Annotated in this window: 200 protein-coding genes and 2 pseudogenes (2 of these 202 running past the window's edge); 113 read left to right on the top strand and 89 right to left on the bottom strand. The window is 71.1% G+C overall.

Annotated features, from left to right (window positions below; translation table 11 throughout):
* The 5 genes in view from ACFYP0_RS04480 to ACFYP0_RS04460 are tightly spaced (at most 10 nt apart) and all read right to left on the bottom strand, a layout consistent with a single transcriptional unit that may run on beyond the window.
* On the bottom strand, nucleotides 1-42 hold the 5' portion of the coding sequence (locus tag ACFYP0_RS04480; protein ID WP_355500332.1) for a nucleotidyltransferase family protein. It extends 534 nt beyond the left edge of the window; 42 of the gene's 576 nt are visible here — the first part of the coding sequence; the start codon lies at nucleotides 40-42; the stop codon falls past the left edge of the window.
* A gap of 3 nt (nucleotides 43-45) precedes the next feature.
* Nucleotides 46-912, bottom strand: a complete 867-nt coding sequence (locus ACFYP0_RS04475) for an XdhC family protein (RefSeq protein WP_355500329.1) — start codon at nucleotides 910-912, stop codon at nucleotides 46-48.
* 10 nt (nucleotides 913-922) lie between these two features.
* Nucleotides 923-3,313: an aerobic carbon-monoxide dehydrogenase large subunit gene (locus ACFYP0_RS04470; protein WP_091399281.1), complete on the bottom strand. Its 2,391-nt coding sequence runs from the start codon at nucleotides 3,311-3,313 to the stop codon at nucleotides 923-925.
* Nucleotides 3,310-3,858, bottom strand: a complete 549-nt coding sequence (locus ACFYP0_RS04465; protein WP_355500327.1) for a (2Fe-2S)-binding protein — start codon at nucleotides 3,856-3,858, stop codon at nucleotides 3,310-3,312. The genes ACFYP0_RS04470 and ACFYP0_RS04465 overlap by 4 nt, the downstream gene beginning before the upstream one ends.
* A gap of 2 nt (nucleotides 3,859-3,860) precedes the next feature.
* A complete protein-coding gene (locus ACFYP0_RS04460) occupies nucleotides 3,861-4,733 on the bottom strand; it encodes an FAD binding domain-containing protein (protein WP_386994345.1) in 873 nt (290 codons plus the stop codon).
* A 118-nt stretch (nucleotides 4,734-4,851) separates the two neighbouring features.
* Between ACFYP0_RS04460 and ACFYP0_RS04455 the strand changes: the two genes are divergently transcribed.
* Nucleotides 4,852-5,925 carry an XdhC family protein gene (locus ACFYP0_RS04455; RefSeq protein ID WP_386994343.1) on the top strand — a complete coding sequence of 358 codons (1,074 nt, stop codon included), beginning with the start codon at nucleotides 4,852-4,854 and terminating at the stop codon, nucleotides 5,923-5,925.
* 138 nt (nucleotides 5,926-6,063) lie between these two features.
* Here the strand turns inward: ACFYP0_RS04455 and ACFYP0_RS04450 are convergent, their stop codons facing one another.
* On the bottom strand, nucleotides 6,064-6,462 hold the full coding sequence (locus ACFYP0_RS04450) for an NUDIX hydrolase (protein ID WP_124853919.1): 399 nt from the start codon (nucleotides 6,460-6,462) through the stop codon (nucleotides 6,064-6,066).
* Nucleotides 6,463-6,538: 76 nt separating this feature from the next.
* Here ACFYP0_RS04450 and ACFYP0_RS04445 point away from each other — a divergent pair, with 76 nt between their 5' ends.
* The 3 genes from ACFYP0_RS04445 (at nucleotide 6,539) to ACFYP0_RS04435 (ending at nucleotide 9,629) form a co-directional block, all read left to right on the top strand.
* Nucleotides 6,539-6,958, top strand: a complete 420-nt coding sequence (locus ACFYP0_RS04445) for an ASCH domain-containing protein (protein ID WP_386994340.1) — start codon at nucleotides 6,539-6,541, stop codon at nucleotides 6,956-6,958.
* Between the two features lie 68 nt (nucleotides 6,959-7,026).
* Nucleotides 7,027-7,791 (top strand): ABC transporter ATP-binding protein, encoded by a 765-nt coding sequence (locus ACFYP0_RS04440; protein WP_386994338.1) that lies wholly within the window; start codon nucleotides 7,027-7,029, stop codon nucleotides 7,789-7,791.
* Complete coding sequence (locus tag ACFYP0_RS04435) at nucleotides 7,788-9,629, top strand: hypothetical protein (protein WP_386994335.1); 1,842 nt, start codon at nucleotides 7,788-7,790, stop codon at nucleotides 9,627-9,629. Before ACFYP0_RS04440 ends, ACFYP0_RS04435 begins: the two co-directional genes overlap by 4 nt.
* A gap of 9 nt (nucleotides 9,630-9,638) precedes the next feature.
* Here ACFYP0_RS04435 and ACFYP0_RS04430 read toward each other — a convergent pair whose 3' ends face one another.
* Nucleotides 9,639-10,631: a hypothetical protein gene (locus tag ACFYP0_RS04430; RefSeq protein ID WP_386994333.1), complete on the bottom strand. Its 993-nt coding sequence runs from the start codon at nucleotides 10,629-10,631 to the stop codon at nucleotides 9,639-9,641.
* 270 nt (nucleotides 10,632-10,901) lie between these two features.
* Nucleotides 10,902-11,135, bottom strand: coding sequence for a winged helix-turn-helix domain-containing protein (locus tag ACFYP0_RS04425; protein ID WP_355500305.1), 234 nt, complete (start codon nucleotides 11,133-11,135; stop codon nucleotides 10,902-10,904).
* Nucleotides 11,136-11,376: 241 nt separating this feature from the next.
* Here ACFYP0_RS04425 and ACFYP0_RS04420 point away from each other — a divergent pair, with 241 nt between their 5' ends.
* The 5 genes from ACFYP0_RS04420 (at nucleotide 11,377) to nrfD (ending at nucleotide 18,118) form a co-directional block, all read left to right on the top strand.
* Nucleotides 11,377-11,580 (top strand): hypothetical protein, encoded by a 204-nt coding sequence (locus tag ACFYP0_RS04420; RefSeq protein WP_355500302.1) that lies wholly within the window; start codon nucleotides 11,377-11,379, stop codon nucleotides 11,578-11,580.
* 311 nt (nucleotides 11,581-11,891) lie between these two features.
* Nucleotides 11,892-12,689 (top strand): PrsW family intramembrane metalloprotease, encoded by a 798-nt coding sequence (locus tag ACFYP0_RS04415; protein ID WP_356975207.1) that lies wholly within the window; start codon nucleotides 11,892-11,894, stop codon nucleotides 12,687-12,689.
* Nucleotides 12,690-12,833: 144 nt separating this feature from the next.
* A complete protein-coding gene (gene fdh, locus ACFYP0_RS04410; RefSeq protein WP_355500297.1) occupies nucleotides 12,834-16,109 on the top strand; it encodes a formate dehydrogenase in 3,276 nt (1,091 codons plus the stop codon).
* Between the two features lie 3 nt (nucleotides 16,110-16,112).
* Complete coding sequence (locus ACFYP0_RS04405) at nucleotides 16,113-17,156, top strand: 4Fe-4S dicluster domain-containing protein (protein ID WP_355500294.1); 1,044 nt, start codon at nucleotides 16,113-16,115, stop codon at nucleotides 17,154-17,156.
* Nucleotides 17,153-18,118 carry an NrfD/PsrC family molybdoenzyme membrane anchor subunit gene (nrfD, locus tag ACFYP0_RS04400; RefSeq protein WP_355500291.1) on the top strand — a complete coding sequence of 322 codons (966 nt, stop codon included), beginning with the start codon at nucleotides 17,153-17,155 and terminating at the stop codon, nucleotides 18,116-18,118. The genes ACFYP0_RS04405 and nrfD overlap by 4 nt, the downstream gene beginning before the upstream one ends.
* Nucleotides 18,119-18,210: 92 nt before the next feature.
* Here nrfD and ACFYP0_RS04395 read toward each other — a convergent pair whose 3' ends face one another.
* The 8 genes from ACFYP0_RS04395 to ACFYP0_RS04360 form a co-directional block, all read right to left on the bottom strand.
* Nucleotides 18,211-19,770 (bottom strand): OFA family MFS transporter, encoded by a 1,560-nt coding sequence (locus ACFYP0_RS04395; protein ID WP_355500418.1) that lies wholly within the window; start codon nucleotides 19,768-19,770, stop codon nucleotides 18,211-18,213.
* Nucleotides 19,771-20,000: 230 nt separating this feature from the next.
* Nucleotides 20,001-21,581 (bottom strand): MDR family MFS transporter, encoded by a 1,581-nt coding sequence (locus ACFYP0_RS04390; protein ID WP_355500288.1) that lies wholly within the window; start codon nucleotides 21,579-21,581, stop codon nucleotides 20,001-20,003.
* A 73-nt stretch (nucleotides 21,582-21,654) separates the two neighbouring features.
* Nucleotides 21,655-22,275 (bottom strand): acyl-CoA-like ligand-binding transcription factor, encoded by a 621-nt coding sequence (locus ACFYP0_RS04385; protein ID WP_355500286.1) that lies wholly within the window; start codon nucleotides 22,273-22,275, stop codon nucleotides 21,655-21,657.
* Between the two features lie 41 nt (nucleotides 22,276-22,316).
* Nucleotides 22,317-23,177: an alpha/beta fold hydrolase gene (locus ACFYP0_RS04380; protein WP_386994329.1), complete on the bottom strand. Its 861-nt coding sequence runs from the start codon at nucleotides 23,175-23,177 to the stop codon at nucleotides 22,317-22,319.
* Entirely contained in the window at nucleotides 23,174-24,046 is an 873-nt protein-coding gene (locus ACFYP0_RS04375) for an SDR family oxidoreductase (protein WP_386994327.1), read from the bottom strand. The genes ACFYP0_RS04380 and ACFYP0_RS04375 overlap by 4 nt, the downstream gene beginning before the upstream one ends.
* Nucleotides 24,036-25,529, bottom strand: a complete 1,494-nt coding sequence (locus ACFYP0_RS04370) for a flavin-containing monooxygenase (protein ID WP_386994325.1) — start codon at nucleotides 25,527-25,529, stop codon at nucleotides 24,036-24,038. Before ACFYP0_RS04370 ends, ACFYP0_RS04375 begins: the two co-directional genes overlap by 11 nt.
* Entirely contained in the window at nucleotides 25,530-25,829 is a 300-nt protein-coding gene (locus ACFYP0_RS04365) for a DUF4873 domain-containing protein (protein WP_124860303.1), read from the bottom strand. It abuts the gene before it with no gap.
* The gene (locus ACFYP0_RS04360) at nucleotides 25,826-26,554 is read right to left on the bottom strand and encodes a TetR family transcriptional regulator (protein WP_091399218.1); all 729 of its coding nucleotides are present in this window, start codon (nucleotides 26,552-26,554) and stop codon (nucleotides 25,826-25,828) included. The genes ACFYP0_RS04365 and ACFYP0_RS04360 overlap by 4 nt, the downstream gene beginning before the upstream one ends.
* 48 nt (nucleotides 26,555-26,602) lie before the next feature.
* Between ACFYP0_RS04360 and ACFYP0_RS04355 the strand changes: the two genes are divergently transcribed.
* Nucleotides 26,603-27,493 (top strand): AurF N-oxygenase family protein, encoded by an 891-nt coding sequence (locus ACFYP0_RS04355; protein ID WP_386994323.1) that lies wholly within the window; start codon nucleotides 26,603-26,605, stop codon nucleotides 27,491-27,493.
* Between the two features lie 31 nt (nucleotides 27,494-27,524).
* On the opposite strand, the gene ACFYP0_RS04350 is transcribed toward ACFYP0_RS04355, so the two are convergent.
* Entirely contained in the window at nucleotides 27,525-28,049 is a 525-nt protein-coding gene (locus ACFYP0_RS04350; protein ID WP_356975216.1) for a winged helix-turn-helix domain-containing protein, read from the bottom strand.
* Between the two features lie 240 nt (nucleotides 28,050-28,289).
* On the opposite strand from ACFYP0_RS04350, the gene ACFYP0_RS04345 reads away from it, so the two are divergent.
* On the top strand, nucleotides 28,290-32,705 hold the full coding sequence (locus tag ACFYP0_RS04345) for a S8 family serine peptidase (RefSeq protein WP_386994321.1): 4,416 nt from the start codon (nucleotides 28,290-28,292) through the stop codon (nucleotides 32,703-32,705).
* A gap of 73 nt (nucleotides 32,706-32,778) precedes the next feature.
* On the opposite strand, the gene ACFYP0_RS04340 is transcribed toward ACFYP0_RS04345, so the two are convergent.
* Nucleotides 32,779-33,285, bottom strand: coding sequence for a winged helix-turn-helix domain-containing protein (locus ACFYP0_RS04340; RefSeq protein WP_355500264.1), 507 nt, complete (start codon nucleotides 33,283-33,285; stop codon nucleotides 32,779-32,781).
* 269 nt (nucleotides 33,286-33,554) lie between these two features.
* Here ACFYP0_RS04340 and ACFYP0_RS04335 point away from each other — a divergent pair, with 269 nt between their 5' ends.
* From ACFYP0_RS04335 to ACFYP0_RS04320, 4 genes are read left to right on the top strand one after another with little or no spacing between them, the layout of a single operon-like run.
* Nucleotides 33,555-34,532, top strand: a complete 978-nt coding sequence (locus ACFYP0_RS04335; protein ID WP_386994319.1) for a phosphatase PAP2 family protein — start codon at nucleotides 33,555-33,557, stop codon at nucleotides 34,530-34,532.
* A gap of 16 nt (nucleotides 34,533-34,548) precedes the next feature.
* Complete coding sequence (locus ACFYP0_RS04330) at nucleotides 34,549-35,241, top strand: response regulator transcription factor (RefSeq protein WP_091399198.1); 693 nt, start codon at nucleotides 34,549-34,551, stop codon at nucleotides 35,239-35,241.
* Complete coding sequence (locus ACFYP0_RS04325) at nucleotides 35,238-36,698, top strand: ATP-binding protein (protein WP_386994317.1); 1,461 nt, start codon at nucleotides 35,238-35,240, stop codon at nucleotides 36,696-36,698. Before ACFYP0_RS04330 ends, ACFYP0_RS04325 begins: the two co-directional genes overlap by 4 nt.
* Nucleotides 36,695-37,198: a hypothetical protein gene (locus ACFYP0_RS04320; RefSeq protein WP_386994314.1), complete on the top strand. Its 504-nt coding sequence runs from the start codon at nucleotides 36,695-36,697 to the stop codon at nucleotides 37,196-37,198. The genes ACFYP0_RS04325 and ACFYP0_RS04320 overlap by 4 nt, the downstream gene beginning before the upstream one ends.
* 19 nt (nucleotides 37,199-37,217) lie before the next feature.
* On the opposite strand, the gene ACFYP0_RS04315 is transcribed toward ACFYP0_RS04320, so the two are convergent.
* The 3 genes from ACFYP0_RS04315 to ACFYP0_RS04305 are packed head-to-tail and all read right to left on the bottom strand — an operon-like array spanning nucleotide 37,218 to nucleotide 40,536.
* Nucleotides 37,218-38,243, bottom strand: coding sequence for a D-alanine--D-alanine ligase family protein (locus ACFYP0_RS04315; RefSeq protein ID WP_355500250.1), 1,026 nt, complete (start codon nucleotides 38,241-38,243; stop codon nucleotides 37,218-37,220).
* Nucleotides 38,240-39,382 (bottom strand): alanine racemase, encoded by a 1,143-nt coding sequence (gene alr / locus ACFYP0_RS04310; protein WP_386994312.1) that lies wholly within the window; start codon nucleotides 39,380-39,382, stop codon nucleotides 38,240-38,242. Before alr ends, ACFYP0_RS04315 begins: the two co-directional genes overlap by 4 nt.
* Nucleotides 39,379-40,536: an acyltransferase family protein gene (locus ACFYP0_RS04305; protein WP_386994309.1), complete on the bottom strand. Its 1,158-nt coding sequence runs from the start codon at nucleotides 40,534-40,536 to the stop codon at nucleotides 39,379-39,381. The genes alr and ACFYP0_RS04305 overlap by 4 nt, the downstream gene beginning before the upstream one ends.
* Before the next feature lie 146 nt (nucleotides 40,537-40,682).
* Here ACFYP0_RS04305 and ACFYP0_RS04300 point away from each other — a divergent pair, with 146 nt between their 5' ends.
* Nucleotides 40,683-41,453 carry an LLM class F420-dependent oxidoreductase gene (locus ACFYP0_RS04300; protein ID WP_386994307.1) on the top strand — a complete coding sequence of 257 codons (771 nt, stop codon included), beginning with the start codon at nucleotides 40,683-40,685 and terminating at the stop codon, nucleotides 41,451-41,453.
* Between the two features lie 171 nt (nucleotides 41,454-41,624).
* Here the strand turns inward: ACFYP0_RS04300 and ACFYP0_RS04295 are convergent, their stop codons facing one another.
* Nucleotides 41,625-43,886 carry a catalase gene (locus ACFYP0_RS04295; protein WP_386994305.1) on the bottom strand — a complete coding sequence of 754 codons (2,262 nt, stop codon included), beginning with the start codon at nucleotides 43,884-43,886 and terminating at the stop codon, nucleotides 41,625-41,627.
* A 184-nt stretch (nucleotides 43,887-44,070) separates the two neighbouring features.
* Between ACFYP0_RS04295 and ACFYP0_RS04290 the strand changes: the two genes are divergently transcribed.
* The 11 genes from ACFYP0_RS04290 (at nucleotide 44,071) to ACFYP0_RS04240 (ending at nucleotide 56,191) form a co-directional block, all read left to right on the top strand.
* Entirely contained in the window at nucleotides 44,071-44,970 is a 900-nt protein-coding gene (locus ACFYP0_RS04290; protein ID WP_356975235.1) for an alpha/beta hydrolase family protein, read from the top strand.
* A gap of 137 nt (nucleotides 44,971-45,107) precedes the next feature.
* Complete coding sequence (locus ACFYP0_RS04285) at nucleotides 45,108-45,893, top strand: ABC transporter ATP-binding protein (protein WP_356975237.1); 786 nt, start codon at nucleotides 45,108-45,110, stop codon at nucleotides 45,891-45,893.
* On the top strand, nucleotides 45,890-46,612 hold the full coding sequence (locus ACFYP0_RS04280; RefSeq protein WP_356975239.1) for an ABC transporter ATP-binding protein: 723 nt from the start codon (nucleotides 45,890-45,892) through the stop codon (nucleotides 46,610-46,612). The genes ACFYP0_RS04285 and ACFYP0_RS04280 overlap by 4 nt, the downstream gene beginning before the upstream one ends.
* Nucleotides 46,613-46,642: 30 nt before the next feature.
* A complete protein-coding gene (locus ACFYP0_RS04275; protein ID WP_356975242.1) occupies nucleotides 46,643-47,521 on the top strand; it encodes a branched-chain amino acid ABC transporter permease in 879 nt (292 codons plus the stop codon).
* Nucleotides 47,518-48,630: a branched-chain amino acid ABC transporter permease gene (locus ACFYP0_RS04270; RefSeq protein WP_124860332.1), complete on the top strand. Its 1,113-nt coding sequence runs from the start codon at nucleotides 47,518-47,520 to the stop codon at nucleotides 48,628-48,630. Before ACFYP0_RS04275 ends, ACFYP0_RS04270 begins: the two co-directional genes overlap by 4 nt.
* 85 nt (nucleotides 48,631-48,715) lie before the next feature.
* On the top strand, nucleotides 48,716-50,002 hold the full coding sequence (locus tag ACFYP0_RS04265) for an ABC transporter substrate-binding protein (protein ID WP_355500232.1): 1,287 nt from the start codon (nucleotides 48,716-48,718) through the stop codon (nucleotides 50,000-50,002).
* A gap of 145 nt (nucleotides 50,003-50,147) precedes the next feature.
* On the top strand, nucleotides 50,148-50,915 hold the full coding sequence (locus ACFYP0_RS04260; protein WP_355500229.1) for an SDR family oxidoreductase: 768 nt from the start codon (nucleotides 50,148-50,150) through the stop codon (nucleotides 50,913-50,915).
* 94 nt (nucleotides 50,916-51,009) lie between these two features.
* A complete protein-coding gene (locus ACFYP0_RS04255) occupies nucleotides 51,010-51,621 on the top strand; it encodes a TetR/AcrR family transcriptional regulator (protein ID WP_356975245.1) in 612 nt (203 codons plus the stop codon).
* Nucleotides 51,622-51,685: 64 nt separating this feature from the next.
* Nucleotides 51,686-54,511, top strand: a complete 2,826-nt coding sequence (locus ACFYP0_RS04250; RefSeq protein ID WP_356975247.1) for an AAA family ATPase — start codon at nucleotides 51,686-51,688, stop codon at nucleotides 54,509-54,511.
* Between the two features lie 46 nt (nucleotides 54,512-54,557).
* Complete coding sequence (locus ACFYP0_RS04245) at nucleotides 54,558-55,706, top strand: acyl-CoA dehydrogenase family protein (protein ID WP_356975249.1); 1,149 nt, start codon at nucleotides 54,558-54,560, stop codon at nucleotides 55,704-55,706.
* Nucleotides 55,707-55,726: 20 nt separating this feature from the next.
* Nucleotides 55,727-56,191: a MaoC family dehydratase gene (locus ACFYP0_RS04240; RefSeq protein WP_355500219.1), complete on the top strand. Its 465-nt coding sequence runs from the start codon at nucleotides 55,727-55,729 to the stop codon at nucleotides 56,189-56,191.
* Nucleotides 56,192-56,504: 313 nt separating this feature from the next.
* Here the strand turns inward: ACFYP0_RS04240 and ACFYP0_RS04235 are convergent, their stop codons facing one another.
* The 3 genes from ACFYP0_RS04235 to ACFYP0_RS04225 all read right to left on the bottom strand — a co-directional run bounded on the left by ACFYP0_RS04235 (nucleotide 56,505) and on the right by ACFYP0_RS04225 (nucleotide 59,982).
* Nucleotides 56,505-57,530, bottom strand: a complete 1,026-nt coding sequence (locus ACFYP0_RS04235) for a cellulose binding domain-containing protein (RefSeq protein ID WP_357004860.1) — start codon at nucleotides 57,528-57,530, stop codon at nucleotides 56,505-56,507.
* Nucleotides 57,531-57,924: 394 nt separating this feature from the next.
* On the bottom strand, nucleotides 57,925-58,923 hold the full coding sequence (locus tag ACFYP0_RS04230; protein ID WP_386994298.1) for an acetylxylan esterase: 999 nt from the start codon (nucleotides 58,921-58,923) through the stop codon (nucleotides 57,925-57,927).
* 21 nt (nucleotides 58,924-58,944) lie between these two features.
* On the bottom strand, nucleotides 58,945-59,982 hold the full coding sequence (locus ACFYP0_RS04225) for a LacI family DNA-binding transcriptional regulator (RefSeq protein ID WP_124860196.1): 1,038 nt from the start codon (nucleotides 59,980-59,982) through the stop codon (nucleotides 58,945-58,947).
* Between the two features lie 319 nt (nucleotides 59,983-60,301).
* Here ACFYP0_RS04225 and ACFYP0_RS04220 point away from each other — a divergent pair, with 319 nt between their 5' ends.
* From ACFYP0_RS04220 to ACFYP0_RS04180, 9 genes are all read left to right on the top strand, one after another.
* Entirely contained in the window at nucleotides 60,302-62,665 is a 2,364-nt protein-coding gene (locus ACFYP0_RS04220; protein ID WP_386994294.1) for a beta-xylosidase/alpha-l-arabinosidase, read from the top strand.
* A 10-nt stretch (nucleotides 62,666-62,675) separates the two neighbouring features.
* The gene (locus ACFYP0_RS04215; RefSeq protein ID WP_124860200.1) at nucleotides 62,676-63,665 is read left to right on the top strand and encodes an ABC transporter permease; all 990 of its coding nucleotides are present in this window, start codon (nucleotides 62,676-62,678) and stop codon (nucleotides 63,663-63,665) included.
* Entirely contained in the window at nucleotides 63,662-64,570 is a 909-nt protein-coding gene (locus ACFYP0_RS04210) for a carbohydrate ABC transporter permease (protein WP_244219128.1), read from the top strand. The genes ACFYP0_RS04215 and ACFYP0_RS04210 overlap by 4 nt, the downstream gene beginning before the upstream one ends.
* A 54-nt stretch (nucleotides 64,571-64,624) precedes the next feature.
* Nucleotides 64,625-66,262 (top strand): ABC transporter substrate-binding protein, encoded by a 1,638-nt coding sequence (locus ACFYP0_RS04205; protein WP_356975258.1) that lies wholly within the window; start codon nucleotides 64,625-64,627, stop codon nucleotides 66,260-66,262.
* Nucleotides 66,263-66,350: 88 nt separating this feature from the next.
* Entirely contained in the window at nucleotides 66,351-67,040 is a 690-nt protein-coding gene (locus ACFYP0_RS04200; protein ID WP_386994291.1) for a DUF624 domain-containing protein, read from the top strand.
* Nucleotides 67,037-69,070, top strand: coding sequence for a beta-galactosidase (locus tag ACFYP0_RS04195; RefSeq protein ID WP_386994289.1), 2,034 nt, complete (start codon nucleotides 67,037-67,039; stop codon nucleotides 69,068-69,070). The genes ACFYP0_RS04200 and ACFYP0_RS04195 overlap by 4 nt, the downstream gene beginning before the upstream one ends.
* A complete protein-coding gene (locus tag ACFYP0_RS04190; protein ID WP_386994286.1) occupies nucleotides 69,067-71,205 on the top strand; it encodes an alpha-glucuronidase in 2,139 nt (712 codons plus the stop codon). The genes ACFYP0_RS04195 and ACFYP0_RS04190 overlap by 4 nt, the downstream gene beginning before the upstream one ends.
* Nucleotides 71,206-71,512: 307 nt before the next feature.
* Nucleotides 71,513-72,853, top strand: a complete 1,341-nt coding sequence (locus tag ACFYP0_RS04185; protein ID WP_355500190.1) for an extracellular catalytic domain type 1 short-chain-length polyhydroxyalkanoate depolymerase — start codon at nucleotides 71,513-71,515, stop codon at nucleotides 72,851-72,853.
* Nucleotides 72,854-72,893: 40 nt separating this feature from the next.
* Nucleotides 72,894-74,276: an endo-1,4-beta-xylanase gene (locus ACFYP0_RS04180; RefSeq protein ID WP_386994284.1), complete on the top strand. Its 1,383-nt coding sequence runs from the start codon at nucleotides 72,894-72,896 to the stop codon at nucleotides 74,274-74,276.
* A gap of 278 nt (nucleotides 74,277-74,554) precedes the next feature.
* On the opposite strand, the gene sthA is transcribed toward ACFYP0_RS04180, so the two are convergent.
* From sthA to ACFYP0_RS04160, 4 genes are all read right to left on the bottom strand, one after another.
* Nucleotides 74,555-75,958, bottom strand: coding sequence for a Si-specific NAD(P)(+) transhydrogenase (sthA, locus tag ACFYP0_RS04175; protein ID WP_124861569.1), 1,404 nt, complete (start codon nucleotides 75,956-75,958; stop codon nucleotides 74,555-74,557).
* Between the two features lie 53 nt (nucleotides 75,959-76,011).
* Entirely contained in the window at nucleotides 76,012-77,034 is a 1,023-nt protein-coding gene (locus tag ACFYP0_RS04170) for a fibronectin type III domain-containing protein (protein WP_386994282.1), read from the bottom strand.
* A gap of 309 nt (nucleotides 77,035-77,343) precedes the next feature.
* Entirely contained in the window at nucleotides 77,344-77,982 is a 639-nt protein-coding gene (locus ACFYP0_RS04165; protein WP_386994280.1) for a response regulator, read from the bottom strand.
* Nucleotides 77,979-79,181 (bottom strand): sensor histidine kinase, encoded by a 1,203-nt coding sequence (locus tag ACFYP0_RS04160; RefSeq protein ID WP_355500177.1) that lies wholly within the window; start codon nucleotides 79,179-79,181, stop codon nucleotides 77,979-77,981. The genes ACFYP0_RS04165 and ACFYP0_RS04160 overlap by 4 nt, the downstream gene beginning before the upstream one ends.
* 146 nt (nucleotides 79,182-79,327) lie before the next feature.
* Between ACFYP0_RS04160 and ACFYP0_RS04155 the strand changes: the two genes are divergently transcribed.
* Entirely contained in the window at nucleotides 79,328-80,086 is a 759-nt protein-coding gene (locus ACFYP0_RS04155; protein WP_124861580.1) for an ABC transporter ATP-binding protein, read from the top strand.
* Entirely contained in the window at nucleotides 80,083-82,614 is a 2,532-nt protein-coding gene (locus ACFYP0_RS04150) for an FtsX-like permease family protein (protein WP_386994277.1), read from the top strand. Before ACFYP0_RS04155 ends, ACFYP0_RS04150 begins: the two co-directional genes overlap by 4 nt.
* Nucleotides 82,615-82,666: 52 nt before the next feature.
* Here the strand turns inward: ACFYP0_RS04150 and ACFYP0_RS04145 are convergent, their stop codons facing one another.
* The 3 genes from ACFYP0_RS04145 to ACFYP0_RS04135 all read right to left on the bottom strand — a co-directional run bounded on the left by ACFYP0_RS04145 (nucleotide 82,667) and on the right by ACFYP0_RS04135 (nucleotide 84,681).
* A complete protein-coding gene (locus ACFYP0_RS04145; RefSeq protein WP_386994275.1) occupies nucleotides 82,667-82,792 on the bottom strand; it encodes a hypothetical protein in 126 nt (41 codons plus the stop codon).
* 405 nt (nucleotides 82,793-83,197) lie between these two features.
* Nucleotides 83,198-84,112, bottom strand: a complete 915-nt coding sequence (locus ACFYP0_RS04140) for a ricin-type beta-trefoil lectin domain protein (RefSeq protein ID WP_386994273.1) — start codon at nucleotides 84,110-84,112, stop codon at nucleotides 83,198-83,200.
* Between the two features lie 146 nt (nucleotides 84,113-84,258).
* A complete protein-coding gene (locus ACFYP0_RS04135; protein ID WP_355500171.1) occupies nucleotides 84,259-84,681 on the bottom strand; it encodes a DUF2000 domain-containing protein in 423 nt (140 codons plus the stop codon).
* A 50-nt stretch (nucleotides 84,682-84,731) separates the two neighbouring features.
* Here ACFYP0_RS04135 and ACFYP0_RS04130 point away from each other — a divergent pair, with 50 nt between their 5' ends.
* A complete protein-coding gene (locus tag ACFYP0_RS04130) occupies nucleotides 84,732-85,535 on the top strand; it encodes a helix-turn-helix transcriptional regulator (protein ID WP_355500168.1) in 804 nt (267 codons plus the stop codon).
* 6 nt (nucleotides 85,536-85,541) lie between these two features.
* On the opposite strand, the gene ACFYP0_RS04125 is transcribed toward ACFYP0_RS04130, so the two are convergent.
* The 7 genes from ACFYP0_RS04125 to ACFYP0_RS04095 all read right to left on the bottom strand — a co-directional run bounded on the left by ACFYP0_RS04125 (nucleotide 85,542) and on the right by ACFYP0_RS04095 (nucleotide 92,494).
* On the bottom strand, nucleotides 85,542-86,375 hold the full coding sequence (locus ACFYP0_RS04125; protein WP_355500165.1) for a helix-turn-helix transcriptional regulator: 834 nt from the start codon (nucleotides 86,373-86,375) through the stop codon (nucleotides 85,542-85,544).
* 501 nt (nucleotides 86,376-86,876) lie between these two features.
* Entirely contained in the window at nucleotides 86,877-88,301 is a 1,425-nt protein-coding gene (locus tag ACFYP0_RS04120) for an aldehyde dehydrogenase family protein (protein ID WP_386994270.1), read from the bottom strand.
* An 83-nt stretch (nucleotides 88,302-88,384) separates the two neighbouring features.
* Nucleotides 88,385-89,350 carry a quinone oxidoreductase family protein gene (locus tag ACFYP0_RS04115; protein WP_386994268.1) on the bottom strand — a complete coding sequence of 322 codons (966 nt, stop codon included), beginning with the start codon at nucleotides 89,348-89,350 and terminating at the stop codon, nucleotides 88,385-88,387.
* Complete coding sequence (locus ACFYP0_RS04110; protein ID WP_112672887.1) at nucleotides 89,347-89,709, bottom strand: hypothetical protein; 363 nt, start codon at nucleotides 89,707-89,709, stop codon at nucleotides 89,347-89,349. The genes ACFYP0_RS04115 and ACFYP0_RS04110 overlap by 4 nt, the downstream gene beginning before the upstream one ends.
* Nucleotides 89,706-90,572: a DODA-type extradiol aromatic ring-opening family dioxygenase gene (locus ACFYP0_RS04105; protein WP_124854874.1), complete on the bottom strand. Its 867-nt coding sequence runs from the start codon at nucleotides 90,570-90,572 to the stop codon at nucleotides 89,706-89,708. Before ACFYP0_RS04105 ends, ACFYP0_RS04110 begins: the two co-directional genes overlap by 4 nt.
* Nucleotides 90,573-90,602: 30 nt before the next feature.
* Entirely contained in the window at nucleotides 90,603-91,373 is a 771-nt protein-coding gene (locus tag ACFYP0_RS04100) for a citryl-CoA lyase (protein ID WP_355497670.1), read from the bottom strand.
* A complete protein-coding gene (locus ACFYP0_RS04095) occupies nucleotides 91,358-92,494 on the bottom strand; it encodes a CaiB/BaiF CoA transferase family protein (RefSeq protein ID WP_356975291.1) in 1,137 nt (378 codons plus the stop codon). Before ACFYP0_RS04095 ends, ACFYP0_RS04100 begins: the two co-directional genes overlap by 16 nt.
* A 198-nt stretch (nucleotides 92,495-92,692) precedes the next feature.
* On the opposite strand from ACFYP0_RS04095, the gene ACFYP0_RS04090 reads away from it, so the two are divergent.
* The 4 genes from ACFYP0_RS04090 to ACFYP0_RS04075 all read left to right on the top strand — a co-directional run bounded on the left by ACFYP0_RS04090 (nucleotide 92,693) and on the right by ACFYP0_RS04075 (nucleotide 97,553).
* Nucleotides 92,693-94,129 (top strand): amidohydrolase family protein, encoded by a 1,437-nt coding sequence (locus tag ACFYP0_RS04090; protein WP_356975293.1) that lies wholly within the window; start codon nucleotides 92,693-92,695, stop codon nucleotides 94,127-94,129.
* A gap of 4 nt (nucleotides 94,130-94,133) precedes the next feature.
* Complete coding sequence (locus ACFYP0_RS04085; protein WP_356975295.1) at nucleotides 94,134-94,937, top strand: IclR family transcriptional regulator domain-containing protein; 804 nt, start codon at nucleotides 94,134-94,136, stop codon at nucleotides 94,935-94,937.
* Nucleotides 94,938-95,009: 72 nt separating this feature from the next.
* A complete protein-coding gene (locus tag ACFYP0_RS04080) occupies nucleotides 95,010-95,582 on the top strand; it encodes a DinB family protein (RefSeq protein ID WP_356975297.1) in 573 nt (190 codons plus the stop codon).
* Between the two features lie 390 nt (nucleotides 95,583-95,972).
* Complete coding sequence (locus tag ACFYP0_RS04075; RefSeq protein ID WP_124854860.1) at nucleotides 95,973-97,553, top strand: DHA2 family efflux MFS transporter permease subunit; 1,581 nt, start codon at nucleotides 95,973-95,975, stop codon at nucleotides 97,551-97,553.
* Nucleotides 97,554-97,607: 54 nt separating this feature from the next.
* Here ACFYP0_RS04075 and ACFYP0_RS04070 read toward each other — a convergent pair whose 3' ends face one another.
* From ACFYP0_RS04070 to ACFYP0_RS04055, 4 genes are all read right to left on the bottom strand, one after another.
* The gene (locus ACFYP0_RS04070; RefSeq protein ID WP_124854858.1) at nucleotides 97,608-98,069 is read right to left on the bottom strand and encodes a DUF5709 domain-containing protein; all 462 of its coding nucleotides are present in this window, start codon (nucleotides 98,067-98,069) and stop codon (nucleotides 97,608-97,610) included.
* 121 nt (nucleotides 98,070-98,190) lie between these two features.
* A complete protein-coding gene (locus ACFYP0_RS04065; RefSeq protein ID WP_356975300.1) occupies nucleotides 98,191-99,075 on the bottom strand; it encodes an alpha/beta fold hydrolase in 885 nt (294 codons plus the stop codon).
* A 113-nt stretch (nucleotides 99,076-99,188) separates the two neighbouring features.
* Nucleotides 99,189-100,112 carry an RNA polymerase sigma factor gene (locus ACFYP0_RS04060; protein ID WP_356975302.1) on the bottom strand — a complete coding sequence of 308 codons (924 nt, stop codon included), beginning with the start codon at nucleotides 100,110-100,112 and terminating at the stop codon, nucleotides 99,189-99,191.
* Between the two features lie 94 nt (nucleotides 100,113-100,206).
* Nucleotides 100,207-101,175, bottom strand: a complete 969-nt coding sequence (locus ACFYP0_RS04055; RefSeq protein WP_356975304.1) for a helix-turn-helix transcriptional regulator — start codon at nucleotides 101,173-101,175, stop codon at nucleotides 100,207-100,209.
* Nucleotides 101,176-101,237: 62 nt separating this feature from the next.
* Here ACFYP0_RS04055 and ACFYP0_RS04050 point away from each other — a divergent pair, with 62 nt between their 5' ends.
* Genes ACFYP0_RS04050 through ACFYP0_RS04040 form a run of 3 tightly spaced genes read left to right on the top strand, consistent with a single transcriptional unit; the run spans nucleotide 101,238 to nucleotide 104,327 of the window.
* Entirely contained in the window at nucleotides 101,238-102,371 is a 1,134-nt protein-coding gene (locus ACFYP0_RS04050) for an epoxide hydrolase family protein (RefSeq protein ID WP_356975306.1), read from the top strand.
* Nucleotides 102,368-103,525, top strand: a complete 1,158-nt coding sequence (locus ACFYP0_RS04045; protein WP_356975308.1) for a winged helix DNA-binding domain-containing protein — start codon at nucleotides 102,368-102,370, stop codon at nucleotides 103,523-103,525. Before ACFYP0_RS04050 ends, ACFYP0_RS04045 begins: the two co-directional genes overlap by 4 nt.
* Before the next feature lie 37 nt (nucleotides 103,526-103,562).
* Nucleotides 103,563-104,327: a YqjF family protein gene (locus tag ACFYP0_RS04040; protein WP_356975310.1), complete on the top strand. Its 765-nt coding sequence runs from the start codon at nucleotides 103,563-103,565 to the stop codon at nucleotides 104,325-104,327.
* Here the strand turns inward: ACFYP0_RS04040 and ACFYP0_RS04035 are convergent.
* A complete protein-coding gene (locus ACFYP0_RS04035) occupies nucleotides 104,321-105,298 on the bottom strand; it encodes an aldo/keto reductase (protein ID WP_386994261.1) in 978 nt (325 codons plus the stop codon). The genes ACFYP0_RS04040 and ACFYP0_RS04035 overlap by 7 nt on opposite strands.
* Before the next feature lie 204 nt (nucleotides 105,299-105,502).
* Here ACFYP0_RS04035 and ACFYP0_RS04030 point away from each other — a divergent pair, with 204 nt between their 5' ends.
* From ACFYP0_RS04030 to ACFYP0_RS04000, 7 genes are all read left to right on the top strand, one after another.
* On the top strand, nucleotides 105,503-106,105 hold the full coding sequence (locus ACFYP0_RS04030; protein ID WP_386994259.1) for a dihydrofolate reductase family protein: 603 nt from the start codon (nucleotides 105,503-105,505) through the stop codon (nucleotides 106,103-106,105).
* Nucleotides 106,106-106,273: 168 nt separating this feature from the next.
* Nucleotides 106,274-107,626 carry a cellulase family glycosylhydrolase gene (locus tag ACFYP0_RS04025; protein ID WP_356975316.1) on the top strand — a complete coding sequence of 451 codons (1,353 nt, stop codon included), beginning with the start codon at nucleotides 106,274-106,276 and terminating at the stop codon, nucleotides 107,624-107,626.
* 255 nt (nucleotides 107,627-107,881) lie between these two features.
* Nucleotides 107,882-110,551: a carboxylate--amine ligase/circularly permuted type 2 ATP-grasp protein gene (locus ACFYP0_RS04020; RefSeq protein ID WP_356975318.1), complete on the top strand. Its 2,670-nt coding sequence runs from the start codon at nucleotides 107,882-107,884 to the stop codon at nucleotides 110,549-110,551.
* A 99-nt stretch (nucleotides 110,552-110,650) separates the two neighbouring features.
* Entirely contained in the window at nucleotides 110,651-112,429 is a 1,779-nt protein-coding gene (locus ACFYP0_RS04015; protein ID WP_124854840.1) for an N-acetylglutaminylglutamine amidotransferase, read from the top strand.
* The gene (locus ACFYP0_RS04010) at nucleotides 112,430-114,277 is read left to right on the top strand and encodes a S9 family peptidase (protein ID WP_386994256.1); all 1,848 of its coding nucleotides are present in this window, start codon (nucleotides 112,430-112,432) and stop codon (nucleotides 114,275-114,277) included.
* Between the two features lie 17 nt (nucleotides 114,278-114,294).
* Nucleotides 114,295-114,861, top strand: a complete 567-nt coding sequence (locus ACFYP0_RS04005; protein WP_386994255.1) for a hypothetical protein — start codon at nucleotides 114,295-114,297, stop codon at nucleotides 114,859-114,861.
* Nucleotides 114,862-114,934: 73 nt separating this feature from the next.
* Nucleotides 114,935-115,489 (top strand): dihydrofolate reductase family protein, encoded by a 555-nt coding sequence (locus ACFYP0_RS04000; RefSeq protein WP_124854836.1) that lies wholly within the window; start codon nucleotides 114,935-114,937, stop codon nucleotides 115,487-115,489.
* Between the two features lie 7 nt (nucleotides 115,490-115,496).
* Here ACFYP0_RS04000 and ACFYP0_RS03995 read toward each other — a convergent pair whose 3' ends face one another.
* Nucleotides 115,497-118,538, bottom strand: a complete 3,042-nt coding sequence (locus tag ACFYP0_RS03995; protein WP_386994252.1) for a BTAD domain-containing putative transcriptional regulator — start codon at nucleotides 118,536-118,538, stop codon at nucleotides 115,497-115,499.
* A 234-nt stretch (nucleotides 118,539-118,772) separates the two neighbouring features.
* Between ACFYP0_RS03995 and ACFYP0_RS03990 the strand changes: the two genes are divergently transcribed.
* The 4 genes from ACFYP0_RS03990 (at nucleotide 118,773) to ACFYP0_RS03975 (ending at nucleotide 122,853) form a co-directional block, all read left to right on the top strand.
* Nucleotides 118,773-119,045 carry a GlsB/YeaQ/YmgE family stress response membrane protein gene (locus tag ACFYP0_RS03990; RefSeq protein ID WP_355497703.1) on the top strand — a complete coding sequence of 91 codons (273 nt, stop codon included), beginning with the start codon at nucleotides 118,773-118,775 and terminating at the stop codon, nucleotides 119,043-119,045.
* A gap of 216 nt (nucleotides 119,046-119,261) precedes the next feature.
* A complete protein-coding gene (locus tag ACFYP0_RS03985) occupies nucleotides 119,262-121,115 on the top strand; it encodes an adenylyl cyclase (RefSeq protein WP_356975329.1) in 1,854 nt (617 codons plus the stop codon).
* Between the two features lie 371 nt (nucleotides 121,116-121,486).
* Entirely contained in the window at nucleotides 121,487-121,633 is a 147-nt protein-coding gene (locus ACFYP0_RS03980) for a hypothetical protein (RefSeq protein ID WP_167493693.1), read from the top strand.
* Nucleotides 121,633-122,853 carry a YeiH family protein gene (locus ACFYP0_RS03975; RefSeq protein WP_356975331.1) on the top strand — a complete coding sequence of 407 codons (1,221 nt, stop codon included), beginning with the start codon at nucleotides 121,633-121,635 and terminating at the stop codon, nucleotides 122,851-122,853. Before ACFYP0_RS03980 ends, ACFYP0_RS03975 begins: the two co-directional genes overlap by 1 nt.
* Before the next feature lie 69 nt (nucleotides 122,854-122,922).
* On the opposite strand, the gene ACFYP0_RS03970 is transcribed toward ACFYP0_RS03975, so the two are convergent.
* Together ACFYP0_RS03970 and ACFYP0_RS03965 are read right to left on the bottom strand one after the other, a co-directional pair.
* On the bottom strand, nucleotides 122,923-123,315 hold the full coding sequence (locus ACFYP0_RS03970; protein ID WP_386994249.1) for a hypothetical protein: 393 nt from the start codon (nucleotides 123,313-123,315) through the stop codon (nucleotides 122,923-122,925).
* Complete coding sequence (locus tag ACFYP0_RS03965; protein WP_386994247.1) at nucleotides 123,312-124,619, bottom strand: glycosyltransferase family 2 protein; 1,308 nt, start codon at nucleotides 124,617-124,619, stop codon at nucleotides 123,312-123,314. The genes ACFYP0_RS03970 and ACFYP0_RS03965 overlap by 4 nt, the downstream gene beginning before the upstream one ends.
* Nucleotides 124,620-124,886: 267 nt before the next feature.
* On the opposite strand from ACFYP0_RS03965, the gene ACFYP0_RS03960 reads away from it, so the two are divergent.
* On the top strand, nucleotides 124,887-125,939 hold the full coding sequence (locus ACFYP0_RS03960; RefSeq protein WP_386994245.1) for a GDP-mannose 4,6-dehydratase: 1,053 nt from the start codon (nucleotides 124,887-124,889) through the stop codon (nucleotides 125,937-125,939).
* Between the two features lie 124 nt (nucleotides 125,940-126,063).
* On the top strand, nucleotides 126,064-128,454 hold the full coding sequence (locus tag ACFYP0_RS03955; protein WP_386994243.1) for a galactose-binding domain-containing protein: 2,391 nt from the start codon (nucleotides 126,064-126,066) through the stop codon (nucleotides 128,452-128,454).
* A gap of 372 nt (nucleotides 128,455-128,826) precedes the next feature.
* On the opposite strand, the gene ACFYP0_RS03950 is transcribed toward ACFYP0_RS03955, so the two are convergent.
* On the bottom strand, nucleotides 128,827-129,276 hold the full coding sequence (locus ACFYP0_RS03950) for a hypothetical protein (protein ID WP_355497724.1): 450 nt from the start codon (nucleotides 129,274-129,276) through the stop codon (nucleotides 128,827-128,829).
* Nucleotides 129,277-129,423: 147 nt separating this feature from the next.
* On the opposite strand from ACFYP0_RS03950, the gene ACFYP0_RS03945 reads away from it, so the two are divergent.
* Nucleotides 129,424-130,620 (top strand): epoxide hydrolase family protein, encoded by a 1,197-nt coding sequence (locus ACFYP0_RS03945; RefSeq protein WP_355497727.1) that lies wholly within the window; start codon nucleotides 129,424-129,426, stop codon nucleotides 130,618-130,620.
* Between the two features lie 5 nt (nucleotides 130,621-130,625).
* Here the strand turns inward: ACFYP0_RS03945 and ACFYP0_RS03940 are convergent, their stop codons facing one another.
* Entirely contained in the window at nucleotides 130,626-131,492 is an 867-nt protein-coding gene (locus tag ACFYP0_RS03940) for a metallophosphoesterase family protein (RefSeq protein ID WP_355497730.1), read from the bottom strand.
* 140 nt (nucleotides 131,493-131,632) lie between these two features.
* Between ACFYP0_RS03940 and ACFYP0_RS03935 the strand changes: the two genes are divergently transcribed.
* Nucleotides 131,633-132,484 carry an alpha/beta fold hydrolase gene (locus tag ACFYP0_RS03935; RefSeq protein WP_355497732.1) on the top strand — a complete coding sequence of 284 codons (852 nt, stop codon included), beginning with the start codon at nucleotides 131,633-131,635 and terminating at the stop codon, nucleotides 132,482-132,484.
* Nucleotides 132,485-132,573: 89 nt separating this feature from the next.
* Here ACFYP0_RS03935 and ACFYP0_RS03930 read toward each other — a convergent pair whose 3' ends face one another.
* The 6 genes from ACFYP0_RS03930 to ACFYP0_RS03905 are packed head-to-tail and all read right to left on the bottom strand — an operon-like array spanning nucleotide 132,574 to nucleotide 138,191.
* Nucleotides 132,574-133,590 (bottom strand): methyltransferase, encoded by a 1,017-nt coding sequence (locus tag ACFYP0_RS03930; protein ID WP_355497735.1) that lies wholly within the window; start codon nucleotides 133,588-133,590, stop codon nucleotides 132,574-132,576.
* Between the two features lie 42 nt (nucleotides 133,591-133,632).
* Entirely contained in the window at nucleotides 133,633-134,262 is a 630-nt protein-coding gene (locus ACFYP0_RS03925) for a hypothetical protein (protein ID WP_355497737.1), read from the bottom strand.
* Nucleotides 134,259-135,665, bottom strand: a complete 1,407-nt coding sequence (locus tag ACFYP0_RS03920; protein WP_355497740.1) for a selenium-binding family protein — start codon at nucleotides 135,663-135,665, stop codon at nucleotides 134,259-134,261. Before ACFYP0_RS03920 ends, ACFYP0_RS03925 begins: the two co-directional genes overlap by 4 nt.
* 14 nt (nucleotides 135,666-135,679) lie before the next feature.
* Nucleotides 135,680-136,411: an ABC transporter ATP-binding protein gene (locus ACFYP0_RS03915; RefSeq protein ID WP_355497743.1), complete on the bottom strand. Its 732-nt coding sequence runs from the start codon at nucleotides 136,409-136,411 to the stop codon at nucleotides 135,680-135,682.
* Nucleotides 136,384-137,217 (bottom strand): ABC transporter permease, encoded by an 834-nt coding sequence (locus tag ACFYP0_RS03910; protein WP_355497746.1) that lies wholly within the window; start codon nucleotides 137,215-137,217, stop codon nucleotides 136,384-136,386. Before ACFYP0_RS03910 ends, ACFYP0_RS03915 begins: the two co-directional genes overlap by 28 nt.
* Entirely contained in the window at nucleotides 137,214-138,191 is a 978-nt protein-coding gene (locus ACFYP0_RS03905) for an aliphatic sulfonate ABC transporter substrate-binding protein (protein ID WP_355497749.1), read from the bottom strand. Before ACFYP0_RS03905 ends, ACFYP0_RS03910 begins: the two co-directional genes overlap by 4 nt.
* 189 nt (nucleotides 138,192-138,380) lie before the next feature.
* On the opposite strand from ACFYP0_RS03905, the gene ACFYP0_RS03900 reads away from it, so the two are divergent.
* On the top strand, nucleotides 138,381-139,556 hold the full coding sequence (locus ACFYP0_RS03900) for an LLM class flavin-dependent oxidoreductase (protein ID WP_124858192.1): 1,176 nt from the start codon (nucleotides 138,381-138,383) through the stop codon (nucleotides 139,554-139,556).
* 34 nt (nucleotides 139,557-139,590) lie between these two features.
* Here ACFYP0_RS03900 and ACFYP0_RS03895 read toward each other — a convergent pair whose 3' ends face one another.
* Together ACFYP0_RS03895 and ACFYP0_RS03890 are read right to left on the bottom strand one after the other, a co-directional pair.
* Nucleotides 139,591-140,136, bottom strand: a complete 546-nt coding sequence (locus ACFYP0_RS03895) for a GNAT family N-acetyltransferase (RefSeq protein ID WP_355497753.1) — start codon at nucleotides 140,134-140,136, stop codon at nucleotides 139,591-139,593.
* Nucleotides 140,137-140,174: 38 nt separating this feature from the next.
* Nucleotides 140,175-140,585 (bottom strand): hypothetical protein, encoded by a 411-nt coding sequence (locus ACFYP0_RS03890; protein ID WP_355497756.1) that lies wholly within the window; start codon nucleotides 140,583-140,585, stop codon nucleotides 140,175-140,177.
* Nucleotides 140,586-140,908: 323 nt separating this feature from the next.
* Between ACFYP0_RS03890 and ACFYP0_RS03885 the strand changes: the two genes are divergently transcribed.
* From ACFYP0_RS03885 to ACFYP0_RS03860, 6 genes are read left to right on the top strand one after another with little or no spacing between them, the layout of a single operon-like run.
* Entirely contained in the window at nucleotides 140,909-141,211 is a 303-nt protein-coding gene (locus ACFYP0_RS03885) for an urease subunit gamma (RefSeq protein WP_030335444.1), read from the top strand.
* The gene (locus ACFYP0_RS03880; protein ID WP_124858188.1) at nucleotides 141,208-141,555 is read left to right on the top strand and encodes an urease subunit beta; all 348 of its coding nucleotides are present in this window, start codon (nucleotides 141,208-141,210) and stop codon (nucleotides 141,553-141,555) included. The genes ACFYP0_RS03885 and ACFYP0_RS03880 overlap by 4 nt, the downstream gene beginning before the upstream one ends.
* Nucleotides 141,552-143,255, top strand: a complete 1,704-nt coding sequence (locus tag ACFYP0_RS03875; RefSeq protein ID WP_124858186.1) for an urease subunit alpha — start codon at nucleotides 141,552-141,554, stop codon at nucleotides 143,253-143,255. Before ACFYP0_RS03880 ends, ACFYP0_RS03875 begins: the two co-directional genes overlap by 4 nt.
* Nucleotides 143,255-144,040 carry an urease accessory protein UreF gene (locus ACFYP0_RS03870; RefSeq protein WP_356978572.1) on the top strand — a complete coding sequence of 262 codons (786 nt, stop codon included), beginning with the start codon at nucleotides 143,255-143,257 and terminating at the stop codon, nucleotides 144,038-144,040. Before ACFYP0_RS03875 ends, ACFYP0_RS03870 begins: the two co-directional genes overlap by 1 nt.
* Entirely contained in the window at nucleotides 144,030-144,815 is a 786-nt protein-coding gene (gene ureG / locus ACFYP0_RS03865; protein WP_435817480.1) for an urease accessory protein UreG, read from the top strand. Before ACFYP0_RS03870 ends, ureG begins: the two co-directional genes overlap by 11 nt.
* Complete coding sequence (locus tag ACFYP0_RS03860; RefSeq protein WP_356978570.1) at nucleotides 144,815-145,531, top strand: urease accessory protein UreD; 717 nt, start codon at nucleotides 144,815-144,817, stop codon at nucleotides 145,529-145,531. The genes ureG and ACFYP0_RS03860 overlap by 1 nt, the downstream gene beginning before the upstream one ends.
* A gap of 393 nt (nucleotides 145,532-145,924) precedes the next feature.
* On the opposite strand, the gene ACFYP0_RS03855 is transcribed toward ACFYP0_RS03860, so the two are convergent.
* On the bottom strand, nucleotides 145,925-146,389 hold the full coding sequence (locus ACFYP0_RS03855; RefSeq protein WP_356978568.1) for a MarR family winged helix-turn-helix transcriptional regulator: 465 nt from the start codon (nucleotides 146,387-146,389) through the stop codon (nucleotides 145,925-145,927).
* A 96-nt stretch (nucleotides 146,390-146,485) separates the two neighbouring features.
* Here ACFYP0_RS03855 and ACFYP0_RS03850 point away from each other — a divergent pair, with 96 nt between their 5' ends.
* The 6 genes from ACFYP0_RS03850 to urtE all read left to right on the top strand — a co-directional run bounded on the left by ACFYP0_RS03850 (nucleotide 146,486) and on the right by urtE (nucleotide 152,901).
* Nucleotides 146,486-147,568, top strand: coding sequence for a substrate-binding domain-containing protein (locus tag ACFYP0_RS03850; RefSeq protein ID WP_356978566.1), 1,083 nt, complete (start codon nucleotides 146,486-146,488; stop codon nucleotides 147,566-147,568).
* Nucleotides 147,569-147,987: 419 nt separating this feature from the next.
* Nucleotides 147,988-149,232, top strand: a complete 1,245-nt coding sequence (gene urtA, locus ACFYP0_RS03845) for an urea ABC transporter substrate-binding protein (protein ID WP_124858176.1) — start codon at nucleotides 147,988-147,990, stop codon at nucleotides 149,230-149,232.
* Nucleotides 149,233-149,307: 75 nt separating this feature from the next.
* Complete coding sequence (gene urtB, locus ACFYP0_RS03840; RefSeq protein WP_091398903.1) at nucleotides 149,308-150,195, top strand: urea ABC transporter permease subunit UrtB; 888 nt, start codon at nucleotides 149,308-149,310, stop codon at nucleotides 150,193-150,195.
* On the top strand, nucleotides 150,192-151,379 hold the full coding sequence (urtC, locus tag ACFYP0_RS03835) for an urea ABC transporter permease subunit UrtC (protein WP_112680004.1): 1,188 nt from the start codon (nucleotides 150,192-150,194) through the stop codon (nucleotides 151,377-151,379). The genes urtB and urtC overlap by 4 nt, the downstream gene beginning before the upstream one ends.
* Nucleotides 151,376-152,209 carry an urea ABC transporter ATP-binding protein UrtD gene (gene urtD, locus ACFYP0_RS03830; RefSeq protein ID WP_356978563.1) on the top strand — a complete coding sequence of 278 codons (834 nt, stop codon included), beginning with the start codon at nucleotides 151,376-151,378 and terminating at the stop codon, nucleotides 152,207-152,209. The genes urtC and urtD overlap by 4 nt, the downstream gene beginning before the upstream one ends.
* The gene (urtE, locus tag ACFYP0_RS03825) at nucleotides 152,206-152,901 is read left to right on the top strand and encodes an urea ABC transporter ATP-binding subunit UrtE (RefSeq protein ID WP_356978561.1); all 696 of its coding nucleotides are present in this window, start codon (nucleotides 152,206-152,208) and stop codon (nucleotides 152,899-152,901) included. The genes urtD and urtE overlap by 4 nt, the downstream gene beginning before the upstream one ends.
* 15 nt (nucleotides 152,902-152,916) lie before the next feature.
* Here urtE and ACFYP0_RS03820 read toward each other — a convergent pair whose 3' ends face one another.
* Nucleotides 152,917-153,543, bottom strand: coding sequence for a substrate-binding domain-containing protein (locus ACFYP0_RS03820; protein WP_356978559.1), 627 nt, complete (start codon nucleotides 153,541-153,543; stop codon nucleotides 152,917-152,919).
* 60 nt (nucleotides 153,544-153,603) lie between these two features.
* Here ACFYP0_RS03820 and ACFYP0_RS03815 point away from each other — a divergent pair, with 60 nt between their 5' ends.
* On the top strand, nucleotides 153,604-154,353 hold the full coding sequence (locus ACFYP0_RS03815; RefSeq protein ID WP_356978557.1) for a hypothetical protein: 750 nt from the start codon (nucleotides 153,604-153,606) through the stop codon (nucleotides 154,351-154,353).
* Nucleotides 154,354-154,452: 99 nt separating this feature from the next.
* On the opposite strand, the gene ACFYP0_RS03810 is transcribed toward ACFYP0_RS03815, so the two are convergent.
* From ACFYP0_RS03810 to trpB, 3 genes are read right to left on the bottom strand one after another with little or no spacing between them, the layout of a single operon-like run.
* Entirely contained in the window at nucleotides 154,453-155,184 is a 732-nt protein-coding gene (locus ACFYP0_RS03810; RefSeq protein ID WP_386994232.1) for a GntR family transcriptional regulator, read from the bottom strand.
* 56 nt (nucleotides 155,185-155,240) lie between these two features.
* Nucleotides 155,241-155,963, bottom strand: coding sequence for a tryptophan synthase subunit alpha (gene trpA / locus ACFYP0_RS03805; RefSeq protein WP_124858155.1), 723 nt, complete (start codon nucleotides 155,961-155,963; stop codon nucleotides 155,241-155,243).
* The gene (gene trpB, locus ACFYP0_RS03800; RefSeq protein WP_124858153.1) at nucleotides 155,960-157,141 is read right to left on the bottom strand and encodes a tryptophan synthase subunit beta; all 1,182 of its coding nucleotides are present in this window, start codon (nucleotides 157,139-157,141) and stop codon (nucleotides 155,960-155,962) included. Before trpB ends, trpA begins: the two co-directional genes overlap by 4 nt.
* A gap of 101 nt (nucleotides 157,142-157,242) precedes the next feature.
* On the opposite strand from trpB, the gene ACFYP0_RS03795 reads away from it, so the two are divergent.
* From ACFYP0_RS03795 to ACFYP0_RS03780, 4 genes are all read left to right on the top strand, one after another.
* Nucleotides 157,243-157,713, top strand: a complete 471-nt coding sequence (locus ACFYP0_RS03795) for a molybdenum cofactor biosysynthesis protein (RefSeq protein WP_124858151.1) — start codon at nucleotides 157,243-157,245, stop codon at nucleotides 157,711-157,713.
* A 97-nt stretch (nucleotides 157,714-157,810) separates the two neighbouring features.
* Nucleotides 157,811-158,509 carry a nucleotidyltransferase domain-containing protein gene (locus ACFYP0_RS03790; RefSeq protein ID WP_244219014.1) on the top strand — a complete coding sequence of 233 codons (699 nt, stop codon included), beginning with the start codon at nucleotides 157,811-157,813 and terminating at the stop codon, nucleotides 158,507-158,509.
* Between the two features lie 20 nt (nucleotides 158,510-158,529).
* The gene (locus tag ACFYP0_RS03785; RefSeq protein WP_244219018.1) at nucleotides 158,530-159,288 is read left to right on the top strand and encodes a nucleotidyltransferase domain-containing protein; all 759 of its coding nucleotides are present in this window, start codon (nucleotides 158,530-158,532) and stop codon (nucleotides 159,286-159,288) included.
* A gap of 108 nt (nucleotides 159,289-159,396) precedes the next feature.
* A complete protein-coding gene (locus ACFYP0_RS03780; protein WP_355497784.1) occupies nucleotides 159,397-159,924 on the top strand; it encodes a hypothetical protein in 528 nt (175 codons plus the stop codon).
* A gap of 1 nt (nucleotide 159,925) precedes the next feature.
* On the opposite strand, the gene ACFYP0_RS03775 is transcribed toward ACFYP0_RS03780, so the two are convergent.
* The 3 genes from ACFYP0_RS03775 to ACFYP0_RS03765 form a co-directional block, all read right to left on the bottom strand.
* On the bottom strand, nucleotides 159,926-160,303 hold the full coding sequence (locus tag ACFYP0_RS03775) for a nuclear transport factor 2 family protein (RefSeq protein ID WP_091398883.1): 378 nt from the start codon (nucleotides 160,301-160,303) through the stop codon (nucleotides 159,926-159,928).
* Nucleotides 160,304-160,408: 105 nt separating this feature from the next.
* Nucleotides 160,409-160,960, bottom strand: a complete 552-nt coding sequence (locus tag ACFYP0_RS03770) for an ATP-binding protein (RefSeq protein WP_341869912.1) — start codon at nucleotides 160,958-160,960, stop codon at nucleotides 160,409-160,411.
* Nucleotides 160,961-161,057: 97 nt separating this feature from the next.
* On the bottom strand, nucleotides 161,058-161,390 hold the full coding sequence (locus ACFYP0_RS03765) for a nuclear transport factor 2 family protein (RefSeq protein WP_112725061.1): 333 nt from the start codon (nucleotides 161,388-161,390) through the stop codon (nucleotides 161,058-161,060).
* Nucleotides 161,391-161,571: 181 nt separating this feature from the next.
* Here ACFYP0_RS03765 and ACFYP0_RS03760 point away from each other — a divergent pair, with 181 nt between their 5' ends.
* The gene (locus ACFYP0_RS03760) at nucleotides 161,572-161,958 is read left to right on the top strand and encodes a DUF2267 domain-containing protein (RefSeq protein WP_124858143.1); all 387 of its coding nucleotides are present in this window, start codon (nucleotides 161,572-161,574) and stop codon (nucleotides 161,956-161,958) included.
* A gap of 71 nt (nucleotides 161,959-162,029) precedes the next feature.
* Here the strand turns inward: ACFYP0_RS03760 and ACFYP0_RS03755 are convergent, their stop codons facing one another.
* Together ACFYP0_RS03755 and ACFYP0_RS03750 are read right to left on the bottom strand one after the other, a co-directional pair.
* A complete protein-coding gene (locus tag ACFYP0_RS03755) occupies nucleotides 162,030-164,435 on the bottom strand; it encodes a ricin-type beta-trefoil lectin domain protein (RefSeq protein ID WP_386994227.1) in 2,406 nt (801 codons plus the stop codon).
* A gap of 249 nt (nucleotides 164,436-164,684) precedes the next feature.
* Nucleotides 164,685-165,530 carry a copper resistance CopC family protein gene (locus ACFYP0_RS03750; RefSeq protein ID WP_386994225.1) on the bottom strand — a complete coding sequence of 282 codons (846 nt, stop codon included), beginning with the start codon at nucleotides 165,528-165,530 and terminating at the stop codon, nucleotides 164,685-164,687.
* A gap of 125 nt (nucleotides 165,531-165,655) precedes the next feature.
* Here ACFYP0_RS03750 and ACFYP0_RS03745 point away from each other — a divergent pair, with 125 nt between their 5' ends.
* The 3 genes from ACFYP0_RS03745 to ACFYP0_RS03735 are packed head-to-tail and all read left to right on the top strand — an operon-like array spanning nucleotide 165,656 to nucleotide 168,283.
* Nucleotides 165,656-166,132, top strand: coding sequence for a hypothetical protein (locus tag ACFYP0_RS03745; protein ID WP_386994223.1), 477 nt, complete (start codon nucleotides 165,656-165,658; stop codon nucleotides 166,130-166,132).
* A 5-nt stretch (nucleotides 166,133-166,137) separates the two neighbouring features.
* Nucleotides 166,138-167,478, top strand: coding sequence for a hypothetical protein (locus ACFYP0_RS03740; RefSeq protein ID WP_386994220.1), 1,341 nt, complete (start codon nucleotides 166,138-166,140; stop codon nucleotides 167,476-167,478).
* Nucleotides 167,479-167,515: 37 nt separating this feature from the next.
* Complete coding sequence (locus tag ACFYP0_RS03735; protein WP_356978535.1) at nucleotides 167,516-168,283, top strand: nucleotidyltransferase domain-containing protein; 768 nt, start codon at nucleotides 167,516-167,518, stop codon at nucleotides 168,281-168,283.
* 27 nt (nucleotides 168,284-168,310) lie between these two features.
* On the opposite strand, the gene ACFYP0_RS03730 is transcribed toward ACFYP0_RS03735, so the two are convergent.
* Nucleotides 168,311-168,847, bottom strand: a complete 537-nt coding sequence (locus tag ACFYP0_RS03730) for a GNAT family N-acetyltransferase (protein ID WP_356978533.1) — start codon at nucleotides 168,845-168,847, stop codon at nucleotides 168,311-168,313.
* A gap of 9 nt (nucleotides 168,848-168,856) precedes the next feature.
* Nucleotides 168,857-170,074 (bottom strand): helix-turn-helix domain-containing protein, encoded by a 1,218-nt coding sequence (locus tag ACFYP0_RS03725; RefSeq protein ID WP_356978531.1) that lies wholly within the window; start codon nucleotides 170,072-170,074, stop codon nucleotides 168,857-168,859.
* A 260-nt stretch (nucleotides 170,075-170,334) separates the two neighbouring features.
* Between ACFYP0_RS03725 and ACFYP0_RS03720 the strand changes: the two genes are divergently transcribed.
* Together ACFYP0_RS03720 and ACFYP0_RS03715 are read left to right on the top strand one after the other, a co-directional pair.
* Nucleotides 170,335-170,583 (top strand): hypothetical protein, encoded by a 249-nt coding sequence (locus ACFYP0_RS03720; RefSeq protein WP_356978529.1) that lies wholly within the window; start codon nucleotides 170,335-170,337, stop codon nucleotides 170,581-170,583.
* Between the two features lie 14 nt (nucleotides 170,584-170,597).
* A pseudogene (locus tag ACFYP0_RS03715) lies at nucleotides 170,598-170,879 on the top strand (hypothetical protein); the annotation flags it as partial.
* Nucleotides 170,880-170,897: 18 nt separating this feature from the next.
* Here the strand turns inward: ACFYP0_RS03715 and ACFYP0_RS03710 are convergent.
* The 3 genes from ACFYP0_RS03710 to ACFYP0_RS03700 form a co-directional block, all read right to left on the bottom strand.
* Nucleotides 170,898-172,292: a dihydrolipoyl dehydrogenase family protein gene (locus ACFYP0_RS03710; RefSeq protein ID WP_386994215.1), complete on the bottom strand. Its 1,395-nt coding sequence runs from the start codon at nucleotides 172,290-172,292 to the stop codon at nucleotides 170,898-170,900.
* Between the two features lie 293 nt (nucleotides 172,293-172,585).
* Nucleotides 172,586-174,307, bottom strand: a complete 1,722-nt coding sequence (locus ACFYP0_RS03705; RefSeq protein WP_356978525.1) for a hypothetical protein — start codon at nucleotides 174,305-174,307, stop codon at nucleotides 172,586-172,588.
* 252 nt (nucleotides 174,308-174,559) lie between these two features.
* Entirely contained in the window at nucleotides 174,560-176,134 is a 1,575-nt protein-coding gene (locus ACFYP0_RS03700) for a bifunctional NAD(P)/FAD-dependent oxidoreductase/class I SAM-dependent methyltransferase (RefSeq protein WP_355497808.1), read from the bottom strand.
* A gap of 78 nt (nucleotides 176,135-176,212) precedes the next feature.
* On the opposite strand from ACFYP0_RS03700, the gene ACFYP0_RS03695 reads away from it, so the two are divergent.
* Nucleotides 176,213-176,809 carry a helix-turn-helix domain-containing protein gene (locus ACFYP0_RS03695; protein WP_355497811.1) on the top strand — a complete coding sequence of 199 codons (597 nt, stop codon included), beginning with the start codon at nucleotides 176,213-176,215 and terminating at the stop codon, nucleotides 176,807-176,809.
* Between the two features lie 20 nt (nucleotides 176,810-176,829).
* On the opposite strand, the gene argJ is transcribed toward ACFYP0_RS03695, so the two are convergent.
* Complete coding sequence (gene argJ, locus ACFYP0_RS03690) at nucleotides 176,830-177,978, bottom strand: bifunctional glutamate N-acetyltransferase/amino-acid acetyltransferase ArgJ (protein WP_356978522.1); 1,149 nt, start codon at nucleotides 177,976-177,978, stop codon at nucleotides 176,830-176,832.
* A 171-nt stretch (nucleotides 177,979-178,149) separates the two neighbouring features.
* Here argJ and ACFYP0_RS03685 point away from each other — a divergent pair, with 171 nt between their 5' ends.
* Nucleotides 178,150-179,013, top strand: a complete 864-nt coding sequence (locus ACFYP0_RS03685; protein WP_355497816.1) for an alpha/beta hydrolase — start codon at nucleotides 178,150-178,152, stop codon at nucleotides 179,011-179,013.
* Between the two features lie 9 nt (nucleotides 179,014-179,022).
* Nucleotides 179,023-180,543: a hypothetical protein gene (locus ACFYP0_RS03680; protein WP_355497819.1), complete on the top strand. Its 1,521-nt coding sequence runs from the start codon at nucleotides 179,023-179,025 to the stop codon at nucleotides 180,541-180,543.
* 94 nt (nucleotides 180,544-180,637) lie between these two features.
* Here the strand turns inward: ACFYP0_RS03680 and ACFYP0_RS03675 are convergent, their stop codons facing one another.
* From ACFYP0_RS03675 to ACFYP0_RS03640, 8 genes and pseudogenes are all read right to left on the bottom strand, one after another.
* The gene (locus ACFYP0_RS03675) at nucleotides 180,638-182,629 is read right to left on the bottom strand and encodes a discoidin domain-containing protein (RefSeq protein ID WP_356978519.1); all 1,992 of its coding nucleotides are present in this window, start codon (nucleotides 182,627-182,629) and stop codon (nucleotides 180,638-180,640) included.
* Between the two features lie 121 nt (nucleotides 182,630-182,750).
* Nucleotides 182,751-182,930 carry a DUF6903 family protein gene (locus ACFYP0_RS03670; RefSeq protein WP_355497823.1) on the bottom strand — a complete coding sequence of 60 codons (180 nt, stop codon included), beginning with the start codon at nucleotides 182,928-182,930 and terminating at the stop codon, nucleotides 182,751-182,753.
* A gap of 19 nt (nucleotides 182,931-182,949) precedes the next feature.
* Nucleotides 182,950-183,828, bottom strand: a complete 879-nt coding sequence (locus tag ACFYP0_RS03665) for a carbohydrate ABC transporter permease (protein ID WP_355497826.1) — start codon at nucleotides 183,826-183,828, stop codon at nucleotides 182,950-182,952.
* An 11-nt stretch (nucleotides 183,829-183,839) separates the two neighbouring features.
* On the bottom strand, nucleotides 183,840-184,814 hold the full coding sequence (locus tag ACFYP0_RS03660; RefSeq protein WP_244219034.1) for a carbohydrate ABC transporter permease: 975 nt from the start codon (nucleotides 184,812-184,814) through the stop codon (nucleotides 183,840-183,842).
* 70 nt (nucleotides 184,815-184,884) lie between these two features.
* Nucleotides 184,885-186,159: pseudogene (locus ACFYP0_RS03655) on the bottom strand (carbohydrate ABC transporter substrate-binding protein); the annotation flags it as partial.
* A 93-nt stretch (nucleotides 186,160-186,252) separates the two neighbouring features.
* Nucleotides 186,253-187,836 (bottom strand): carboxylesterase/lipase family protein, encoded by a 1,584-nt coding sequence (locus ACFYP0_RS03650; protein WP_158629612.1) that lies wholly within the window; start codon nucleotides 187,834-187,836, stop codon nucleotides 186,253-186,255.
* A 118-nt stretch (nucleotides 187,837-187,954) separates the two neighbouring features.
* On the bottom strand, nucleotides 187,955-189,553 hold the full coding sequence (locus tag ACFYP0_RS03645; RefSeq protein ID WP_158629613.1) for a carboxylesterase/lipase family protein: 1,599 nt from the start codon (nucleotides 189,551-189,553) through the stop codon (nucleotides 187,955-187,957).
* Between the two features lie 364 nt (nucleotides 189,554-189,917).
* The gene (locus ACFYP0_RS03640; protein ID WP_356978515.1) at nucleotides 189,918-191,009 is read right to left on the bottom strand and encodes an ROK family protein; all 1,092 of its coding nucleotides are present in this window, start codon (nucleotides 191,007-191,009) and stop codon (nucleotides 189,918-189,920) included.
* A 467-nt stretch (nucleotides 191,010-191,476) separates the two neighbouring features.
* Between ACFYP0_RS03640 and ACFYP0_RS03635 the strand changes: the two genes are divergently transcribed.
* The 14 genes from ACFYP0_RS03635 (at nucleotide 191,477) to ACFYP0_RS03570 (ending at nucleotide 204,914) form a co-directional block, all read left to right on the top strand.
* Nucleotides 191,477-192,457 (top strand): DUF2804 domain-containing protein, encoded by a 981-nt coding sequence (locus ACFYP0_RS03635; protein ID WP_355497833.1) that lies wholly within the window; start codon nucleotides 191,477-191,479, stop codon nucleotides 192,455-192,457.
* Nucleotides 192,458-192,608: 151 nt separating this feature from the next.
* Entirely contained in the window at nucleotides 192,609-193,592 is a 984-nt protein-coding gene (locus tag ACFYP0_RS03630) for a zinc-dependent alcohol dehydrogenase (RefSeq protein WP_356978586.1), read from the top strand.
* Nucleotides 193,593-193,594: 2 nt separating this feature from the next.
* Nucleotides 193,595-193,993 carry a 6-pyruvoyl trahydropterin synthase family protein gene (locus tag ACFYP0_RS03625; protein ID WP_112623286.1) on the top strand — a complete coding sequence of 133 codons (399 nt, stop codon included), beginning with the start codon at nucleotides 193,595-193,597 and terminating at the stop codon, nucleotides 193,991-193,993.
* Entirely contained in the window at nucleotides 193,990-195,036 is a 1,047-nt protein-coding gene (locus ACFYP0_RS03620) for a glycosyltransferase family 4 protein (RefSeq protein WP_355497839.1), read from the top strand. The genes ACFYP0_RS03625 and ACFYP0_RS03620 overlap by 4 nt, the downstream gene beginning before the upstream one ends.
* Nucleotides 195,033-195,851 carry a class I SAM-dependent methyltransferase gene (locus ACFYP0_RS03615; protein WP_355497842.1) on the top strand — a complete coding sequence of 273 codons (819 nt, stop codon included), beginning with the start codon at nucleotides 195,033-195,035 and terminating at the stop codon, nucleotides 195,849-195,851. The genes ACFYP0_RS03620 and ACFYP0_RS03615 overlap by 4 nt, the downstream gene beginning before the upstream one ends.
* A gap of 67 nt (nucleotides 195,852-195,918) precedes the next feature.
* Nucleotides 195,919-196,857, top strand: coding sequence for a lysylphosphatidylglycerol synthase transmembrane domain-containing protein (locus tag ACFYP0_RS03610; RefSeq protein WP_355497845.1), 939 nt, complete (start codon nucleotides 195,919-195,921; stop codon nucleotides 196,855-196,857).
* A gap of 58 nt (nucleotides 196,858-196,915) precedes the next feature.
* Nucleotides 196,916-197,608 carry a GTP cyclohydrolase II gene (locus ACFYP0_RS03605; protein ID WP_124858438.1) on the top strand — a complete coding sequence of 231 codons (693 nt, stop codon included), beginning with the start codon at nucleotides 196,916-196,918 and terminating at the stop codon, nucleotides 197,606-197,608.
* Nucleotides 197,605-198,324, top strand: coding sequence for a RibD family protein (locus ACFYP0_RS03600; RefSeq protein ID WP_355497848.1), 720 nt, complete (start codon nucleotides 197,605-197,607; stop codon nucleotides 198,322-198,324). The genes ACFYP0_RS03605 and ACFYP0_RS03600 overlap by 4 nt, the downstream gene beginning before the upstream one ends.
* Nucleotides 198,325-198,478: 154 nt before the next feature.
* Nucleotides 198,479-199,021 (top strand): DinB family protein, encoded by a 543-nt coding sequence (locus ACFYP0_RS03595; protein ID WP_356978511.1) that lies wholly within the window; start codon nucleotides 198,479-198,481, stop codon nucleotides 199,019-199,021.
* Nucleotides 199,022-199,368: 347 nt separating this feature from the next.
* The gene (locus ACFYP0_RS03590; protein ID WP_356978509.1) at nucleotides 199,369-199,914 is read left to right on the top strand and encodes a hypothetical protein; all 546 of its coding nucleotides are present in this window, start codon (nucleotides 199,369-199,371) and stop codon (nucleotides 199,912-199,914) included.
* Between the two features lie 315 nt (nucleotides 199,915-200,229).
* Complete coding sequence (locus ACFYP0_RS03585; protein WP_356978507.1) at nucleotides 200,230-201,042, top strand: TetR/AcrR family transcriptional regulator; 813 nt, start codon at nucleotides 200,230-200,232, stop codon at nucleotides 201,040-201,042.
* Between the two features lie 10 nt (nucleotides 201,043-201,052).
* Nucleotides 201,053-201,511, top strand: a complete 459-nt coding sequence (locus ACFYP0_RS03580; protein WP_355497856.1) for a GNAT family N-acetyltransferase — start codon at nucleotides 201,053-201,055, stop codon at nucleotides 201,509-201,511.
* A gap of 102 nt (nucleotides 201,512-201,613) precedes the next feature.
* Nucleotides 201,614-204,304 carry an Hsp70 family protein gene (locus tag ACFYP0_RS03575; protein ID WP_355497859.1) on the top strand — a complete coding sequence of 897 codons (2,691 nt, stop codon included), beginning with the start codon at nucleotides 201,614-201,616 and terminating at the stop codon, nucleotides 204,302-204,304.
* A gap of 37 nt (nucleotides 204,305-204,341) precedes the next feature.
* The gene (locus ACFYP0_RS03570; RefSeq protein ID WP_124861875.1) at nucleotides 204,342-204,914 is read left to right on the top strand and encodes a nucleosidase; all 573 of its coding nucleotides are present in this window, start codon (nucleotides 204,342-204,344) and stop codon (nucleotides 204,912-204,914) included.
* An 11-nt stretch (nucleotides 204,915-204,925) separates the two neighbouring features.
* Here the strand turns inward: ACFYP0_RS03570 and ACFYP0_RS03565 are convergent, their stop codons facing one another.
* On the bottom strand, nucleotides 204,926-206,110 hold the full coding sequence (locus ACFYP0_RS03565; protein WP_355497862.1) for a low temperature requirement protein A: 1,185 nt from the start codon (nucleotides 206,108-206,110) through the stop codon (nucleotides 204,926-204,928).
* Between the two features lie 121 nt (nucleotides 206,111-206,231).
* Nucleotides 206,232-207,413, bottom strand: coding sequence for a low temperature requirement protein A (locus ACFYP0_RS03560; RefSeq protein ID WP_355497864.1), 1,182 nt, complete (start codon nucleotides 207,411-207,413; stop codon nucleotides 206,232-206,234).
* A 172-nt stretch (nucleotides 207,414-207,585) separates the two neighbouring features.
* Here ACFYP0_RS03560 and ACFYP0_RS03555 point away from each other — a divergent pair, with 172 nt between their 5' ends.
* From ACFYP0_RS03555 to ACFYP0_RS03540, 4 genes are all read left to right on the top strand, one after another.
* A complete protein-coding gene (locus tag ACFYP0_RS03555) occupies nucleotides 207,586-208,449 on the top strand; it encodes a S1 family peptidase (protein ID WP_355497867.1) in 864 nt (287 codons plus the stop codon).
* A 93-nt stretch (nucleotides 208,450-208,542) separates the two neighbouring features.
* A complete protein-coding gene (locus ACFYP0_RS03550) occupies nucleotides 208,543-209,568 on the top strand; it encodes a sugar kinase (RefSeq protein WP_355497870.1) in 1,026 nt (341 codons plus the stop codon).
* 67 nt (nucleotides 209,569-209,635) lie between these two features.
* On the top strand, nucleotides 209,636-210,244 hold the full coding sequence (locus tag ACFYP0_RS03545) for a bifunctional 4-hydroxy-2-oxoglutarate aldolase/2-dehydro-3-deoxy-phosphogluconate aldolase (RefSeq protein WP_112673665.1): 609 nt from the start codon (nucleotides 209,636-209,638) through the stop codon (nucleotides 210,242-210,244).
* A gap of 316 nt (nucleotides 210,245-210,560) precedes the next feature.
* The gene (locus ACFYP0_RS03540) at nucleotides 210,561-214,274 is read left to right on the top strand and encodes a S8 family serine peptidase (protein ID WP_356978502.1); all 3,714 of its coding nucleotides are present in this window, start codon (nucleotides 210,561-210,563) and stop codon (nucleotides 214,272-214,274) included.
* A gap of 61 nt (nucleotides 214,275-214,335) precedes the next feature.
* Here the strand turns inward: ACFYP0_RS03540 and ACFYP0_RS03535 are convergent, their stop codons facing one another.
* The 4 genes from ACFYP0_RS03535 to ACFYP0_RS03520 are packed head-to-tail and all read right to left on the bottom strand — an operon-like array spanning nucleotide 214,336 to nucleotide 219,405.
* Nucleotides 214,336-216,417 carry a penicillin acylase family protein gene (locus ACFYP0_RS03535; RefSeq protein WP_356978500.1) on the bottom strand — a complete coding sequence of 694 codons (2,082 nt, stop codon included), beginning with the start codon at nucleotides 216,415-216,417 and terminating at the stop codon, nucleotides 214,336-214,338.
* On the bottom strand, nucleotides 216,414-217,238 hold the full coding sequence (locus ACFYP0_RS03530) for an ABC transporter ATP-binding protein (protein ID WP_124855981.1): 825 nt from the start codon (nucleotides 217,236-217,238) through the stop codon (nucleotides 216,414-216,416). The genes ACFYP0_RS03535 and ACFYP0_RS03530 overlap by 4 nt, the downstream gene beginning before the upstream one ends.
* A 29-nt stretch (nucleotides 217,239-217,267) precedes the next feature.
* Entirely contained in the window at nucleotides 217,268-218,296 is a 1,029-nt protein-coding gene (locus ACFYP0_RS03525) for a FecCD family ABC transporter permease (RefSeq protein WP_124855983.1), read from the bottom strand.
* Nucleotides 218,293-219,405, bottom strand: coding sequence for a FecCD family ABC transporter permease (locus ACFYP0_RS03520; RefSeq protein WP_386994200.1), 1,113 nt, complete (start codon nucleotides 219,403-219,405; stop codon nucleotides 218,293-218,295). The genes ACFYP0_RS03525 and ACFYP0_RS03520 overlap by 4 nt, the downstream gene beginning before the upstream one ends.
* A gap of 73 nt (nucleotides 219,406-219,478) precedes the next feature.
* Here ACFYP0_RS03520 and ACFYP0_RS03515 point away from each other — a divergent pair, with 73 nt between their 5' ends.
* The 5 genes from ACFYP0_RS03515 to ACFYP0_RS03495 all read left to right on the top strand — a co-directional run bounded on the left by ACFYP0_RS03515 (nucleotide 219,479) and on the right by ACFYP0_RS03495 (nucleotide 225,895).
* Nucleotides 219,479-220,510 carry an ABC transporter substrate-binding protein gene (locus ACFYP0_RS03515; protein ID WP_356978498.1) on the top strand — a complete coding sequence of 344 codons (1,032 nt, stop codon included), beginning with the start codon at nucleotides 219,479-219,481 and terminating at the stop codon, nucleotides 220,508-220,510.
* Between the two features lie 81 nt (nucleotides 220,511-220,591).
* The gene (locus ACFYP0_RS03510; protein WP_386994198.1) at nucleotides 220,592-222,130 is read left to right on the top strand and encodes a pyridoxal phosphate-dependent decarboxylase family protein; all 1,539 of its coding nucleotides are present in this window, start codon (nucleotides 220,592-220,594) and stop codon (nucleotides 222,128-222,130) included.
* Nucleotides 222,131-222,165: 35 nt separating this feature from the next.
* A complete protein-coding gene (locus tag ACFYP0_RS03505; protein ID WP_356978582.1) occupies nucleotides 222,166-223,443 on the top strand; it encodes a lysine N(6)-hydroxylase/L-ornithine N(5)-oxygenase family protein in 1,278 nt (425 codons plus the stop codon).
* On the top strand, nucleotides 223,440-224,051 hold the full coding sequence (locus ACFYP0_RS03500; protein ID WP_386994196.1) for a GNAT family N-acetyltransferase: 612 nt from the start codon (nucleotides 223,440-223,442) through the stop codon (nucleotides 224,049-224,051). Before ACFYP0_RS03505 ends, ACFYP0_RS03500 begins: the two co-directional genes overlap by 4 nt.
* The gene (locus tag ACFYP0_RS03495; protein WP_355497882.1) at nucleotides 224,048-225,895 is read left to right on the top strand and encodes an IucA/IucC family protein; all 1,848 of its coding nucleotides are present in this window, start codon (nucleotides 224,048-224,050) and stop codon (nucleotides 225,893-225,895) included. Before ACFYP0_RS03500 ends, ACFYP0_RS03495 begins: the two co-directional genes overlap by 4 nt.
* An 82-nt stretch (nucleotides 225,896-225,977) precedes the next feature.
* On the opposite strand, the gene ACFYP0_RS03490 is transcribed toward ACFYP0_RS03495, so the two are convergent.
* Nucleotides 225,978-226,451 (bottom strand): MarR family winged helix-turn-helix transcriptional regulator, encoded by a 474-nt coding sequence (locus ACFYP0_RS03490; protein ID WP_355497885.1) that lies wholly within the window; start codon nucleotides 226,449-226,451, stop codon nucleotides 225,978-225,980.
* A gap of 139 nt (nucleotides 226,452-226,590) precedes the next feature.
* Here ACFYP0_RS03490 and ACFYP0_RS03485 point away from each other — a divergent pair, with 139 nt between their 5' ends.
* Nucleotides 226,591-227,151, top strand: a complete 561-nt coding sequence (locus tag ACFYP0_RS03485; protein ID WP_112589991.1) for an NADPH-dependent FMN reductase — start codon at nucleotides 226,591-226,593, stop codon at nucleotides 227,149-227,151.
* Between the two features lie 56 nt (nucleotides 227,152-227,207).
* Here the strand turns inward: ACFYP0_RS03485 and ACFYP0_RS03480 are convergent, their stop codons facing one another.
* Nucleotides 227,208-228,146 carry an SDR family NAD(P)-dependent oxidoreductase gene (locus tag ACFYP0_RS03480; protein WP_355497888.1) on the bottom strand — a complete coding sequence of 313 codons (939 nt, stop codon included), beginning with the start codon at nucleotides 228,144-228,146 and terminating at the stop codon, nucleotides 227,208-227,210.
* A 137-nt stretch (nucleotides 228,147-228,283) separates the two neighbouring features.
* Between ACFYP0_RS03480 and ACFYP0_RS03475 the strand changes: the two genes are divergently transcribed.
* Nucleotides 228,284-228,460, top strand: the 5' portion of a protein-coding gene (locus tag ACFYP0_RS03475) for a LysR family transcriptional regulator (RefSeq protein ID WP_355497891.1). It continues 729 nt past the right edge of the window; the window shows 177 of its 906 coding nt (coding positions 1-177); its start codon is at nucleotides 228,284-228,286; its stop codon lies off the right edge, out of view.

Below are 228,460 nucleotides of genomic sequence, written 5' to 3'. Positions count from 1 at the left end.
CACCGACGCTCCAGCGGCGAGCACCACGCCGGTCAGGAACACGGGTCACGCCGCCGAGTAACTCGCGAGGCAACCGGCGCAGCAGAACCAGAAGTCCTGCCCGTCGACGCGCGCGTGCGGCGTCTCCGTCCCGACCAGCACTGTCATCCCGCACACCGGGTCGACGGCCTGCTGCGGTCGGGCGGCCGGCGCGCCGGAGGCCGGGGCCAACCCGTCCACCCGGATGGCCCGGACCACCTCACCCATGATCGCCAGGGCGATCTCCGCCGGCGTACGCGCGCCGATCTCCAGCCCGGCCGGGGTGTGGACGCGGGCGCGTTCCGCGTCGGTGAGGCCCAGTTCGTCAAGCAGGGTCACGCCGCGTTTGCCGCTGGCGACCAATGCGACGAACCCGACGCCGGCGTCGAGCGCGGCCCGGATCGCCTCCTGCTCGCCCTTGCCGAGCCCGGCCACCACGACCGCAGTGCAGCCGGTGCAGTCGTCGGCGGCGACGACGTCGAAGTCGAGGAACGCTGCGAGGGTCGCCACGGCGGCGCTGATCGGGGTGTCACCGACCACGCGCAGCGCCGGTGCCGGCAGTATCGGTCGGAGGAAGACCTCGATCGCCCCACCGGAGTGGCACGGGTTGACCACCACCCGCGCCCCCGGTGCGTCCGGGAACGGGGCCGCGCCTTCCGGCAGCACCCGCAGCAGCAGGGCGGTGCCGTCGCGCAGGGTGTCGAGGGCGGCGGCGCGCACCGAACTCTCCGCGCACACCCCGCCCACGAAGCCCTCGATCGAGCCGTCGGACCGGATCACCGCGTCGTCGCCCGGCCGGGCCGACGTCGGATCCTGCGCGCGGACCACTGTGGCGTGGACGAACGGCTCCCGGGTGTCGGTCAGCTCCCGGGCGCGTTCGGCGATGGTGGTCATCCTCGGCTCCTCAGATCGGCGGCCGGGCCTGGCCGCGCATCGCGTCCCAGACCCGCGACGGCGTCAGCGGCATGTCGGCGTGGCGGACGCCGAAGGGCTTGAGGGCGTCCACGACCGCGTTGACGATCGCGGGCGGCGACCCCACGGTGGCGGACTCGCCCACGCCCTTCGCGCCGATCGGGTGATGCGGTGACGGCGTGACGGTGAAGCCGGTCTCCCAGTCGGGCACTTCGAGGGACGTCGGGATCAGGTAGTCCATCAGGGACGCGCCGAGGCAGTTGCCGTCCTCGTCGAACGCGATCATCTCCATCAGCGCCATGCCGACCCCGTCGGTCAACCCGCCGTGCACCTGCCCCTCGATGATCATCGGGTTGATCCGGGTGCCGCAGTCGTCGACCGCGATGAACCGTCGTACCGTCACCTGTGCCGTGCCGGGGTCGATGTCCACCACGCAGATGTACGCGCCGTGCGGATAGGTCAGGTTCGACGGGTTGTAGCAGATCTGCGCCTCCAGGCCGCCCTCGATGCCCTCGGGCAGGTCGCCCGCGCCGTGCGCGCGCAGGGCGATGTCCTGGATCGTGACGGACCGGCCCGGGTCACCGGCGACGTGGAACGCGCCCTTCTCCCACTCCAGGTCGGCGACCGACACCTCGAGCATCCCCGAGGCGATGATCCGGGCCTTGTCGCGGACCTTCCGGGCCACCAGGGCCGCCGCCGCGCCCGAGACGGGCGTCGAGCGGCTGCCGTACGTGCCGAGGCCGAACGGGGTGTTGTCGGTGTCGCCGTGCAGCACCTCGATGTCCGCCGGGGGGATCCCGATCTCCTCGGCGACGATCTGCGCGAACGTCGTCTCGTGCCCCTGACCCTGCGACTGCACGCTGAGGCGTACCACTGCCTTTCCGGTCGGGTGGACGCGCAGTTCGCAGCCGTCGGCCATGCCCAGCCCGAGAATATCCATGTCCTTGCGCGGCCCGGCGCCGACGGCCTCGGTGAAGAACGCGATGCCGATGCCCATCAGCTCGCCCCGGGCCCGCTTCTCGGCCTGCTCGCGGCGCAACTCGTCGTAGCCGGCCATCTCCATCGCGAGCCGCATCGTCGGCTCGTAGTTGCCCGAGTCGTACACCCAGCCGGTCTTCGTCGTGTACGGGAACTGCTCCGGCTGGATGAAGTTCTTCAAGCGCAGCTCGGCCGGGTCCATGCCGAGTTCGTCGGCGAGGCAGTCGACGATCCGCTCGACCAGGTAGACCGCCTCGGTGATCCGGAACGAGCAGGCGTACGCGACGCCGCCGGGCGCCTTGTTGGTGTAGACCGCGGTCATCTTGCAGTACGCGGCCTCGATGTCGTAGCTGCCGGTGAAGACCCCGAAGAAGCCGGCCGGGTACTTCACCGGGGCGGCGGTGCCGTTGAACGCGCCGTGGTCGGCCAGCACGTTCGTGCGGATGCCGAGGATCCGGCCGTCGCGGGTCGCGGCGATCTCCCCGCGCATGATGTAGTCGCGGGCGAAACCGGTGCTGATCAGGTTCTCCGAGCGGTCCTCCATCCACTTCACCGGCTTGCCGGTGACGATGGAGGCGACGATCGCGCAGACGTACCCGGGGTAGATCGGCACCTTGTTGCCGAACCCGCCGCCGATGTCCGGCGAGATCACCTGGATCTTGTGCTCGGGCAGGCCCGCCACGATGGCGTAGAGGGTGCGGTGCGCGTGCGGGGCCTGGGTGGTCGACCAGAGCCGCAGCTTGCCGTCGACCGCGTCGTAGTCGGCGACCGCCCCGCACGTCTCCATCGGCGCCGGGTGCACCCGCGGGTAGACGAGATCCTGACTGACCACGACGTCGGCGCGGGCGAAGACCGCCTCGGTGGCCGCCTCGTCGCCGGTCTCCCAGTCGAAGCAGTGGTTGTTCGTCTTGCCGTCCAGATCGTCGCGGATCAGCGGTGCGTCCGACTCCAACGCCCGGCGCGCGTCGATCACCGGGTCGAGAACGTCGTACTCGACGTCGATCAGCTCCAGCGCGTCACGCGCCGCGTACCGGTCCTCGGCGACGACGAACGCCACCTCCTGGCCCTGGAAACGCACCTTGTCGGTGGCGAGCACGGCCTGCACGTCGTTGGAGAGCGTCGGCATCCAGGCCAGGTTCTGCTGCGCCAGCATCGCCCCGGTCACCACCGCCTTCACCCCGGGCGACGCCTCGGCGGCGCTGGTGTCGATGCTGACGATCCTGGCGTGCGCCACCGGCGACCGGAGGATCGCGAGGTGCAGCATGCCGGGCAGTTGGACGTCGTCGACGTACCGGCCACGACCACGCAGGAAGCGCGGGTCCTCCTTGCGCAGCATCCGGCCGTACCCGACGGGCTTCTGGTCGTTGTCGTGGAACGTGTCCACGCGCTCGTGCACAGTGGTCATGCCACGGCCTCCGCGGGTTGGCCGGCGTTATCGATCTCGCCGGCCTCGGACGATTCGGTGGTCTCGGTGACCTGGGCCGCGGCCTGCGCCTCCGACACGGCCGCCCAGCGGACCGAGCGCACGATGGTGGCGTAACCCGTGCACCTGCAGATCTGACCCGAGATCGCCTCCCGGATCTCCGTCTCGCTCGGGTCGGGGTTGCGGTCGAGCAGCGCCCGCGCGGTCATCATCATCCCCGGGGTGCAGAAACCGCACTGCAGACCGTGGCACTGCATGAACCCCTGCTGGATCGGGTCCAGCTCGGCGCCCTTGGCGAGGCCCTCGACGGTACGCACCTGGTGGCCGCCGGCCATCGCCGCGAGCACCGTGCACGACTTCACCGGCTCGCCGTCGAGCCAGACCACGCAGGTGCCGCAGTTGCTGGTGTCGCAGCCCCAGTGCGTGCCGGTCAGACCCAGCACGTCGCGCAGGAAGTGCACCAGCAGCAGCCGGGCCTCGATCTCCCGGGTGACCTCGACGTCGTTGACGGTCATGGTGACCTGCATGCTCAGCTCCTCGCCCGTTCGACGGCCCGGCGCAGGGTCCGCCGGGTCAGCTCGGCGGCCAGATGCCGCTTGTAGTCCGCGCTGCCGCGCTGGTCGGTCACCGGGTCGCAGCTGTTCGCCGCGATCGCCCCGGCCTGCTCGTAGAGGCTCTCCGAGGGTTCCCGCCCGCGCAGCGCCGCCGAGATCGCCGGGATGCCCGTGGTGTTGGGGCCGACCGCCGCGAGCCCGACCCGGGCGTCGACGATCGCGCCGCCGTCGAGCCACACCGCCGCGCCCGCCGACACCACGGCCCAGTCGCCGGCCCGGCGCTCGACCTTGGTGTACGCGCTGCCACAGCCGGGCCGTACCGGTAGCCGGATCTCGACCAGGATCTCGTCGTCCGCGACGGCCGTCTCGTACGGCCCGACGTGGAACTCCTCCATCGACACGACCCGCTCCGCGCCGCCCGGACCACGGATCACGCACCGCGCGTCCAGCGTCGTGCAGACCGCCGACAGATCCTCGGACGGGTCGGCCTGGCACAGCGAGCCGCCCAGCGTGCCCCGGTTGCGCACCACCGGGTCGGCGATCACCCGTTCGGCGTCGGCGAAGATCGGGAACGCCGTCGCCAGCACGGGGGATTCGAGGAGTTCCCGATGCCGGGTCAGCGCACCGATGCGAACCTCGTCCGGGCCCGCCTCGACGTAGCCCAACTCGCCGTGCAGGTCGTTGATGTCGATCAGATAGTCGAAGTTGGCCAGCCGGAGCTTCATCATCGGCAACAGGCTGTGCCCGCCGGCGATCAGGCGGGCTGTCCCGCCCAGCCGCTCCAGCAGGCTGATCGCATGGTCCACACTGGTGGCTCGCTCGTACTCGAACGGTGCCGGCACCTGCATGTCGCACCTCCGCATTCCGGCAAAATCTCTGCCCGGCGGTGGTCAAAGTCAACGGCGACCTAAGCAACTGCTTAGGTCGCCGTTGACGGTGCTGCCGGGGCTCGCGGATCGTGCGGCCATGCGGGACATCGTCGACGGGCTGGCCGGCTGGCGCGCCGCGGGCGTCGCGTTCGCCGTCGCGACCGTCGCGCGGACCTGGCAGTCCGCGCCCCGACAACCTGGCGCGGCGATGGCCGTCTCGGCGCACGGAGACGTGGTGGGCAGCATCTCGGGCGGCTGCGTCGAGGGCGCTGTCTACGAACTCTGCCGGACCGCGATCCAGACCGGCGCGGCGCACACCCAGACCTTCGGCGTCAGCGACGACGACGCGTTGGACGTCGGTCTGACCTGCGGTGGCACCATCCAGGTCCTGGTGCAACCGAGCGTCGCGATGACCGAGTTCGATCAGGTCCTCACCGCGATCCGCGATGGCCGTCCGGTCGCCACCGCATCGGTCGAGAACGCCCAACTGGTGATCTGGCCCGATCGGGTCGCGGGGAGCCTCGGCGCACCCGACCTGGACGACGCGGCGGCCCGGCAGGCGACCGGGATGCTCGCCCTCGGCGTCACCGGCACGATCCACCTGGGCCGGCAGGGGCAGCAGCGCGGCGACGAGGTGGCCGTGTTCGTCCAGTCGTACGTGCCACCACCCCGGATGATCATCTTTGGTGCGATCGACTTCGCCGCCGCGATGGCCCGGATCGGCAAGTTCCTCGGCTACCACGTCACGGTCTGCGACGCCCGCCCGGTGTTCGCCACCCGTGCGCGTTTCCCGGACGTCGACGACCTCGTCGTCCGCTGGCCGCACGCGTACCTGGAGTCGACGACCGTCGACGACCGCACGGTGCTCTGCGTTCTGACCCACGACCCCAAGTTCGACGTGCCGCTGCTCCAGGTCGCCCTCGCCACGCCCGCCCGTTACATCGGCGCGATGGGCAGCCGGCGTGCGCACGACGATCGGATGCGCCGGCTGCGCGAGGCGGGTGTCCCGGAGAGCGCCCTGGCCCGCCTCTGCTCACCGATCGGGCTGGACCTGGGCGCGCGGACGCCGGAAGAGACGGCCGTGGCGATCGCCGCCGAGATCACCGCCCAGACCTGGGGCGGCTCGGGTCGCCCGCTCAGCGACCTGGCGACCCCGATCCACCACACCTGACCGAGGGTCGATTCGTCGGCGCGGTTCGGTCCCATCGATCATGGAGATGTGGTGCCAAACTTCGCACTGTAGAAGCGACTTTGTCGCCCACCACAACTGCATGATCGTCGAGGCAGGGCGGGTTGACGACCGTTGACGCTAGATCATGCGCAGGATCAGCGCGGTGGAGACCGCCAACTCGCGGTCGAGCACCTCGTCTCGGGGGATGAACACCATGGCCTGCCCTTCGCCGACCACCACGTCCTCCTGACGAGCCGTGGTGCTGCCACGGAACACGTGGACGGTCACGGTGTGCGGAAAACCCGCTTCGTACGGCCGGGGTCCGCTCCACAGCGGGTGCAGCTCACCCGCCGTCAGACCAGTTTCCTCCAGCAGTTCGCGGCGGGCCGCCGCCTCCGGTGACTCGCCGGGCTCGACATGGCCACCCGGCAGGCTCCACTGGCCCGGCGAGACGACCGCATCCTCGTCGCGGTGTTGCAGCAACACCGCGCCCGACGGATCGACGAGCAGCACGAGGGCGACATCGTAAGTGGCCATGATCAGACCGTGCCACGTCGCCGCGAGCATGTCGACGACGGTCAGTCCGGCGTGCTGGGTCGCGTACGCTCCGCGGATGGACCTCGACGATCTTCCGCTTGCCGAGTTCGCGTTTCCGGGGCCACTGCGCGACAAGCTCGTGGGCGCGATCCTGTCCGGGGCGAAGACGTCGACGACGGGCCTGCTGATCGGGTACGAGTGCGCGAACGAGCCGCTGCCCGAGGTGGGTCAACTGTCGGCCGTGGTCGACTCCACCGGCCGGCGGATCGCCGCCATCGAGCTGACCGACGTACGGGTGGTCCGGCTCGCCGAGGTCGACCTGCCACACGCCCTGGCCGAGGGGGAGGGCGACGAGTCGGTGGCGCAGTGGCGTGCGGGGCACGAGGCGTTCTGGCACAGTGCCGAGGTGCGCGCCGAGCTGGGCGACCCGCACTTCACCGTGGACGACGACACCCTGGTGGTGACCGAACGCTTCCGGCTGGTGCACGTCGTCTGAGCGTCCGTCCTTTGTGGACCGCCTAGCGGCGGGCCACGCGGTCGTGCAAGGTCACCTATGCTCGGCGCGTGATCCCCCCGGCACTAGAGATCCGTGGCCTGGTCAAGACCTTCGCGGCGCATCGCGCGGTGGACGGCATCGATCTGACCGTCCACCCCGGCACCTTCCACGGCATCGTCGGGCCCAACGGCGCTGGCAAGTCCACCACCATCGGGATGGCCGTCGGCCTGGTCACCCCGGACTCCGGGCAGATCCGGATCCTCGGCCACGAAGCGCTGCGCGAGCGCGGCCTCACCCGCGCGCTGACCGGCGTGCTGCCCGACGGCCTCGACTTCCCGGAGCGCCTCACCGGTGCCGAACTGCTGCGCTACAGCGCCGGCCTGCGCGGGCTACCCCGGGCCACGGCAACCGACCGTGCCGCCGAACTGATCGACGTGCTCGGCCTGGCCAAGGGCGCGGGCACCCCGCTGGCCGACTGTTCCACCGGCACCCGCAAGAAGCTGGGCCTCGCCCAGGCGCTGCTGCACGCGCCCCGGCTGCTCGTGCTCGACGAACCGTTCGAGGCGGTCGACCCGGTCTCCGCGGCCACCATCCGCCAGGTGCTGCGCCGGTTCGTGGTCGGCGGCGGCACCTGCGTGCTGTCCACCCACTCGATGCTGCTCGTCGAGCAGATGTGCGATGAGGTCACCGTGATCCATCAGGGCCGGGTGGTCGCCGCCGGGTCGGTCGCCGAGGTCGCCGCCGGCGGCAGCCTGGAGGACCGGTTCGTCGAGTTGGTCGGCGCCGAAGCCTCCGGCAGCGCCGGTCTGGACTGGCTGACCGGGGCACGATGAGCACGCAACTGACCGCCCCCGGCCAGCTGGGCGGCACCCTCGGCGCGATCATGGTGCCGGCCCGGATGCGCGCGACGATGCTGCGTCGCTCGCTGCGCGAACACCCTGGCCCCACGGTGGCCGGCCTGGTCGGTCTGCTCGCCGCCGCCTGGTTGATCCGGTACGCGCTCCGCGGTGACCAGCACACTCTCGGCCTGCTGGCCGGGGCGTGGGTTCTCGGCTGGATCGTCCTGCCGTTGCTGCTCGGCGGCGGGCGTGGCCGGGTCCGCCCGGCCCACCTGCGGTTGGAGCCGATCGGCGGGGTCCCGGCAGCGATCGGCCTGCTCGCCGCGTCGGCGATCGGTATCGGCCCGGCCGTCTCGCTGGTGGCACTCGCCGCGCTGCCGGTGCACGCCGCCCGGTACGGCACCGTCGCGGTCCTCGTCACCGCCTTCGGCGCGGTGCTGCTCTGGCTGCTCGGGCTGATCGGCTCGGCCATCGCGCTGGAGGTCGTCGGCCACGCCGGCGGTCCGGCCGGTGCGCTGCTCACCGGCGTCTTCACCGGCACGGCGATGGGTGTCGCCGGGTCGCTCTGGGCGGTCTTCCCGTGGGTGTCGGTCCTGCTCGTGGCAGCGCCGGGGGAGGTGGTCCGGGCCATGGCGTACGTGCCGAGCGCCTGGCCGATCGCCGCCGTGACCGGGCCATCCGGGCAAGGGTTGCGCCTGATGGCGACCCTGGTGGGCATCGTGGCGCTCTGCGCCGCCGCGTACATCATGCTCGTCCGAAGGGTGATCGCCGCCGGTGCGCCGTTCCGGCCGCGCCGGACCACGGCGGCGTCACCGGCCGCGGCTGAGCGCGAGTGGCTGGGGTGGGTGCCGGCGGCGACGCGGGCGGTCGTCGGCCGTGAGCTGCGGGCCTGGGTGCGGCACCCGTTGCGGTTGCAGTATCTGGCGTTCGCGGTGGTGTACGGGGCGCTGCTCGCCGGACTGCCGCTGCTGTCCGACGTGGACCTGCTGCTGCCGTGGGCGGGACCGCTGGCCGTGCTCGGCGCGGCGGCGATGTCCGCCGGGCTGGTCGGGCTGGACGGCACCGCGTTGTGGCTGCCGCTCACCACGCCCGACGGCGAACGGGCCGAGGTCAGGGGTCGTGCCTTGGCGTGGTTGGTGCTGGTCACCCCGATCGGCGTGCTGCTCACCGTCGCGGGCATCCTCCTCGCGCCCGACATCGACCCCTTGGCCGCGCTCTCCACCCTGCCGGCCCTGCTCGGCGCGGGCGCGTCGGTGCCGGTGTGGGTGTCGCTGCTGCGCGTACGCCCGGTTGCCGACCCGCGGCACCCCACAGCGGCCGACAACCCGACCGACATCGTCAGCGTGCTGGTCGCCACCGCTGCTGGGCTGCTCGCCGCCGCGCCGGTGCTCGCCCTGGTGATCTGGGGCCCGCCGGAGGTGGCACCGCTGCTACCGGTGGTCGGGCTGCTGTCCGGGGTGGCGACCTGGTGGGGTGGCGTGTGGCTGGCCGACGAGCGGTTCGCCCGGCGCGGCACGGCGGTGCTCGCCGCGGCCGGTCAGCGGAGCCGGCGCCCGGAGACGGTGCTCCCGCTGACCTGGGACATGCAGTGGTATCGGGAGAACAAGTCGACCGCGTGGGCGCTGGGGTTGCTGACGGTCGGGTGGATCCCGGTGATCCCGCAGGGGCTGATGCCGCTGGTGTTCGGGATAGACAGCGGGTGGATCGTGGCCGGTCACCTGAGCGGGAGCGCGCACACGGCGGTGGGGTTGGCGATGGTCGGTCTGGGCGTCGCGATGCTGCTCACCGGCCTGGTGCTGTGGGATCGTCGACCGCAACCGGGCGGCCCCTGATCCACAGCTCTACCACAGCTCGAGCTGGCCCTCGACCTCGTCCGTGTGTGGCTCGCGTAACTGCCAGAGCCGGACCACTCCAGCGTCGGCGTCATGCGTCATCCACCGTCCGTCTCCACCGGCGGACCGGATCGAGTTCTGCGGCATGTCGATGCCGTAATCCATCACGGTCTGCGGGCGCAGCGTGCGGGTGGACAGTAGGAGATGCTGCTCGGCGTCGCTCTCGTCGGTTGCGACGCCGACCATGACCCAGTCGTCGGATACGACGGCTGCGGCCTCGTACATCCGGTAGTCGTCGGAGTCGCCGAACTCGGGGACGTCGTCGTAGCGGCGCTCCACCCGGGCGCTGTCGTCGGCAACATCGCGTATCGCGATCCAGCCGCTGCCGTGCGGCATGGAGAGGTAGAAGCTCCCGCCGGCGTTCATGTCGGCCAGGCAGCCGTTCATGGTCTGCCCGGCGAGCAGCCGCCGATCAGCCGTCGTCCAGCGGTAACTGAGGCAGGTCTCCGGTCCCACCGCGATGTGCAGCCCGACGTGTTGTCGATTGGCGTCCAGGATGAATGTGGCAGAGCCTTCAACGGTCTGAAGGGGGCGCCGGTCCACCTCGGCACCGCCACTGGACGCGTCCAACACGACGAGTTGGTCGCCGGCAGCGTCGGGCACAAACAACCAGAGAAGGTCGTCCCCGGCCAGGTGACACCTCGGCCGGGGCCAACCTGTCGACAAGACCCTGCCGTGCTCGACCGCCCACCCGACGCGGCCATCAGCGCTGCGGACCTGCACCTGTCGTGGTCCCACAAGCGCGAACCGCGACCGGTCCGGAGCCACGCCGACGGCCAGGATCGGGTCCGCGTCGGAGGGCTCCCACGCCAGCGCGACGGTCAGGTCCGAGTGCAAGACGCGCAGCGAACGATGGCTCCACACCAGTAACCCCGTGCCGGTCAGCCACTCGACGAAGGTCGACGGCGTCATCACCGTCTCGGCGATCAGCAACGGGCGCACAGCCGTGAGCCTACGCAGGAGCCTCCCGGGGATGGGCGGCTGGCGGTTGAACGTCAAGCGAGCCGCCGCCCGGTTCGGCGGGGGAACGCCGGTGCTCAAGGCGCCATTTCACGGTCAAATATCGTGCGAGTGGTTCCACACAATCCCCTTGCCGCCAGAATGGCTTGCCGCGCACGCCAGACCCCGCGACGGAAGACTCCCTCCCGAGTGTCCGGGACAGAATACTGATCAGACGGCGACGCCCAAGTGCCGGTCGCGGCTAGGGGAGGGCTAACTCAATTGCTTGGGCTCGGCTACATAGACTCCTTTGCCCGGATACCCCTCGACGAGCTCACGGTCCTTGAGGATCGTCATCACCCGGTTGATCGTGGAAATGTGCACGCCGTGTTGCTCGGCAAGCTCGCGCGTGGACGGTAGCTTCGCTCCCGGCGCGAGCTCTCCGGACTTGATCTTTTCGGCGATCTCGGTTGCGATGCGCCGGTAGTCCACTTTCTCGGTCGGCATGAGTCGATCTCCGTAGGTCCCTGGTTTCGGCACCCCAATTCGATCACGCGCAAACCTGTTCCAACAAGTTCCAGGCGATAGCTTGACCTGCTCCTACAGGTTGGAATAGGTTGGTCGCGTAGTCGGGTTCCCTGGTTTCGGCAAACTCCTAGGTTCCCGGCGGCATACCCACCTGGGGAGTAGGACGCACGGACTCTGCCCCCAGGTGGGGCTAACCATGATCGTGGGGAGAGTGCCGACCATGCCGATCGACGAGCCGATCTCCACGGCAACCGAGCTGTTCACCGCCAAGAGGGTTCTGGACACGCATTGGACGCGCGCACTCGACCGCCCATGGCGGGTGGGTGGGTGCCTGGAGTGCCGAAGCCGCGACGACTGTCCGCAGCTCGATTGGGCAATCAAGCTGACTGCGGAAGTGGCGGCGGTGATGTTCCAGAAGCGCTGACTGTGGGCATCCACTACGCATCGACCGGAGCTGCTGCTCCACGCTGCCCTTCTGCGCCACCGTCACGTCGTTGTCGAGGAAGACGGTCAACGCCACGTCCCCGGGTTCCTCGGGTTTCGAGGTGCAGGCGGGAAGGGCCCGCAGGACGACGAGCGACAGTAACGGGGCTCCGCGGCGCATGGGCCGAGATCGTAGCCATCACTCGCGCGCATTGCCGCCCATGAACAGCGGACTTCGCCGCCGCTGGGAAGTCGTCACGATCTCAGTCCCATGGCTGGTCTTCGTAACCTTGGTCAGCCAGACTGCGCGGTATGGGTGATCGTTGGCGCCGGTGGGCGTGGGTCGGTGTGCTCGTCATCGGGCTGATCCTTTATCTGGCGGTGCTGCGGACCCTGGTCAGCACCAAGAATCCGAACTTCGTACCGGCGTTGATCCTGCTCGGGGCGACGTTGGTGCCATTGACGTTCCTGACGTTCGCACAGGCCCGGACCGGGCGGTGGCAGGTGCCGGCATCTGTGCTGGTGACGTCGGCGTTCTTCGGTGGTGTGATCGGCACGGTGGTCGCCGGCACCCTGGAGTACGACACCCTGCGCGGCCTCGGCACCCTGCCGATGCTGTTCGTCGCGTTGATCGAGGAGTCGGCAAAGCTGATCGTCCCGGTGGTGCTGCTGTTCACGGTGGTGGCCCAGCGTCGGCGCCGGGTGCCCTCCGACGGGCTGATCATCGGCATCGCCGCCGGCATGGGGTTCGCCGCGCTGGAGACGATGGGCTACGCGTTCAGCGCGCTGCTGAGTTCGCAGGGCAACATCGGCGCGGTGGAGCAGACGCTCTTCATCCGGGGCCTGACGGCGCCCGCCGGTCACACCGCCTGGACCGGGCTGACCGCCGGCGCGCTCTGGGCGTTGCTGGCGAGCCCGAGCGTCGCTCGGCTCTTCGGGTTCATCGGTACGTTCCTGGGTGTCGTCGTCCTGCACACCCTCTGGGACACGTTCTCCGGTTCGCTGGTCTTCGTCGTGTTGGCGATCATCAGCATCGGCTGGTTGTTCTGGGAGTTGCGCCGCTACCGGACGTTCAGCGACCAGGACATGGGCCAGTTGCAACCGCACTGACCAGCGCCGTAACCCATGCCTCTCCCGCCCCGCACCAAGGGCTGGGGGAGGCATGACTGTTCGTGATCCCGCTGCGACCGGGCCGGCACCTCATCTAACGTCAGAGTGTTCATATTTGGCGGTATTGGTCGGGAAGGTGCGGCGATGGGGGTGCGCAGCTGGTTTGAGGGCTGGCCGGTCTACCGCCAGCTCACCGGCACGGACCCGCTGGGCCGGGGTGCCGCGGCGAAGTCCGACGGGTCCCGCGCGCTCACCGCCCGCACCGATACCGCCGATTCGATGGCGCGGTCCGTCTGCCCGTACTGCGCTGTTGGTTGTGGTCAGCGGGTGTTCGTGAAGGACGGGCAGGTCAGTCAGATCGAGGGCGATCCGGACAGCCCGATCTCGCGGGGCCGGCTCTGCCCGAAGGGTTCGGCGAGCAAGAGTCTGGTCACCAGCCCGCTGCGGCAGACCACGGTCCGCTACCGCCGGCCGTACGGCACCGAGTGGGAGGACCTCGACCTCGACACGGCGCTGAACATGATCGCCGATCGGGTCCTGGCCGCCCGGGACGAGACCTGGGAGGACGTCGACGCCGAGGGCCGACCGCTCAACCGGACGCTGGGTATCTCCAGCCTGGGCGGGGCGACGCTGGACAACGAGGAGAACTACCTCATCAAGAAGTTGTTCACCGCGATGGGGGCTCTCCAGATCGAGAACCAGGCCCGTATTTGACACTCCTCCACCGTCCCCGGTCTGGGGACCAGCTTCGGTCGTGGCGGCGCCACCCAGTACCAGCAGGACCTGTCGAACTCCGACGTCATCGTCATCCAGGGTTCGAACATGGCCGAGGCGCACCCGGTGGGCTTCCAGTGGGTGATGGAGGCCAAGCGTCGGGGGGCGAAGGTCTTCCACGTCGACCCGCGGTTCACCCGTACCAGCGCGCTGGCTGACTCGTACCTGCCGATCCGGGCGGGCACCGACATCGCGCTGCTCGGCGGGGTGGTGCACTACATCCTCGACAACGAGTTGGACTTCCGGGAGTACGTCGTCGCCTACACCAACGCAGCGACCATCGTGACCGAGGAGTACGCCGACACCGAGGACATGCACGGCCTCTTCTCCGGCTTCAACGACGACAACGCCACCTACGACCAGGCCAGTTGGCGGTACGAGGGCCACCCGCAGGACCAGACGACCCGCGACAGCGAGACACAGCGGGAGACGGCGGCCGGGCTGGAGAACGAGTCGCACGGCGCGCCGGTCGGCGGCGAGACCGAACGTGACGAGACGTTGCAGCACCCGCGCTGCGTCTACCAGATCCTCAAGCGGCACTTCGCCCGCTACACCCCGGAGATGGTGGAACGGGTCTGCGGCATCCCGCAGGAGAAGTTCCTCGAACTGGCCCACGCGTGGACGGAGAACTCCGGCCGGGACCGGACCGGCATGCTCGTCTACTCGGTGGGCTGGACGCAGCACAGCGTCGGCGTGCAGTACATCCGCACCGGCGCGATCATCCAGCTCTTGCTGGGCAACATGGGTCGTCCGGGTGGTGGGGTCATGGCGCTGCGCGGGCACGCCAGCATCCAGGGCTCCACCGACATCCCGACGTTGTTCAACCTGCTGCCCGGTTACCTGCCGATGCCCCACCATGCCGAGCACCCGACCCTGGACAAGTGGGTGGACAGCATCGCGCACCCCGGGCAGAAAGGCTTCTGGGGCAACGCCCGCACCTACGGCGTCAACCTGCTCAAGGCGTACTGGGGCGACGCCGCCACCGCCGACAACGACTACTGCTACGGGTACATGCCGCGGATGACCGGCGACCACGGCACCTACCAGCAGGTGCTCGACATGATCGACGGCAAGATCAAGGGCTACTTCCTGCTCGGGCAGAACCCGGCGGTCGGGTCGGCGCACGGCCGGGCGCAGCGGCTCGGCATGGCCAACCTCGACTGGCTCGTGGTCCGCGACCTGTTCATGATCGAGAGCGCCACGTTCTGGCAGAACGCGCCGGAAATCGAGACCGGCGAGATCGTGCCCGAGCGGTGCCGCACCGAGGTGTTCTTCCTACCGGCCGCCTCCCACGTGGAGAAGGAGGGCACCTTCACCCAGACCCAACGGCTGTTGCAGTGGCGGGAGAAGGCCGTCGAACCACCAGGCGACGCCCGCTCCGAACTCTGGTTCTTCTACCACCTCGGTCGCGTCATCCGGGAACGGCTGGCGACGTCGACGAAGCCGCGCGACCGTGCGCTGCTCGACCTCACCTGGGACTACCCCACGCACGGCCCGCACGCGGAGCCGAGCGCCGAGTCGGTGCTGCGCGAGATCAACGGGTACGACGTGGCCACCGGCCGGCCGCTGGCGTCGTTCACCGAGATGAAGGACGACGGCTCCACCGTCGGCGGTTGCTGGATCTACACGGGGGTGTACGCCGACGGCATCAACCAGGCGGCCCGCCGCAAACCCGGCTCGGAGCAGTCCCTGGTGGCACCCGAGTGGGGTTGGGCGTGGCCGGCGAACCGGCGCATCCTCTACAACCGTGCCTCCGCCGACCCGGACGGCAACCCGTGGAGTGAGCGCAAACGCTACGTCTGGTGGGACGCGGACAAGAGCGAGTGGACCGGCTACGACGTGCCGGATTTCGAAAAGACCAAACCGCCGTCCTACCGGCCGGCGCACGACGCCTCGGGTGTGGCGGGCATCGCCGGCGACGACCCGTTCATCCTTCAGGGCGACGGCAAAGGCTGGCTGTACGCGCCCACCGGCGTCCTCGACGGACCGATGCCCACCCACTACGAGCCGGTCGAGTCGCCGGTGCGCAACCCGCTCTACCGGCAGCAGGCCAACCCGACCCGCAAGGTCTACACCCACCCGATCAACACGCTCAACCCGAGCCCGCCGCAGGAGCACAGCGACGTCTTCCCGTACGTGTTCACGGTCAGCCGGCTCACCGAGCACCACACCGCCGGCGCGATGAGCCGCAACGTGTCGCCGCTGGCCGAGTTGCAGCCCGAGATGTTCGTCGAGGTGTCGCCGGAGTTGGCGGCCCTGCGAGGGTTGAGTCATCTGGGCTGGGCCCACCTGGTCACCAGCCGGGCGGCGGTCGAGGCGAAGGTGCTGGTGACCGACCGGGTGACGCCGCTGCGAGTGGATGGCCGGATCATCCACCAGGTCTGGCTGCCGTACCACTTCGGTTTCGAGGGCCTGGTGACCGGCGACTCGGCCAACGACCTGTTCGGCATCACCCTCGACCCCAACGTCCTGATTCAGGAGAGCAAGGTCGGCACGTGCGACGTCCGACCCGGACGACGCCCCAGAGGACAGGACCTGGTGGACCTCGTCGTCGACTACCGGCGGCGGTCGGGAAACCTTGTCCACCGCTACCCGCCGATGGTCACGACCGACGTCGCCGACAGCAGCAGCGACCAGGAGGCCTGACCGATGCCCCACGCCAACGCCCTGTACGGGCCGCTGGACCCCGCACCGGACGCCGGCTACGAGAACGCGCCGCCGCGGATGGGGTTCTTCACCGACACCAGCGTCTGCATCGGCTGCAAAGCGTGCGAGGTGGCCTGCAAGGAGTGGAACGGTGTCCCCGAGAGCGGGCTCGACCTGCTGGGCATGTCGTACGACAACACGGGCGCGCTGACTGCCAACTCGTGGCGGCACGTCGCGTTCGTGGAGCAGCCCCGCTCGGCCGGCTGGGCGACCCCGGCGTTCGCGGGGGACCCGGACGGGCCGGCGGTCAGCCCGGCGACGGCGGCGGTCGGCGCGCGTACCAGCACGGACACCGGAACGGACCCCGGCCTGCCCACCGGCTCGCCCGCCGCGGCGGCCCGCATGTCGGGCGGGCCGGAGTTTCTGGGGATGCCGGGTGCGCAGCCGCCGGGGAGGGGTTCGGGCGCGGAGGGGCGGACGGATTTTCGCTGGTTGATGATGTCGGACGTGTGCAAGCACTGCACCCACGCGGCCTGCCTGGATGTCTGCCCGACAGGTTCCCTGTTCCGGACGGAGTTCGGCACCGTGGTGGTGCAGGAGGACATCTGCAACGGCTGCGGTTACTGCATCTCCGCCTGCCCGTACGGCGTCATCGATCAACGCAAGGATGATGGTCGGGCGTGGAAGTGCACGCTGTGCTACGACCGGCTCGGGGTCGGCATGACGCCGGCGTGTGCGCAGGCGTGCCCGACGGAGTCGATCCAGTACGGGGAACTGGACGAGTTGCGGGAGCGGGCCGCCGCGCGGGTGGCGAAGCTGCATGAGCGGGGCGTGCCGGAGGCGCGGTTGTACGGGCACGACCCGAACGACGGTGTCGGTGGTGATGGTGCGTTCTTCCTGCTGCTGGACGAACCGGAGGTGTACGGGCTGCCACCGGACCCGATCGTGACCACCCGCGACCTGCCGGCCATGTGGAAGCGTGCCGGCCTGGCGGCGATGACGATGGCGGTCGCCACGGCGGTCGCGTTCCTGGGCGGGCGGCGATGACCCGCGGCGGTGAACGACTCACGGTGCCGCCGGCCGACTTCGCCTCCTACTACGGCCGACCGGTCCTGAAGCCGCCGGTGTGGAAGTACGACATCGCCGGCTACCTGTTCACCGGAGGCCTTGCCGCCGGAAGTGCGCTGATCGGCGCGGGCGCCCAACTGACCGGACGACCCGGGCTGCGCAAGGTGGGCCGTTGGACGGCCCTCGGCGGCGTCGCCGCCAGCACGTACCTGCTGGTCCACGACCTCGGCCGGCCGGCCCGGTTCCATCACATGCTCCGGGTGGCCAAGGTGACCTCGCCGATGTCGGTCGGCACCTGGATCCTCGCCGCGTTCGGCCCGCTGGCCGGCGTGGCCGCGGTCGCCGAGCTCGCGCCGCTGCTCCCGCAGCACGGTGTGCTCGGCCTCGCCCGTCGGATCGCACCGCCCATCGGCAACGTCGCCGGCCTGGCTGCCGCGGCCACCGCGCCCGCGCTGGCGACGTACACCGGGGTGCTGCTCGCCGACACGGCCGTGCCGTCCTGGCACGACGCCTACCCGTCGCTGCCGTTCGTCTTCGCCGGCAGCGCGCTCGCCGCCGCGTCCGGGGTCGGCCTGATCGCGGCACCGGCCGCGGAGACCGCCCCACTGCGACGACTCGCCCTGGCCGCCGCGGCCGTCGAGTTCGGCGGAGGGCACCAGTTGGAGCGGCAGGGCCTCACCAGCGAGCCCTACACGCACGGGCGCAGCGGCCGGCTGGTCAGGGCGGGACGCGCCCTGCTCGCCGTGGGCACCGCCACCGCCCTGCTCAGCGGGCGTAGCCGGGTCCTGTCGGCGATCTCCGGCGCCGCCCTCGTGGCATCGTCGGTCGCCACCCGGTTCGGCGTCTTCGAGGCGGGACGGGTGTCGGCCCGCGATCCGAAGTACACGGTCGTGCCACAACGGGAGCGGCTCAACGAGAACCGGTCGGTGACCCCGCTCTGAGCGGATCGGCGAAACCGACACGGAAGGCGCCCCTTTCGAGGGGCGCCTTCCGTTGCGATGCGAGAGGTCCGGCGGTGACGGGCCGTCGCGCGTCAGCCGGTGAACAGCTTCGCGGCGGTGATGGCGGTCTGGACGATGCCGTACCCAAGGAGCACCGCGACCAGCAGCCACGACAACCAGAGTCGCCCGGTCTGGCTACCGACGTGCGGCGGCGCGGGCGGCTGGCTGTCCCGCCCGAGAGCGACCGGCTCGGTGACGGTGGCCTTCGCCACGGGCGAGGTCGGTCCTCGGTTCGGCTCGTGGAACCGTTCGGGCACGGAACGGACCAGCAGGTTCGCGATGAACCCGATGGCGAGGATGCCGACCATGGTGAACAGCGCGGGCCGGTACGCAGCCGCCGTGAGGGTGCCGGGCTTGCCCTGTGTGTCGAGGATCCCGTTGACGATCAGCGGGCCGGCGACGCCTGCGGCCGACCAGGCGGTGAGGATCCGGCCGTGGATGGCCCCGACCTGGAAGGTGCCGAACAGGTCACGCAGGTAGGCGGGCATGGTGGCGAAGCCACCGCCGTAGAAGGAGATGATCGCGGCGGCGATCAGCACGAAGACCGCGGTCGCGGAGTGGCCGGCCACGGCGAGCAGCAGGTACAGCACCATCCCGACGCCGAGGTAGACCATGTAGATGGGCTTGCGGCCGATGAGGTCGGACGTCGTCGACCAGACGAACCGGCCAGCCATGTTGAACAGCGACAGCACTCCCACGAAACCGGCCGCCGCCGTCACCGAGACAGTGGTGGCGGTCCCGTTGTCCCGGAAGAAGTCCTGGATCATCGGGCTTGCCTGCTCCAGGATGCCGATGCCGGCGGTGACGTTGCAGAACAGCACGATCCACAGCAACCAGAACGACCGGGTACGCACGGCGTTCGACGCCGACACGCTCGCCGTCGTCACCAGGGGCTTGGCGGCGACGCTCGCGGGGTCGAACCCGGCGGGCCGCCAGTCCGGCGCCGGAACCCGGACGTTGAACGGGCCGAACATCATGATCACGAAATAGCCGATGCCGAACGTGACGAAGAGCGCCACGAGGGCACTGCCCGACGCCACGGCGGCCGGGTTGTTGGGGTTGTAGCCGGAGTCGTAGAGGGAGAGCAGTTGGCGCGCGAGCGGCCCGGCGACCAGGGCGCCGCCGCCGAACCCCATGATGGCCAGCCCGGTGGCGAGGCCGGGGCGGTCCGGGAACCACTTGATCAGTGTGGAGACCGGCGAGATGTAGCCGATGCCGAGCCCGATGCCGCCGATGACGCCGTATCCGAGATAGAGCAGCCAGAGCTGCTGGGTCGCGATGCCGAGCGCGCCGACCAGGAACCCGACGGCCCAGAAGCACGCCGAGACGAACATCGCCCGGCGCGGCCCGTTCCGCTCCACCCAACGGCCACCCACCGCCGCCGACGAGCCCAGCATGACGATGGCGATACTGAAGATCGCCCCGATCGCCGTCTGGCTGGTGTCGAAGTGCGCGATGAGGGAGTTCTTGTAGACACTCGTCGCGTAGACCTGGCCGATGCACACGTGCACCGCCAGTGCCGCGGTCGGGATGAGCCAGCGGCTGTATCCCGGGGGAGCGACCGTGTGCCGAGGATTGAAGACCGACAGCATGGGCATCGTCCACACCTCCTGCGGCCGAACAGGCCGCGACGTTGCCGAGCTGTCCGACCCGGCAGTGGCCGAGCGGCGCCGCCGCAGTGGCGGCCCGGCGCACGTCTGGCGTCAGCCGTTGACCGGCTCAAACTCACGTTACGTGGCAACGCGTTCACACCATGTCGTTACCGAGAAACGCGAAACGGGAGCGGGCCAACCGGCCCGCCCCCGTTCTGCTGGCGTACGACTCAGTGAATCGCGACCTTTGCCGCCGCCTCCTCCTGGACGCGTCGTTCGTCCCCGCTGAGGGTGTGCAGCGGCTTCTCCTTGATGAACAGCACGACGACCAGCGCGAGCAGCGCGAACGGCGCGCCGACCAGGAAGAGGTCCGCGGTGGCGATGCCGTACACGTCCTGCACGATGCGCAGCACCGGCTCGGGCAGCGTGGACAGGTCGGGCACCTCGGCGGAGCCGCCGCCGGCGGTCGCCGCCGGGCCGAGCCGCTCGGTCGTCAGCGAGGTCACCCGACTTGCCAGGACCGCGCCGAGGGCGCTGACTCCGATCGCGCCGCCCATGCTGCGGAAGAACGTCAGCACGGAGGTGGTGACGCCGAGTTCGTGGGCCGGTACGTCGTTCTGCGCGGCGAGCACGAGGTTCTGCATGAGCATGCCGACGCCGATGCCCAGCACGGCCATGTAGATCGACAGCACGACGACGCTGGTGTCGGCGTCGATGGTGCCCAGGAGCAGCATCCCGACGCTCATCACCGCGGCGCCTGCCACCAGGTAGGCCTTCCACCGGCCGTACTTCGTGATGAGCTGTCCGGCGATCGTCGATGAGACGAGCAGGCCGAAGATCATCGGAAGGCTCATCAGGCCGGCGACGGTCGGCGACTTGCCCAGCGAGATCTGGAAGTACTGGGACAGGAAGACGGTGCCGCCGAACAGCGCGACACCGACCAGCACGCTGGCGACCGTGGCCAGCGAGACCGTGCGGTTGCGGAAGATGCCCAGCGGGACGATCGGCTCGGCGGCGCGCGATTCGACGAGCACGGCCAGCGCCAGCAGGACCAGACCACCGACGACCATCAGGGCCGTCCAGCCGGAGGCCCACTCGAACTTGTTCCCGGCCAGGGACGACCAGATCAGCAGCGTGGAGACACCAGAGGTGATGAGCAGGGCGCCCAGCCAGTCGATCTTCGCCTTGCGGCGGACGACCGGCAGGTGCAGGGTGCGCTGGAGCAGGGCGATCGAGATGATGCTGAACGGGACGCCGATCAGGAAGCACCAGCGCCAGCCCAGCCACGACGTGTCGACGAGCAGGCCGCCGATCAGCGGACCGGCGATGGTGCCCACACCGAAGACCGCGCCGAAGATGCCGGCGTAGCGGCCCAGCTCACGCGGCGGGATCATCGCCGCCATGACGATCGTGGCCAGCGCCGTCATGCCGCCGGCGCCGATGCCCTGGACGACACGGCTGAGCAGCAGCACCTCGACGTTCGGCGTGAAGCCCGCGATGAGCGAACCCACCACGAACAGTCCCAGCGACAGCTGGATCAGCAGCTTCTTGCTGTACAGGTCGGCCATCTTGCCCCACAGCGGCACCGTCGCCGTCATGGCGAGCAGTTCGCTGGTGACGATCCACGTGTAGACGGTCTGGCTGCCGTTCAGGTCCGCGATGATCCGCGGCAGCGCGTTCGCCACCACCGTGGAGGCGAGGATGGACACGAACATGCCGACCATCAGGCCGGAAAGGGCCTGGAGAACCTCCCGACGCGACATGCGCGTGCCGACCTCGGCGGGGTCGGCGGGCGGGACGGTGGTGGTCATTGACGCTCCCTTGGCGGGTTTGTGGCGGGGTGACTGGCCCCGGAGCTGATGCGGCGGGGCGGTAAGTGGCGGGTCAGGAGGGGCCCGGCGGATCCGGCAGCCCGGCGGCCACCGCGGAGAAGGCCTCGTCCACGAAGTCGCGCAGGGGGCGGGTGTCGTCGTCGGCGGACCAGCGCAGCATCGCGGTGTGGAAGGCGGCACTGGTGACAGCGGTGATGAGCGGCGGGAGGCCGTGGTCGGGACCTACGCCGAGGCGGGTGGCGATGACCGAGACCATGGCTCGCTCGGTCGCGATGTTGCCGGACACCAGCCGGGGCAGCAGCGCGGGGTTCTGGGTGATGACCGCCAGCCGCAGCCGCCACAACTCCCGGTCGGCCTGGATCGCGTCGATCGCCTCGTCGAGGGCCAGCCGGACGGCCTGCAACGTTGGCACCTGCGCAGGTGTGGCCGCCAGACGCGCCACGACCGGGTTGCCGTCGAGCGCCGGATCGTCGGTGAGTGCCTCGTCCTTGCAGGTGAAGTAGTTGAAGAAGGTCCGCGAGGACACGTCCGCGGCCTCGCTGATCTCCTCCACCGTCACGTGTTCCAGGCCGCGTTCGGCGACCAGCCGCAGCGCGGCGGCGGTCAGCGCGGCCCGCGTCTGCGCCTTCTTGCGGTCGCGACGCCCGGGCGCGGCTTGGTCGGTGTCGGTCACGCGAGCGAGATTAGGAGCGAACTTGCACAGCCTGCAAGTTTTTAGAGTGTGAAGTGATCTTCCTGACTCGCGATGCTGGTCGGAGCCGGACGGATCGTTCGCTCGGTGCGGGGCACGGCGCCGGTGGTCTCCAGGATGAGCCCGGCGACCAGGTCCGGGTCGTCGCTCATCGGGACGTGCCCGCAACTGGGCAGCGTCACCACCCGTGCCGCCGGCAGGCCCGCCCGGACGCGCTCGGCCTGGTGGACGCCGAAGATCCGGTCGCGGTCACCCCAGCCGATGGTCACCGGCACCGTCGGGTCGGACAGCCGAAGGCAGTCGAAGCGATAGTCGCGGGCGGCTCGGGCCACGGCGTTGAAGCCGAGCCCTCGTCGCAGGGCGAGCGCGTCACCCATCGCCCGTTCGACGTCCAGCAGGGTCGGGCGGGCCATCAGCGGCGCGAAGCACAACGCCCGCAGGTACGCCGAGCGCAGCGCGACACGCATGATCGGGGTGGGCAGGTACGAGTTGGCCCGCAGCATCCGGAGGATGGCCAGCGCCCGTCGGCGCTCAGCCGGGGTGAAGAAGCCGGCGGGGGAGAAGGCGGTGGCCGAGGCGGCCGCCCCCGTCGCCGCAAGCTCCAGGGCGATCGCCCCACCGAGGCTGTAGCCGGCGACGTGCGGACGCTCCAGCCCCCACTCGGTCAGCGCCGGCAGGACCCCGGCCACGGTGGCGGCCATGTCGGCGGGCATGCCCGTGCCCGGCACCGGAGAGTTCCCGAAGCCGGGCAGGTCGAGCGCGATCACCTCGTGGTGGGCGGTGAGCCGGTCGAACACCGGCTCCCACGCCTGATGGCGGTGACCGATGCCGTGGATGAGCACGAGCGGCTCTCCGCTGCCGGCACGCCGGAAATGAATGCTCATGACTGCCCTCCCACCGACGTCCTGCCGAAGGAACGCCCGAGCTGGCGTACCTCGTCTTCCATCTGGCCGACCATGGTCTGGCCGCCGAACCGGGTGATCAACGCGTCCGAGAGGCCGCTCAGCACCACCGGCCGCAGCGCCTGCACCAGGGCGAGCGACCGTGGCACGTACACCTTGCGTTTGCGGCGCTCGATGCCGCGGAGCAGGGCCTCGACGCACTGCTCGACGGGTACGACGGTGGACAGCGGCCACGGCAACCGGCGCAGCGCGGTGCGGAACGATGCCAGATCGTCACGGATGTCGCGGACCAGATCGGTGTCGATCCAGATCGGATGCGCCGTGCTGACGGTGACGCCGCGTGAGCGGGTCTCCAGGCGCAGCACGTTGGCGAACTGCTCCACGCCCGCCTTGGACGCGCAGTAGGCGGCCATCCCGGGCATCGCCGTGAAAGCGGCGGCCGACGAGATGATCAGGACGTGGCCACGGGCGGCGGTGACGTGGGGCAGCGCCGCGCTGACCGTGCGGATCGCGCCGCAGAGGTTGACCTCGACGGTACGGACCAGCGCGTCGACCGGTCCCACGGCGACGGTGCCGAGGTTCGCGATGCCCGCGTTGGCCACGACAACGTCGATGCCACCGAAGCGGTCGACAGTGGATGCCACCGCCGCGTCCAACGCCGCCTGGTCGGTGACGTCACACTCGTACCAGTGCGCGTCGAGGTCGGCGCTGAGCTGCTTGAGCAGCTCGCCCTCCAGACCGACGACGGCGACCTGGGCGCCCCGGGCGACGGCCTCGCGGGCCATCTGCGCCCCGATGCCGCGCGCCGCACCGGTGATGAGCACCGTCCTGCCCGCCAGGTCATACCGCATCGACGTGCTCCCGTTCCGTGTCGTTGGGGGTGTTCCCTGCCGTGGCGACCTGGTAGTCGGCCGGGCGGAACCGGCGCAGCCGCATCCGAAAGCTGGTGGCGAAGCCTGGCCAGATGGTGGTGTTCCGGCCGGTGCTGTCGAGATACCAGCTCTGACAGCCGGTCTCCCACACGGTGCCGGTCATCTTCTGATCGATCCGTTCGGTCCAGCGTCGTTGCGCCTGCGCGGTGGGCTCGATGGCCTGGATGCCCCTGGCCCGCATGTGACGCAGGGCCGCGAGCACCAGATGCAGCTGTGCCTCGATCATCAGCACCACGGAGGTGTGACCGAGCCCGGTGTTCGGGCCGAGCAGGAAGAACAGGTTGGGGAAGCCGGCGATGGTCGTGCCCTGGTACGCGCGCATGCTGGGGGTCCACGCCTCTGCCAGGCTGCGCCCGCCCCGACCGTGGATGCGCCGGACGACGGGGGAGTCGGTGACGTGGAAGCCGGTGCCGAAGATGATCGTGTCCGCCGGGTGGTGGACGTCGTCGTCGGTGACGAGGCCGTCCGGCACGATCCGGGCGATGCCGGCGGTGACCACGTCGACGTTCGGTCGGGTGAGCGACGGCCAGTAGTCGTTGGAGATCAGCACCCGCTTGCAGCCCATCGCGTACCGGGGGGTGAGCTTGTCCCGCAGGTGCGGGTCGGGGACCTGACGCCGCAGCGTACGCAGGGACAGGCGCGAGGCGAGGCGGTTGACCGCCGGGTGCAGGAAGCCCAGGCCCATGCTCTCGCGTACCAGGTAGAGCCCCGCCCGGGCGGCCCGCTGCGCGCCGGGCACCGTGCGGAACGCGGCCTGCTCGACCCCGCTGATCCGGCGCGTCAACCTCGGCATGATCCACGCGGGGGTGCGCTGGAAGAGCGTCAGCTTCTCGACCGTCGGCTGGATCTGCGGCACGAACTGGACGGCCGAGGCGCCGGTGCCGATCACCGCGACGCGCCGGCCGGTCAGGTCGTGGTCGTGCCGCCAACGGGCGGAGTGGAACACCGAGCCGGCGAACTCGTCGATCCCGGGCAGGTCGGGGATGGCCGGGTCGCTGAGCGGGCCGGCGGCACAGATCAGGACCCGGGCGCTGTGGTCGCCGCCGGAGGTGCGCAACAGCCAGCGTTGGCGCTGCTCGTCCCACCTCGCCTCGTGCACCTCGTGGCGCAACCGCAGCCTCGGGCGTATCCCGAAGCGGTCGACGCAGCCGCGCAGGTAGTCCCAGATCTCCGGTTGGCCGGAGAAGGTGTTCGACCAGCCGGCGTTGGGGGCGAAGGAGAACGAGTAGAGGTGCGACGGGACGTCGCAGGCGCAGCCCGGGTAGGTGTTGTCACGCCAGGTGCCACCGACGTCCTCACCCCGGTCGAAGACGAGGAAGTCGGTGAAGCCGGCCCGCTGCAGGCGGATGGCGGCGCCCAGGCCACCGAAGCCGGCGCCGATGATGGCAACGTCTGTCTCCATTTACCCCTCCGTGTGCTCGGGCGCGGAAGTCGGGTCGGCCACTGGCGGCCAGGGCGGATCGCCCACGCCGGTGATTCGTACGCCTCCCCACGGGTCGACCTCGGCCAGTCGGGCCGCCCGGACGCGGTCGGCGATGCGCAACTCGACGTCGCGCCGACCGGAGCGCAGCAGGTGGGCCACCCGTGGCTCGGGCTCGATCCGCCCACCCCAGTGGAAGCGGCCGTCGACCGGCTCCCACCGCCCGCTGAGGTGCACCCGGACCGAGGTGCCCTCGACACCCGCCGGGCCGTGGTAACTCACGGCACGATCCGCTCGTGGGCGCGGGTGAGCTCGTGCGGCAGGTCGGCGCTGGCCCGCACTCCCTCGATGCCGCTCCACAGCAGAGCGGTCAGGTAGTCGGTGAGGGCGGCCCGGCTGATCGGCTGGCCGTGCGTGGTCCACCAGTCGCCGACCGCCTGCACGAAACCCACCAGGCCGTACGCCCAGGGCTCGGCGGGGCCGGCGTCCAGGCCCAGCGTGCGTAGCCGGTCGCCGATCACCCGGGCCAGCCCGGCGGCCACCTGCCGGCTGGTGCCGGCGATCACCTGGTGGATGCCGGGGTCGCCGGACTGGTGCATCAGGAACCGGTAGAGCCTCGGCTCCGACTCGATCACGCCCAGGTAGGCGTCGATCGTCGCTTCGACCAGGCCGCGTTCCTCGCGGACCTGTTCGACTGCGGGCGCGATGGTGTCGACCATCCGGGCCGCCACCACCTCGCTGACCGCCACCCAGAGCTGCGACTTGTCGGCGAAGTAGCGGTACAGGACCGGTTTGCTGACGCCCGCGGCGGCGGCCACCTGTTCCATGTCGACCTCCGGCCCGTGCCGCAGCAGCGCCTGCACGGCGGCACCGACCAACTCCTGCCGTCGTTGCTCACGATGGTCTGCCCAGCGGTCCCGGCGGCCGTTGCCCTTCGCCTTCGGACTGCCGTCAGGGGGCGTGGCCGACGGGTCGGATGCATTGACATCGGTGAGCGGCGATTGCATGCTACTACTCGTAACAGTTACTGGTCGTCACGTCAATATGGAGGAGCCATGGAGGCGGCGGAAACCGGGCGCGCGGCGGTCGCCGATCGACTGCTCACGTCCTCACTGCGCACCAGCTACGACCCCACCGTCGAGATCGACTGGGACGCCCCGCACACCCCCGGCGCCTACTGGCTCCCGCCACAGCGCAGCAGCCTCTACGGCACGCCGCTGTGGGAGCAGCTCAGCGAGGAGCAGCGCGTCGAGCTGACCAAGCACGAGGTGGCCAGCGCCGCCAGCGCCGGGCTGTGGTTCGAGACGATCCTCATGCAGATGCTGATCCGGGAGTACTACCGCGCCGACCCGACCAGCCGGCAGGCCCAGTACTCGTTGACCGAGGTCGCCGACGAGTGCCGGCACTCCATCATGTTCGGCCGGCTGATCGAGGCGATGGGTTGTCCGGTCTACCGCGCGAGCACCGTCGACCACCACCTCGGGCGCTTCCTCAAGGCCACCGCCAGCGGCCCCCGGATGTACGCCGCGATCCTCATCGCGGAGGAGATCCTCGACGCGTTCCAGCGCGAGATCATGGCGGACGAGTCGCTCCAGCCGCTCATCCGGATGGTCTCCCGCATCCACGTGGTGGAGGAGGCGCGACACGTCCGGTTCGCCCGCGAGGAACTGGCCGCCGCGGTCGCGGCCACCGGCCCGGTGGGCATGGCGTACGCCCGGCTGTTGGTCGGTCGTGCGGCCTACACGATCGCCAACCGCCTGGTCCATCCCGACGTGTACGCGGCGGTGGGCATTCCGCCGGCGGTCGGCCGGGCCGCTGCCCGCGCCAACCCGCACTGGCGTGCCACCCTCCGCTGGTCCGCGGCGCGGGTGCACGCCAACCTGGCGGAGGTCGGCCTGGTGGCTGGGCTGGGGCGTCTGCTGTGGGCCCGGGCCGGGCTGATCTGACCCTTGTCCCTCTGCTCAGGCGACGTCGCCGTCAGGCCCGTTCGACCCGCGCCTGCTGGTGATCGGTCAGCCGCAGCCCCACACCGCGGACGACATCGATGGTGGCGCCGGTGCCCAGGTCGTGCAGCTTGCGGCGCAGCCGCTTGACCAGCGACTGCACGTCCGCCTTGCGTTCGCGCCCCTCGTCACCCCAGACTGACCGGTGCAGCTCGGCGTAGCTCCAGACCCGGGCCGGCTCGGTGATCAGGCAGGTCAGCAGGTCGTGTTCCAGGCGGGTGAGGTCGATCTCGCGTTCCCCGCAGCGGGCGCTGGAGCGGGACGAGTCGATCACCAGGGCGGCGACCGGCGCCGGTTCGGACGGGGCGGCCACCTGCTGCGGAGCGGCGATCAGTCGGCGCAGCTCGTCGAGGTCGGAAACCAGCAGTAGCGGCGCGATGCCGTCGAGAAGCTCCGCGAGCCGGATGCGCTCGGCCGGCGACGGGGTCACCGCGATCAGCAGTGGGAACGGCTCGTCGGCCGGATCACCCCTGTTCACCGTTGCCTCGTCCTCGGCCACCGCACCACCCGGGATCGATGGGCATCCCTGCCCAGCTCTCGTCACGGTCCTGACAATGATTGGCAAGCGTGCCGCCAGCCAGGGCAACTCTTAGCGACAAGTTGCTCACGGCAAGTTCTTGATCGTCCGTTCTTCTCGATCATAGTGTCCAGTCGGGCAACCGGCGTGACCCGCGCGGTGCATGGGGAGGTCCACCATGGCCCATTTACACCCTGGGTCGTTCTGAGGGAGGCAGCACCGATGTTCAGACGTCCACAATGGCGGCGCGCGGCCAGATCACTGGTGAGCGCCGGCGCGGCGACGATCCTCGCCGCGACATGCTTGGCGACGATCAGCTCGGGTGCGCAGGCCGCGCCGGGCGGTGCGATGGGGGCGGGCGCCCAGACCGGGGACAAGATCCGACCGGAGCTCGCCAAGCAGCTCCAGGCCAAGAGTGAAGGGGACTTCTGGATCCGGTTCAAGGACCGGGCGGACCTGAGCAAGGCCAGCGCCATCAAGGACTGGTCGAAGCGTGGCACGGCGGTGGCGGACGCGCTGCGCAAGACCGCCGCCGCGAGCCAGGGCAAGATCCGGGCCGACCTCGACAGCTCGGGCACCAAGTACCAGACCTTCTGGGCCACCAACGCCATCAAGGTGAACAGCGGTTCGCTGGCGATGGCCCAGAAGTTCGCCGGGCACTCGGAGGTCGAGGGCCTCTACGCGCCGGTCGCGTACAAGGTGCCGGAGACGACCAAGGGCACCGACGAGAAGACCGTGAACGCCCTGGAGTGGGGCATCGCCAACATCAACGCCGACGACGTCTGGTCCCAGTACGGCGTCAAGGGCGAGGGCATCACCATTGCGAACATCGACACCGGGGTGCAGTTCGACCACCCGGCACTGGTGAACTCCTACCGCGGCAACAACGGCGACGGGACGTTCGACCACAACTACAACTGGTTCGATGCCGCCGGCACCTGCGCGACCGCCCCCTGTGACGACGACGGCCACGGTACGCACACGATGGGCACCATGGCCGGCTCCGACGGCGCGAACCAGATCGGTGTCGCCCCCGGGGTCAAGTGGATCGCGGCGAACGGTTGCTGCCCCAGTGACGCCGCTCTGATCGAATCCGGTCAGTGGATGCTCGAGCCGCTGGACCTCAACGGTCAGAACGCGGACGCCAGCAAGCGACCGAACATCATCAACAACTCGTGGGGCACCCGGGACCCGTCCAACGAGCCGTTCATGGAGGACGTGACGAACGCCTGGACCGCGTCCGGGATCTTCGGCACCTGGTCCAACGGCAACAGCGGGCCGGCCTGCCAGACCAGTGGCTCGCCGGGCAGCCTCGTCAGCAACTACTCGACCGGCGCGTACGACGTCAACAACAACGTCGCCGGCTTCTCCTCCCGCGGCGCCGGCCAGAACGGCGTGATCAAGCCCAACATCTCGGCGCCGGGCGTGAACGTCCGGTCGAGCATCCCGGGCAACGCCTACGGCAGCATCAGCGGCACCTCGATGGCCGCACCGCACCTCGCGGGCGCGATCGCGCTGCTGTACTCGGCGGCACCGTCGCTGGTCGGCGACGTCAACGCGACCCGCGCGCTGCTCAACGGCGCCGCGATCGACAAGGCCGACGACCAGTGTGGTGGCACCGCCGCCGACAACAACGTCTACGGCGAAGGCCGACTGGACGCCCTCGCGTTGCTCAACGCCGCCCCGACCGGTGACATCGGCATCCTGGCCGGCACCGTCACCGACGCGACCTCCGGCGCACCGATCGCCGGCGCAACACTGACGCTCACCGGCGCGTCCGAGCGTGAGCTGACCACCGGTGCCGACGGCAAGTTCTCCACCCAGCTCCCCGCCGGCGACTACCAGGTCGCCGTCGCGGCGTTCGGGTACGCCAGCACCACCAAGACGGCAACGGTCGCCAAGGGCGCCACCACGACGCTCAACGTCGCCCTCACGGCGGTGCCGAGTGTCAACGTCACCGGAGCGGTCACCGACGGCTCCGGCCACGGCTGGCCGTTGTACGCGAAGGTGACCGTGACGGGTGTGTCCGGCGTCTACGACTACACCACCCCGTCGAACGGTCGCTACAGCATCAAGCTGCCGTCCGGGCAGACGTACACCCTGAAGTACGAGTCGCAGTACCCGGGCTACCAGACCGTCACCAAGGAGGTCGTGGTCGGCTCGGGCAACGTCACCGCCAACGTCGCCGTGCCGGTGGACAGCACCGTCTGCACCACCGCCCCTGGATACACGACCGGCTCCGACGGTGAGTACGAGACCTTCGACGCCACGACCACGCCGGCCGGCTGGACCGTCGTCGACAACGCGGGCAGCGGTCAGGTCTGGAAGTTCACCGACGACGGCGACCGGGGCAACCTGACCGGCGGCACCGGCAACTTCGCGATGATCGACAGCGACGCCTACGGAGCCGGCACCAGCCAGGACACCTCCCTGGTCAGCCCGGTGGTCGACCTGACCAGCGTCACGGCCCCGGTCATCCGGTTCAACCAGGACTTCAACCAGCTCAACGACGACACCGCCGACGTGGACCTGAGCATCGACGGCGGCGCCACCTGGACCAACGTGCTCCGGCAGGAGACCGACGTCCGGGGACCGAAGCTGACCGAGATCCCGATCCCGCAGGCGGCCGGCAAGGCGCAGGTGCAGGTCCGGTTCCACTACTACGACGCCTCGTACGAGTGGTGGTGGGAGGTCGACAACGTCCTGATCGGCAGCCAGGTCACCTGCGTGCCGCTGGACGGCGGTCTGGTCGTCGGCAACGTCCGCGACAAGAACGACAGCAGCTACGTCAACGGCGCGACCGTCACCAGCAAGGACCGGCCCGCCGAGAAGGCCGTCACCGTGGCGACCCCGGACGACCCGGGGCTGGCCGACGGCTTCTACTGGATCTACTCGTCGCTGACCGGCGAGCACCCGTTCACGGCGACCGCCGGCAACTACGTCAGCCAGACCAAGCAGGTCGACGTCGAGGCCGACTGGGCGACCACCGCGAACTTCCAGCTCGCGGCCGGCCGGCTGTCGGTGACCCCGACGCAGCTGAGCGCGACGCTCCAGATGCCCAACGGCAAGACCAGCAAGTCGTTCACGGTGACCAACACCGGTGGCGCGCCGGTCGAGGTCAAGTTCGGTGAGCGGGACAACGGGTTCGAACTCCTGCGGGCGGACGGCTCCACGGTCACCCGGCAGCAGGTGCTCGGGTCCAGCGGCGCCCCGGAGCAGCGGCTCACCGCACCGACGTCGTTCGCCGCCAAGGCGTCCGGCAAGGAGGCCAAGGCGGCTGCCGCGGCGGCGGGCCCGCAGGCGGCGCCGTGGACCGACATCGCCAACTACCCGGCCACGATCATGGACAACCGGGTGGTGAACCTGGACGGCAAGGTGTATTCGCTCGGTGGCGGCGACGGTGAGGCCTCCACCACCAAGAACTACGCCTACGACCCGGCCGCGCAGACCTGGACGGCGATCGCCGACCTTCCCGGCGCGCGCAACGCCCTGACCGCTGGTGTGGTGAACGGCAAGATCATCGTCACCGGTGGCTGGGCCGACGCCGGCCCGGACTCCGCCACCTGGTCGTACGACCCGGGGGCCAACACCTGGACGGAACTGGCCGACAACCCGGCACCTCGGGCCGCGGCCGGTCAGGCCGTCGTCGACGGCAAGCTGTACGCGGTCGGTGGCTGCACCACGGCCGCCTGTCTGCCGATGTCGAACAGCGTCGTCCGGTACGACCCCGCCGGTGACAAGTGGGAGACGATGGCCAACTACCCGAAGTCGGTGGCCTTCGCCTCCTGCGGCGGGATCGACGGCGTCCTCTACTGCACCGGCGGCAACGACGGTTCCGCCGCGCAGAAGTCCAGCTACGCCTTCGACCCGGGGGCCAACACCTGGACCGCCATCGCCGACGCGCCGGCCGACAACTGGGCCAGCTCGTACGCCGTCGCCAGCGGCAAGCTCCTCGTCGTCGGTGGCTCGCAGGGTGGGGCCATCAGCAACGCCGGCTTCGCCTTCGACCCGGCCGCCGGTTCGTGGTCCAACCTGCCCAACGCCAACACCGCGCGGTACCGCGGCGGCGCGGCGTGCGGCTTCTACAAGATCGGCGGCTCGTCCGGCAGCTTCAACGCGGCTCCGGACAGCGAGGTGCTCCCGGGCTTCGAGGGATGCTCCGAGTCGGCGGCCGACGTCAGCTGGATGACCATCGACAAGTCGGCGGTCACCCTCGCACCGGGTGCGAAGGTCACTGTCACCGTCGGCCTGACGGCGAACGTGGACCAGCCGGGCACCTACTCCGGCGCGGTCGCGATCTCCGAGAACACCCCGTACTCGGTGGCACCGGTCGCGGTGACCATGACCGCGAACCCCCCGAAGACCTGGGGCAAGCTCATGGGTACGGTCACCGGCACCAGCTGCCAGGGTGCGACCTCGCCGCTCACCGGCGCGGTCGTGCAGGTCGACTCGTGGGCGGCGTCGTACACCTTCGCCACCGACGCCGAGGGCAAGTACGCCTACTGGGTGGACCGCCGCAACAACCCGCTCACGATGATCGTGGCCAAGGACGGCTGGAAGCCGCAGACCCGTCAGACCCGGATCGACACCGCCACTCCGACGGTGGAGAACTTCGGGTTGGCACCCATCAAGTGCTGATGCCCGAGCACTAGCCGAAGAGATCCGGCCCGCCTGGTCCCCGACCAGGCGGGCCGGACCGCGCCCGGGGTGATCAGGCGGGAGCGAGCCGGAAGCCGACGCCGCGTACCGAGTGGATCGTTGCCGTGGCGTTGAGACTGGCGAGCTTGCCGCGCACCCGGCGGACCACCGAGTGCATGTCGGAGCCCCGGCCGAGGTGCCGGTTGCCCCAGACCTCGAGGTGCAGGCGCTCGTAGGTCCAGACCTGCCCGGGCGCGTGCACCAGGCAGAGCAGCACGTCGTGCTCCAACCGGGTCAGGTCGATCTCCTGGTCGCGCCAGCGCAGCACCCGGCGGTCGGAGTCGACGGCGAGATCCGGTGGCGGTGGCTGTGGGCTCGGCGCCACCTCGGCGAGCGCCGCCCTGGTCGGTGGAGCCGGGGCGGCGGGCGCCTCGACCACCCCGAGGAACTCTCGTGCCTGGTCGACGGTCGAGACGATCAGGAAGGCGTCACTGCCGCCGAGCAGCCGGGCCAGATGTCGCCGCTCGGCCGGCGAGGATGCGATGCCGATGACCAGGCTGGCCACTGGAATTCCCTGCATTTGCCAACACCTTCCGGTTCCCCAACTCACTCCGGATGGATTTTTCGCACCGCCGACCGAAACATCGATCGGCGTCCTGACCCTAGTGGTGGCTGATCTCGGCTGGGTAAAACATGGTCGCATGTAAGCATGTGGATCCCGTCGCGCCGTCCAGGTCCACCCGGCCCACCGCCGACGATCCGCTTTTCCGGAAGCGGCGGCGGTGGTTGTGACAGAACCAAGACAATTCGAGGACGGGGTACGGACCTGCCGGGGCAAGCATGGTCGCCATGTCCATCGGATCGTTGTACTCCGTCGGGCGGCCGACGCCCGGTCCGGCGCGACCGCTGCCCCACGCCCGCGCGGCGGTGCCACTGGGGCTTCGACTGCTCGCGGCGGCGCTGTCCGGTCTGGTTGCCCTGACCCTCACCGCCGCCGTGTTCGTGCGGACGTACCCCGGGCAGTGGCTGGACGGGGTGCTCGTACCGCGCGCCGAGCGGGGCGGAGGGTACGAGCAGCAGACCGTGCTGGTGGGCCCGGCCAAGACCGTGCTGGCCACCTTCGGCAGCCCGAGCCTCATCGCGGCCCTGCTCGGTGTGGTGCTGCTGGTGGGTGTGCTCCGCCGGCGGCTGGTGGCGGGGGTCGTCGGTGTGGGCATGGTCGTCTGCGCGGTGCTGCTGGCCGGCGCGGTGAAATCGGAGCTGCCCCGCCCGGATCTACAGATCCTGAGCTCCACCACCCACAACAGCTTCCCCAGCGGCCATGTCGCCGCGGCGACCGCCCTGCTGCTGGCGTTCATGCTGGTCCTGCCCGGCTGGGCCCGGCGCTGGCTGGCGGCGCCGGGCGCGGTGGGTGTCTCGGTGATCGCCTCCGCCACGATGATCGCGGGCTGGCACCGGTGCAGCGACGTGCTCGGTGGGGTTCTGCTGGGGGTGACCCTGTTCTGCCTGGCCGCGGCTGGGTTGGCGGCCTGGTCCGACGACCGCGACCCGGCCGGCGGTTCGGGCGGCGGCAGCCTCTGGCGCAGGCTGGCCGAGGCGGGGGTCGGGCTGGTCGTGCTGGTCTGGGCGCTGCTGGTGGTCGTGCCCGGTCTGGCCGCGTCCGTGCAGCGCGGCTTGTTGATGGCCATCGTGGCCGCTTCCGCGTCGACGATGTTCCTGGTGGGCGCGGTGGTGTTCCTGGTGCGTGCGACGGATTTCGCGGTGCCGCTCTCCCCACGCAGCCCCGCGCAGTCACCGCCGACGACCGAGACCCGAAAGATCTCATGATGGGATACTTGCCGACATGTCCCAGGTGCTGTTGATCGAGGATCACCAGACGGTGCGCGACGGACTGCAGTTGGCGCTCACCCGACAGGGTCACACCGTGCATGCCGTGGGCACCGGTGAGCAGGGGTTGGAGCGGCTGCGCACGACCCCGTCCGACGTCGTGGTCCTCGATCTCATGCTGCCCGGGATGGACGGGTTCGAGGTCTGCCGCCGGATCCGGCAGCTCGGCGACCTCCCGATCATCATGCTCACCGCCCGCAACGACGACATGGACGTGGTAGCGGGCCTGGAGGCCGGCGCCGACGACTACGTGGTCAAGCCCGTGCAGGCCCGGGTGCTGGAAGCGCGCATCCGCGCGGTGCTGCGACGGACCGGTGGCGACTCGCGGCGCGGCGGCGACCGGGCCGGCCTGGAGCAGCACGGCGCGTTGACCATCGACCGGGCCGCGCTGGTGGTCAGCAAGGACGGAACGCCGGTCAGCCTCGCCCCGACGGAACTGCGGCTGCTGCTCGAACTCTCGCACACGCCGGGCCAGGTGCTCAGCCGTCAGCAGCTGCTGGAGGCCGTGTGGGAGCACGGCTATCTCGGGGACTCGCGACTCGTGGACGCGTGCGTCCAGCGAGTGCGCGCCAAGATCGAGGCCGACTCGTCGGCACCGGTCTACATCCAGACCGTGCGTGGTTTCGGATACCGGTTCGGGCCGCTGTGACACCGTGGCGCCGGGTCGGCGCGTGGGTCTCGGGCCTACGGGTCCGGCTCGTCCTGGCGTTCGCGCTGCTGGGCGTGACCACGACGGTGGCGGTGGCCAGTGGCAGCTACTTCCAGGCTCGGAACGTCATCCTGCAGCAGGCGCAGGACGCCGCGGTGATGTCACTGACCGACCAGCTCACCAAGCTCTACCCGATCGCCCAGCTTCCGCCGACCCAGGACGACCTCGAACTGTTGGCCCAGCGCCTCAGCGACCGGGAGGGCTTCGCGGTGGTCGTCTACCGGGACATGCGGGCACAGGGCGCCTCCGAATTCACCGACCCGCTCACCCCGGAGCTGCGGCAGAAGGTCCGTGACGGTCGCATCGCCTGGCAGCGGGTCTCACTCGCCGGACAGCCCGCGCTGCTCATCGGTACCCAGTTGGCGCTGGACCGCCCGGACGGCACGTCCCGCCCGTCCGGGGTGGAGGTCTACTCGGTGCGCAGTCTCGTGCCCGAGCAACAGAGCATCGACCAGCTCGCCACCAGGGCGTGGCTGACCGGCGGGCTGTCCCTGGTCCTCGCCGTCCTGCTGGCCCTGCTGTCCGCCCGCGGCGTCCTGCGACCCGTCCGCGACCTCAGCCGGGCGGCGCGCCGCCTCGGTGAGGGCGACCTGAGCACCCGGTTGACGGTCCGGGGCGCCGACGAGCTGGCGGATGTGGCACGGACCTTCAACGACACCGCGGGCACGTTGGAGCGGCAGGTCGGCGAGCTGCGGCGGTTGGAATCCGACGCCCGCCGCTTCGTGGCCGACGTCTCGCACGAACTCCGGACACCGCTGGCCGCGATGACTGCGGTCACCGACGTGCTCGACGAGGAGGCGGAACACCTGCCCGGGGACGCGGGCCGGGCCGCCCGGCTGGTCAGCCAGGAGACGCAGAACCTCACCCAGCTGGTCAACGACCTCATCGAGATCAGCAGGTTCGACTCCGGCACGGCACGGCTCGCCCTGGACGACGTGGACGTGGCCGCGGCGGTGACCGCGACCCTGCGGATCCGTGGCTGGCTGGACCGGGTACGAACGGAGTTGCCACCCGGCGTCGTGGCCCGACTCGACCCCCGCCGACTGGACGTCATCGTCGCCAACCTGGTCGGCAACGCCTTCCGGCACGGTGCCGAGCCGGTGTCGGTGCGCCTCAGCGCCGACCCGGACTGGGTCACCATCGAGGTGGCCGACCGGGGGCCCGGACTGGCCCCGGAGGTGTTGCCGCACGTCTTCGACCGCCTCTACAAGGCCGACACCGCGCGAACCCGCTCCGAGGGCAGCGGCCTCGGTCTCGCCATCTCCTGGGAGAACGCGCGCCTGCACCGCCACGGCGAGCGACGGGGGAGCCTCGTCGCCGGCAACGGCACCCACGGCGGCGCCGTTTTCACCCTCCGCCTGCCCCGCGAAACCGCGGACACCGGAGGTACCCGGTGACCGGCCGACGGACGGGCCGCGCGCTGTTCGCCAGCGGGCTACTTCTGACGCTGCTCGCGGCGGGCTGTGGGGTACGACCCAGCGCGGTCATCACCGGTCGCCCGCCGATCAGCGGCCCCGCCCAGGGCACCTGGGTCTATCTTCTCGCGCAGGGCGAACTGGTGCTGGTCCTCCGCCCGGTCAACACGGACCCGTCTCCCGCCGCCGCGCTCTCGCTGCTCGCGGCCGGTCCGCAGGAGAACGAACGCGCCCAGGGTTTCACCAGCGAGGTTCCGGCCGGCCTCGACCCGGTCACGGTGACGACGGGAGCCGATCGGTCCGGTGACCTCACGGTGCGGACGAACATCGCCGCGCAGGCGTTGTCAGCGCACGCGGCCGACCAGATCATCTGCACGACGGTCGCCGCCGCGGCGCAGGTCAGCGCGGCGAACACCGCCACCACCGTCACCATCGTCGGGTCGGACGGCACCCGAGGGCCTCGGGCGTGCCCGATCAGGTGACCGGGCACCGACCGCCGACTCACACCAGGTGGTCGACCGCTCGGGCCGGCCGGGGCAACCCGCTGTGGTGGCCGTGGTCCTGGTCGGCCAGCGCGCCGGCGATCAGGATGTCGATCAGGGCGGCGAAGCCGATGCCGGCCTGCTGCCAGATCTGCGGGAACTGGGACGCGGCGGTGAAGCCGGGGAACGTGTTGACCTCGTTCACGATGGGCTCGGGCGACCCTTCGGTGGGCAGGAAGAAGTCGACCCGCAGCAGCCCACGGCAGTCGAGGGCCTGGAAGGCGCGGATCGCACGGTCCTGAAGCACCTCGGTGGTCGCCGCGTCGAGCGGGGCGGGAATCTGGAAGATCGCCCCGCCGTCGTACTTCGCGTCGTAGTCGAAGAAGCCGGCGCCGGTCACCCGGATCTCCAGCGGCGGGCCGGCCTGCACCCGGCCGTCCGGGTGCTGGAGGACGGCCACGTCGATCTCGCGTCCCCGCGCTCCCTGCTCGACGAGCACCTTCGGGTCGACCTGGCGGGCCTGCTCCAGCGCGGCGGGAACTCCCGCCCAGTCGTCCACCCTGACGACGCCCAGGCTCGACCCGGCACGGGCCGGCTTGACAAAGACCGGCAGTTCCAGCCGGCGCTGGTCCTCGGGCGACAGGGCCTCGCCGGGACGCAGGGTCACCCCCGGGCTGACCCGCAGGCCCTCCGCTGCGAGGAGCCGCTTCGTGACCCCCTTGTCCATGCCGGCGGCGCTGGCGAAGACGCCGTTGCCGACGTACGGCACGCCGAGCCATTCCAGCAGCGACGACACGGTGCCGTCCTCGCCGTACGGGCCGTGCAGGGCCGGGAACACCACGTCCTGGGCGCGCAGGACGCGCAACGCCGCAGGCAGGGGCGTCGGTCGGCCGCCGACGTGCCAGCCGCCGTCGCGGTCGATGAGCACCTCGGTGACCTGGTACCGCTCACGGTCCAGGTGGGCGAGGATGCTCGCCGCCGAGCGGCAGGACACGTCGTGCTCGCCGCTCTGCCCGCCGTACAGCACTGCAAGTCGGGTTGTCATGAGTTCCGTGCCCTTCCGTGGAGGTGCTCGCGGGCCACCCGGGCCCCGATGCCGGTCAAGATCTCGTGGGGGTTGGTGTCGGCCCAGCGGGCCCACTCGATGACCGTCGGAGGGTGCTGGTCACCCTCGGCCGGGCCGAACACCACGACCGGGTCGCCGATCGTCACGGGAAGATCCCCGGCGTCGACCACGCACTGGTCCATGGCGATGCGCCCGACGATCGGGCACCGCCGGCCGGCGAGCCACACCGAGGCGCGGCCCCCCGCGGCCCGGGGCAGCCCGTCGGCGTAGCCGAGGGGCAGCAGCGCCAGCGTGGTCGGTGTGCCGGTCACGTGCTCGGGCCCGTAGGAGACGCCCGTGCCGGCCGGCACCCGCTTGACGTTGACCACACTCGTCCGCAGGGTCATCGCGGGGTGCAGCCCGAACTCGCCCGGACCGCTCACGCCGAACGGGTCCACGCCGTAGAGGGCGATCCCGATCCGGCAGAGGTCGAAGCGGGTCCGGGGTGCGGAGAGCGCGGCCGCCGAGTTGGCCAGGTGGACGAGATCGGGGTCCAGGCCAGCCGACCGTGCGGTCCGCAGCGCCTCCTCGAAGATCGCCACCTGACGGGTGAGCGCGGGGGCGCCCGGCAGGTCGGCGTCTGCGAGATGGGACCACACCCCGCGCACCCGGATCCCGCCCTCTCGTTCGTACTTGCGGGCCCAACCGACCAACTCGGGCCAGTCGGCCCCGGCGGCCCCGTTGCGGGACAACCCGGTGTCCGCCTTGAGCTGCACCATTGCCGGCGCGCCGAGCAGACGGGCCGCGTCGGCGACGGCGTGCAGGTGCGTCGTCGTGGACACGCCGACGTCGACGCCACTCTTGATCAACATACCGAAGTCGTCATTCGGGCCGTGCAGCCAGCTCAAGGTGGGCGCGGTCACACCCGCGTCGCGCAGTGTCAGCGCCTCGGCCGTTGAGGTCACTCCCAGCCAGGAGGCGCCGGCGCGCAACGCCGCTCGGGCCACCTTCACTGCGCCGTGGCCGAACCCGTCGGCCTTCACCACTGCCATCAGTCCGGTGCCGGTGACCGACGCGATCGTCCGCACGTTGCTGGTGATCGCGTCCAGGTCGATCAGGGCTTCGGCGAGGGCGCTCATCCGGCCGCCTCCACCCGGCGCGTGCCGGGCAGCGCGAACAGCCAGCCCGCGCGAACCGCCAGCAGCCCGCGGTGGACGGCCAGGCTCAGACCGATCACCAGCCCGCTCAGCAGAATCGGATAACCGAGCACGATCAGGCCCTGAACGGACCCACCCAGCCCGGAAACCGGTACGCGCAACAACCGGTGCAGCAGGGCCAGGACCGGCATGTGAATGACGTAGATCGGCAGGGTGATGCGGCCGAGCCTAGCCAGCGGTCTGCTGAGCGCCGACCACAGCGACATCCGGGCAGCGGCGGTTATGCCGAAGATCACTGCCACCACGGAGACCGCCGGCCACACCCCGAACCACTGCTGGGCGCCGGCCACGGCCATCGCGGCGAGCGCCAGGACGTACCCACCCGAGGTCAGCAACAGCCGGCGGCGGCTGGCGGTGGCGGCCCACCGCTGGATCTGCGGCCGCAGATACAGGCCGGCGAGGAAGAAGACCAGGTTCTGGTAGAGGCCGGCGCGGTTGCCCGGGGTGTCGAGCAGGCCGGCGGCGGCGACGGCGGACAGCGCGGCGGCGGGGACCAGGACCAGGGCCCGGGGCAGCCGGCGGGCCAACTTGGCGATCGTGAAGTACAGCGCCAGGGCGTACAGGTACCAGAGGTTGGACGGTGTGATGGTGAGCTGCTCCAGCAGGCCAAGTGCCGAAGTGGCGCGGTCGGTCGGCAGTTCCGGCGCAGCCGCGAGGACCGCGGTGTGGATCAGCAGCCAGACGGCGTACAGGTAGAGGAACCCGGCGATCCGGCTGCGGGCGACGACCCGCCACGGCCGCTGGGCGGCGTTCGCCGCGAAGACGCCCGAGATGGTGAAGAACAGCGGCATCCGCAGCGGGAGGAACTGCTCACCCAGCGTTCCCCAGAGGCCCGGCACCGGTACGCCGATGTGCCAGTCGATCTGGAGGTAGTCCTTCACGACGACGTGCCACAGGACGACGAGGATGATGCAGACGCCCTTCGCGGCATCCGCCCACTGCGCCCGGTGCGATCCGGCGGCGGGTGCGGGTGCGGAGGCAGGGGCGGGTCCGGTCCGTTGGCGGTGGCGGAACCGGACGCGCGTCGCGTCGGGCTCCAGCTCGGCGGGCCGGGATTCGGTCAGCTGTCGGATCACTCACCGAAAGCTGCCAGCTGGATATCCGCACGTGATCTACGAATTGTCATGAACCGGTAATGGACGCCGGACCCGATTCGTAGGGGGTTCCGAGCCGCCCTCGGCGGACGCCGGGCGGCACTAGGCTCGTTGCGGAGGTGCCGAACATGAAGCTCGGGCTGCACTACTGGAACTACTCGACCCCGGCCGACCCGGCCGCGATCGCACCGACCCTGGCGCAGACGGCGACAGTCGCCGAGCAGGCCGGCGTCGCGTCGTTCACGGTGATGGACCACTTCTTCCAGATGGACGCGGTGTTCGCGGCCGAGGAGCCGATGCTGGAGGCGTACACCACGTTGGGCTACGTCGCGGCCATGACCCAGCGGATGACGCTGGGCGTGCTGGTCACCGGCGTGATGTACCGCTATCCGGGGTTGCTCGCCAAGACCGTGACGACCCTCGACGTGCTCTCCGGAGGCCGGGCGCGCCTCGGCATCGGCGCCTCCTGGTACGAGCGGGAGCAGCTCGGGCTGGGCGTGCCGGTCGTCCCGGTGGCCGAGCGGTTCGAGCGGTTGGAGGAGACGCTGCGCATCTGCCTCCAGATGTGGAGCGCCGACGACGGCCCGTTCAACGGGCAGCACTACCAGCTCGCCGAGACCATCAACTCGCCGCAGCCGTTGAGCCGCCCGCGCCCGCCCATCATGATCGGTGGCGGCGGCGAGAAGAAGACCCTGCTGCTGGTGGCCCGGTACGCGGACGCCTGCAACCTGTTCGGCCGTGGCGGCATCGACGCAAGCTGGATGTGTTGCGCGGGCACTGCGCTGCCGAGGGCCGCGACTACGACACCATCGAGAAGACGGTGGTCGCCTCCCATGCGCCGCTGGACGACACCGACGCGTTTCTCGCCGAGGTGTCCGAGTACGCAGCGCTCGGTGTGAGCGAGGTGCAGGTGACGCCGGATCGGGACCCGATCGAGTTCGCCCGGCGGCTCGGTGACGAGGTGCTGCCTCGGTTGACTGACATCGGCTGATTCCGCAAAGACGTTCCACGAGAGGGCTGGGCTCCCGCGTGACGGGGGAGACCAGCCCTCTCGGACGGTGCGGTCAGGGTCAGGCGACCGCGGCGGGGAACCGTTCCCACACGCGGTGTGCGGCCATCAACTGCTGCACCGCGGTCAGGGCCTCGGCGCCGGAGCCCGCCGCCACGACGCCGGGGGTGCCGGCGACGCCGGCCTGCTCCAGCACCGTGACACCGGTGCCCCAGGCGCCGATCGCCTTGGCGTGCCGCCAGCACTCCTCGACCAGCAGCAGCACGCGGGGATCGACGGTGGTCGGGTCGGGCCTGCCCGCCTTGGCGTCCCGGGCGGGCAGCGCGTCCGGGGCGGGTGCCGGCGCTCCGGCCAGCAGGATCACGTCGAACTCGACCGACCGGCCGGTGGCGAAGGTGCGCTGCACCGGCAGGTCACCCACCATGCCGCCGTGCGGTGCGATCAGCAGCGGCACCATGCCGGCGTCGAACACGGCCCGGCGGACCTCGTCGACGCCGTCCAGGTCACCGGCGGGGTCGACGACGATCCCGACGGTCCGGCCGTCACTCGGCCACTCCCGACCGATCTGCGACAGCGCCGGGCTGGGCGTGACGTCGGGGAGCGGCACGGTCGGCTGCGGCGCGGGCAGGCCCAGGCCGGTGGCGACCTGCTCGCACAGCACCGGGTCGATGTTGGCGAGGCTCTGCAGCTGACGCTCCTTGATCGCCTGGTGGTAGCACTTGCCCAGCTCGAAGGTGTACGCCCGGATGATGTGTTCCTTCTCGACCGGCGACATGCTCAGCCAGAACAGGCGGACCTGGCTGTAGTGGTCGTCGAACGAGGCCGGGTTCGCGCGTACCTTCGGTGCCTGCGCGACAGTGACCGGCACGTCGACGAAGGCGTGCTCGGCGTCCCCGGCGGGGAACGGGTTGCCGCCGTCGAGCGAGTTCGGTCGGTACGGCGCGACGCCGGCGTGCACGGCGTGCTGGTGGAAGCCGTCACGCAGCATGTCGTTCACGGCGGCGTGCGGACGGTTGATCGGGATCTGCGTGAAGTTCGGCCCGCCCAGCCGGGTGAGCTGCGTGTCGAGGTACGAGAAGAGCCGGCCCTGCAACAACGGGTCGTTGGTGACGTCGATGCCCGGAGGCAGGTGACCCAGGTGGAAGGCGACCTGTTCGGTCTCGGCGAAGAAGTTCGTCGGGGTCCGGTTGAGCACCAGCCGCCCGATGGGCTGCACCTCGGCCAGCTCCTCCGGCACGATCTTCGTCGGGTCGAGCAGGTCGATCCCGGCGAAGGTCTCCTCGGGAGTGTCCGGGAAGACCTGGATGCCCAGCTCCCACTCGGGGTACGCGCCGGCCTCGATGGCGTCGTAGAGGTCGCGGCGGTGGAAGTCCGGGTCCATGCCGCCGAGCAACTGCGCCTCCTCCCAGGTCAGCGAGTGCACGCCCAGCTTCGGCTTCCAGTGGAACTTGGCCAGCACCGTCTCACCGGCCTCGTTGACGAGGCGGAAGGTGTGCACGCCGAAGCCCTCCATCGTCCGGTACGAACGCGGAATGCCCCGGTCGGACATGTTCCAGATGGTGTGGTGCTGTGCCTCGGTGTGCAGCGACACGAAGTCCCAGAAGGTGTCGTGGGCGCTCTGCGCCTGCGGGATCTCCCGGTCGGGGTGCGGCTTGCCGGCGTGGATGATGTCCGGGAACTTGATCGCGTCCTGGATGAAGAAGACCGGCATGTTGTTGCCGACCAGGTCGAAGGTGCCCTCGTCGGTGTAGAACTTCGTGGCGAAGCCACGGGTGTCGCGGACCGTGTCGGCCGAACCCCGCGAACCGAGCACGGTGGAGAATCGGACGAAGACCTCGGTCTCACGCCCCTTCTTGAGGAAGCCGGCCCTGGTGACCGCCTCGGCGGTGCCGTACGCGGTGAACACACCGTGCGCACCGGCGCCCCGGGCGTGCACCACGCGCTCCGGAATGCGTTCGTGGTCGAAGTGCGTGATCTTCTCGCGTAGGTGGTGGTCCTGGAGGAGCACCGGGCCGCGCGGGCCGGCCTTGAGCGAGTGGTCGGTGTCGCGCAGCCGTGCCCCGTTCGCGGTCGTGAGGTAGGCACCCTGCTGACCGTTCGCGATCGTCGGCGCACCGGTCTCCGCGCCGGTCGGCGTGCGCGTCTGCGGTGCCCCCTGTTCCGACTTCGGCGGCAGCGGGTCGTGTGGCGTCGTCGGCTCCTCGAGCGGCGGTGGCGCGCTCCCCGGCGCACCGGGGACGTCCGGGGTGAGGGCGTCTGCGATCTTTCCTGAGGCGGTCTTCACGACGTTCTTGACCGCCTCGGCGGGCTTGCTGGAATCCACTGAATGAACCTCTCCATGGCGCGTGTGCGGGCCGGCGCCTGCCCTGCTACCCCTGGTCAGAGGGTCGAAACACAACTCGCGCCGGCATCCTGCGCCGGGACTGGTGATTTCGCCGATGCCGGGATCGGCCCGGCAGCCAAAACTGACACACGTCGATATCCCTCGACTTTAGGGAGTGCCCGACGTGTCCTCACCTACCACCACCCGTCCCCGTTCCGTCGCAGCCCGTGCCACCCGGCTAGCGCTGGCCGCCGTCCTGGCCGCCGGCGGCGTCCTGGCCGGATCGCCCGGCGCCGCCCAGGCCGCCGGTCCGTACGAGCGGGGCCCCGCCCCGACCACGGCGATCCTGGAGGCCAGCCGTGGCCCGTTCACGACGTCCTCGCAGAGCGTGTCCTCGCTGAGCGTCACCGGCTTCGGCGGCGGCGTCATCTACTACCCGACCAGCACCAGCGAGGGCACCTTCGGTGCCATCGCCATCTCGCCCGGTTACACCGCCGCCTGGTCCAGCATCAGCTGGCTCGGGCCACGCATCGCCTCGCACGGTTTCGTGGTGATCGGCATCGAGACCAACAGCCGGCTCGACCAGCCGGACAGCCGCGGCCGGCAGCTCCTCGCCGCGCTGGACTACCTCACCGAGCGCAGCTCGGTGCGCACCCGGATCGACAGCAGTCGACTCGCGGTGGCCGGTCACTCCATGGGTGGCGGGGGCAGCCTGGAGGCGGCCTCGTCGCGGCCGTCGTTGCAGGCCGCGGTGCCGCTGGCACCGTGGAACCTGGACAAGAGCTGGTCCGAACTGCGGGTGCCCACGCTGATCGTCGGTGGCGAGAGCGACAGCGTCGCGCCGGTCTCGTCGCACTCGGTGCCCTTCTACAACAGCATCCCGGCCTCCGCCGAGAAGGCGTACCTGGAGCTGAACGGGGCGAGTCACTTCTTCCCGCAGACCACGAACACGCCGACCGCTCGGCAGATGGTGGCCTGGCTGAAGCGGTTCGTCGATGACGACACCCGCTACGAGCAGTTCCTCTGCCCCGGCCCGAGCGGCTCGCAGATCCAGGAGTACCGCAACACCTGTCCCAGCGCCTGACGGCGGTCACGGGGCGGTCGCCGCTGGCGGCCGCCCCGTCCACGTGCGTGAAGGGGGCATTGAAGGTCTTGACGCCAAACCCGAGAAACGTACACTGCGAGTGTAAATAAACACCCGCCACGACAGAGGGATGGGTGATGGAGCGCGGCCTCGAACTGCACCACATCGGCGTCCGTTTCGGCGGCCTCACCGCCCTCGACGACGTGTCCCTGCGGGTGCCACCCAACCGGGTGGTGGGCGTCATCGGGCCCAACGGCGCCGGCAAGACCACGCTGTTCAACGTCATCTGCGGCTTCGTCGCACCGGAGACGGGTTCACTCACCCTCGACGGCCGGCCGCTGCGGCCACGGCCGCACCGGCTGACCCGGCTCGGCATCGCCCGGACCTTGCAGGGCACCGGGCTCTTCGCCGGGCTGAGCGTGCTGGAGAACGTGATGACCGGCGCTTCGCACACCGCCCGCGCCGGCTTCGTCCCGGCGCTGCTCGGGCTGCCGGCCAGCGACCGCGACGAGCGCCGGCTCCGCGGGGACGCCCTGGCCATCCTCGACGAGCTGGGCATCGCCGGGCACGCCGAGGCCGCGCCGACCACCCTGCCCTTCGCCGTACGCCAGCGGGTCGCCCTGGCCCGCGCGCTCGCCGCCCGGCCCCGGCTGCTCCTGCTCGACGAGCCGGCCGGTGGCCTCGGGGCGGACGACATCGCCGAGCTGGCGGAGCTGGTCCGGCAACTGCCCCGACGGGAGACCGACCCCTGCGCCGTGCTCCTGGTCGAGCACCACATGGACCTGGTGATGGCCGTCTGCGACGAGCTCGTGGTCCTCGACTTCGGCCGGGTCATCGCCGCCGGCACCCCGGACGAGATCCGCGACGACCCCGCGGTCACCGACGCGTACCTCGGTGCCACCGTCGAGGAGGCCTCCCAATGACCGCTACCGACCTGCTCGTCGTGCGGGGGCTGGTCGCCGGTTACGGTGCCGCGCCCGTGTTGCGGGCCATCGACCTCACCGTCCCGGCCGGCACCATCGCCGCGGTCGTCGGCGCCAACGGCGCCGGCAAGACCACTCTCCTGCGCGCGCTCTCCGGCATGATCCGCCCGGCCGCAGGCCAGGTCCTGCTGGCCGGGGAGGACCTTCGCGGTACGCCGGTGGAGCAGCTCGTCCGACGCGGCATGGCGCACGTCCCGGAGGGCCGGGGCGTGATCAGCGAGCTGACCGTCGACGAGAACCTGCGGCTGGGCGGGCTGTGGCGACGCGACCGGACCGACGCCGGGCGGGCCCTCGACGAGGTCTACCAGCTCTTCGAGCCGCTGGCCCGACGCCGTCGGCACCTCGGTCACCAGCTCTCCGGCGGCGAGCGGCAGATGCTCGCGCTCGGTCGGGCCCTGGTCGGCCGACCGCGTCTGCTGCTGCTGGACGAGCCGTCGCTCGGCCTGGCGCCACGGGTGGTCGCCCGGACCATGGCCCTGCTCCGCCAACTGCGCGACAGCACCGGGCTGACCGTCCTGCTGGTCGAGCAGAACGTGCGCAGCGCGCTCGCCGTCGCCGACCAGGGCGTCGTGATGTCCCTCGGTCGGGTGGTGATCGCCGCCCCGGCGGTGCAGCTACGCGACGACGTCGACCTGCGCCACGCCTACCTCGGTTTCTGACCACCACCTCGTCCCCCGGAGGGAGAACTGTTGGACCGCTTCGTCTTCCTCACCGTCGACGGCCTGTCCCGGGGCGCGGTGTACGCCGCGTTCGCACTGGCCCTGGTGCTCATCTGGCGGGCGGCGCGGGTCGTCAACTTCGCCCAGGGAGCGATGGCCGTCGCCGCCGCGTACGTCGCCTACACCGTCAGCACCGCGACCGGTTCCTACTGGCTGGGCTTCGTTGTCGCGATCGTCGCCGGTCTGCTGCTCGGTGCGCTGGTGGACCGCGTGGTGATGCGCCACGTCGATCACGCGTCACCGCTCAACCCGGTGATCGTCGCGCTCGGGCTGGTGCTGCTGATCCAGGCCGTGCTCGGCATGGTGTACGGCAGCGAGTTCCGCCCCGCCGAGGCCCCGTTCAGCCGCTCCGCCCTCACCGTGGGCGGGGTCGCCGTGCTGTCCCCGTACGACCTGTTCGTCTTCGCCACGATCGGCGTGGTGGTCAGTGGGCTGGCCTGGATGTTCGCGCGTACCCAGGTGGGGTTGCGGATGCGCGCGGCGGCCTTCGCTCCGGAGGTCTCCCGGCTGCTCGGGGTCAACGTCGGTGGGATGCTGACCCTCGGTTGGGCGCTCGCCTCCGGGGTGGGCGCGTTGGCCGCCATGCTGGTCCTGCCGACCGAGCTGGGCCTGCACCCGCACGCGATGGACCTGGTGTTCGTCTCGGCGTTCACCGCGGCGGTGGTCGGCGGGTTGGACAGTCCACCGGGGGCGGTGGTCGGTGGTCTGGTGGTGGGGCTGTTGCTCTCCTACGTGAGCGGCTACGCCGGCAGTGACCTGACCCCGCTCGCGGTGCTGGTCCTGCTGCTGGCGGTGCTGCTGGTCCGGCCCGGTGGGCTGTTCGCCCCGGTCGCGGCGAGGCGGGTGTGAGCGCCACGAGGGCGGCCCTGCCGCCGAAGGAGCAGCTCGACGACCCGGGCGGCCGGCCGGTCGACCGGCGACGCGGCTCCACCCTGCTGCGTCACCTCGCGGTGGTGCTGGCCGCCGGGTTGCTGCTGGTGGCGGTCAGCTACTCCGTCGAGCCGTTCCGCAACTTCCAGCTCGCCACGGTGGCCGCCTACCTCTGCGCGACCGCCGGGCTGACCGTCCTCACCGGGCTCAACGGTCAACTGTCGCTCGGGCACGGCGCGCTGATGGCCACCGGGGCGTACACCGTGGCGCTGTGCCAGACCGCGTTCGCCGACCGGGGGATGACCGGCGGCTGGCTGTTGCCGCTGTCGCTGGGTGCGGCGATCGTCAGCACGGTCGCGGTCGGCGCGGTGGTCGGTGTGGCCGCGGCACGACTGCGCGGCCCTTATCTGGCCGGGGTCACCCTCGCGGTTGCCGTGGTGGTGCCGGCGCTGGCGGTCACCTTCGACGGCGTGTTCAACGGCGAGCAGGGGCTGTCGGTGCCGGTGGAGCCGCCGCCGCTGTCGCTCGGCCCGTACTTCCCCTACGAGCGGTGGCAGCTCTGGGTCACCGGCGCGGCCACCCTGCTCGCGTTGCTGCTGTTGGCGAACCTGATCCGCAGCCGGTACGGGCGTACCTTCCGGGCCGTCCGCGACGACGAGGTGGCGGCCCGCCTCGCCGGCATCCACGTGGCCCGCACCCAGGTCCTCGCGTTCGTGGTCAGCGCTGCCACCGCCGGGCTCGGCGGTGCGCTGCTGGCGGTGCTGGCGCAGAGCGTCTCACCCGGGGCGTTCTCGCTGACCCTGTCGCTGTTCCTGCTGATGGCCGTCGTGATCGGTGGTCTGGGTCGACTGACCGGCGCGCTGTGGGGGGCCGTCCTGCTGGTTGCCCTGCCCGATCTGACCCACTCGGTGACCGAGATGCTCACGCTCTCGCCCGCGGTGGCGCAGCGGCTGGAGGGCAACCTTCCCCTGGCGATCTTCGGACTCACCCTGATCGTCGTCATGATCGCCGCCCCCGGCGGTGTGCAGGGTCTGCTGTCGCGTCTCGGCCGGTCGCTGCTGGCCAGGCGGCCGACCCGGCGTTCCTGAGCTGTCCTCGGTCCGGCCTCGGCCGGGCGCCCCACCACCACACCGTTCCCACAGACAACCGGACCGAGAAAGGTCGGTGTTTCCCATGCACCGTAAAGCGCATCGCGGCCTCGCGATCGCCAGCACCCTTGCCCTGCTCATCACCGCAGCCGGCTGTAGCGGCGACGACGGCCCCGGCTCCGGCGGAGCGTCGGTGCCGGGCGTCACCGACACCGAGATCGTCGTCGGCACCCACATGCCGCTGACCGGTCCGGCCTCGGCCGGCTACTCGAAGATCGCTCCGGCGACGAAGGCGTACTTCGACTACGTCAACGCCAACGGGGGAGTGCACGGCCGCAAGATCACCTACAAGATCATGGACGACGGCTACAACCCGGCGAACACCCAGCAGGTGGTCCGTCAGTTGGTCCTCCAGGACAAGGTCTTCGCCGTTCTCAATGGTCTGGGCACGCCGACGCACACCGGTGTGCTCGACTTCCTCAAGAGCAACCGGGTGCCGGATCTGTTCGTCGCCTCCGGCAGCCGCAGCTGGGACCAGCCGGACAAGTATCCGGGCACGTTCGGGTTCAACCCGGACTACACGGTCGAGGGCAAGATCCTCGCCAACTACGCGAAGACGAACCTGGCCGGCCAGAAGGTCTGCTTCCTCGGTCAGGACGACGACTTCGGCCGGGACAGCCTGGCCGGCGTGGAGAAGGTGCTCGGCGCCACGGCCGTGGCGGTCAAGCAGACGTACGTCACCAGCAACACCAACGTGGCGCCGCAGATCGGCGCGTTCAAGGCGGCCGGTTGCCAGGTCGTCGTGCTCGCCACAGTGCCCGGCTTCACCGCGCTCTCCGTCGGCACGGCGGCCCGGTTGGGCTTCAAGCCGCAGTGGCTGGTCTCCAACGTCGGCGCCGACCACCCGACCCTGGCCAAGCAGCTCGGCGCCGCCGCGCCGCTGCTGGAGGGCATGGTCGGCACCAACTACCTGCCGATGCAGAACGAGACCGCGAACCCGTGGATCCAGCTCTTCACGAAGGTCAACAAGGAGCACAACGGGGACGCGCCCTTCGACGGCAACACCGTGTACGGCATGTCGGTCGGCTACCTCTTCGTGCAGGTGCTGCTCGCCGCAGGCAAGGACCTCACCCGGGAGAAGGTGCTGGACGCCGTGCAGAAGGGCGGCTACCAGGGCCCCGGGCTGGTGCCGCTGCGCTTCTCGGCTAAGGACCACTCCGGGTACGGCGGCCAGCGGTTGAGCCGGGTGAGCGGGGGAGTGCAGAGCTACTTCGGGCCGGCGTACGAGACGGACGAGGCGGACGGGGCGGTCAACGAGTACACCGCCACCCCGGCCGCGCCGCCGGCGAACGGGGTGCCGACCGCCTCCTGAGGCCCCGCAGCTCCGACGTCCGACCGGGCGCGGTCCCGCCTGACCACGCCCGGTCGGACGGCTGCGCGCATGCTGCCGGCGCGGCCTGCCGGCCGATCGTCGGAGGCGTTGACCGATACCGATCGACGCTCCTACTATCTGCACCGTGAATGCATATTCGGGCCGACTCGCGGGCCGGGTCGCCATCGTCACCGGCGCCAGTCGCGGAATCGGTCTGGCCATCGCCCAGCGACTCGTCGCCGAAGGCGCGCGGGTGGGCCTGACCGCCCGCCGCCCCGAGGGGCTGGCCGAGGCGGTCGCCACCCTGGGAGGTCCGGCACACGCCCTTGCGGTGCCGGGCCGGGCCGACGATCCCGAGCATCGGGCCGCCGCGGTGAGCCAGGTCAGCGCGGTGTTCGGGCCGGTGGACCTGCTGGTCAACAACACCGGCATCAACCCGGTGCACGGCCCGCTGGTCGAGCTGGACCTGGCCGCGGCACGCAAGATCCTCGACGTGAACGTGGTCGCCGCGCTCGGCTGGGTGCAGGAGGTCTGCGCCGCCGGCATGAGCGAGCGCGGTGGCTGCGTCGTCAACGTCTCGTCGATCGCCGGGCTCGGCCCGTCGCCCGGCATCGGCTGCTACGGGGTCAGCAAGGCCGCGCTCAACCACCTCACCGCCAGCCTCGCCGTGGAGCTGGGGCCGACGGTCCGGGTCAACGCGGTCGCCCCCGGCGTGGTGAAGACCCGCTTCGCCGCCGCCCTCTACGACGGGCGGGAGGCCGAGGTCGCCGCGCGGTACCCGCTCGGGCGCCTCGGTCTGCCGTCGGACGTGGCGGGCGCGGTCGCCTTCCTGGCCTCCGACGACGCCAGTTGGATCACCGGGCAGACCATTGTCTGCGACGGCGGCGTCTCGCTGACCGGCCGGGCCGGATGACGGCGTCGGCGGAGCGTCCGGAGCCGCTGATCAACGGCTGTCTAGACTCGGCGGTGCGTCGGGGGACGCCGTGGCGGTGAGGGGGCGAGGGCGGATGGACCGGGTCGATGTGGCGGGCCGGGTCGACGGGCGCACCGCGCGCGCCGAGCGGACCCGCGCGGCCATCGTCGAGGCGCACCTCGCGCTCATCTCCGAGGGCGACCTCCGCCCGACCGGGGAACGCATCGCCGAGCGGGCCGGCATCTCGCTGCGCACCCTCTGGACCAACTTCAAGGACATGGAGACGCTCTTCGAGGCCAGCGGCGCGGAGGTGCTCCGCCAGCAGGACGCCGCCTACCGGCCGATCTCGACCGGGCTGCCGTTGGCGAAGCGGGTCGACGCGTACTGCCGGCAGCGGGCTCGACTGCTCCAGCTCATCGCGCCGTCGGCGCGTGCCGCCCAGATGCGTGAGCCGGTCTCCGAACAGCTGCACCGCAACCGTCTCAAGCACATCGAACGGGTCCGCGACGAGGTCGAGGAGCTCTTCGCCGTCGAGCTGGCCGAGGCCGGGCCGGGGCGGGAGCAGTTGCTCAACGCCCTGGTGGCGGCGAGCACCTGGCAGGCCTGGTCGATGCTGCGCTACGGGCTCGGTCTCGGCGTGGACCAGGCCCGCGCGGTGATGGCCCGGACCGTGGGCGCCCTGCTGGCCGAGGTCGCGCCCGACTGATTCCGGCCCGGCCCGATATCGCCCCCTCTTTCCATTCGGTTTCCGATGGGTAACACTGGCAGGCATGGTTACTGCATCAAGAGTGCAACTAACCGTGCTGCGTGGCCGGGACGACGAGTGCCGGGCTGTCCGGAGCCTGCTCGACGGCATGACCAACGCCGGCGGTGCCCTGCTGTTGCGCGGAGAGCCCGGATCGGGCCGGACGGCGCTTCTCGGCTACGCCCATCGGCACGCCGAGAGTGGCTGCACAGTGCTCGCCGGCAGCGGGCTCGCCGAGGAGGCCGCCCTGCCGTACGCCGGCCTGCAACGTCTGGTCGACCCGGTGCTCGACCGGGCCACCGCGCTCCCCGGCGAGCAGCGCCAACTGCTACGGCGCGCACTGGGCGGGGAGAGCTGCCCCGCCGACCGGCAGCTGACCCTGTCGATGGCGGTGCTCGGTCTGCTCGCCGCCGCCGCCCGGGACCGGCCGTTGCTCGCCACGATGGACGACATCGACCGAGGTGATCCGCAGACCGCGCAGGTGCTGGCGTTCGTGGCCCGCCGACTGCGGCACCTGCCGCTCGCCGTCCTGCTCACCGCGGACGTCACCGCCAACCTCGACGGGATACCGGCACACCGACTGCGCGCGCTGACCGAGCACGAGAGCAACGCCGTCCTCACCGATCGACTCGATCGGCTGACCGGGCGCGAGGGCGGCGACCGGCTCCCCGACCGGCCAGCCGCGTCGGCCCTGACCGCGTTGGCCACGATCGGCGGCGGCAACCCGCAGGCCCTGGTGGACCTCGCCGAGGTGCTCACCGCGGGGCAGTGGCGGGGCGAGGAGTCGCTGCCCGCCGCCCCACCGGCGGACGGAGCGCTGGGTCGCGCGTACCGCGCCCGGCTGGACCGGCTGCCCCCGGAGACCCGGCGGGTGCTGTTGCTCGCCGCGCTCGACGAGGACGGCGAGCCGGGCACCCTGATCCGGGCCGCGGCCGCCGCCGGCACCGAGGTCGAGGCGCTCGCCCCGGCGGAGGTCGCCGGCCTGGTCCGCGTCGAGCAACGCGGCGTCACCTTTCCGCAGCCGCTGGTGCGCACGATGATCGCGGCCAGCGCGCCGCTGGCGGAGCGCCGCGCGGCGCACCGGCTGCTCGCCGAGGTGCTGGTCGCGGACGGGCAGCGGCTCCGCCGGGCGATGCACCTCGCCGCCGCGACCGCGGGTGCCGATCCGGCCCTCGCCGCCGAGCTGGAACAGGCGGCGGTCGGCGGACCCGACGGCTGGGCTGCCGCCTCGGCGGCCCTGCGGTGGGCCGCCGAACTGAGCGACCATCCGGGGCTGACCGCCACCCGTCTGCTGACCGCAGCCCGCTATGCCTGGGCCGGGGGGCAACCCGACGAGGCCCGGCTGCTGCTCGACCGCCTCCGCACGGTCTGCGTCGACCCGGTCGTTCGAGGCCGCGCCGACCTGCTCCGCGGTGAGCTGGAGTTGCGCTGCGGCACCGCGTCGAGTGCGTCGGCCACGCTGCTGGCTTCCGCCGCGGCGGTGGACGGCACCGACCGCGCCCTGGCGTTGACCGGGCTGGTGCGGGCCGGCGAGGCGGTCTGCTTCACCGGCGACCAGTACCGGTACGCCGAGGTCGGCCGGCGGGCGCTGGCGTTGCGGCGCCCAGACGACCCGCCGGCCCTGGAGGTCATGGGCTGTCTGATCGCCGGGGTGGCGGCGACCCTGCGGGGCGACCACGAGCGAGCCGGGCCCGCGCTGCGCCGCGCCGTGGTGCTGGGCGACCGGCTGACCGGTTGGGCGTTGACCCCCACCGCACTCAGCTGCGCCGCGGCGGCCGGACTGCTGGTGGCCGTGGACGGCGCGGCCCACCGGCTCGCCGAACGCGCCGTCGAGCTGGCCCGGGAACGGGGTGAGCTGTCCATGCTGTCGCGGGCGTTGGAGCTGAGGGCGGTCGCCGAGTACTGGCTGGGCCGACACGAGGCGGCGGCGGAGACCTCCCGCGACGGGCTGCGCGTCGCCCGGGCAACCGGGCAGGTCAACTGCGCCGCCGTCCATCTGGGCATGCTCGCCGTCCTCGCCGCGATCCGGGCTGATCGGGAGACCAGCCTGCGGCGGATCCGTGAGATCGGCGAGTCGCCGACGCCGGGCAGCCGCCCGCACGCGCTCGCCGCGTGGGCCCTGGCGGTGCTCGACCTGGTCGACGGCCGGCATGCCGAGGCAGCGGAGCGGTTGGCGTCGCTGGCTCGGCTCGGCATGCGTCGAGGTCAGGTCCTCGTGCAGGTGATGGCCACCCCGTACCTGGTGGAGGCGGCGGCGCACCTGGCGCACCGGCCGGCGGCGACGGCCGCGCTCGCCGCGTTCGACAGGTGGGCCAGCAGCACCGCGAGCCCGTTGCGCCGGGCCCTGTCCGCGCGGTGTCACGCACTGCTCGCCCCTCGGGGCGGCGCCGAGGCGGAACGGGACTTCCAGGCGGCGCTGCGCCTGCACCCGACCGAGGCCGGCACGTTCGAGCGGGCCCGCACCGAACTGCTCTTCGGCCAGGAGTTGCGCCGCAGCCGACGCCCTCGCGACGCGCGGACGCACCTGCACCAGGCCCGCGAGATGTTCAGCCTGCTCGGAGTGGAGTGCTGGGCCGAGCAGGCCACCACGGAGCTGCGGGCGGCCGGGGAGTCGATCGGTCCGCCGGACCTGCCCGCGGCGCGGTTGTTGACCGGCCAGCAACTGCGGATCGCCGAGTTGGTCGCCGAGGGCGCCACCAACCGGGAGATCGCCGCCCGGATGTTCCTCTCCACCCGTACGGTCGACCACCACCTGCGCAACGTGTTCCACCGGCTGGGCATCCGTTCGCGGACCGAGCTGGCCCGCGCGTTCACCGCCGAGCGGCACGTCGGTCTGGCGTCCGACCGGTGACCGTCCGGTCTGGACGCGTTTAACTATCACCGCTAGTTTGAGCGTCATGGACCTCACCCTCTCCGCCGAGCAGGCGGCGGTCCGCCAGCTGGCCGCCGAGTTCGCCGACCGCGAGCTGCTGCCGCACGCGGCCGCCTGGGATCGCCGCGAATCGGTCGACCCCGCCATCGTCGGCATGCTCGGTGACCTGGGCTTCCTGGGGCTGACCATCGCCGAGACCGACGGCGGTTCCGGCGGCGACCACCTCGCGTACTGCCTGGTCCTGGAGGAGCTGGGCCGGGGCGACTCAGCCGTGCGTGGCATCGTCTCGGTCTCCCTCGGCCTGGTGGCGAAGTCGATCGCCGCGCACGGGAGTGCGGAACAGCGGGCCGAGTGGCTGCCGAAGCTCTGCGACGGCAGCGCCCTTGGCTGCTTCGCACTGACCGAGCCGGACAGCGGCTCGGACGCGGCCGCCCTGCGCACCCGTGCGGTCCGCGACGGCACCGACTGGTTGCTCACCGGCACGAAGACGTTCATCACCAACGGCACCACCGCCGACGTGGCGCTGGTCTTCGCCCGCACCGGCGGCCCCGGGCACCGAGGAATCACCGCGTTCCTGGTGCCCACCGACAGCCCCGGGCTGACCCGGCGGGAGATCCACGGCAAGCTCGGCCTGCGCGGTCAGGCCACCGGCGAACTGGGCTTCGACGAGGTGCGCGTGCCCGACACGGCCCGCCTCGGCGCCGAGGGCGCCGGATTCCGGCTGGCCCTGGCCACCCTCGCCAAGGGCCGGATGTCGGTGGCCGCCGGGTGCGTCGGCATCGCCCAGGGCTGCCTCGACACGGCGGTCGGCTACGCCGGGCAGCGCACCCAGTTCGGCAAGCCGATCGCCGGGCACCAGCTCGTCCAACAACTGCTCGCCGCCATAGCGGTGGACACCGCCGCCGCCCGGCTGCTGGTGTGGCAGGTGGCCGACCTGATCGACCGCGGCCAGCCGTTTGCCACCGAGGCGTCGATGGCCAAGCTCTTCGCCAGTGAGGCCGCCGTCCGCGCGGCCAACAACGCGGTCCAGGTCTTCGGCGGGTACGGCTACATCGACGAGTATCCGGTCGGCAAGTATCTGCGCGATGCCCGGGTGGCCACGCTCTACGAGGGCACCAGTCAGATTCAGCAACTCCTCATCGGACGCGCGCTCACCGGCGTCAACGCCTTCTAACAGCTGTAGGGAGATCCGGCATGAGAGTCTTCACCTCCTTCGAGGAGTTGGCCGCCGCGACCGGCGAGAGCCTCGGGCCCGGTCCGTGGCAGCGCGTCGAGCAGAGCCGCGTCGACCTCTTCGCCGACGCCACCGACGACCACCAGTGGATCCATCTCGACCCGGTCCGAGCCGCGGCGGGGCCGTTCGGCGGGACGATCGCCCACGGGTACCTCACCCTGTCGCTGTTGCCGGCGTTGGCGAGCGGGCTCTACCGGGTCGAGGGGGTGGGGATGGGCGTCAACTACGGGCTGAACCGGGTGCGCTTCCCCGCGCCGCTGCGGGTCGGCGCCGCCGTACGCGCCACCGCCACCATCGCCGACGTGACGCCGGTGAGCGGCGGTGTGCAGCTGGTCGTGACGGTCACCGTGGAGAGCGACAGCGGCGGCAAGCCCGTCTGCGTGGCCGAAACCGTGAGCCGGCTCTACCGCGCTGTGGAGCAGTGACCGCCAAGCCCGGCGAGGGCTGGCCGAGGTGCGCGGTGCCGCGTTCCTGCACGGCCTCCTGAGCGCCTCCGCAGGCTGACGGGGCGGCGACGGATTCCGTCGCCGCCCCTTTCTGCTCGGTTCGCCGGAGGGTGGGTAGCGGTGCCGCCCGGGTCCAGGAGCCCGCGGGTGCGGCGACGTGCACAACGGCGCCGGCCTCGCGGTGGTGAGCGCCCGCCAGGGATCGGCGATGGCGGGCGCTCACCATCCAATCCGCCCGAGCCACCGATTGTCCGGCGCCGAGCCAGCGGGCCCGGCACCGCGACGGGTGGTGTCAGGCGACCGTGCAGGCGGTGCCGTTCAGGGTGAACGCGGACGGACGGCCGGTGCCACCCGTGTGGGTTGCCTGGAAGCCGATGTCGACCGAGGTGTTCGGCGCGATCGTCGCGTTGTAGGAGACGTTGCGGGCGGTCACCGCTCCGCTGGACGGGGAGTAGGTGGCGTTCCAACCGCTGGTGATGCTCTGCCCACTGGGCAGCGTGAACGCCAGAGCCCAACCGTTGACCGGCGTGCTGCTCGTGTTGGTCACCGAGACCGACGCGGTGAGACCGCTGTTCCAGGCGTTGACCGTGTACGCGACGCGGCAGTCACCGGACGGCGGGGGAGTGGTCGGCGGCGGCGTGGTGGGCGGCGGAGTGGTCGGAGGAGTGTCGCCCCCGATGCTGCCGGGCACCGCACGGAGGGCGTCGTACCAGGCGGCGGCCATCTTGCGGTAACCGGTGGCGTTCGGGTGCACCCCGTCGGCCAGGTCGCTGAGCGTCAAGGCGCTATACATGTCGACCAGGTGTACGCGTTTACCGGCGGCGGCCCTGCTCTGCACGATCCCCGGGATCGCGGCGTTGTAGCCCCGGACCTGGTTGTCCGCGCCGGACTTCGGGATGATCGTCGCGACGAACACGTCCGCGTTCGGGGCGGTGTTGGTGATCCGGTCGACGAGCGTGGCCAGCCGGGACGGGGCACCGGACGTGTCGCCGTACATGTCGTTGGTGCCGATGTGCAGGAGCACGGTCCGCGGGTTCGTGGCCCGCAACCAGTTCACCACGTTGGCGTCGATCTGGGCGATCGTCCAGCCGGAATGGCCCTGGTGGTCGTGGTCGCCGAGGCTGGCTGGCCCGTTGAACTGGGAGCCGACGAAGTCGATCCGGTAGCCACCGGACGTGAACCGCTGCCACAACTCGATCCGGTACCCGCCAGGAACGTTGAATCCGTCGGTGATCGAGTCGCCGAGCGGCATCACGCGTACGCCGCCGTTGGATTCGGCGCTCGCGGGAGTGGTCGCGATCGGTACGGCCGCGACCATGGCGGCGACGGTGGCGAGGGCCGTCCACCATCGACGGGCCCGCCGGGGCCTCGACGTCGGTGCGCTGCCGGTCGGTGTGGGAGGGACGGGTTGGCCAAGCGTTGGACTGCGCATAGGACTTCCTCTGGTGGGGTGCGCGACATTGGCGGCCACTGGGAAGAGGGCCGCCGCCATGACGCGATACGCGGAGGTGGGGTGCGCGGCACGACCAAGAACCCGGACGTTTGCACTGGTGGTCGTCGCGGTGTGGCGGGCGCCGGCCGTCGAGGATCTGGCGCGACGAACCGATGAGCCGTGGCGGAGGTGTGCCCTGCACCTCGCCTGACGCACCATAGCGTGTTATCGCTAACATCGGCAACGCATCAACGTTCGACAATGCTTCGGAGTGAACCGCTCATCTGCGGGCGGGGTGGAGCACCGAGCCTAGCCAGCGCAGCTGACGCCGGACGTGGACGGCCTCGCCGCCCTCATGGCCGTTGAACGGGTAGACGTGCATCTCCCGCTCGGGCGGGACCGGCCTCCCGTTCGCGGCGCCGTAGTGGTTGTAGGCGGCGAAGGCGGTTCGCGGTGGGCAGACGGTGTCGCGTTGGCCGACTCCGAAATGTGCCGGTGCCGTCGCCCGACGCGCGAAGCTCACGCCGTCGACATAGGACAGGGTGCGCCACACCGCCTCCTCGACCTCCCGGTGCACCGCCAGGTACCGGGCGATCTCGCCGTACGGCGCGAGGTCGGTGAGCGCGACGGCCCGGCGCATGTCGCACAGGAACGGGGCGGTGGTCAGCACCGCGCTGAGATCCCCGACGAGACCCGCCACCGCCAGTGCGATGCCGCCGCCCTGGCTGTTGCCGACCACGGTGACCTGGTCACCCTCGACCCCCGGCAGCGCGCGGACCGCCTCGACCGCCCGCACCGCGTCGGTGATCAGGCGGCGGTAGTGGTAGTCGCGTGGGTCGAGGATCCCCCAGGTGACCGGCCAGGGCCCGCCGGGCGCGCCGTGCGGGTCGGGGGTGTCCCCGGCGCCGTGCTGCCCCGCCTGGCCCCGGTTGTCCATCAGCAGGTGCGCGTACCCGGCCACCGCCCAGGTCGGCCGTTCGTGGGGCAGGCCGCGCCCGCGACCGTAGCCGGCGTACTCGACCACGGCCGGCAGCGGCTCTTGAACACCGGCCGGGCGGGTGTACCAGGCCCGGACCGGGTCACCGCCGAAGCCGGCGAACGTGACGTCCCAGGAGTCGAGCAGCCGCAGGTCGGTGGGTTCGGGGCGGACGTCGACGAGCACCGGCACGGCGGCCGCCTCGGCGAGTGTGTCCCGCCAGAACTCGTCGAAGTCGTCGGGTTCGGCGACCTCGGGTGCGTACCGCTGAAGGTCGTCGAAGGTGGAGGCGGAGTGGGGCACGGGTCCTCGCAGGGGCCGGGGTCAGTGCGGGTGGGCGGGGGGCGCGGTGCTCTCCCGTAAGACCAGCTCGGTCACCAGGTCGATCCGGCTGGTCGCCGGTGCGTTCCCCCTGGTCAGGTCGAGCAACATCTGGGTGGCGATGCCGGCCATGTCGCGCAACGGCTGGTTGATCGTGGTGAGGGCCGGGTCGGTCCAGGCCGAGACCGGCAGGTTGTCGTACCCGATCACCGAAAGGTCCTCGGGCACTCGCAGGCCGCACTGGCGGGCGGCCCGGAGCACCCCCATGGCCTGGATGTCCGACCCGGCGAAGATCGCCGTGGGTCGGTCCGGCCGCTGGAGCAGTTGCAGCCCGTGGGCGTGCCCCGCTCCGGCGGAGAAACTGCCGTAGCGGATCAGCTCGCGGTCGACCACTATCCCGGCTTCGTCGTGGGCCGACTGGAAGCCTGCGGCCCGGGCTCTGCTGCACAGCACGTCGGGTGGCCCGGAGATGATGGCTATCCGCCGGTGCCCCAGCTCCAGCAGGTGCCGGGCGGCGAGCAGACCGCCGTTCCAGTTGTTCGACCCGACGGTCGGCACGGAGGCCGAGGTGGCGCTGTCGGTGTCGACGACGACGAACGGAATGCCCTGCCGGCGCAGGTGCTGCTGTTGGGCCTCGGCCAGGTGGGAGAGGACGAACACCACGCCCAGGGGGCGGTCGGCGAGTAACGCCTCCAGCCATCGTGCCGGCGGCCGGTGCGCGCCGTCGAGTTGGGCGATCGACAGCCCGATGCCGGCGGCGGAGGTCACCGCCTCGACGCCCCGCAGGATCTCCATCGCCCAACCCGTGTCGAACTCGTGGAACACGAGGTCCACCCGGCCGCCGCTGGTCGCCTGTCGCCGGGCGCGGCGCTGGTACTGGTGGCGGTCGAGGCTCGCCTCCACCCGGGCTCTGGTGCCGGGGGCGACATCGCCGCGTCCGTTGAGGACCTTGGACACGGTCGCGACCGAGACGCCGACATCGTTGGCGATGGTCGCGATGGTGGTGGAGGCGGGTGGGTCGAGCGGGCGGTGCTCTGTCATCGCGGCCTCATACAACATCCGAAAGTTTCGGGCGACCTTAACACGATGAGACATTCACGCCAGTGGGTGCCGCAGCCGGGCTCTCCACTCGCGGGTCACTGCGCGGCTCATCGGCCACGGAGTGCCGACTGCGGGGTCACCGTGTGCAGGAAACGTCGCCTGGTAGTCCGATTGAGACCCTTGACAGGTATCGATGCGCCACTTAGGTTGCCGAAAAGGTTACGCAGGTTTCCGGAAAGTTTCGGATCGTGAGAAACGTCCGCCACGGAGCTGGTTCGACCAGGGCACGGGGATGTGGCCGGAGCTAAGGGGTCATGGCATGAGAAGTCAGTCGCTCGGGGACGACGGCGCCGCGCCGTGGCGTGATCAGCGGCTGTCGCCGACCGAGCGAGCCGAGGCGCTCCTGCCGAAGATGTCCCTCGAAGAGAAGATCGCCCAGCTCGTCGGGGTCTGGGTCGGCGCCGACGCCAGTGGCGAGGGCGTCGCACCGCACCAGTCGGACATGCTCGGCGAGTTGCCGCCGTGGAGCACTGTCATCCAGTACGGGTTGGGTCAGCTGACCCGCCCGTTCGGCACCGCCCCGGTCGACCCGGTGTTCGGCGCCCGGTCGCTGGCGGCGTCGCAGGCGCAGATCGTGGCCGCCAGTCGGTTCGGCATTCCGGCGCAGGTGCACGAGGAGTGCCTCACCGGGTTCGCGGCGTGGCGGGCCACCGTCTACCCGACTCCGCTCAGCTGGGGCGCGTCCTTCGATCCCGAACTGGTCGAGGCTATGGCCGACCGGATCGGGCGGTCGATGCGCGCCGCCGGTGTGCACCAGGGCCTCGCCCCGGTGCTGGACGTCACCCGGGACTACCGCTGGGGCCGTACCGAGGAGACGATCGGCGAGGACCCCTACCTGGTCGGCACGACAGGTGCAGCCTACGTGCGGGGCCTGGAGCGGGCCGGCGTGGTGGCCACGCTGAAGCACTTCGCCGGCTACTCCGCCTCCCGAGGCGGACGCAACCTCGCGCCGGTGCCGATGGGTCGCCGAGAGCTGGCCGACGTCATCCTGCCGCCGTTCGAGATGGCGCTGCGCCTCGGCGGGGCCCGCTCGGTGATGAACTCCTACGCCGAGATCGACGGCCTGCCCGTCGCGGCCGACCGCGGGCTGCTGACCGGGTTGTTGCGTGACGAGTGGGGCTTCACCGGCACCGTGGTGGCCGACTACTTCGCCGTACGGTTCCTACAGACCCTGCACGGCGTCGCCGGGAATGCCGCCGACGCGGCCCGGCTCGCCCTGCGGGCCGGGATCGACGTCGAACTGCCCACTGTGGACGCCTTCGGTGCACCGTTGGTGGAGGCGGCTCGCCGCGGCGAGGTCGACGAGGCGCTCATCGACTGTGCGCTGCGTCGGGTGCTGATCCAGAAGATCGAGCTCGGTCTGCTGGACGAGGGCTGGCAGGAGCTGCCGGACGACGTGGCGTCCCTGCGCTTCGACGACGAGGCCAGCCAGGACATCGCCCTTCGCCTGGCCCGGGAGTCAGTCGTCCTGCTGCGCAACACCGGCGTCCTCCCGCTGCCCGTGGGCAGCCGGGTCGCCCTGGTCGGCCCGGCCGCCGACGACCCGATGGCCATGCTCGGCTGCTACTCGTTCCCCAATCACGTGGGCATCCACCACAGCGAATTCGGGCTCGGCCTGGACATCCCCACACTGCGCGACGAGTTGGCCCGACGCGTCCCGCTGCTCACCCACGAGCCGGGCTGCGCCATCACCGGCGAGGACACCTCGGGCATCCCGGCCGCGGTGGCCGCGGCCGCCGCCGCCGACGTGTGCGTGCTGGCCGTCGGCGACCGGGCGGGAATGTTCGGCCGGGGCACCTCCGGTGAGGGCTGCGACGCCGTCGACCTGCGACTACCCGGTGTGCAGAGCGACCTCGTCCGCGCCGTCCTCGCCACCGGCACCCCGGTCGTCCTGGTGTTGATGGCCGGCCGCCCGTACGCGCTCGGCCCGGAGTTCGACGGCGCGGCGGCCGTGGTGCAGGCGTTCTTCCTCGGCCAGCTCGGTGGGCAGGCACTCGCCGAGGTGCTCACCGGCGCGGTCGAACCCTCCGGGCGGTTGCCGGTCAGCGTTCCCCGCGACGCCGGCGGGCTGCCGAGCACCTACCTGGCGCCGCCGCTCGGTCGGCGCAACAAGGTCTCCTCGATCGACCCGACCCCGGCGTACCCGTTCGGGCACGGGCTGAGCTACACCACCTTCGAGTGGTCCGACGCGACGGTAATCGAACCGCGCGAAGATCCGACCGCCTGGCCGGTCGACGGCGAGGTACGGGTGCGGATCACCGTCGCCAACACCGGTGAGCGGGCCGGCACCGAGGTCGTGCAGCTCTACCTGCACGACCCGGTCGCGCAGACCACCCGTCCGGTGGTCCGGCTGATCGGCTACACCCGGCTGCCGTTGGCTCCCGGCGAGGTGGCGCACGTGACGTTCGGCGTACCGGCCGATGTGGCGTCGTTCACCGGGCTGACCGGCCAACGGATCGTCGAGCCCGGCGACGTCGAGCTGCGGTTCGGCCGATCGAGCGGCGACGTGGCGGCGGCTCTGCCGCTGCGGCTGGTCGGCACCGAGCGCGAGGTCGGTTTCGAGCGGGAGCTGCTCACCTCGGTGCGGGTCGAGCCCCTCGTGGCCGTTCCACAGTCGGCATAGGAGGCCACGGATGACATCCACTCTGCGGCCACCACCGCCGGCGCCGCCGACCTCTCCGCAGCACGCCCAGAGCCCCGCCCCGCGCTCCCCACGACGCCGTCGCAGTTGGCGCCAGGCACTGCGCCGGGACTGGCAGCTCTACTCCCTCGCCATCCTGCCGCTGCTGTTCTTCCTGGTCTTCCGGTACCTGCCGATGATCGGCAACATCATCGCGTTCCGTCGGTTCAAGCCGGGCGGCAGCATCTTCGGTGAGTACTGGGTCGGGCTGCGCTACTTCCGGATGTTCCTCACCGACCCGACGTTCTGGGAGGTGTTCACCAACACCCTGGTGCTCGGGACGCTGACCCTGCTGTTCTGTTTCCCGCTGCCGATCGTGCTGGCGCTGCTGCTCAACGAGGTCCGGGCCCGCCGCTTCAAGCGGTTCGTCCAGTCCGTGTCCTACCTGCCGCACTTCCTGTCGATCGTGATCGTGGCGGCGATGGTCATGCAGTTGACCTCGATCGAGGGCACCGCCAACCAACTCGTCACCCTGTTCGGTGGCGACCCGGTGCCGTTCCTGCAGAGACCGGAGTGGTTCCGCACCATCTATGTCTCGTCCGAGGTCTGGCAGACCGTCGGGTGGGGCACGATCCTCTACCTCGCCGCCCTCACCACCATCGACGAGGACCTGTACGAGGCCGCCCGGATCGACGGCGCCGGCCGGTTGCGGCAGACCTGGCACGTCACGTTGCCGGGCATCCGTCCGACGATGGTGACCTTGCTGATCCTCAACATCGGCAGCTTCCTGGCGGTTGGGTTCGAGAAGATCCTGCTGCTCTACAACCCGTTGACGTATCCGACCGCCGACGTGATCTCCACCTATCTGTTCCGGATGGGCTTCCAGTCGAGCAACTTCAGCTACGCGGCCGCCATCGGCCTCTTCGAGGCGGTGATCGGGCTGATCCTCGTCCTGTCGGCGAACGTCATCTCCCGTCGCACGGTCGGGACGAGCCTGTGGTGACCCTCGGTACGAAGATCGACGCCCCGACGACGCGCGGGCCGGTGGACAGCCGGGGCTACCGGATCTTCCGGGTGGTCAACACGATCGTCCTGCTCGGCGTCGTGGTCGTGACGTTGTACCCGTTTCTCAACATCGTGGCCCGGTCGCTCAGCGAAGAGGCGTACATCATCGCCGGCAAGGTGACCATCGTCCCGCGTGGGTTCGACCTGACCGCGTACAAGCTGCTGATGTCGGACGCGATGTTCTGGACGAACTACCGCAACACTGTGGTGTACACGGTGGTCGCCACGCTCATCTCGATCGTACTGACCACGTGTTACGCGTACGTGCTGTCGAAGCCGCAGCTCAAGGGTCGCCCGTTCCTCATCGGTGTCGCGCTGTTCACCATGTTCTTCTCCGGTGGCCTGATTCCCAACTACGTGCTGGTCACCAGCCTGGGCATGAAGAACACCATCTGGGCCGTGGTGATCCCCAATGCCATCAGCGTGTTCAACCTGCTCGTCATGAAGGCGTTCTTCGAGAGCCTGCCGAGCGAGTTGGAGGAGGCGGCAGCGGTCGACGGGCTCAACACGTACGGCACCCTGCTGCGGATCGTGCTGCCGTTGTCGAAGGCGATCATCGCGACGATGGTGCTTTTCTACGCGGTCTCCTTCTGGAACTCGTGGTTCACCGCGTTCCTCTACATCGACCGGCAGGATCTGCTGCCGGTCACCGTCTACCTCCGCAACCTCATCGCGGGCGCCACCAGCGCCGAGTCGGCCGCGGCCGACGCCGACAAGGTCCAGGCCGCAGCCACCCTCCAGGCCGTGACGATCGTGCTCACCACCCTGCCGATCCTGGCGATCTATCCCTTCGTTCAGCGGTACTTCGTTCGCGGCGTGATGCTCGGCGCGGTCAAGGGATGACGCCGGGCGCCGCACCGCTTCCCCCTCGAATCCCCACCACCGAAAGGACGAGCCATGCTCCACAAGACGTGGCGCCGCGTGGCATTGACCACCGCGGGTCTGCTTGCGCTCTCCCTTGCCACCGCCTGTTCCGAGGACCCCGGCGAGTCGACTGACCTCTCCGAGAACCGGGTCGGCGCGATGGCCAACTACGGCATCGGTGACCAGTTCAAGGCCACCGAGGCGCTCTCGTTCTCCACCCTCTACAACAACCACACGTTTTATCCGCTCAAGGAAGACTGGCTGTTCTGGTCCGAGCTCACCAAGCGGACCAACGTCAAGATCGACCCGGTCGCCGTACCGCTGAGCGACTACGAGCAGAAGCGCAGCCTGCTCATCGGCGCCGGGGACGCGCCACTGATCATTCCCAAGACGTACCACCCGCAGGAGGACGCGTTCGTGTCCTCTGGGGCGATCCTTCCGGTGAGCGACTACCTGGATCTGATGCCCAACCTCAAGGACAAGATCGCCAAGTGGAACCTCAAGCCGGAGATCGACAACCTGCGGCAGTCCGACGGCAAGTTCTACCTGCTGCCCGGCCTGCACGAGAAGCCCACGCAGGACTACACGGTGCTGGTGCGCACCGACATCATGCAGGAACTCAACCTGGCGGTCCCGAAGACCTGGGACGAGCTGTACACGGTGCTCAAGGCGATGAAGGCGAAGTACCCGAACGTCTACCCGTACTCCGACCTGTTCAGTAAGCCCACACCGACCGGCGCCCTGCTGAACATCCTCAGCGCGTCGTTCGGCACGCGGGCCGGTTGGGACTACCAGCACGCCACCTGGGATCCGGCGGCGAAGAAGTTCATCTACACGGGCGCGTCCGAGCAGTACAAGCAGATGCTCACGTACCTGCACAAGCTCGTCGCCGAGGGTCTGCTCGACCCGGAGAGCTTCACCCAGACCGACGACCAGGCGCGGCAGAAACTCGCCAACGGGAAGTCGTTCGTCGTCACCGGCAACGCGCAGAGCCTTGTCAACAACCACCGGCCCGACCTGGCAAAGACGCTGCCGAACGCGAAGATGGCCAAGATCCCGCTGCCGATCGGCCCGGCCGGCGAGGTCAACCCCTTCTCCCGCCTGGAGAACGGGATCATGATCTCCACGAAGGCCCGGGAGAGCAAGAACTTCGTGGCAATGATGCAGTTCATCGACTGGCTGTGGTACTCGGACGCCGGCCTCGAGTTCGCCCGCTGGGGCATCGAGGGCACCACCTTCACCAAGGACGCGTCCGGGAAGCGCACGCTCAACCCCGGCGTCGACTTCCTCGGCCTCAACCCGAAGGCCCCCAAGCACCTGCAGAAGGACTTCGGCTTCCAGAACGGCGTCTTCGCCTACGGCGGCAGCCCAGACCTGGTCCGCGGGTTCTTCTCCCCGGAGGAGTTGGAGTTCCAGAAGGTGATGGACGCCCGCACCCCGAGGGAGGTGGCACCGCCCGCCCCGCTGACCGACGAGGAGCGCGAGCAGGTGTCGCTCTGGGAGACGCCGCTGAAGGACTTCGTCTCGCAGAACACGCTGAAGTTCGCCCTGGGTCAGCGTCCGCTCAGCGAGTGGGACGCGTACGTGGCCGAGCTGAAGGCCAAGAACTCCGACCAGTACATCGACCTGGTCAATAAGGCGTACGAGCGGTTCCAGAAGAACAACGGCTGATCAGCGGGAGTCCGGTCGGGCGGCCTGTCGCGGCCCGGCCGGACCCCCGGCGACTACGGATCAGCTGAGTCGACCGGAGGGAGCGAGCGTGAGTGGCGCGACTCAGACCCGGCGACAGTTCGGCGACGGACCCCTGTCGCGGATCACCTCGCGCGTCTACATCCTGCTCGTGGTCGAGCTGCTCCTGCTGCTCACCACGTTGCCCGCCCTGCTCCCGCTGCTGGTGCTGGGCCGCGACCCGAGCAACCTGCCGCTGGCCGCGCTCCTCCTGGTACCGATCGGCCCGGCGATCTCCGCCACCCTGTACGCCCTGCGCCACCAGCGAACCGACCTGACCGACCTGCACCCGGCCACCCTGTTCTGGCGCGGCTACCGGGCCAACGTGCTCGGCGTACTGCGGGTCTGGGTGCCGACGCTGCTGTGGCTGACGGTGCTCGCCGTGAACCTCGCCTACCGCGGCGCGGTCGGCCTGTCGAGCTGGTGGGCGGTGCCGCTGGTGCTGATCGGAGTGGGCGTGACGCTCTGCGCGGCCAACGCCCTGGTGATCACCTCGCTGTTCGACTTCCGCACCCGGGACGTGCTCCGGTTGGCCGTGCACTTCATCGTGCGTACCCCCGGTGTCTCCGTCGGCAACGCCCTGCTGATGGCTGCGGCGGCCGGGATCACCGCGGTCTTCTCCGAAGCGGTGTTGATGCTGCTCGCGTCGATCGCGGTGCTGGCGTACCTGCGCATCAGCGACCCGATGATCCACCTGATCCGGAAGGAGTTCACCGCATGAGCCTGCCCCTCAGCGCCAAGGTGCCCTTCGGGGGCGACTACAACCCGGAACAGTGGCCCGAGGACGTGTGGAAGCAGGACTACCGCCTCTTCGACACCGCACGGATCGACCTGGTCACCCTCGGGGTGTTCGACTGGGCGCTCACCCAGCCCGCCGAGGACACCTACGACTTCACGCTGCTGGACAGGATCGTCGAGCGGGCCAGTGCCGAGGGACGCGGGATCTGCCTCGCCACCGGCACCGGCGCCCACCCACCGTGGTTGGCGAAGGCGTACCCGGAGGTGACCCGGACCGACTTCGAGGGCCGCAAGCACCGCTTCGGTCAGCGACACAACTCCTGCCCCAGCTCGCCGGTCTTCCGCCGGCTCTCGACGGAGCTGGCCCGCCGGGTCGCCCGCCGCTACGCCGACACCCCGGCGGTGCTCGCCTGGCACGTCGGCAACGAGTACGGCGGCGCCTGCTACTGCGCGCTGTGCGCGGCGGGTTTCCGGAACTGGCTGCGCCAGCGCTACGGCACCCTCGACGAGCTGAACGAGGCCTGGTACACCACCTTCTGGTCGCACACCTTCACCGACTGGGACGAGATCGAGCCGCCATCGGCGCTGACCGAGCACTGGCGCGGCCCGGACCACACCGCGTTCCCAGGCATCACAGTGGACTACCTGCGGTTCACCTCCGACGCGATGCTGACCAACTTCCGCGACGAGAAGGCGGCCATCCGGGAGTCCAGCCCGACGCTGCCGGTGACCACGAACTTCATGGGCATGTACCGGCCGATCGACTACCACCGCTGGGCCCCTCATCTGGACTTCGTCTCCTGGGACAACTACCCGCCCGACGACGAGTCGGCCGCCCGGATGGCACTGACCCACGACCTGATGCGCGGGCTCAAGGACGGCCAGCCGTTCTGGCTGATGGAACAGACCCCGAGCTGCACCGCGTGCCGTGACGTCAACCCGTTGAAGCGCCCCGGGCTGATGCGGCTGTGGAGTTGGCAGGCAGTGGCGCACGGCGCCGACGCGGTGCTCTTCTTCCAACTGCGTGCCTCCCGGGGGGCCAGCGAGAAGTACCACGGTGCCGTCATCGGGCACGCCGGTCGCTCCGACACCCGGGTGTTCCGGGAGGTCGCCGAGCTGGGCGCCGAACTGGAACGGCTCGGCCCGGCGTCGCTGGGCGCACGGACCCCGGCGCGGGTGGCGCTGCTGTTCGACTGGGACAGCTGGTGGGCGTTGGAGCTGTCCGATGGCCCGTCCCGGCTGGTCCGCTACCAGCAGGTCGTGCTCGCGTACCACCGGGCACTCTGGGACGCCGGTGTGGACCTGGACGTCGTCGCGGTGACCGCCGACCTGTCCCGCTACGACGTGGTCGTGGCCCCGGCCCTGCACCTGCTCAAGGGTGACCTGCCGCAGCGGCTGGAGGCGGTGGCGACGCGCGGCGGGTCGGTGCTGACCACCTACCTGTCCGGCCGGGTGGACGAGAACGACCAGGCGTTCCTGATGGACGTGCCGGGCCCGCTCGGGCAGCTCATGGGCGTCCGGGTCGACGAGTGGGACGCCCGCGGCCCGGAGGTGGTCAACCCGGTCCGCCTCGGCGACGGTGCGGATCACATCGACGTCGACGCGCGGCTGCTGTTCGAGCTGGTGATTCCGCAGGGCGCTCAGGTCATCGGCACCTACCAGGCCGACTTCTACGCGGGCACCCCGGCGGTGACCCGCAACTCCTTCGGCGCTGGCGACGGCTGGTACGTGGCCGCTGGGCTGGACCAGGCCGGGGTGTCCTGGGTGGTGCGGCAGGTGCTCGCCCGCCACGACCTGCTCGGGCCCTACCCGGACGTGCCGGACCTGGAGTCCGCCGTGCGGGTCGCGGCGGACGGGTCGCGGCTGCTGTTTCTGCTCAACCACCGCGCCGAGCCGGTCGAGGTGACCGCCCGGACCGGCGGCGTCGACCTGCTCACCGGCGACCGGACGGCGGCCGGCGGTGCCCTGCGCCTGCCGGCGTACGGGGTTGTCGTGCTGGAGGAGGACCGGTGAACGCCGAAGAGTCGGTGGAGTTGGAGCAGCTGATGTTCGTCGAGGAGCCGATGGACGGCGACGAGCCGCGGGCCCACCCGGCCTGGCTGCCCCCGGAGGCGTTCCGGTCGCTCGGCGCGCGCCGCGTCCTCCTGCACGGCGAGGGTTTGCTCGTCGACACCGTCCTCAACGAGGTTTCGCGTGCCTGCGCGCGTTACGGCGGACGGGTGTGGCACTCTCCGACCTGGGACGTCGACGTCGACCTGGTGCTCGCCCTGCGCGACGCCGGTGAGCTGCCCAACCCGGCGGTGGAGGCGGCGCGCGCCGCCGGCGAGGCTGCGCTGGTCGAGCTGGGCGACGGCGGGACGCTCGGCGACGAGGGTTTCGTGTTGGCGCGGGCCGGCGACGTGACCGCGGTGCTGGCCGACGCCCCCGCCGGCCTGCTGTACGGGCTCTTCCACGTGGTCCGGCTCTGCGCGGCGGCCTTCGACCCGGCCCGACCGCCCGAGCGGCACCGACCGGCGCTGCGCCGACGAATGCTGAACCACTGGGACAACGTGGCCGTGCACCCGGTGATGGGCCAGGTCGAACGGGGGTACGCGGGCGGCTCGATCTTCTGGCAGGACGGCCGTCCGCGCGGCGACCTGGCCCGGGTACGGGAGTACGGGCGGCTGTTGGCCTCCTGCGGGGTCAACGCGATCTCGGTGAACAACGTCAACGTGGCCCGTACCGAGGCACTGCTGCTCACCGAACGGCTCGGCGACGTGGCCGAGATCGCGGACGCGCTGCGCCCCTACGGCATCCGGGTGCACCTGTCGGTCAGCTTCGCCGCGCCGGTGGTCCTCGGTGGCCTGCCGACCGCCGACCCCCTGGACGAGAACGTACGGGTCTGGTGGGCCGCCACCACCCGGCGGGTCTACGACCGCATCCCGGACTTCGGCGGCTACCTGGTGAAGGCGGACTCGGAGGGGCAACCCGGCCCGTTCACGTACGGCCGCGACCACGCCGACGGGGCGAACCTGCTGGCCGAGGCGCTCGCCCCGCACGGGGGAGTGGTGCACTGGCGGGCGTTCGTCTACAACCACCACCAGGACTGGCGGGACCGGTCCACCGACCGGGCTCGGGCCGCGTACGACCACTTTGCCCCGCTCGACGGGCGCTTCCGCACCAACGTGGTCGTGCAGGTGAAGTTCGGCCCGGTGGACTTCCAGACGCGCGAGCCGGTCTCTCCGGTGCTCGCCGCGATGCCGGCGACCCGGTTGGCGGTGGAGTTGCAGGTCACCCAGGAGTACACGGGCCAACAGCGGCACGTCTGCCACCTCGGCCCGTGGTGGAGTGAGGTGCTTGGCTTCGCCCCCTGGGGGCCGGACGGGCGGACGATCGCCGACGTGGTCACGGGGGAGTCGGGGGCGGGCGGCGGGATGGTCGCCGTCGCCAACGTCGGCGACGACCTCTTCTGGACCGGGCATCCGTTGGCACAGGCCAACCTGTACACGTTCGGCCGGCTGGCCTGGGACCCACGGGCGGACCCTACGGCGATCCTCGACGAGTGGATCACGCTGACCTTTCCGCCGTCGGCGACCGCCGACGCGGAGCTGGTGCGGCGGACCCTGCACGAGATCATGGACGACTCGTGGCGCACGTATGAGCGCTACACCGCCCCGCTGGGCGTCGGCTTCATGGTCAACCCCGGCGACCACTACGGTCCCGGCGTCGACGGGTACGAGTACACCCGGTGGGGCACCTACCACTTCGCCGACCGCGACGGCGTCGGCGTGGACCGCAGCCGCGCGTCGGGCACCGGCTTCGCCGGCCAGTACCCGCCGTACTGGGCCCAGGTGTACGAGTCACCCGAGACCTGCCCCGACGAACTGCTGCTCTTCTTCCATCACGTGCCGTACGGGCACGTGCTGCACAGCGGCTCGACCGTCATCCAGCACATCTACGACACCCACTTCACGGGGGTCGAGGAGGTGACGGCGATGCGACGGAGGTGGCAGAGGTTGACCGGCATGATCGACCCGAGCGTGTACGAGCGGGTCGCCGAACGCCTCGACGAGCAGGTGCGCTGCGCCACCGAGTGGCGCGACCAGATCAACACGTACTTCTTCCGCAAGTCCGGGGTGCCGGACGAGCGAGGGCGGGACATCCACTGAGCGGCGGTGAGGCGCGGCTCGGCCATCCGGTCGGGTCGCCCTCGTGCCGTGCGCCAGCGGCCTGGCAGGTTCCGAAAACGTCCCGATAACTTATCGCCACCCATCGGCGCTGACAGTGCCCGTCGATGTCCACTGCCGCGCAGGTGACCGCCGGAACCGTTGCGGCGGAAGGTTTCCGGAAGTCTTGACAATCGAGTGTGCTCGATCGAAGCTGACATGGTCACGCGAGCCGCGGTCAAGGTCGGGCGAAGGGCAGTCCTCGACTTAAGTCCCCTTCCACGCGCCTTTTTCGTAAGGGATCGCGACGATGACACTGAAGACGAGAATGCTTGGCGTCGTCATGGCGGCCGTGACACTGGCCGCCGCCGCGTTGACGTTCGCCACTCCCGCGTCGGCGGCGACGCTCACGCAGGTGACCAACTTCGGCACCAACCCCACCAACCTGCAAATGCACCTGTACGTCCCGGACCGGGTGGCGACCCGACCGGCGATCCTCCTGGCCATGCACTACTGCACCGGGACGGGCCCCGCGTTCCACTCGGGCACCCAGTACGCCTCCCTCGCGGACCGGTACGGGTTCATCGTGATCTACCCGTCGGCCACCCGCAGCAGCAAGTGCTGGGACGTCTACTCGCCGCAGGCGTTACGCCGTGGCGGCGGCAGCGACCCGGTCGGGCTGATGTCCATGGTCGACTACGTGAAGCAGCGTTACTCCGCCGACCCCGCGCGGATCTTCGCCACCGGCACCTCATCCGGCGCGATGATGACCAACGTCATGCTGGGCGTCTACCCGGACGTCTTCGCGGCGGGCGCGTCGTTCGCCGGGGTGCCGTTCGCCTGCTTCGCCACCGGCGGCACCTCGGAGTGGAACAGCCAGTGCGCCAACGGGCAACTCATCCGGACCGCGCAGCAGTGGGGTGACCTCGTCCGGGAGGCGTACCCCGGATACACCGGCCAGCGACCCCGGATGCAGATCTGGCACGGCACCAACGACGAGACGCTGCGCTACCCGAACTTCGGTGAGCAGGTCAAGCAGTGGACCAACGTGCACGGCCTGAGCCAGACCCCGACGTACACCGACTCGCCGCAGTCCGGCTACACCCGCACCCGGTACGGCAGCAGCGGCCCGATGGCGCCGGTCGAGGCGATCAGCATGCAGGGTGTCACGCACAACCTGCCGGTCGACGCCGCGCAGGTGATCCGCTTCTTCGGACTGGACGGCACCGCGCCGCCCACCACCCCGCCCCCGACGACTCCGCCGCCGACGACCCCGCCGCCAACGACTCCGCCGCCGACCACTCCGCCCCCGACCACGCCGCCGCCGACCGAGGGCGCCTGCCGGGTCGGCTACACGGTCAACGCCTGGAACAGCGGTCTCACCGCGAGCGTGGCCATCACCAACACCGGTGCCACCGCCGTGAACGGCTGGGCGCTGACGTTCACGCTGCCCAGCGGACAGCGCATCACCAGCGGCTGGAACGCCCAGTACGCCCCGGCGAGCGGTGCGGTGACCGCCCGCAACGTCTCCTACAACGGCACCATCGCCCCGAACGCGTCGGTCGAGATCGGCTTCCAGGCCACCCACGAGGGCGGCACCGGCAAGCCCACGTCGTTCGCCCTCAACGGTGCCGCCTGTTCGGTGTCCTGATTTCCCTTCCCACCCCACCACCCTCAGAAGGAGCCACACGATGAGAAGTACGAGATGGAAGGCGGCATCGAGAGCCGCGCTTGCGCTGGCCGGCGCGGGCGCCCTCGCCGCCGGCATGGCGCTGTTCGCGACGGCACCCGCCTCCGCCGGGACGACGCTCGGTGCGTCCGCCGCCGAGAAGGGTCGGTACTTCGGCACGGCGGTGGCCGGATTCAAGCTCTCCGACAGTGCGTACACCACGATTTTGAACCGTGAGTTCAACATGGTGACCGCCGAGAACGAAATGAAGATGAACGCCACCGAGCCGCAGCAGAATCAGTTCAGCTACGGGGCGGCGGACCAGATCGTCAACCACGCGCGCAGTCGGGGCATGAGCGTGCGGGGTCACACCCTGGCGTGGCATTCGCAGCAGCCCGGCTGGATGGAGAGCATGAGCGGCAGTGCGCTGCGGCAGGCGATGCTCAACCACGTCACGCAGGTGGCCACCCACTTCCGCGGTCAGGTCGTGGCGTGGGACGTGGTGAACGAGGCGTTCGCCGACGGCAGCTCCGGAGGCCGTCGCGACTCCAACCTCCAACGCACCGGCAACGACTGGATCGAAGCGGCGTTCCGCGCGGCGCGTGCCGCGGATCCGGGCGCGAAGCTCTGCTACAACGACTACAACACCGACAACTGGACGCACGCCAAGACCCAGGGCGTCTACAACATGGTGCGCGACTTCAAGGCCCGTGGCGTGCCGATCGACTGCGTGGGCTTCCAGTCGCACTTCAACAACGACTCGCCGTACGTGAGCAACTACCGCACCACGCTGTCGAGCTTCGCGGCGCTCGGTGTGGACGTGCAGATCACCGAGTTGGACATCCAGGGCGCTTCGGCGAGCACCTACCGCAGCGTCGTCGAGGACTGCCTGGCCGTGGCCCGCTGCAACGGCATCACGGTGTGGGGCATCCGCGACAGTGACTCCTGGCGGGCTTCGCAGACCCCGCTGCTGTTCAACAGCAACGGCTCGAAGAAGCCCGCGTACGACGCGGTTCTCGCCGCGCTGAACAACGGCACCACGCCCACGGACCCGCCCACGGATCCGCCGACCGACCCGCCCACCGACCCGCCCACCACGCCGCCGCCGGGCACGGGTGGCTGCACCGCCACGGTGTCGGTGAACCAGTGGACCGGTGGCTTCGTGGCGAACGTACGGGTGACCGCGGGCTCGTCGGCGCTCAACGGGTGGACGGTGTCGATCGGACTGCCGTCCGGTGCCACTGTCACCAACGCCTGGAGCGCCAACCGCAGTGGTAACACCGGCACGACGAACTGGACCAACGTCGCCTACAACGGTCAGGTCGGCGCCGGGCAGTCCACCGAGTTCGGGTTCCAGGCCAACGGTACCGCCGGCAGCCTGAGCCCCACCTGCTCCGCAGGCTGACGCACCCACCGGCCGGTGCGGGGGGCAGGGCCCCGCACCGGCCCCACCCTCTCCTGCCCTCGTTGATCAAGAGGTTTGCGTCACGACACGCCAGATCGGATGACGGAAACCTCTTGATCACCAGGAGAGGCGGTAGTGGGGTGGGCAGCGGCTTGACGGCGGTCGCGTTTTCGGGTGTCAAGCCTGGGCGGCGACGAGGAACATCGGGACGACGACGAGGATCCGGTCCGTCCGGGCGCGCAGCGGTTGGCGGAGCTGGTGGAGGTCGGGGGTGGTGGCTAGCCGTCGATGCGGATGATGTTGCGGATCTTGTTGGACGCGTCCAGGGCGGCGACCTTGTACGCCTCGGCCAGCGTCGGGTAGTTGAACACCGCGTCGACCAGGTAGTCGATCGTGCCGCCACAGCCCATCACCGCCTGACCGATGTGGACGATCTCGGTGGCGGCGGTGCCGAACACGTGCACCCCGAGCAGTCGGCCGTCGTCGGGGGAGACGAGCAACTTCAGCATCCCGTACGAGTCGCCCACGATCTGACCCCGGGCCAACTCGCGGTACCGGGCGATGCCCACCTCGAACGGTGTCGAGCTTTCGGTGAGCTGCGCCTCGGTCTGCCCGACGAAGCTGATCTCCGGGATCGTGTAGATGCCGATCGGTTGCAGGCCGTGCATCTCCCGGATCGGCTCGCCACAGGCGTGCTGCGCGGCCAGCCGGCCCTGCTCCATCGACGTCGACGCGAGCGCGGGAAAGCCGATCACGTCGCCGACCGCGTAGATGTTGTCGACCGGCGTGCGGTAGTTGGCGTCGACAGCGATCCGGCCGCGTCGGTCCGCCTCCAGCCCTGCGGCCTCCAACGCCAGGTCGTCGGTCTGACCCTGCCGCCCGGCCGAGTACATCACCGTGTCGGCGACGATCTTCTTGCCGCTCTTGAGGATGCACAGCGCCGCCGTCTGGTGCTTCTCCACGGCGGCGACCTCCTCGCCGAAGCGGAACGCCACGGACAGGTCGCGCAGGTGGTACTTGAGTGACTCGACGACCTCGTCGTCGCAGAAATCCAACATCCGCTCGCGGCGTTCGACCACCGTCACCTTCGTGCCCAGGGCGGCGAACATCGAGGCGTACTCCATGCCGATCACGCCGGCGCCGACCACGACCATGCTGCGGGGTACGGCCTGAAGGTTGATGACGCCGTCGGAGTCCACGATCGTCCGGTCGTCGAAGTCGACGCTGTCCGGGCGGGCCGGGCGGGTGCCCGCGGCGATGACGATCTTGTCGAACGTCACCTTGGACTCGCGGCCGGAGCCGCCGTCGACCCAGATCGAGTGCGCGTCGGCGAAACGCCCGGTGCCGGTGATCATCGCGACCCGGTTGCGGGCCAGTTGATTGCGGATGACGTCGGTCTGCCTGGTGATCACGTGCTGGGTCCGGGCCGCCAGGTCGCTGACCGTGATCTCTTCCTTGACCCGGTAGCTGCTGCCGTACAGGTCCCGCTGACTCAGGCCGGTCAGGTAGAGCACGGCCTCGCGCAGCGTCTTGGAGGGGACCGTGCCGGTGTTGATGCACACCCCACCGATCATGTCGCGGCGGTCCACGATGCCGACCCGCCTGCCGAGCTTGGCGGCGGCGATCGCGGCCTTCTGACCGCTGGGTCCGGAGCCCAGCACCAACAGGTCGTAGTCATACACAGGCGTTAGCGTCGCAAGATGTCGCGGCCGGCGCCAGACCCCGGAGTCGAGCGTTATTCGTCTGCCACCGTGCAGAGGCCGCCGTTCAGCGTGATCTCCTCCGGCAGTTGCGTGCCGGTGGCGACGAGGCCAAGCGACACCGTGCCACCGGGCGGGACCACCGCGTTGCGACCGGTGTTGCTCACCCGCAGGTAGCTGTTGTTGAGCCGGTCGACGACCTTCGCGCCCCAGATGCCCTGCACCTGCTGGCTGGCCCAGAACCGCCACGTCATCGTCCAGCCGTCGATGATCGTGGAGCCGGTGTTCTCGACGACGAGGTGGGCCACGAAGCCGTCCGGCCACTGCCGCACGACGGACCGGACCGCGCAGCTCGGCGGCGGCGGCAGGGTGGTCACGGTGACCGGTGCGGACAGTGGGGACAGGTGTCCGACCTCGTCGCGGGCCCGCACCACGAAGGTGTACGTGGTGTTCGGCGCCAACCCGCTGATCTGTGCACTGTTCACGGGCGGGTACTGGTACACCTCGCGGACCCGGGTGAGGGTGCCGCCGGCGTCGACCCGGAACACCTCGTACCGGTCGAGCGCGACGTTCTCCACCGAGTGCGCCCACCGCAGCCCGACCACCGTGGCGGCGACGTCGTACGCCACCGGTTGGCCCGGCGCGCTCGGCGGTTGGTCGTCCCCCGGTGGCATGGTCAGCCGCAGGGTCGGGTTGGACACTGAGCTGTTGCCGGCCGCGTCCAGCGCCCACACCGAGAAGGTGTACGTGCGCGACGGCCGCAGGTTGGTGATCCGGATGCTGTTGGTGTCGGTCGAATACTGGGCGCCGGAATCCTCGAACTGCGCGCCGACCGGGTAGCGGACCACGCCCACGTTGTCGGTCGAGGCCGCCCAGGTCAGCTCGACCGAGGTGGTGTCGATGGCGACGACAGTGATCGGGCCGGGCGCGGTGGGCCGTTCGGTGTCCACCGCGGCGTACGCCGGGGTCGCGCCCGCCGCGACCAGGGTCACCGCCAGCGCGTACGCGGCCAGCGGGGCTGCCTTCGACCGGATTGCTCGACTTCGACGATCACGCACGATGAATCCCCGCCTCCGGTCGCCCACCGCTTTCATCAATCCATCGCCGTCAATACTAGGGCACTGTGGTGCGGCAGGTTGCCCCGCCGGACTCGGACGCCGACTCGGCGCCCGGAATCGCCCCCCGCGGCTGGTGGATGGTGTGCAGGTCGTCGCCTTTGGAGCTGAATCGTCTACGACATCGGTGACCGCCCGTGCGCTGATTCGTTGACGACATCAGCTCCAAAGGCATCGAACAAGACACCAACCCACCCGCGAGCCGCCACCCGCCAGCCGCCACCCGCGAGCCGCCGCCCACCCGAGCCCGACCTAGCCGACGAGGCGGCGTTCCCAGGCCCAGGCGGCGATCTCGACCCGGTTGCGGGCCTTGAGCTTCATCTGCACGCTCGCCAGGTGGGTCTTGACCGTGCCCACGGCGATGAAGAGCTGGGTGGCGATCTCGGCGTTGGTCAGGCCACGGGCGACGAGCTTCACGACGTCGAGTTCCCGTGGCGACAGGCCACCGTCGTCGCGCGCCGGAGCCGGCGAGTTGAGGTGCTCCAACAGCCGTACCGTGATCGAAGGGCTGATCAGCGCGTCGCCGGTCACGGCCGCGCGGACCGCCTCCACCAGCAGGGCCGGGCCGGAGTCCTTGAGCAGGAAGCCGCACGCGCCGTTGGAGAGCGCGGTGTGCACGTACTCGTCGAGGTCGAAGGTCGTCACGACGACCACCCGGGTCGGGTCGGCGACGCCCGGCCCCGCGAGCAGCCGCAGTGCCTCAAGCCCGTCGAGGCGGGGCATCCGGATGTCCAGCAGCACCACGTCCGGGCGTAGCCGTCGGGCCAGTTCGACGGCCTGGACGCCGTCGGCGGCCTCGCCGACCACCTCCATGTCCGACTGGGCGCCAATGATCATGCCGAAGCCGGTCCGGACCATGGCCTGGTCATCGGCGATCAGCACCCGGATCACCGGGCCACCGCCGCGTGCAGCGGGAACGCCGCGTCGAGCACCCAGCCACCGGCAACGCCGGGCCCGGCGGTGATCGTGCCGCCGAGGGCACGTACCCGCTCGGTGAGGCCGATCAGACCGAAGCCGTGCCCCCGGGCCGGCGCGGTGCGCGGCGACGCGCCGTCGTCGGCGACCCGGACCAGCAACCAGTCCGGGGTACGCCGCACCGCAACGTCCACGGACCGCGCGTCCGGCGCGTGCTGGCGGGTGTTGGTCAGCCCCTCCATCACCACCCGGTACGCCGACGTGGACACCTCCACCGGCAGTCCGTTCAGGTCGCCGTCGACGTGCAGTCGTGCGGGCGCGTTCGCCGCGCCGTTGAACCCGATCAGCAGCGGCTCCAGCTCGGTCACCCCGGCCAGCGGGGCCAGCGGCGCGTCCGGCGGGGCGTCCGGGTTGCGCAGGATGCCGACCATCCGCCGCATCGAGGCCATCGTCTCCGCGCCGGCCCGCTCGATCTGCTCCAGGGCGACGATCACCCGTTGCGGGTCCTGCTCGGCGACGAACCGGGCGCCCTGTGCCTGCACCACGATGCCGGTGACGTGGTGGGCGATGAAGTCGTGCAGGTCCCGGGCGAACTCGGCGCGCTGTTCGGCCCGGACCAGCGCGATGGCCCGCTCCCGGCCGGCGGCCACGATGCGCAGGTAGAGACCCACCCCGGCGGCGCCGGCCGCGGCGAGCACCTGGAGCAGGCCGAAGATCACCAGCAGGCTCTCGGTGCCGACGCGCAGCGGCATCGCGGCGACGGCGAGCCCGGCGGCCACCGCGGCCCACGGGGCGAGCCGCGGCGCGCCCCAGCGGGCCACCACGAAGACCACCCCGATCAGCCCGGCCGACTCGGCGAGCCCCCAGGTGCGGGCGAGCAGGATGCCGCCGCCTCCGGAGAGGAGCACCACCCCTGCGGTCACGGCCAGTGAAGCGGTGGCGAGTGCCAGCGCGGCCAGCGGCAGCCGGCGGGAGCCCAGCCGGTGCACCGGCAGCCACAGCGGGACCGTCGCCAACGCCAACCCCATCGGCACCAGCAGGAGCAGGAGGGTACCGATGCCGGAGTCATCCGCCGTGCTGGCCGCAAAGTCGAAGAGCGCGAGCAGGCCGAAGGCCACCAGCCCGGCCGCTTGGGCCAGGCGTACCCACAGACGTCGAAGATCCGGCGTGCTCATGGTGACCCAGCGTAGCCAGCCAGGTGGAGGTGGTGGATCGGCCAAAAGGCAGACCCGGCACCGGCGATACCCGGCCCCGGGCCGATGCGCGCAGCCGCCGGTGGCGGCGACGCTTTCCGGGTCACCACGCAGCCACTGGAGGAACGATGACAACCCACGCCCCGCCGGAGACCAGCCACGCCGCGGTCGCCGCGGTCGACCTGGTGAAGGTGTACGGCAGCGGCGACACCGCCGTCCGTGCCCTGGACGGGGTCTCGGTCGGCTTCGGCCGGGCCGAGTTCACCGCGATCATGGGCTCGTCCGGGTCCGGCAAGTCGACCCTGATGCACTGCCTCGCCGGCCTCGACACGGCCACCTCCGGTCGCGTCCTGCTCGGGGGCACGCAGCTGACCGGCCAGTCGGACCGGACGCTGACCCGGGTACGCCGGGAGCGGATCGGGTTCGTCTTCCAGTCCTTCAACCTGCTGCCGCAGCTCACCGCCGCGCAGAACATCACGCTGCCGCTGGACCTCGCCGGTCGGCAGCCCGACGCCGAGCTCCTCGCGCACCTGGTGCGGGTGCTGGGCCTCGGCGACCGCCTGAACCACCGGCCCAGCGAGCTGTCCGGTGGCCAGCAGCAGCGGGTGGCGCTGGCCCGGGCGCTGGTGGCACGGCCCGAGGTGGTCTTCGCCGACGAGCCGACCGGCAACCTCGACTCCCGCTCCGGCGCGGAGGTGCTCACCATCCTGCGCGACTCGGTACGCGATCTCGGCCAGACCGTCGTCATGGTCACCCATGACCCGATCGCCGCCGCGTACGCCGACCGGGTGGTGCTGCTCGCCGACGGGCGATTGGCCGGCGAGATCGACAAGCCGAACCAGGTGTCGGTCACCGACGCCCTGCGTGACCTGGCGGCCCGCCGATGAGGGCGACAGTGCTGCGTACCCAGACGACCGCCGCGGCCCGGCGGCCCGGCCGGCTGATCCTGACCGGCCTGGCGATCCTGGTCGCGTCGTTCGTCGTCTTCGGCACCGTGCTGGTGCAACAGATCACCGAACGGACCGTGCGGGACAACCTCAGCGGCACCCCGGCCGTCACCGACCTGGTGATCGGCAGCGTTGATGTGCCGCCACCCACAGTGACCGACGTGCGGCAGGTCCGGGCCGTGCCCGGGGTGGCCGAGGCGGTGGCCCGGGTGGCGACCGGGGTCTCCATCGGAGAGGGGTACCTCAACCTCCAGTCCGATCCGGGCACCGGCCCGCTGACCACGGTCCGGGTGATCGAGGGCAGCTACCCGGACCAGCCCGGCGAGATCGCGATCACGCCGCGCACCGTCGAACGGCTCGGGCTCTCGGTGGGCACCACCGCCAGCGGCACCGGCGGTGAACTCACCACACCCGCCCCCCTCACCGTGACCGGCGTGGTGGAGACCAGCGCCGACGCCGGCTACGATGCGTACGCCCCGGACAGCGCCGTGATCGCCTGGGCGCGCCTGACGACGGTGGAGCGCGTCGACGTGCGCGTGGCCCTCGGCGCGTCGACCGACGCGGTCCGCCAAGGGGTGACAGCGGCGGTCGCCGGCCAGCCGATCCGGTCCGGCGCCGAGGTGCGCGAGGCCGAGGCCCAGGCGGCGGCCGAGCAGGTCGGGAGACTCTTCATCCTGGTCGGCATGTTCGTCTCCATCGCGGTCGTCGCGGCGGCGTTGGTGGTCACCTCGACCTTCCGCATCGTCTTCGCCCAGCGGATGCGGCAGCTCGCGCTGCTGCGGGCGGTCGGCGCGAGTCGGGCCACCCTGGTGGGGGCCCTGACCGCCGAGGGAGCCCTGACCGGGCTGGTCGCCGGCGTCGTCGGGGTCGCCGGCGCCCTCACCCTCGGGTACGCGCTGCCGGCGATCCTGCGCGCCACCGGCCACGATGTCTCCTCGCCGGGCCTGCCGCTGGCGGCGGCGGTCGCTGTGGTGATCGGTGCCGTCGTGATCACCGTGCTGGCCGTACTGGCGCCGGCGCTGTCCGCTGCCCGGGTCTCCCCGCTGGAGGCGCTGCGGGCGGCGAGCGTCACCGCCGGCCGGCGCGGCATAGGGGTGTCGCGTCTGGTGTTCGGGCTGCTCCTGGCCGGCGGCGCGGTCCTGGCGGCGGTCGGGACGATCAGCCAGTTGCCGAAGCCGGAGCAGGCGGACTACGACCCGTCGATGCCGCTGCTCCTGCTGGTCGGGTCCGGCGCGTTGGCGTTCTTCGCGCTGGTGGCCCTCGGTCCGCTGCTGGTGCGCCCGGTGCTGGCAGTGGTGGGTTGGCCGCTGCGCCAACTCGGGCCGCTCGGGCGGATGTCGGTCGGCGGGATCGGCGGGACGCCGCGCCGCGCCGCCGCGGTCTCCGTCGTGGTCGCCCTCGGCGTGACCCTGATTTCCGGGGTGGTCATCGGCGGCGCGTCGTTGCAGATCCTCACCGACCGCGAGATGGCGCTCTCGGCCCCGTCCGACTTCGAGGTCACCAGCAACGGTGGGACGCTCCCGCCGGCCGTGGTGAGCCGGGCCGAGGCGGCCGACGGCGCGCTGGCCCGGGTGGTGCCGTACCGGATGGTCGACGACGCCCGGCTGCTGCGTGGGGCCGACAAGCTCGGCGACGGCGAGTCCGGCTACCCGACCAGCGACCTGGACCTGGCCGCGTTGCCGAGCACCGGCGACCTGGACGTGGCCCAGGGCAGCCTGACCGACCGTGGCCCCGGCCGGATCGTGCTCAACAGCTGGGTCGCGCGGGACGCGGGCCTGCGGGCCGGCGACACGGTCACGCTCGCCGTCGCCACCGGCACTGTCGACGTGCGGGTGGCCGCGGTCCTGCCCGGTGACGGGCCGCTGCACGCGGGCATCCTCGCCGATCCGGGCGACCTGGACCGGCTCGGTGTGCCGGCCGCGTACACCGGTCTGCTGGCCGACGCGGCCGGTGCCGGCGAGGACGGTCGCACCGCCGGCGTGCGGGCGCTGCGGCAGGCGATCGGGGGCAGCGACGGGGTGGGTCTGGCGGTGCTCGCCGACGAACGGGACCGCAACGACGCGTTGGTGCGCACGCTGGTCTGGATCGCTGTCGGTCTGGTCAGCCTGACCGTGCTGATCGCGGTGGTCGGCGTGGGCTCCACGACCGCGCTGTCGGTGGTGGAGCGGGTACGCGAGTCCGGGTTGCTCCGGGCGATCGGGCTGTCCCGGACCGGACTGCGCATCATGCTGACCGTCGAGTCCGGCCTGTACGGGGTGATCGGCGCGGCCATCGGCCTGGTGCTCGGCATTCCGTACGCCTGGTTGGCGGTCCAGACCCTCGGAATCGAGGCACCGATGACCGCGCCGCTGCTGCCACTGGCCGGGCTCTTCGTGGTGCTGGTCGGGCTGACCGCGCTGGCCGGGGTGCTGCCGGCCCGTCGGGCGTCGCGGGTCAGCCCGGTGGTGGCACTGGGGGCCGACAACTGAGCACCGTCGTGGGGTGGCGCCGCGCCTTCGGCGCCACCCCACGACGGCCTGGTCAGTTGGGGTTGTTGGCGTGGGTCAGCGTCTCCCAGGCGACGACGAGGTTGTTGGTCCCGGCCGGACGTTGTTGCAGCGTGAGGGCCTGGGTGTTGGTCATGACGTTGCCCAACCGGGTGCTCATCGCGTTGAAGCCGACCTCGGTGATCGGCCCGAGGCCCCGGGTGAGGCTGCCACCGCAGAGCCAGGAGGGTGGCGCCTCGCCGAGCTGGTAGCGCGAGTGGAAGCCCAGCGCCTGGCGCAGCCGCTCACCGACCTGCGGGTACAGGTCCCGTCCCTGGATCCGGGAGGTCTCCGCGACGTGCGAGATGGCGGAGATCCCGTACCCGGTGTGGACGAAGTCGCGGCAGGTTCCTGGGCGAGGCCGGCGACGAAGGTGGACTGGCCCTGCCAGTAGCTGATGATCTCCGCGCTGGTGTCCAGGCCGCTGCCGGGCATCGTGTACGGCAACGCGCCGTCGCTGGGCAGGTAGACGAAGGCCCGGGCGCGGTTGAGGAAGCGGGTGGTCGCGGCGTCGTACACGGCCCGGTCATCGAGGAACACCGCGATGCCGACGCTGGCCTCCATCATGGTCAGTTCCCAGTTGCCGTTGCTGTTCGAGCCGTTGCGCACCATCGGCAGGTAGACGTTGCGCAGCATGGTGGCGAAGCGGTTGGCGTTGGGCCAACTCGTGTACGTGTACTTGATGATCTCGGCCGCTCGGGGCCAGACCGAGGCGGCCCAGCCGGTCTGCAGGGGGGGCGTTGCTGCCGGTGTGCGCGGTGATGGTGGCCGACCACGCGTCCATGATCTGGATCGACTTCTGCGCGTACCGGGCGTCCCCGGTGACGTACCAGGCGAGCGCGTCGGTGTACGCCGCGATCGCGTCCTCCCGCTCGTCGGTGCAGCCGTTGTTCGGGTTGGAGTAGGAACCACACTCGACCACCGAACGAGGCGCCGGGGTACGCGACAGGGAGGCGTACCGGCTGCTCATCATCTGGTTGTAAGCCGCCGCCCACGGCTGCGCGCCGGCCTGCACCCGGCCGCGGACGAAGTCGAGCTGGCCTCGGCTGACCAGCACGCCGGGGTGGGTGAAACCACCCGAGGGCGGTGGTGTGGTGCCGCCGCCGGTGGGCAGCGCCCAGCTCTGGTTGGCGGCTGCGGTGCAGCTCCAGATCTGCAGCGGGGTGCCGTCCGCCGAGTTGGAACCGGTCGCGTCGAGGCACTTGCCCGAGGTCGGGTTGACCAGCTGCCCGGCGTTGGGCGACCACTGCTGCGCCCAGGTGCCGTTGCAGTCGTAGATCTGCACCCGGGCGCCGTTGGCGGTGCTGGCGGCGGCGATGTCCAGGCACTTGCCCAGCGCCCGGATCGTGCCGTCGTCGGCCACCGTCCACTGTTGCGCGGTGGAGCCGTTGCAGGTGAAGAGCTGCACCGGTGTGCTGTTTGCCGGGTTCGCCGCGGACACGTCGACGCACTTGCCGCCGTACCCGGTGATGGTGCCCGTCGCGGCCGCCTCGGCGGGCGATGCGCCGACGACCAGACCGGTCGGTACGGCGAGCAGGGCCGCGGCGAGCGCGGAGATCAGTCTGATGCGGGGGTGGCGGGGCGCCGTTACGGGTGCATGGACGCACCCTTGAGGACCTTGTCCACCACGTTGCGCGGCGCGTGCAACGCCAGGCCCACCAGATCGAGCTTCTCCCGCCCGACCGCCTTGACGGCGGCGCGGTTGTCCCGGTCGTTGCCGGTGGCGAACAGCTCGGAGGTGAAGATCGCCAGCCGCAGGCCACGAGCGAGGCCGCGCGAGTGCGCGCCGACCAACGTCGCCCGGTCCCCGGCGAAGACCAGCACCGGCTGACCGAACATCGGCAGGTAGCCGGTGCCGTCCGCGTCGCGGTACTCCTCGCCCACCAGCTCCGGCAGCGTGCTCGCGATGCCGCTGACCAGGAAAGCCGTGACGTTCAGCCGTTGCCAGCTCGCCAGGTCGTTGCGGAGCAGCACGGCGATCTTGGTGGGAAAGCGGATCGGTTCGGTCATGGCGTCGAGCCTGCCCGCCCCGACGGCTACCGGTCTTGTACGTTCTTAGCGTGGCCACCCGCCCGGCGGGCTCGCACGTCAGCGCGTGGCGACCCGCGGTAGCCGGGGTCGCCGAAGTCTTCCACGCCCATTTCGTCAATCACGCCTACCCCCGGCACATCCACGAGGTGTGGACGCTGTTGATCGTCGACGACGGCGCGGTCCGCTTCGACCTGGACCGGCACCGGCACGGTGCGCTGCGCACGTCGGTGACCCTCCTGCCGCCGTACGTGCCGCACGACGGCAGATCCGCCACACCCGACGGCTTCCGCAAGCGGGTCCTGTACCTCGACACCTCGGCGCTCGACGCCGAGCTGGTCGGGCGGGCCGTCGACGAGCCGGACCTGGCCGATCCGCGGCTGCGCGACCGGGTCCACCACCTGCACCAGGTGCTCGCCACACCCGGCGACGAGTTCGAGGCCGAGAGCCGGCTCGCGTTCATCCTGGACCGGCTGCGCCGCCAGCTCCGCCAGCGCTCCCCGGCAGGTGGCCAGCCTTCAGGACGTGGCCTCGCGGTGCGACTACGGGAGCTGCTGGACGCCCGGACCGTCGAGGGCATCACGCTGGGGGAGGCCGCGCAGCTGCTGCACGCCCACCCGACCCACCTGGTCCGGGCGTTCACTCAGGCGCACGGCGTGCCTCCGCACACGTACCTGACCGGCCGTCGGGTCGAGCTGGCCCGTCGCCTGCTCCTCGCCGGGCAGCGGCCCGTCGAGACCGCCGTCGCGGCCGGGTTCTTCGACCAGGCGCACCTGACCCGCCACTTTCGGCGCTACCTGGGGGTCAGCCCAGCCCGCTACCCCCGCCCGAGCTGATCGCGTTCAGACGAGCTGGCCGCCGATGACCGCGAGCAGGCGCAGCTTCTCGTCGCTCGGCGACCCGGGTACGGCGGTGAAGACCAACAGTGTCTGTGACTGGTCGGGATCCACAAGCGTCTGGCAGTGCAGCTCCAACGCCCCGACCTCCGGGTGCACGAAGTGCTTGGGCGGGCAGTAGCCGGCGGGCACCGGGTGCTCCCGCCAGAGCTGCGCGAACTCCGGGCTCCTGGCCAGCAGGTCGTCGACGAGCGCGGCGGCCCGTGAGCCGCGCCCGTCGCGGGTGTACGCCGCGTGCAGGTGCGCCACGAGCAGGCGACTCTGTGTCTGGTGATCCTGCGCCGGGTGCAACTGCCGCGCCGTCGGGTCGGTGAACCAGCGGTGGTGCGCGCTGCGCGCCAACCCGGTGAACCGGGTCTCGTCACCGAGCAGGGCGACGGCCGGCGCGGTCTGCGCCAGGGTCTCGCCGAGGTGGTTCACCACCTGGGCCGGGGTGTCGTGCATCCGGTCGAGGATGCGCATCATTCCCGGGTTCACGTGGTCGGCCCGCACCGAGCGGCGCGGAACGGCGTGACCGGCGAGCTGGAACAGGTGGTCACGTTCGGCGAGCGAGAGCCGCAGGCCCCGGGCCAGGGCGGCGAGCATCTGCTCCGAGGGGTGCGGCCCGCGCTGCTGCTCCAACCGGCTGTAGTAGTCGGTGGACATCCCGCTCAACGTGGCGACTTCCTCACGCCGCAGCCCTCCGGTGCGCCGACGGGGTCCCCGGGGCAACCCCACGTCCTCGGGCTGCAGGGCCTCCCGCCGGGTACGCAGGAAGGTCGCGAGTTGGGCGCGGTCCACGGGTGTCTCCGATCGGTGGGTGCCGGCGAACGGACCAGCACATCGAGTGCAACAGACCAGCCCCGCCCCGGTGTTCCACCCCCACCCCAAGATCGCACTCCCGCCCTGCGCACTCCCGCCCTGCGCACTCCCGCCCTGCGCACTCCCGCCCTGCGCACTCCCGCCCTGCGCACTCCCGCCCTGCGCACTCCCGCCCTTGCGCCCCTCGCCCCGCGCCCCGCGCCCCGCGCCCCGCGCCCCGCGCCCCGCGCCCCGCGCCCCGCGCCCCGCGCCCCGCGCCCCGCGCCCCGCGCCCCGCGCTCTGCGCCCTGCGCCCTGCGCCCTGCGCCCAAGATCGCACTAGATCCTGGTTGTAGTGGTGTGCGGGGCGATCGAGGCCACTACATCCACGATCCAGCGCGATCTTGGGGCAGGGCAGGGCAGGGCAGGACAGGGCAGGGCGGAGCGAGACGTGCGGGACCGATCTCGACCGACAGGTGTGGTCGGGGCCGTTGGGGGCGGTCAGCGCTGGATGGACTTTGTCTCCAGGAACTCCTCCAGCCCGAAGCGGCCGAACTCGCGGCCGTTGCCGGAGTGTTTGTAGCCGCCGAACGGGGCGAGCGGGTTCCAGTGGCCGGCGTTCACGTCGACCTGGCCCACGCGCAGCCGCCGGGCGATCGCCAGCGCGTGCTCCGGCTCACCGAAGACGCCGCTGGTCAGGCCGTACAGGGTGCCGTTGGCGATGGCCACGGCCTCGTCCTCGTCGGCGTAGGGAATGATCGTCAGCACCGGGCCGAAGATCTCCTCCTGAGCGATCGCGGAGGTCGGGTCGACGTCGGCGAAGATCGTCGGCTGGACGTAGGCCCCGACGGGCAGCCCCTCGGGTCGCTGCGGGCCGCCGAACACGAGCCGGGCGCCGTCGGTGATGCCCCGCTCGATGTAGCCGACGACCTTCTGCCGGTGGGTCTCGGACGCCATCGGGCCGATCCGGGTGGCCTCGTCGCCCGGGTCGCCGACGGTGTACTGCTTCGCGGCCTCGACGGCCAACGCCACGACCTCGTCCTGGCGGGAGGCGGGCACCAGCATCCGCGGCCACGCGCCGCAGACCTGACCACCGTTGCTGAACGCCATCATGAGACCCCGCTCGACCGCGGCGGGCAGGTCGGCGTCGTCGAGGATGATGTTCGCGCCCTTGCCGCCCAGCTCCAGCGCGACCCGCTTGACGGTCGCCGCGGCCACCGCGGAGATCCGCTGCCCCGCCCGGGTGGAGCCGGTAAAGGAGATCATGTCGATGTCCGGGTGTGCGGAGATCGCCTCGCCGACGGTCGCGCCGGTGCCGTAGACGACGTTGAACACACCCGCCGGTACGCCGGCCTCGGCGGCGACCTCGGCGAGGATGCGCGCGGTCAGCGGGGCGTTCTCGGACGGCTTGAAGACCATCGTGTTGCCGGCGAGCAGGGCCGGCGCCAGCTTGGAGACGATCTGCTGGAGCGGGAAGTTCCACGGCGTGATCGCGCCGACCACGCCGATCGGCTCGCGGACGATCAGCGAGTTGCCGACCTCCTCGGTCCAGGCGAAGTCGTCGGCCAGGCCGGCGATGGACTCGACCACCGCGGCCGGGAACGCGACCTGGGCGGTCCTGGACATACCGATCGGAGAGCCCATCTCGGCGGTGATCGCCTGGGCGATCTCCTCCGTGCGGGCAGCCAGGCCGGCGCCGAGGCGGCGCAGCACGTCCGCCCGGTGCTGCGGGGTGGTCGCCGACCAGCCAGGGAAGGCGGCTCGGGCGGCGACGACGGCGCGGTCGACGTCGGCGGCGGTGCCGGCCGGGGTCTCGGCGACGACCTCGCCGGTGGCCGGGTTGACGACGGGAAGGGTGTCGGCGGAGCCGGTGACGGTCGCGCCACCGATCCAGTGGCCGGCGACGGTGTAGGTGGAAGGTGTCATGGACCGACCGTCGCACCGCTGCCGAACCCCAACCAGGTGCGGTTTATCCAGGGTTCCGCGATCCCTGGCTGGGGTTCGGCCCCTCAGAGCGCGAGGACGATCCGGCCGGCGGTGGTGCCCGCGTCCTGCCGGGCCCAGGCGTCCGCGATGGCGTCGAACGGCACGATCTCGTGGTCGACGGTGAGCCGGCCGGCCGCCGCGTGCCCGGCCACCACGGTCAGCGCCGCGGCCCGCTCGGCGGTCGACAACCCGTTGTTGGTGTAGCCGATCATCCGCAGCGTGCCGCTGCGCAGCACCGCGGACTCGATGGGCGCGGTCGCGCCGGCCGCGCTGCCCAGGTTGACCAGTCGCCCACCCGGGCGCAGCACCCGCAGCGCCGCCGCGGCCGGGACACCGAAGACCGGGTCGAGGACGAGGTCGACCGGCCCGTCGGTGGCGTGGCGCAGCCGGTCGGCCATCGACGCGACATCGTCGTCGGGGAGCAGCGGGACCGTCACGGCGGCGCCGAGTTCCTCGGCGCGGGCCCGTGCGGCGGCCGACCGGGCCACGGCGATGACCCGGCGGGCGCCGCCGAGCAGGGCGAGCTGGACGGCGGCCTGACCGACCACACCCCCTGCGCCGAGCACGATGACCTGTTCGCCGGCCGCCAGGCCGCCGGCGTGGGTCAGCGCCGCGTGCGCGGCGACCGCGGAGAGACCGAGAGCCGCGAGCAGGGTCAGCGGTACGCCAGCCGGCAGCGTCACCACGTCGACGGTGGGCACGGTGACCGTGGTCGCCATGCTGCCGTCGACGCCGGAGCGCATCCCGGCCGACGTGCCGAACCAGACCGGGGTGCCGTCGGCGAGCCGACCGACCCCCTGCACACCCGGCACGTACGGGGTGCTCGGCGGTCCGAAGTAGCTGGTGCCGCTGGCGCAGAGAACGTCCAGCGGGGTGATCGGCACGGCCTCGACGGTGACCGCCACCGCACCGTCGGCCGGTACGGGCGCCGGCCGATCGGCGATCGTCGGCGGCGTGCCGCAGGTGGTGAGCAGGGCCGCGCGGATCACGTCGCGATGTCCGGGTAGGGCATCGAGAAGTGGGCCAGTCGCGCGCCGTAGGACTTCTGATATTCCAGCGGCTCGGTGTTGTCCCGCTCGAAGAGGGCGATGAAGAGGGTCAGGGTGAGGAACGGGTGCGCGCCCAGCTCGAAGAGCTTCACGTGGTCGTGGGTGGCCAACGCCTCGCGCTCCACGTCGTCGAAACGCAGCCAGGTGCTCGCCTCGCCGGTGTGGCAGTTCAGCACGGTGTTGGCGCACTCGGCCTCCCACCAGGCGACCAGCTCACGCGGCTCGCTGCGGTAGCGCTCGACCAGCTCCGGGTCCCGGTCGACCATGAAGAGGAACTTGTTCAGCAGGTACTTGCTCATGCCGTCGGCGCTCCGTTCGGGTACCAGGTGAAGTACGCCTCCATGGTGTGGAACAGATCGAGGGTGTCCACGTAGTCGGCCTTCACGCCGGCACCGGCCACGCCCATCATCAGCATGAAGTCCATGAAGCCGTGGGTGGCGTTGCCCGGTGAGTGCAGGCTGTCCAGGGTGACCTCGCGCAGGCACTCGTCCAGGTCGCCGTTGGCGATCCACTCGACGGCCCGCTGGTCGAACTCCGGGTCCGGGCCGTGCGGGCCGAACTGCCGGGGGCCGCCCAGCTCCAGCGAGAGGTGGCCGGTGCCGATGACGGCCACCCGCAGGTGCGACGGCCACGACTCGACGATGTCGCGGATGCTCTGGCCGAGCTGGACGAAGCGCTTCGGCTGCGGCAGCGGCGGCGCGAAGATGTTGGTGTAGATCGGCACGATCGGCAGGTCGGCCTCGGGCCGCAGCGTGATGATCGGGCAGGTGATGCTGTGGTCGATGCGCAGCTCGTTGCTGAAGGCGAGGTCGAAGCCGGCGTCGAGGCCGGCCCGCAGGATGTGCCCGGACAGGTCCTCCTGGCCCTTGAGCAGCATCCGGGGCAGCCCGAACTCGCGCTCCTCGTTGTACCAGTTGGCGTCGTAGTGGGGTGCCTTGCCGACCAGGAACTGCGGCATGTTGTCCAGCCAGAGCTGGTGGAAGTGGTCGGAGCCGACCATCACCAGCACGTCGGGTCGGGCTCGGGTCAACGTCTCCCGGAACGCCAGGATCTTGCGGGTCCACTCGTCGGCGAACGGTGGCCGATCCTCACCCGTGGCGGTGCTGGCCCGGTAGTAGAAGGGGTGGTGGGTGGAGGCGATGACCGCGACGATGGAGGCCATTCCCGCTCCTTTCGGGGGTGGAAGAGGAGATCAGGGCTCGTAGACGGCGTTGCGGTCGACGGTGCGGTAGATGTCCATCCCGAGCGGCCGTCGTCGCTCCTCGGCGAGGTGCCCGAGCAGCCCCGCCGCGCGGGCCAGCAGGGCGAAACCGCGCAACATCTCGACCGGGAGCCCGAGGTCGGCGAGGGCCGCCCCGCAGACTCCGGCGCCGTTGAGCGGCAGGGTGCGGCCGAGCACCTGGGGGTGTACGCGTCCGATCGCCTCGAACAGCCGCAGGTGCGGGCCGTGCAGACCTTCCTCGGTGGCGATCTTGATCAGCACGGGGGTGCGCGGGTCCTGCTCCTTGTGCACGGGGTGCCCGAGCCCGGGGACCAGCCGGCGTTCCTGTTTGGCCCGCGTGACCGCGTCGAGCGCCACCGCGTCGTAGTCGGTCACCTCGCCGGCCTGGGCGAGCGTGTCGGCGAGGAAGCGTCCACAGTCTTCGGTGACACCCAGGAAGCGGGAGCCGCCGCCGAGTAGGCCGGCGGCGAGCGCGCCCTGCAACGACTCGGGCGCGGACAGGTACGTCAGTCGGGCGGCGATCGCCGTCGGGGTGAAGCCGTGGTCGGCGAGGGCCACCAGCACCGCCTCGAAGACCCGTACCTCGCCCGGGGTGGGACGGCGGCCGGCGACCAGCCAGTACGCCAGCTCGCCGAAGCCCACAGCGCCCATCAGGTCGGCGGCCAGGTCCTGACCGAGCAGAGAGATGGTGGTCGGGTCGGAGGTGCCGATCCCGGTGGGGAAGCTCAGTTCTTCAGCCACGCGCGGATCTCCTCGCCGTGTTCGTCGAGCCCCGGCGGCGGCAGCTCGTACCGGGCCGGGGTGTCGGAGAAGATGATGGGGTTGCGGACGCCGGGCACGTCTCCGACGGTGACGACCGGGTCGAGCCCCAACTCCTCGGCGAGCGCCACACCACCGTCGATGGTGTTGATCGGCGCGCACGGGATGCCGGCGGCGAGCAGGTCCCGGAACCACTCGTCCTTGGTCCGCTTGGCGAGGCGTTCGACCAGCAGGGGCCGCAGTTGTTCCCGGTTGGCCGTGCGGTCCTGGTTGCGGCCGAAACGCGGGTCGTCGGGCAGGTCGGGCAGGTCGAGCACCTGGCAGAGCTTGCGGAACTGCCCGTCGTTACCGGCGATGACGATCAGCTCGCCGTCGGCGGTGGGCAGTGGCTCGTACGGGAAGAGGCTGGGGTGCGCGTTGCCCATCCGGAACGGGACGGTGCCGCCGGCGACGTAGCCGCTGGAGTGGTTGACCAACCCGGACAGCGCCGAGCTGAGCAGGTTGACCTCGACGTGCTGGCCTCGTCCGGTCTCGCCACGGTGGTGCAGCGCGGCGAGGATGCCGATGCTGGCGTGCAGCCCGGCCATCACGTCGAAGACGGAGATGCCGGCCCGGTACGGCGAACCGTCCGGGTCGCCGGTGAGGCTCATCAGGCCCGAGATGGCCTGCACCATCAGGTCGTAGCCGGGAAAGTCCTTACCGGCACCGGTGCCGAAGCCGCTGATGCTCGCGTACACGATCTTGTCGTTGGTCGCGGTGACCGTGTCGTAGTCGAGGCCGAACCGGGCGAGGCCACCGGGCCGGAAGTTCTCGATCAGCACGTCGGCGCGGCGGGCCAACTCCTGCGCGGCGGCCAGGTCGTCGGGTTTCTTGAGGTCCAGGGCGACCGACCGCTTGTTGCGGTTGATGCCGAGGTAGTACGTCGAGACCTCGTCGCGGGTGGGTGGCATCCAGGTGCGGGTGTCGTCACCACCGGGGCCCTCCACTTTGATCACCTGGGCGCCCAGGTCGGCCAGGAGCATCGTCGCGTACGGCCCGGCGAGGATCCGGGAGAAGTCCGCGACGAGCAGGCCGGCCAGTGGGCCTGTCGAATGCTGCACCATGTTTCCGCCCGTTCTGCGGACACCTGTCCGCCGGACCAGCTTGCGATACCGCACGGTGCGTGTCAACGGTGCGCTCATCGAGCAGGGCCACCCTCTTGACACCAATCGTGACCGGGACCACACTTGCGCCACTCGGGCTGGCCGCACAGCGGACAAGAGTCCGGATTCCCCTCGTACCGTGAAAGGAATGGGTGGCGAATGAGCGCAACCGACCGGCCGGTGGTCTTCCGTAACGGCCTGGTTCTCACCATGGACGACGCGCACACGGTGCTGCCCGGCGCCGACGTGCTGGTCATCGGCGGCCGGATCGCGCAGGTCGGCGTCGGTCTCACCGCACCCGACGACGCCCTGGAGATCGACGCCACCGACGGCATCCTCATGCCCGGCATGGTCGACACCCACCGGCACCTGTGGCAGACCGCGATGCGCGGGTACGGCGCCGACTGGACCCTGACGCAGTACTTCGTCTGGTACTACCTCGAGTCGGGCAAGCTGTTCCGGCCCGAGGACGTCTACGCCGGCAACCTGCTCGGCGCCATCGAGGCGATCGACGCCGGCGTCACCACCACCGTCGACTGGTCGCACGGCTTGCAGACACCCGAGCACGCCGACGCCGCCGTGGACGCCCTGGAGGCGGTCGACGGTCGGTTCGTGCTCGCCTACGGCAACATCCAGCAGGGGCCGTGGGACTGGGCCACCTCGCCGGAGTTCCGCGACTTCCACCGCCGCCGCCTCGACGGTGGCAAGCTGGCCGGCTTCCAGTTGGCGTTCGACGTCACCGGTGACCCCGCCTTCCCGGAACGGGCCGCGTTCGAGGTGGCCCGGGAGTTGGGCGCCGCGGTGACCACCCACGCGGGCGTGTGGGGTGCCACCAACGACGACGGCATCCGCCTGATGCACGAGAACGGGTTCATGACCCCGTCGAACGTGTACGTGCACGCGGCGACGCTCACCCAGGACTCGTACAACCGGATCGCCGCGACCGGCGGCTCGGTCTCCGTCTCGACCGAGAGTGAGCAGAGCGCCGGCCAGGGTTACCCACCCACCTGGCAGTTGCGCCACCACGACATCCCGGTGTCACTGTCGATGGACACCAGCGTGTGGTGGAGCGGCGACCTCTTCTCCGCGATGCGCAGCACGCTCGGTGCGGACCGCTCTCGGGAGCACCTGGAGGCGCACGCCAAGCAGGAGACCATCACCCACTGCCACCTGCGCGCCGAGCAGGTCGTCGAGTGGGCCACCCGAGGCGGCGCCCGTGCGCTCGGCATGGACGCCACGATCGGTGCGCTCACCCCCGGCCGTCAGGCCGACGTCGTCCTGATCAAGAACGACGCCTCGCCGGTGATGTTCCCGATCCTGAACCCGCACGGTCACGTCGTCTTCCAGGCCCAGCGTGCCGACGTGCACACCGTGCTGGTGAATGGCCGGGTCGTGAAGCGCGACGGCCGCCTCGTCGGCGTCGACCTCGCCGCCGCGCGGGCCAGGGTGGCCGCGACCATCGACCACCTGCGCGAGACGATGGGGGAGGAGGCGTGGCAGCGGGGCATGAACCCGGACGTCCCCGAAACCGCGATCCTGGAGAACCCGTACCAGTACACCGAGTGGGACGCCGGGTCGGCGCAATGGAAGCATTAAGGACATGAGTGACAACGGAAGGGGCGCCGGGCCCGACTTCATCGAGGCTCTCGCCCGTGGCCTCGACGTCCTGCGCTCCTTCCGTCCCGCCTGCCCCTCGATGACGCTCAGCGAGCTCGCCGCCGCCACCGGCCTGGCCCGCCCCACCGTCCGGCGCATCCTCATCACGCTCGAATCGCTGGGCTACGTCCGCGCGGTCGGCCGCGGCCACACCCTCACCCCGCGCGTTTTGGAGCTGGGGATGGCGTACGTCAACGCGCTGAACATGTGGGACGTGGCCCGGCCGCACATGGAGAAGCTCGTCGCGCAGACCAACGAGTCGACCTCGATGGCCCAGCTCGACGGCAGCGACATCGTCTACGTCGCCCGGGTGGCCGTACCCAAGATCGTCACGCTTGGTGTCACCATCGGCACCCGCTTTCCGGCACCCGCGACGTCGATGGGCAAGGTGCTGCTCGCGGCCCTCCCACCGGACATGCTGGCGACCGTCCTCGCCGAGCCCAGCCGCTCCGGCATCACGCCGCGCTGGCAGCCTGCACCGGGCGACCTCGACGCCGTGCTGCGCGAGGTCCGGGCGAAGGGCTGGGCGCTCGCCGACCAGGACCTGGCGCCGGGAATCCGGTCCGTCGCCACCGGCGTACGCGACGGCGACGGGCGGGTCGTCGCCGCCATCAACGTGACAGTGCACGCCGCCGAGACCTCGCTGGAGACCCTGCGCGAGGAGCACCTTCCGAGGTTGTTGCGCGCGGCCGCCGACATCGGGCACGACTGGGCGCTCACCGCCGCCGTGCCGGTGGTCACGGCCTAGGTCCTACCGATCACGAGATTCGCGGATCGTTCGGGGCAGCGCCGACACCCGACCGGATGCCATAGTGCCGCGATGAAGGCGGACCTGCACAGTTACTTGAAGGGCGGCCGCGAGTCGCTGCTGTGGAAGCTCGACGGGCTCGGCGAATACGACATTCGGCGTCCGTTGACCCCGACCGCGACCAACTTGCTCGGTCTGGTGAAGCACGCGGCGGCCATGGAGACTCTCTACTTCGGCGTCGTGTTCGGCCGACCGTTCGAGCAGTTGCCGTACGTCGGCGACGGGTCGGAGACCAATGCCGACATGTGGGCGAGCGCGGATGAGAGCCGCGAGGAGATCGTCGCGCTGTACGGTCGCGCGATCGCTCACGCCGACACCACCATTGAAGCTCTTGCCCTGGATGAGGTAGGCCGCGTGCCGTGGTGGGGCGATGCAGCGGTCACGTTGCACCACGTCCTGGTCCACGTCATCGCGGAAACCCAAAGGCACGCCGGCCACGCCGACATCGTCCGCGAACTCATCGACGGCGCGGCGGGACTGCTGCCCAGCAACGACAACCTGCCCCCCGTGGGCGAGTCATGGTGGCTGGATCACCACCGGCGAGTGGAGCAGGCTGCCCTCGACGCCAGCAGGCGCAGCAGCTAGTTCTCTGCCGGCCATCGCAGCCAGATCGCCGGCCTACGGCGCTCGACACCGCGCACCGCATCGAGCAGCGTCCCGCCGCGTTGAAACTGGCCCTGATCCGTGAGCCCGTCGCACAGCCGATCTCCGGGCCTCACCGCGCTGATCCGGACCGTGACCCTTCCCTGGCTCGCGGCTCTGCCGGCTGATCGCCACACCGACGTCCGGCCACAGTCGCACGGCCGATCGGATACGCGGCCGGGCCGTCACGAAAACCGGCGGCGAATCGTCACAGCTGGCAGTTAGTCTTCCTCGGCGCGTCGTCGTCCTGGCACGTCGCGCCCCGCGCCCGGTAGGCGCGGCATCGCCGCCACCGCCCACCGTCGGCCGGCTCAATCAACTTCAGGAGAGTTAGTGACACAGCAATCCATCGCGACATCGGACAAACTCGACGCTGCGGTGCTCAAGGTGGCGGGCGTCGTCGTCCTTGGCGCGATCATGTCGATCCTCGACGTGACGGTGGTCAGCGTGGCGCTGCCCACATTCCAGAGCGAGTTCGACGCGTCCTACGCCCGCGTCGCCTGGACCATGACCGCCTACACCCTCGCGCTCGCCACCGTGATCCCGCTCAGCGGGTGGGCCGCGGACCGGTTCGGCACCAAACGGCTCTACATGGTGGCGCTGGCCCTGTTCACGATCGGGTCGGGGCTCTGCGCCATGGCCGACACGATCGGCGAGCTGATCGGCTATCGGGTCCTGCAGGGCCTCGGTGGCGGCATGCTCATGCCGCTGGGCATGACCATCATGACCCGGGCGGCCGGTCCGCACCGGATCGGCCGGCTGATGGCCGTCCTCGGCATCCCGATGCTGCTGGGGCCGATCGGCGGCCCGATCCTCGGTGGTTGGCTGATCGACACCGCGAGCTGGCACTGGATCTTCCTGATCAACCTGCCGATCGGCCTGATCGCCCTGATCTACGCGCAGGTCGCGCTGCCGAAGGACGCGCCCGAGCCGTCCGAGTCGTTCGACTTCGTCGGCATGCTCATGCTCTCGCCGGGCCTCGCCCTCTTCCTCTACGGCGTCTCGTCTCTGCCGGAGGCGGGCACCTTCGCCGAGGCCAAGGTCTGGGCCCCGATGCTGGTCGGCGGCGCGCTGGTGGTGGCATTCGTGCTCTACTCGTTCAAGCCCCGGCACCCGCTGCTCGACCTGCGGCTGTTCCGCAACCGCAGTCTGACCATCGCATCGGTGACGATGTTCGTGTTCATCATCGCGTTCATGGGCGCCGGCCTGCTGTTCCCGAGCTACTTCCTGCAGGTGCGCGGTGAGTCGACGCTGGCCGCCGGCCTGCTGATGGCACCGCAGGGCATCGGCGCGATGATCACCATGCCGATCGCCGGCACGCTGGCCGACCGGGTGCCGATCGGGCGTACCGTCCCGTTCGCGCTGGGGCTCATCGTCGTCGGGTTCTTCGGTTTCACCCAGGTCGACCCGCAGACGTCGTACTGGCTGCTCGGTGGGTCGTTGTTCGTGATGGGTCTGGGCATGGGCGGCACGATGATGCCGATCATGACGTCGGCGCTGCGGACGTTGCAGGCTCAGGAGGTGGCGCGCGGCTCGACGCTGGTCAACATCCTCCAGCAGATCGGCGGGTCCGTCGGCGCCGCCGTGATGTCGGTGATCCTCACCAACGAGCTGAACGGCTCCCGGCCGATCCCCGGCCTGGTGGACGAGAGCGGCAAGCCGGTCACCGAGGCGGGGTTGGCCATCGCCTCCCAGCAGCGGCCGGAGCTGCTTGCGCAGATGCCGGTCGACCCGTCGCTCATCGAGCGCGGGCTCGACTTCGCCGCCAAGTCGTTCGCCAGCACGTTCTGGGTGGCGTTCGCGCTGGTCGTGCTCACGATCATCCCGGCGGCGTTCCTGCCGCGCCGACGTCAGCCGGCGCAGCTCGACGACCCGCAGGGCGAGCAGGTCAGGACGCCCGTCGTCATCCACTGACCGACCCCGCCGCGCTCGACACCAGGTGAGGTGTCGAGCGCGGCGGGTACGGCGTCAGCGCAAAGGACCGTCGCCGGGCCCGTCCGGGTCCTCGACCACGTGGATCGCCGCCTCCTCCGCACTGGCGGCACCCGCGTCGATGCCGGCGTCCCACGCCACCGCCTCGGCCTCGTCGTCCTCGCGGACGCCCTCGTCGTAGGCGACGAGACGGCCGGCGCGCGCCTCCGCGTCATAACCCCGGCGGGTCAGCTCGTCCTCGTCGTCGCCACCCTCGGCGTACGGGTCGACATCCGGCACCTCCTGGGCGAGGTGTTGCTCCAGGGACTCGCCCGCCCGCTCCTCGGCCGGCGTCGTGCCGAACCGGTTTGCCGCCGTCCAGTGGTCCGCGGCGATGATGCCGGTGTCGAGGGGGTCGCCGACCCGGTCGTCGTCGAGGGTGTCGGAGGCGTCCAGGACGCCGTCGTCCTCGGCCACGTTCCACTCGTCGACGGAATCCACTCGTTCGGTCTGGCTCACGGCGGTCTCCTCTTCGTTGCGGTGCAGCAAAGCGTTCAGCCTATGACCGTGCAACGCGCCCGCACCCCGAGGCCTGCCCGCTGTGACGAACGGACCTCGGGGCGGGCGCTGCCGCGGTGGCTCAACGCTTCAGCAACTCCGCCACGGCGTCGGTGAACTCCACCGGCTGCTCGATGTGCGCGAAGTGTCCGCTTCCCTCCAGCATCACCAGCCGCGAGTCCGGAAGCCCCGCGTGCAACTGCTCGGCCCAGCGAGGGCCACAGATGAAGTCGTACGCCCCGACGATCACCACGACGGGCACTGTGATCTCACCGAGGTTCTCCCGCACGTCGAAGGGCGTGGGGTCCTGCGCACCGGCCGGCGTCGCCCAGATCCGGACGGCCGCCTGAAACGGGGCGAACTCGTCCTGTCGGCCCCAGAAGTCCGCGAAGTACACCGGCAGGGCGGCGCGCAGAGCGCCCCCCAGCGACTCGTCGTCCGTCGCGCCGCCGATCTGCGCGAAGGCAGCCGGGACCGCCGCCGCCTCTGGCCGGTCCGGGTGTCGCTGCGGGTAGGCGGCGAGGCCGGCCATGGCCTCGCCCCAGAACTCGGCGCCGGTGACGGGCGAGGTGTCGTACAGGGCGAGGCCGGAGATCCGGTCCGGGTGGGCTAGCGCGTACCGCTGGACGACGAAACCGCCGTGCGAGTGCCCGAGGAGGTACACCCGGGGTTCGCCGAGGTGCTCGACGACGGCGTGCAGGAACCGGACATACGTGTCGAGACGGTAATCGTCGGGGTTGTCGAGCTGCCCCGACGCGCCAGTGCCCACCGGCTCGACGTAGACCATGGTGAAGTGCGTCTCAAGGCTGGGCGTCCGCAGGTACGCCCACTCGATGCCTGGGCCGCCGGAGTGCGCCACGCAGACCGGACCGGTGCCGGCGACGTGGTAGACCTGCCGAACGCCATCCACTGTGAACGTGTGGGCACCGGGTGCGAGGGCGCTGACGTCGTGGCTGGTGAAACCCATGAACTATCTCCCGATCCGAGACCCGCGCGGCGTCTGCCGACACGGCAACTGGTGCATGACGCAGACCAGATGCGCGGGTCGGGAGGAAAGTTCGCTCGGTCGGAGAAGTCTTTTCAGACCAGCGCGGGGACGGGGTGGAAGAGGGTGAGCTGGCGCACCCGGCCCTCGCGCAGCACCTGCAACCACAGCGCCGCGGGTGGGCAGTGCTCCGGGTCGTCGGGTGGGCTGATCAGGTCGGTTTCCCAGATCAGCACGTCGCCGCTGGCAACCACGTTGCGCAGCCGCTGACGTACCCCGGCGGCCAGGTCGCAGTTCATGCCGTTGATGGCCAGGTCACGGCCACCGCGCGGGCCGCCCGACACGATCATCTCGGCGTTCGGCCACCAGCTCTCGCGGACCACCCGCTCGAAGTCGCCGCCCATCGCCGTGGTGATCATGTCGCTGCCCTCCCGCCACCGCGAGTCGTTCGAGGCGGCGACGTCCGTGTGTGCCGCGTCCGCCGCCGTCCGCAGGCCGCCGGCGAGCGCCCGGCGGGCGTGGCTGAGGCGGCTGCGGACGGTGCCGACCGGCACGCCACACACGGCCGCGATCTGCTCGTACGAGGACGCGTCGCTGAAGTACCGCAGCAGGGTGACGAGCCGGTCAGGTTCGGACAGTTGCCCGAGGGAGTGCCACACCCAGTCGCGCATCGCGGCCCGGTCCAGTGCCTCCTCCGGGGTGGGCGTGTCGGCGGGGCGGGTGAACCACTCGGGTTCGGCGACCGGGACGGCTCTGGGCCCGCGCAACGCCATCCGGCTGTTGTTGCGGACGATAGCTCGCAACCAGGGGCCGACGGCGCTCGGGTCGCGGACCTCGCCGATGCGACGCAGGGCGACGACCATCGTGTCCTGCACCGCGTCCTCGGCGTCCGGCCCGTAACCGAGGACGCTCAGCGCGACGGCTCGCATCCCGGCCTCGTGCCGGGCCAGCAGCGCCCCCAGCGCAGCCGCGTCTCCCGCCTGCGCAAGCACGACCAGCTCCCCGTCGCTCTGCGTCACGCCCAGTTCCTCCCCGAAACGCCTGTTCTGAACGCTTGTGCTCCATCAAGCGTACGGCGGACCAGCGTGCCGATGGCCCGGGCCGTCGGCCGTCCTACGCTGCGCGCGGGCTGGCGGCGCGGGTCGCCCGGGTGCCGATCTGCCGCAGGTGCGCGATCAACTCCGGAGGCTCGTGCACCTCCATGTCGCAACCGAGGGTCAGCAGGCGCCACGCCAGCCACTCCAGAGTGTCGGCGTTGCTGCGCAACCGGCAGGAGGTTTCGTCGATCGGCTCCAGATCGACGCCGGCACCACCGAGCGGGCCCGCCATCCGCTCGATCGGCGCGTGCAGTGTCACCACCGCCCGGTAGACGGGCGTCAGCTCAAGCAGCTTCTCCGTCATGAACGAGGCGGCGTCGGCCGCCGGCAGTTGCCGGGCGGCGACCCGGATCCGGGTGGGGCGCAGGTCGGTGATCCGGTCGACCCGGAAGATCCGCCAGTCGTCGCGGTCGTTGTCGTAGCCCACCAGATACCAGCGCCGACCCGCCGACACCAGCTTGTACGGCTCGACGAGCCGTTCGGTGTCCACGCCGTCGCGACGGCGGTAGGTGAACCGCAGCTGCTCACGATTGTTGACGGCGCCGGCCAGCGCGCTCAGGTGCTCCGGGTCGACCGTTGGTCGGTCCCAGGTGAGCAGCGGTTCGGTGGCCGCCCCCAGCGCGGAGACGCGGTGCCGCAGCCGGGACGGCAGCACCTGTTCGAGTTTGGCCAACGCCCGTACCGAGGCCTCCTCGATGCCGGCCACCGCGTGACCGGCGGCGGTGCGCAGACCGACCGCGATCGCCACCGCCTCGTCGTCGTCGAGCAGCAGCGGCGGCATCGCCTTGCCGGCGACCAGGCGGTATCCGCCGATCGCGCCCATCGTCGCCTGCACCGGGTAGCCGAGGTCGCGCAATCGCTCCACGTCGCGGCGGATGGTGCGCAGGCTGACGCCGAGCCGGGTGGCCAACTCGCTGCCGGGCCACTCGCGGGGCGTCTGCAACAGCGACAGCAGGCCCAGCAGTCGGGCGGGGGTGTCGGACATGACCCCAGGATGCCAGCGATGTGTGCCAGAAGCTGTCCTACATGGGCCGTAGCGTTCCCGGCATGACGCCATTTCGCATCGACATTCCGCAGGCGGACCTCGACGACCTGCGTGACCGGCTCTCCCGAACCCGGTGGCCCCGCTCGTTGCCCGGCACCGGCTGGAGCCGTGGGGTGCCGGTGACGTACCTGCGCGAGTTGACCGAGTACTGGGCGAATGGTTACGACTGGCGGGCCCAGGAGGCGCGCCTGAACGACTTCCCCCAGCTCGTCACCGAGATCGACGGCTTGGATGTGCATGTGCTGCACGTCCGCTCGCCGGAGCCGGACGCGCTGCCGTTGTTGCTGACACACGGCTGGCCGAACTCCGTGGTCGAGTTCACCGAGCTGATTGGCCCGCTGTCCGACCCACGCGCTCACGGCGGGGATCCCACGCAGGCGTTTCACGTGGTCGTGCCGTCGGTGCCCGGCTACGGTTTCTCGCAGGCGCCGCCGGCCGGGTTCACGATCGACCGGCTCGCCCGGATGTGGGTCGAGCTGATGACCCGCCTCGGCTACCACCGTTACGGCACCCAGGGCGGCGATCTCGGTGCGTACGTCGCGCCACGGGTGGCCGCGGTGGCGCCGGAGCAGGTCGTCGGCGTGCACATCGACGGCGGGTTCGGCTTCCCGACCGCCGCCGACGTGCCGGACATGAGCGCTGCGGAACGCGCCGAGTGGGAGCAGATGCAGCAGTGGATGAGCGGTGGCGTCGACCATCACGCGCTGCTGCGGGCAGCGCCGCAGACCCTCTCGTACGCCTGGAACGACTCGCCGGTCGGGCTGCTGGCCTGGATGATGCAGAAGTTCAAGGAGTTCACCATGACGGTGCCGACGCCGGAGCAGGCCATCGACCGGGACCATCTGCTCACCAATGTGAACCTCTACTGGTTCACCGGCACGTCGGGAACGTCGTCGTGGCCCATGTACGAGCGACTCACCGTCGCCGACGATGGCGGTTTCGCCTGGCCGACGGGCCAGCGGCGGGTGCCGTCCGGTGTGTACGGCGGTGGCTCCGCGCTGATGCGCCGCCTCGCCGAGCGAGACAACACGATCGTCCACTGGCCGCAGGGCAACCCGGGCAGCCACTTCGTGGCGATGGACGAGCCGCTGGCGCACGCGGCGGACATCCGTGCGTTCTTCGAGGGCCTGCGATGATCGAGCTGAGCTGGGCGCAGGTGTCCGCCCGACGGCTTGCGCGGCACCGGCTCTGCACGCCGGCGGCGGAGGCGGCACCGGACGCCGCACGCGTCGCCGACGTGGTGTCGGCGATGTGCGGCGCGCACGCCCAGATCGCGTCGGCCGCCGAGCTGTCCATCGGGCTGCGGGTGCCGGGCACGACCCGCACCCTGGTACGCCAAGCACTGTGGACCGACCGCACCCTGGTCAAGACCCGTGGGCCACGCGGGACCGTGCACCTGCTCGCCGCAGCGGACCTGCCGATGTGGGTCGGCGCGCTGACCGCGTTGCCGGCGCCGTCCTGGGAGCGGAGTGCTGTCCTGCTGACGCCCCGGCAGACCGAGCAGGTCCTCGCGGCCATCGCCGATGCGGTCGCCGAGGCCGACCTGACCACCGCCGAGCTGACCGAGGAGATCGTCGCCCGTGCCGGCCCGTGGGCGGGTGACCTGGTCATGGAGGCGTTCCAGGACAAGTGGCCACGGTGGGTCGCGGCGATGACCGCCGCCACCCGGGGCGGAGTGATCTGCTTCGGCCCGAATCGCGGTCGGGCCAGCACGTACACCAGCCCGACCCGGTGGCTGCCCGACTTCGCGCCGACGCCCGGTCCCGCCGCCCTGGACGCCCTCGTCCGCAGCTATTTGTACGCGTACGGGCCGGCCACCCCGGCACAGTTCGCCCGGTGGATGGCGGTGCCCCCGGCGTGGGCGACGTTGCTGTTCGACTCGCTCGACCTGACCGAGGTGGCCGTCGAGGGCACACGGGCCTGGGTGGCCGCCGACGACACCGAATTCTCCGACGAGAGCCCGTCCGGGTTGCGGCTCCTGCCGTACTTCGACGCGTACGCGGTCGGCTGCCACCCCCGCGAACGGCTCTTCCCCGGTGCCGCCGCCGAGCGGGCGCTCGCCGGTGGCCAGGCCGGCAACTATCCGGTGCTGCTGGTGGAGGGGGTGGTCGCCGGCGTGTGGCATCAGCGCCGTTCCGGCCGCTCGATTCGGGTCACCGTCGAGCCGCTGCGGACGCTCGGTGCCGCCCAGCAGCGGGCGTTGGGGGAGGAGGTCGAGCGGGTCGGCGAGATCCTGGAGGGCAAGGCGTCGCTGACCATCGGCACCGTCAGTGTCGGCCCGCATGCCTGAGGCCACGCCGGCCCACCGCCTGGGCGACGATGGGAGCGTGCAACCCGAACCGGTCGACCACGCACCCCGGCAGGCGTTCCCCTGGGCGCTCCTGCGCCAGCGCTGGGAGGACCTCACCTTCCTGCACTGGGCCGTCGCTCCGGAGGTGGTCGCGCCGTTGCTGCCCGCCGGCACTCGTCCGGACACGCTCCAGGGGGTGAGCTACGTGGGCCTGATCGGTTTCCAGATGGTCGGGCTGGGCTTCGGCCGTGGCCCGGGGGTGCCGTACTTCGGCACCTTCTGGGAGACCAACGTCCGGCTCTACTCCGTCGACGACGCCGGCCGCCGAACGGTCGTGTTCCGGTCGCTCGACGCGTCCCGCCTGCTGCCGGTGCTGGTGGCGCGGGCGACGCTGCGTCTGCCGTACCTCTGGTCGTCGATGCGGTTGGATCGCGACGGCGACCGTCGCACCTACCGCTGCCGGCGACGCTGGCCGGGGCCGGCGGGCGCGACGAGCCGGATGGTGGTGCGGGTGGGGGAGCCGATCGTCGAGCCGACCCCGCTCGAACACTTCGTCACCGCCCGCTGGGGGCTGCACACCCGGGCGTACGGGCGCACGCTGCACCTGCCGAACTGGCATCCGAGCTGGCCGCTGCACCGGGCCGAGGTGCTGCACCTGGATGACGAGTTGATCGCCGCCGCTGGGCTGCCGGCACCGCTCGGGCCACCGGTGAGCGTGCTCTACTCGCCAGGTGTCGGGGTCAGGTTCGGCCCGCCGGTGGCGGCCCGGCCACGCGGTGCCGGGCCGCCGGAGCCTCAGTAGCGGCCACCCTCAGGCGCGGGCAGCGCGTCCAGGTCGGCCAGGTCCTCGGCGCTGAGCCGCACATCAGCGGCCGCGCAGTTGTCCACGAGATACTTCGGGGTCTTGGTGCCGGGGATCGGGATGACCTGGTCCCCCTGGGCGACCACCCACGCGAGGGCGACCTGCGCGGGGCTGAAGCCGGCCCGGTCGGCGATCTCCCGGACCCGGGCGACGATGGCGAGGTTGGCGCGCAGCGCGTCCTGCTGGAAGCGCGGCAGGCCACGCCGGAAGTCATCGGCGGGCAGGTCGTCGAAGGAGGTGAACCGGCCGGCGAGGAAACCGCGACCGAGCGGGGAGAACGGCAGGAAGGCGATTCCCTGCTCGGCGCAGTACGGCAACACCTCGGTCAACGGGTCGCGCGTCCACAGTGACAACTCGGACTGCACCGACGCCACCGGGTGCACCGCCTGGGCCCGCACGACCTGCTCGACCGTCACCTCGGACAACCCGAGCTGCCGGGCCTTGCCCGCCGCCACGACCTCGGCCATCGCGCCCCAGGACTCCTCGATGGGCACCTCCGGGTCGACCCGGTGCAGCTGGTAGAGGTCGACGTGGTCGGTGCCGAGCCGGCGCAGGCTCTCGTCGATCGCCGCGCGGATGTGCTCCGGGCGGCCGTTGTTGCCGATCTTCGGTGAGTTGCCGGGGCCGCCGGTGGGGGAGGTGGCCACCAGGCCGACCTTCGTGGCCAGTACGGCCCGATCCCGGTGCCCGCCGGCCAGCGCCCGCCCGACCAGCTCCTCGTTGGTGTAGGGCCCGTACACGTCCGACGTGTCGATCAGCGTCGCGCCCAGGTCCAGTGCCTGTCGGATGACGGAGATCGACGTGTCGTCGTCGCGAGGGCCGGTGATGTCGTAGCCGTGGCTCATGCCCATGCAGCCGAGGCCGATGACGCCGACCTCGGGTCCGGTGCTGCCCAGCGTGGTGGTTCGCATGCCCCCACGCTACGACCGGAGCGGTCGACCTGCATACGCCGATCTCGTGCTCAACGCGCTGCGATCCGGACGGCCACGGCTGACACTGGGGAGAAGCTCGGCCGACGTGTCGAGGACGGTGCGCTGGCTTCGACCTTGGGTTGGGGGCCGGAGGCAGCCGGCCTCGCCGACGAGCCGACACGGCACGGATCGAGGAGTGGATCGATGACTAAGGTGACGACCTGGGCGACGATGTCGTTGGACGGCTACATCGCGGACGCGTCCCACGGTGGCTTCGAGTATCTCTTCCAGTGGTACGAGAACGGCGACGTCGAGACGCCCACGGCCGACCCCGAGCTGACCTTTCGAACCTCCGCCACGAGCGCCCGACACCTGCGGGCTCTCACCGAGCGGACCGGCGCGCTCGTCGTCGGCCGGCGGCTCTTCGACATCACCAGCGGGTGGGGTGGCCGGCATCCGCTGGACGTGCCCGTCGTGGTGGTCACGCACAGGGTGCCGGAGGGTTGGGCACCCGAGAACGACTCCTTCGTCTTCGTCACCGACGGCATCGAGAGCGCGATCGCCCGGGCGAAGGCGATCGCCGGCGACAAGGAGGTCGGCGTCAACGGCGGCACCATCGCCGCCCAGGTCGTCGAGGCCGGCCTGCTCGACGAGGTGCACGTCGAGCTCGTCCCGGTTCTGCTCGGCGCCGGCGTCCCGCTCTTCGCCGACCTGAAGATCGCCCCACTTCAGCTGGACGGCCCGTTCAGCGTCGTCGAGGGCGACGGCGTCACGCACCTGGCCTACCGGGTACGCCGAGCGGCCTGAGCGCCGCGCGGGGGCCGGCCTGATCGGGGCCGGTCCCCGGTGTCGGGTGCTGATGCTGAGCCCTCCGGCCAGCGCCCCCCACCTTGCCCCCATAGGCATTGATCGATATTGTGCGCGCAGGCGCCGCCCCGCCTCAGACCACCACCGTCGATCCGAAGCGGGTTCCGCATGCGCACACTGAGAGTTGTCACGACCCTGGCCGTCGCCGGCCTGCTGGCCGGTGGGGTGGCGCTGGTCGCCGCCACACCGGCCAGCGCGGCGACCGCCGTGTTCTCCGTGACGAACAACTGGGGCAACGGCTATCAGGGGCAGGTCACCGTCACCAACGACACCTCCGCACCGATCACCAGTTGGCGGGTCGAGTTCGACCTACCGTCCTCTTCGACCATCAGCCAGTCGTGGAACGCGCAGCAGACGACCTCGGGCAGCCACTACACCTTCGCCAACGTGTCCTGGAACGGCACCCTCGCCGCCGGTGCCTCCACCTCGTTCGGCTTCCTCGTCAACGGCACCGGCACCCCGGTCAACTGCACCGTGAACGGCGCGTCCTGCGCCGGCGGTCCGCCCCCGACCACGCCGCCGCCCACCACCCCGCCACCGACGACCCCGCCGCCGACCACCGGCACGCCGGTCGAGCGGCACGGGCAACTGCGGGTCTGCGGCACCACGATGTGCGACAAGTCCGGCGCGCGGGTGCAGCTGCGGGGAATCAGCAGCATGTGGCTCAACTGGGAAACCGCCCCGTACGCCGAGAACCTCTCCGCGCTGCGCTGGATGCGCGACAACTGGAACCTCCAGGTGATCCGCGCGGCCATGGGCGTGGAGCCGGCGGGGGCGTACCTCAGTGACCCGGCCAAGGCGCGCGCGCAGGTGGAGACCATCATCAACAACGCGGTCACCGCCGGGGTCTACGTGATCGTCGACTGGCACGCGCACGAGGCGCAGAACAACCAGTCCCAGGCGGTGGCGTTCTTCGGTGACCTGGCCCGCCGGTACGGCCACCTGCCGAACGTCATCTGGGAGCCCTACAACGAGCCGCTCCAGGTCAGCTGGACCAACGTCATCAAGCCGTACCACCAGGCGGTGGTGTCCGCGATCCGCGCCGCCGACCCGGACAACATCGTCGTGCTCGGCACCCCGACCTGGTCACAGGATGTGGACGTCGCGGCGGCCAGCCCGGTCACCGGCACCAACCTGATGTACACCCTGCACTTCTACTCCTGCACGCACGGGACGTCGCTGCGCGCCAAGGGCGACGCGGCGATCCGCGCGGGTCTGGCGCTGTTCGTCACGGAGTGGGGCGCCAGCAACGCCGATGGCGGCCTCGACGGCCGGACCTGTCTTCCGGAGGCGCAGTCCTGGATCGACTGGATGAAGGCGAACGGCATCTCCTGGACGGCCTGGAAGCTCGACGTCGGCACCGACACCACCAACCTGCTCAGCCCTGGCGCGCCGGTGACCGGCGGGTGGACCAACTACCTGCACGGCCATGCGCCGTTCGTGGTGGCGAACATGAGGTGATCCCGGCCGCTCCTTGACCGAGATTGATCGAATCAGAACTGCTGCTGTCGGGGTGTCCAGGCCGGCAGGACACCCCGACATCACCGACCGCCACCGCCGACCGGGTCGCCACGACCATCGAGTACGGGGCTGCGCAGCGCTGAGCAGCGCGGACAGAACGGGCGCGTCACCTTAACGCGCCGGAAACACCCCCGGTACCAACCCTGGGAACGCTCGTCGGACAGCCAGACCACCGACACGCGAACCGGGGTGACCATGGCCGACAACACCACGAACGCGCCGACGTACGACGGGCCGGTGGGCCGGTCCGGCAACGGCCGGATGCTGCCCACTCCGCGTACGAATCCGGTCCTGTCGCTGGACGACGGCGACCCGGCGGACCTGGCCACGATCGGGGTGGAGGAGGAGTTCCACGTCGTCGACCTGCACACCCGGGAGTTGGTGCCCCGCGCCGGGGAGTTGCTCGACCGGTTGCCGGCGGCGTCGTTCACCGCCGAGTTGCACCGCAGCGTGGTGGAGACCAACACCGCGGTCTGCCGCACCCTGGACGAGATCCGCGCCGAGCTGACCCGGCTGCGTCAGGCGGCCGTCCAGGTCGCCGACCGGGCCGGTCTGGGCATCGTGGCGGCCGGTACGGTGCCGCTGCGCGCCGACGGCGACCCGAGTGTCACCCCCACCTCCCGCTACCGGCGGATGCTCGACGAGTACCAGCTGCTCGCCCGGGAGCAGTTGATCTGCGGCGCGCAGGTGCACGTCGGCGTCTCCGACCGGGACCTGGCGGTGGCGGTCACCCGCCGGGTCCAGCCGTGGCTGCCGGTGTTGCTCGCCCTCTCCACCAGCTCGCCGTACTGGATGGGTCAGGACAGCGGTTACGCCAGCGTCCGGTCCCTGGTCTGGCAACGCTGGCCCACCGCCGGCGACCCGGGCGAGGTGACCAGCGCCGCGGACCACGAGGCGCTGGTCGCCGAGCTGATCTCCTCCGAGACCATCACCGACCCCGCCATGATCTATTTCGACGTCCGGCCATCGGCGCACGTGCCCACAGTGGAGCTGCGGATCACCGACGCCAACGCCGACGTGGAGACCATCGTCCTGCTCACCGGCCTGTTCCGGGCGCTCGTCCGACGGGAGGTCGCCGCCCTGCGCGCCGGGGTGGAGCGCACGGCCGTACGACCACCGGTCCTGCGCGCCGCCGTGTGGCGGGCGGCCCGCTCCGGGTTGGAGGGTGACCTGCTCGACCTGCCCCGGTCGGCCCGACCGGTGCCGGCCGGCCAGGCGGTCCGCCGCCTGGTGACCGACCTGCGCCCGCAGTTGGAGGCGACCGGGGACTGGGAGCAGGTCAGCGAGCTGACCCGGTGCACGCTGGAACGTGGCAGCTCCGCCGCCCGGCAGCGGCGGGCGTACGAGCGACGGGGCCGGTTGGCCGACGTGGTCGACCTGCTGCTCGACGAGACCCGGGGCCGGGTCCGCGGTCCGCTTCCGGGTGCGCCGACACCGCCGGCGCTGCCCACGTACGCCGACGCCGGTGACGAGGTCTTCGGACCGGCCGGACCGCAACCGGCGTACGCCCCGATGCTCGCGGCCCTGCGCCAACTCGGCGCCGGGGCCCTGCGTCAACGTGAACACGACCGGGACGAGGAGCAGCGGGCCCGGGGCGTGACGTTCAGCGTGGCCGGCGAGGCGAGCACCCGGCTCTTCCCGGTCGACCTGGTGCCCCGGGTGGTGCCCGCCGCCGACTGGCGGACCCTGCGTACCGGCCTGGTGCAGCGCGCCCGCGCCCTCGACGCGTTCCTGCGCGACGTCTACGCGGACCGGGCCGTGGTGGCCGACGGCGTGGTGCCGGCGTGGGTGGTGGAGTCCTCACCCGGACTGCGCCCGACCGGGGCGCTGATGGGCCGGCGGGGCACCCGCGCCCAGGTGTCCGGCACGGACCTCGTCCGGGACCCGGACGGCGGCTGGTACGTGCTGGAGGACAACCTGCGGGTGCCCTCCGGGATCGGCTACGCGGTGCAGAACCGGCGGCTGACCCGGGCGGTGCTGCCGGAGCTGCCGGTGCCGGAGGATCTGCTGCCCGCCGACGAGACGCCGGCGATGCTGTACCGGGCGCTGGTCGCCGCCGCGCCCGCCGCGGCCGACGACCCCGCCGTGGTGGTGCTCAGCAGCGGCCCCGGTGATCCGGCGTGGTTCGAGCATCGGCTGCTCGCCGACGAGATGGGTGTGCCGCTGACCGAGACCAGCGACCTGCTGGTGGAGGAGGGCCGGGTCCGGCTGGTCCGCGAGGGCAGCCGCCGCGAGGTCGACGTGATCTACCTGCGGATGGACGAGGAGGCGCTGCTGCACGCGCCCGGCGCGGACGGGGTGCCGCTGGGCTGGCCGCTGCTCGCCGCCGTGCACGCCGGGCGGCTCACGCTGGCCAACGCGCTGGGCAACGGTGTCGGTGACGACAAGGCGCTGTACGCGTACGTGCCCCGGCTGATCGAGTACTACCTGGGCGAGAAGCCGCTGCTCGGGGACGTGCCGACGTACCTGTGTGGGCTGCCCGAGCAGCGGGCCGAGGTGCTGGGCCGGCTCGACGAGCTGGTGCTCAAGCCGGTGGACGGGTACGGCGGTGACCGGGTGGTGATCGGCCCCCGCGCCGAGGCGGAGGAGTTGGACGCCGTCCGGGAGCAGATCCTCGCCGCCCCGCACCGGTGGATCGCCCAGGAGATGATCGCGCTGACCACCCACCCGGTCTTCGACGGCACGGCGTTGGCTCCCCGCCACGTCGACCTGCGGGCGTTCGTGTTCCTCGGTGACACCGCCGAGGTCGCGCCGGTGGCGCTGACCCGGGTGGCGCCCGCCGGCAGCATGATCGTCAACTCGTCGCGCGGCGGCGGGTCGAAGGACACCTGGCTGCTCGGTGGAGCCGACGAACCGTCGGCGTAACCGACGCTTGACCCACCCGTCATCGGGACGCAACCCGGTCCGCCAAGCCTGGACCGGTCAGCGGCCCCCAGCGGATCCAGCCGATGAGAGGTGAGTGCCATGTGCGGTATCGGAGGCGAGTTCCGCCTCGACGGGGCGCCACCGGACCTGGCCGCCGTCGAGCGGATGCTCCCCGCCCTGGCCTCGCGGGGCCCGGACGGCGAGGGCCGGTGGCAGCAGGGGCCGGCGGCCCTGGTGCACCGCCGGCTGCGCATCATCGACCTGTCCGACGCGGGCGCCCAGCCGATGGTCGACCCCGAGCTGGGCCTGGCAATGGTCTTCAACGGCTGCATCTACAACTACCGGGAGCTGCGCGACGAGCTGACCGCCGCCGGTTACTCCTTCCGGTCCACCTCGGACACCGAGGTGATCCTCAAGGCGTACCACCGGTGGGGAACGGCCTGCGTCGAGCGGTTCTACGGGATGTTCGCGTTCGCCCTGGTCGAGCTGGCGACGCACACCCTGGTGCTGGCCCGGGACCGGCTCGGCATCAAGCCGCTCTACCTGGCCGAGGGGCCGGGCCGGGTGCGTTTCGCCTCGACCCTGCCGGCGTTGCTCGCCGCCGGTGACGTGGACACCGACCTCGACCCGGTGGCGCTGCACCACTACATGAGCTTCCACTCGGTGGTGCCGCCGCCGCGCACGATCCTCGCCGGGGTCCGCAAGTTGCCGCCGGCCACCGTGCGGGTGATCACCGCGGACGGCCGGAGCACCGACACCACCTACTGGCGGCCGGAGTTCAACCGCGCCGCCGCCCCCGCCATGTCCGCCGACGAGTGGCAGGAACGACTCATGGCGGCGTTGCGCACCGCCGTACGACGGCGGATGGTCGCCGACGTACCGGTCGGCGTACTGCTCTCCGGCGGTCTCGACTCGAGCCTGATCGTCGCCCTGCTGGCCGAGCAGGGCCAGACCGGCCTGGCCACCTTCAGCATCGGCTTCGAGGCGGCGGCGGGGGAGAGCGGCGACGAGTTCCACTACTCCGACCTGATCGCCCGCCACTTCGACACCGACCACCAGCAGATCCGCATCGGCGCGAAGCGGTTCGTCCCCGCCGTGCACCAGGCCATCGCGGCGATGAGCGAGCCGATGGTCAGCCATGACTGCGTCGCGTTCCACCTGCTCTCCGAGGAGGTCTCGCAGCGGATCACCGTGGTGCAGTCCGGGCAGGGCGCCGACGAGATCCTCGCCGGCTACGACTGGTACCCGCCGATGGCCAACGTGGCCCGCGCGGACGCCGTCGAGGCGTACGCCCGGGTGTTCTTCGATCGTCGCCACGACGCGCTCGGCGGGCACCTGGCGCCCGAGTGGATGCTCGACCACGACGCCAGCCTGGAGTTCGTCGCCGCGCACTTCGGCGCGCCCGGAGCGGACACCGCGCTGGACGCGGCGCTGCGCCTGGACAGCCTGGTGATGCTGGTCGACGACCCGGTCAAGCGGGTCGACAACATGACGATGGCCTGGGGGCTGGAGGCCCGCGTGCCGTTCCTCGACCACGAGGTGGTCGAGCTGGCCGCCGCCTGCCCCCCGGCCCTGAAGCTGGCGCAGGGCGGCAAGGGGGTGCTGAAGGCGGCGAGCCGGGGCATCGTCCCGGACGAGGTGATCGACCGGCCGAAGGGCTACTTCCCGGTGCCCGCCATCCGGCACCTCTCCGGCCCCCTGCTCGACGACGTGCGGGACGCGCTGACCGCCCGACCGGCGCGCGAGCGGGGCCTGTTCCGCAAGGACTACCTGGAGGAGTTGCTGGACGCGCCGAACGCCCGGCGGACCACGCTGGGCTCCAACGCGCTCTGGCAGCTCGGGCTGCTGGAGCTCTGGTTGCAGCGGATCGGGGTTTAGATGAGCGTACGGATTGAGCCGCCGCGCACCACCCGGCGGCCCCGACCCGCGAACCACCGGCCGGTGCCACCGCCGGTGCCGATCAGCGAGGACTTCGCCCCCGCGCCGTCCCCCGACGGCCGCCGGGTGGCGTTCCTCTCCGACCGGGCCGGCACGCCCGGCGTCTGGGTCTGCCAGGTCGACGCGGGTGCGCCCGTCGCGCTGCCCGTCGGCGACGAACCGGTTCTCGCGCTGAGCTGGTCCCCGGACGGCCAGTGGCTGGCCTGTGTCGTCGCCCCCGGTGGCGCGCCCCGCACCGAGCTGTGGGTGCTGCGCCCGGACGGAACGCGACGCCACCAGGTCGCCGGGTTCGGTCGCCGCAGCGCCGCGCTGGCCGGCTGGCTGCCGCACGGCGCGGTGCTGGCGGTCAGCGAGACCGACGAGCACGGGCAGGCCCTGCTGGTCGACGCGGCCACCGGGCACCGGCGGGTGCTCGCCCAGGGCGACCTGCTCACCCTCCTGGACGTGACCCCGGACGCCGGCACCGCGCTGCTGCGCCGCGGCCCCCGTAACGCCCGCTGGCTGGAGGTGCTCGACGTGGCCACCGGCGTTCGACGGCGGCTGTTTCCGGACACCGGGCGGGGCAGCACCGACCAGGGTTGGTTCGGCCCGGACGGCACGAGCGTGCTGGCCCGCACCGACGCGTACTCCGAACTCGCCGCGCTGGTACGGGTCGACCTGACCCGGCCGGAGCAGCCGCCGACCCGGCTGGCCGGACGACCGGACGCCGAGCTGGAACACGTCGCGGCCAGCGCGGACGGGCAGCGCGGCGCGTTGCTGTGGAACACCTACGGCGGGCGCAGCGAGCTGAGCCTGCTCGATTTCGCCAGCGGTGTGCAGCGGGCCGTCACCGCCCCCGGCGAGGTGCTCGGCGACGCCGTCTTCGCCGCCGACGGCGCCCTGCTCTGCCTCACCGCGCAGGGGCCGGTGCAACCACGGGAGGTCTGGCTGGTCGACCCGTCGACCGGGGCGCCGCGCCCGCTGCGGCCGGACACGGGCGTCCCGCGTACGGACGATGCCGGTGTCGCGCCGCAACTGGTCGACCTGCGGGCTCGCGACGGGCTGCCGCTCTCCGGCTGGCTCTACCGCCCGGCCGGCCCGGGTCCCTGGCCGACGGCGATCAGCCTTCACGGTGGCCCGGAGGCGCAGGAACGCCCCGGCTACAACCCGCTGTTCCAGGCACTGGTGGCGCAGGGCATCGCGGTCTTCGCGCCCAACGTCCGTGGGTCGTCCGGGTTCGGCCGTTCGTTCGTCGCCGCCGACAACCTCGCCGGCCGCTACGGTGCGATCGCCGACGTCGCGGCCTGCGCCGACTTCCTCGTCGACGCCGGCGTCACCCGGCCCGGCCAGCTCGGCGTTCTGGGCCGCTCCTACGGCGGTTACCTGGTCCTCGCGGTGCTGGTGAACTTCCCCGGTCTCTTCGCCGCCGGTGTCGCCGAGTGCGGCATCTCCGACTTCCGGACCTTCTTCGCCGGCACCGAGCCGTGGATCGCCGCCGCCGCCGTCAGCAAGTACGGCGACCCGCACCGGGATGCCGAGCTGCTGCGTGACCTCTCCCCGCTGACCCACATCGACCGGCTGGACGTGCCGGTGCTGCTGATCCACGGCGCCAACGACACCAACGTGCCGGCGGGCGAGTCGGCGCAGGTCGCCCAGGCCCTCGCCGACCGCGGTGTGCCGCACGGGCACCTGGTGCTCACCGGGGAGGGGCACGACTTCCTGTCACGGACCAACGCCGAGGCGGCCCGTACGGCCACCACCGGCTGGCTGACCCGGCACCTCGCCGCGACCGCGACCCTCGTCGGCTGAGGCGTTATCCTGCGCCGGTGGAGGTCGCGGCGCAGGGCGAGCGGTTGGCCGCGGACCTGGGTCGCTGGCTGGCCGAGGTGACCTTCGTCGACCTGGACACCGACGAGGTCACCGCGCGGGTGATCGACTCGGTGGTGCGGTGGGCCGAGGCCCAGGGCTGGCGGGTCTACCGGCGCGCGCCCAGCGTGCTGCCGTTGCCACCACCGCTGGAGCAGCGGCACTCGGTGCTCGACGTGGCGTGTGCCCGTCCGGACGGTCCGCCCGTCGTGGTGGAGGTCGACCACACCGACCGGGCCCGTACGGTCCAGAAGCTGCGCGCGGAGGCGGACGCCGGCCGGATCCCGATCTGGGTGCGGTGGGGCGTCGGGCGTTTCACCGCGCCGCCACCGCCGGTGCGGATGGTGACCGTCGAGGTGACCCGGCGAGCCGGTCCGGCCGGGCGCGGGCGGCTGCACAGCCGCGTCGGTGCCCGTCCCGCCCCGGCCCACTCGACGGCCGGCGGCACGGTGACCCCGCAGGCGCTGCCGATCCCGTTGACCGACCCGGCGCAGGGCCCGGTCGACGACGCGGGTAAGAGCACCTGAAGCGAATCGTAAGCGGCAGCCGGCAGAGTTCTGGGTGTCACCGGAGAGCACGACAAACACCCAGGAGATCCCGATGCGCAAGCTCGTCAACTCGACCTACATCACCCTCGACGGCGTCATCGAGAACCCGATGTGGACCATGCCGTACTTCGACGAGGAGGCGGCCAGCCTCGCCGGGGCGCAGACCGAGGAGGCCGACGCGATGCTGATGGGCCGGGCCACCTACGACGGCATGTCCGCCGCCTGGCCAACCAGGGACGAGAGCGACCCGACCACGGGCGCCGCGTACTTCAACAACGTCAAGAAGTACGTCGCCTCGACCACCCTGACCAACCCCACCTGGAACAACACGGAGGTGCTCCAGGGCGATCTGGTCGAGGCGGTCACCGCGCTCAAGGCCCAGCCGGGCAAGAACATCATCCAGTACGGCTTCGGCTCGGTCACCGCCCAGCTGATCCGCGCCGGTCTGGTGGACGAGGTCCGGTTCTGGATCCACCCTGTGCTGGAGGGCGGCCCCAGCCTCACCGCGCCGCTGACCGACGTCAAGGCGTCGTTCGACCTGGTCGACACCCGGGTGCACAAGAGCGGCGTGATCGTCGCCTCGTACGCGCCGAAGGTGACCTCCTGAGCACCGGTCAGAGCTGGGCCCGGGCCTCGCCCGGGCTCAGCTTCGCGCCCTCGGCGAGCAGCGCGTCGAAGCGTTCCGGCCCGAGTTCGGCGCGCAGTCGCGCTGTCGTCCGGTCGGTGTCGTCGCGTTCGGCCGGCGCGGCGGGGGACTGCGTGGCGAGCCGGGCGGCGGCCGCGGCGCCCAGCAACCGGGCGGCGACCTCGGGCGAGCGCACCGCCGCCGCCATCCCCTCCAGTGGGTTGATCGCGTCCCGCATCGTCGCCATCGCCTCGGCGACCTCGAACGCCTCGATGTGCAGGGCCAACGCGGCGTCCGGGTCGCCGCCCTGCTCGACCGCGTAGCCCAGCTCCACCAGCACCATCGGCAGGTAGAGCGCGGACTGGCTCTCTCCCCGACCCAGGTCGACGAGGTGGCTGAGGTGGGTGACGGCCAGATCGAGCTTGCCGTCGCGGCGGGCGGCCAGCCCGAGGCTCATCTCCGCGAAGATCAGCGCGCCGGGCGAGCCCTGCTCCACCGCCAGGTCATAGGCGCGTTCGGCCAGTTCCCGACCCTGGGCGTAGTCGCGGGTCTGCACGGCGAGCCAGGCCAGCCAGGACAGCTCGGCGCAGACCTGTGGCCACAGCGCCAACTCCTCGGCCCAGCGCAGCCCTTCCCGGTGCAGCGCGGCGGCGCGCTCGTGCTCGCCGCGCATGTCGGCCAGCCCACCCACCCACTCGGTCGCCCGGAGCCGACCCCACCGGTCGCCGAGGTCGGCGAAGAGCGCGGCGCTGCGGGTCGCGGTGCGCTCCAGGGTGGCCTGGTCACCGTTGGCGTGGGCGATGTGGGCCAGGGAGGTGAGCACCGCGGCCTCGGTCCACGGGTCGGTGGCGGCGGTGGGCAGCAGCTCCGACACCAGGGCCAGGTCGCCGTGTTCGATCACCGCGTTGGCCGCGAACCACGCGGCGTGGCTGCCCGGGTCGGCGGCCACCGCGGCGCGTACGTCGTCCGGTGCGATCACCTCACCCTGCGACAGGGCGAAACCGACCCGCCAGGGGGCCGCACGGGCCTCCTGCTCCGGGTCGCCGGGCACGGCCAGCGCCCGCCGTGCCTCGGTGAGCCGGCCGCGCAGGAACCAGTACCAGCTCAGCGCGACAGCCAGGCGCAGCCCACCACCGTGCGTCAGCGCCGACCGCAGGTTCGCGAGCTCGGTGTCGAGAAGCGCCAGCCACCGCTGCTGGTCGGCCCCGCGCAGCCCGGGGTCGGCCCGTTCGGCCAGCTCGGTGTAGTAGGTGGCGTGCCGCCCGCGTACCTCGTCGGCGTCGGTGAGGCGTTCCAGGCAGAACGCGGCCACCGATTCGAGCAGCCGGTAGCGGGGGGCCGCGCCGGAGTCGTCGAGCACCACCAGCGACCGGTCCACCAGCCGGGCGAGGGCGTCCAGGTCGGTTCGGCAGACCTGTTCGGCGGCCTCCGGGGTGCAACCGTCCGGGAACACCGCCAGTTGCGCGAGCACCACCCGGTCGGGTTCGTCCAGGAGGTCCCAGCTCCAGCCGATCACCGCGGTGAGCGTCCGCTGCCGCTGTGGCACGTCCCGCTGCGCGGTGGTGAGCAGCCGGAACCGGTCGTCGAGCCGGTCCACCACCCCGCGTACGCCCAGCGCACGGACCCGGGTCGCGGCCAGTTCCAACGCCAGCGGCAGACCGTCGAGGCGGCGGCAGAGCTGGGCCACCGCCGTCGCCGTCCGCCCGTCGAGGCGGAAACCGCGCTGCTGCGCGGCGGCGCGGGCGACGAACAACCGGGCCGCCGCCGAGCGCCGGACCGCGTCCAGGTCACCGTCGTCGGGCACCGGCAGTGGGGGTACCTCCCAGAGCAGCTCACCGGTCAGCCCGAGTGGCTCTCTGCTGGTGGCCAGCACGCTCACCCCGGACACGTCGCGCAGCAGCCGGGCGATCAGTTCGGCGACCGGTTCGATGACGTGTTCGCAGTTGTCCAGCACGAGCAGCAACTGCCGGTGCCGCAGCGCCGTGACCACCCGGTCGGCGGGGGACTGGGTCGTTCCGGCGGCCTCGTGGGCGCCCAGAGCGCCGAGCACCTGTTCGGCGACGCGGGCGTCACCGGCCGGGAGGGGTGCCAGCTCGACCAGTCGGACACCGTCCGGGTAGGACGTCGCGCGGGCCGTCTCGGTGGCCAGCCGGGTCTTGCCGACGCCGCCCGGCCCGACCAGCGTGACCAGCCGCTGCCGGGGCAGCAAAGCCCGCAGCTCGGCCAGCGCCTCGTCCCGCCCGATCAACTCGTCGAGCGGGGCCGGCAGGTTGTTCCGGATGATCGCCGCCTTCGGCGGGGCGTTCAGGCCGGCGTCCTGTTCGAGGATCCTGCGGTGCAGGGCGACCAGCTCCGGGCCGGGGTCGAGGCCCAGCTCCTCGGCGAGCCGGGCCCGCAGCTCGGCGTAGCTCTCCAACGCCTCGGACTGGCGGCCGGCCGCGTACAACGCGCGTAGCTGCACCGCCCGCAGGCCTTCGCGCAGCGGATGTTTGGCGACCAACTCGGCCAGGTCAGCGGCCACCAGGTCATGCTCACCCCGGGCCAGCCGGGCCTGCGCCAACCGCTCCTGAACGACGAGGCGCTGCTCGGCGAGGCGGGCCGCCTCGGCCCGCACGAACTCGGCGTCGGCCACGTCGGCGTACGCCTCGCCGCGCCACAACGCGAGGGCCTCGGTCAGCCGTTCGACGTCGGCGCAGCGGGCCAGCTCGTCGAAGCGGTCGACGTCGACCGCGTCGACCCGCAGCAGGTAGCCGGGTGGCCGGGACTCGACCAGCTCGCGGGCGCCGGGCTCGGCATCGTTGAGGGCCTTACGCAGCTGCGACACCCGCACCTGGAGGGCTCCGGCCGGATTGGCGGGGGCGTCGTCACCCCACAGGTCGTCGATGAGGCGGTCCGCCGAGACCACCTGGTTGCGGTTGGCCAACAGGTCGGCCAGCAACGCCCGTACCTTGGTGCCGGGCACCACCACCGGCTCGCCGGCGTCCGTGGTCACGGCGAGCGGCCCGAGCACCCCGAACTGCACGGCGGTCATCCTAACGCCGCTGAGGCGACCTGAAGCCGACAGCAAGCGCGCGGCCGGACCGTCCCCTCCCTTCGCGATCTTGCACTATCGGTGACGACAAAAGGTGTGAAAGCCGCGGCTCAGCCGCAGAAAGTGCAAGATCGCGCAGGTTGCGGTCGAGATGGGAGACCCAGAGGATGTTTCGCGGCTCGTTGCCCGGGGCAATCAACGGCCGACGACATCCCCTCTCGAAGGACGACTCCCGTGGAAATTACCGGCTTCTTCGCCGCCATCATCATCGGTCTGATCATCGGCGTGCTGGGCCGGCTGGTGGTACCGGGCAAGCAGAACATCCCGATCTGGCTGACCCTGCTCATCGGTGTGGTCGCGGCGCTCCTCGGCACCCTCCTCGCCGGTGCCCTCGGCGTCGACGACACCAGCGGGATCGACTGGATCGAGCTGCTCCTGCAGGTCATCTTCGCCGCTGTCGGCGTGGCGATCGTCGCCGGTGCCTACGGCCGCCGCCGGGTGCGCTGACCTCTCCCACCATCGTGCCGGCCCGCCCTCCTCAGGAGGGCGGGCCTCGCCGTATCCGGACTACGAAATGGGCCGGTGGCGGGCGGCCGGATTAACGGGTAGAAACATCTCGACCCCTTCACCGCGACCTCACTGGCGGCGGCAGGGGTCAGAGAGCGCTCTCACCGCCCCCAGCTGCGCCGGAAGCATGTTCGGCCAGCGGAGAGGACGAACCACATGACAAGCCCGTCCCGACGTACCCTCACCCTTGCTCTGCTGGTGACCGCCGCCGTCACCATGACCAGCACGGCGGCCAGCGCCGGCCGCCCGACGCACGGCGCACCCGACTTCGGCCCGAACGTGACCATCTTCGACCCGTCCATGCCGGTCGCCGAGATCCAGCAGACCCTCGACGCGGCGCACGCCCGGCAGGTCGACAACGAGATGGGCACCGAGCGGCACGCCTACCTGTTCAAGCCCGGCACGTACGGCACGGCCGCGCAGCCGTTGCAGGCCAAGGTCGGCTACTACACCGAGGTGTCCGGCCTGGGCGCCTCGCCCACCGACGTCACAGTCAACGGCAAGCTGGAGGTCTACAACCGCTGCCTGGCCGACGGCGGCACCGGCAACTGCCTCGCGCTGGTCAACTTCTGGCGCACCCTGTCCAACCTCTCGCTCACCATCAACGCGGCCGGCCAGGACGACTGCCGGTCGTCGGCGAACTTCTGGGCGGTGTCCCAGGCGGTGTCGATGCGCCGGCTGAACATCGGCGGCGGCGGTCTGTCGCTGATGGACTACTGCACCGCCGGCCCGCAGTACGCCAGCGGCGGGTTCATCGCCGACTCACGGCTGCCGGCCACGACGAACGGTTCGCAGCAACAGTGGCTGACCCGTAACAGCGAGGTCGGCGGCTGGTCCAACGCGGTGTGGAACCAGGTGTTCGCGGGGGTCGAGGGCGCACCGGGCGACGCCACGTTCCCCGACCCGCCGTACACGACCCTGGAGACCACCCCGCTCAGCCGGGAGAAGCCCTACCTCTTCGTCGACGGCAAGGGTCGCTACCAGGTGCGGGTGCCCGCCGCGCAGCGCGACAGCAGGGGCGTCTCCTGGGCTGACGGCATCACGCCGGGGCGCACCATCGGCATCGGTGACTTCTTCATCGCCAAGCCGTCGGACTCGGTGCGCGTCATCAACAGCCAGTTGGCGCGCGGCAAGCACCTGCTGCTCACGCCCGGAACGTACGACATCGCGCGCAGCATCGAGGTCCGGCGTCCGAACACCGTGGTGCTGGGGATCGGGCACGCCACGCTGACCGCCGTGAACGGCGCGATCCCGCTGGACGTGGCCGGTGTTCCCGGGGTGATCGTCGCCGGTGTCACGATCGACGCCGGCCTCGTCGAGTCGCCGGTCCTGCTGCGGGTCGGCCGTGAGCACGGCCGCAACGCGAGCAGCCCGCACAACCCGACCACGCTCTCCGACGTGTACTTCCGGGTCGGCGGCCCGCACATCGGGCGGACGAACACCGCGCTGGAGGTGAACAGCGACAACGTGCTCATCGATCACACCTGGGTGTGGCGCGGTGATCACGGCGTCGAGGGCTTCACCCAGGGCGTCAACGGTGACACCGACCGCTGGCGTACCAACACCGGTCGCTACGGGGCCGTCATCAACGGGGACCACGTGACCGCGACCGGCCTCTTCGTCGAGCACTTCCAGCGCTACAACACGGTCTGGAACGGCGAGCACGGCACCACGATCCTCTACCAGAACGAGCTGCCGTACGACCCGCCGACGCAGGCCGACTGGATGAACGGCGCGGTCGAGGGCTGGGCCGGGTACAAGGTCGGTGACCGGGTGCGTCACCACACCCTGTACGGGGGTGGGGTGTACGTGTTCAACCAGAACAACCCGTCGATCCACACCGAGAACGGCTTCGAGGTCCCGAACCGGCCCGGGGTGCGGCTGCACCACATCATGACCGTCAACCTCAGCGCCGGCACTATCGACCACGTGGTCAACGGCATCGGGGACGCGGCCGACATGACCAAGGTCGGCGCTCCGGTGTACCTGACCCAGTACCCGACCCCGTAGCGGAGATCGGTCGTACCGACGGGGCCGGAGCCGGCGACGGCTCCGGCCCCGTCGTCCGTGTGGGTCGGCGCGGCAGAGCGAGAATTCGGGTCGACGGTCTTGAATTCCTATCGAGTCAGTAGGAAAATACGGGAATGCCGGTTGGTCCGCTCCTCACCTCGCGTCGGGTCGTCGACCTGATGCGAACCGCCAGCGAGCTCTGTCCGGGCGCACCGGGCACCGACTGAGCACCGCAGCACCGCACTCCTCTTCCGGCCGCGCCGCCGGCTCGCGCGTCGACTCGTGACCCGGCGCGGCTCCGCACGTTCGTCACCGCGCTTGGTGAACCGATCCGGCACGGCCGGATCGGTTCACCACCATGGAGGTACGCCATGACATCCGACCAGCCACCGCCCACCCCGCCGACGGACGGTGCGTCCCGGCTCGCATTCAACGAGGACTGGGTGGCGACCATCCTCGGCCTGGCCCTGCTCGCCCTGGTCCTGCTGGGTGCCATCCCCGCCGGGCTGGTGCCCTGATGACCGCCGACGTGACCCGCACGGGCAACGAGCCCGGCCCGGCCGACGCCACCCGCGTCGACGACGCGACCGCCGACGACGTGGCCGAGCCCAGCATGTCGTCGGCCACCGCCGACCCGGCCGAGCCGACCAGCGTGGCGCGTGACGGTGCGTTCTGGGCCTGGACGCTGATCGGCCTGCTGATCGTGGTCGGTCTCGCCGCGCTCACCCGCTACCTGGAGCACAACGTTCCGGCCTGGGCCGAGGGCACCGCCGTCGAGGACATCGGAGCGGCGATCGAGTACCCGGTCTACGCGATCCTGCTCGGCCTGCTCGGCAACGTCGCCGTCACGCTGCTCGGGTGGCGGGACCGGATCGCCGCCGCGTTCCGGACCGAGTTCTTCATCAAGACAGGTCTGGTGCTGCTCGGGGCGTCGATCAACCTGGCCGTCATCGCCAGCGCCGCCGGCCCGGCGATCGCCCAGGCGATTCTGCTGATCAGCGGGGTTTTCCTGTTCACCTGGTGGTTGGCCGGCAGGTTCGGCCTCGACGACAAGCTGCGGGCGCTGCTCGCGTCGGCGGTGTCGATCTGCGGGGTCAGCGCGGCGATCGCCGCCGCCGGCGCGGTCCGGGCACGCCGCGAGCAGTTGGCCTACACGGCGAGTCTGGTCATCGTCTTCGCGTTGCCGTCCATCTTCGTCCTGCCCTGGTTGGCCGACGTGTTCGGGCTCTCCGACGCGGTGGCCGGCGCCTGGATCGGTGGCAACATCGACACCACCGCAGCGGTCACCGCGGCGGGTGCGCTCGCCGGTGAGGAGGCGCTCCAGATCGCCAGCATCGTCAAGGTCACCCAGAATGCCCTGATGGGTGTGGTGGCGGTCGCGCTCACCGCGTACTTCACCCTGCGGGTGGAACGACGGCCCGGCGCGGCCCGACCGGGCCTCGGTGAGCTGTGGACGCGGTTTCCGAAGTTCGTCCTCGGCTTCATCGCGGCCTCGGTCATCGCCACCTGGTACCTCGACGCGGCTGGCGCGGACGGCAAGGCCACCATCGCCATCGTCAACGACCTGCGCGTGTGGTTCCTGATCCTGGCCTTCGTCAGCATCGGCCTGGAGGTCCGGGTCGCGTCGCTGCGGGAGGCGGGTTGGCGACCGGTGGCGGTGTTCGCCAGTGCCACGGTGTTCAACCTGGCGTTGGCGCTCGCTCTGGCGTCCCTGCTGTTCCGCAACTTCTCGGCCTGAGTCGGGCGGTTGTCCGCACCCGCGTGGACGTTCGGGGCCGGAGCCAGGCTGGCTCCGGCCCCGTCGCGATCAGCGGGGTGGCCTCGTCGAGGTGGCTGGCGCGCGGCGCGACCGAACCGGTCGGGCGTTGGCGAGCACGGTGACGTGGACGGCGCCGCCGGGCCGTCTCGACCCCAACCGATGGCGCACCGCCAGCGCCGTGCCGCCAGCGGCCAGCAGCAGCACCCCCACCGCGATGTAGCGGCGCACGTCAGCGCCACCGAGCAGGGCGCCGACCACCGCGCCGCCGATGATGCCGACCGGCAGCACGGCCCACGGCCAGAGTAGGAACGCCCCCGCACACAGCACACCGATGGCGGCGGCCAGGCCGACCGGTCCGGGTAGCAGGGTGACCACGGTCAGCACCGCGCCCAGCCCGGCGCCGGCGAGCAGCACACCGGGCGCGACAGTCGGCCCTCTCATCGTGGTGACCGTTCCATCGGCCGTGGCGCTCCGGCGGGCAGCAACTCGTCCTCGCCGAGGCGGCCGAGCACCGCGCGGGCGCGTTCGTCGTCGAGTCGCAGCAGGCGAGCGCCGGCGTGCCGGTCCAGCCAGCCACGCAGCGCACCGGCCGCGATCCGCCGGTTGATCCAGTTGACCAGCGGCACCGAGTCGCCCAGCGGCAGCGCGGTCGGTGCGATGGCGTGCCAGGCCGCCGAGCCGATCGGGCTCACCTCGCACCGCCAGCGCGGCCGGCGTCCCGGCGGGTCGACGAAGAGCAACCGTTGCCCGGACGTCAGTTGCCCCAGCACCCTCGGATGCCCGTCGACAGACCAGCGGGTTCGGCTGAACAGCACCACCCAGTCGCGGGTGTCACCGTCGGGCAGCGGGCCGACGTCGCCGCGCAGCGCGGCGAACAGGTCGCCCAGGCCCAGCGGTACGGATCGACCGAAGAGTCGCTTGACCAGGTGGTCGGCGAGCAGCACGGCCCGGAACACCGGCAACCGGTACCGGGGCTGGGTCATCCGCAGATACCCGACCAGGCTGCCCAGCAGGTGTCGAAAGCGGATGGTCGGCCCGAGCAGCCGACAGGACGCGCCACGGCTGTGCGTCACCACGGCGTCCGGAAGCATCCACAGCTCGTGCCCGGCCTGGTCGAGCTGCCGCGCGAGGATCGCGTCGTTCCAGTAGACGGGGAACGTCTCGTCGAAGATGGTCTGCTGCCCGAGCGCCGCGCGGCGTAGCAGCACGCAACTGCCCGAGGCGAGTTGCCGGGGACGGCTGAAGTCCTCGCCCCGCATCTGGAACCGGTGCAGCGCCTGGCGGAACCCGGGCAGTCGGCGTAGCGCGGTCACCAGCGCGATGGTGGCGGCGAAGCTGGGCTGTTGAACGTAGTGCTGCTGGAAGGTGCCGTCCGGGTTGAGGTACAGCGGGCTGACCCCTGCGACGTCCGGCCGCTCCCGCAGATGGTCGACCATTCGGGACAGCGCGCCCGGGTGAAACCGGATGTCGCTGCTGAGCAGCAGGATCAGCTGCCCGTTCGCCCGTCGGTACGCCTGGTTCACGGCGGCGGCGAAACCGCTGTTGTGCTTGTTGCGGATCAGTCGGACCCGGGGTTGGTCGGCGAGCAGGTCGGCTGAGCCGTCGGACGATCCGTTGTCGACGGCCACCACCTCGTAGTCCAGATCGGGATCGGCGGTCGACGCCAGCGACTCCAGGCACTGTCGGGTCTGCTCGCGGGTGTTCCAGCTGACCAGCAGTACCGACAGCAGGGGAGCGCTCGTCACGCCACCGCCCGGTTGTCGCGGTGGCGGGCCCGGAGTCTCTCTCAACACGCCGTCCTCCCTCTCCGTCCGGTGCAGCCAGGGCATGCCGGCGGACACCCCCGGAGGAGAAATTACTAGCGGTAAGGGGTGAATAGTGATGAATGGGTGATACCTGCGCAAGTTATTCGGGCTGATCGTCCGTTTGGTGGCCTTTGGTGGGCTACGGTCGTGTGCGGCCGTCCGGTTGCCGCAGCGGGCCGACCGTTCCGTCGTTCCGAGGAGTCCGAAATGGACCTGCCCGCTACTGCCGTCGCTGTCGACCCACCGACGGACCTGATTCCCGGGCGCGTGCTGGTCACCGGGGGCGCCGGCTTCATCGGCAGCCACGTGGTCGCCCGGCTGATGCTGATGGGCAGCCAGGTCCGGGTGCTCGACAACTTCTCCACCGGCCGGATCGAGAACCTGACCGACGCCGCGTACGGCGGGCTGACCGAGGCGGACGTCGTCTCGGGTGACATCCGTACGCCGGAGGGTGTCGAGATCATCCACCAGTGGCAGCCGGACGTGGTGGTGCACCTCGCCGCACAGTCGAGCGTCCCCGAGGCCCAGCGATCACCCCTGTACGACGCCGACGTGAACGTGTTCGGCACCGTCAACGTGCTGGACGCCTGCGCCCGCAGCGGCGTACGGCTGGTGATCAACGCGACCAGCAGCGCCATCTTCGGCAGTGTCGCCGCCCACGACCTGCCGGTCCGGGAGGACTACCCGATCGCCCCGGTGAGCCCGTACGGCGTCAGCAACGCCGCCGGTGTGCACTACCTCGACTGGTACGGGCGTCAGCACGGCCTGTCGTACACCTCGATGGTGTTCGGAAATGTCTACGGGCCGCGGCCGGAGGGCAGCGACTGCGGCGTGGTGTCCCTGATGGTCGATGCGCTGCTCGGTGGCCGGCAGGTGGTGATCTACGACGACGGCACCCAGACCCGGGATTTCGTCCACGTCAGCGACGTCGCCGAGGCGATCGCCGTCGCCTGTCACCACAACGGTGTGGGTGTGGTCAACATCGCCTCGGGTCGGCAGACGAGCGTCAACGACGTGTACGACACGGTCCGGGAGGCGTCCGGCGTCGACAGTGCGGCCCGCTACGAGCCGCTGCCCTGGCCGGGCGAGGTGCGCAACATGGCGCTGGACACCAGGAAGGCGCGAGAGTCGCTCGGGTGGCATCCGAAGATCGGCTTCACCGAGGGCGTACGGATAACGGTGCGCGACGCCCGCCGCCGTCAAGCCCCGAGCCAGATCCTGTCCCCGCTGTGGGCGCGGGAGCGGGCCGTCAGCCACTGACAACCCAGCGCGTAATTCCCGTCATCTGATCGGGATTTTCATCGATCAGTCTAACTCTTGCGGGCCGGCATCGACTGCTGCCACGATGGCCGTCAATGCCTTCCGTCCCGAAGGAGTGGTCCTCATGGCGGTCTCCCGCCGCAGGTTCGTCACATCGGTGCTGGCCGGGTCCGCGCTCGCCACCGCCTCCACCACCACCGAGCTGCTCACCACCCTGGCCAGCCCCGCGCACGCCGCCAGTCCCCCCGGGGACGTGGTCGGCAAGGTGACGGTCGGCTACCAGGGCTGGTTCAGCGCTCCCGGCGACGGGGCGCCGATCGGCGGATGGTGGCACTGGGGCCGCGACCGGTTCCAGCCGCCCTCACCCGCCAACACCACAATCGTGTCCTGGCCGGACGTGCGCGAGTACACGCGCACCTATCCCACCGCGTACCCCAACCTGGGCAACGGCCAGCCGGCCACCCTCTTCTCCTCGTACGACCAGCAGACGGTGGACACCCACTTCCGCTGGATGCAGGAGAACGGCTGCGACACCGCCGCGCTGCAACGGTTCAACCCGATGGGCGACGAGGGCCCGACCCGCGACGCGATGACGCAGAAGGTGCGCTCCGCGGCCGAACGGTACAACCGCAAGTTCTACATCATGTACGACGTCACCGACTGGCTGACCTTCCAATCGGAGATCAAGACCGACTGGACGACGAAGATGGCCGCGCACACCGCGTCGTCGGCGTACGCCCGGCAGAACGGCAAACCGGTCGTCTGCATCTGGGGCTTCGGCTTCAGCGAGCCCAGCCGACCCTTCACCCCCGGGCCCTGCCTGGAGGTCATCAACTGGTTCAAGGCTCAGGGCTGCTACGTCATCGGTGGTGTGCCCACCTGGTGGCGGCAGGGCATCGAGGATTCCCGCCCCGGCTTCCTCGACGTCTACCACGCGTTCCACGCGATCTCGCCGTGGATGGTCTACCGGGCCAGGACCGTGGAGGAACTCGACTCCTACTACAACAACGTCAACATCGGCGACATGGCCGACTGCGCGGCACGCGGCATCGACTACCTGCCCTGCGTGATGCCCGGCGACCTCGCTGGCGGGCACCGCAAACACGGCGACTTCTACTGGCGGCACATCTACAACATGGTCCGGCTCGGCTCCCAGGGCCTGTACGTGTCCATGTTCGACGAGTACAACGAGGGCAACCAGATCGCCAAGACGTCCGAGACCCAGGCCACCACCCCGGCCGGGGCGAACATCCGGGCCCTCGATGAGGACGGCGTCGCCTGCTCCGCCGACTACTACCTGCGGATCACCGCCGACGGCGGCCGGATGCTCAAGGGCCAGCTCGCCCTCACCTCGGTCCGCCCCACCCCACCGATGGTCGGCACCCCGCCCCCGACCAGCGGCGACCTCGCGGCCGGCCGGTCCACCTCGGCCAGCAGCCAGAACGGTCCGTTCCCGGCGTCGAACGCGGTGGACTCCGACGCCGGCAGCTACTGGGAGAGCGGCGGCGGCGCCTTCCCACACTGGTGGCAGGTCGACCTCGGCGCCAGCCATCAGGTCAACAAGCTCGTGCTGCGGCTGCCCGCCGGCTGGGGCGCGCGCACCCAGACGATCACCGTGCAGGGCAGCGTCAACGGCAGCACCTTCTCGACCATCGCCGCGGCCTCCGCCTTCACCTTCGACCCGGCAACCGGCAACACCGTCACCCGCACGTTGACGACCACCACGGCCCGCTACGTCCGGCTGAGCATCGCCGGCAACACCGGCTGGCCGGCGGGCCAGCTCGCCAAGGTCGAGGTGTACGCCGGGAGCACCACCCCGGACAACCCGCCGACCGCCCCGAGCGGCCTCACGGTGACGGGCAAGACCTCGACGAGCGTGTCGCTGGCGTGGACGGCATCCACCGACGACACCGGGGTGACCGGTTACCAGGTACGCCAGGGCGGCACTGTCGTCGCCACCGTCACGGGCACCACGGCGACGGTGAGCGGGCTCAGCCCCTCCACCGCGTACACCTTCACGGTGGTTGCCCGCGACGCCGCCGGCAACACCTCCGGCGCATCCTCGGCGGTCGCCGTGACCACGGACGCTGCGGCCAACTCGGACCTGGCCCGGGGTCGGTCCACGTCGGAGAGCAGCCACGTCCAGAGTTACGGGTCGGGCAACGTGGTGGACGGTGACGTGAACAGCTACTGGGAGAGCGCCAACAGCGCGTTCCCGCAGTGGGTGCAGGTCGACCTGGGTTCCTCGCACACGGTTGGGCGGGTGGTACTGAAGTTGCCGCCGTCGTCGGCGTGGGGGAGTCGGACGCAGACCCTCTCCGTGCAGGGCAGCGTGGACGGGGGGAGCTTCGGCACGCTTGTCGGATCGGCGGGGCGGACGTTCGACCCGGCCACCGGTAACCAGGTGACGCTGACCTTCACCGCCGCACAGGCGCGCTACGTGCGGATCTCCGTCACCGGCAATACCGGCTGGCCGGCCGGGCAACTGTCAACGCTGGAGGTCTACGCGAGCTGACCGAGCGAGTTGCTCGTCAACCCGCACTGCCCCGTCGATCATGGAGTTGTGGTGGGCCACAAAACCCTTATACGGCCCCCAAACCGGGCACCACAGCTCCATGATCGACAGGCTCGTCGGCGATCTTGCAGAATCCGTCCTGGCAAAAGGGGCATCCCGCCTAAATCAACATCCGAAAATGCAAGATCGGCGCGGACGGGTCGCTGCCCGAGTGTCGAGCCTCTGTCTCGCCAACCGAGGCTAGCTGGTTGATCATGGAGTTGGCGGGCTTCGTGGAGATCGAACCGCCCGTCAACCTCATGATCAGCGAAGCGAGGGTGCGTCGGGGGGGGGGGGGGGGTAGTGCTGGTGGCCCAACTGGTCCTGGCGGCGTCAGTGCTTCCAGGGGTTTTCGGTGCGGAAGTACCTGGCGGTGAACTGCTCTTCCACGGCGCCGGTGTCCGTCTCATCTGTCCACCAGCCGGGCCAGACGTCGACGCCGGAGGGCGCGCTGATGGCCGTCAGGACCGTGGAGCACCGGTGGCAGCGCCGAGGCGCGGAGTCCCGGAACCGCCCGCCGCAGTCGCATGGCCGCAGTCGCTCCTCAAGTGCCGCCATCAGCGTGGGGTAGGCGTCGTCCCGGGACGGCAGCGCGTCCGCAATGGCCGTGCACGTGCTGTCGTAGTAACTGACGTCGACCCGCATCGGACAGCTGTCGCAGTAGAGGAAATAGCAGTCCAAGAGCGGCGAGTGGTCGAGGCGGTAGAGCTGTTCGTGGCACTCCGGACAGGTGATTTCCGCACCGTTCAGCCAGTTGTCGTCGAGCTCGTCCGGTTGGCTCACCGGTTGATCATTCCACGGGTCTGACGCGGAGGCGCGTCGGCGATTCGCGTTTGGGCCCGAGTACCACTGGCCCGCTGTGAGACTGGGCGAGTGCCGGCGCTGTCGGTGCATCGGCACTGTCCGACTCGACTTGGCGAGGTGGTGAAGATGTCAAGCGACACCGAAATTCGTCCCTTCCGGCTCGACACATCGGAGGACTCGATCGCCGACCTGCGTCGCCGGATTGCCGCTACCCGCTGGCCCACCCGTGAACTGGTCACCGATCGCTCGCAGGGGGTGCAGCTGGCGACGATGCAGGAGCTGACCCGCCACTGGATGACCGATTACGACTGGCGTGCGTGCGAGACGAAGCTGAACTCGCTGCCGCAGTACACGACGAACATCGACGGCGTCGAGATTCACTTCATCCACGTGCGGTCGCAGCATGAGAACGCCCTACCGCTGATCATGACGCACGGCTGGCCCGGCTCGGTCGTCGAGCTGCTCGGGATCGTCGGCCCGCTGACCGATCCGACGGCGCACGGCGGCACGCCCGAGGACGCGTTCCACCTGGTGCTGCCATCGTTGCCCGGCTACGGCTTCTCCGGCGAGCCGACCGAGCCTGGCTGGAATTCGGCGCGGATGGCACAGGCGTGGGCGAAACTCATGGACCGCCTCGGTTACCCGCGCTACGTCGCGCAGGGTGGCGATGTGGGGGCCGCCGTCACGGATGCCATGGGGCGTCAGGGACCCGAGGGGTTGCTCGGCATCCACGTCAACCTGCTCGCCGGGGCGGTCGGCATCAAGGACAAGTTGCCGGCGAACTCCGAGCAGGAGCGCGCCGCGCTCGACGCGCTCAAGCTGTTCTCCATGGACGGTTTCGGCTACTTCCTGGAGCAGTCCACCCGGCCACAGACGATCGGCTATTCGCTGCTGGACTCACCCGTCGGGTTGGCGGCCTGGATGCTCGACCACGACACGGACAGCTACTACAAGATCTCCCGCGTGTTCCTCGACGGTGAGCCGGCTGGCGGTCTCACCCGGGACAGCATCCTCGACAACATCACGCTGTACTGGTTGACGGGCACCGGTGCGTCGTCCGCCCGGTGGTACTGGGAGCAGGGGCGGTTTCAAGCAGCGGCCCAGGCAGCCGGTCAGGCTCCGCCGCCGGTCACGGTGCCGGTCGCCTTCACCACGTTCCCCGGCGAGATCTGGGCCGCTCCGCGGAGCTGGGCCGAGGCGGTCTACCCCGGCATCGCGTACTTCAACGAGGCTGACCGCGGCGGGCACTTCGCGGCCTGGGAGGAGCCGGAACTCTTCTCCGCCGAGGTGCGGGCCGCCTTCCGGCCACTGCGGAAATCCTGACGACCTCAACCGCTGACGGACGAGCGCCGGCGTCTGTCGTCGGCCGGGTGGATGGTGCGTACCGGGTCGGGCCCCGGCCCTCGGGGCTGCCACTCGCGGGGGTAGCCGAGGGAGACCTCCTCGAAACGCACCCCGTCGTGGAATGTGGTGCGGGGGATGTGCAGGTGCCCGTACACCACTGTGGCGGCGTCGAAGCGCAGGTGCCAGTCGCTGGTGCGGACGGTGCCGCACCACTGGGCGAACAGCGGGTACCGCAGGACATCGGTGGGTTCGCGCACCAGCGGGTAGTGGTTGACCAGCACCGTCGGCAGCGCCGGGTCGCGTTCGACCAGCCGGCGTTCGGTCTCGGTGACCCGGGCGTCGCACCACGCCTCCCGGCTCGGGTACGGGTCGGGGTGCAGCAGCGCCTCGTCGGTGCACACCACACCGGCCTTGTATGCCAGGGCCAGTGACTCCTGCTGGGTTTGTGCCTCGGGCACCCGGAACGTGTAGTCGTAGAGCACGAAGAGCGGGGCGATCGTGGCCGGGCCGCCGTCGCCGTCCCACACCGGGTACGGATCCTCCGGGGTGACCACCCCCAGCCGCCGGCACATCCGGACCAGCTCGCGGTAGCGCTCCTCGCCGCGCAACGTGACCGGGTCACGCGGCGGCGTCCACAGCTCGTGGTTGCCCGGTGCCCAGACGACCCGTGCGAACCGACTGCTCAGTAACCCGAGCGCCCACTCGATGTCGGCGAACCGGTCGGCGACGTCCCCGGCGACGAGCAGCCAGTCGCCGGCGTTGTCCGGGTGCAGCTCCTGGACGAACGCGCGGTTCTGAGGGTGCCCGACGTGCAGGTCGCTGACGGCCCGCAGCCGGGGCGGAAGTTTCACCCTCCGAGGTTAGGACGGTACGGGTGGTTCGCGGAACCTCTGCGCCTGCCGTTCGGGCCGATCTGTCGACCCGCATATCCGGAGACCCGACGGGAAAGCGCGGGGCGTCCGACAGCCCGAGACCGGAGCAGGAGACAAACATGCCTTTCATCACCGTGGGGACGGAAAACTCCGCGCCCATCGACCTGTACTACGAGGACCACGGTTCCGGTAAGCCGGTGGTGCTGATCCACGGCTTTCCGTTCAATGGCGCGACCTGGGAGAAGGAGACACGGGCGCTGCAGAACGCCGGATACCGGACGATCACCTACGATCGCCGCGGTAACGGTAACTCCGCCCAGCCGGCCTTCGGGTACGACTACAACACGTTCGCGGCGGACCTGGACGTGTTGATGACCGAGCTGGACCTGAACGAGGTGACTTTGATCGGTCACTCGATGGGCACCGGCGAGGTGGTCCGCTACCTGGGCAACTACGGATCGCAACGGGTCAGCCGAGCCGTGCTGCTCAGCCCGCTGCAGCCGATGCTGGCCAAGGCGAGCGACAACCCGGAGGGCGTCGACCGGAGCCTCTTCAAGGGTTTCCAGGACGCCATCATCAAGGACCGGTTCGCCTACCTGACGTCCTTCTGTGACGCGTTCTTCAACCCGGACCAGAACATGGGTAAGCGGGTCAGCGAGGAGGCGTACCGGGCGCACTGGCAGATCGGCGCGATGGCCTCCGGCAAGGCCACCCACGACAGTGTGGACGCCTGGCAGGAGGACTTCCGCCCCGACCTGCCGAAGATCAACATTCCGGTGCTGATCGTGCAGGGTGACCAGGACCGGGTGCTGCCCTACCCGGTGACCGGCCAGCGGCTCGGGCCGATGATGCCGACCGCCCAGCTCATCACGCTCAAGGGCGCACCGCACGGCATCCCGTGGACCCACGCCGACGAGATCAACAAGGCGATCCTGGACTTCATGAAGCAGCCGGCCAAGGCTCGCGCCTGACCCGTACCGGTCGCCGATCGGACGCCCGCGCCGTAAGGCGCCGCGACACCCGGCCCACGGTTCGCACCGGGGCCGGGTGTCGTCGTCGGTCAGGGCCGGCGGGCCACCACCGCGCCGTTGGCGCCCGGCGCGTCGAACGGCACGATACGCACGTCGACGAAGCCGGCGTCGGTGAGCCAGGCCGCGTACTCGGCACCTGAATAGTTCCGGCCGCCCTCGGTCTCGACAAGCATGTTCATCCCCATCAGGGCCGCCTCCGGCGGTCCGGTGCGTTCGTCGTTGAGCAGCAGTTCGCAGACGACGATCGCCCCGCCGGGCGGCAACGCCGCGTGGCACCGGGCCAGCAACGCCCGGTTCGTCGGCTCGTCCCAGTCGTGCAGGATCATGCTGAGCAGGATGACGTCGTGCCCGTCCGGCAGCGCCGGGTCGGCGAGGAAGTCGCCGCCCACCGCCTCGATCCGCCCGGTCAGGCCGGCCTCCGCGATCCGCTCCCGGGCCCGGACGCAGACGTGCGGCAGGTCCAGGACCGTCGCCCGCAGGTCGGGCAGGCGGCGGCAGAACTCGATCGGGAACGCGCCGGCTCCGCCGCCCACGTCGAGCAGCCTGCGGTGCGCGGAGAAGTCGTAGGCGTCGGCCAACGCGCTGGCGGTGAAGCTGGACGTGGAGAACATGGCATCCCAGAACTGCGCCAGCATGTCCGGGTCGGCCGTGTCAAACATCGACTGTTGAGCCTCCGGGTCCCAGGTCAACGGCCGGTCCGTGCGCAGCGCCTCACCGATGCGGTGCCACGGCAGGTAGGTGCGTAGGTCCGAGTAGCGGACCTGCGCGCCGAAGTAGTACGGGCGACCCTCGACCAGGAACTGCTCGGCCAACTCGGTGTTGCGGTAGCCGTCGCCAGCCTTCTCCAGCAGCCCCAGCGAGGCGCTGGCGGCCAGCAACAGGTCCGCCGGCCGGTCCGGCAGCCCGAACTCGGCGGCGGCCTGCTCGACGGTCATCGTCCGCCCGCCGGCCAACCGGGTGAACAGGCCGAGCTCGACGCCGACCGCGAGGGTCTTGAACCCCCACACACCGGCCACCAGGCGCATGAGGGGAGTGGGAGTGATCATGCCGACATGAAAGCACAGTTCGCGTGCTTCCACGATGGACTGTCACGCCCTGATCAGCGTCACCAACCCCGCGGCCACCAGCACCCCGGCCCAGAGCCGGTCCACGTTGAACCAGGCCCGGCGCAGCACACCGACCCCGAACACCTGGTAGACCAGCAGCGCCACGGCCAGGGCGACGCCGAGCATGGCCACGGTGTGCACCCCGGCCGCCGCGAGGCCGGCCAGCGCGCCCACCGGCGCGGCGGCCAGGTGCCCGGAGTGACCCCCGGGCACCGGCTCGGCCACCAGCACCGGCAACAGCATCAACCCCGCGCCGTGCGCCGACGACATCAGGAACGACCAGGCAGCGAGCTGCGCCGCCGACAGCCGCATCCCCGCCCAGCGGAAGTGCCGCTCCGAGAGCAGCCGCCACAGCCCGAAGGCCACGAGCACCCCACCGCCGACCACCGCGAGGGCGCTGCTCGCCGTCACCGACCGGGTCGCCGAGACCAACGCGGCGACGATGGCCACCGAGGCGAGATGCCCCGCGGCGATCGGCGGCAGGGCGCGCAGCAACGCCAGCCGGCTGCGCTCCTGTAGGCCCCGGGCCACCGCGAACAGCCAACCCATCGCCGGGTTCAGACCATGGAACGCGCCGAGCGCGGCGAGCGTCGCCAGGGTGGTGACGGTCACGGATAGCAGTACGAGTCGGAGGAGGCGTCCCCGCCCTGCAACCGGGTCTGGTGCACCCGCAGGCCCCGGAACTCGTCCCCGTGCGGGAAGAACCGCTCATCCGGGGTGAGCCCACCGGCGTCCACGTCGACGTCGAGCTTGGCCAGCCAGGCGCCCACCCCGTCGGGGTAGAACTGGTCGTCCCACGCACCGTAGAGCGAATTGCTGACGTAGACCCGCCGGCCGTCCCGGCTGACCTCCACCATCTGCGGGCCACCGGCCAACGCCTCGTCCGGCGCGGACGGGTGCGCGGTGCGGCGGACGATCCCACCGAGGTGCACCGAGCCCGTCTGCACCGGGTGCAGCGGATCGCTGACGTCGTACTGGCGCAGCTCACCCGTGCCCCAGCAGGAGACGTAGAGGAACCGGTCGTCGACCGACAGGTCGATGTCGGTCACCAGCGGCGGCACCGCCCCGAACGGCTTGAGCAGGTCGGGCAGGTTCGCCGGGTCGGCCGGCTCGGCCGGGATGTCGATGACCTTGGTGACCGCCCAGGCGTCCCCGTCACGGTGCCAGAGCCAGATCGACGCGGACAGGTCCTCGACGCTGATCACCACCCCGACGAACCCGTACGACTTCGTCGGATCGTGCGCCGGCCGCAGCTCCAGTGGCATCTGGTACTGGTCACCGAGGTCGACCCGTTGGACGTGCCGGCGTTTCGCGAGATCCCAGAAGTGGATGGCGTGCCCGTAGCGTCGGCCCAGCAACAACTCACCGATGATGCCGTCCTCGATCATCGACGGGGTGCCCCACTCGCTGGTGACCAGCACGTCCTGGGTGAGATGCCACCACACGTCGTACGCCAGGAACTGCGGCCCCCGGTCGGCCTCCCACGCCCCGCGGACCTCGAACGTGGTGTGGTCGAGGATGGCGATGCCACCCGGACCCTCCGCACCGTCCGCGCCGCCGAGAGCGGAGAGGTAGATGCCGTCCGGGCCGCAGTGCACGGTGTGCGGCCGCGAGTAGCCGGCCCGCTTCGCCAACTCCTCCGCCCCGATCACCTTGACGATCTGCGGCTGGCGCGGATCGGGCTGGGTGTCGAGCACGTGGATGCGCGACGACCGCAGGCCGGGGACGATCAGGTAGCGCCGCTCGACGTGCGGGTGCGGGGCGGTCGGGCAGAGCGCGCTGCTGCACGCGTTCCAGCCGAAGTGGTGCAGCTCGTCACCGACGTACGGCAGGTCGGTCCAGCCGACGACCCGGCCGTAGTCGGGGGAGTCGGGGTCGGTGTCGAGCACCACGATGGCGTCCGGACGGCTGGCCGTCCGGTCGAAGGCCGCCACGTAGGCGAGCTTCTCCGCCGGTGCGGTCACCGCCTCCCGGGGCGAGGGGTAGAACGTGGGGTCGGGGGTCCAGCGGGTCATCACAGCTCCGCTCGTCAGGTGGTGGGAACGCCGAGTCGGTCGAGCAGGTGGCGGCGCAGCGCGCCGAAGGCCGGGTCGTCCGGCGTACGGGTGGGGCCGAGGTCGACGGGCAGTTCCGCGGCGATGCGGCCGTCGTCGAGGAGCAGGATCCGGTCGGCGAGCAGCAGCGCCTCCTCCACGTCGTGGGTGACCAGCAGGGCGGCGAATCCGTGCTCGGCGCGCAGCCGGCGCAGCAGGATCTGCATCCGCAGTCGGGTCAACGCGTCCAGGGCGCCGAACGGTTCGTCGAGCAGCAGCAGGTCCGGTTCGCGGACCAGGGCCCGCGCCACTGCCACCCGCTGCGCCTGCCCACCGGACAACTCGGCCGGCCAGGCGCGATCCCGCTCGGCCAGACCGACCTCGGCCAGTGCCCGCCGGATCCGCCCCGGGCCGTCCGCGCCGGACAGTCCGAGCCCCACGTTCTCCGCCACGCGTTTCCACGGCAGCAGCCGGTGCTCCTGGAAGACCACGGCGGCGGTGCCGTGCACGACGCTCGTCCCGCTGGCCTCGCCGTCCAAGCCGGCGAGAATCCGCAGCAGCGTGCTCTTGCCGGAACCGCTGCCGCCCAGCAGGGCCACCACCTCACCGCGGGCGATGGTCAGGTCGACCCCGGCCAGCACGACCGTCGGCCCGAAGGCCCGGCGCACCGCGTGGGCGGTGAGCACCGGCTCGGTGCCGTTCAGGTGGCCCGCAGTCCGCGACGCCATGTCAGCATCCTCCTCTCCAGGACGCGCAACGCACTGTCGGATATCAGCCCGAGCAGGGCGTAGACGAGCAGGCCGAGCACCACCACGTCGGTCTGGCTGAACTCCCGCGCCTCCATCATCAGAAAGCCGATCCCGGTCTGGGCGTTGACCTGCTCGCCGACGACCAGGCTGAGCCAGGCCGCCCCGATCGCCAGCCGCAGGCCGAGGAAGAGGGACGGCAGCGCGCCGGGCAGCACCACGTGCCGCAGTCGGGCGGCCTGCCCCAGACCACAGGTACGGGCGGCCTCCACCAGCCGCTCGTCGATGTCCCGGATGCCGGCGTAGGTGTTGAAGTAGATGGGGAAGAACGCGCCCAATGCCACCAGGCTGATCTTGAGTGATTCGCCGATGCCGACCCAGATGATCAGCAACGGAACCAGCCCGAGGTGCGGCAGCATCCGGGCCATCTGCACCGGCGGGTCGACCAGGTCGTCACCGAGCCGCAACAGCCCGGCCACGGTGCCCAGCACCAGGGCCAGGAGACCGCCGATCAGCAGGCCCGCCCCGGCCCGGGTGAGGGAGTCCAGCAGGTGGACGCCGAGCGTGCCGTCCCGACTCAGTCGCCAGCCGGTGGCCAGGACGTCGCTGGGCGCGGGCAGCTTCTCGGCCGCCAGCAGCCCGGTCCGTGCGGCCAACTCCCACCCAAGGACCAGCACCACCGGGCTCACCACCCGCCGCCAGCGCCGGGCCGGCCGCTGACGACGGGGTACGACAGGCGCCGCCGCCGCGACCTCTTCGGGCGCCTCGACGAGCGTCGTACGACTCACTGGAACACCTCGTTGAACCGGCCGTCGACCCGGGATCGCAGGTCGACCGGCCCCGGGATGAGTTCCAGGGCGATGAAGCTGTCGGCGATCGCCTGAAGTTCGTCGCCGATGGCCGGGGTGACCGGAGCGAGGGGCTTGGCGCTGCGGGCCAGGGCGCGGCTGGTGACGTCCTGCGGGATCTTCAGCTCCGGAGCGAGGGTGCTGGCTCGCTCCTCGGGGTGGGCGATGCCCCAGTCGGTCACCTCGCGGTAGCGCTGGAGGAACGCCCGGATCTCGTCCGACCGCTTGTCGACCGCCCGGGGCGTGGCAAGGACGTACTCACGGTTGCTGGCCAGACCGGTCGCGTCGGCGAGCACCCGGACCCCCGGTTGCTCGGCCAGGGCGAAGTACGGATCCCAGATCACCCAGGCGTCGATCTGGCCGCCGTCGAACGCGGGCCGCCCCTCGGCGGGCTTGAGGTATTTGACCTGGATGTCCTTCAGGGTCATGTTGTTCGCCTCCAGCAGCCGCACCAGCAGCCAGTGCACGTTGGACCCCTTGTTGAGGGCCACCGTCCTGCCCTTGAGGTCGGCGAAGCTGCGGTAGCCCCGGTCGGCCTTGACCAGCACGGCCTCACCCTGCGGAATCGGCGCCGAGGTGCCGATGACGGAGAACGGGATCTTCCCGGCGGCGGCGAAGACGGGTGGTGCCTCGCCGACCTGTCCGATGTCGATGGAGCCGGCCTTGAGCGCCTCGGTGAGCGCGGGGCCACTCTCGAACAGCGACCACTCCACATCCGGTGCGGCGCCGCGCGCCTTGACCAGGCTCAGACCGCCGAAGCGCTGGTAGCCGATCCGGAGCTTGTCCTTGGTGCCGCCCGCATCGGCGGACCCGCCGCACGCGCTCACCGCGACCGTGGCGAGCAGCGCCACGGTGGTGAGCACGGCCGTCAGGAGGCGGCGTTGCGGGGGACGGCTCGTCGACGGGGTGGGCATGGCGGCTCCTCGGGTCAGGGCAGGCGGACGGCAGCGCATCGACAGGTGTCGGCGCCGGCAGTAGCCTACTAACCCGATAGGTTTTATGGGTAGGCTGTCGGCGGGATCGTCCCACCCCTCAGGAGGTGGCCGCCCGCCCCGCGCGCACCCGGACCCGCTACCCGCCGCCTCCACACGGAAAGAGCCGAGATGACCCTCACCTTCCACTGGTTCCTGCCCACCAACGGCGACAGCCGGGACATCGTCGGCGGCGGCCACGGCGTACCGACAGGCGCCGCCGGAGGCGCCCGTCCGGCCAGCGTGGCGTACCTCGGGCAGATCGCCCGCAGCGCCGAGCAACTCGGCTTCGTCGGCGCGCTCACCCCCACCGGCGCCTGGTGCGAGGACGCCTGGCTCAGCACCGCGATGCTCACCGAGGTGACCGAGCGACTCAAGTTCCTGGTCGCCTTCCGGCCCGGCCTGCTGGCCCCCACCCTCGCTGCCCAGATGGCCTCGACCTTCCAGCGGCTGTCCCGGGGCCGGCTGCTGCTCAACGTGGTCACCGGCGGTGAGTCGCAGGAACAGCGGGCCTACGGCGACTTCCTGGACAAGGACGCCCGGTACGCGCGGGCCGACGAGTTCCTACACGTCGTGCGTGCGCTGTGGCGCGGCGAGACCGTCGACCACGACGGCACCCACGTCCGCGTCGAACAGGCACGACTGCATCGGCTGCCCGACCCGGTGCCGCCGGTCTACTTCGGTGGGTCGTCCGCCGCCGCCCTCCCGGTGGCGGTGCGGCACAGCGACGTCTACCTCACCTGGGGCGAGCCGCCGGCCCTGGTCGCCGACAAACTGGAGCGGGTCCGGGCGCTGGCAGCCCGCGCCGGGCGGGAGCTGCGCTTCGGCATCCGGCTGCACGTCATCGCGCGTGACACCGCTGAGCAGGCCTGGGCGCAGGCCCAGCGCCTGCTCGACGGGGTCTCCGAGGCCGACATCCGGGCCGTGCAGGAGGGGCTGCGCCGCAGCGAGTCCGAGGGGCAGCGCCGGATGCTCGACCTGCACGGCGGCTCCCGCGACGGCCTGGAAATCGCCCCCAACCTGTGGGCGGGGGTCGGACTGGTCCGCGGCGGGGCCGGCACCGCGCTGGTGGGCAGCCACGCCGAGCTCGCCGACCGGATCGCGGAATACCACGCGCTCGGCATCGACGAGTTCATCCTCTCCGGCTATCCCCACCTGGAGGAGGCGTACTGGTTCGGTGAGGGCGTGCTGCCGATCCTGCGCGACCGAGGGCTGTGGCGGCACCCCGACGGCCAGCCGGGGACCCCCGACCACGTCGACATCCCCTTCACCCGGGCGCCCGCGCCGCAGCCTGTCGTGGCCCGCTGACCGGCCGACCCGCGGCAACTGGCGCCACGGCCGTCTACAGGTCCATCGCGTACACCCGGACCTGGCGGCCGGTGTCCGGCTGCACGGTCTCGCGCTCCAGCGACATGCCCAGCTTGACCATCACCCGCGCGGACGCCTCGTTGCCGACGACGTGGATGCTGACCAGCCGCCGCAGGCCGAGCTCGGCACGAGTGTGGGCGACAACGGCCTGGGCCGCCTCGGTGGCCAGGCCCCGACCCCAGTACGCGCGACCGAGCCGCCAGCCGATCTCCACGGCCGGCATGATCTCGGGCAGGAAGGTCGGCACCGCCAGTCCGGTGAAACCGGCCAGCTCGCCGGTCTCTCTGATCTCCACCGCGTACAGGCCGAAGCCGTGCTCGTCCCACTGCCGCTGATAAATGGCCAGACGCTCCGCCGTCGCGGCCCGGTCCAGGGTGCGGCCGTCATGGATGTAGCGCATCACCTCGGGCTGCGCGTTGACCTCGGCGAACCCGTCCAGATCATCGCTTCGCCAGCGGCGCAACAGCAGGCGCTCAGTGTTGAGGGACGTGGCATCAAGGGAGTTTGTCAGCTCAGGCACGTCCCCTTCTAGCATGTCGGCGTCCACGGAGCGATTGGTTATCTCGCGGCGGGTCGACCGGTGAACCGCTGGCCGACCCGCCGCCCCGCGAGGCTCACCACAGTGCTGCCGGCGGCCATCCCGACCAGCACCAGAATCCCCCCGACCACCCACAGCCCGCTGTCGTCGGTCCCGGCGGCCCGCCACGACCAGACCGCCGTGAACGCCACCGTCATCACCGGCGCCACCAGCCACGGACTGAGCCGCGTCCCGGCGAGCGCGGCCAACACCACGAGCGTCAGCACGCAGCCGATCACCTGCCACGGCTCGTACGGGCCGCTGCTCGCGCCGGTCTGCGCGTCGACCGTGTACCGGGTGTCCCAACCCAGCCAGAGGATCCACGCCCCGACCGTGGCCGCCGCCAGGAACAGAACACCGAGCAGTGCGCGGGTACCCCTCGTCGCCGTCATCCGACGATCATCCCCCGCCTGCCGCCCCACGGGAACACGGACCGGCATTCAGCCGCCGACCGGCGTGATCCCCAATGGACTGTTGCCTCGGTCGGTGGCGATCCTCTACGGTCTGCTCAGCGGTGGGCGGTGCGGTCCGCATCCGACCCGACACCGCCGGTTGCCCGTCGTGCGGGCCGGGATGGTGGAGTCCCGGGTCGCCCCGTCGGCGGTGACCCGGCGGTCGTGTGACTCCCAGCTCGTCCCCTCGGGTCCTGGTGCCCGGGTGGCTCCGCGTGGAGCCGACGGCGAGCCGGGGCACGCCGACCCACCGGGAGAGCCCCGTGTTCCTCAGCCCGCACGAGCAGGACCGCCTGCTCGTCCACGTCGCGGCCGATGTCGCCCGCGCCCGCCGCGAACGCGGCCTGCGCCTCAACTACCCCGAAGCCGTCGCGGTGATCACCGCGTTCCTCCTCGAAGGGGCCCGCGACGGCCGATCGGTGGTCGACCTGATGTCCGCCGGCCGGGCGGTGCTCGGTCGTGACGACGTCCAGGACGGCATCCCCGAGCTGCTGAGGGAGGTGCAGGTGGAGGCGACGTTCCCGGACGGCACCAAGCTGGTGACGGTGCACCACCCGATCCCGTGATCCCCGGGGAGATCCTGCCGGCGGCCGACCCCGTTGAGATCAACGTGGGCCGTCCGGTGACCACACTGCTCGTGGTCAACACCGCCGACCGCCCGGTGCAGGTCGGCTCGCACTACCACTTCGCAGAAGCCAACCCGGCCCTGTCGTTCGACCGGGGCGCGGCCTGGGGGCAGCGGCTCGCCGTTCCGGCCGGCACCTCCGTCCGGTTCGAGCCGGGCATCAACCGCAGCGTCGACCTCGTACCACTCGGCGGGGCACGCGTCGTGCCGGGCCTGCGCGCAGAGTGCGCGGGGCCGTTGGACCCGTCGCCGCACCCGCCCACGGCCGCCGGGTCGCCGCGGTGAGCGCCGTGCGACGAGACCGCTACATCGACCTGTACGGGCCGACGACCGGTGACCGGATCCGACTGGCCGACACCAACCTGCTGATCGAGGTGGAGACCGACCACTGCGTGGGCGGCGACGAGGCGGTCTTCGGCGGCGGAAAGGTGATCCGCGAGTCGATGGGGCAGTCCCGTGCCACCCGCGCCGAGGGGGCACTGGACACCGTCATCACCGGCGCGGTGGTGCTCGACCACTGGGGCGTGATCAAGGCCGACGTGGGGCTGCGCGACGGGCGCATCGTGGCGCTCGGCCGGGCCGGCAACCCGGACACCATGCCCGGTGTCCACCCCGACCTGGTCATCGGCCCGTCGACCGAGGTGATAGCCGGCAACGGGCGGATCCTCACCGCCGGCGCGGTCGACACCCACGTGCACTTCATCTGCCCGCAGATCGTCACCGAGGCACTGGCCAGTGGCATCACCACGATGGTCGGTGGCGGCACCGGGCCGGCCGAGGGGACCCGCGCGACAACTGTCACCCCGAACGGGTGGCACCTGGCCCGGATGCACGAGGCGCTGGACACGATGCCGGTCAACGTGCTGCTGCTCGGCAAGGGCAACACCGTCTCCAGCGAGGCGCTGTGGGAACAGTTGCGGGCCGGTGCGGGCGGTTTCAAGCTGCACGAGGACTGGGGCACCACACCGGCGGCGATCGACGCCTGCCTGCGGGTGGCGGACGCGTCCGGTGTCCAGGTGTCGATCCACACCGACACGCTCAACGAGGCCGGGTTCGTCGCCGACACCCTGCGGGCGATCGGTGGACGGGCGATCCACTCGTACCACACCGAGGGAGCCGGTGGCGGGCACGCACCGGACATCATCACCGTGGCGAGCGAACCGAACGTGTTGCCGTCGTCGACCAACCCGACCCGGCCGTACACCGCCAACACCCTGGCCGAGCACCTGGATATGTTGATGGTCTGCCACCACCTCAACCCGTCCGTGCCGGAGGACCTGGCCTTCGCCGAGAGCCGGATCCGACCGTCCACGATGGCCGCCGAGGACCTGCTGCACGACCTCGGCGCGATCTCGATCATCGGCTCCGACGCGCAGGCGATGGGCCGGGTCGGCGAGGTGATCATGCGGACCTGGCAGAGCGCCCACGTGATGAAGGACCGGGTCGGCGCGCTGCCGGGCGACGGGCCCGCCGACAACCACCGGGCCCGACGGTACGTGGCGAAATACACCATCTGCGCCGCGATGGCCAACGGGCTGGAACGGGAGATCGGCTCGGTCGAGCCGGGCAAGCTCGCCGACCTGGTGCTCTGGGACCCGGCGTTCTTCGGCGTCCGACCGCACCTGGTGCTCAAGGGCGGCATGATCGCGTACGCCCAGATGGGCGACGCCAACGCCTCGATCCCGACACCACAGCCGATGCTGCCGAGGCCGATGTTCGGGGCGTACGGCGCGGCGGCGGCCGCCACCAGCCTGGCCTTCGTGGCCCCGGCGGCGCTGGACGCCGGACTCCGCCTGGACGTGCGTCGCCGGGTGGTGCCGGTGAGCGACGTACGGTCGCGGGGCAAGGCCGACCTGCCGGAGAACAACGCGATGCCGCGCATCGAGGTGGACCCGGACACCTTCACGGTGCGGATCGACGGGCAGGTGGTGGAGCCGGACCCGGTGACCCGGCTGCCGATGGCCCAGCGGTACTTCCTGTTCTGATGGCGACGCCGAGCCTGCTGTTGTTGTTGGCCGACGGACGCTTCCCGGCCGGGGCGCACGCGCACTCCGGTGGTCTGGAGGCTGCCGTCGCCGCCGGCCGGGTCACCGACCTGGCGTCGTTGGAGGCGTTCCTGGCCGGACGACTGGCCACCGCCGGTCTGGTCGGAGCGGCGTTCGCGGCGGCGGCACACCGGGCGGCGGTGGCCGAGACCGTTGGCACGACCGGCCCGGCCAACCAGGCCCTGCCCGGCCGACGGTTGGACGCCCCGGCTGAGGCTGCCGCTCGGTCGGGGGCGCCGGCCGGATCCGCCGCTCGGTCGGCGGCGCTGGCTCGGCTCGACGCGGAACTGGACGCGCGTACCGCCGCCCCGGCGTTGCGGGCGGTCTCGCGCCGGCAGGGCCGGGCGCTGCTGCGTGCTGGTCGGACCATCTGGCCGGACGCCCCGTTCGTCGACCTGCCCGCGACACCCGGTGGCGCACACCAACCGCTGGTGCTCGGGCTGCTCTGCGCCGCGGCCGGGCTGTCCCGCGTCGAGACCGCCACGATCGCCGCGTACGGGACGCTGACCGGGGCGGCCAGCGCCGGCGTACGTCTGCTCGGCCTCGACCCGTACCAGGTCCAGGCCCTGCTGGTCGGCCTGGCCGACGCCTGCGACGGCACGGCCGCCGACGCGGCGCGGGCCGCCGATGACCCGCCGGAGCGGCTGCCGGCCGCCGCCGCTCCACTCGCCGACATCCATGCCGAAATCCATGCCACCTGGGAGGTGCGTCTCTTTGCGTCCTGACACCGTTGTGCCGAGCGCTGTGCCCGCCGTCGAACCGATCACGCCGCCGCCGGCCACCCCACCCCACGACGAGACCGTTCCGCACACCCATCCGGAGCCGGGGGTGGACCCCCATCCGCCGTTGGCGCGTGCCGGCCGCGCCCTGCGGGTCGGCATCGGTGGCCCGGTCGGTTCCGGCAAGACGGCCCTGGTGGCCGCCCTCTGCCGTGCCTTCGCCGACGAGTTGCGGCTTGGCGTGGTGACCAACGACATCTACACGACCGAGGACGCCGACTTCCTCCGGCGGGCCGGCGTGCTGGACCCGGCCCGGATCCGCGCGGTGGAGACCGGTTGCTGCCCGCACACCGCGATCCGCGACGACATCGGCGCCAACCTGGACGCCGTCGACGAACTGGCCGAGGCAGTCGGCCCGTTGGACCTCGTCCTGGTGGAGAGCGGTGGGGACAACCTGACCGCTACCTTCAGCCGAGGGCTGGTCGACCGGCAGATCTTCGTGGTCGACGTGGCGGGCGGGGACAAGGTGCCCCGCAAGGGCGGGCCGGGAGTCACCGCCGCCGACCTTCTCGTGATCAACAAGACCGACCTGGCGCCGATGGTGGGTGCCGACCTCGCCGTCATGGATCGGGACGCGCGAGCCCGGCGCGGCGACCTCCCGACCCTCTTCCTGTCCATCGTGAAAGATCCCACGGCAACGTCGGTCGCGGACTGGATCCGGCACGAGTTGGCCCACCACGCCGCCCTGCACCCACCGGCCGTGCCGGTTGGCCCGGCCTAGTGCGAGCGCTCGCTCGGCTGGTCGCCCGGGCCGACGGCCGGGGCGGCACGGCCCTGGTCGAGTTGCACGGCGAAACACCGTTGCTGCTGCGCCAGACCCCGACCGACGGTGGTGTCGCCACTGTGCACCTCGTCGGCGGGGCGGCCGGGCCGCTCGCCGGCGACGATCTGCGCCTGGAGATCGAGGTCGGGCCGGGCGCAGCCGTGCGGGTGCACAGCGTCGCCGCGTCGATCGCCCTACCGGGCCGCGCGGGTGCCGTCTCCCGAATGGCGGTGCGGGCGGTCGTGCACGCCGGGGCCACGCTGCACTGGCTTCCGGAACAGTTGGTCGCGGCGGCCGGCTGCGCGCACCTCGCCGAGTCCCGGATCGAGCTGGCCGCCGGTGCGAGCCTGCGGTGGCGCGACGAGCTGATCTGCGGCCGGTACGGCGAGGCGCCCGGCGGCGCCGTCGTGCACACCCAGGTCGACTACGCGGGTCGACCACTGCTGCGCCAGTCCCTCGCGGTGGGACCGCATGCGCCGGGCTGGGCCGGCCCGGCGGTGCTCGGCGGCGCGCTGGCCATCGGGTCTCTGCTGGTGGTCGACCCGTCGCGACCCGCCGGACCGGCGGCGGTCGAAGGCGGTGTCGCCCGGCTGCCGTTGGCCGGCGGTCCGGCGACACTGTGGACCGCCACCGCTCCCGACGCGCACACACTGCGCGCCCACCTCACCGGCTAGAAAGCCCTGTCGGTCCGCCTGGCCCCGGGGCCGTTCTGGAGGCGGACACTGCGGAGAGCGTGATGTCTGTGAGTCATCACGATGACTCACAGACATCACGCTCTCCGTCGGGTGGCGCGTGTGGCTGGGTGGCGTTCGCGGCTGGTGGCGCGTGTGGGCGGGTGGCCTTTGCGGTCGGGTGGTGCGTCTGGCTGGGTGGCGTTCGCGGTCGGGCGGCGCGTGTGGGCGGGTGGCGTTCGCGGCTGGTGGTGTGTGTGGCTGGGTGGTGCTTGTGGTCGGTGGCGCTTGGGATCGGGTCGCGCTCAAGGCCAGCCCGAGTCGCGATCCGTGCCGCGTCGGGAGCAGGTGAGACTGCCGCTCGCCCAGGAGGTTGGTCGGTGAGCCGGGGAGGGATCAGCGGTGGGGGCCGGACGCGTCGGCGTGTTCACGTGGCCGGGCCGGGTCGAGACGGCCGATCAGGTCGTCGAGCTGGCTCACCATGTCGGCGGCGTACGGCATACCCAGTTCGGCGATGCTGGCTCGGATTCGTTCGTCCAGGCGGGCGTGCTCGCGGCGGCCCCGAGCGGTCAGGTACGCCCGGATGCGTCGGCGGTCGATCGGATCGATCCGGCGGAAGACGAGATTGCGGTCGACGAGCTGGTCGACCAGCTTGGTGAGGGTGCCCGGCGGCAGCGACGCCTCGACGGACACCTCGCTCATCGGGTGACCCTGGCCGTCGGCGAGCAGGCAGAGCACCCGCCATGCCTCGATGCTGATCGCGTCGTCGGCCAGAACGGCGCCCAGCCGGCGGGAGAGCAGCCGTTCGGCGCGGGTGAGCGAGCGCAGCAGGTCGGCTGGCGCCCCGGGCACGTCTGACATGAAACTCCCTGGTCCGGTGGCCCTGTCATGGTAGCGAGTCGTCCCGGTCAGTGGTGAGTGCTGGTCTTCGGTCCTGCGCCGGACAATCATGTGCTCATGTCCGCGCCGGCACCGCCGTGGCTGACCGTCGACCGTGCCGTGGTCAGCATCGCGCTGGTTTACCCGATGCGCGGGCCGGCCGGCATGTTCGGCCCCACCTGTGAGCTCTGCGCGCAGCTCGCGGTCGAGGAGATCAATCGGTGCGGTGGCGTGCTGGGCCGGGAGGTTCGCCTGGTGCCGGTCGACGGTGGCGCATCGCCGGCCGAGGTGGCCGCCGAGGTCGAGGCGTTGGTGTCGGTGGGGGCCGTGCAGGGGGTGACGGGGTGGCACATCTCCTCGGTGCGCCAGGCGTTGGCGCCCCGCGTCGCGCACCGGGTGCCGTACGTCTACACCGCACTCTACGAGGGCGGCGAACGCACCGAAGGGGTCTTCCTGACCAGCGAGACACCCGATGCTCAACTGTGGCCCGCGATGCGGCTGCTCGCCGGGGAGCAGGGCGTGCGCCGCTGGTTCGTGGTGGGCAACGACTACGTGTGGCCGCGCCGTACGTCGCGGGCTGCCCAGCGGTACGCGCTGCGCGGCGGCGGGCAGGTGGTGGGCCAGCACTTCCTGCCGCTGGACGCGCACGACTTCACCGAGGTCCTGCGCCGCATCGAGCACAGTGACGCGGACGCGGTGTTGATGCTGCTGGTCGGTGCCGACGCGGTGCGGTTCAACCGTGCGTTCGCCCGATCCGGCCTGGACCAGCGCTGCCTGCGGCTGAGCACCCTGATGGACGAGAACATGCTGCTGGCCAGCGGTGCCGGCGCGACCCGGAGGCTGTACAGCACGGCGGGCTTCTTCGCCGGGCTGGTCACCCAGGAGAACCTCGACTTCCACGGCGAGTTCGCGCGGCGCTTCGGGGTGGAGGCGCCGCCGCTGGGCAGCCTGGGGGAGTCCTGTTACGAGGGCGTCATGCTGCTCGCCGCGCTGATCGGCCAGGCCCGCACCCTCGACGTGCGGGCCATCGAGACGGCCGCCGACACGGTCGCCTACCACGGGCCGCGCGGGCGGTTGCGGCTGCGCCAGCGGCACGTCCGGCAGCGCATCTACCTGGCCGAGGCCGACGGGCTCGACTTCACCGTGCTCGCCCAGCTCTGAACCGGGCACTGCCAGTCGGCCCCCCGACCCTTGACAGCGCCACCCGACACCGTCCTAAGATGCTTCCTGGGTGAAGTATCTGGCCACGGGGTTAGATCTCACCATTGCGTGCCACCGTCGGCGGATTCGTTCGTCGACCATTGTGGTGGCACTTATCCTGCGTCTTTCCCAACGGCCGACACCGTTTCCTCCCCAGCGGTGTCGGCCGTTTTTCGTGCGCGCCTCGACGGTCCCTCGGAAACAGTCAATTAAGGACCGGGAAACACCCGCGCAATCATGTCGGTCGACGCTTTCCCTGCCCATGTCCGATCCGGTGCCCTGCGCGGCGTCCACCCGTCGACCTTGGCATCGCCCACGTCAGCTCCATCGGACCGCACCGACCGTCCTTACGCCACTTGAGTGCACCGCAGGGAGAGTAGATGTCAATATTCCGGGGCCGCCGCATCCTGGCGGGTGCCATGACCCTGGTCGCCGCGGCCGCGATGACCGCGTGCGGCAGCAAGACCACCGACGAGGGTGGCGCGACCGGCGTGACCGCCGACGTCTCCGGCGACACCGTCAAGGTGGGCCTGCTCAACTCGCTCTCCGGGACCATGGCGATCAGCGAGGTCACCGTCCGCGACTCCATCATGCTCGCCGTCGAAGAAATCAACGCGGCCGGCGGCGTCCTCGGCAAGAAGATCCAGCCGGTCGGTGAGGACGGCGCCTCGGACTGGCCCACCTTCGCCGAGAAGGCCGAGAAGCTCATCTCCGAGGACCGGGTGGCAGCCGTCTTCGGCTGTTGGACGTCGGCCAGCCGCAAGGCGGTCAAGCCGGTGTTCGAGAAGAACAAGGCGTTGCTGTTCTACCCGGTGCAGTACGAGGGACTTGAGCAGTCGCCATACATCTTCTACACCGGAGCGACGACCAACCAGCAGATCGTTCCCGGGCTGGACTACCTCAAGTCGCAGGGCGCGAAGTCGGTCTATCTGGTCGGTAGCGACTACGTCTTTCCGCGGACCGCCAACAAAATCATCAAGGCGTACGCCACGGCGAACGGGATGACCGTGCTGGGTGAGGATTACGCGCCGCTGGGCTCCACCGAGTTCGGCACCATCGTCAACAAGGTCAAATCGTCCGGCGCGGACGCGGTTTTCAACACGCTCAACGGTGACAGCAACGTGGCCTTCTTCAAGGAGTACAAGTCCGCGGGTCTCAGCGCCGCCGCGATGCCGGTGGTGTCGGTGTCGATCGCCGAGGAAGAGGTCAAGGGCATCGGCACGCAGTATCTGGAGGGCCAGTTGACGGCCTGGAACTACTACCAGACCACCCCGGGCGCGGCGAACTCGAAGTTCGTGGCCGCGTACAAGGCGAAGTACGGCGCGGACAAGCCGACCAGCGATCCGATGGAGGCCGCGTACGTCGGCGTGCACCTGTGGAAGGCGATGGTCGAGAAGGCCGGCACCTTCGACGTGGAGAAGGTCCGCTCCGCCTCGGACGGGATCACCTTCGACGCGCCGGAGGGTCTGGTCACCGTCGACGGCAAGACCCAGCACATCGCCAAGACCGCCCGGATCGGCAAGATCGGCGCGGACGGCCTGATCACCGAGGTGTGGAACTCCGGCAAGCCGGTCGCGCCGGACCCGTACCTGAAGACCTACCCGTGGGCGAGCGGCCTGAGCTGACGACGCCGGCCCGGGCGGAACGCGTTGCCGCGCGCTCCGCCCGGGCCACCCGACCAGCAGTTCGGAGTACCCACCGTGACAGTCCTCTTCGGTCAACTCTTCACCGGCATCAGCATCGGCGCGGTGCTGCTGCTCATCGCGCTCGGCCTCGCGCTGACCTTCGGCCAGATGAACGTGATCAACATGGCGCACGGTGAGTTCATCATGGCCGGCGCGTACACCACCTACGTGCTGCAACAGAGCATCACCGGCGCAGGCCTGTCGCTGGTGGTCGCGCTGCCGGTGGCGTTCGTGGTCGCCGGCACCATGGGTGTCCTGCTGGAGGTGCTGCTCATCCGCCGGCTCTACGCCCGGCCACTGGACACCCTGCTGGTCACCTGGGGTGTCTCACTGATCTTGCAGCAGCTGGCCCGGGACATCTTCGGCAGCCCGAACGTGCAGACCCGCGCGCCCGAGCTGCTCACCGGCAACGTGGCGCTGCCCGGAGGGCTGACCATCGCCAACAACCGGCTGTTCATCCTGGCCCTGGCCCTGGCCGCCGTCGCGGCGCTCACCCTCGCGCTGCGCCTCACCCCGCTCGGGCGTCGTATCCGCGCGGTGGTGCAGAACCGCGACCTCGCCGCCGTGTCCGGCATCGCCACGTCCCGGGTCGACCGGACGACCTTCTTCCTCGGCTCCGGCCTTGCCGGGCTCGCCGGGGTGGCCCTCACCCTGCTCGGCCCGATCGGCCCGACCATGGGCACCAACCTGATCATCGACGCCTTCCTGGTCGTCGTGGTCGGCGGGATCGGCCAGCTCAAGGGCAGTGTGATCGTCGCCTTCGCCCTCGGCGTGCTCCAGGCCACCGGGGAGTACCTCACGACCCTCAGCGTCGCCAAGGTGATCGTGTTCGTGGCGATCGTCGCGTTCCTCCAGTGGCGGCCACAGGGCCTGTTCACCCTGCGGACCAGGAGCCTCGCATGACCGCCGTCACCCCCGCGCCACCCAGCACCGCCGTCCGCCCGGCGCCTGCCGGCGCCGTACCACCGGGTCGGCCCGCCGGCCGCTCGCGGCTACGGACGCTGGCCGGCTTCGCGTTCGGCGCGGCGCTGCTGTTCGCCGTCGCCCCGCTGGTGCTGTCGGACTTCCGGTTGGCGTTGCTCGCCAAGTACCTCTGCGTCGCCATGGTCGCGGTCGGCATCGGGATCGCCTGGGGCCGGGGCGGGATGCTCACTCTGGGCCAGGGTGTCTTCTTCGGCCTCGGCGGCTACGCGATGGCCATGCACCTCAAGCTCGCCGACGCGGGCCCGGGTGGGATGCCCGACTTCATGCAGCTGTACGGGCAACTCGACGAGCTGCCGCTGTGGTGGCGGCCGTTCGCCAGCCCGTGGTTCGCGCTGCCCGCCACGGTGCTGCTGCCGATGGCTGTGGCCTTCGGGCTCGGCTCGCTGGTCTTCCGTCGCCGGGTCCGCGGCGCGTACTTCGCCATCCTCAGTCAGGCCCTCGCCGCCGCGATGGTGATCCTTCTGATCGGCCAGCAGGGCACCACGGGTGGCACCAACGGGCTCACCGACATCAAGGGCTTCTTCGGCTACGACCTGGACGACCCGGTCAACCAGCGGATGGTGTACTTCATCATCGCCGGGACGCTGCTGGCGTTGCTCGCGCTGACCCGTCAGCTCATCCACAGCCGATACGGCGAGCTGCTGGTGGCGGTCCGCGACGGTGAGGAACGGGTCCGCTTCCTGGGCTACGACCCGGCGTCGGTCAAGCTGGTGGCGTACGTGGTCGCGGCGGGCATGGCCGGGCTGGCCGGGGCGCTGTTCGTGCCGGCGGTGGGCATCATCTCGCCCGCGCTGATCGGCATCGTCCCGTCGATCGAGTTCGTCATCGGCGTCGCGGTGGGCGGCCGGGCCACACTGCTCGGGCCGGTGCTCGGCGCAGTGGCGGTGGCCTGGGCGCGTACCGCGCTCTCCGAGCGTTTCCCGGGCACCTGGACGTACCTTCAGGGGCTGCTCTTCGTGGTCGTGGTGGCGTTCCTTCCCGGCGGCCTGGCGTCGCTGTGGGCCTTGGCCCGCCGCCGCGACGTCGCCGCGCAGCCGCTGCGGCGCGGGCGGTTGTCGCTGGGCCGACGACGCGCCGAGCGGACGGAGGTGCCGGCGGCATGAGCGAACGCACCGAGCGCAGCGAGGGCCGTGAGCGCATGCCCAGCCAGCACGGCATGAGCGGCGAGCGGTTGGACGGGTTGTCCGTCCGTGACGTGCGGGTCAGCTTCGACGGTTTCACCGCAGTGGACGGCGTCTCGTTGGAGGTGCCCGCCGGCGACATCCGGTTCCTGATCGGGCCGAACGGCGCCGGCAAGACCACACTGGTCGACGCGATCACCGGTCTGGTCCGGGCCACCGGCTCGGTCCGGTTCGGTGACGAGGAACTGCTCGGCCGGCCGGTGCACCGGATCAGCCGGCTCGGCATCGGGCGGACCTTCCAGACCTCGACGGTCTTCGAGGAGCTGTCGGTGTTGCAGAACCTCGACATCGCGGCGGGCGCCCGACGCAGCTGGGCGACCCTGGCCCGCCGCCGCCGGCGTGTGCCCGACGAGATCGCCGCCGCGCTGGAGACCATCGGTCTGGCCGAGCGGGCCGCAGACCTCGCCGGGACGCTCGCGCACGGTCAGAAGCAGTGGCTGGAGATCGGCATGCTGCTGGTGCAGGACGCGCGACTGTTGCTGCTGGACGAGCCGGTCGCCGGGATGAGCCACGAGGAACGCGACGCCACCGGTGCCCTGTTGGAGACGGTGAGCCGGGATCGCACGGTCGTCGTGATCGAGCACGACATGGACTTCCTGCGTCGGTTCGCGCGCAGCGTCACAGTGCTGCACGCCGGCCGGGTGCTCAGTGAGGGCACTGTCGCGCAGGTCCAGGCGGACCCGCGCGTGCAGGAGGTCTACCTTGGCCACCCGGTCGATGCCGGGTCGGCCCGCACTGGCCTGGAGGCATGATGCTGACGCTGCGCGGGGTGCACGCCGGGTACGGGCGTTCCCGGGTGCTGCACGGGGTCGATCTGGCGGTCCCGCCCGACGGGGTAGCTGCCGTGCTCGGGCACAACGGTGCCGGCAAGAGCACCCTGCTGCGGGTCGCGGCGGGTCTGTTGCGACCGAGTGCCGGCACCGTCGAGCTGGACGGCGAGGACGTCACCCGCGCCGGGCCGCACGAGCGGGTGGCGCGGGGGATGGCGTACGTCCCGCAGGGTCAGCAGTGCTTCCCGCACCTGACGGCGGCGGAGAACCTGCGGCTGGTCGCCGACGGCCGGCGCGACGGGGCGGTGGCCACGGCCGAGGTGCTCGATCTGTTTCCGGCGTTGCGCCCGTTGCTGCGGCGTCGGGCCGGGCTGCTCTCCGGCGGTCAGCGCCAGCAGTTGGCCATCGCCCGCGCCCTGATCACCCGGCCCCGGCTGCTGATGCTCGACGAGCCGACCGAGGGCATCCAGCCGTCGGTGGTCGCGGAGATCCAGGAGCGGATCGTCGAGCTGACCCGGCAGTCCGGGTTCAGCGTGCTCCTCGTCGAGCAGCACCTGGGCTTCGCGCTGCGGGTGGCGGACCACTACCACGTGCTGGAGTCCGGTCGGGTCACCTCGCACGGCGACGGAGGTGTCACGGCCGAGCGGGAGGTCCGGGCGGCCCTGGCCGTCTGATCGGCGCGGCGTCGGTCAGGTTCTCGGCGCGGGCCCGGTCGAGTCGCGGACGACCAGCAGGTGCCCGGTGGGGCGGCGGCGAGGGCGTGTCGTGCGCGGCTTGAGCGCGAGGGTGAGTGCCGTGCGGCCCATCTCGGTCATCGGCAGGCGGACGGTGGTGAGGCTGGGTGCGAGGTCGGCCGCCACGGAGACGTCGTCGAAACCGACCACCGACATCCGCGCGGGCACCGGCACGCGGCGGGACCGCAGCGTCGACAGCACGCCCATGGCCATCACGTCGTTGAGCGCGATGATCGCCGTCGTCCCGGGGTGGTCGTTGAGGATCTGCTCGGCGGCGGCGCGTCCACCGCCGCGGGTGAAGTCGCTGTGCACGACGGCGAGGTCGGTGGTGGGCCGCCCGCGCTCCCGCAGGGCCGACGACACTCCGGCCAGCCGGTCGGCGACGGTGGTGAGGCCCGCCCTGCCCGCGGCGACCGCGATCCGCCGGTGGCCGAGATCCATCAGGTGCTGAGCGAGCGCGTGGCCGCCGGCCTCGTTGTCCGGCAGGACGGCGTCGACCCCGAGCGCGTGCCGCCCGATGGCAGCGGCCCGTCCGCCGTGGTTCTGGAACGCGGCCAGCTCGGCGCGCGCCGCGCTCTCCATCCGTGGGTCGTCGTAGCCGGAGCCGCTGATCAGGACGATGCCGACCCGCTGGGCGATCAGGTGGGCGACCTGTCCGCACCGGGCGCGCCCGGTGACCCCAACCGGGTGGACCTGCGCTTCGGCACCGACGCCGCCGGTGAGCTCTACGTCGTCGCGAAGGCCAACGGAAAGGTCTGGAAGGTGACCGGCACCCGGGAGTTCGCCAGCGGTGACGTCGGGGACGTCACCCTCCGCCGCACCACCGGAGCCACCAACTGGGCACCGGTGACACCGGCGAAGTGGCAGTTCACCCACGACCAGGTCATCCTGGCCGAGGCCGGGGAGAGCCGGCCGGGCCCGCGCCGGCCCTTCGAGTACGCCGTGCTGACCAACGGACCGGCGTGGTCGTCGGTGCAGGTCGACGCCCAGGTACGACTCGACACACCGGTGGAGGTCACCAACCGGGACGTGATCATCGTCTTCGGCTGGCGTTCGGACACCGAGTTCTACTACGCCCACCTCTCCACCGACAACACGATCTATCCGCACAACGGCATCTTCAAGGTGGACAACGCCGACCGGGAGCGCATCGACCACCAGTGGAACGGCCGGTCCCGGGGCGCCAACCCGGCGATCACCGACGCCAGGTGGCACCGCGTCCGGGTGGTGCACCTGCCGGCCACCGGCGAGATCGCCGTCTACGTCGACGGGCACCGGGACCCGCTGCTGACCGCGAAGGACACCACGTTCGGCTCGGGGCGGGTCGGTTTCGGCTCGTTCGACAACGTGGGCCGACTGCGCAACCTGACCGTCACCGGCACGCCGGCCTGAACCGGGTCACGGTGGGGACGGTGACGGCTCACGCCGCCGTCCCCACCGAGCAACAGTCGTGACCGTGCGAGATCAACGGCGAGGAGCACGCCGGACCGGCTAGACCGCTCCGTAGTGGAGAGACAACCCGGTGGCGGCCCGGTCGGCGGTGATCTGCATCATGCTGCCCAGCATCGTCGCCCGGTCGGTCACCAGGGCCGTCCCGTCGGGCGCGTACGTGATCCGGTCACTGACCAGCACCGGCGCCCCCTCGGCCTCGTCCAGATGCCGGGCCACGTCCGCGTTCAGCACCTCCGGTCGGATCGTCTCCGCCGCCCGGGCCACCACCACCCCCAGGTCGGCCAGGGCCGCGTACAACGAGGTGCCGGTGAAGTCCACGTCGTGCAACCGGCTCGCGTGCGGCTCGCGTACCCAGGAAATCTGATGAATGGCGCGGCGGCCGGCGAACGCGCGGACCCGCTCCAGGCGCAGCCCCGTCTCGGCCTCGCGAACCCGCAGCCGGGCCGCGACGCGCGAGGGCACGCGGCGCTGCGCGCGGGAGATCACCGTCGTGTGGACCTCGTGGCCCTGCTCGCGCAGGTCGTCGCCGAAGCTCCGCAACGATCCGAGCTGGTACGCGGCATGAGCAGGCGCGACATAGGTGCCCTTGCCGGGCCGCTGGACGATCAGGCCCTCGGCGCTCAGTTCGCGCAGGGCCTGCCGCAGCGTCATCAGAGTGACGCCGTACGCCGTGCTCAGCTCGCGCTGCGCGGGCAACGCCTCACCCGCCACGTAGCGACCGTCGCGGATCTTGGCGGCGAGGTCGGCGGCGATGGCCCGGTAGCGTGCCACTGTTCTGTCTCCCGATGCGTCGACTGTCCGCTCCCGTCATCGACGGCCACCGCCGATCATCGCACGGTGGCCACCTGAGACAACGCGGCCCGCAGCGACGCCACGAAGGCGCCGACCTCGGTGGGACCCGCCCCGTCGAGGATGCGTCGCATGACGGCCGCGCCGACGATGACTCCGTCGGCGACCGCCGCGGCCTCGCCCGCCTGTTCCGGGGTGGAGATGCCGAAGCCCAGCAGCACGGGTAGGTCCGTGATCTGCTTGAGCCGGGCGGCCAGAGTGACGGCCGACGGTGCGAGCCGGTCGCGTTCGCCGGTCGTGCCCATGATCGAGATGGCGTACACGAAACCCTGACTGCCTCGGCCGATCTCGGCGAGCCGATCGTCCGGCGTGGCGGGGGAGGCGAGCAGGCTCACCTGGACGCCCGGCACGTCCAGCCCGGCCAGCTCGTCGAGGGGCAGGTCGGGCACGATCAGCCCGGTCACCCCGGCCGCCGTCAGCGCGTCGCCGAACCCGGGCCGCAGCGCGATGTTGGCGTACGTGCTGGCGACGATAGGGATGCCTGTCCGCGCTGTGGCGAGGTCTTCCAGGACCGAGGCGGGCGTGGTGCCTCGGGCGAGCGCCGTGTCCGAGGCCTCCTGAATGGTGCGGCCGTCCACCGTCGGGTCGGAGAACGGGAGCCCGACCTCGACCATGTCGGCTCCGGCGTCCTCGAAGGCGTCCAGGTACGCCGTCCAGCCGGGCACGATCCCGCCCGTGATGTAGGGCATCAGTAGCTTCATGCGAGCTCCGCTTCCGCGATCAGGGTGGTGATGTCCTTGTCGCCGCGCCCCGAGAGGGTGACGAGCACTGTCGATCCTCTGGGCAGCTCCGGCGTGCCGGCGGCGCGGACGACCCAGGCGAGCGCGTGGGCCGACTCGATGGCGGGCAGCACGCCCTCCGAGCGCGCGAGCCGGACCGCGGCCGCGATCGCCTCCCCGTCGGAGGCGGTGACATACCGGGCGCGCCCCAGATCGCGCAGGTACGCGTGCTCGGGGCCGACGCCGGGGTAGTCCAGCCCGGCGGCGATCGAGTGCGCCTCCTTGATCTGCCCGTGTTCGTCCTGGAGGAACAGCGACTGGAAGCCGTGCAGGACGCCGATCTCCCCGTTCGTCGCGCCGGAGCCGCCCTCGGCTTCCACCCCGACGAGCTTCGCCGAGGTCTCGACGAACCCGGCGAACGTGCCCGCCGCGTTGCTGCCCCCGCCGACGCAGGCGACCACGTAGTCGGGGGTGGCGGCGGGCAGCTCGGCCGCGCACTGCCGCCGGGCCTCGTCACCGATGACACGCTGGAACTCGCGGACCATCATCGGATAGGGGTGCGGACCGATGACGGAGCCCACGCAGTAGTACGCCTCGTCGACGTCTGTCACCCAGTGGCGCATGGCCTCGCTGGTGGCGTCCTTCAGCGTCCGACTGCCGGTGGTCACCGGAACGACCTCGGCACCCAGCAGCCGCATACGGAAGACGTTGTGCGCCTGGCGTTCCACGTCGCGTTCGCCCATGAACACCTTCACCGGTAAGCCCAGCAGGGCGCCGGCCGTCGCCGTCGCGACGCCGTGCATGCCCGCCCCGGTCTCGGCAATCAGACGCGTACGCCCCATGCGTCGGGCCAGCAACGCCTGCCCGAGCACATTGTTGATCTTGTGTGATCCGGTGTGTGTCAGATCCTCCCGCTTGAGCAGCACCGTCACACCGAGTTCGGTCGAGAGTCGTACGGCCGGCGTCAGCGGTGTCGGCCGTCCCACGTGGGCCGACAGCAGCGCGGCGAGACTGCCGCGGAACCCGGGGTCGGCCCACGCCTGCGAGAAGGCCTCGGCGACCGCCTCGCAGGCGGGGATCAGAGACTCCGGCACGTACCGCCCGCCGTAGCTCCCGTATCGCCCCGGAACGCCTGCCGGTCGTAGTGTTATAGAACTCATGTAACAGTTATAGAACAGTGGAGGTCGCCTGGCAAGAGAGGCGGCACCGCGCATCCGCCGACCTGCCCCGGAGGCCCTGTCCGATTCGTAGAATTCCTGCCATGCCGGAGATCGTCGAGTTGCTGGCCTCGCCCGTGCACCGCTTCCTGGGCCGGCCCGCCGACGGCCCGGCCCCGGCCCCACCCGGCGAGCTGGTCGACGCCGTCCGGATCCGGGCCGGCCTCGGCATCGTCGGCGACCGGTACTTCGGTCAGCAGGCACACCGCGACGCCAGCGTCACCGTCATCGCCCGGGAGTCACTGCCGGTCGGCGTCGGCCTGGCCGAGGTGCGGCGCAACATCCTCACCACCGGGATCGCCGTGGACGAGCTGATCGGCAGAGTGCTGGTGCTGGACTCCGGCGACGGCCCGGTCAGCCTGCGGGTCAACCGGGCGGCCCGACCGTGCGCCTGGATGGACGTCACCGTCGGCCCGGGGACGTGGAAGGCTCTGCGCACCACCGGCGGCATCCGCTGCACACCCCTCAACGACGGCACCCTGCGCGTCGGCGCGATCGACGCCGTCGTGAGCTGAGGAAAGGGCTCGACGTCAGCACTCCCGGACCGGCATGGTGTGCACCGGACAACGGCCGCCCAGGCGGTCGGCGCAACGCTCGGGGGAGGCGGCGGCAGTGGAGCACACGCTGACGGATCAGCTGGTCGACGACCACACGATCTTGCAGGTGGTCGTCGGTTCCCGCGCGTTCGGGCTGTCCGGCGCGGCATCGGACACCGACCGCCGTGGGGTGTACGCACTGCCGGCCTCGGCGTTCTGGGGGCTGCGGAAACCTGCGCGCCACCACGACGGGCCGCTCGACGAGCAGGTGCGCTGGGAGGTGGAGCGGGTCTGCACGCTCGGGTTGGCGGCGAATCCCACGGTCCTGGAGGTGCTGCACTCTCCGCTGGTCGAAACGTGCACCCCACTGGGCGTGGAACTCCGGGCGCTCACGCCGGCCTTCCTGTCCCGACGGGTGGCCGACACCTACCTGCGGTACGCCACCGCCCAGTTCGGAAAGGCCGAGCGTGGGATCGCCCGCACCGGCGTTCCGACGTGGCGGCACGTGATGCACCTGATCCGACTGCTGACCGCCGGGGGTGACCTGGTCCGCACCGGCCGCCTGGTGCTGGACGTGGGCGTGGACCGGGACCGCCTGCTGGCGGTCAAGGCGGGTGAGGTGCCCTGGGCCGAAATCGTCACCTGGCGCGACCGCCTCGTCAGCCGGATGACCGCGGACCTGGCCACCAGCCCGTTACCCGACCAGCCCGACGAGGCAAGGGTCGAACAGTGGCTGATCTCCGTCCGGGAACGCTCCGTGCGGTGCTCCGCGTGACGGCCTGGTAGGCCGCGGGTCTGCCGGTCGGCGTCGACCTGACCGCCATCGTCGCCGAGCAGCCGCACCCGCTGGTGTTCGCCACCGTCTCCGGCGCCCACCTGTACGGGTTCCCGTCCACCGACTCGGACGTCGACCTGCGCGGCGCGCATCTGCTTCCGGTCGAGGACCTGATCGGGCTGGCGCAGCCCACCGAGACCCGTACGGTCATGACCGACCGCGACGGCGTGGAGCTGGACCTGGTCACCCACGACCTGCGCAAGTTCGTGCGGCTGATGCTGCGGCGCAACGGCTACGTACTGGAACAGCTGCTGTCACCGCTGGTGGTCCACACCACGACGGTGCACGCCGCGTTGGTCGAGCTGGCACCGCTGGTGCTGACCCGGCACCACGCGCACCACTACCGCGGCTTCGCCGCCACCCAGCGGCGGCTGTTCGACACGACCGGCGAGCTGAAACCACTGCTCTACGCCTTCCGGGCGCTGCTCACCGGCGTGCACCTGATGCGCACCGGCCGGATGCTGGCGCACCTGCCGAGCCTGCTGCTCGCCGAGGCGGCGCCGGCGTACCTTCCTGAGCTGATCGCGGCGAAGCGGTCCGCCGAACACGGTGGGTTGAACGGCATGGTCGCGGGCCCGGTCCTCGGCCGGGATCTGGCTGAGCTGGCGTCGCGACTCGACGAGGCGCAGCACGACAGCCGGCTGCCGGAGCAAGCTGCCGGGTCGGCTCAGCTCGACGAGCTTGTGGTGACGGCCCGGCTGGCGGATTCGGCGAGGTGACGCTCCGGCGAGCTGGTGCGTGGTAGAACCAAACCGCGCATCGGCTCGCGGATCTCCGGGCAGCCGGGGCAGTGCCGGACGGGACCTCATCCGAACAGAGGTGGTGCGTTGAACCTCGAGCTGCGGCAGCTCATCGAGGAGCTGCGGGCTGAGCTGGCCGATCTGCCGGACAGCCTGGCCTACGCCCAGTTCGGCGAGGGGGCGGCCATCGACGCCCTACCGGCGGGGCTCCCGGCCGACCTGCGGGACCTCCTGCTGGTGGCCGACGGGCTGCGGGCGGGTCGGGTGGAGCTGGCGTCCTCGTCGACCCTCGCGGGGATCCAGTACCACCTGGACTACGCGCCGGACTTCTCGTCCATCCCGCAGGACCGGGCAGGCTGGCTGGTGGTCGGCGTCCGCAGCGACGAGCCGATCTTCATGGATCGTGGCACGGGCGCGATCTGGTACTTCCCACCGAACGGCACCGAGTGGTTCATGTCCGACGCGTTCGAGGAGCTCGCCCCCGACGTGGAATCCTTCGTGGACTACTACCTGCTCGGGCCGGGCTACGCCGACCTGACCCCCGCCGACGACCGGTGGTTCGCGTTCCTCGACGAGCAGGGCCTGCTCGACGAGGACGACGAGGACAGCAGCTGAGTCAGACCGGGCTGATGTGTGCGGCCAGGACCCGCCAGCCGTGCGGGTCGTCGTGGACCCACGTCCGGGTGTAGCGCAGCCGCGCAGCGAACGGCGCCCCCTCGAAGACCCCGGACACCCGGCCCAGGAAGAACGTCACCCCCGTCGCACCGACGACGAGCAGGTCCAGCTCCTCCTCCACCAACTCCTCGACGACCGAGCGGCGGTCCCGGTGGGCGGCCAGGTCATCCTGCTTGCTGTGGGTACGCCCGTCCGGGCCGATGGCGATCAGCTGGTCGACCAGCAGTTGATCGAGGGCGGCGACGTCACCGGCCCGTTGGGCGGCCTGCAGGGTGCGCTCGGCGTCGAGCAGCTCGGCCTCGCGTGCGCTGTCCGGCATCGTGGCGTCCTCCCGTTCGGGTCCGACCCGGTGCCACAGTCGGCCCGGCCTGTCCGCATTGTGGCAGCCAACCCGGCCCGGGCGGGTGGGGATCGCCGCCGACGTTCACAGACTCAGGCGAATCCGTACGACGGTCTCCCCGGGGCTGGTGAGCACCGCGACCTCGTCACAGATCTGCTCCACGATCGCCAGCCCGCGACCCCGTACCGAGTCGGCGGCCGGCATGCTCCGGCCGAACGCCCGCGTCGGACCCTGGTCGACCACGTCGCAGAACAGCTGACCCGGCTCGGCCCAGAGCCGTACCCAGCCGCCGCCGGTGGTGTGCTGCAACGTGTTGGTGGCCAGCTCGCTGACCGCCAGCGTCAACAGCTCCACCCGCTCGGCCGACAGGCCACGGGCCAGCGCCCCGGCGCTGACGAACGCGCGCAGCGCTCGTATGTCGGTCGCGACCTGATACGCCATGGTGTCCGCGGCGTGGGTGGGGACACTCTGCTCGGCCACGGTCTCCCGTCGCTCGCCCGGCATCAGCCCGCCCGGTGCGGCTGCCCGGCCAGCGGCACCGCGTTCCGCGCGGGTGTCGTTGACGTGCGAGCCTCGAAGTGCGCCATCGGGCAGCCGGAACCCTTCTCGTAGCGACAGCTGTTGCCGCCACATCATGTCACCCACTGCCCTCTTGACTGTCTCGTCCGTTCGGCGCTTGATCACCTGCGGGCCGGCCCGACCAGCATCGCCGCTCCGGCAGCGGAACTCGGCGTCAGGGGCGGATGTCCAGGGCGCCGATCAGCCCGTCGCGCAGCGTGAACCGGTACCGCAGCTCGATCGGGCTGCCGGGGAAGTCGCCGGACACCCGGGTGATGGCCAGGTACGAGTCGCCCGCCTGCGACGTGACCCGGACCGGCTCGGCGGTGTACGAGTAAGCGTCCATCGTCTTCTGTCGCCAGGCGCGGATCGAGGCCCGCCCGTCGTACAGCTTGTCCTCGTCGGCGACGCTCGCCGTGTCCGCGAAGCAGGCGACGAAGGCGTCCAGGTCCCGGTCGTTGACGGCCCGGAAGTACCGGTCGATCACGTCGGGCAGGTCGAGGGCCATCTGCTCCTCCTGCGGCACGGGCCGCCGTCGGGCAGCCGTCGGGTTCCCGGTCCGACCCCACCGTACGAGAAGCTGACGGCACCGCGCGGAGCAACCAGCAGAACCAGCCCCGCTGCGGCTGCCGGGTTTGCTGCCGGTGGGCCCGGGTAGCCACGCGTTTCCGAAAGCGAAGGGCGGGGGCATGGCCGAGCTGGCGTTCGTCGACAAGGTTGCGGCACGGGCGGGTCTCCCGCCGGAGCAGGCGCGCTCGCTCACCGAGGCGGTCCTGCGGACCCTCACCGAGCGGCTCAGCGGTGGGGAGGCGGGCGCGTTGGCCCCCCACCTGGCCGACGAGCTGAGCCCGCTGCTGGTCAAGGCCGCCGAGCCGCCGGAAACGTTCGGCTACGACGAGTTCCTGAGCCGGGTCGCCGACCGCGCCGGGATCGACCGTCCGGCCGCCGAGCGGGGCACCCGCGCGGTGCTCCAGACGATGCACCGGGTGGTCGGGCACCGGGAGTTCGAGGACGCCCTGGCTCAACTCCCGGCGGACCTGCGGGCACTGGCGCAGCCGCTGCCGCACGGCCCCTGACCCACGGCCAGCCCGTCCGGGCGGGAACGCGGCCTGACCCGCCGGTCAGACCGCGCACCTTTCGCCCGAGGTCAGCCGGTTACCCCGCTGCTGACCACCCACTTCTGGTGTGCGCCGCCCGCGTACGTGCCGAGCTGGATCTGGGTGCGGTCGGCGCTGCTACCGCCGGCGGCCTCCAGAACCTTGCCCGACTGCGGGTTGCGGATCGACCCGTCGGCCTGCGGCTGCCAGACCTGCGCGGCGGTGCCGTTGCAGGTCCAGAGCTGAACCTTCGTGCCGTTGGCGGTGCCGCCGTTGTCCACGTCCAGGCACTTGCCCAGCACCCGGTACGTGTCGCCGACCTTCGTCCACGACTGCGCGGTGGTGCCGTTGCAGGTCCAGAGCTGGATCTTCGTACCGTCGGCGGTGCCCGCGTTGTCGACGTCCAGGCACTTGCCGCCGACGCCGGTGATGGTGCCGCCGGTCGGCGGCGGGGGACTGCCCGGGATGGAGTTGAGCGTGTACCACGCTTCGGTGCTCCACAGTGACTGGCCGCTGGTCGAGGTGAACGGGCGCGGTGACCGTAGGTGCACCACCCGGCCGGCCTTGCGACCGGGCACCGTGAGGCTGACCTTCTTGCCGTCCGCCGAGAGGGTGGCCGAGGTGACGGTCAGGGTCTCCTCGTCGATCTTCGGACCGCCGTAGTTCGACGTCGCCACGTACCGCCACTGCTTGAGCTTGTAGCGCGCGGCGAGGTCGGTGGCTGTCGCCGTCGACACCGGCTCGGTGTACTCCACCTCGAAGCCGGTCGTGGTGGCGCGCATCGCGAGCATCTCGAACGTGGTGGCGGTGTTGGGGGTGAGCTTCTGCAGGCCGTACGACAGCTTGCCGGTCTGGCCCCAGTTGCCGCCCGCGCCGAGCCCGCCGACGTAGATCGCGCCGTCCGGGCCGACGTTCACTTCGGAGACGCCCGCCTCCAGGCCCTGGGTGAGCCGGAACAGCGCGCCCTGGTACTCGCCGTTGACCTTCTCCACATTCGCCCGTTGCAGGCCGCCGTAGGTCACGTCGCCGATGACGAACTGGCCGGCGTAGCGCCCGCTGGTCAGGTAGAGCGGCGTGCTGGGCGAGTTGGAGATCTCGTTCTGCGGCATCCAGAGCACCGGCTGCGTGACCGCAGCGGTGTCGAACGGACCCGCCGGGTTCGTGAAGTGGTTGAAGAACCGGCCCTGCTTGACGTGCACCAGCTTCGACGAGGGCAGCCAGCCGCCCTGGTTGTCGGTGACGAAGATGCCGCCCTCCGGGCCCCAGCCGATGCCGTGTGGCGTACGCAGACCGCCGGCGACGTAGCTGACCGCGCCGGTGTCCTTGTTGACCTTGAGGGTGGTGCCCCGGTTGGTGGCGGGCTGCGGGTTGGTGGTGGCGCCGCCGGAGTTGATCGACACCGACAGGTTCAGATAGAAGAACCCGTCCTGGTAGAGCAGACCGAAGGCGAACTCGTGGAAGTTCCCGCCGTACGGCCAGGTGGCGACGGTCTCCAGACGCTCGGCCACCTCGTCACCGCCGGTGTTCACCAGCCGGGTCAGCCGCTGCTTCTCGGTCACGTAGACCACCCCGTCGACGACCTTGAGCCCCATCGGTTCCTTGAGGCCGCCGGCGATCTTCTTGGTGGTCACGTTGCCCGGGGTTGTCGACCCGCCGGTGTTGCCGAGGATCCAGACCTCGCCGTCCTGGGAGGTGCCGGACTGGTCGCTGCCGCCCCAGGTGCTGATGACCAGACGGCCGTCGGCCAGCCAGTCCATGCCGGTGACCTTCGGCTGGAAGCCGCTGGGCCGCAGGTTGGTCAGGGTGTAGCCGGGGTGCACGCCGGTCAGCGGCAGGCCGTCGCCGGGGGTGTCGGCGATTCCCTCGCACTCCTTGCGTCCGGGTGCGGTCACCCGTACCACGCCGGCGTCGGTGCTCAGCGCGGAGTTCGGTACAACGACGAAGGTCGACGAACCAGGAGTCTTCCACTCCAGGGTGATCTGCTGCCCGCCCCCACGCTCGAAGTGGTCGATGCGCAGCGGATGCAGGCCGGCGGTGAGGGTGACAGCGCCCTCCTTCGGCGGGGTGGCGCCGTGCAGGCCGTCATGGTTGATCACCACGGCGTTGTCGATCGACAGCTTGGAGCCGTCGTCGCTGCTGAGCCGGAAGGTGTAGCTGCCGGCCTGGGTGGTGGTGATGTTGCCGAGCACCTGCGAGACGAAGTTGTCCTCGAAGCCGAAGTCGGCCGCCGAGGTCCAGTTGATGGTGGACATCAGCTTGTCCACGTTCGGGGTCTGGGCGGGCTTGAGCGTGCACAACTCGGACAGCGCCACCTGCACGTCGAAGACGCGCAGCGTGACGCCCGGTTCCTGCGCGGGGGCGGCATTGGCGGGGACGGCCCAGAGACCGGCGGCGAGGACGAGTGCCAGCGCACCCAGGACGGGATGGTGGAGTCGGCGTAGCAGGCGTGTGCCCATCGTTCCTCCAGGAGGCAGTGGAGTGTCCGACGGCCGGCGTGGATCAGCGGTGAGGATGACCGTCGGCCCGGCTCCGTAACGTCCTCGACGCCGACGAGTGACGTTGCGGAAACACCGGGTGGATGGCTCGGAACATTAAGGCGTTTCGATTGGACTGTCCATGGCTTCGCCTCGATACATCAAAAGTTTCCTATGTCCGTGCGAAAGTTCGCGAGGGTACGCGAAGAATGCCCGGCTATTGCGGACGGTCTACCGCCGTCCGCGTCGGGCCGGACCGCTGGACCGATTGCCGGGCTTGCGGGCCGGCGTGGCGGCCCTGCGGCCCGGGGTGCCACCCTTGCCTGCCGAGCCGGCCGGCCGACGGCTCGGCGTGGTGGCTCCGCGCGTGGCGGGTCGACGGCGGGCCGCCACCAGCACGATCGCCGAGACCACGACGACGATCAGAGCCGGGACCAACCAGGCCGGGAACCCGCCGCCGCGTTGCTCCTGCGCGGCGCCGGCCGGGTCGTCCGCCGCAGCGCCGGTGGGGGCGACCGGGCTCCCGGTGGCACCGGGGGTGGTCGATCCCTCGCCCTCGGCCTGGGCGAGCAGCGCCGGATCCGGCCCCGCCGTGGGTGCCGACCAACCAGCCGGGGCCGGCGTGCCCGGACCCTGGTAGTCGAAGGTCACCTCGCCCCGCACCGCCTCGCCGTCGGAGGCGACCGAGAGGTAGCTGGCGGTGTAGCGGCCCTTCGCCGGCCAGTGCGCGACGGTCACCATGGCCGGGAAGCCGGTGTGGTAGAGCCGTGGCTCGAACACGCCGTTGACCATGAAGTACTCGGTGACCGGCTTGTCCAGTCGCTTCGGCTCACCGTAGGACCAACCGCTGTCCACTCGCGACCCGTCCGGACCGCTGATGGCGAAGTGCGCGTTGGACGCCGGCTTCTCGGTGAAGTACAACGCCAACTGGGTCAGCGGCTCGCGTACGACGGTGCCCTTCAGCGGCGTGGAGGTCGCCAGCTGGCCGTGCGCGGACGCCGGTGCGACCGGCAGCAGCAACGACACCAGCAGGGTCGCCGCCAGCGCCGCCACGACGCGGCTCAGGACCTTACGCACAGTGACCAGCTTCGATCGCATTGGTTCATCATGGTCATTTCCCCGGCACCGAACAAGACGTAGAGTTCTCCTCCCCGACGATCAACCCGACACCCGTCCCCCCTCGCGTCGTTCGGAGTCCGCCCGTGTTCGTCCGTACCCCCGCCGCCCGGACCGCCGTCGCCCTCGCCGCCGTCGCCCTCGCAGCCCTGCTCCTCGCCGGTTGCGGGCAGGACGACGACCCCTCGGTGGCCACCCCCTCGACGGTGCCGACGTCCGCGGCCCCGTCGAGCGCCACCGCCACCGCGCCGACCCCGACGGCCACCAGCACGCCCAGCGCCTCCACCAGCACCACCGCGGTGGACCAACAGATCACCGTCACGATCGCGAAGAAGCGGGTCGATCCGCCGACCGGACGGGTCACCGTCAGTAAGGGCCAGCTGGTCCGGATCACCGTCACCTCCGACGTGTCCGACGAATTGCACGTGCACGGCTACGACGTGGGCGCCCGGCTGCCGGCCGGGACGCCCGGCTCGGTGGAGCTCCGTGCCGACAAGACCGGGCTGTTCGAGGTGGAGACGCACGAGTCCGAGCTGGTGCTCTTCCAGCTCGTCGTCCGCTGAACGACATGACGGCCGCTCCCACGCTGCTGGCACACGGCGTCGGTGGCCGCCAGGACCTGCCGATCACACTGCCGCAGCTCGTCGTCGCCGCCGCGCTGACCCTCGTCGTCACGTTCGTGGCGTTGGGCCTGCTCTGGCGCGAACCCCGGCTCGACCGGGACGCCGCCGGCGGTCGCCCGGTGCCGCGGTGGCTCGCCCGACTCGTCGACGCGCCCGCGTTCCGGTGGACGCTGCGCGGGCTCGGCCTGCTCGCCGCCGCCTGGTTCTGCCTCGGTCTGCTGGGCGGGCCGGACACCGCTGACAACCCGACGGCTGGCGCGCTCTACGTGCTGCTCTGGGTCGGGCTGGCCCCGCTGTCGCTGCTGCTCGGCCCGATCTGGCGGGCGGTCAACCCGCTGCGTACGGTGCACCTGCTCGCGGCGCTGGCGGCGCGGCGCGACCCGAACCGTGGGTTCCGTGAGCTGCCCGACAGCGTCGGTTGGTGGCCGGCCGCCGCCACAGTGTTCGGGTTCGTCTGGCTGGAACTGGTCGCCCCCGACCGGGCCACCCTGCCGGTCATCACCGCCTGGCTGGCCGGGTACGCGGTGGTCCTGCTGGCCGGCGCGGTGCTGTTCGGCGCGGGCTGGTTCGACCACGCCGACCCGTTCGAGGCGTACAGCACAGTGATCGGTCAGCTCGCCCCACTCGGCCGGGCCGCCGACGGCGTCCTGGTCTGGCGCAACCCGCTCGACGGGATCGCCGGCCTGCGACCCCGCCCCGGGCTGGTCGCCGTGGTGATCGTGCTGCTCGGCTCGACAATGTACGACAGCCTCTCCAACGCGCCGGGCTGGTTGCGCTTCAGCCAGGAGAACGGCCTGCACCCGGCGGTCACCGGCAGCGCCGGTCTGAGCCTCGTCATCGCCGCCGTCGCGGTGGCGTACCTCGCCGCCACCGGTGCCGCGGCGCGCATCGGTCGCGCCGACGCGACCGATGCGCGTGCGGTGCCGGGCGAGATCGCCCACTCCATCGTGCCGATCGCGGTGGGGTACGTGGTCGCGCACTACTACTCGCTGCTCATCCTGGAGGGCCAGCGCACCGTCGCGTTGCTCTCCGACCCCCTGGGCGCCGGCGCCAACTGGCTCGGCACCGCCGACTGGGAACCGCAGACCGCGCTGATCACGCCCTCCGGGGTGGCGACCCTCCAGATCACCGTCATCATCCTCGGGCACCTGCTCGGCACGCTGCTGGCCCACGACCGCGCCCTGTACCTGTTCCCCCGGGCCCGGGCGGTGGCCGGCCAACTACCCCTGCTGGCGCTGATGGTCGCCTACACCGTCGCCGGGCTGCTGCTGCTCTACGCGGGGTAGCCCCTCCCGGGGGCCGACCCGTGCGTCATGATGGCCCGTGGACTCCGATCTTCAGCGCTACCTCGATGACCTCGTCAGCACCGCCCGGGAGGTGCTCGGCGCCGACCTGGTCGGCGCGTACGCGGCCGGCTCGGTGGGGCTCGGGGCCTACCAGCCCGGCCGCAGCGACGTGGACGTGGCGCTGCTCAGCGTCGGACCGCTCACCGAGGCCGCCAAGCAGACGTTGGTCGCCCGGCTGCGGCACGAGGCGCTGCCCTGCCCCGCACGCGGACTGGAGTTGGTCGTCTACGACCGGGCGGTGGCCGCCTCCGGCACCCCGGAGCCCGGCTTCGAGGTCGAACTGAACACCGGGGCCGGCATGCCGTTCCGGCGCACCCTCGACCCCGCCGACCGCCCGGCCGCCGACGGCCGGTTCTGGTACGGCCTCGATCGCAGCATCCTGCACCAGAGTGGACTCCCACTGCTCGGCCCGCCGGCGGGGGAGGCCTTCGCCGACCTCGCGCCGGCCGACCTGCGCCGGCTGCTCATCGAGGCGCTGTCCTGGTGGCTCGCCCTGCCCACACCGCCGGCCGACCAACCCGCGCCCGGCACCGAGGACGCCGTACTCGGCGCCTGCCGGTCGCTGGTGCGCCACCGCCACGGCGTCTGGTTGGCGAAGGTCGCCGCCGGCCAGCGGCTGATCGACGCCGGCGACCGGGCCGAGGTGATCCGTCAGGCGGTCGCCGCACGCCACGGCGGGCAGCCGCCCACCGGGGCGCAGGCCCGCGCCTTCCAACAACGGGTACGCGACGAGATCGCCGGTTAGCGGTCGCCTGGGCGGGCCCTGCGGCGCTCATCGGACCGGCTTTGGGCCAAGGTCGAGGACGAGGAGGTCCATGGGCGGACCCCAGGGCAGGACTGATGTGCCGACCTGCCGCCACCCGTTGCGCGCGTACACCTTCCGTGCCCGAGAGCGGGGATCCGAGGCGAGGGTCGCGTACCGCTCCGAGCGGTCGGCGAGCAGCCGGCGCATCAGCTCCACGCCGACGCCCTGGCCGCGGCGGTGCGGGTGGACGATCCACTCCATCACGGCCAGTTTCGCCGCCGCACGAATCTCGGCGGGCGGGTCGGCGTCGGCTCGGGACCACCAGTCGCCGGCCGACATGGTCCACCCGTAAGCGGCGCCGACCAGCGACGATTCGACGGCGGCGGTGACGAGGGTGAAACCGGACCGGTCGGCCTCCCCGGGGAGGCGGTCGCGGAAATGGGCCACCTGGTCGGGGCCTTCCTCGTACGGCGGCTCGGCGTACACGCACTCGTACAAGTCGACCAGCGGTCCGAAGAAGCGGGCCGCGTCCCGGCCGTGGCTGGTGGTGTAGATCAAGCCCATGCCCGGATGCTAGACGCGTACCCGGTCTACCAACTCGCCGTAATCCGGCCGGTGTCGCTCGGCCTGGGGAACGGCGGCGGCAACGTGCCGGGCTACCGCCCGTACGAGTTCATTGTGCTGTTCGGCGGGTAGCTGGTCGAGCAGGTCCGCGGCGAGGCGTAACCCGTCGGGGATGTACCCGTTGCGGCACAATGCCGCCGCCTGGTGTAGCTGCACCTGCGTTCGTAGCCGCTGCTGCGACGGCGGATACAGCTCCAGGGCGCGCTGCTGTGCGGCCTCGGCGGCATGCTGGTCACCGGCGTGGGCATACACCCACGACTCGGTGTGCCGTAGCCGGTGCTCTGGCCATCCCCACAGCGACTCCACGTCGGCGGTCACCGTGGCGGGCAGCTCCTCCACCCGGTCGGCGAGGGCGCGCACGCAGGCCACCGCCTCGGCGTGCCGGCCGCCAAGCGATAGTGCCTGCGCCCGGCCCGCGAGCAGCCCGCACGTCGCCGCCGAAGGCGTACCGTCAGTCAGCGGCAGCACCTGGTCGGCCAGCGCTATCACCGTGGTCGGTGCCCGACCGTCGTAGCAGCCGTTCACCACGTCCCACGCCCGGGTGAGCACCCGCGTGTCTGCATCGCCGGATTCGTCGGCGATGCGCTTCGCGCTGGCCCGCCACCTGCCAGCCAGCACGGTCTGCCCCCGCGCGTTCAGGCTGAGCGCCACAATGACCGACAGGCGGCCAGCGGCGCGTAGCAGCAATGGACGATGGTGCTCGTCGGCGGCGGCGATCTGGTGCTGCAACACGGCCAGGTCCCGCCCGAGTTGCGCCATGAGCTGGTCGTGCGGTTGGCGGTAGTAGCCACGTCCGTAGTCCGCGACTATCTCGGTCCACTCATCGAAGTCGACATCGACGGCGGCGCCGATTCCATGCCGCAGGACCTCCCATCCCACCAGACGATCCACCGCGGGCACTGCGGCGAGCGCGCCCATTGCCTGGAGTACCGATCGTCTGCGCACGTCCTTGTCGCCTGCCTGCTTGCTGCCGTACGCCTTCTCCAATGCACCACCAGCCGACAACGCGCGGTCGTAGGCGGCCACCACCGCTGGGTTGGTGGGGCGGTCGCCGCGTTCGATCTGCCCGAGGTAGCCGAAGTCGTACGCCGTCAGCTCGGCGAACTTCCGCAGCGACCAGCCGGCGGCTTTGCGGTGCTGTCTGAGTGTGCCCCCGAAACCGTCCATCTCACCCCCGGCGTGTGGGCTCCCGTGTGGGCCCACTGCTCACGGCTGCCACACCCCGCAGCGTAGCGGCCACGCTACCCATGTCGGCCGATCTCGGACGGCGTGAATAGGCGCGGCGGATCGCTGCCGGACGGCGTGGTCTGTCGTAGCCACTGGATGTGGTGGCCGACCGGAATCTCGCTCTGGTCGGCCACCACACACAAGCCCTGGGGGCGGACTTCATGAACTGGATTGGGAGAGCGGCGGCAAGGGATGCCGACGTGGAGGTGCCCGCCGGAACCAAGCTGTTGCTCCTGGCCGGGGAGTGGCTGTGCGAGCCCACCGTGCCCGCCCGACGGGACGAGGTGGTGATCGTTGTGGCCATCTGTCAGGGGCCGACCGGCGGCTGGGTCTGGGTGAGAGGGCACGTGTGCCGCCGCCAGGACCCTCCGGACTGCGGCACCGGGTCCTGCTTCGAGCACCAGGTGCTCGCCTCGGCGATCCGCCTGAACCTGGCCGGCCAGCGGTGAGCGCGGATCAGCCCCTGGAGGTTGACACGGAGCGGCACGGACTCACGGTCCACCCGGTGCACGACGGCGAGAGCCACACCCCGCTGCGCCCGGTGTGGCGTTGCCGGCTGGACGGCCAGCAGTGGCCCTGCCACGACGCAAAGCTGCTGCTCAGGGCGGAGTTCGATGACAACCCGTCGGGATTGACCATCTACCTGGCAGGCATGTTCTATGAGGCCACCCAGGATCTTCACCACCTCAACCCCCACGACGGACCCAGCCCGCACGAGTTGTACGACCGCTTCGTGGCCTGGGGTCGGTGGGCCGCGCGGCGCTCAACGGACCGGGCTGGACTCCAGCGAGGCGAAGAGCAGGTTGAGACCCTCGGTCATGGTCGGGTGGGTGATGACCGCGTCCCGCAGAGCGGTCCACGGCATCCCGGCGAGCATGGCCAGCTGCACCGAGGTGATCACCTCACCGGCCTCGGCGCCGAGCAACGCCGCACCGAGGATTCGGTCGGTGCTGGTGTCGATGACCGCCTTCCACATGCCCTTGGTCTGGCGCAGGGTGCGTGCCCGGGGGATGGCGGCGACCGGCAGGTGGGCGACCTGGATGTCGTACCCGGCGCGGCGCGCCTCGGTCTCGGTCAGGCCGACCCGCGCCAGTTCCGGGGTGGTGAAGACGGTGTACGGAATCAGCCGGTCGGCGGTGCTGCGCCGGCCTCCCGCGAGGTTCGCTCGGATGATCCGGTAGTCGTCCAACGAGACGTGGGTGAACTGCGGGCTGCCGGCGACGTCCCCGGCCGCCCAGGTGCGCTCGGCGCTGGTGCGTAGGCGTTCGTCGACCTCCACGAAGCCCCGCTCGCTGAGCCGTACGCCGGCCACGTCCAGGCCGAGCCCGTCGGTGACCGGTTCCCGCCCGGCCGCCACCAGCACGTCGTCCCCGATCACCACGCTGCCGTCGTCCAGCGTCACCCGGAGCGAGCCGTCGGCCTCCCGGTCGACGCGCGCGACGGCCACACCCACCCGTACGTCGATGCCATCGTCGAGGAAGACGCGCATCACCGCGTCGCTGATGTCGGGGTCCTCGCGGGTGAGCAGCCGTGGACCACCCTCGACCAGGGTCACCGCGCTGCCGAACAACGCGAACATCTGCGCGAACTCCACCCCGACGGTGCCGCCGCCGAGCACCACCAGCCGGGCCGGCAGCCGGTCCAGGCGCAGCAACTCGTCGCTGGTGAGCACCCCGGCCTCGGCCATCCCGGGCACCGACGGCAGATGGGGGCGGGTGCCCGTGTTGATCACCACGTCGCTACCGCGCAGCAGCCGTTCGCCGCCGTCGGCGAATGCCACCCGTACGGTCCGCAGGCCGACGAACCTGGCCTCGCCGATCACCAGGTGCAGACCGGAGTCGAGGAACTGCTGCCGGTTGGCGGCGACCATCCCCTCCACCACGTCCTGCTTGTGCGCGCGCAACAGGTCGATGTCGACCCGGCCGCCCTCCACCGTCAGGCCGAGCGCCGACGCGTCCCGCAGCTGCCGAGCGGCCCGCGCGCTGGTCACCAGCGCCTTCGTCGGGATGCACGCGACGTTGATGCAGCTGCCGCCGATCATGCCGCGCTCGACCATGGCGACCCGCTGCCCGGATCGGGCGACGTCCATGCTCAACGTCTTGCCGGCCTTGCCGCCACCGACGACGAGCAGGTCGAACTCCTCCGGTTGGTCGGTCACCGGGCGCTCCTCTCGGTCACCGGCCAGGCCGGCGGCCACCGCTGGTGCGCGGCGGCCAGCCCAGCCTGCCAGCTCCAACCTGCGAGGCGACCCGGTTCCGCCCAGAATCCGTCCGGGCCGCCCCCGTCCCGCGATCTTGCACTTACTGTCCCGACGTAAGGGGGCATTGCGCGCATCTCGACGACCGAAATTGCAAGATCGGCGCGGTCGGGCGTTCCGTGAGTACCGACGCGCGAGGACGGCGGGCGGTTGTCCCGGGCCCGCTCCGGGCCCGAGTGCAACCGCGGCTGAGGTCAGTGCCGGGCGGCGCCGTTCTCGCTGACCGGCTGCCCGAAGGCCAGGAACGGCACGGGCGTCGGTGCGTCAGTGCCGATGTGCCGAGGGAAAGTCCGCTCGGTGTCGTCGACGCTGACCTCCCGGGCCGCCGTACGTTCGGACGTCGTCGACTCCTCCCCGACCGCCGCAGCGCCAGCATGCGCGTCGTCTGCCTGCTCCACCGGTGCCCGGTCGCCGTTCGTGTGCTCCGGCGGGGCCTGGTCGCCACTGGCCTGTTCCACCGGGGTCAGGTCGGCGTAGCTGTTCTCGGCCGAGCCCCGATCGGCAGGTGCAGCGTTGAGCGGAACGCGGTCGGCAGTGGCGCGATCGGTGTCCGCATCGTCCACGGTAGGGCGCTCCGCGGAGTACCGGTCGACGGTGAGCCGCTCGACGCGCTCCGGGGCGGGCCGGTCGGCGCTGGAGCGGGAACCGACCATCGGGTACTCAGCGGTCTCCGTACCGCCGGCTGCCGCGGCCATGACCGCGGCGGCGGCGAGGTCGGCCACCCGCTTCGCCTCCCGCTGTACGCGGGCGCGGACCTCCTTGGCGTGCCGCTCGGCGGAGTCCCCGGCCCGCCGGGCCTCGTCCAACCGGGCACTTTCGGCGGTCAGGTCCCGACGGACCTCACCGAGTCGCTGCTGCATGCGGGACAGCTCGTTCTCCAGCGTCTCGCCCTCCTGGCGGATCTCGGCGAGCTGCTGGCGGCCGGTGTCCAGCTCGGCGTTCAGCTCGGCGGCCTCCTGCCGGCGCTCCTCAAGCTCCTTCTGCAGGGCGGCGAGCTGCTGCTGGTGGCTGGCGGACTGCTCGTCGGCGCGGTTGCGCAGCTCGGTCACGTGCTGCTGCGCCTCGGCCAGCAGCGCGGCGATCTGCTGTTCGGTCGCGCTGCGCTCCTCGGCCAGCTCCTGCTCGGCGGCGGCCTGCTGTTCGGCGATGTCCTGCTCGGCGGCGGTACGCCGTTCGTTGACCTCTCGCTCCACGTTGGCCTGCCACTGGGCCATCTCCTGCTGGTGCTTGGAGCGGGCCGACTGGAGTTCCTGCTGGATCTGGGTGCGGGCCGACTTCATCAGCGCGTCGGCGGCGACCCGGGTCTGGTTGAGCTGCTGCGCGCTCTGCTCGGTGATCCGTTTGGCCTCGTGCTGGGCGCGCTCGTGCACGGCCTCACCGTCGGCCCGCAACTGCTCGGCGTGCTCGCGGATCGCGGTCAATTCGGCCTCGGCCAGGGTGCGCCGTTCCTCGTGCGCCTGCTCCTGCTCGGCCCGCCGGGCGGCCAGCTCCTCGGCCAGATCCTGACGTGCCTGCGCGGCCCGCTCACGGGTGTCGGCGAGGATCCGCTCGGACTCGCTGCGTAGCTCGTTGGCCCGGTCGGTGGCCGACTCGGTGATGATGCTGGCCTGCTTTTCGGCGAGCGCCATGATCTCGCCGACCATCGGGCCCAGATCATGGAACGAAGCGCGGTCCACCTGCACGGGTTGCTCCTGAAGCTCGGCCAGTTCGGCGCGCAGCCGCTGAACCTCGGCGGTCAGTTCACGGACGCGGACGGCGGAGCGCCCGTGCTCCCCGCTCAGCATCGCGATCTGGCCGTCGAGCTGCTCCAGGTGCCGGTCCACCTGACGTTTGTCGTATCCGCGCAGGGTGAGCTCGAAGCTCGGCCGGGAGGCCGCATCGTCGCGTGCTGCGTGCGGCTCAGCGCCGATGGACATGCACCATCCTCCGTACGATCGGGGCGTCAGGGTCGGCGGTCGCCTGCCCCACGGGCCGTCAGTGTGGCGCAACGCTACCGCCGAGCGGACCTCATGCGAAGTCCTGCCCCACCACCTCTCACGTTGCCGTCCCGCCTTGCCCCGATCCCGCGCCGATCATGGACTCCTGGTGCCGGAAAGGTGGTGCTCCACCACCTTTGTCATCCACCACCACTCCATGATCGACGCAGGTCAACAGCGGGAGACGCGAGGTCAACGTCGGCGGGCCACCAGGACCGCGTCGTGGAAGGTGATGTCCTCGCCGTTCTGATTGGTCGCGAGGCGGGAGCGTTCCTCCGCCGCCAGCAACTCCCAGTGGGCCGGCTCCAGATCGGCGGCCACGTCCTGCGCGGTGTACATCGCGTCCGGCATGTGCATCCGGTGCGCCGACCCCCACAGATCGGCCGGGTGGTGCCCGACGATCAGCAGGACGCCGCCGGGTGCCACCGCCGCTGCCAGCCGGCCGAACAACTCCCGCCGCTCCGCCGGTGGCAGGTGCATGAACTGCGCGGACACCAGGTCGTACGCCTCCTCGGTGGGCGGCTTGTCCCGTAGGTCGGCGTGGGTGAACTCGATCCGGTCGCCCACGCCGGCGGCCTCGGCGTGCGCGGCGGCCCGGCTCAACGCCGTGGTGGAGATGTCCACCGCCGTCACCTGCCAGCCGCGCTCGGCCAACCACACCGCGTCGGCGCCCTCGCCGCTGCCCACGTCCAGGGCGCGCCCCGGGACCAGGTCGGTGACCTCGGCGACCAGCTGCGGGTTCGGCCGGCCACTCCAGACCGAGGGGCGGGACTGGTAGCGCTCCTCCCACGCCGGTTCCTCGAACGTCGTGGCCACCATCTGCCGGTACGCGGACACCGCGTCGCGGGTCTCCTCGGCGATGAGATCGGCGTTGATCGCCGCCGCCGCGTTCAGGCCGGCCGCGGCGGACGTGATCACCTGACTGCGGATGTCGGCCACGTTGCCCGCCACCCAGACACCACTGACGGTCGTCGCGCCGGTGGCGTCGGTCGGGATCTGGGCACCGATGACGTGCTCACCCATCGTCACCTCCTCCGGGGCCAGACCCAATCCCACCAGCACGTCGGCGCGGGGAGTCAGCCGCGTCGCCACCACGATCGCGTCGAGCGCCACCACCCGGCCGTCGGCGAGCCGTACGCCGGTCAGCGCGTCGTCGGTCACCTCCACCGCGGCGACCGGGCCGGGCACCACCGCGATGCTGCGGGCGGCGAGCCGCTCGGCGGTCTCCGCGTCCGGCGCCGGGGAGTCGTGCAGCAGGAGCAGCACGCTGGGGCTCCACTGTCGCCACATCTCGGCCTGGTGCACGCTCAGAGGGCTGGTCGCCAGGACGCCGATCCGCCGGTCGCGAACCTCCCAGCCGTGGCAGTACGGGCAGTGCAGCACGTCGCGACCCCACCGCTCGGCCAGGCCGGGCACGTCGGGCAACTCGTCGGTCAGACCGGTGGTCACCAGCAGCCGGCGGGCCCGCACCGATTCCCCGCCGTCGAGGCTCAGCCGGAACCCGTCGTCGTCCCGGGTCGCGGCCTGCACCCGCCCGGCGCGGAACTGCCCGCCGTACCCGGCCACCTCGGCCCGTCCGATCGCGAGCAGCTCGCCCGGCGGCGTCCCCTCCCGGCCGAGGTAGTTGTGTATCCGGTCGGCCGGCGCGTTGCGCGGCTCACCGGAGTCGATCACCAGCACCGACCGTCGGGCCCGGCTCAACGCCAGGGCCCCGCTGAGCCCTGCGGCGCCGCCGCCCACCACCACCACGTCATATGTCTCGTCCACCGGAATATCTCCCTCTTGCTCTGTCGGCTGCGCCCACCATCCGTCGCCCTCGGCAAGGTGGCAACTATCCTTGCCGTTATGGCAAACGAGGACAGCGCCGCGCTGGCGGCCGTCGGCCCCCGGCTGCGTGCCCTGCGTCACCAACGCGGGACCACCCTGACCCAGCTCGCCGACCTGACCGGCATCTCGGTGAGCACCCTGTCCCGGCTGGAGTCCGGTAGCCGTCGGCCCACCCTGGAGCTGCTACTCCCGCTGGCGAGGGCCTACCAGGTGGCGCTGGACGAACTGGTCGACGCCCCCGCCACCGGCGACCCCCGGGTACGCCCCAAACCGATCGTCATCCACGGCGTGACGTACCTGCCGCTGACCCGCCGACCGGGCGGTGTCCAGGCGTTCAAGCAGATCTTCCCGCCGGACCCGTCCGCCGGGGGCCGAATCCCGCAGGCCCACGAGGGGTACGAGTGGCTCTACGTGCTCTCCGGCCGGCTACGCCTGCTGCTCGGTGACCGTGATCTGACGCTGACCCCGGGGGAGGTGGCCGAGTTCGACACCCGCATTCCGCACCTCTTCTTCAACCCCGGCCCCGGCACCGCCGAAGCCCTCAGTCTCTTCGGGCCGCAGGGGGAGCGGTTGCACGTCCGCGCCCGCCCCGCCACGCCCGAGAAGCAGCAGTAATCGCCCGAGTGCGTCGTCGCTCAGGTGGTGTAGTCAGCGTTGATCCGGATGTACCCGTCAGTGAGGTCGCACCCGTACACGGTGAAAGCGTCGGCGCCGATCCCCAGGTCGACCTCGATCACAACGTCGTCGCCTTCGAGGTGGCGCCGCAACCGAACCAGGGTCTCCTCAGTGGCCTGCGTCGGATAGACCCCGATACCGCCGAAACCGATCCGTACCCGTTGCTGGTCGATGTCTTCGTCGTCCTCGCACTTGCCGATCGCCATGGCTACCCGACCCCAGTTCGGGTCGGCGCCGTGCACGGCTGTCTTGACCAGCGGCGAGTTGACGATGGCCTTGCCCACCCGCTTGGCCTGCTCGCCGTCGCGGGCACCGCTGACCCGGACCTCGATGAGCTTGCTGGCGCCCTCACCGTCGCGGGCGACCATCCGCACCAGATCCAGTGCGACGGTGTACAACGCCTGCTCGAACTCGTCCAGATCGACCGGCCCGGCCAGGCCGTTGGCGAAGACGGCCGCGGTGTCGCTGGTGGAGGTGTCGGTGTCGATGCTGACCGCGTTGAACGTGCGAGCGATGACCGACCGGAACACCCGGTCCAGGTCGACCGGCTCGATGCGGGCGTCTGTACAGAAGAACGTCAACAGGGTAGCCATGTTCGGTTCGATCATGCCGACGCCCTTCGCGACGCCGACGATGCTCGCCGCGCCGCAGCTGACCCGCACCACCTTGGGCGTGGTGTCGGTGGTCATGATCGCCCGTGCGACCCGGTCGAAATCGGCAGGCGGAAAGGGCCACCGAAGCTCGGCCAGGCGCTGTCGGACCCTCGGCATCGGATACTGCTTCCCGATCACCCCGGTCGACGCGATGAGCAGATCCTCGTCGTCCAGCCCGACGGCGCGAGCCACCGTGGACCGCACCTCGCGGGCGTTCTCCAGCCCTTCCTTACCGGTGGCCACGTTCGCGTTGCGGGAGAGCACCACGACGCCGCGGGCAGACGACGTCGACGCCGCCGAACGGCTGAGCACGACGCTGGGACCGGCGAACCGGGAGCGGGTGAACACCGCGGCGCTGACCGCAGGCACCTCGGAGATCAGGGCGGTGAAGTCGTCCTCGTCGTCCTTGAGCCCAGCGTTCGCGACCACCGCGCGGAACCCCTGCGGAACGATCATGTGCTGCTCCATCCTTCCCCCTCGTGACTTACGGTATCAATGGGCTATCTATCCGCCGGGGTTGCCGTTGACTCGGCGGAGGCCGGCGCGGAGCGTACCGGCGCTGGTGGTTCCTATCCGGGGATGGCCGGCTGGTCGGCACGCCCGGACCGTCGGTGCGACGATGAAGTGATGACCGATTCGGAACCCCCGCGCTGGAACGACCGGATTGAGCACCGCGACATCGTCGTCAACGAGGTCCCGGGCTTCCGCCCGCTGACGTTGGACCTTGCCGTGCCGACCGGGGCCGCCACACCAGCCCCGGTCCTGGTGTGGATCCACGGCGGCGCGTGGTTGTTCGGTTCGCCCAAGCAGCCGGCCGACTGGCTCATGGAAGCGGACCCGTTCACCGCCGCCATCCGCTCCGGATTCGCTGTCGCCTCCGCGCAGTACCGGCTCAGCGGGGAGGCGCACTTCCCCGCCCAACTCGACGACGTCAAGGCGGCGGTGCGTTGGCTGCGCCGACACGGCGACACGGTGGGCGTGGACCGCGAGCGGATCGGGGTGTGGGGCGAGTCGGCCGGTGGGCATCTGGCCGCGATGGTCGCGCTGACCGGGGACGACCAGGACGACACCGGCGTCCGGGCGGCAGTCTGCTGGTACGCGCCGTCGAACCTGGTGACCATGCAGTCGCAGGCACACCCGTCCGGGACGATCGACCACGACGCGGCGGACTCGCCCGAGTCACTGCTGATCGGCGCCCCGTTGGCCGAGAATCCGGAGCTGGGGCGGGCGGCCAGTCCGATCACCTTCGTCACCGACCAGGCCCCACCCATGCTGCTGATCCACGGCGACCAGGACCTGGTCGTACCGGTGGGGCAGAGCGAAGAACTTGCCGCAGCGTTGACCACGGCGGGTGCCGAGGTCGAGTTGTCGGTGGTACAGGGGGCCGACCACTGCTTCGCCGGAGTGCCGCTGGAGCCGCTGATCCGCGACAGCCTGGCGTTCTTCACCCGGGTCCTCGCCCCCGAGGCCGGGGTGCTGTCGCCTCACTAGGGTGACCCGGTGACCGCCTACGACGTCGCCGCCAAACTTCCCGACATCGACCTGCTGCGGCAGCGCTGCAAGGCGCTGGCCGTGCTCGAGCGCATCATCGATGGCGGGGACCCCAACTACGCCTACACCTCGAACTGGGGCGCGGACGAGGCGGCGTCGATGAGCAACGGCAGCGGCGACGAGTGGACCGTCGTGTTCACCGCCGACGGCGCCTTCATCCGACTCTTCGACCATGAGTCGGCGATGTCGCCGTACCGTCATCCGGACCACGAGCTGTGGCCGGGCCTGGTCGACGGTGTACCAGAGGTGCTGCGTCCACAGCTGACGGAACCCGCCTTCTGCGACGAGGACGGGCAACTCGTCGCGACGACCGTGCTGTGGCGGCTGGTGGGGGACGATCGCTGGCAGGCCGGCGACGGCATCGCCTTCCCACCACCGAGCGGGCCGTACGACGACAGCGGCCCGGATGGGTCCGGCATGCTCGACATCCTGTTCGACGACATCGTCGACCGCTTCGTCGAGTTCGCCGTCGACTACTACGACACGGCGGTGGACCCGGCGGCAGTCGAGCACGTCGTCGCCCATCGACCGCTCACCGACACCGTGACAAGGGCCCTGAACCCGCAGCTGACCGTCGCCGACCTGCGGGTGGACCTCACCGAGATCGGCTACCCGATCGCCGGGGAGGGCGCCGCGACGGTAGAGGTCGGACCCCATGGCGCGTTCTCCGCGAACAGCGTGGGACTGGACCGCGCGCCCTTCCCGTTGAGCTTCAGCGTTCGCGAGACAGGCGGCTCCTGGTTGGTGACCGCGACCGCGGCGCAGGCCGCCGAGCTGGCCGACGTGCTCACGCTCGCCGGGAACGACACCATCATGGTTGTCGGCCTGGAGACCAACAGCTTTCTGGACGAGGAGTATCAGCAGTGGCGGCCGTCGCGGATCGCGGCGGAGCAGGGCGTCAGCTTCGAGGTGCACCAGGTCGCCGCGCTGGCGGCCGGGGTCGTCGGCCTCAGCGAAGAGGCCCTGCTGATCCGCCGGGAGCAGCTGCCCCGGTTCCTGGCCGGCTGGTACCCCTACGAGCTGACATTTGTCGACGTGCCGGGTACGCCTTCCGCCGCGCGGGTCGACGAGATGATCGTCGTCATCGGAACGGCCACGTACGACGAGCCGGTCCTCCCCGCGCTGGCAGGCTCACGCCTGCTGTTCTCCGGGCACGACGACTGCTACGTGCTCGTCGAAACGACGGACCGCACGGTGCCTGCGGCGGTCCTCGGCCGGCTCCTGGCCTTGCTGGTCGGCTCGGCGCTTGTCGACACCACGGTGGTGGAGGTGACGGCGCCCGACGTCGAGACCGTGCAGAGGCTGATCGAGGAGAGCCGGCATTGGATCGGCGAGTTGAGCGCCGCGACGCCGGGCTCGGTGACTGTCGATCTGCACGCCACGTCCGAATCGTGGCGACTCGGCCAGTCGCTTCCGAAGCAGGTCGACCGCACGATGGTCTACGACATCGCGGACAGGGTCTGGCGGTGACCGAGGCGGTTGCGCCACCCCCGAGGTGGTGAGCCCAACCATGGGTACGCCAAGGAGCCTCCGGCGCGATGCCGGAGGCTCCCTGATGTGCCGGTCAGTTGAGGGCGTAGATCTCCGCAGCGGTGGCCCACGGGTTGCCGTTGACCTCGCTCAGGGCGCGCAGCCGCAGATACTGCCCGGTCTTGGCGGTGAACCGGATCTCCTTCTGACTGGCGTTGTTGGCGAAGGTGCCGGTGGCCACGGCCGTACCCCAGTTGGTGCCGTCAGTGCTGACGTAGACCTCGTACTGGCCGATGCGTCCGTTGGCGGCGCCGGAGCCGCTGTCCTGCCGGGGCAGGTAGCGGATTCCGGAGACCGCGTAGCTCGCACCGAGATTGATCTGGATCTCGTGGGGCATCGGGGCGTTACCGCCGGTGTACTTCGTGTGCCAGATGGTGCTGAGGTTGCCGTCGAAGGCGTTGGTCGCGGCCCCGTTCTCGGCGGCCGTCTCCTGGCTGTCCACGTACTTCAGCGACCAGCCGGTGCGGGGAATGACGCCGGCGCTGGGCACGCAGACGGTGCTCAGCTGGTGTGCGCCCCGGTCCGGACGGCAACCCGGGGTGACGGTGCTGCCGAAGTAGTCGCGGCTGCCCGGGCTGGTCATGACCTGGCCACTGGCCAGCGCCGGCGAGCCGGCGCGGAGCCGGTAGCCGCCGGCGTCACCGATCGAGGTGGCGGTGCCCGGCGCGACGAACAGCGGGTCGGCCGTGATCTTGTTCGGGTCGGCGGGCTCGCCGGCCGGGTGCTGGCCGTAGAACACGTTGGAGTCGAACAGCAGCGCCCCGGCGTTGTAGCTGGCCTGGGTCGTGGTCACGTAGAAGATGTTGTTGTAGAACTCGGCGCTGGCGCCCGTCGAGCCGTTGCTGTTGTTGATGATCTGGGCCGCCTGGCCCACGTAGAAGACGTTGTTGTAGATCTTCGTGTTGGTGAGCTTGCCGCAGACCAGGTCGAAGATCTGGCCACGGTCGTTCTGGCTGATGTTGTAGCGCACGATGTTGTCTTTGGTGGTCGAACCCCCACCGTTGCAGAGCAGGATGAAGCCGCCCTCGTTGTCGTGGCTGTAGTTGTACTGGTAGATGGTGCGGATGTTGGCCTCGTCCAGGTCGAAACCCTGCCCGTCGCAGGTGCTCCGGCCGCCGCTGACCTCGTTGAACTGGAAGAGGGCGTCGTTGATGTTCCAGCCCCAGATGCCGGCGGCGCACTGCGCGGGCTCGCGGACCCGGAAGCCGTCGACCCGGTTGTTCTCGACCAGGGCGCTCTGGGTGTGGTGCACGTCGATGGCGTCGCCGCCGATGTTGGTGACCGTGTTGCCGCGGACGACGACCCGGGTCTGCGGAAGCCAGTTGCCGCAGGTGGAGCCGCAGTTGGGGTTGGCCAGCTCCGGCCGGACCATCCAGCGGGTCCAGAAGTGGATGCCGTAGCGGTCGACGGTGGCGATCGTGTTGTTGTTGATCAGCACGTCGTCGAACTTCGTCTGCACCGTGTGTCCGAGGACCTCGAAGAAGATGCCGGCGCTGGCGTCGTCGTCCTTCTTGGTCTGGTTACCGTTGACGTCGTGGACGCTGAGCCCGGTCACCCGGTAGTAGGTGCCGGTGCCGGATTTCTCGCGGATGATGTGCACGCCGCGGCGGGTGGCGATCGCCGACCCCTTGTTGGAGATTTCCAGGTTACGGATCTCCCAGTACTGCTGGTTGTAGAGCTTCACGACGTCGACGACAGCACCGTTGCCGGCCAGTACCGGTTTGGCGCCACTGCCGTACGCGTCGATGATGATCGGTGCGCCGGCCGCGCCGGAACCCTTGGGAATGAGTTGCTGGTTGGCGCAGGTCGTGCCCCGCCGGATCAGGATCTGATCTCCGGCGGCGAACGTCTTGGCGTTCACCGGTGTGAAGCTGTTCCAGGGGCTGGCCTGGGTGCCGCTGCCCGACGTGCTCGCGGAGCAGTCGACGTAGTAGTTCGTGGCGGCTGCCGCGGCGGGGGGTGCGGCGACCAGTACTGCGGTGGCTAGCGTGGTCAAAGCCACCAACGAGGACCTGAACAGGCGCATCGAGAGTCCTAACCGTGGGCGTGGTCGGGGGTGGGGGAGTCTTTCAATTCCTTGCGCTGTCTCGTTCGTACGCCGGGAGGGAACGCCCCCGGCGGAGCTCGGGCCCGCCGCACGCCGCGGCTCACCGGAACTTTTTGTTGTAGTCCGCGAGAAGACCGATCAGGACGGCGAGCGCCACGAGCATGATCGCGAGGTTGCCCCACCCGACCGTGGGTCGGACGACCATCACGGTGACGACACAGGCGAGCGCGATCAGCAGCCGGGCGACGACAAGCAGAGCGGCACGTGTCGGTTCCTTCATGACATCCCTTTCTCGGGCCTCAGCCCTTGACGCCACCGGCGGCCATGCCCTGGATCAGGCGGCGCTGGATCAGCGCGTACAGGAGGAGCACCGGCACGATGACGATGACCATGCCGGCGTAGAGCCGCCCAGGGTCCGCAGCCGCCTTCTGGGCGGCCATCAGGTTGAGCAGGCCGACCTGCAACGTCTTGCCCTCGCCGGGCAGCAGCGTCAGCGCGATGATGAAGTCGTTCCAGTAGGCCAGGAAGTTGAACAGGATCACCGTGGTGACCGCCGGTCGGGCCATCGGCAGCATCACCCGCGTCATGATCCGGAACCGGGATGCCCCGTCCAGCAGTGCGGCCTCCTCGAAGTCCCCTGGAATCGACCGGAAGTACGCACTCAACAGGTAGATCGTGAACGGGATCGAGGTCGCCGCGTAGACCAGCGAGAGCACCGCCGGGTTGTCGAGGAAGAACCCGTCCGGGAACACGTCGACCAACGCACGGTCCCAGTCGACAAGCATCAGGAAGATCGGCACCACGATGTAGTTGACGTTGACGAAGAGCCCGGCGAGCAACGCCACCTCGACGATGCTCTTGCCGCGGAACTCGTACCGGGCGACGACGTACGCCGCCGGCACCGAGACCGCCAGCACGAAGACCAGGCCGAGGAGGGTGACCAGGACCGACGTGGCGAAGTAGCGGCCCATCTGGGCGCCGCCGAACGCGTCGACGTAGTTCTGCAGGTGCAGGCCTGCGGGCAGGGTCCAGGGGCTGCCGAAGAACTCGCTCTTGCGCTTCAGCGAGGCCACCAGCACCCAGCCGACCGGGATCATGATGAGCAGGGTGATCCCACCGACGAGCAGGTGGGTGAGGCCACGGCCGGGCCGCGGACCGGATTTGTTGATCGTGGTCATGGGAGTGTCCTCTAGAACTGGAGGGGCTCACGCCGGGTCGCGCGGCTCACCAGGAGCGACACGAGGAACGAGAAAGCGAAGATCACCACGCCGATGGCCATGCCGTAGCCGTAGGCCGAGTTCGTGTACGCCTGCTTGTACATGTAGCTGAGCAGCACCTCGGAGGCGCCGTCCGGGCCGCCGCCGGTCATCGCCCGAACCAGTACGAAGCTGAGGTTGACCGCGCTGAGGATGAAGAAGGTCAGCGTCGTGCGCAGGTTCTGCCAGATCAGCGGCAGCGTGACGGCGAAGAACTGCCGGGTGGCCGCCGCCCCGTCGAGCGCCGAGGCCTCGTACAACTCCTCCGGGATGCTCGCCATGCTGGACATGTAGATGACCATGTAGTAGCCCAGTGACTGCCACAGCATCGCGATCGCGACCGAGTAGAGCACCAGCTTCTGGTCACCCAGCCACACCTGCTGCAGGCCGTCCAGCGAGAGCGCCCGGAGTGTGCCGTTGAGCAGGCCGTTCTCCTGGTCGTAGACGGCCGAGAAGATGGCCGCGATGACGACGACCGAGAGCACGTTCGGGATGTAGAGCACGAACCGGTAGAAGGTGTGGCCGCGCAGCTTCTGGCGGGTCATGACGGCCGCGAGGAACAGGCCCATCCCCATCGTCACCACGGTCACGACCACGAGTAGCGCGACTGTGTTCTGGAATGCGCGCAGGAACTGCTCGTCGTCGATCAGCTTGCTGAAGTTGTCCAGGCCGACGAACCGCATCTGTGCCGAGAAGCCGCTCCAGGTGTAGAGCGACATCCGGAACACGCTCACCGTCGGCCAGATCATGAACAGCGCGAACAGTGCCAACGCCGGTAGCAGGCAGATGGCGACGAACCGGCCGTCGCCGCGCCGACCGCGGGCGGCGGTACCGCGCCTCGACGTCGGGGATCGACCGGGCGCTGGCTTGCTGGCGCCCGGGGTTGGGGGAGTGAGGGTCGTCGTCACCGTTGACCAGTCCTTGGCTCTCGCGGGGAAGGGAGCGGCGGCAGCCCGTCCCCGGGCTGCCGCCAGGGCGTCACTTGCCCGCTTGCCGCAACTTCTCGCTGGCGTCGTTCAGCGCGGTCTGCCACTGGTCGACGGTCTTGTCGCCGCTGATGATGCTGTTCGCGGTGTCGAAGAGCGTGCCCTTGATGTTCACGCCCTCGACCGGCGCGGTGCTGGCGAAGCCCCCGACCAGGGCGGTGATGGTCGGGTCCTCGTAGAGCTGGTAGAACGGGGCGATCTCGGCGGCCAGCGTCGCGGCCTTGCCCTTGATCGGCTGGATCGCGTTGGCCTTGGCGAAGATGCCGGCGGCCTCGTCGGAGTAGAGGTAGGCGACGAAGTCCTTCGCGGCGTCCTTGTTCTGGGCGCCACTCGGGACCCAGACCGACTCGACGATGGTGGTCAGGTAGCGCTTGCCACCGGCGCTGACCGCCGGCAGCGGGGCCATCGCCCACTCGAAGCCGGTGGCGCGCGGCGCGTCCTTCATCTCGCCGACGACCCACGTGCCGTTCGGCATGAACAGGGTCTTGTTGTCGAGCAGAGACTGCTGGTTCTTGGTGAAGTCCTGCTCGTTCGCGTACCCGACGGTGGTCTTCGACGCGTAGGTCAGCAGCTTGGCGGTGATGTCCAGGACCTGACGCGCCTGGGGGGTCTTCCAGACACCTTCGGAGTAGGTCATGGCGTCCTTGTAGAACTGCTCACCGCCGACGTCAGCGAGCAGCGCGAAGAAGAACGAGTCCAGGTAGCCGGCGGTCGGGTACGTGAACAGCGCAATGCCCTCGGCCTTGGCGGCGTCGCCGAGCTTGAACATGTCGTCCCAGGTGGCCGGGACCTGCCAACCCTTCTGCGCGAAGAGGCCCTTGTTGTAGACCAGGCCGGTCGGCGCGTAGTACATCGGCATCAGGTAGGTCTTGTCGTCGTTGTACGGGTTGGTGTTGAGGTTGCCGACGATTCCGTCGGCGAGCTTGGACCGCACGGTGGACTGTTCGCCCGGCACTGTCATGTCCAGGACTCCGGTGAGGTCCTCCAGCGCCTTGTCCTTGACCAGCGTCTCGGCGAGCGCGGCCTTGCGGCCCTGAGGCAGCACCACGACGTCGGGGAACTTGCCAGCCTTCATGTTGGGGCTGATCTCGTCCTCAAGGGTCTTCGAGAGCTGTAGCTGAACGTCCACGTCGGGGTGCTTCGCCCGGTAGGCCTCGACGACCTGGAGGTACATGTCCCGGCCGTAGCCGCCCTCGAAGGCCGCGAGGCGGTGCTCGCGCTCGCCAGCGCCGTCACCGCACCGCCTCGGCGCAGCGCAGGCAGCCTCGACCGCAGTCGATCGGTGAGACGCAACAGTGCGGGCCCGCCCCGTGGAGGGCGAGCCCGCACTGTTCTGTTCATTGGTACGCGCGGTAAGAGGTCAGCTGAGCCAGAGGCCGCAGTTGTGCTCCGCCGCGAAGGTGTTGATCACTCGGCTCGCTCCGCCGGTGCGCAACTGCATCACGTTCTCGTCGCCGCCGTAGGTCGGCCACGACGGTGCGCCCCGATAGTTCGGGTTGCCGTCGTGGGCGAAGGCGCCCCAGTACCGCATCATCTGGTCCGACAGCTTCTCCTGTTGCGCCGTCAGGGGCCGCTCGCCGAGGGTGAAGTCGAACAGGTAGGCGAGCTCGCCGCTGTGGCCGTTGGAGACGTCCTCACCCGGGACGCGGAACCCGTAGAGGGTCGGCGAGGTCGGGTCGTTGAACTCGTAACGGTAGAGCGGCGTCTTGGTGGAGATCACCCGAGCGGCCTGCTCGGTCTGGCACGCGCGACCGGCGTCGGTGTGCACCTGCGTGATGGCGTCCCACGGGCTCTTGAACTTGCTCAGCGGGTACGCCTCAAGGACGCGGTCGGCCTTTTCGCCGTACTCACGCTTGATCGTGTCGACATAGCCCTGCGCGGTGATCCCGGCTAGGGCGGTCTCGGTGAGACGGCTCTCGGAGCGCGTGGTGCCGCTCATCACCGGCACCTTGTTCCAGGTGCCGTCGGCGAACGCGTCGGCGAACGACTTGGGCAGCAGCGAGCCGCCCACCTTCGAGTTGCCAAGGTAGTTCGCCTGGTTGGCGACGAGCTTCCCGGGCCACGCCGCACGCAGGCAGTTCACGACGGTGGCGGCATCGGTGCAACCCACCGACTCCGCGAACCCGACACCCCGCTGCTCGCCGACCGCGAGCGTGTTGCGGGTGGCCAGGCACTGCTGGCTCTGCACGATCGCCTTGTGGAACAGGCCCTTGGCCGCCGGCATGGCCATCATGTCGCACACGCCCTGGCCGCCCGCGGACTGGCCGTAGATCGTCACGTTGTTGCGGTCGCCGCCGAAGTTGGCGATGTTGTCCCGGACCCACTTCATCGACGCAAGCTGGTCCATCCGGCCGTAGTTGCCGGACCCACCTTCGGTGACCTCGCTGAGCGCGGGGTGGGCGAGGAAGCCGAGCGCACCGAGGCGGTAGTTGATCGAGACGATGATCGTGTCGGTCTTCGCGGCCATCGTGCCGCCGCCGTAGATGACGCCGGTGCCCTGGGTGTGGCCCCCGCCGTGGAACCAGAGCATCACCGGCAGCTTGGCGTTCTTCGCGACCTTGCTCGGTCGGTAGACGTCGAGGTAGAGGCAGTCCTCGCTGACGGCCTGCTCCTCGCGGATCCCGGTCGGCTCGAACTGCAGGCACGCCGGAGCCTGCTGATCGGCCGACCGGATTCCCCGCCACGACTCCGGCGCGGCCGGAGGGGCGAACCGCAGGTCGCGTACGGGGGGTGCCGCGTACGGCAGGCCGAGGAACTGGTCGAACTGCTTCGTCGCGTCGCCACGGACGAGTCCGTTCCGGCTCTGCACGACGGGGTCACCGCCGCGTCCGTCGCCCTTGCTGTCCGCTTGGGCGACGGCGCTGGCACCCGCACCGAACAGCAGCACGGGGGCGATCACGGCGGCGGCCCAGGTGGCCAGGCGACGCTTGGGGAAAGCTCTCACGAATTGATCCTTTTCAGTCGATCGAGGGGAAAGTGCAGCTGTCGGCTGCTCGAAGCGCTCGTTCGGGGGATCCGCGCTGTGGTGCCGAGGCATCACGCCGCGGACCTCGCCGACGTGGTCAGACAGCGGGGCTGATCGCGTCCCACACCGAGCAGTTGTGCGAATCGCCGATCGTGGTGTCGGCGACGCGCTGGGCGCTGGGGGCCGCGAACTGCAGGAGGTCACCCTGCGGGGCGTACCGGGGCCAGGTCGGTGCGAACCGCACGTTCGGGTTACCGTCGCGGGCGAAGCTGCCCCAGTAGCTGATCATCTGGTTGGAGAGGTCGACCTGCTCGCTGCTGAAGGGCAGGGCGGTGCCGAGGTAGTCCCAGAGGTAGCCGAGGTCGTTGACGTGAGTGGCACCGAAGGGGTAGTCGGTGTTGAGGCGCCAGATCGAGACGAAGGCCGGGCCGTTCTTCTCGGCGAACTCGTAGGCGTAGGTCTTGGTGTCCTTCGCCAGTCGCTCGCGCAGCGTCTGGTCGCGACACGCACGCTGGTCGCTCTGGATCGCACCCCAGGTGACGGTGGGCGACTTGTAGTTCACCACGGGGTAGGTGGCACGGATCTGGTCGACGCCACTCGGGTACGTGGTGGAGATCAGGGTGTTGAGCTGTGCGGTGGTGAGCGGCTTGTCGAGGTAGTCGTAGGCGGCGAAGACGCTCTGCTGCGACTCGTCGGAGGTGCCGCCGACCATGACCGGCAGGTCGGTCAGCTTGCCGGTCTTCATCAGCTCGATCGGGTCGGTCGGCACGACGCGAGTGCCGGCGACGGCGCCCGACTGCCGGACCTTGGCCTGCGCCGCGAGAATCTCAGTGGGGCTCTTCGAGCGAAGGCAGTCGACCTGGCCCGCGCCCGTCGGGCAGCCAAGTTCGGCGCTGAACTGCTCGCCGCTCTCGCGGGCCGCCGGCAACGTCCGCAGCGGACTGCCGCCTCCGCTCTGGAGGATGGCGCGGTCGAAGAGACCTCGCGCGGTGGGCGAGGCAAGCTGCACGGCCGTGTTACCGGCACCTGCGGACTGGCCGGCGACGGTGACGTTGTCGGGGTTGCCACCGAACGCCTTGATGTTCTTCTGCACCCAGCGCAGGGCGGCCTGCTGGTCGAGGATCGCGAAGTTGCCGGCCGAGCCGTCGCGGTTGTCCGCCTCAAGGGCCGGGTTCACGAGGTAGCCCATGGCGCCGAGCCGGTAGTTGATCGTGACGTAGACGGCGTCCTCTCGCGTCACGAACTTGTCCGGGTTGGTGTCGCGTCCTGCGCCGGCGAAGTTGCCGCCGCCGTGGATCCAGAAGAACACCGGGAGGTTCTTCTTCGAGACGGTGCTGGGGCGGTACACGTTGAGGTAGAGGCAGTCCTCGGTCAGCGTGGGCTTGTCGTATCCGGGGTCCCAGCCAGTGCCCTGTACGCAGGAAGCCCCGAACTGTGTCGCGTTCCTCGTGCCCTTCCACTTGGCGGCCGGCTGCGGTGCCTTCCAGCGAAGGTCACCCGTCGGCGGCGCGGCGAAGGGGATGCCCTTGAAGGAGGTCACCATGCTCTTGGCCTCGCCACGGACCGCGCCCTTGTCCGTCTGGACGACGGGGGACTGGCCGGGGTAGGTGCCGGCGCCGCGTGAGGCGCTGGCGAAGTTTGCCAGAGCGGGCGGGCCTGCGGTGACGGCCAGGGCGGCAGCCGCTGCGGCTGACACCCCTGCCACCCATCGAGCGGTCCGTCGGATCTTCATCGGTGGTCATACCTCCATTTTTGCGGCAGGGGAGGTCCCCGGTTCGCACCGGTCCGGTGCCGCAGGTGGTCGTGGACGGGGGAGTCCACGTGAAGGGGAGGCGCATCGGGTAAACGAATGCACCGACCCGTAGAGGAGGCCAGGCGACGGTTCAGGCGAGTACCGGGCAGGGAGCCGGAGTGGAACGGTCGCGACGCTGGCGCTTCCCCCGGCCGGCCGAGGACGGAGGAAGGCTTTGTTGTTGGGCAGAACATTACCGCTACCAGGAGACTTCGCAACCGTAGGGCTAATTTGATGTTGCGGACATGTTGCGGCCGTGACCCGTCCGTTACCGGCTGACGGTCACGGCGGGCAGTTGCCCCGCCCGAGCGAGCGCGACGGCGCCGAGCAGTTCGGCCCGTTCACCGAGCTCGCCGGTGAGCAGCTGCACGGACTCCGCCATGAGGCTCGGCATGCGCTGGTCCATCGCTTCGCGCATGCCGGCGACAAACGGTTCTGCCGCCGCACCGAGCGCTCCGTCCACGATGATTGCTTCCGGGCTGAGCAGCACGCAGACGTCGGCGAGCACTCGCCCGAAACCCCGACCGAGGTCAGCCAGGATGCGGCGGGTGCCCAGCTCGCCGGCGGCCGCGAGTTCGCGAATGTCGGCGACGCTCAACGGTTGCGGATAGGTTGAGCGGCCGATCGATTCCACGAAGTCGCCGTACGTCACGGCGAGGCAGCCCCGACTGCCGCACAAGCACCATCGTCCGTTGGGAAGCACCTGGACATGCGCCAGTTCCCCGGCCAGGCCGCGGGCACCCCGGTGCAGTCGGCCGCCGAGGATCAGCCCGGCACCGATCCCCTCGACCAGCTTGATGTAGAGGAGGTCCTCCAGGCCGCGTCCCGCCCCGGCGGTCGCCTCACCCAGTGCTGCGAGGTTGGCGTAGTTCTCCGCCGCCGTCGGGATGCCCAGGCGTTTGCCGACCGCGGGCTGGGGATCCGAGCGGAACCAGCCGAAGAGCTTTCCGAGCTCGGGTACGGCTTCGCGGCCCGCGTCGGAAATCCGGCCGAATGCCGCCCCCACCCCCCGTTCGAAGGCCGCCGGAACTCCGATGACGGCGCAGTCGGCCTGCTCCAACGCCGACCCCGACTCGGCGAACGCCTCCTCTAGCAAGCTCAGCCCTCGGTCGAGCACGCGTTGCTGGTCGCGATCGCTGCCAATCTCGAATGCACGGTAGGCGGCGAACGTGCCGTCCCAGCCGACCGCCGCGGCCCGGATCGTGGTGTGGCTGAAGCACAGGGCGGCTACCAGACCGGCGGGGTCCGCCAGCGTGAGACCGCTCGCGGGCCGGCCGCGACCGCGGTTCCGACGGCCGGCGTCGGCGGTATGTTCGACGACCATGCCCCGGTGCAGGAGGCGATTGGCGATGCCGGTCACCGTCGTCTTCGGCAGTCCGGTCGTGGCGCTCAACTCGGCCCGGCTGAGAACGGCGCCGCCGCGCAGCGCGGCGAGGACCAGTCGCTCGTTACCGGTGGTTCCGCCCGGTAGGGCGGGGACAGCGGGCGGCGTCATGGGCTGAGCGTAGCAGTTTTAAGACGAAACCAGTCTTAAATGCTGCCGTTGACCAGGGATCTTGGTCCGGATAGCCTCGGTTATGGCTCACTTAGAACGAGTTGAGTCAAAAGGTGCTCCGGCAGGCCGAGCCGGACGCCGACCGGCGAGCAGATATGGGACCCGGCCAAGTCCCGAACCTGTCAGCCGGCCGGCTGCGGGATGCGGCCAGCTGTGGTGGAACTCTGGCGAGTGCGCAGCTGGCAGCACCCGCAGCTGGCGAAGCCGTTCCTGGCGGCACCGCCGATCCTGTGATCGGGTGTCTCGGGGTGGCGGGGGCTATCGTGCCCCTCGTGACGCACGAACGTGAGCTGGTCTCGCCTGTCGACCTGTGCCAACCGGACGGGCGACTCAACCCCGCGGCGGTGGGCTGGACCCGGCGTCCCCTGCACACCGCGAACCTGCGCGGCTGGGGCCGGACCAAACGATGGGAGTACTGGGGCATCGTGACCCCACGGCACATCATCGGGCTGGTCGCCTCATCGCTGGACTACGCCGGCGTGCACAGTGTCTACGTGCTCGACCGGGACAGCGGCACCGAGACGAAGGCCGACGTGGTGGTGCCGCTGGCGCGGGGCGCGGTGCTACCGCCGCACTGCGGCGTGGGCGAGGCGGGCGCACGCGGCGGTGGCCTGGCGATCCGGATCGTTCAGCGCCCGGACGGCACCACGATCTCGGCGAGCGCCCCTGGCGTACGGCTGGAGGTGGACGTGCCGTTGCCGGCCGATCACGAGTCACTCGGGGTCGTCGTGCCGTGGAGCACCAGGCGATTCCAGTACACGGTCAAGGACGTCGGCCGCCCGGTGCTCGGCACGCTGGAACTGCACGGCCAGACGTACGAGATCGGGGGACCGGACGCGTTCGCCGTGCTGGACCACGGTCGCGGCAGATGGCCGTACTCGGTCATGTGGAACTGGGCCGCCGGTGCGGCGCCGGGACGAGCGATCCAACTCGGCGGCCGGTGGACCGACGGCACCGGGGTCACCGAGAACGGCCTCTTCGTCGACGGCCGCCTGCACAAGATCGGCGAGGAACTGCGCTGGACCTACGACCGGGCGGACTGGCTGCGCCCCTGGCGGATCAGCGGCGACCGGGTCGAGGTCGAGTTCCAGCCGTTCCACGAGAAGGTGTCCCGCACCAACCTGGGTGTCGTCGCGAACGAGACGCACCAGTGTTTCGGGCACTTCTCCGGCTGGGCGAAGACGGACGACGGAACGACGGTGAGCCTCGACGGGCTCGTCGGTTGGGCCGAGGAGGCACGCAACCGCTGGTAGCGGGTTGCCGCCGCCACGCGCACACCCGCGGTCAGCGCTCGGCAGCACTTCGAACTGTGGACACCTCGCCTCCGTGTTTATGATCGACGACCCCGACCGGGGCACGGAAGCCTGGCCGTTCGGCCCAGAACACGAGGTGAGGTGCGCGACGGTGATCCGCGAGGCGTACGCCTGCTGGGTGCGCGAACCCGGCGCGGCCGAGATCCGGCCGGTGTCGCTGACCGCCCCCGGCCCCGACGAGGTGCTGGTCCGGGCCCGGTACTCCGGGGTCAGCCGGGGCACCGAGACGCTGGTCTTCACCGGTCGGGTGCCCGCCGACCAGCGCGCCGCGATGCGCGCGCCCTTTCAGGAGGGTGACTTCCCCGGCCCGGTGAAGTACGGCTACCTCAGCGTCGGCGTGGTCGAACAGGGCCCGCCGGAGCTGCTCGGGCGGACGGTCTTCTGCCTGCACCCGCACCAGAGCGCGTACGTCGTGCCCGCCACCGCCGTGGTGCCCGTGCCGGAGGGGGTGCCGGCCGCCCGGGCGGTGCTCGCCGGCACGGTGGAGACCGCCGTCAACGCGCTGTGGGACGCGGCGCCGCTGGTCGGTGACCGGGTCACCGTGATCGGCGCCGGCATGGTGGGCTGCTGCGTCGCGGCGCTGCTCGCCCGGTTCCCCGGCGTGCAGGTCGAGCTGGTCGACACCGACGCGCGCCGGGCCGGCGTGGCCGGGGCGCTCGGCGTCGACTTCGCCAACCCGGCCGACGCCCGCGGCGACCGTGACCTGGTCGTGCACGCCAGCGCCACCGCCGCCGGCCTGCAACAGTCGCTGGATCTGCTCGCCCCGGAGGGCACCGTCATCGAGCTGAGCTGGTACGGCGACCGCCCCGTGCAGGTGTCGCTGGGCGGCGCGTTCCACTCCCGTCGACTCACCGTGCGCAGCAGCCAGGTCGGCATGGTGGCACCCGCCCGACGGGGGCGACGCAGCTACGCCGACCGGCTGGCGCTCGCCCTGGACCTGCTCGACGACCCGGCCTTCGACGCCTTGATCACCGGCGCGTCCCGGTTCGCGGAGCTGCCCGACGTGCTCGCCCGACTCAGCTCGGGTGACCTGCCCGCCCTCTGCCACCTCATCACCTACGACGACGGGGAGTGACCGTGTTCAGCGTCACCGTTCGGGACCACATGATGATCGCCCACAGTTTCCGAGGCGAGGTCTTCGGGCCCGCCCAACGCCTGCACGGCGCGACGTTCGTGGTGGACGCGACGTTCCGCCGGCCCGACCTGGACGCCGACGGGATCGTGGTGGACATCGGCCTGGCCACCGAGCAGCTGCGGGCCGTGCTGAGCGAGCTGACCTACCGCAACCTCGACGACGAGGCGGCCTTCGCCGGGGTGAACACCACCACGGAGGTGCTGGCCCGCACTGTCGCGGACCGGCTGGTCGAGCGGGTGCACGCCGGTGAGCTGGGCGCGGGGGCGCGCGACCTGGCCGGCATCACGGTCACCCTGCACGAGTCGCACATCGCCTGGGCGAGCTACGAGCGGTCGTTGTGACCGATGCGGGCCGGGCGGTGCACGTCGTCCTGCCCGGTGACATCGACGATCCGGCCTCGCCCAGCGGCGGCAACTCCTACGACCGGCGGATCTGCGCGGGGCTGGGCGAGCGCGGCTGGTCGGTGCACGAGCACCCGGTGCCCGGCGCGTGGCCGCACCCCGGCCCGGCCGACCGGGCGGCGCTGGGCGGGGTGCTCGCCGCCGCGCCCGACGACGCCGTGGTGCTGGTCGACGGCCTGATCGGCTCGGCCGTGCCGGACCTGCTCGCCCCGCACGCCCGTCGGCTGCGCCTGGTGCTCCTGGTGCACCTTCCATTGGACGACGAGCCGGAGGCCCGCGCCCTGGCCACCGCCCGGGCCGTCGTCACCACCAGCGTTTGGACCCGCCGCGCACTGCTGGCCCGCCACCCGGCCCTGGCCGGCCGGGTCCGGGCCGCGCCGCCCGGGGTGCGGCCCGCGCCGCCCGCAGCCGGCTCGGTGGCCGGCGACCGGTTGCTCTGCGTCGCGGCGGTCACCCACCACAAGGGGTACGACGTGCTGGTCGACGCGTTGGCCACGCTGGTCGGCCGGTCCTGGACGATGGTCTGTGCGGGCACCCTGGCCCGGGAACCGGATCTCGTGCACCGGCTGCGCGACCGGTTGACCGGAGCCGGCCTCACCGAGCGGGTGCGGCTGGTCGGCCCGCTGACCGGCGCGGCGTTGGACGACGCGTACGCCGCCGCCGACCTGCTGGTGCTGCCGTCGAGAGGCGAGACGTACGGCATGGTCGTCACCGAGGCGCTGGCCCGCGGTCTGCCGGTGTTGACCACCGACGCGGGCGGGCTGCCGGAGGCGCTCGGTCACGCGCCCGGCGGTGAGCGTCCGGGACTGCTGGTCCCACCGGGTGACCCGGCGGCGCTGGCCGCCGCGCTGATCCGCTGGCTCGATGACGACGCGCTGCGCGCCCGGCTGCGGCGTGCCGCTCTCGCCCGGCGCGACACCCTGACCGACTGGCCGGTGACCACCGCGTTGCTGGCCGGCGTGCTGAAGGAGGTGGCGGAATGACCGCCGAGGAGACCCTGCCGTTCGCCGACTGGCTGCGGTTGCGTGAGCCGGCCGACGCGGCGGCCCGCGCCGAGGACCTGCTGGATGCCGTCCGGGCCCGGCTGACGGGGGACGCCCCGACGGTGATCCACGACCTGGGTAGCGGAACCGGGTCGATGAGTCGTTGGCTGGCCACCCGACTGCCCGGACCACAGCACTGGGTGCTGCACGACCGGGACGCCGACCTGTTGGCCCGGGCCGCCGAGGGCATGAGGGGTGTGACCGCCGCCGACGGCGCCCCGGTCACCGTCCACACCCGCTGCGGCGACCTCACCCGGCTGACCGCCGCCGACCTCGCCGACGGTTCCCTGGTCACCGCGTCCGCGCTGTTGGACATGCTCAGCGCGGAGGAGATCGAACGGGTGGCGGCCGCCTGCGTCGGCCGACCAGCCCTGTTCGCCATCTCGGTGACCGGGCGGGTCCGGTTCACCCCGGCCGACCCGCTCGACGAGGCGGTCGAGGCCGCGTTCAACGACCACCAGCGGCGTACCGTCGAGGGCCGGCGGCTGCTCGGCCCCGATGCCGTCGCCGCCACCGCCGCCGCGTTCGCCCGGCGCGGCGTCGACGTGCGGGAACGGCCCAGCCCGTGGCGTCTCGGCCCGGAGCAGGCCGACCTGACCGCCGAATGGTTCCGAGGATGGCTCGGGGCCGCCTGCGAGCAGCGCCCGGACCTGGCCGGACCCGCCCAGGAGTATGCCCGCCGTCGGCTGGCCGACGCGGCGGCCGGCCGGCTCACAGTGCTGGTCGAACACACTGACCTCCTCGCCGGTGGATGAACCGTTCACGCCCTGGGTACGTGCACTAGGGCAAGTGGACGATCTTCAAAGGGGAGGGCCGGCGCCGATGTTCTGGGCCTGGGCACGAGTGGTCGGCGGGGTGGGTCTGCTCGCCGTCCTGCTGTGGCAGGTGGGCACCGGCCCGTTCCTCGCCGGAGTGCGACTGATCGACGCGCCGGCGTTGGCTGCGGCGCTGGTCATCGGGGTGCTCACCACGGTCTGCGCGGCGTGGCGGTGGAGCCTGGTCGCCGGCGGCCTCGGCGTACGCCTGCCACTGGCGACCGCTGTGGCGCACTGCTACCGGGCCGTTTTCCTCAACGCCACACTGCCCGGCGGGGTGCTCGGCGACGTGCACCGCGCGGTACGCCACGGCCGCGACGCCGGTGACGTCAGCCGGGGCATCCGCGCGGTGGTCTGGGAACGTGCCGCCGGGCAGGTGGTCCTGGTCGGGGTCGCGCTGGTGGTGCTCGCCGCCTTCCCGTCCCCGGTACGGCCGTACCTGCCGGTCGCCGCCGCGCTGCTCGTCGCCGGTGGGCTGGCCGTCGTGCTGTTGGCCCGGGTCCTTCCGAACGGTGGCGGGTCGCGCTGGGCGACGGCACTGCGCACCGCAGTGGCGGACGTACGGTCGGGGCTGCTGGCGCGGCGAACCTGGTTCGGTGTGCTGGTCGCCTCGGCCGTGATGGTCGCCGGTCACCTGGCCACCTTCCTGGTGGCGGCGCGCACCGCCGGATCGGACGCTCCGCTGTCCCGCCTGCTGCCGTTGACGTTGCTCGCCCTGCTCGCGATGGGTCTACCGTTGAACGTGGCCGGTTTCGGGCCGCGCGAGGGGGTGGCGGCATGGGTGTTCGGCGCGGCCGGCCTCAGCGCGGCCGAGGGCGTCGCCACCGCCACCGTCTACGGCGCACTGATCCTGGTGGCCAGCCTGCCCGGGGCTGCCGTGCTGCTGGCCCGTCGACGTCGAATTCCGGTCGCCGCCCGGGAAGCCGCCTCCGGCGGCGACTGTTGAGTCGGTTGTGAGACGGTACGCGTCGCCGGACGGCGGCGGCGCCGGACAAAGGAGTCCCATGCCCGAAGCATTGCCGATTGCCACGATCCGCACCCAGGTCACGGTGCCGCTGGTGTTCCCGGACGGCTACACCACGACCGCCCGGGTGTTCACGTTCAAGGGCCTGGTGGACGGCCGGGAGCACCTGGCCCTCGGCCTCGGCGACTGGGCCGGCGCCCTGGACCGGCTCGCCGTCGGGGGAGAAGCCCCGCTGGTCCGTCCGCACAGCGAGTGCCTGACCGGCGACGTGTTCGGCAGCCAACGCTGCGACTGCGGCCCGCAACTGCGCGAGGCGGTGCAGCGAATCGCCGAGACCGGCGGTTTCCTGCTCTACCTGCGACAGGAGGGCCGGGGCATCGGCCTGTACGCCAAACTCGACGCGTACGCGTTGCAGGACGCCGGGTTGGACACCTACCAGGCCAACGTCGCGTTGGGCCGTGGCGAGGACGAGCGGGACTACACCGCCGCCGCGCAGATGCTGGCCACGTTGGGCGTGCCGCGGGTCCGACTGCTGAGCAGCAACCCGGACAAGGCCGAGCAGTTGACCCGGCTGGGCGTGGACGTGGCCGAACGGGTGCTCACCAGCGTCTTCCTCTCGCCGGCCAACGCCGACTACCTGGCAGCCAAGGCGGCCAAGGCGGCGGAGGTCGAGGCGGCCGAGGCGGCGGATGCGCTCGCGGGCCGTGCTCCTGAGCGGCCCGTCTCCCGATGAGCTGCCGGCCGGGGCCGACGCGGCCGTACGTGCTGCTGAGTTGTGCCGCCTCCATCGACGGGTACATCGACGACGCCTCCGAGCAGCGGTTACTGCTGTCCAACGAGGAGGATCTGGACCGCGTCGACGCGGTTCGGGCCAGCTGCGACGCCATTCTGGTCGGGGCCGGCACCGTCCGACGAGACGACCCTCGGCTGCTGGTGCGCTCGCCGAGCCGCCGGGCCGAGCGGGTGGCGGCCGGTCGGCCGGCGTCGCCCACCAAGGTCACCCTGACCGGCCAGGGCGACCTCGACCCGACCGCCCGCTTCTTCACCGCCGGTGATTCGGCCCGGCTCGTCTACTGCGCCACCGGCGCGCTGGAGAAGACCGAGGAGCGGATCGGCCGACTGGCCACCGTCGTCGACGCGGGTGAGCCCGTCGACCCGAGCTGGATGTTGACCGACCTGGCCGCCCGGGGTGTACAGCGGTTGATGGTGGAGGGCGGCGGGACGGTGCACGCCCAGTTCCTCGCCGCCGGTCTCGCCGACGAACTGCACCTGGTGGTCGCCCCGTTCTTCGTCGGTGACGGCCGGGCACCCCGGTTCGTGGGCGAGGGTCGCTTCCCCTGGCACCCGGGTCGCCGCGCCCGCCTGGCCGAGGCCCGCCAGATCGGCGACGTGGTCCTGCTCCGCTACGCCCTCTCCGACCTCTGCCCCACCGACCCCGCCCGCGGCTAACGGTTGATCATGAGGTTGGCGGGGAATTCGATCTCCGTAGAACCCGCCAACCTCATGATCAACCCGAGTGGGTGGGTGGGTGGGTGGGCGGGTGGGTGGGTGGGTGTGGGGTTATTTTGTGGACGGTGGGGGTAGGTTCGGACAGGATTTCCGGATGTCCGTACCGAGCCTGACTTTGCTGCGCTGGCAGTTCGACCTGACGTGGTCGCTGTTCGAGTACCACCTTGAGCGACTCGAACCCTCGGACTTTCTCTGGGAGCCGGCCGACCACTGCTGGTCGGTGCGGCAGAGCACCGACGGCACCTGGACGCCGGACTGGGCCGACACCGAACCCGACCCGGTCCCGGTGCCGACGATCGGCTGGCTCACCTGGCACGTCGGCTGGTGGTGGACCGTGGCGATGGACCATCTTCGGGATGGATCAGCGCGGCAGCGCACGGCCGTTGTCTGGCCGGGCGCGGGCGAGCCCAGCGTCGCCTGGCTGCGGGGCCTGCGCACCGAATGGCTCGGTCTGCTCGACCGGCTCGGCGACAGCGACCTCGACCGCATCTCGACGTACCCCTGGCCGGACGGGACCGACCACACCGTCACGCACACGATCGGTTGGGTCAACTCGGAGCTGATGAAGAACGTCGCGGAGATCGGTCAGCTCAGGCTGCTCCGCGCCGCAGGGACCGATCGGTACGGCCCGACCTGACGCCCCGGGCGCCAGGGGAGGATGGCGGGGGTCTCGGGCGGAGCGGAAGCGAGAGGCGCAGGAGTGGTAAGTCCTCGCGACACCACGAGACGCGGGACCCTCCCGATGAGTGTTTCCATCTAGCATCTTCGTGCTTCCTTACTCGATTCCGGCGCCGCTGGCTTTGCAGAACTACGCTGAGTCATTTCCTCCCGCTGCTTGGTCCTTGCTTGGAACACCCCCAATGTGATAGAAATTTATGCATGGAGATGCCACTATGCATCGCCTGCTTTGTTGCGCAGCCCGTTGTCCATTTCTAAATCGGGGAGACTGTCTTGCGAGCTCGAAGTGTCTTAACTGCTCTGGCCATGATGATTACTGTTTCAGTGATCGGCACGGCACCCGCTCATGCCGAGTCAAGCAGCAGATTCGATGGCAACTCGTTTGCAAGCCAGGCGCGGGCCGGAAAACTCTCTGAACGACAGGCGGAAACTCTCCAGGAGAAGGTTGACGCATACCTTCAGAAGACTGGCGGGAAGCAAATCTCGCTCAACGAGATCGAGATCAATAATGGCAAGCTCAAGGTCGCTCTCCCTGGCGAGGCGCACCCGAGGGATTTTGTCAACGCCCCGACCAGTGTGGCGCTTGCCAGTCGGTGCTTGGATGATCAGTACAATGGCTGGTTCTGCGCGTTCCGCTCCACTGGTTTCTCCGGCGACGAGCTTGAATGGTACAACTGCGGAACCTACAATATGCCGTGGACTGGTTACGGGTCCTGGCGCAACAATCAAACCAGAGGCACGGTTGCCAAATTCATCAATGCTTCCGGTGGCGTGATTTACTCGACGCCTGGCGCCTACTCCAGCAGCCTTAGCTACAACTGGACGCCCGTCTTCAAGGTCAAGCCCTGCTGAACGGTCGGCTTTGCTCTAGCTGATCAGCGCTGCTACCGCTTACCTTCCAAGGGTGAGCGGTAGTCGCGCTTGTCTGGTTGAGCCTGTGGGGAGCCGTACGTCTTCCTTGACTGGTGAGAAACGAAAGCTCGCCGTGTCTCTGTCAAATAGCACCGCTGTGCCGGCCCGTCGGCTCCGGGGTGGCGGAGGCGACTGCGCAGACGCGGAGCAGATCTCTGCGGCTGGGCGGATTCATGCCGCCGATCCTGTCGCCGCCGGTCGGACGACGTGCAGTACTTTCGTCACACGGAGTGCCGTGACGAAACCGGAGGCGGCGTGCTTAATGCCCGGTGTGTCGAGTGCCAGGCGAACCTGCCCGTCGGCACCGGCCGGGGGCGCCCGCGCCGCTACTGCTCCCGGCGCTGCCAGGCCCGCGCGTACCGCAGGCGTCGTGAGCACGGCCCCACCAGCACCCTGCGTCGGATTCAGGACCTGCCCGCGCCGACCGGCGGCGACCCGCGTCACCGGTTGGTCTCCCTCGCGGTCGAGCTGGCGGACGCCGGCGGCCTGGACGCCGTCTCCCTGCGGGTCCTCGCCCAACGCGGCGGCCTGCCCGCCCACGCCGTGTACCGGCACGTCCGGAACCGGGCCGACCTCCTCGCCGCGATGGCCGAGCAGATCACCGCCACCCGCCCGCCCGGCACCGCACCACTACCGCGTGATCCGCGCCAACGGCTCGAACGGTTGGCCGGGCACGAGTGGGCGATGTACCGCCGCCATCCCTGGCTGCTGGCCATCCTCGCCACCGACCGACCGCCGACCGGGCCGGCGGTACTCGCCATGGTCGACCGGGTGGTCGCGGCATTCACCAGCGCCGGATACGACCCGGCCGAGGCGTTCCGCGCCTACCTGGCGCTCAGCGGCTACATCCAGGGGATGGCCCTGCTCATCCGGCGTGACCCCGGGGACACCACCTACCACGCCTGGTGGTCGGCGACGGTCACCCGGCTGGAGCGAACCGGCCGTACCCGGGACCGACAGTGGCTGGCTGCGGCCGGGCAGACCAGACCCGACACCGACCTGGACACCTGGTTCCAGTTCGGCCTGCGCGGGCTGCTCGACGGCCTGTTGCACGGCCCGGCTCGGTAGGGTGGCCGGCGTGCCACGACTGGTGAAGGTCACTCAGGACAATGTGGAGGCCGCGTGCCGGGTGAGCGTGCGGCCCGACCAGGAGAAGTTCTCGTCTCCGGTCGCCTGGTCGCTCGCCGAGGCGTACGCGCAGCCCGAGATCGCGTGGCCGCGTCTGATCGTCGAGGATGACGAGATCGTCGGCTTCCTGATGGGCTTCTTCGACATCGTGTGGGATCCGGCCCAACCGGACGACCTGCGCTCGGGGCTGTGGCGGCTGAACATCGCCGCCGAGCACCAGGGCCGGGGGTACGGCCGCTTCGCGGTACAGGCCGTCCGCGACGAGGCCCACCGACGTGGGCACGATCGCGTCTACACGACGTGGAAGCCGGGGCCGGACGGCCCGGAGCAGTTCTACCTGAAGCTCGGGTTCCGGCTGACCGGGGAGACCAGCGAGGACGAGGTGGTGGGCGTCCACTCCACCCACTGACCGGACGCCACCGACCACCCCGGACCGAGTGATCAGCAGTGCGGCGGGGCCTGCGTACGATGCGGGGTCGAGTTCCCCTCGTCGCGGCGGAGGTATCGGGCAATGGCAGGCCAGCACGAGGGTTTCGCTCTCGGCATCGACCTCGGCACGTCCAACACGGTCGCGGTGCTGCGCTGGCCCGACGGGCGGACCCGTCCGCTGCTGATGGACGGTCAACCGCTCAGTCCGTCCGCCGTCTACGCCGACCCGGACGGCACCCTGCACACCGGCTGGGACGCCCGCCGGTTGGCGCAGGCAGACCCGGCCCGGTTCGAGGCGAACCCGAAGCGTCGGGTGGACGAGTCGACCGTGCAGCTCGGCGACCGCGCGTACCCGCCGGCCGACCTGCTCGCCGCAGTGCTGGCGGCGGTCGGCCGGGCGGCGGTGGGCGCTGTGGGTTTCCTGCCGCCGGCCGTGGTCACCTGCCCGGCCGCCTGGGACGCGACGCGGCGTCAGGTCCTCGCCGACGCGCTGCTTCGGGCGGGCTGGCCGCAGGCGGTCGAGCACACCCTCGCCGGGCCGACACCGCCAGGCACCCGGCTGCTGCGGGAGCCGGTGGCCGCCGCCCGCTACTACACGCAGGTGCTGCACCGTCCGGTGCCGGTCGGCGGTGCGATCGCGGTCTTCGACTTCGGTGGCGGGACGCTCGACGTCGCGGTGCTGCGCAACGAGGGCGCGGACCCCTGGGGTGACTCCGGCTTCAGCGTGGTCGCCGACGGTGGCCTGCCCGACCTGGGCGGTCTGGACCTCGACGCCGCGCTGGTGCGGCGGGTCGGCGAGTTGGTCGGTGAGCGGCACGCCGCGCAGTGGGCCCGGCTCACCCGACCGGCGGATCCGGCGCAGCGCCGCGACCAGGTCCGGCTCTGGGACGAGGTACGCGGTGCGAAGGAGACCCTGTCCCGGTCCGCGGTCGCCCCGGTCGCGGTGCCGGGAGTGGCCGAGACGATCCAGCTGACCCGGGCGGACGTCGAGCGGGTGGCCACGCCGCTGCTGCGCCGGGCGGTGCAGCGGGCCCGGGAGGTCATCGCCGCCGCCGGCCTCAGACCCGATCAGCTCGACGGGTTGTTCCTCGTGGGCGGGTCGTCACGGATCCCGCTGGTGGCCCGCATGCTGCATGCCGAGCTGGGGATCGCGCCGACCGTGCTGGACCAGCCCGAGTTGCCGGTGGCCGAGGGCGCCCTGACCGACCTGCCGCTGCGCAAGCCGCTGCACGCCCCGGCGTACGCGGGCGCGCCGCTCGCACCACCACCGCCAGCGCCGGTGAGCCCGCCCGCCCCGGCCGGAGCCCCCGCGCCGGTCGTACCGTCGCAGCCCTGGCCGGGATCGACCCCGCCGGCGGGCCCGCCCCCCGGGCCCGGCCTGGCCGGCGCCACCCCGACCCCGCCCGGCGGCGCGACCCGCTGGCGGCGGGCGCGCTGGGTGGTGCTCGGCGTGGTGCTGGCCCTGGTCGGGGTGGCCACCGCGGCCACGCTCTACCTGACCCGGGACCGCTACCCGGATCTGAAGTTCGACTCGCTGCGCGAGCTGTCCCGCCTGTCGGCCGGCCCCGAACGGCCGGGCGACATGTGGACAGCGGTGCTCGACGACCGGGCCTACCTGGCGTTCCCCCTGCCCGACGACCGGCTGGAAGTGGTGGCCGTCGACGCGGGCAACGGCCGCGAGTTGTGGCGCGAGCAGACCGACGTGCGGGCCGACGACTGGGAGACGATCATCGCTGTCCCCGGGGCGGTCGCGGTCCTCGCCGACGCACCGGGCGACAGCACCCCCCGACCGCTGGCCGTCCTCGACGGTCGTACCGGCGAGCAGCGCTGGCAGCGCGTTCTGCGTGGTGACGACGACGTCTACTTCGCCGACGACACGGCGGTACTGGTGGACCGGGCCGCGGACCAACTGGTCGGCCTGCGCCTGACCAACGGCTCGGCGAAGTGGACGAAGCCCAACCCCCGTGGCCAGTACGCCGGTGGCCGTACCGTGGTCCGGCCGGTCGGCACCGACGCGGCGGCGGGCGGGCCGGCCTTCCTCGACGGCACGCCGCGCAACCCGTGGGCGAGCAAGGGGCGGCGACTGATCCAGGTGGGTGCGGACCGGTCGATACGGCTGCTCGACATGGCATCCGGCGCGGTGCTGCGCCAGTGGGGCAGCGTCGCCGACCTCGACGACCTGGTGGTCGCCCACGAGGACCGCCTGTACGTGGCCGCCAACGAGGGTGGTTACCAGTTGCTCGCGTACGACCTGGGCTCCGACGCCGAGCCGGTGGTGCTGCACCGTTCCGGCAACGACGAGTACCGCCCGAAGGAGCTGGTGGCCTGCGGTGAGCGGCGGGCCTGCCTGTTGCAGGTGCCGGACAACGACGCCGCGCGCACCGAGGTGGTGGCGGCCACCGAGGGTGAGCGCATGGTCAAGTGGTCGGCGCCGGGCGTGACCGGCCTGATTCCGTTGGGTGAGCAGGTGCTCGCCCAGCGGGAGTCCCCGGAGCCGACCGTCACGGTCTTCGACGTTGCCGGGAAGCCGGTGCTGCGGGACCGGGGCGGGGTGGCGGTCCGCCTGGACGCCGGCAACCTGCTGGTCTTCGCCAAGGCACCCAGCGTGGTCGCGGACAACCGGGTGCTGGCCGGGGTGTGGGCCGAGTCCGGGGAGGTCGACGAGTTGGGCGAGCTGAAGGACGTGCGCAGCTCGTCCTGCTCGTGGAACACCCACGTGATCGCCTGTGGCGCGGACAAGGACTTCGTGCTGTACCGCTTCGCCGACGACTGACGTCAACGGCCCACCGGTCGGCTCGTACGATGCTCCGGTGAGTCTTCGAGGCACGGTCCGCGCCGATCGTCCGTTGGTGGTTCTTGCCGTGGGGGAGGAGGCCCGCTACCTGCCGCCCGAGCTGCCGGTCCTGCTCACCGGCATGGGCAAGGTGAACGCCGCCAGCGCGGTGGCCGCGGTGCTGGCCGCCGGGCCGCGCCCCGCCCTGCTGCTCAACCTGGGTACGGCGGGCGCGTTGCGCCCCGGGTTGGCCGGCATCCACGAGGTCGCCACCGTGCTCCAGCACGACCTGGACACCGACCTGCTGCGCACGCTCACCGGCGAGACCTACGGGGCGCCGCTGTCGCTGGCCGCCGAGGGCGCGGTGTTGGCCACCGGTGACACCTTCGTGGCCGACGACGCGCAGCGGGACCGGTTGGCGCAGCGCGCCGACCTGGTCGACATGGAGGGGTACGCGGTGGCCTGGGCCGCGGCGCAGGCCGGCGTGCCGTGCCGGCTGGTCAAGCAGGTCAGCGACGAGGCGGGGGAGGGTGCGGCCCGGACCTGGCAGGAGTCGGTGGACGCGTGCGCCCGGGACCTCGCCGAGTGGGCCGCTCGACACTTCGCCTGACCAAGCAGGGGTCAGTCGTCGGGTTGCCGCAGCCGCAGGCCCGGTGTGGTCTCCCGGGCCGCTCCGGGAATCAGGATGTGCGCCGCCAGCGTGAGCGCCACGACCGTGGTGACCAGCAGCGGCGGCCAGCGGCCGGCCCACGGCAGCGTGAGCAGCGGCAGGGGGAGGCAGAGCATTCGCCGCCACGGCACGAGCATGGACACCAGCAGGGTGAACAGGGCGCGGCCGATCACGAACAGCGCGGGGCCGCCCAGGATCAGTAACAGCCACCCCACCGGCGTGGTGCCGGTCGGCCGGGTGACGACCCTGTCGAACGAGGCCGCCGTGGCGACCACCCCGGCCAGCATCACCAGATGGGTGTACGGAGCCGCCCGCGCCGGCCGGCCCGACTTCGGCCCGGCCCCAGCCTCCAGCAGCTCGCCGGCGCGGAAGACGTAGACCTGCCAGAGCAGCAGCATGATGGCGAACGCGCAGAGCAGCGCGGCGACCCGGAGCCCGGCCAGCGGGCCCCGGCTGACCTGCAGTGTGGGAACCAGGATGATGTCGCCGAGGGCCAGGATGACGAACTGCTGGTACCGCTCGCCCAGATGCGCGGTGGTCCGCTCGTACTGCTCGAAGGGCACCCGGCCCAGCCAGGGCGTGGGGTATCGGGCCGCGGCGGATAGCAGGTCGATCGTGATGGCGATGGTCCAGAGGGTCCAGTTCACCGTGCCGGACACCGCGCCGGTGATCCAGAAGACGCCGGACACCACGAACCAGAAGAAGAACCGGGTGGCCCGGACCATCGCCGCCCGATGTCGCTTTCGGTACAACGTCGTGACCAGGATGATGCCGCGGATCACGTGCGTGCCGACGTAGGAGATCGCGAAAACCATCGCGTGCCCGTCGGAGACCATCGGCAACGACGCCGCCATCCCGACCGACCCGACCATGGCGACCATCAGGATGGTCTGGATGGGGCGCTGCTGCGGGTCGTAGAACTCGGTGGTGGTGGAGGTGACCGACCAGGTCCACCAGATCGCCGTCAGCATCAGCAGGACCATCGCGGCGCCCGACCAGTTGTGGACTCCCGCGAGCAGGGTCGAGGTCAGCGCGAGCGAGGCCACGAAGACCACGTCGAAGAGCAACTCCAGCAGTGTGGCCCGCGTCGAACCGTCCGGCCGGCGTACCAGTGCGGCGGTGCCTCCGGTGGTCATGCGCGGCCTCCCGCCGTGTCTCCGAGGATTATCGGCGGTGCCGGCGCGGCCCGTCCCCGGATCGGCGATTCCCGCCGGTCGGGGAATGGCGGCGTCCGGAGGTTGCCACGGCGAGCGCGGGTCAGTCGTCGGGTTGCCGCAGCCGCGGGCCCGGCGTGGTCTCCCGGGCCGCTCCGGGAAACAGGATGTGACAGGCCAACCCGAGCGCCACGATCGTGGCTACCAGCACCGGCGGCCAACCGCCGGCCCACGGCAGTACCAGCAGCGGCAAGAGCTGCCAGGCAACTCGCCGCCACGGCGTGACCCACGACACCGCCATGGTGAAGAGGACGCGGCCGACCACGAACAGCGTCGGGCCGGTGATGATCAGGACGAGCCACGGCACCGGCGTCGTTCCTGTCGGCCTGGTGACGACCAGGTCGAAGGCGGCGGCAGTGCTGGCCACGCCGGCCAGCATGACCAGATGGGTGAACGGGGCCAGTCGCGTTGCCCGGCTTCCCTTGGACCCGGCCGCCACCAACAATTCGCCGGCGCGGAAGACGTAGATCTGCCAGAGCAGCAGCATGGTGGCAAACGCGCAGAGCAGGGAGGCGAGCCGGAGGTGATCGAGATGTCCCCGGCTGACCTGCAGCGTCGGCAACAGGATGATGTCGCCGAGGGCCAGGATGATGAACTGTTGGTACCGCTCGCCCAGGTGCTCGGTGGTACGCCCGTACTGCGCGAGCGGCACCCGGCCCAGCCAGGGTGTGGGATAGCGGACCGCCCCGGCGACCAGGTCGATCGTTATGGCGATCGTCCAGAGCCCCCAGTTCGGAGTCTCTGACAGCGCGCCGAGGACCCAGAAGACGCCGGACACCGTGAACCAGAAGAGAAACCGGGTGGCCCGCTCCCTGGCAGTCCGGTGCCCCTGCCGGTGCAGGGCGGTGACCAGGATGACGCAGCGAATCACGTGCGTGCCGACGTACGAGATCACGAAGAGCGCCAGGTGCGCGACGCTGACCATCGGCAGCGATGCCGCCATCCCCACCGACCCGACCATGGCGATCATCAGGATGGCCTGGATCGGGCGTTGCTGCGGATCGTAGAACTCGGTCGTGGTAGTGGTGACCGACCACGTCCACCAGACGGCGGTCAGCATCAGCAGCAGCTTGGCGCCGCCGGACCAGGAGAGCTCTTCGGACAGCAGTTTCGATGTCAGTGCGAGGGCGGCCACGAAGACCACGTCGAAGAGCAACTCCAGCAGTGTTGCCCGGGTCGACTGGTCCAACCGGCGTACCAGCGCCGCATTCCCTTTGGTGGTCATGCCTGGCCTCCCGCCGCGTCTCCCGAGGAATTATCGGCGGCCCCGACACGGGCCGTCCCCGGATCGGCGATTCCCGCCGGTCGGGGAAGAGGGCGGCCGGAGGTTGCCACGGCTCGGGGCGCCGGGCGATGCTTTATCGCATCCATCAATCTCGATCTATCCGGAGGTTCGGATGCGCCGCTCCCCGCTGGCCGCCCTCGTCCTGACCACCCTGCTGCTCGTCGCGCCCGGCGCGGCGCAGGCCGCCGTCCCCGACCGGGCCGCCGCGCCCGCGGCCGACGCGGCGGCCACGCTGACCGGGGTACGCACCGCGGGCACCGCCTGGGGTCTCGACCCCACCACCGGCCGGATGACCCTCACCGTCGACGACACAGTGGTCCCCAGCGAACTGGCCGCACTGCGGGCGGTGACCGACCGGGCCGGCGTGCTGCTGCGCCGCGAACACGGAACGCTGCGCCCCCTGATCGCCGGCGGGCAGGGCATCTACGGCGGCGGTGGCGCGCGCTGCTCGCTCGGCGCGAACGCGCGCAGCGGCAGCACCTACTACGTGATCACCGCCGGGCACTGCACCACCGCCGCCGCGACCTGGTACGCCGACAGCGCCCGGACCACAGTGCTCGGCACCCGCACCGCCACCAGTTACCCCACCAACGACTACGGGCTGATCCGCTACACCGGTCGGATCGCCCACCCGAGCGCGGTCTACACCTACCCCGGCCTGGTGACCATCAACGGTCCCGGCAACGCGTACATCGGTCAGGCGGTGTGCCGCAGCGGCAGCACCACCGGCGTGCGCTGCGGCACCGTCACCGGTCTCAACCAGACCGTCAACTACGCCACCGGCGTGATCTACGGCCTGATCCGCACCAACATCTGCGCCGAGCCGGGGGACAGCGGTGGACCGCTCTACGTGGCCGCCACCGGCACCATCCTCGGCATCCTCTCCGGAGGCACCGGCAACTGCACCGCCGGCGGCACCACCTACTACCAGCCGATCGCGGAGGTGCTGGCCGCGTACGGGCTGACGCTGCCCTGAGCGTCGAGGTGTGACGCGCGACAGGTTGCCCGTCCCGCGCGGGACACCTAGGCTCGGCGACGCCCAGCACCCCGCCGCGAGGACGTGTGCCCGATGCCGACCGCCCCCCGACCTGACCAGGCGAGCGTCCCGGCCGGCCTTCCGTCGATCGAGGTGGCCGCGGTGGGGGAGACGATGGTGGTGCTCTGCCCCGCCCCGGGTGAGCCGCTGGAGCGCGCCGAACGGGTCGCCGTGTCGGTCGGTGGAGCCGAGTCCAACGTGGCCGGTTACCTGGCCCGCCTGGGACACCTGGCGACCTGGGTGAGCCGGGTCGGCGACGACCCCTTCGGTCGGGCCGTCGTCCGGCACGTCGCCGCCGCCGGCGTCCGCGTCGACCAGGTGTGCGTGGACCCGGCCGCCCCCACCGGCCTGTACGTCAAGGACCCGGGCCCGGAGGGGACCGCCGTGCACTACTACCGGGCCGGGTCGGCGGCCGCCCGGATGGACCCCGCCACGCTGGCCGACCCGGCGCTGGCCGGTGCCCGGGTGCTGCACCTGTCCGGGATCACCCCGGCGCTCTCCGCGTCCTGCCGGGCGCTGGTCGAGCACGCGGTGACCGACCGGCCGCTGGCGCAGGCGTTGGTCAGTTTCGACGTCAACCACCGGGCCCGGCTGTGGTCCGCCGAGCAGGCCGCGCCGGTGCTGCGCGACCTCGCCAACCGCTGCGACCTCGTCTTCGTCGGGCAGGACGAGGCGGAAACCCTCTGGGACACCACCGACCCGACAGCCGTACGCGAGTTGTTGCCCGATCCGGAGACGGTGGTGGTCAAGGACGGCTCGGTGGGCGCCACCGCACTGGTCCGCGACGCCGAACCGGTCTTCGTGCCCGCGCCCCGGGTGACGGTGGTGGAGCCGGTCGGCGCCGGAGACGCGTTCGCCGCCGGCTACCTGGCCGGGCTGCTACGCGGCCTCGACCCGGTGCGGCGGTTGCGCCTCGGTCACCTCGTCGCGGCGCAGGCGTTGACCAGCAGCGGCGACAACGCCCCGGTCCCGCCGTGGGCCTGGTTCGAGAAACTCATCGACGCGCCCGACGACGCCTGGTCGCCGCTCGACCTGACCAGCCCGGGGGCGACGACCTGAGTCGGGCCGGCGGGTTGCGACCCGACCAGCAGCAACAGTCCCACCGCGACCTCGGATGGAGTGCACCATGACCACACCGGACTTCGACCACATCTTCGGCGGCGCCCGGGTGATGGCGATCCTGCGCGGCCTGCCGGTCGCCGAGACCGTTCGGCTCGCCGAGCGTGCCTGGGATCTCGGCATCGACGTGGTGGAGGTTCCGGTGGCCACCGCCGACGCGGTGCCGGCGCTGCGGGCCGCCGTCGAGGCGGGGGCCGAGCGCGACCGGATCGTCGGTGCCGGCACCGTGCTCGACGTCGAACAGGTCGCCGCGGCGGCCGACGCGGGCGCCCGGTTCACCGTCGCGCCCGGCCTGGACCTCGCGGTCGCCGATGCCGCCGCCGCGCGTGGCCTGCCGCACCTGCCCGGTGTGGCCACCCCGACCGAGGCCCAGCAGGCACTGCGGCACGGCCTCACCTGGCTCAAGGCGTTCCCCGCGATCTCCCTCGGCCCGGCCTGGTTCAAGGCCGTCGCCGGCCCGCTGCCGCAGTTGCGCTTCGTCGCCACCGGCGGCCTCGACGCCAGCAACGCCGGCGCGTTCCTGCAAGCAGGCGTACGCGTGGTGGCCGTCGGCTCCGCCCTCTCCGACCCCACCCAACTGGACGCCCTCGCCACCCTGACCCGCCCAACCCCGTAGCCCACCCCGCCCACCCCACCCGCCCACCCCGCCCGCCCCACCCCGCCCGCCCACCCCGCCCGCCCGCCCCGCCGATCTTGCACTTGCGGTTGTCGATGCGTCCGGATTCGCGACTTTGGTCGCGACAGAAAGTGCAAGATCGACGGTGGTCAAGGCGGGACGCGGGGTCGGGGTGAGTGTGGGGGCGGGGGAGGGTGGCGGGGGAGGGTGGCGGGGTTGCGCCATGGCGTAAGTGCGTCGGGGCGCGGTGGGCGGTCGGGGTGGGCTCTGCGTCGATGCTGTGGTGCGTACCACTTCTCGACACAAAGAGGTCATCGTGGCTCTGTCTCACCGGCGCCGCCGATCCGGGCTGATCGCCCTCGGCGCCGCCCTCACCCTGGCGGCCGGGTTCACCCCACCCGGCGCGGGAGCGGCCGCCGCCCCGCCGAACAATCCCGACCGCCCGGCGGGTCAACCTCCGGCCGCCGCCGGACGCGCGTCCACCGTCACCCTGATCACCGGTGACACGGTCACCGTCACCACCGCGGCGGACGGCAGCACGGTGTCGACAGTGCGCCGGCCGGACGGCAGCACCCCGAGCTTCCACCGCACGGTGCGCGACGGCGACACCTACGTCTACCCGGACGCCGCGCTGTCCTACGTGACCAGTGGTGTGCTGGACCGGCAACTGTTCAACGTCACCGACCTCATCGCCGACGGCTACGACGACGCGCACACCGACGCGCTTCCGCTGATCGTCACGATGACCGACGCGGCGGCCCGCAACCGCACCCGCCCCACCGTCGACGGCGCCGAACTGGTCCGACCGTTGGACAGCGTGCAGGGCGCGGCGCTGACCCGCCAGCGCGCCACCGCCGACCGGTTCTGGACCGCGCTGACCGCCGGTTCGACCCGACGTACGGGTGACGCCCCGACCCTGGCCAACGGCATCGCCAAGGTCTGGTTGGACGGTCGGGTGCACGCGGACCTGGCCGAGTCCACCGCGCAGATCGGCGCGCCGAAGATGTGGGCCGAGGGCAACACCGCCGCCGGTGTCGACGTCGCGGTGCTCGACTCGGGCGCGGACGCCGAACACCCGGATCTCGTCGGCCAGATCGCCGAGTCCAGCAGCTTCGTGCCCGAGGAGCCCGACATCCTCGACTACAAGGGCCACGGCACGCACGTTGCCTCGACGATCGCCGGCACCGGCGCCGCGTCCGGTGGCGCGGAGCGGGGCGTCGCCCCGGGTGCCCGCCTGCACATCGGCAAGGTGCTCAACAGCGAGGGCAGCGGACAGAACTCGTGGATCATCGCCGGCATGGAGTGGGCGGCCCGTGAGCAGAAGGCCCGGGTGGTCAGCATGAGCCTGGGCGGTGAGGCCACCGACGGCAGCGACCCGATGAGCCAGGCGGTCGAGCGACTCAGCGCCGAGACCGGCGCCCTTTTCGTGATCGCCGCCGGCAACAGCGGCCCGGCCACCATCGGCAGCCCGGGTGCCGCCGACTCCGCGCTGACCGTGGGCGCTGTCGACAACACCGACCACCTCGCCGACTTCTCCAGCCAGGGTCCGCGCGCCGGCGACGGCGGGCTCAAGCCCGAGATCACCGCCCCCGGCGTGGACATTCTGGCGGCCCGCTCGCACCTGGTGCGGGGCGGCTCCGGCGACTACACGCTGATGAGCGGTACGTCGATGGCGACCCCGCACGTGGCCGGCACGGCTGCGCTGGTCGCCGCCGTGCACCCGGACTGGACCGGTCAGCGGATCAAGGAAGCGCTGGTCAGCACGGTCAAGGCCACCCCTGAGTACACCCCGTACCAGGCGGGTGCCGGCCGGGTCGACGCGGTCGCCGCCGCGCATGCCACCGTCTTCGCCACCCCGAGTGCCTACTCCGGCTTCCAGGCGTGGCCGCAGCAGCCGGGCAGGACCGTCGACCGTACGGTCACCTACACCAACCTCGGCAGCGCGTCGGTCGACCTGAAGCTGGCCCTCGACGCGGCCACCGCGCCGGCCGGCCTGTTCGCGCTCTCCGCCGACCGGGTCAGCGTGCCCGCGGGCGGCACCGCCGCCGTCACGGTGACCGCCGCGTACGACAAGCTGCCGGTGGAGAAGCAGGTCAGCGGCATGATCGTCGCCACCGACGACGCCGGTGCGGTGCGTGGCCGCACCCTGATCGGCGCCGGCAAGGAGGGCCAGCGGCAGAATCTGACGCTGGTCGCCAAGGACCGCGACGGCAAGCCGCTCGTCGGCAAGGTCATCCTCACCGCCGACACCCTCTTCACCGCCGTGGATCTGCCCGAGAGCGGCAACGCCACGCTGCGGCTGCCGGTGGGAAGCTGGAACGGTTGGATCTCCGCGGACGTGCGCGGCGCGCACGGGCCGCACTCCAAGGGCATGGCGATGCTCAGCTTCACCGACGTGAACCTGGACCGCGACCGCACCGTCACCCTGGACGCGCGCGCCGCCCGACAGGTGCAGGCCCGGGTGCCGCAGGAGGCCACCGCCAGCGCGCTGCGGATGGACATCCACCGGTCCACGAAGAACGGTCTCACCGAGAGCCAGGTGCTGCCCGACGACTCGTACGACAGCATGTGGGCGTTGCCGACGAGCCGTCCGGTGACCGACGGCGAGTTCGAGTTCGGTGCCCGCTGGCGGCTGGAGCAGCCGGCCCTGACCGTTTCGGCGGGCGGTCGCTCGTACGACGATCTGTTGGTGAAGCGGGCGACCCCGGCGCTGCCGGCCGGTCGTCGTCAGCTGGACGCGGTCTACGTCGCCGACGCATCGGCGACGGGGCTAGCGAAGCGTCCGGTCCGGGATCGAGCCGTGGTGGTGCGCCGCAGTGACAGCGTGGACATCGCCACCCAGGCGCAGGCCGCCGCGGCGGCCGGAGCGAAGGTGCTGCTCGTGGTGAACGACGGCGTCGGTCGGCTCCAGCCGTGGGACGAGGCACCGTGGAGTCCGGAGAGTCCGGCCCCGGTGACCGTGGCGACCCTCGGCGCCGACGAGGGTGGGCAGCTCATCGCCGCGCTGGAGCGCGGCCCGGTGCGGCTCACCGTCGAGTCGCGCCCGGAGACCACCTACCTGTACGACGTGGCGCACCACTGGACCGGCACGGTTCCGGCCGACCCCACCTACCGGCCCACGAAGCGGCAGTTGGCCCGGGTCGACGTGGAGTTCCGCAACTACCGCCAGGGCAAGGCGCTGGAGTTCCGCACCGACGTCTGGCGCGGTTGGGCGTCGAGCAACCAGGAGCCGGCCCCGGCGCAGGGCCGACGCACCGACTGGGTGAGCGCCGACCAGCGGTGGATCGACGACGCGTTCATCGCCGGCGAGACCGGTCAGCACCTGATGGCGGTGACCACGTACCCGGCCGGCAAGCCGAGCGCCGTCACCTGGTTCGGGCCGATCCAGCGACCCCGGATGGGCGGCAGCTACGTGCCGGTCCGGTACCTGGACACCGTCTACCTGCCCGCACCCGGTTGGGGCGACGGGGGCGGGCACATCGGTGAGGCGTACGCGAACTACGACATGGTCAACCGGACCACCCTCTACCAGGGTGACAAGGAGCTGAACTGGGGTAACGCCGAGTACCTCCAGGTCTCCGGGCTGGCGTCCCAGCGACTGCCGTACCGGCTGGTGGTGGAGAACGACCGGGCCGCGTGGACCAACCCGTACTCCCGGCAGACCCGCACCGAGTGGGGCTTCCACTCGTCGGTCACCGGGGAGGAGTCGGCCGAGGTGCTGCCGATGATCCAGCTCGACTACCAGGTGGCCATCGACTCCGCCGGCAGGGCGTCGCGGCGGGCACCGCTGACCGTTGTCGCCTCCCACCTGCCCGACGTCACCGGCACGATCGGCGCGGTGACCGTCGAGGTGTCCTACGACGACGGGGCGACCTGGCAGAAGCAGCGGCTGACCCGGCACGGCGACGGCTGGCGTACCTCGCTGGCCGCACCGGCGAAGGCCGGCTTCGTGAGCCTGCGCACCACGGCGCGCGACACCGCCGGCAACACCGTGAGCCAGAGCATCAGCCGGGCGTTCGGCCTGCGCTGACAGCACTGCGGCCGGCCGCCGCTCGGGGTGCGCGAAACACCCCGAGCGGCGGCCGGTGCCGTCAGTGGAGTTCCTCGGCGAGCTGGTCCCAGTCCGTGACGACCGGCAGCAGGTCCCCGGCCAGCCAGGCGGCGCTCTGGTCATTGTGGTGCGGATCGCCGGGCACCCCGCAGGCGCCCAGCGGGACCACCCAGCGGCTGCCCGAGCGGCGGGCCAGGTCCCAGACGAAGCGCGCCGCCGGCCCCCGGAAGCACCAGTGGGTGACCCCGGGGACGCTGGAGGTGGCCAACACACAGTCGTGGTCACCGCCGAGCCGGGGGCCGGGCCCGGCGTCCGGTCCGGGCAGGGCCCGCCACGGCGCCAGCCGGTGCAGGTCCCCCCAGGGCACCTGCCCGGCTGCCGCGTCGGCGACCTCCTCGGCCGCCGCGCGCACCAGCGCGGTGATGTCCACACCGGGCAACGGGGTCGTGCCGAGCAGGTGCTCCAGCGCGTGACCGACGCGCGGCGTCAGCGCCAGCCAGGGCGCGAACACCTCGGGGTACGCGGGCAGCTCGGCCAGCTCGGCCAGCGCCGGGTGGGCGGCGATCCGGCGTACGACAGCCGCCCGCAGGAGGGCGTAGGCCGCCGCGTCCGTGCTGTCGGCGGCCATCCGGCGGTCCCAGCGCAGCAGTCGTTCACGCAGCGCGGCGGCGGCCGGACCGAGTTCCGTCGACTCGCCGAGGACCGCCAGCAGCGCCCCGGCCGCGCCCAGGTACGTGTCGGTGTGCACCGAGGCCATCTCGTCGGCCGTCCAGGCCGAACGGGCGTCGAGCAGCTCGGCGATGCGACGCGCCCGGTGCGGTGGGGCGAACTCCACTCCGAATGGCGCCGCCAGCCCGCGCTCGTTGGCCATCACCGACCGACCGACCACCTCGGCGCGGGGCATCGGCGCGTGCCAGCCCTGCCAGGCGTACGCGGAGTCCCATCCGGGGACCACCCGCCGGCCGTTCTCCGGGTGCCGCACCGGCACCGCCCCGGCGACCCGGTGCAACAGCCCTCCGGCGGTGTCCGCCGCCTGCACCACGTTGACCGGCTCCACCCAGTGCCGCAGCGCGTGGTCCACATCGGCCACGGTGCGGGCGCGCAGCAGCTCGGGCAGCGTCGCGAAACCGAGGTCGCCCCGGACCCGGGGCGGGTAGCGCAGGCTGACGGCACTCTCGTCGTCCGGCCCGCCGGCGATCACCGGACCACGATCGGTCTCCACCACCTCGACCTCGACCGGCTCGGCCCCGGCCACCTCGATCGTCTCGACGTGGCGGTGCGCCGGTCGCCAGCCGTCCGGGCCGAGCGCCTGCACCCGGGGGCCGTCGCGGCGCAGCCGCTCCGCGTACACGTCCTGGTAGTCGGCCATCGCGTTGGTGATCGCCCAGGCCACCGCGCCGGTGTGCCCGAAGTGCGCGATGCCCGGCACACCCGGCACCGCCAACCCGACCACGTCGTACTCCGGGCAGGCCAGCCGGATCTGCTGGTAGACGCCGGGATCCTCGATGAACCGGTGCGGATCGCCGGCGAGCAGCGCGGCCCCGGTGCCGGTGCGCTCGGCGGCGAGCAGCCACCCGTTGCTGCCGGCCACGGCCGGCCCGTCGGTGGCGAACAGGTCGATCGCGTCCGGCCCGAGCCGCTGCGCCACGTGCTCGCGCCAGAGCTTGCCGGGGAACCCGGCGAACAGGATGTGGTGACCCAGCCAGACCGCGAGCGGCGTCCACGGCTCCCACCGACCCGGGCGCAGCCCGGTGGCGGCGAACTCCGGTGACCGGGCCGCCCCGGCGGCGAGAGCGGCGTTGACGCCGTCCACGTATACGCCCACCCACTCGGCGGTCGCCGGGTCCAGTGCCGCGTGGCACCGGCGTGCGGTGTCGTCGAGCCGGACCTGCCGCACGAACCGGTCCCAGCCGAGCGCGTCGGGGCCGAGGAAGGCCGCGCTGGTGCCTTGGGCGCGGTGCCGTTCCACCTCGATCTGCCAGGCCCGGTCGTACGCGGTCACCCGGCCCTGCGCCGCAGCCAGCCCGAGCGGGTCGTCGGCCCGCAGGTGCGGCACCCCCCACGGGTCGCGGAAACGGCGCTCGTTGCGGTGCTTGCTGGCTCGCTCGCTCTGCCCGCTCACGCCGGCTCCGGGGCCAGGGTGGTGGCGCGGCGTCGGGCCGCGGGGACGACCAGCGGGGTTCCCGTCTCCGGGTCGTCGATCACCCGGCAGGGCAGCCCGAACACCTCCGCCACCAGGTCGGCGGTGACCACCGACGCCGGCTCCCCGGCGGCCACCACGCGCCCGTCGCGCATGGCGATCAGGTGGGTGGCGTAGCGGGCCGCGTGGTTCAGGTCGTGCAGCACCGCGACAAGGGTGCGGCCCTGCTCCTCGTGCAACCGGGCGCAGAGGTCCAGGATCTCGATCTGGTGGGCGATGTCGAGGTACGTGGTCGGCTCGTCGAGCAGCAGCAGGGGCGTCTGCTGGGCCAGCGCCATGGCGATCCAGACCCGCTGCCGCTGCCCGCCGGACAACTCGTCCACCGCCCGGTCGGCGAGGTCGTCGACCCCGGTCGCGGCCATCGACTCCTCGACCACCCGCTCGTCCTCGCGGGACCACTGCCGCAGCAACCCCTGATGGGGGTAGCGACCCCGGGCGACCAGCTCGGCGACGCTGATGCCGTCCGGTGCGATCGACGACTGCGGCAGCAGGCCGAGCGTACGGGCCACCTTGCGGGCCGGCAGATCGTGGATGTCCCGTCCGTCCAGCAGCACCGCACCGGCGCTGGGGCGCAGCATCCGGGACAGGGCGCGCAGCAGCGTCGACTTGCCGCACGCGTTCGGGCCGATGATCACCGTGAAGGACCGGTCGGGCACCGCCACGGTCAGGTTCTCGGCGATGGTGCGCTGGTCGTAGGCGAGGGTCAGCGCGGTGCCGCCGAGTCGGGATTCGCCGGGTCGCATGGGTGCTCCTTCGAGGGCGTCACGGGTGTTCACAGCCGGCCCGCCCGACGTTCCATCGCCAGCAGCCAGACCAGGTAGCCGCCGCCGATCACGCCGGTCACCACGCCGACCGGGAGTTGGTGCCCGGCGAACGCGCGCTGCGCCACCAGGTCGGCCCCGACCAGCAGTGCCGCGCCGACGGCCATCGACGGCAGCAGGTTCGGACCCGGGGCCCGGGTCAGTCGTTTCGCCACGTGCGGGGCGACGAGCGCCACGAAGGACACCGGCCCGGCGGCGGCAGCCGCGAACGAGACCAGCAGCACGGCGGCAGCGAGCAGCACCAGGCGCAGCCGGCGTACCGGCACGCCCAGGGCGCTGGCCGCGTCGTCGCCCAACTCCATCATCCGCAGCGCCGGGGCGCAGCCGACGAGCACCAGCGGCGCCAACACGACCAGGACGACGAGCAGCGGCCCGGCGTTGGCCCAGCCTCGCCCGTCCAGGCTGCCGGTGAGCCAGAGGACCGCGCGGGCGGCCTCCATCAGGGGCGCCCGGGTCAGCAGGTAGCCGTTGACGCCGGTCAGGATCGCGGCCACCCCGATGCCGACCAGGATGAGCCGGTAGCCGTGCACTCCGCGCCGCCAGGCGAGGGCGTAGATCACCAGACCGGTGCCGAGGCCACCGACGACCGCCGCGCCGGCCAACGCCAGGCTGCTGCCACCGAGGACCACCACCACCAGCGCGCCGGTCGATGCACCCTGGGTGAAGCCCAGGATGTCCGGGCTGCCAAGCGGGTTGCGAACCAGCGACTGGAACACCGTGCCGGCGAGAGCCAGTGCCGCACCGACCAACAGGGCGGTGACCAGTCGGGGCAGGCGCAGCTCGAGCACGATGAACTGCTCCGCCACGGTGCCACCGCCGGTCAGCGTGCGTAGCACGTCCGCCGGTCCCATCGGGTAGTCACCACTGCCCAGGGCCACCAGACCGAACCCGGCGGCAAGCACCGCCGCGCCGGCCCCGACGCCCAACGCGCGGGGCCGAAACCGCAGCGACAATCCCCATGAAGTCCGCAGAACTGTCACGGTTGCGCCACCGGTCGGCGGGTGACCAGCCACAGGAAGAGCGGGCCGCCCAGCACGGCGGTCACCATGCCGACCTGGAGTTCTCCGGGGCGGCCCAACACCCGGCCGAGCACGTCGGCGCCGAGCAGCAACGCGGGTGCGAGCACCGCGCAGTACGGCAGCAGCCAGCGCAGGTCCGGGCCGGTCAGGGCGCGGACCAGGTGCGGCACCAGCAGCCCGACGAAGACGATCGGCCCGCATGCGGCGGTCGCCGCGCCGCAGAGCAGGGTGACGGCGACGATCACGGCGGCGCGGATCAGCGCGGGTCGCGCGCCGAGGGCTCGCGCCGCGTCATCGCCGAGCGCCAGCGCGTTCAGCGGACGAGCGGCACCGAGCGCGACCAGCAGCCCGATGAGGATGAACGGCAGCACCCGGGTGACGGTCGCGGAGTCCGCGCTGGCCAGTGAGCCGACCGTCCAGAAACGCAGCCGCTCCAGCGACGCGGTGTCCAGCAGCATCACCGCGCTCACGTAGGAGTAGAGGGTGGCGTTGAGCGCCGCCCCGGCCAGCGCGAGTCGGGCCGGGGTGGCGCCGCGTCCGCCGCCGACGGCGTAGACGAGCGCGGTCACCGCCGCCGCGCCGAGCAGCGCGAACCAGACGTACCCGCCGACGGCGGTGACGCCCAGGAACGCGGCGGCGGTGGCGACGGCCGCGGACGCGCCGGCGTTGATGCCGAGCAGCCCGGGGTCGGCTAGCGGGTTGCGGGTGAGGGCCTGCATGATCGCGCCGGCCACCCCGAGGGCGGCACCGGCGAGCAGCCCGAGCAGGGTGCGGGGCAGGCGCATCCGGTGCACCACGGCGTACTCGGTGGCGTCGCGGTGCAGCAACCCGGACCAGACGTCGGCGAGCGGCATCGCCTTCGCGCCGACCGCGATGCTGAGCACCACGATCACCGCGAGCAGTGCCACGGCGGCGACCAGGCCGGCGGCGCGGGCGGCCCGACGGCCACGCCGGCGAGGGGGTGCGGCCGTTCCCCTGGCCGGCACGGGCGGTGCCGGTCGGGTGACGGTGGGTGTGGCGTCCAGTGTGGGCTCCGGGGTGGTGGCGACACGGCGAACCGCTGTTGACAATGACCGAGGTTAGGCTAACCTAACCCCGCTGCCCCGGTCGACCCCGGCCAACCCTTGATCGAAAGACAACACCATGCCCGATGCTCTGTCCGCCCGTCGCCTCTCCCGCCGTGGCCTGCTGGCCGCCGGTGGCGCTGCCACGCTGGCCACCCTGCTCGCCGCCTGCGGCAAGGACGATGCCGCGAAACCCGCCGCCGGCAACGGAAGTGGCCCCTGGTCGTTCACCGATGACCGCGGCACGAAGGTCGAGGCCCCGGCCCGTCCTGCCCGCGTGGTGGCCTTCACCGGTGTGGCGGCGGCTCTGATCGATTTCGGTCTCGACAAGCAGCTCGTGGGCGTGTTCGGTGAGACCAAGCGCGCCGACGGCACCGCCGACCCGCAGGCCGGCGACCTGAACGTCGAGGGCGTCGAGATCCTCGGCAACGTGTGGGGCGAGTTCAGCCTGGAGAAGTACGCCGCGCTGCGCCCCGAACTGCTGGTCACCCACATGTACGACCCGGACGCGCTCTGGTACGTGCCGGACGAGAGCAAGGCCAAGATCCTTCCGCTGGCGCCCAGTGTGGCGATCACCACCGCCCGGGTGCCGATGACCAAGCCCATCGAGCGGTACGCGGCGCTGGCCGAGTCGCTCGGCGCGGACCTGTCCGCGAAGAAGGTCACCGACGGAAAGGCCCGCTTCGACGCCGCCGCCGAGGCGGTCCGGCAGGCGGTCAAGGCCAACCCAGGGATCAAGGTGATGGCCTGCTCCGGCAGCCCCGACCTCTTCTACGTCTCCAACCCGAAGGTCAGCACCGACCTGATGTACTTCTCCGAGTTGGGCGTCGACATCGTGGTCCCCACCAAGCTCGAATCCGGCGACTACTTCGAGGCGCTGAGCTGGGAGAGCGCCGGCAAGTTCCCGGCCGACCTGATCCTGCTGGACAACCGCAGCACCGCGCTACAGGCCAAGGACCTCACCGCCAAGCCGACCTGGCAGCAACTGCCGGCGGTCAAGGCCAACCAGGTGAGCCCGTGGGACGCCGTACCCCGCTTCTCGTACGCCGGCTCCGCGCCGTTACTGGAGAACCTCGCCACCGCCATCCGGAACGCGAAAAAGGTCAGCTGACGAACACCACATCCCCCAGGCGCACCGCCGCGCCTGGGGTGGGTTCCGGCTGCCCTCGTCCAGAACGTGGAAGGACTACCAGTGACCGTGCCGACGTACCCCGCCGAGACCACCACGCCGCCACCGGCGTCAACCGCCGCGCGGGCCCAGCTGCTGCATGGCGGCTCGGTCGAGCAGTACCGCCGGACGATCGCCGACGGCGTCGACCGGGTCGCCCGCCGGGTGGCCACCGTGGACCGTCCCGGCACCGGGATCACGCCGGCCGAGCTGGCCCCCCTGGTCGACCGGGTGGACCTGGACCGTCCGCTGGGCGACGCCGGCGCCGCCCTCGACGAGCTGGAGAACGTCTACCTGCGCGACGCCGTCTGGTTCCACCACCCCCGCTACCTGGCCCACCTCAACTGCCCGGTGGCCATCCCGGCACTGCTCGGTGAGGCGGTGCTCACCGCCGTGAACTCCTCCCTGGACACCTGGGACCAGAGCGCCGGGGCCACCCTCATCGAGCGCCGGCTGATCGACTGGACGGCCGAGCGGATCGGCCTCGGCTCCCGCGCCGACGGCATCTTCACCAGCGGCGGCAGCCAGTCCAACCTCCAGGCGCTGCTGCTGGCCCGGGAGGAGGCGTGCGTCGACGCCATCGGCCCGGCGGCGCGCGCCGAACTGCTGCCCCGGCTGCGCGTGCTCACCTCCGCAGCCGGTCACTTCAGCGTGCAGAAGTCGGCCAAACTGCTCGGCCTCGCCCCGGACGCGGTGATCGCGGTGCCCACCGACGCCCGGCGACGGATCCGGCCGGCCGCCGTCCGCGAGGAGATCGCCCGGTGCCGGCAGGCCGGGCTGGTGGTGATGGCCGTCGTCGGCACCGCCGGTACCACCGACTTCGGCTCGATCGACCCGCTCACGGACCTGGCCGCGATCTGCGCGGCAGCCGGCGTGTGGCTGCACGTGGACGCCGCGTACGGCTGCGGTCTGCTCGTCTCGCCGACGCGCCGGCACCTGCTCGACGGCATCGAGCGGGCCGATTCGGTCACCGTCGACTTCCACAAGTCGTTCTTCCAGCCGGTCAGTTCCAGCGCGCTGCTGGTCCGCGACCGGCGGACGCTGCGGCACGTCACCTACCATGCCGACTACCTCAACCCGGCCCGGATGGTGGAGCAGCGCATTCCCAACCAGGTCGACAAGAGCCTGCAGACCACCCGCCGTTTCGACGCGCTGAAGCTCTGGCTCACCCTGCGGGTGATGGGCCCGGACGCGCTCGGCGGGCTCTTCGACGAGGTCGTCGACCGCGCCGTCGACGCCTGGCAACTGGTCAGCGAGGACCCGCGCTTCGAGGTGGTGACGCGCTCGGAGCTGAGCACGGTGGTGTTCCGCTACCTGCCCACCGGCCCCGGCCGGGAGTTGGCCGACGCCGCCAACCTGCACGCCCGGGAGGCCCTGGCGGCGTCCGGTCTCGCCGTGGTCGCCGGGACCCGGGTGGACGGCCGGCACTTCCTGAAGTTCACCCTGCTCAACCCGGCCACCACCGTCGACGACGTCGGGTACGTGCTCGACCTGATCGCCACCCACGCCGGTCAGTACGTGCACGACCACGTCGACGCCGACCTGACCTGCCCCGTCGGCTGACGCCGGTGACCACGAATCCGCGCCTGGAGACCCCGATGTCCACCCACGACTTCATCGCCATCGGGTTGGGCCCGTACAACCTGGGCCTGGCCTGCCTCACCGCGCCGATCGACGACCTCGACGGGGTGTTCCTGGAGGCCCGGCCGAGCCTCGCCTGGCACCCCGGGATGCTGCTGGAGTCGGCCCGGTTGCAGACCCCGTTCATCGCCGACCTGGTCAGCCTCGCCGACCCGACGTCGCCGTACTCCTTCCTCAACTACCTCAAGGAGATCGGCCGGCTCTACCCGTTCTACATCCGGGAGAGCTTCTACCCGCTGCGCAGTGAGTACGACGCGTACTGCCGGTGGGCGGCGGCGAAACTGCCGAACCTGCGCTTCGGTCAGAGCGTGACCACTGTGGAGTACGACCCCGTTGACGAGCGGTACGTGGTGCGGGCCAGCACCGGCACGGGGGAGACCGTGGAGTACCGGGCCCGGCATCTGGTGCTCGGCACCGGCACCCCGCCGCACCTGCCCCCGGCCGTGGCCGAGTTGCCCGGCGACGCCGTGCACAACTCCCACTACCTGGAGCACCGCACGGCGCTGCGTACCAAGCGCAGCATCACAGTGGTGGGCAGCGGGCAGAGCGCCGCCGAGATCTACCACGACCTGCTCGGCGACATCGACCGGTACGGCTACCAGCTCAACTGGGTGACCCGGTCGCCGCGGTTCTTCCCGCTCGAATACACCAAGCTGACGCTGGAGATGACCTCACCGGACTACGTGGACTACTTCCACGCGCTGCCCGAGGTGACCCGCTACCGGCTGGAGTCCGAGCAGAAGGGCCTGTTCAAGGGGATCAACGCCGACCTGATCAACGACATCTTCGACCTGCTCTACGCGCACAGCGTGGACGGGCCGGTGAACACCCGCCTGCTCACCAACACCGAGCTGGTCAGCGCCGAGCACCAGGACGGGCAGTACACGCTGGGGTTGCGTCAGGTGGAGCAGGAGCACGACTTCGTGCTGCGTACCGAGGGTCTGGTGCTGGCCACCGGCTACCACTACCGGGTGCCGGAGTTCCTCACGCCGGTGCGGGACCGGATCCGCTGGGACGCGCACGGCCGCTTCGACGTGGCCCGCAACTACAGCATCGACCACAGCGGGCGGGGCATCTTCCTGCAGAACGCGGGCACCCACACGCACAGCATCACCTCACCGGACCTGGGCATGGGCGCCTACCGCAACTCCTGGATCATCCGCGAGCTGCTCGGCCGGGAGCACTATCCGATCGAGAAGAGCATCACCTTCCAGGAGTTCGGGGTGTCGTCGTGACCAGCGTCTTCACCCGGGTCGACGAGGGGCTCGGTGAGTTCGCGCTGCGGCCGCTCGATCCGAACGCCGACGCCGCGCTGCTGCACGCCTGGGTGACCCACCCGAAGGCGGCGTTCTGGATGATGCAGGACGCCGACCTGGCCCAGGTCACCGAGGAGTACCGGCGCATCGCCGAGCACCCGCACCACGACGCGTACCTCGGCCTGTGGCGGGGGAGTCCCGCCTTCCTCGCGGAGCGCTACGACCCGGCCCACGTCGAACTGGTCGGCCTGTACGACCACCAGCCCGGTGACGTGGGTATGCACTTCCTCTGCGCGCCGGTCGACGCGCCCGTGCACGGCTTCACCCGGGCGGTGATCGGCACCGTCATGGCGTGGCTCTTCGACGACCCGACGACCCGGCGGGTGGTGGTCGAACCGGACGTGCGCAACACCGCCGTGCACGCGCTGAACGCCGCCGTCGGCTTCACCGTCGTCGGTCCGATCGCCAAGCCCGAGAAGGACGCGCTGCTCAGCGTCTGCACCCGAGCCCAGTTCCAGGCCGCCGCCGCCGACCGCGCCGCCGCCGACCGCGCCGCCGTCACCCGAACCGAAGGAGCCCCGGCGTGACCACCACCGCCGTCCCCACCCACCCGCCCGTCGCCACCGCGTACAACGCCTCCGGCGACCCGGTCGGGCACCTCACCCCGCAGCGCTGGGCCCGGGCCAACCGGCTGCTGGTCCGCAAGGCGCTCGCCGAGTTCACCCACGAGCGGCTGCTCGCCCCGGAGGCCGTGGCCGGCCCCGACGACCGGCAGTGGTACGAGGTCCGCAGCGACGACGGCAGTGTCACCTACCGGTTCGCGGCGCGGGTGCTCGCCCTGGCGCACTGGCAGATCGACGCGGACAGCATCACCCGACACCGCGACGGCACCTCCCTGGCCCCGGACGCGGTGGACCTCGTCGTCGAACTGCGCGACACGCTCGGGCTCTCCGCGCGGGTGCTCCCGGTCTACCTGGAGGAGATCACCTCGACGCTGGCGGGTACGGCGTACAAGCTGGCCCAGGCCGCGCCGAGCGCCGCCGAGCTGGCCGAGGCGGACTTTCAGACCATCGAGACCTCGATGACCGAGGGCCACCCCTGCTTCGTGGCGAACAACGGCCGGCTCGGCTTCGGCGTCGACGAGTACCACCGGTACGCCCCGGAGGCCGCCGCGCCGGTGCGGCTGGAGTGGCTGGCCGCGCACCGGGACCACTCCACGTTCAGCAGCGCCGCCGACCTCGACTACGACACGCTCATGGAGAGCGAGCTGGACGCCGATACCCGGGCCCGGTTCGCGGCCACGATGGCCGATCTCGGGCTGGATCTCGCCGACTACCACCTGATCCCGGCGCACCCGTGGCAGTGGTGGAACAAGCTGGCGGTCACCTTCGCCGGTGAGCTGGCCGAGCGACGGCTGGTGCACCTCGGCCCCGGGCCGGACGTGTACCTCGCCCAGCAGTCGATCCGCACCTTCTTCAACGTCAGCGAGCCGGGTCGGCACTACGTCAAGACCGCGCTGTCGGTGCTGAACATGGGCTTCATGCGGGGGCTGTCGGCCGCGTACATGGAGGCCACCCCGGCGATCAACGACTGGCTGGCCGGCCTGATCGCCGCCGACGAGGTGCTGACCGGCACCGGCCTGACCGTCATCCGGGAGCGAGCCGCTGTGGGTTACCGGCACCGGCAGTACGAGGCGGCGACCGAGCGCACCTCCCCGTACCGCAAGATGCTGGCCGCCCTGTGGCGGGAGAGCCCGGTGCCCGGGCTGGCACCGGGGCAGCGACTGTCCACCATGGCCGCGCTGCTGCACGTCGACGACGAGGGCGGCTCACTGGCGGCGGCGCTGATCGCCCGGTCCGGCCTGGCGCCCGAGGAATGGCTGCGTCGCTACCTGGACGCCTACCTGACCCCGCTGCTGCACAGTTTCTACGCGCACGACCTGGCCTTCATGCCGCACGGCGAGAACGTCATCCTGGTCCTCGACGAGCAGGACATCGTCCAGCGTGTGATCTTCAAGGACATCGCCGAGGAGATCGCGGTGATGAGTGACAAGGTCGAGCTGCCGTCGGCGGTGGAGCGGATCCGCGTCGAGGTGCCCGACGACACCAAGCTGCTGACCATCTTCACCGACGTGGTGGACTGCTTCCTGCGGCACCTCAACGCGGTCCTGGTCGAGGCCGGCGTGCTCGCCGAGGACGACTTCTGGCGCACTGTCGCGGCCTGCGCCGCCGACTACTTCGACCGGGTGCCGCACCTGGCCGAGAGGGTCCGCCACTACGACCTGTTCGCCCCGGAGTTCACGCTGTCCTGCCTCAACCGGCTGCAACTGCGCAACAACCAGCAGATGATCGACCTGGCCGACCCGTCGGCGGCGCTCCAGTTCGTCGGCACCCTCACCAACCCGCTCGCCGCCCACGCTCCGGCCCGGTGACCGCTGTCGCGTTTGGTCGGCGGGCACGCTGACGCGTGCAATAGGGCGGATGGGAGTTCTGAGTCGCGCTGCTGTTCACGGCTCAGTCGGTCGGCTCTGCCGTGCCGGCCCGCTGGAACGCGTGGGCCAGCTGGGCGAGGTCGAAGCCCTCGAAGTGCTGGAGGAACCGGCGGCGTACGGCGGCCAGGTGGCTGGGCCAGGCCTCCTGCAGGCGGGCGTAGCCCGCGTCGGTGAGGACGGCGTTCCAGCCGCGCGCGTCCTCCTCGCACCGTTCCCGTCGGACCAGGCCCTGCGTCTCCAGCCGGATGATCGTGCGGGTCATGCCGCTGAGGGAGAGGTAGCAGAGCGCGGCCAGCTCGTTCATGCGCATCCGCCGGTCCGGTGTCTCGGAGAGGTTCATCAGCGCGGTGTACTCGGTGAGCGGTAGTTGACGGTCACCGACCATGTCCGCGTCGATCGCGCGGGGCAGGACGTGCATCACCTGGCCCAGGGCGCGGACCAGGGATTCCTCGTCCGGGGTGAGGGGTTGCGGAGTCGCTGCGGAGGGGTTGGGCATCCTCCCATCGTACTTGTTTGACTGAGCAAATGCTTACCCTCCGTGTGACCACGCCCATAGGCCACATATTTGCTTGACCAATCAAGCTCCGGTTAGCGTTTCCCGTCGTCAGGCAAGGACCCTCTGAAAGGCGCCACACATGACCAGGATCGGGATCATCCTCGGAAGCACCCGCCCGGGGCGTAACGGCGAGGCCGTCGCCCGTTGGGTGCTCGAGATCGCCAAGCAGCGCTCCGACGCGGAGTACGAGCTGATCGACCTGCTCGACTACCAGCTGCCGCACCTCGACGAGGCGTACCCGCCCTCGATGGGCCAGTACACCCAGCCGCACACCAAGCGGTGGGCCGAGACGATCGCGTCGTTCGACGGGTTCATCATCGTCACCCCCGAGTACAACCACTCGACCTCGGGCGCCCTGAAGAACGCGATCGACTTCCTCTACGCCGAGTGGAACAACAAGGCCGTGGGCTTCGTCAGCTACGGCTCGGTCGGCGGGACGCGCGCCGTGGAGCACCTGCGTCTGATCTCCGGCGAGCTCCAGATGGCCGACGTGCGTTCACAGGTCGCGCTGTCGCTCTTCACCGATTTCGAGAACTTCAGCGTCTTCAAGCCCAACCAGTTCCACCAGGACTCGCTGACCGCCACGCTCGACCAGGTGGTCGCCTGGAGCACGGCGCTCGCTCCGCTGCGCAAGGGCTGAGCGTTTCGCGTCGTCCGGAAACGGCCGCGGGGGATCCCGCGGCCGTTTCCGGACGTTCAGACACGCTGCGCACCGGCGAACAGGTCGAGCGAGAGCTGCCACAGTCGCGCCGCCGCCGCGGGGTCGATCGCGTGGTCGGCGACGCCGCTCAGCGGGTCCGCCGGGTCGTGGCGCACCGCCTGCTGGCAGTCCTCGAAGTACCGGCCGCCGATGCCCTCCAGCTGCGGCCCCGCAGCGAGCAGCACGGAGGTCGCGGCCCCCTGCTGCGGGGTCTTGAAGTCGAACGCCGGAAGCTGTGCATAGTCCTCCTCGGTGAGGTGCCGTCCCAGGTTCGTGGCGACCGCCCCCGGGTTGGCCACGTTGACGGTGATGCCGTCGCCGGCCCAGCGCCGGTTCGCCTCGACCGCGAACAGCGCGGTGGCGGTCTTCGACTCGCCGTAGGCGAGCAGACGGTCATAGGCGCGTGCCCGGAAGTTGACGTCCTCGAAGAACATCGGGGCCGAAACGTGGGCGATGGAACTCAGCGACACCACACGGGCCCGACCGGCCTCGGCGAGCGCCCGGTGCAGCCCGTTGGCGAGTGCGAAGTGACCGAGGTGGTTGGTGGCCAACTGCAACTCCCAACCCTCCGCTGTGCGCATCTCGGGGGTCGCCGACACCCCGGCGTTGTTGACCAGGATGTGCAGGGGCCCGTCCCAGGCGGCCACGAACGCGGCGACCGACCGCTGGTCGGACAGGTCCAACGGCGCGACCCGGAGCAGCCGGTTCCCGGTCCCGGCGCCGACCTTCCGCGCCGTCCGTTCTCCGGCCCGCACGTCCCGTACCGCCAGGGTCACCTCGGCGCCCGCCGTGGCGAGCGCCCGGGCGGTCTCCACGCCGATGCCCGACGAGGCACCGGTGACGATGGCGCGTCGCCCGGTCAGGTCGACACCGGCCACGACGTCGGCGGCGGTGGATCGGGCGTTGAACGGTGTGTTGACGCGTGTTTCCGACATGAACGTCTTCCTTCGGTTGGTGTCCTCACGTGGCCGTGCCGGTTCGCGGTACCGGTGCCGCCCTTCGCACCGATCGTGCGCGGAGGTCTGAGCGGACGGCCAACACGCTCTTCCTGGCGTGGCTACAGTCTGTTCCTGTGGCGACGCCTGAGCTGCGACAACTGCGGTACTTCCTGGTCCTCGCGGAGGAGCTGAGCTTCACCCGGGCCGCCGTCCGCCTGATGATCGCCCAGCAGTCGCTGTCGCAGCAGATCACCGCCCTGGAACGCGCCCTCGGGGCGAAACTGTTCGACCGTGACAGCCGCGGCACCACC

Origin of the sequence: Micromonospora arida, from assembly GCF_042873195.1 — a bacterium.
GTDB lineage: Bacteria > Actinomycetota > Actinomycetes > Mycobacteriales > Micromonosporaceae > Micromonospora > Micromonospora arida.
This window is presented reverse-complemented; position numbering and strand designations above follow the sequence as displayed.

What these genes read in the sequence shown, in the direction of transcription:
- ACFYP0_RS04475 (WP_355500329.1), bottom strand. Translation starts at nt 912, where the DNA reads ATGACCACCATCGCCGAACGCGCCCGGGAGCTGACCGACACCCGGGAG.
- ACFYP0_RS04470 (WP_091399281.1), bottom strand. Translation starts at nt 3,313, where the DNA reads ATGACCACTGTGCACGAGCGCGTGGACACGTTCCACGACAACGACCAG.
- ACFYP0_RS04465 (WP_355500327.1), bottom strand. Translation starts at nt 3,858, where the DNA reads ATGCAGGTCACCATGACCGTCAACGACGTCGAGGTCACCCGGGAGATC.
- ACFYP0_RS04460 (WP_386994345.1), bottom strand. Translation starts at nt 4,733, where the DNA reads ATGCAGGTGCCGGCACCGTTCGAGTACGAGCGAGCCACCAGTGTGGAC.
- ACFYP0_RS04455 (WP_386994343.1), top strand. Translation starts at nt 4,852, where the DNA reads ATGCGGGACATCGTCGACGGGCTGGCCGGCTGGCGCGCCGCGGGCGTC.
- ACFYP0_RS04450 (WP_124853919.1), bottom strand. Translation starts at nt 6,462, where the DNA reads ATGGCCACTTACGATGTCGCCCTCGTGCTGCTCGTCGATCCGTCGGGC.
- ACFYP0_RS04445 (WP_386994340.1), top strand. Translation starts at nt 6,539, where the DNA reads ATGGACCTCGACGATCTTCCGCTTGCCGAGTTCGCGTTTCCGGGGCCA.
- ACFYP0_RS04435 (WP_386994335.1), top strand. Translation starts at nt 7,788, where the DNA reads ATGAGCACGCAACTGACCGCCCCCGGCCAGCTGGGCGGCACCCTCGGC.
- ACFYP0_RS04425 (WP_355500305.1), bottom strand. Translation starts at nt 11,135, where the DNA reads ATGCCGACCGAGAAAGTGGACTACCGGCGCATCGCAACCGAGATCGCC.
- ACFYP0_RS04420 (WP_355500302.1), top strand. Translation starts at nt 11,377, where the DNA reads ATGCCGATCGACGAGCCGATCTCCACGGCAACCGAGCTGTTCACCGCC.
- ACFYP0_RS04415 (WP_356975207.1), top strand. Translation starts at nt 11,892, where the DNA reads ATGGGTGATCGTTGGCGCCGGTGGGCGTGGGTCGGTGTGCTCGTCATC.
- ACFYP0_RS04405 (WP_355500294.1), top strand. Translation starts at nt 16,113, where the DNA reads ATGCCCCACGCCAACGCCCTGTACGGGCCGCTGGACCCCGCACCGGAC.
- nrfD (WP_355500291.1), top strand. Translation starts at nt 17,153, where the DNA reads ATGACCCGCGGCGGTGAACGACTCACGGTGCCGCCGGCCGACTTCGCC.
- ACFYP0_RS04395 (WP_355500418.1), bottom strand. Translation starts at nt 19,770, where the DNA reads ATGCTGTCGGTCTTCAATCCTCGGCACACGGTCGCTCCCCCGGGATAC.
- ACFYP0_RS04390 (WP_355500288.1), bottom strand. Translation starts at nt 21,581, where the DNA reads ATGACCACCACCGTCCCGCCCGCCGACCCCGCCGAGGTCGGCACGCGC.
- ACFYP0_RS04380 (WP_386994329.1), bottom strand. Translation starts at nt 23,177, where the DNA reads ATGAGCATTCATTTCCGGCGTGCCGGCAGCGGAGAGCCGCTCGTGCTC.
- ACFYP0_RS04375 (WP_386994327.1), bottom strand. Translation starts at nt 24,046, where the DNA reads ATGCGGTATGACCTGGCGGGCAGGACGGTGCTCATCACCGGTGCGGCG.
- ACFYP0_RS04370 (WP_386994325.1), bottom strand. Translation starts at nt 25,529, where the DNA reads ATGGAGACAGACGTTGCCATCATCGGCGCCGGCTTCGGTGGCCTGGGC.
- ACFYP0_RS04360 (WP_091399218.1), bottom strand. Translation starts at nt 26,554, where the DNA reads ATGCAATCGCCGCTCACCGATGTCAATGCATCCGACCCGTCGGCCACG.
- ACFYP0_RS04355 (WP_386994323.1), top strand. Translation starts at nt 26,603, where the DNA reads ATGGAGGCGGCGGAAACCGGGCGCGCGGCGGTCGCCGATCGACTGCTC.
- ACFYP0_RS04345 (WP_386994321.1), top strand. Translation starts at nt 28,290, where the DNA reads ATGTTCAGACGTCCACAATGGCGGCGCGCGGCCAGATCACTGGTGAGC.
- ACFYP0_RS04340 (WP_355500264.1), bottom strand. Translation starts at nt 33,285, where the DNA reads ATGCAGGGAATTCCAGTGGCCAGCCTGGTCATCGGCATCGCATCCTCG.
- ACFYP0_RS04335 (WP_386994319.1), top strand. Translation starts at nt 33,555, where the DNA reads ATGTCCATCGGATCGTTGTACTCCGTCGGGCGGCCGACGCCCGGTCCG.
- ACFYP0_RS04330 (WP_091399198.1), top strand. Translation starts at nt 34,549, where the DNA reads ATGTCCCAGGTGCTGTTGATCGAGGATCACCAGACGGTGCGCGACGGA.
- ACFYP0_RS04315 (WP_355500250.1), bottom strand. Translation starts at nt 38,243, where the DNA reads ATGACAACCCGACTTGCAGTGCTGTACGGCGGGCAGAGCGGCGAGCAC.
- alr (WP_386994312.1), bottom strand. Translation starts at nt 39,382, where the DNA reads ATGAGCGCCCTCGCCGAAGCCCTGATCGACCTGGACGCGATCACCAGC.
- ACFYP0_RS04300 (WP_386994307.1), top strand. Translation starts at nt 40,683, where the DNA reads ATGAAGCTCGGGCTGCACTACTGGAACTACTCGACCCCGGCCGACCCG.
- ACFYP0_RS04285 (WP_356975237.1), top strand. Translation starts at nt 45,108, where the DNA reads ATGGAGCGCGGCCTCGAACTGCACCACATCGGCGTCCGTTTCGGCGGC.
- ACFYP0_RS04280 (WP_356975239.1), top strand. Translation starts at nt 45,890, where the DNA reads ATGACCGCTACCGACCTGCTCGTCGTGCGGGGGCTGGTCGCCGGTTAC.
- ACFYP0_RS04265 (WP_355500232.1), top strand. Translation starts at nt 48,716, where the DNA reads ATGCACCGTAAAGCGCATCGCGGCCTCGCGATCGCCAGCACCCTTGCC.
- ACFYP0_RS04255 (WP_356975245.1), top strand. Translation starts at nt 51,010, where the DNA reads ATGGACCGGGTCGATGTGGCGGGCCGGGTCGACGGGCGCACCGCGCGC.
- ACFYP0_RS04250 (WP_356975247.1), top strand. Translation starts at nt 51,686, where the DNA reads ATGGTTACTGCATCAAGAGTGCAACTAACCGTGCTGCGTGGCCGGGAC.
- ACFYP0_RS04245 (WP_356975249.1), top strand. Translation starts at nt 54,558, where the DNA reads ATGGACCTCACCCTCTCCGCCGAGCAGGCGGCGGTCCGCCAGCTGGCC.
- ACFYP0_RS04240 (WP_355500219.1), top strand. Translation starts at nt 55,727, where the DNA reads ATGAGAGTCTTCACCTCCTTCGAGGAGTTGGCCGCCGCGACCGGCGAG.
- ACFYP0_RS04235 (WP_357004860.1), bottom strand. Translation starts at nt 57,530, where the DNA reads ATGGTCGCGGCCGTACCGATCGCGACCACTCCCGCGAGCGCCGAATCC.
- ACFYP0_RS04225 (WP_124860196.1), bottom strand. Translation starts at nt 59,982, where the DNA reads ATGACAGAGCACCGCCCGCTCGACCCACCCGCCTCCACCACCATCGCG.
- ACFYP0_RS04220 (WP_386994294.1), top strand. Translation starts at nt 60,302, where the DNA reads ATGAGAAGTCAGTCGCTCGGGGACGACGGCGCCGCGCCGTGGCGTGAT.
- ACFYP0_RS04215 (WP_124860200.1), top strand. Translation starts at nt 62,676, where the DNA reads ATGACATCCACTCTGCGGCCACCACCGCCGGCGCCGCCGACCTCTCCG.
- ACFYP0_RS04205 (WP_356975258.1), top strand. Translation starts at nt 64,625, where the DNA reads ATGCTCCACAAGACGTGGCGCCGCGTGGCATTGACCACCGCGGGTCTG.
- ACFYP0_RS04195 (WP_386994289.1), top strand. Translation starts at nt 67,037, where the DNA reads ATGAGCCTGCCCCTCAGCGCCAAGGTGCCCTTCGGGGGCGACTACAAC.
- ACFYP0_RS04185 (WP_355500190.1), top strand. Translation starts at nt 71,513, where the DNA reads ATGACACTGAAGACGAGAATGCTTGGCGTCGTCATGGCGGCCGTGACA.
- ACFYP0_RS04180 (WP_386994284.1), top strand. Translation starts at nt 72,894, where the DNA reads ATGAGAAGTACGAGATGGAAGGCGGCATCGAGAGCCGCGCTTGCGCTG.
- ACFYP0_RS04160 (WP_355500177.1), bottom strand. Translation starts at nt 79,181, where the DNA reads ATGAGCACGCCGGATCTTCGACGTCTGTGGGTACGCCTGGCCCAAGCG.
- ACFYP0_RS04155 (WP_124861580.1), top strand. Translation starts at nt 79,328, where the DNA reads ATGACAACCCACGCCCCGCCGGAGACCAGCCACGCCGCGGTCGCCGCG.
- ACFYP0_RS04150 (WP_386994277.1), top strand. Translation starts at nt 80,083, where the DNA reads ATGAGGGCGACAGTGCTGCGTACCCAGACGACCGCCGCGGCCCGGCGG.
- ACFYP0_RS04145 (WP_386994275.1), bottom strand. Translation starts at nt 82,792, where the DNA reads ATGAGCACCCGGTTGGGCAACGTCATGACCAACACCCAGGCCCTCACG.
- ACFYP0_RS04135 (WP_355500171.1), bottom strand. Translation starts at nt 84,681, where the DNA reads ATGACCGAACCGATCCGCTTTCCCACCAAGATCGCCGTGCTGCTCCGC.
- ACFYP0_RS04120 (WP_386994270.1), bottom strand. Translation starts at nt 88,301, where the DNA reads ATGACACCTTCCACCTACACCGTCGCCGGCCACTGGATCGGTGGCGCG.
- ACFYP0_RS04110 (WP_112672887.1), bottom strand. Translation starts at nt 89,709, where the DNA reads ATGAGCAAGTACCTGCTGAACAAGTTCCTCTTCATGGTCGACCGGGAC.
- ACFYP0_RS04105 (WP_124854874.1), bottom strand. Translation starts at nt 90,572, where the DNA reads ATGGCCTCCATCGTCGCGGTCATCGCCTCCACCCACCACCCCTTCTAC.
- ACFYP0_RS04095 (WP_356975291.1), bottom strand. Translation starts at nt 92,494, where the DNA reads ATGGTGCAGCATTCGACAGGCCCACTGGCCGGCCTGCTCGTCGCGGAC.
- ACFYP0_RS04090 (WP_356975293.1), top strand. Translation starts at nt 92,693, where the DNA reads ATGAGCGCAACCGACCGGCCGGTGGTCTTCCGTAACGGCCTGGTTCTC.
- ACFYP0_RS04085 (WP_356975295.1), top strand. Translation starts at nt 94,134, where the DNA reads ATGAGTGACAACGGAAGGGGCGCCGGGCCCGACTTCATCGAGGCTCTC.
- ACFYP0_RS04080 (WP_356975297.1), top strand. Translation starts at nt 95,010, where the DNA reads ATGAAGGCGGACCTGCACAGTTACTTGAAGGGCGGCCGCGAGTCGCTG.
- ACFYP0_RS04065 (WP_356975300.1), bottom strand. Translation starts at nt 99,075, where the DNA reads ATGGGTTTCACCAGCCACGACGTCAGCGCCCTCGCACCCGGTGCCCAC.
- ACFYP0_RS04055 (WP_356975304.1), bottom strand. Translation starts at nt 101,175, where the DNA reads ATGTCCGACACCCCCGCCCGACTGCTGGGCCTGCTGTCGCTGTTGCAG.
- ACFYP0_RS04050 (WP_356975306.1), top strand. Translation starts at nt 101,238, where the DNA reads ATGACGCCATTTCGCATCGACATTCCGCAGGCGGACCTCGACGACCTG.
- ACFYP0_RS04045 (WP_356975308.1), top strand. Translation starts at nt 102,368, where the DNA reads ATGATCGAGCTGAGCTGGGCGCAGGTGTCCGCCCGACGGCTTGCGCGG.
- ACFYP0_RS04035 (WP_386994261.1), bottom strand. Translation starts at nt 105,298, where the DNA reads ATGCGAACCACCACGCTGGGCAGCACCGGACCCGAGGTCGGCGTCATC.
- ACFYP0_RS04030 (WP_386994259.1), top strand. Translation starts at nt 105,503, where the DNA reads ATGACTAAGGTGACGACCTGGGCGACGATGTCGTTGGACGGCTACATC.
- ACFYP0_RS04025 (WP_356975316.1), top strand. Translation starts at nt 106,274, where the DNA reads ATGCGCACACTGAGAGTTGTCACGACCCTGGCCGTCGCCGGCCTGCTG.
- ACFYP0_RS04020 (WP_356975318.1), top strand. Translation starts at nt 107,882, where the DNA reads ATGGCCGACAACACCACGAACGCGCCGACGTACGACGGGCCGGTGGGC.
- ACFYP0_RS04015 (WP_124854840.1), top strand. Translation starts at nt 110,651, where the DNA reads ATGTGCGGTATCGGAGGCGAGTTCCGCCTCGACGGGGCGCCACCGGAC.
- ACFYP0_RS04010 (WP_386994256.1), top strand. Translation starts at nt 112,430, where the DNA reads ATGAGCGTACGGATTGAGCCGCCGCGCACCACCCGGCGGCCCCGACCC.
- ACFYP0_RS04000 (WP_124854836.1), top strand. Translation starts at nt 114,935, where the DNA reads ATGCGCAAGCTCGTCAACTCGACCTACATCACCCTCGACGGCGTCATC.
- ACFYP0_RS03995 (WP_386994252.1), bottom strand. Translation starts at nt 118,538, where the DNA reads ATGACCGCCGTGCAGTTCGGGGTGCTCGGGCCGCTCGCCGTGACCACG.
- ACFYP0_RS03985 (WP_356975329.1), top strand. Translation starts at nt 119,262, where the DNA reads ATGACAAGCCCGTCCCGACGTACCCTCACCCTTGCTCTGCTGGTGACC.
- ACFYP0_RS03980 (WP_167493693.1), top strand. Translation starts at nt 121,487, where the DNA reads ATGACATCCGACCAGCCACCGCCCACCCCGCCGACGGACGGTGCGTCC.
- ACFYP0_RS03975 (WP_356975331.1), top strand. Translation starts at nt 121,633, where the DNA reads ATGACCGCCGACGTGACCCGCACGGGCAACGAGCCCGGCCCGGCCGAC.
- ACFYP0_RS03970 (WP_386994249.1), bottom strand. Translation starts at nt 123,315, where the DNA reads ATGAGAGGGCCGACTGTCGCGCCCGGTGTGCTGCTCGCCGGCGCCGGG.
- ACFYP0_RS03960 (WP_386994245.1), top strand. Translation starts at nt 124,887, where the DNA reads ATGGACCTGCCCGCTACTGCCGTCGCTGTCGACCCACCGACGGACCTG.
- ACFYP0_RS03955 (WP_386994243.1), top strand. Translation starts at nt 126,064, where the DNA reads ATGGCGGTCTCCCGCCGCAGGTTCGTCACATCGGTGCTGGCCGGGTCC.
- ACFYP0_RS03945 (WP_355497727.1), top strand. Translation starts at nt 129,424, where the DNA reads ATGTCAAGCGACACCGAAATTCGTCCCTTCCGGCTCGACACATCGGAG.
- ACFYP0_RS03935 (WP_355497732.1), top strand. Translation starts at nt 131,633, where the DNA reads ATGCCTTTCATCACCGTGGGGACGGAAAACTCCGCGCCCATCGACCTG.
- ACFYP0_RS03930 (WP_355497735.1), bottom strand. Translation starts at nt 133,590, where the DNA reads ATGATCACTCCCACTCCCCTCATGCGCCTGGTGGCCGGTGTGTGGGGG.
- ACFYP0_RS03920 (WP_355497740.1), bottom strand. Translation starts at nt 135,665, where the DNA reads ATGACCCGCTGGACCCCCGACCCCACGTTCTACCCCTCGCCCCGGGAG.
- ACFYP0_RS03915 (WP_355497743.1), bottom strand. Translation starts at nt 136,411, where the DNA reads ATGGCGTCGCGGACTGCGGGCCACCTGAACGGCACCGAGCCGGTGCTC.
- ACFYP0_RS03905 (WP_355497749.1), bottom strand. Translation starts at nt 138,191, where the DNA reads ATGCCCACCCCGTCGACGAGCCGTCCCCCGCAACGCCGCCTCCTGACG.
- ACFYP0_RS03900 (WP_124858192.1), top strand. Translation starts at nt 138,381, where the DNA reads ATGACCCTCACCTTCCACTGGTTCCTGCCCACCAACGGCGACAGCCGG.
- ACFYP0_RS03890 (WP_355497756.1), bottom strand. Translation starts at nt 140,585, where the DNA reads ATGACGGCGACGAGGGGTACCCGCGCACTGCTCGGTGTTCTGTTCCTG.
- ACFYP0_RS03870 (WP_356978572.1), top strand. Translation starts at nt 143,255, where the DNA reads ATGGCGACGCCGAGCCTGCTGTTGTTGTTGGCCGACGGACGCTTCCCG.
- ACFYP0_RS03855 (WP_356978568.1), bottom strand. Translation starts at nt 146,389, where the DNA reads ATGTCAGACGTGCCCGGGGCGCCAGCCGACCTGCTGCGCTCGCTCACC.
- ACFYP0_RS03850 (WP_356978566.1), top strand. Translation starts at nt 146,486, where the DNA reads ATGTCCGCGCCGGCACCGCCGTGGCTGACCGTCGACCGTGCCGTGGTC.
- urtA (WP_124858176.1), top strand. Translation starts at nt 147,988, where the DNA reads ATGTCAATATTCCGGGGCCGCCGCATCCTGGCGGGTGCCATGACCCTG.
- urtC (WP_112680004.1), top strand. Translation starts at nt 150,192, where the DNA reads ATGACCGCCGTCACCCCCGCGCCACCCAGCACCGCCGTCCGCCCGGCG.
- urtD (WP_356978563.1), top strand. Translation starts at nt 151,376, where the DNA reads ATGAGCGAACGCACCGAGCGCAGCGAGGGCCGTGAGCGCATGCCCAGC.
- urtE (WP_356978561.1), top strand. Translation starts at nt 152,206, where the DNA reads ATGATGCTGACGCTGCGCGGGGTGCACGCCGGGTACGGGCGTTCCCGG.
- ACFYP0_RS03820 (WP_356978559.1), bottom strand. Translation starts at nt 153,543, where the DNA reads ATGGAGAGCGCGGCGCGCGCCGAGCTGGCCGCGTTCCAGAACCACGGC.
- trpA (WP_124858155.1), bottom strand. Translation starts at nt 155,963, where the DNA reads ATGAAGCTACTGATGCCCTACATCACGGGCGGGATCGTGCCCGGCTGG.
- trpB (WP_124858153.1), bottom strand. Translation starts at nt 157,141, where the DNA reads ATGAGTTCTATAACACTACGACCGGCAGGCGTTCCGGGGCGATACGGG.
- ACFYP0_RS03795 (WP_124858151.1), top strand. Translation starts at nt 157,243, where the DNA reads ATGCCGGAGATCGTCGAGTTGCTGGCCTCGCCCGTGCACCGCTTCCTG.
- ACFYP0_RS03775 (WP_091398883.1), bottom strand. Translation starts at nt 160,303, where the DNA reads ATGCCGGACAGCGCACGCGAGGCCGAGCTGCTCGACGCCGAGCGCACC.
- ACFYP0_RS03770 (WP_341869912.1), bottom strand. Translation starts at nt 160,960, where the DNA reads ATGATGTGGCGGCAACAGCTGTCGCTACGAGAAGGGTTCCGGCTGCCC.
- ACFYP0_RS03765 (WP_112725061.1), bottom strand. Translation starts at nt 161,390, where the DNA reads ATGGCCCTCGACCTGCCCGACGTGATCGACCGGTACTTCCGGGCCGTC.
- ACFYP0_RS03760 (WP_124858143.1), top strand. Translation starts at nt 161,572, where the DNA reads ATGGCCGAGCTGGCGTTCGTCGACAAGGTTGCGGCACGGGCGGGTCTC.
- ACFYP0_RS03755 (WP_386994227.1), bottom strand. Translation starts at nt 164,435, where the DNA reads ATGGGCACACGCCTGCTACGCCGACTCCACCATCCCGTCCTGGGTGCG.
- ACFYP0_RS03740 (WP_386994220.1), top strand. Translation starts at nt 166,138, where the DNA reads ATGACGGCCGCTCCCACGCTGCTGGCACACGGCGTCGGTGGCCGCCAG.
- ACFYP0_RS03730 (WP_356978533.1), bottom strand. Translation starts at nt 168,847, where the DNA reads ATGGGCTTGATCTACACCACCAGCCACGGCCGGGACGCGGCCCGCTTC.
- ACFYP0_RS03725 (WP_356978531.1), bottom strand. Translation starts at nt 170,074, where the DNA reads ATGGACGGTTTCGGGGGCACACTCAGACAGCACCGCAAAGCCGCCGGC.
- ACFYP0_RS03705 (WP_356978525.1), bottom strand. Translation starts at nt 174,307, where the DNA reads ATGTCCATCGGCGCTGAGCCGCACGCAGCACGCGACGATGCGGCCTCC.
- ACFYP0_RS03695 (WP_355497811.1), top strand. Translation starts at nt 176,213, where the DNA reads ATGGCAAACGAGGACAGCGCCGCGCTGGCGGCCGTCGGCCCCCGGCTG.
- argJ (WP_356978522.1), bottom strand. Translation starts at nt 177,978, where the DNA reads ATGATCGTTCCGCAGGGGTTCCGCGCGGTGGTCGCGAACGCTGGGCTC.
- ACFYP0_RS03685 (WP_355497816.1), top strand. Translation starts at nt 178,150, where the DNA reads ATGACCGATTCGGAACCCCCGCGCTGGAACGACCGGATTGAGCACCGC.
- ACFYP0_RS03675 (WP_356978519.1), bottom strand. Translation starts at nt 182,629, where the DNA reads ATGCGCCTGTTCAGGTCCTCGTTGGTGGCTTTGACCACGCTAGCCACC.
- ACFYP0_RS03670 (WP_355497823.1), bottom strand. Translation starts at nt 182,930, where the DNA reads ATGAAGGAACCGACACGTGCCGCTCTGCTTGTCGTCGCCCGGCTGCTG.
- ACFYP0_RS03665 (WP_355497826.1), bottom strand. Translation starts at nt 183,828, where the DNA reads ATGACCACGATCAACAAATCCGGTCCGCGGCCCGGCCGTGGCCTCACC.
- ACFYP0_RS03615 (WP_355497842.1), top strand. Translation starts at nt 195,033, where the DNA reads ATGACCGCCGAGGAGACCCTGCCGTTCGCCGACTGGCTGCGGTTGCGT.
- ACFYP0_RS03610 (WP_355497845.1), top strand. Translation starts at nt 195,919, where the DNA reads ATGTTCTGGGCCTGGGCACGAGTGGTCGGCGGGGTGGGTCTGCTCGCC.
- ACFYP0_RS03605 (WP_124858438.1), top strand. Translation starts at nt 196,916, where the DNA reads ATGCCCGAAGCATTGCCGATTGCCACGATCCGCACCCAGGTCACGGTG.
- ACFYP0_RS03600 (WP_355497848.1), top strand. Translation starts at nt 197,605, where the DNA reads ATGAGCTGCCGGCCGGGGCCGACGCGGCCGTACGTGCTGCTGAGTTGT.
- ACFYP0_RS03595 (WP_356978511.1), top strand. Translation starts at nt 198,479, where the DNA reads ATGTCCGTACCGAGCCTGACTTTGCTGCGCTGGCAGTTCGACCTGACG.
- ACFYP0_RS03590 (WP_356978509.1), top strand. Translation starts at nt 199,369, where the DNA reads ATGATGATTACTGTTTCAGTGATCGGCACGGCACCCGCTCATGCCGAG.
- ACFYP0_RS03575 (WP_355497859.1), top strand. Translation starts at nt 201,614, where the DNA reads ATGGCAGGCCAGCACGAGGGTTTCGCTCTCGGCATCGACCTCGGCACG.
- ACFYP0_RS03565 (WP_355497862.1), bottom strand. Translation starts at nt 206,110, where the DNA reads ATGACCACCGGAGGCACCGCCGCACTGGTACGCCGGCCGGACGGTTCG.
- ACFYP0_RS03560 (WP_355497864.1), bottom strand. Translation starts at nt 207,413, where the DNA reads ATGACCACCAAAGGGAATGCGGCGCTGGTACGCCGGTTGGACCAGTCG.
- ACFYP0_RS03555 (WP_355497867.1), top strand. Translation starts at nt 207,586, where the DNA reads ATGCGCCGCTCCCCGCTGGCCGCCCTCGTCCTGACCACCCTGCTGCTC.
- ACFYP0_RS03550 (WP_355497870.1), top strand. Translation starts at nt 208,543, where the DNA reads ATGCCGACCGCCCCCCGACCTGACCAGGCGAGCGTCCCGGCCGGCCTT.
- ACFYP0_RS03545 (WP_112673665.1), top strand. Translation starts at nt 209,636, where the DNA reads ATGACCACACCGGACTTCGACCACATCTTCGGCGGCGCCCGGGTGATG.
- ACFYP0_RS03530 (WP_124855981.1), bottom strand. Translation starts at nt 217,238, where the DNA reads ATGCGACCCGGCGAATCCCGACTCGGCGGCACCGCGCTGACCCTCGCC.
- ACFYP0_RS03515 (WP_356978498.1), top strand. Translation starts at nt 219,479, where the DNA reads ATGCCCGATGCTCTGTCCGCCCGTCGCCTCTCCCGCCGTGGCCTGCTG.
- ACFYP0_RS03505 (WP_356978582.1), top strand. Translation starts at nt 222,166, where the DNA reads ATGTCCACCCACGACTTCATCGCCATCGGGTTGGGCCCGTACAACCTG.
- ACFYP0_RS03490 (WP_355497885.1), bottom strand. Translation starts at nt 226,451, where the DNA reads ATGCCCAACCCCTCCGCAGCGACTCCGCAACCCCTCACCCCGGACGAG.
- ACFYP0_RS03485 (WP_112589991.1), top strand. Translation starts at nt 226,591, where the DNA reads ATGACCAGGATCGGGATCATCCTCGGAAGCACCCGCCCGGGGCGTAAC.
- ACFYP0_RS03480 (WP_355497888.1), bottom strand. Translation starts at nt 228,146, where the DNA reads ATGTCGGAAACACGCGTCAACACACCGTTCAACGCCCGATCCACCGCC.